This is a genomic window from Solitalea agri (genome assembly GCF_023914155.1).
GTDB lineage: Bacteria > Bacteroidota > Bacteroidia > Sphingobacteriales > Sphingobacteriaceae > Solitalea > Solitalea agri.
Genome location: NZ_JAMWYS010000006.1, coordinates 57,672 through 227,784 on the forward strand (window position 1 = coordinate 57,672; position 170,113 = coordinate 227,784).

General features: G+C 37.3%; 139 protein-coding genes and 5 tRNA genes (1 of these 144 running past the window's edge). 76 read left to right on the forward strand and 68 right to left on the reverse strand.

Annotated features, from left to right (window positions below; translation table 11 throughout):
- Positions 1-887, forward strand: partial view of a TonB-dependent receptor gene (locus NF867_RS01625; RefSeq protein WP_252585798.1) — the 3' end only. 1,729 nt of this gene lie to the left of the window's left edge; only the last 887 of its 2,616 coding nucleotides appear in the window; its start codon lies beyond the left edge, outside the window; it ends in the stop codon at positions 885-887.
- 900 nt (positions 888-1,787) lie between these two features.
- Here the strand turns inward: NF867_RS01625 and NF867_RS01630 are convergent.
- The gene (locus NF867_RS01630) at positions 1,788-2,660 is read right to left on the reverse strand and encodes an endonuclease NucS domain-containing protein (RefSeq protein WP_252585799.1); all 873 of its coding nucleotides are present in this window, start codon (positions 2,658-2,660) and stop codon (positions 1,788-1,790) included.
- 268 nt (positions 2,661-2,928) lie between these two features.
- Here NF867_RS01630 and NF867_RS01635 point away from each other — a divergent pair, with 268 nt between their 5' ends.
- On the forward strand, positions 2,929-3,162 hold the full coding sequence (locus NF867_RS01635) for a hypothetical protein (RefSeq protein WP_252585800.1): 234 nt from the start codon (positions 2,929-2,931) through the stop codon (positions 3,160-3,162).
- 166 nt (positions 3,163-3,328) lie between these two features.
- Positions 3,329-4,744: a metallopeptidase domain-containing protein gene (locus NF867_RS01640; protein WP_252585801.1), complete on the forward strand. Its 1,416-nt coding sequence runs from the start codon at positions 3,329-3,331 to the stop codon at positions 4,742-4,744.
- A gap of 157 nt (positions 4,745-4,901) precedes the next feature.
- Here NF867_RS01640 and NF867_RS01645 read toward each other — a convergent pair whose 3' ends face one another.
- The 15 genes from NF867_RS01645 to NF867_RS01715 form a co-directional block, all read right to left on the reverse strand.
- Entirely contained in the window at positions 4,902-7,094 is a 2,193-nt protein-coding gene (locus tag NF867_RS01645; protein ID WP_252585802.1) for a glycoside hydrolase family 3 C-terminal domain-containing protein, read from the reverse strand.
- A gap of 15 nt (positions 7,095-7,109) precedes the next feature.
- Complete coding sequence (locus NF867_RS01650; protein ID WP_252585803.1) at positions 7,110-9,272, reverse strand: glycoside hydrolase family 3 C-terminal domain-containing protein; 2,163 nt, start codon at positions 9,270-9,272, stop codon at positions 7,110-7,112.
- On the reverse strand, positions 9,269-11,605 hold the full coding sequence (locus tag NF867_RS01655) for a glycoside hydrolase family 31 protein (protein WP_252585804.1): 2,337 nt from the start codon (positions 11,603-11,605) through the stop codon (positions 9,269-9,271). The genes NF867_RS01650 and NF867_RS01655 overlap by 4 nt, the downstream gene beginning before the upstream one ends.
- 662 nt (positions 11,606-12,267) lie before the next feature.
- Positions 12,268-14,208 carry a sialate O-acetylesterase gene (locus NF867_RS01660; RefSeq protein WP_252585805.1) on the reverse strand — a complete coding sequence of 647 codons (1,941 nt, stop codon included), beginning with the start codon at positions 14,206-14,208 and terminating at the stop codon, positions 12,268-12,270.
- Between the two features lie 47 nt (positions 14,209-14,255).
- Positions 14,256-16,694 (reverse strand): glycosyl hydrolase family 95 catalytic domain-containing protein, encoded by a 2,439-nt coding sequence (locus NF867_RS01665; RefSeq protein WP_252585806.1) that lies wholly within the window; start codon positions 16,692-16,694, stop codon positions 14,256-14,258.
- Positions 16,695-16,804: 110 nt separating this feature from the next.
- Positions 16,805-19,228, reverse strand: a complete 2,424-nt coding sequence (galB, locus tag NF867_RS01670; protein WP_252585807.1) for a beta-galactosidase GalB — start codon at positions 19,226-19,228, stop codon at positions 16,805-16,807.
- Positions 19,229-19,244: 16 nt separating this feature from the next.
- On the reverse strand, positions 19,245-20,999 hold the full coding sequence (locus tag NF867_RS01675) for an alpha-L-arabinofuranosidase (protein ID WP_252585808.1): 1,755 nt from the start codon (positions 20,997-20,999) through the stop codon (positions 19,245-19,247).
- Between the two features lie 60 nt (positions 21,000-21,059).
- Positions 21,060-22,439, reverse strand: coding sequence for a hypothetical protein (locus tag NF867_RS01680; RefSeq protein ID WP_252585809.1), 1,380 nt, complete (start codon positions 22,437-22,439; stop codon positions 21,060-21,062).
- A gap of 98 nt (positions 22,440-22,537) precedes the next feature.
- Complete coding sequence (locus NF867_RS01685) at positions 22,538-24,127, reverse strand: RagB/SusD family nutrient uptake outer membrane protein (protein WP_252585810.1); 1,590 nt, start codon at positions 24,125-24,127, stop codon at positions 22,538-22,540.
- A gap of 19 nt (positions 24,128-24,146) precedes the next feature.
- A complete protein-coding gene (locus NF867_RS01690) occupies positions 24,147-27,248 on the reverse strand; it encodes a SusC/RagA family TonB-linked outer membrane protein (RefSeq protein WP_252585811.1) in 3,102 nt (1,033 codons plus the stop codon).
- Between the two features lie 43 nt (positions 27,249-27,291).
- The gene (locus NF867_RS18360) at positions 27,292-30,153 is read right to left on the reverse strand and encodes a TIM-barrel domain-containing protein (protein ID WP_252585812.1); all 2,862 of its coding nucleotides are present in this window, start codon (positions 30,151-30,153) and stop codon (positions 27,292-27,294) included.
- Positions 30,154-30,521: 368 nt separating this feature from the next.
- A complete protein-coding gene (locus NF867_RS01700; protein ID WP_252585813.1) occupies positions 30,522-34,676 on the reverse strand; it encodes a hybrid sensor histidine kinase/response regulator transcription factor in 4,155 nt (1,384 codons plus the stop codon).
- A 96-nt stretch (positions 34,677-34,772) separates the two neighbouring features.
- A complete protein-coding gene (locus NF867_RS01705) occupies positions 34,773-36,533 on the reverse strand; it encodes a sodium/sugar symporter (RefSeq protein WP_252585814.1) in 1,761 nt (586 codons plus the stop codon).
- A gap of 122 nt (positions 36,534-36,655) precedes the next feature.
- A complete protein-coding gene (xylA, locus tag NF867_RS01710; RefSeq protein WP_252585815.1) occupies positions 36,656-37,987 on the reverse strand; it encodes a xylose isomerase in 1,332 nt (443 codons plus the stop codon).
- On the reverse strand, positions 37,975-39,483 hold the full coding sequence (locus tag NF867_RS01715) for a xylulokinase (protein WP_252585816.1): 1,509 nt from the start codon (positions 39,481-39,483) through the stop codon (positions 37,975-37,977). Before NF867_RS01715 ends, xylA begins: the two co-directional genes overlap by 13 nt.
- A 289-nt stretch (positions 39,484-39,772) precedes the next feature.
- Here NF867_RS01715 and NF867_RS01720 point away from each other — a divergent pair, with 289 nt between their 5' ends.
- A complete protein-coding gene (locus NF867_RS01720) occupies positions 39,773-40,786 on the forward strand; it encodes a LacI family DNA-binding transcriptional regulator (protein WP_252585817.1) in 1,014 nt (337 codons plus the stop codon).
- Between the two features lie 61 nt (positions 40,787-40,847).
- Here the strand turns inward: NF867_RS01720 and NF867_RS01725 are convergent, their stop codons facing one another.
- Both NF867_RS01725 and folB read right to left on the reverse strand, forming a co-directional pair.
- On the reverse strand, positions 40,848-42,248 hold the full coding sequence (locus NF867_RS01725) for an FAD-binding oxidoreductase (RefSeq protein ID WP_252585818.1): 1,401 nt from the start codon (positions 42,246-42,248) through the stop codon (positions 40,848-40,850).
- The gene (folB, locus tag NF867_RS01730) at positions 42,238-42,624 is read right to left on the reverse strand and encodes a dihydroneopterin aldolase (RefSeq protein ID WP_252585819.1); all 387 of its coding nucleotides are present in this window, start codon (positions 42,622-42,624) and stop codon (positions 42,238-42,240) included. Before folB ends, NF867_RS01725 begins: the two co-directional genes overlap by 11 nt.
- 53 nt (positions 42,625-42,677) lie before the next feature.
- On the opposite strand from folB, the gene NF867_RS01735 reads away from it, so the two are divergent.
- Together NF867_RS01735 and NF867_RS01740 are read left to right on the forward strand one after the other, a co-directional pair.
- Entirely contained in the window at positions 42,678-43,895 is a 1,218-nt protein-coding gene (locus NF867_RS01735) for an acyl-CoA dehydrogenase family protein (RefSeq protein WP_252585820.1), read from the forward strand.
- A 79-nt stretch (positions 43,896-43,974) separates the two neighbouring features.
- Positions 43,975-44,442: a GyrI-like domain-containing protein gene (locus NF867_RS01740; protein WP_252585821.1), complete on the forward strand. Its 468-nt coding sequence runs from the start codon at positions 43,975-43,977 to the stop codon at positions 44,440-44,442.
- A 43-nt stretch (positions 44,443-44,485) separates the two neighbouring features.
- Here the strand turns inward: NF867_RS01740 and NF867_RS01745 are convergent, their stop codons facing one another.
- On the reverse strand, positions 44,486-44,953 hold the full coding sequence (locus NF867_RS01745; protein ID WP_252585822.1) for an RDD family protein: 468 nt from the start codon (positions 44,951-44,953) through the stop codon (positions 44,486-44,488).
- Between the two features lie 409 nt (positions 44,954-45,362).
- Between NF867_RS01745 and NF867_RS01750 the strand changes: the two genes are divergently transcribed.
- The 3 genes from NF867_RS01750 to NF867_RS01760 all read left to right on the forward strand — a co-directional run bounded on the left by NF867_RS01750 (position 45,363) and on the right by NF867_RS01760 (position 48,898).
- Positions 45,363-46,985 (forward strand): ABC-F family ATP-binding cassette domain-containing protein, encoded by a 1,623-nt coding sequence (locus NF867_RS01750; RefSeq protein ID WP_252585823.1) that lies wholly within the window; start codon positions 45,363-45,365, stop codon positions 46,983-46,985.
- Between the two features lie 79 nt (positions 46,986-47,064).
- On the forward strand, positions 47,065-47,445 hold the full coding sequence (locus tag NF867_RS01755) for an SRPBCC domain-containing protein (RefSeq protein ID WP_252585824.1): 381 nt from the start codon (positions 47,065-47,067) through the stop codon (positions 47,443-47,445).
- A gap of 370 nt (positions 47,446-47,815) precedes the next feature.
- Positions 47,816-48,898 (forward strand): 3-oxoacyl-ACP synthase III family protein, encoded by a 1,083-nt coding sequence (locus NF867_RS01760; protein ID WP_252585825.1) that lies wholly within the window; start codon positions 47,816-47,818, stop codon positions 48,896-48,898.
- Positions 48,899-48,999: 101 nt separating this feature from the next.
- Here NF867_RS01760 and purE read toward each other — a convergent pair whose 3' ends face one another.
- From purE to NF867_RS01775, 3 genes are all read right to left on the reverse strand, one after another.
- Complete coding sequence (gene purE, locus NF867_RS01765; RefSeq protein WP_252585826.1) at positions 49,000-49,536, reverse strand: 5-(carboxyamino)imidazole ribonucleotide mutase; 537 nt, start codon at positions 49,534-49,536, stop codon at positions 49,000-49,002.
- A 58-nt stretch (positions 49,537-49,594) separates the two neighbouring features.
- Positions 49,595-50,737: a 5-(carboxyamino)imidazole ribonucleotide synthase gene (locus NF867_RS01770; RefSeq protein ID WP_252585827.1), complete on the reverse strand. Its 1,143-nt coding sequence runs from the start codon at positions 50,735-50,737 to the stop codon at positions 49,595-49,597.
- 123 nt (positions 50,738-50,860) lie between these two features.
- Positions 50,861-51,418, reverse strand: coding sequence for a YqgE/AlgH family protein (locus NF867_RS01775; RefSeq protein ID WP_252585828.1), 558 nt, complete (start codon positions 51,416-51,418; stop codon positions 50,861-50,863).
- Between the two features lie 181 nt (positions 51,419-51,599).
- Here NF867_RS01775 and pdxH point away from each other — a divergent pair, with 181 nt between their 5' ends.
- The 4 genes from pdxH to NF867_RS01795 all read left to right on the forward strand — a co-directional run bounded on the left by pdxH (position 51,600) and on the right by NF867_RS01795 (position 55,487).
- On the forward strand, positions 51,600-52,256 hold the full coding sequence (gene pdxH, locus NF867_RS01780) for a pyridoxamine 5'-phosphate oxidase (protein WP_252585829.1): 657 nt from the start codon (positions 51,600-51,602) through the stop codon (positions 52,254-52,256).
- A 73-nt stretch (positions 52,257-52,329) separates the two neighbouring features.
- Positions 52,330-52,830: an NADH-quinone oxidoreductase subunit C gene (locus tag NF867_RS01785; RefSeq protein ID WP_252585830.1), complete on the forward strand. Its 501-nt coding sequence runs from the start codon at positions 52,330-52,332 to the stop codon at positions 52,828-52,830.
- 87 nt (positions 52,831-52,917) lie between these two features.
- Positions 52,918-54,042, forward strand: a complete 1,125-nt coding sequence (locus NF867_RS01790; RefSeq protein ID WP_252585931.1) for an NADH-quinone oxidoreductase subunit D — start codon at positions 52,918-52,920, stop codon at positions 54,040-54,042.
- Between the two features lie 83 nt (positions 54,043-54,125).
- Entirely contained in the window at positions 54,126-55,487 is a 1,362-nt protein-coding gene (locus NF867_RS01795) for an NAD-dependent succinate-semialdehyde dehydrogenase (protein WP_252585831.1), read from the forward strand.
- A gap of 100 nt (positions 55,488-55,587) precedes the next feature.
- Here NF867_RS01795 and NF867_RS01800 read toward each other — a convergent pair whose 3' ends face one another.
- A complete protein-coding gene (locus tag NF867_RS01800; RefSeq protein WP_252585832.1) occupies positions 55,588-56,682 on the reverse strand; it encodes a S1C family serine protease in 1,095 nt (364 codons plus the stop codon).
- Positions 56,666-57,259 carry an RNA polymerase sigma factor gene (locus NF867_RS01805; protein ID WP_103788398.1) on the reverse strand — a complete coding sequence of 198 codons (594 nt, stop codon included), beginning with the start codon at positions 57,257-57,259 and terminating at the stop codon, positions 56,666-56,668. The genes NF867_RS01800 and NF867_RS01805 overlap by 17 nt, the downstream gene beginning before the upstream one ends.
- Positions 57,260-57,410: 151 nt before the next feature.
- Here NF867_RS01805 and NF867_RS01810 point away from each other — a divergent pair, with 151 nt between their 5' ends.
- Together NF867_RS01810 and NF867_RS01815 are read left to right on the forward strand one after the other, a co-directional pair.
- Positions 57,411-57,614 carry a PG1828 family lipoprotein gene (locus NF867_RS01810; protein ID WP_252585833.1) on the forward strand — a complete coding sequence of 68 codons (204 nt, stop codon included), beginning with the start codon at positions 57,411-57,413 and terminating at the stop codon, positions 57,612-57,614.
- Positions 57,615-57,899: 285 nt separating this feature from the next.
- Positions 57,900-58,964 carry a PA0069 family radical SAM protein gene (locus tag NF867_RS01815; protein WP_252585834.1) on the forward strand — a complete coding sequence of 355 codons (1,065 nt, stop codon included), beginning with the start codon at positions 57,900-57,902 and terminating at the stop codon, positions 58,962-58,964.
- Positions 58,965-58,976: 12 nt separating this feature from the next.
- On the opposite strand, the gene NF867_RS01820 is transcribed toward NF867_RS01815, so the two are convergent.
- The 3 genes from NF867_RS01820 to NF867_RS01830 form a co-directional block, all read right to left on the reverse strand.
- Positions 58,977-59,453 carry a DinB family protein gene (locus NF867_RS01820; protein ID WP_341870022.1) on the reverse strand — a complete coding sequence of 159 codons (477 nt, stop codon included), beginning with the start codon at positions 59,451-59,453 and terminating at the stop codon, positions 58,977-58,979.
- Positions 59,438-59,893, reverse strand: a complete 456-nt coding sequence (locus tag NF867_RS01825; protein ID WP_252585835.1) for a hypothetical protein — start codon at positions 59,891-59,893, stop codon at positions 59,438-59,440. Before NF867_RS01825 ends, NF867_RS01820 begins: the two co-directional genes overlap by 16 nt.
- Before the next feature lie 125 nt (positions 59,894-60,018).
- Complete coding sequence (locus NF867_RS01830; protein ID WP_252585836.1) at positions 60,019-60,741, reverse strand: hypothetical protein; 723 nt, start codon at positions 60,739-60,741, stop codon at positions 60,019-60,021.
- Between the two features lie 112 nt (positions 60,742-60,853).
- Here NF867_RS01830 and NF867_RS01835 point away from each other — a divergent pair, with 112 nt between their 5' ends.
- Positions 60,854-61,330 carry a hypothetical protein gene (locus NF867_RS01835; protein ID WP_252585837.1) on the forward strand — a complete coding sequence of 159 codons (477 nt, stop codon included), beginning with the start codon at positions 60,854-60,856 and terminating at the stop codon, positions 61,328-61,330.
- Positions 61,331-61,781: 451 nt separating this feature from the next.
- Here the strand turns inward: NF867_RS01835 and NF867_RS01840 are convergent, their stop codons facing one another.
- The 4 genes from NF867_RS01840 to NF867_RS01855 all read right to left on the reverse strand — a co-directional run bounded on the left by NF867_RS01840 (position 61,782) and on the right by NF867_RS01855 (position 65,280).
- Positions 61,782-62,564: a hypothetical protein gene (locus NF867_RS01840; protein ID WP_252585838.1), complete on the reverse strand. Its 783-nt coding sequence runs from the start codon at positions 62,562-62,564 to the stop codon at positions 61,782-61,784.
- Between the two features lie 463 nt (positions 62,565-63,027).
- Complete coding sequence (locus tag NF867_RS01845) at positions 63,028-63,540, reverse strand: hypothetical protein (protein ID WP_252585839.1); 513 nt, start codon at positions 63,538-63,540, stop codon at positions 63,028-63,030.
- A 112-nt stretch (positions 63,541-63,652) separates the two neighbouring features.
- Complete coding sequence (locus NF867_RS01850; protein ID WP_252585840.1) at positions 63,653-64,243, reverse strand: HD domain-containing protein; 591 nt, start codon at positions 64,241-64,243, stop codon at positions 63,653-63,655.
- Positions 64,244-64,323: 80 nt separating this feature from the next.
- Complete coding sequence (locus NF867_RS01855) at positions 64,324-65,280, reverse strand: ABC transporter substrate-binding protein (RefSeq protein WP_252585841.1); 957 nt, start codon at positions 65,278-65,280, stop codon at positions 64,324-64,326.
- Positions 65,281-65,448: 168 nt separating this feature from the next.
- On the opposite strand from NF867_RS01855, the gene NF867_RS01860 reads away from it, so the two are divergent.
- Together NF867_RS01860 and NF867_RS01865 are read left to right on the forward strand one after the other, a co-directional pair.
- Positions 65,449-66,594 (forward strand): methionine aminotransferase, encoded by a 1,146-nt coding sequence (locus tag NF867_RS01860; RefSeq protein ID WP_252585842.1) that lies wholly within the window; start codon positions 65,449-65,451, stop codon positions 66,592-66,594.
- A gap of 78 nt (positions 66,595-66,672) precedes the next feature.
- Positions 66,673-67,494, forward strand: a complete 822-nt coding sequence (locus tag NF867_RS01865) for an amidohydrolase (protein ID WP_252585843.1) — start codon at positions 66,673-66,675, stop codon at positions 67,492-67,494.
- Between the two features lie 140 nt (positions 67,495-67,634).
- Here NF867_RS01865 and NF867_RS01870 read toward each other — a convergent pair whose 3' ends face one another.
- Entirely contained in the window at positions 67,635-68,072 is a 438-nt protein-coding gene (locus tag NF867_RS01870) for an acyl-CoA thioesterase (RefSeq protein ID WP_252585844.1), read from the reverse strand.
- Positions 68,073-68,284: 212 nt separating this feature from the next.
- On the opposite strand from NF867_RS01870, the gene NF867_RS01875 reads away from it, so the two are divergent.
- On the forward strand, positions 68,285-69,463 hold the full coding sequence (locus tag NF867_RS01875) for an esterase-like activity of phytase family protein (RefSeq protein ID WP_252585845.1): 1,179 nt from the start codon (positions 68,285-68,287) through the stop codon (positions 69,461-69,463).
- A gap of 108 nt (positions 69,464-69,571) precedes the next feature.
- Here NF867_RS01875 and msrA read toward each other — a convergent pair whose 3' ends face one another.
- The gene (msrA, locus tag NF867_RS01880; protein WP_252585846.1) at positions 69,572-70,150 is read right to left on the reverse strand and encodes a peptide-methionine (S)-S-oxide reductase MsrA; all 579 of its coding nucleotides are present in this window, start codon (positions 70,148-70,150) and stop codon (positions 69,572-69,574) included.
- 382 nt (positions 70,151-70,532) lie between these two features.
- On the opposite strand from msrA, the gene NF867_RS01885 reads away from it, so the two are divergent.
- The 3 genes from NF867_RS01885 to pafA all read left to right on the forward strand — a co-directional run bounded on the left by NF867_RS01885 (position 70,533) and on the right by pafA (position 77,798).
- Positions 70,533-72,875: a penicillin-binding protein 1A gene (locus NF867_RS01885; protein ID WP_252585847.1), complete on the forward strand. Its 2,343-nt coding sequence runs from the start codon at positions 70,533-70,535 to the stop codon at positions 72,873-72,875.
- 117 nt (positions 72,876-72,992) lie between these two features.
- Positions 72,993-76,079 carry a DPP IV N-terminal domain-containing protein gene (locus NF867_RS01890; protein WP_252585848.1) on the forward strand — a complete coding sequence of 1,029 codons (3,087 nt, stop codon included), beginning with the start codon at positions 72,993-72,995 and terminating at the stop codon, positions 76,077-76,079.
- Positions 76,080-76,169: 90 nt separating this feature from the next.
- Positions 76,170-77,798, forward strand: coding sequence for an alkaline phosphatase PafA (pafA, locus tag NF867_RS01895; RefSeq protein ID WP_252585849.1), 1,629 nt, complete (start codon positions 76,170-76,172; stop codon positions 77,796-77,798).
- Positions 77,799-77,905: 107 nt separating this feature from the next.
- Here pafA and NF867_RS01900 read toward each other — a convergent pair whose 3' ends face one another.
- The 9 genes from NF867_RS01900 to NF867_RS01940 all read right to left on the reverse strand — a co-directional run bounded on the left by NF867_RS01900 (position 77,906) and on the right by NF867_RS01940 (position 87,940).
- Complete coding sequence (locus NF867_RS01900; RefSeq protein WP_252585850.1) at positions 77,906-78,610, reverse strand: sulfite exporter TauE/SafE family protein; 705 nt, start codon at positions 78,608-78,610, stop codon at positions 77,906-77,908.
- Between the two features lie 5 nt (positions 78,611-78,615).
- Complete coding sequence (locus tag NF867_RS01905; RefSeq protein WP_252585851.1) at positions 78,616-79,062, reverse strand: FixH family protein; 447 nt, start codon at positions 79,060-79,062, stop codon at positions 78,616-78,618.
- A 12-nt stretch (positions 79,063-79,074) separates the two neighbouring features.
- Complete coding sequence (ccoG, locus tag NF867_RS01910) at positions 79,075-80,481, reverse strand: cytochrome c oxidase accessory protein CcoG (protein ID WP_252585852.1); 1,407 nt, start codon at positions 80,479-80,481, stop codon at positions 79,075-79,077.
- Between the two features lie 22 nt (positions 80,482-80,503).
- The gene (locus tag NF867_RS01915) at positions 80,504-81,493 is read right to left on the reverse strand and encodes a cbb3-type cytochrome c oxidase N-terminal domain-containing protein (RefSeq protein ID WP_252585853.1); all 990 of its coding nucleotides are present in this window, start codon (positions 81,491-81,493) and stop codon (positions 80,504-80,506) included.
- Between the two features lie 228 nt (positions 81,494-81,721).
- Entirely contained in the window at positions 81,722-83,857 is a 2,136-nt protein-coding gene (gene ccoN / locus NF867_RS01920) for a cytochrome-c oxidase, cbb3-type subunit I (protein ID WP_252585854.1), read from the reverse strand.
- A gap of 36 nt (positions 83,858-83,893) precedes the next feature.
- Positions 83,894-84,061, reverse strand: a complete 168-nt coding sequence (ccoS, locus tag NF867_RS01925; RefSeq protein ID WP_252585855.1) for a cbb3-type cytochrome oxidase assembly protein CcoS — start codon at positions 84,059-84,061, stop codon at positions 83,894-83,896.
- A gap of 188 nt (positions 84,062-84,249) precedes the next feature.
- Complete coding sequence (locus NF867_RS01930) at positions 84,250-86,649, reverse strand: heavy metal translocating P-type ATPase (protein WP_252585856.1); 2,400 nt, start codon at positions 86,647-86,649, stop codon at positions 84,250-84,252.
- Positions 86,650-86,737: 88 nt separating this feature from the next.
- Positions 86,738-87,451: a Crp/Fnr family transcriptional regulator gene (locus NF867_RS01935; RefSeq protein ID WP_252585857.1), complete on the reverse strand. Its 714-nt coding sequence runs from the start codon at positions 87,449-87,451 to the stop codon at positions 86,738-86,740.
- 96 nt (positions 87,452-87,547) lie between these two features.
- Positions 87,548-87,940: a GIY-YIG nuclease family protein gene (locus tag NF867_RS01940; protein ID WP_252585858.1), complete on the reverse strand. Its 393-nt coding sequence runs from the start codon at positions 87,938-87,940 to the stop codon at positions 87,548-87,550.
- Between the two features lie 131 nt (positions 87,941-88,071).
- On the opposite strand from NF867_RS01940, the gene NF867_RS01945 reads away from it, so the two are divergent.
- The 8 genes from NF867_RS01945 (at position 88,072) to NF867_RS01980 (ending at position 96,621) form a co-directional block, all read left to right on the forward strand.
- On the forward strand, positions 88,072-88,869 hold the full coding sequence (locus NF867_RS01945) for an XRE family transcriptional regulator (RefSeq protein ID WP_252585859.1): 798 nt from the start codon (positions 88,072-88,074) through the stop codon (positions 88,867-88,869).
- 29 nt (positions 88,870-88,898) lie between these two features.
- Positions 88,899-89,456 (forward strand): GNAT family N-acetyltransferase, encoded by a 558-nt coding sequence (locus NF867_RS01950; RefSeq protein WP_252585860.1) that lies wholly within the window; start codon positions 88,899-88,901, stop codon positions 89,454-89,456.
- 64 nt (positions 89,457-89,520) lie between these two features.
- The gene (locus NF867_RS01955) at positions 89,521-89,928 is read left to right on the forward strand and encodes a hypothetical protein (protein ID WP_252585861.1); all 408 of its coding nucleotides are present in this window, start codon (positions 89,521-89,523) and stop codon (positions 89,926-89,928) included.
- An 80-nt stretch (positions 89,929-90,008) separates the two neighbouring features.
- Positions 90,009-91,133, forward strand: coding sequence for an aminotransferase class I/II-fold pyridoxal phosphate-dependent enzyme (locus tag NF867_RS01960; RefSeq protein ID WP_252585862.1), 1,125 nt, complete (start codon positions 90,009-90,011; stop codon positions 91,131-91,133).
- 74 nt (positions 91,134-91,207) lie between these two features.
- On the forward strand, positions 91,208-92,329 hold the full coding sequence (gene nagA, locus NF867_RS01965; RefSeq protein WP_252585863.1) for an N-acetylglucosamine-6-phosphate deacetylase: 1,122 nt from the start codon (positions 91,208-91,210) through the stop codon (positions 92,327-92,329).
- A 63-nt stretch (positions 92,330-92,392) separates the two neighbouring features.
- The gene (bioD, locus tag NF867_RS01970) at positions 92,393-93,010 is read left to right on the forward strand and encodes a dethiobiotin synthase (RefSeq protein WP_252585864.1); all 618 of its coding nucleotides are present in this window, start codon (positions 92,393-92,395) and stop codon (positions 93,008-93,010) included.
- A gap of 26 nt (positions 93,011-93,036) precedes the next feature.
- Entirely contained in the window at positions 93,037-94,323 is a 1,287-nt protein-coding gene (locus tag NF867_RS01975; protein ID WP_252585865.1) for a M20/M25/M40 family metallo-hydrolase, read from the forward strand.
- A gap of 72 nt (positions 94,324-94,395) precedes the next feature.
- Positions 94,396-96,621, forward strand: a complete 2,226-nt coding sequence (locus tag NF867_RS01980; protein WP_252585866.1) for a S9 family peptidase — start codon at positions 94,396-94,398, stop codon at positions 96,619-96,621.
- 61 nt (positions 96,622-96,682) lie between these two features.
- Here NF867_RS01980 and NF867_RS01985 read toward each other — a convergent pair whose 3' ends face one another.
- From NF867_RS01985 to NF867_RS02000, 4 genes are all read right to left on the reverse strand, one after another.
- Positions 96,683-97,339, reverse strand: a complete 657-nt coding sequence (locus NF867_RS01985; RefSeq protein ID WP_252585867.1) for an outer membrane beta-barrel protein — start codon at positions 97,337-97,339, stop codon at positions 96,683-96,685.
- A gap of 146 nt (positions 97,340-97,485) precedes the next feature.
- Positions 97,486-99,624, reverse strand: a complete 2,139-nt coding sequence (locus tag NF867_RS01990) for a S46 family peptidase (protein WP_252585868.1) — start codon at positions 99,622-99,624, stop codon at positions 97,486-97,488.
- A 141-nt stretch (positions 99,625-99,765) separates the two neighbouring features.
- The gene (locus NF867_RS01995) at positions 99,766-100,209 is read right to left on the reverse strand and encodes a DoxX family protein (protein WP_252585869.1); all 444 of its coding nucleotides are present in this window, start codon (positions 100,207-100,209) and stop codon (positions 99,766-99,768) included.
- 242 nt (positions 100,210-100,451) lie between these two features.
- The gene (locus NF867_RS02000) at positions 100,452-103,775 is read right to left on the reverse strand and encodes a TonB-dependent receptor (RefSeq protein WP_252585870.1); all 3,324 of its coding nucleotides are present in this window, start codon (positions 103,773-103,775) and stop codon (positions 100,452-100,454) included.
- A 302-nt stretch (positions 103,776-104,077) separates the two neighbouring features.
- On the opposite strand from NF867_RS02000, the gene lpdA reads away from it, so the two are divergent.
- From lpdA to NF867_RS02025, 5 genes are all read left to right on the forward strand, one after another.
- Positions 104,078-105,466, forward strand: a complete 1,389-nt coding sequence (gene lpdA, locus NF867_RS02005) for a dihydrolipoyl dehydrogenase (protein ID WP_252585871.1) — start codon at positions 104,078-104,080, stop codon at positions 105,464-105,466.
- Between the two features lie 121 nt (positions 105,467-105,587).
- Positions 105,588-106,109: a hypothetical protein gene (locus NF867_RS02010; RefSeq protein ID WP_252585872.1), complete on the forward strand. Its 522-nt coding sequence runs from the start codon at positions 105,588-105,590 to the stop codon at positions 106,107-106,109.
- 112 nt (positions 106,110-106,221) lie between these two features.
- On the forward strand, positions 106,222-107,061 hold the full coding sequence (locus NF867_RS02015; protein ID WP_252585873.1) for an MBL fold metallo-hydrolase: 840 nt from the start codon (positions 106,222-106,224) through the stop codon (positions 107,059-107,061).
- A gap of 362 nt (positions 107,062-107,423) precedes the next feature.
- Positions 107,424-108,287, forward strand: coding sequence for a sigma-70 family RNA polymerase sigma factor (locus NF867_RS02020; RefSeq protein ID WP_103788442.1), 864 nt, complete (start codon positions 107,424-107,426; stop codon positions 108,285-108,287).
- 93 nt (positions 108,288-108,380) lie between these two features.
- Positions 108,381-109,826, forward strand: coding sequence for a glyceraldehyde-3-phosphate dehydrogenase (locus tag NF867_RS02025; RefSeq protein WP_252585874.1), 1,446 nt, complete (start codon positions 108,381-108,383; stop codon positions 109,824-109,826).
- 141 nt (positions 109,827-109,967) lie between these two features.
- Here the strand turns inward: NF867_RS02025 and NF867_RS02030 are convergent, their stop codons facing one another.
- Positions 109,968-110,951, reverse strand: a complete 984-nt coding sequence (locus NF867_RS02030; protein WP_252585875.1) for a potassium channel beta subunit family protein — start codon at positions 110,949-110,951, stop codon at positions 109,968-109,970.
- 111 nt (positions 110,952-111,062) lie between these two features.
- Between NF867_RS02030 and NF867_RS02035 the strand changes: the two genes are divergently transcribed.
- Complete coding sequence (locus NF867_RS02035) at positions 111,063-112,256, forward strand: multidrug effflux MFS transporter (protein ID WP_252585876.1); 1,194 nt, start codon at positions 111,063-111,065, stop codon at positions 112,254-112,256.
- On the opposite strand, the gene NF867_RS02040 is transcribed toward NF867_RS02035, so the two are convergent.
- The gene (locus NF867_RS02040) at positions 112,253-112,831 is read right to left on the reverse strand and encodes a hypothetical protein (protein ID WP_252585877.1); all 579 of its coding nucleotides are present in this window, start codon (positions 112,829-112,831) and stop codon (positions 112,253-112,255) included. The two genes, NF867_RS02035 and NF867_RS02040, sit on opposite strands and share 4 nt — an antisense overlap.
- A gap of 184 nt (positions 112,832-113,015) precedes the next feature.
- Between NF867_RS02040 and smc the strand changes: the two genes are divergently transcribed.
- The 5 genes from smc (at position 113,016) to NF867_RS02065 (ending at position 119,537) form a co-directional block, all read left to right on the forward strand.
- Complete coding sequence (smc, locus tag NF867_RS02045; RefSeq protein ID WP_252585878.1) at positions 113,016-116,558, forward strand: chromosome segregation protein SMC; 3,543 nt, start codon at positions 113,016-113,018, stop codon at positions 116,556-116,558.
- A 99-nt stretch (positions 116,559-116,657) separates the two neighbouring features.
- The gene (locus NF867_RS02050) at positions 116,658-117,212 is read left to right on the forward strand and encodes a YdeI/OmpD-associated family protein (RefSeq protein ID WP_252585879.1); all 555 of its coding nucleotides are present in this window, start codon (positions 116,658-116,660) and stop codon (positions 117,210-117,212) included.
- Positions 117,213-117,329: 117 nt separating this feature from the next.
- Positions 117,330-117,815, forward strand: a complete 486-nt coding sequence (locus NF867_RS02055; protein WP_252585880.1) for a heme-binding domain-containing protein — start codon at positions 117,330-117,332, stop codon at positions 117,813-117,815.
- A gap of 152 nt (positions 117,816-117,967) precedes the next feature.
- Positions 117,968-119,212 carry a peptidase U32 family protein gene (locus NF867_RS02060; RefSeq protein WP_252585881.1) on the forward strand — a complete coding sequence of 415 codons (1,245 nt, stop codon included), beginning with the start codon at positions 117,968-117,970 and terminating at the stop codon, positions 119,210-119,212.
- Positions 119,213-119,306: 94 nt separating this feature from the next.
- Positions 119,307-119,537 carry a ferredoxin gene (locus NF867_RS02065; RefSeq protein ID WP_252585882.1) on the forward strand — a complete coding sequence of 77 codons (231 nt, stop codon included), beginning with the start codon at positions 119,307-119,309 and terminating at the stop codon, positions 119,535-119,537.
- 60 nt (positions 119,538-119,597) lie between these two features.
- On the opposite strand, the gene NF867_RS02070 is transcribed toward NF867_RS02065, so the two are convergent.
- Genes NF867_RS02070 through NF867_RS02085 form a run of 4 tightly spaced genes read right to left on the reverse strand, consistent with a single transcriptional unit; the run spans position 119,598 to position 122,128 of the window.
- Positions 119,598-120,206 carry an HAD hydrolase-like protein gene (locus NF867_RS02070; protein ID WP_252585883.1) on the reverse strand — a complete coding sequence of 203 codons (609 nt, stop codon included), beginning with the start codon at positions 120,204-120,206 and terminating at the stop codon, positions 119,598-119,600.
- Position 120,207: 1 nt separating this feature from the next.
- A complete protein-coding gene (locus NF867_RS02075; RefSeq protein WP_252585884.1) occupies positions 120,208-121,071 on the reverse strand; it encodes an ATP-grasp domain-containing protein in 864 nt (287 codons plus the stop codon).
- A gap of 16 nt (positions 121,072-121,087) precedes the next feature.
- On the reverse strand, positions 121,088-121,762 hold the full coding sequence (locus NF867_RS02080) for an ABC transporter ATP-binding protein (protein ID WP_252585885.1): 675 nt from the start codon (positions 121,760-121,762) through the stop codon (positions 121,088-121,090).
- A gap of 36 nt (positions 121,763-121,798) precedes the next feature.
- The gene (locus tag NF867_RS02085; protein WP_252585886.1) at positions 121,799-122,128 is read right to left on the reverse strand and encodes a DUF3817 domain-containing protein; all 330 of its coding nucleotides are present in this window, start codon (positions 122,126-122,128) and stop codon (positions 121,799-121,801) included.
- A 171-nt stretch (positions 122,129-122,299) separates the two neighbouring features.
- Between NF867_RS02085 and NF867_RS02090 the strand changes: the two genes are divergently transcribed.
- From NF867_RS02090 to NF867_RS02120, 7 genes are all read left to right on the forward strand, one after another.
- Entirely contained in the window at positions 122,300-123,100 is an 801-nt protein-coding gene (locus NF867_RS02090; RefSeq protein ID WP_252585887.1) for a hypothetical protein, read from the forward strand.
- A gap of 134 nt (positions 123,101-123,234) precedes the next feature.
- On the forward strand, positions 123,235-124,425 hold the full coding sequence (gene sucC, locus NF867_RS02095) for an ADP-forming succinate--CoA ligase subunit beta (protein WP_252585888.1): 1,191 nt from the start codon (positions 123,235-123,237) through the stop codon (positions 124,423-124,425).
- 156 nt (positions 124,426-124,581) lie between these two features.
- Entirely contained in the window at positions 124,582-126,018 is a 1,437-nt protein-coding gene (asnS, locus tag NF867_RS02100) for an asparagine--tRNA ligase (protein ID WP_252585889.1), read from the forward strand.
- Between the two features lie 200 nt (positions 126,019-126,218).
- Positions 126,219-126,743 (forward strand): GNAT family N-acetyltransferase, encoded by a 525-nt coding sequence (locus tag NF867_RS02105; protein ID WP_252585890.1) that lies wholly within the window; start codon positions 126,219-126,221, stop codon positions 126,741-126,743.
- A gap of 76 nt (positions 126,744-126,819) precedes the next feature.
- Positions 126,820-127,434 (forward strand): L-threonylcarbamoyladenylate synthase, encoded by a 615-nt coding sequence (locus NF867_RS02110; RefSeq protein WP_252585891.1) that lies wholly within the window; start codon positions 126,820-126,822, stop codon positions 127,432-127,434.
- A gap of 89 nt (positions 127,435-127,523) precedes the next feature.
- The gene (locus NF867_RS02115; protein ID WP_252585892.1) at positions 127,524-128,858 is read left to right on the forward strand and encodes a vanadium-dependent haloperoxidase; all 1,335 of its coding nucleotides are present in this window, start codon (positions 127,524-127,526) and stop codon (positions 128,856-128,858) included.
- 93 nt (positions 128,859-128,951) lie between these two features.
- Positions 128,952-129,464, forward strand: a complete 513-nt coding sequence (locus NF867_RS02120; RefSeq protein ID WP_252585893.1) for an HPP family protein — start codon at positions 128,952-128,954, stop codon at positions 129,462-129,464.
- A gap of 6 nt (positions 129,465-129,470) precedes the next feature.
- Here NF867_RS02120 and nhaA read toward each other — a convergent pair whose 3' ends face one another.
- Genes nhaA through trpD form a run of 5 tightly spaced genes read right to left on the reverse strand, consistent with a single transcriptional unit; the run spans position 129,471 to position 134,413 of the window.
- Complete coding sequence (nhaA, locus tag NF867_RS02125; RefSeq protein ID WP_252585894.1) at positions 129,471-130,685, reverse strand: Na+/H+ antiporter NhaA; 1,215 nt, start codon at positions 130,683-130,685, stop codon at positions 129,471-129,473.
- 42 nt (positions 130,686-130,727) lie between these two features.
- Positions 130,728-131,501 carry a tryptophan synthase subunit alpha gene (trpA, locus tag NF867_RS02130; protein WP_252585895.1) on the reverse strand — a complete coding sequence of 258 codons (774 nt, stop codon included), beginning with the start codon at positions 131,499-131,501 and terminating at the stop codon, positions 130,728-130,730.
- A gap of 60 nt (positions 131,502-131,561) precedes the next feature.
- Positions 131,562-132,758 (reverse strand): tryptophan synthase subunit beta, encoded by a 1,197-nt coding sequence (trpB, locus tag NF867_RS02135; RefSeq protein WP_252585896.1) that lies wholly within the window; start codon positions 132,756-132,758, stop codon positions 131,562-131,564.
- Between the two features lie 28 nt (positions 132,759-132,786).
- Positions 132,787-133,410, reverse strand: coding sequence for a phosphoribosylanthranilate isomerase (locus tag NF867_RS02140; RefSeq protein WP_256471343.1), 624 nt, complete (start codon positions 133,408-133,410; stop codon positions 132,787-132,789).
- Position 133,411: 1 nt separating this feature from the next.
- The gene (trpD, locus tag NF867_RS02145) at positions 133,412-134,413 is read right to left on the reverse strand and encodes an anthranilate phosphoribosyltransferase (RefSeq protein ID WP_252585898.1); all 1,002 of its coding nucleotides are present in this window, start codon (positions 134,411-134,413) and stop codon (positions 133,412-133,414) included.
- 394 nt (positions 134,414-134,807) lie between these two features.
- Here trpD and NF867_RS02150 point away from each other — a divergent pair, with 394 nt between their 5' ends.
- Together NF867_RS02150 and NF867_RS02155 are read left to right on the forward strand one after the other, a co-directional pair.
- Complete coding sequence (locus NF867_RS02150) at positions 134,808-135,695, forward strand: YitT family protein (RefSeq protein WP_252585899.1); 888 nt, start codon at positions 134,808-134,810, stop codon at positions 135,693-135,695.
- Positions 135,696-135,738: 43 nt separating this feature from the next.
- Positions 135,739-136,722 (forward strand): ion channel, encoded by a 984-nt coding sequence (locus NF867_RS02155; protein WP_252585900.1) that lies wholly within the window; start codon positions 135,739-135,741, stop codon positions 136,720-136,722.
- Here the strand turns inward: NF867_RS02155 and NF867_RS02160 are convergent.
- Both NF867_RS02160 and NF867_RS02165 read right to left on the reverse strand, forming a co-directional pair.
- Positions 136,719-137,552 carry an alpha/beta hydrolase gene (locus NF867_RS02160; protein WP_252585901.1) on the reverse strand — a complete coding sequence of 278 codons (834 nt, stop codon included), beginning with the start codon at positions 137,550-137,552 and terminating at the stop codon, positions 136,719-136,721. The two genes, NF867_RS02155 and NF867_RS02160, sit on opposite strands and share 4 nt — an antisense overlap.
- A gap of 104 nt (positions 137,553-137,656) precedes the next feature.
- Positions 137,657-138,472, reverse strand: coding sequence for an SDR family oxidoreductase (locus NF867_RS02165; RefSeq protein WP_252585902.1), 816 nt, complete (start codon positions 138,470-138,472; stop codon positions 137,657-137,659).
- Positions 138,473-138,606: 134 nt separating this feature from the next.
- Between NF867_RS02165 and NF867_RS02170 the strand changes: the two genes are divergently transcribed.
- The gene (locus NF867_RS02170; protein WP_252585903.1) at positions 138,607-139,080 is read left to right on the forward strand and encodes a fasciclin domain-containing protein; all 474 of its coding nucleotides are present in this window, start codon (positions 138,607-138,609) and stop codon (positions 139,078-139,080) included.
- A 56-nt stretch (positions 139,081-139,136) separates the two neighbouring features.
- Here the strand turns inward: NF867_RS02170 and recR are convergent, their stop codons facing one another.
- Entirely contained in the window at positions 139,137-139,754 is a 618-nt protein-coding gene (gene recR / locus NF867_RS02175) for a recombination mediator RecR (RefSeq protein WP_252585904.1), read from the reverse strand.
- A 187-nt stretch (positions 139,755-139,941) separates the two neighbouring features.
- On the opposite strand from recR, the gene NF867_RS02180 reads away from it, so the two are divergent.
- Both NF867_RS02180 and NF867_RS02185 read left to right on the forward strand, forming a co-directional pair.
- The gene (locus NF867_RS02180; RefSeq protein WP_252585905.1) at positions 139,942-141,438 is read left to right on the forward strand and encodes a sodium:solute symporter; all 1,497 of its coding nucleotides are present in this window, start codon (positions 139,942-139,944) and stop codon (positions 141,436-141,438) included.
- Positions 141,439-141,483: 45 nt separating this feature from the next.
- Positions 141,484-142,200 carry an LOG family protein gene (locus NF867_RS02185; protein WP_252585933.1) on the forward strand — a complete coding sequence of 239 codons (717 nt, stop codon included), beginning with the start codon at positions 141,484-141,486 and terminating at the stop codon, positions 142,198-142,200.
- Positions 142,201-142,249: 49 nt separating this feature from the next.
- On the opposite strand, the gene NF867_RS02190 is transcribed toward NF867_RS02185, so the two are convergent.
- The 3 genes from NF867_RS02190 to NF867_RS02200 form a co-directional block, all read right to left on the reverse strand.
- Positions 142,250-143,155 (reverse strand): patatin-like phospholipase family protein, encoded by a 906-nt coding sequence (locus tag NF867_RS02190; RefSeq protein WP_252585906.1) that lies wholly within the window; start codon positions 143,153-143,155, stop codon positions 142,250-142,252.
- A gap of 16 nt (positions 143,156-143,171) precedes the next feature.
- Complete coding sequence (locus NF867_RS02195; RefSeq protein WP_252585907.1) at positions 143,172-143,771, reverse strand: DUF502 domain-containing protein; 600 nt, start codon at positions 143,769-143,771, stop codon at positions 143,172-143,174.
- Positions 143,772-143,843: 72 nt separating this feature from the next.
- Entirely contained in the window at positions 143,844-146,306 is a 2,463-nt protein-coding gene (locus NF867_RS02200) for a bifunctional UDP-N-acetylmuramoyl-tripeptide:D-alanyl-D-alanine ligase/alanine racemase (RefSeq protein ID WP_252585908.1), read from the reverse strand.
- A gap of 111 nt (positions 146,307-146,417) precedes the next feature.
- Here NF867_RS02200 and NF867_RS02205 point away from each other — a divergent pair, with 111 nt between their 5' ends.
- From NF867_RS02205 to NF867_RS02275, 15 genes are all read left to right on the forward strand, one after another.
- Positions 146,418-146,909 (forward strand): regulatory protein RecX, encoded by a 492-nt coding sequence (locus NF867_RS02205; protein ID WP_252585909.1) that lies wholly within the window; start codon positions 146,418-146,420, stop codon positions 146,907-146,909.
- Between the two features lie 154 nt (positions 146,910-147,063).
- Positions 147,064-147,139: transfer RNA gene (locus tag NF867_RS02210), tRNA-Gly, on the forward strand.
- Between the two features lie 43 nt (positions 147,140-147,182).
- Positions 147,183-147,255: transfer RNA gene (locus NF867_RS02215), tRNA-Gly, on the forward strand.
- A 16-nt stretch (positions 147,256-147,271) separates the two neighbouring features.
- A tRNA-Leu gene (locus NF867_RS02220) sits at positions 147,272-147,356 on the forward strand.
- Positions 147,357-147,413: 57 nt separating this feature from the next.
- A tRNA-Gly gene (locus NF867_RS02225) sits at positions 147,414-147,486 on the forward strand.
- A 34-nt stretch (positions 147,487-147,520) separates the two neighbouring features.
- Positions 147,521-147,605, forward strand: a tRNA-Leu gene (locus NF867_RS02230).
- Positions 147,606-148,276: 671 nt separating this feature from the next.
- Positions 148,277-148,984, forward strand: coding sequence for a YceI family protein (locus tag NF867_RS02235; protein WP_252585910.1), 708 nt, complete (start codon positions 148,277-148,279; stop codon positions 148,982-148,984).
- A gap of 11 nt (positions 148,985-148,995) precedes the next feature.
- Complete coding sequence (locus NF867_RS02240; protein WP_252585911.1) at positions 148,996-149,379, forward strand: hypothetical protein; 384 nt, start codon at positions 148,996-148,998, stop codon at positions 149,377-149,379.
- A 19-nt stretch (positions 149,380-149,398) separates the two neighbouring features.
- Positions 149,399-150,322: a DUF5777 family beta-barrel protein gene (locus tag NF867_RS02245; protein ID WP_252585912.1), complete on the forward strand. Its 924-nt coding sequence runs from the start codon at positions 149,399-149,401 to the stop codon at positions 150,320-150,322.
- 14 nt (positions 150,323-150,336) lie between these two features.
- On the forward strand, positions 150,337-150,561 hold the full coding sequence (locus NF867_RS02250; RefSeq protein ID WP_252585913.1) for a hypothetical protein: 225 nt from the start codon (positions 150,337-150,339) through the stop codon (positions 150,559-150,561).
- 12 nt (positions 150,562-150,573) lie between these two features.
- Positions 150,574-151,503: a 4Fe-4S dicluster domain-containing protein gene (locus tag NF867_RS02255; RefSeq protein ID WP_252585914.1), complete on the forward strand. Its 930-nt coding sequence runs from the start codon at positions 150,574-150,576 to the stop codon at positions 151,501-151,503.
- Positions 151,500-152,810 (forward strand): NrfD/PsrC family molybdoenzyme membrane anchor subunit, encoded by a 1,311-nt coding sequence (gene nrfD / locus NF867_RS02260; RefSeq protein ID WP_252585915.1) that lies wholly within the window; start codon positions 151,500-151,502, stop codon positions 152,808-152,810. Before NF867_RS02255 ends, nrfD begins: the two co-directional genes overlap by 4 nt.
- On the forward strand, positions 152,797-153,696 hold the full coding sequence (locus tag NF867_RS02265; RefSeq protein WP_252585916.1) for a hypothetical protein: 900 nt from the start codon (positions 152,797-152,799) through the stop codon (positions 153,694-153,696). Before nrfD ends, NF867_RS02265 begins: the two co-directional genes overlap by 14 nt.
- A gap of 35 nt (positions 153,697-153,731) precedes the next feature.
- Positions 153,732-154,127 carry a c-type cytochrome gene (locus tag NF867_RS02270; RefSeq protein ID WP_252585917.1) on the forward strand — a complete coding sequence of 132 codons (396 nt, stop codon included), beginning with the start codon at positions 153,732-153,734 and terminating at the stop codon, positions 154,125-154,127.
- Between the two features lie 483 nt (positions 154,128-154,610).
- Positions 154,611-155,372: a sulfite exporter TauE/SafE family protein gene (locus NF867_RS02275; protein WP_252585918.1), complete on the forward strand. Its 762-nt coding sequence runs from the start codon at positions 154,611-154,613 to the stop codon at positions 155,370-155,372.
- Positions 155,373-155,409: 37 nt separating this feature from the next.
- Here the strand turns inward: NF867_RS02275 and NF867_RS02280 are convergent, their stop codons facing one another.
- Positions 155,410-155,580 (reverse strand): DUF2188 domain-containing protein, encoded by a 171-nt coding sequence (locus tag NF867_RS02280; protein ID WP_252585919.1) that lies wholly within the window; start codon positions 155,578-155,580, stop codon positions 155,410-155,412.
- 389 nt (positions 155,581-155,969) lie between these two features.
- On the opposite strand from NF867_RS02280, the gene mnmA reads away from it, so the two are divergent.
- From mnmA to NF867_RS02320, 8 genes are all read left to right on the forward strand, one after another.
- On the forward strand, positions 155,970-157,055 hold the full coding sequence (gene mnmA, locus NF867_RS02285; RefSeq protein ID WP_252585920.1) for a tRNA 2-thiouridine(34) synthase MnmA: 1,086 nt from the start codon (positions 155,970-155,972) through the stop codon (positions 157,053-157,055).
- Positions 157,056-157,131: 76 nt separating this feature from the next.
- The gene (gene trxB / locus NF867_RS02290) at positions 157,132-158,106 is read left to right on the forward strand and encodes a thioredoxin-disulfide reductase (RefSeq protein ID WP_252585921.1); all 975 of its coding nucleotides are present in this window, start codon (positions 157,132-157,134) and stop codon (positions 158,104-158,106) included.
- Between the two features lie 131 nt (positions 158,107-158,237).
- A complete protein-coding gene (locus NF867_RS02295; protein ID WP_252585922.1) occupies positions 158,238-159,665 on the forward strand; it encodes a dicarboxylate/amino acid:cation symporter in 1,428 nt (475 codons plus the stop codon).
- A gap of 22 nt (positions 159,666-159,687) precedes the next feature.
- Positions 159,688-160,191, forward strand: coding sequence for a hypothetical protein (locus tag NF867_RS02300; RefSeq protein WP_252585923.1), 504 nt, complete (start codon positions 159,688-159,690; stop codon positions 160,189-160,191).
- 156 nt (positions 160,192-160,347) lie between these two features.
- On the forward strand, positions 160,348-160,659 hold the full coding sequence (rplU, locus tag NF867_RS02305) for a 50S ribosomal protein L21 (RefSeq protein WP_237850083.1): 312 nt from the start codon (positions 160,348-160,350) through the stop codon (positions 160,657-160,659).
- 24 nt (positions 160,660-160,683) lie between these two features.
- Positions 160,684-160,959: a 50S ribosomal protein L27 gene (gene rpmA / locus NF867_RS02310; RefSeq protein ID WP_252585924.1), complete on the forward strand. Its 276-nt coding sequence runs from the start codon at positions 160,684-160,686 to the stop codon at positions 160,957-160,959.
- A gap of 142 nt (positions 160,960-161,101) precedes the next feature.
- Positions 161,102-161,782, forward strand: a complete 681-nt coding sequence (locus NF867_RS02315) for a Dph6-related ATP pyrophosphatase (RefSeq protein WP_252585925.1) — start codon at positions 161,102-161,104, stop codon at positions 161,780-161,782.
- 19 nt (positions 161,783-161,801) lie between these two features.
- On the forward strand, positions 161,802-163,013 hold the full coding sequence (locus NF867_RS02320; RefSeq protein ID WP_252585926.1) for a THUMP-like domain-containing protein: 1,212 nt from the start codon (positions 161,802-161,804) through the stop codon (positions 163,011-163,013).
- A gap of 50 nt (positions 163,014-163,063) precedes the next feature.
- Here the strand turns inward: NF867_RS02320 and NF867_RS02325 are convergent, their stop codons facing one another.
- The 4 genes from NF867_RS02325 to NF867_RS02340 form a co-directional block, all read right to left on the reverse strand.
- Positions 163,064-163,981 carry a sterol desaturase family protein gene (locus tag NF867_RS02325; RefSeq protein WP_252585927.1) on the reverse strand — a complete coding sequence of 306 codons (918 nt, stop codon included), beginning with the start codon at positions 163,979-163,981 and terminating at the stop codon, positions 163,064-163,066.
- Positions 163,982-164,046: 65 nt separating this feature from the next.
- Positions 164,047-165,156: a lipase family protein gene (locus NF867_RS02330; protein ID WP_252585928.1), complete on the reverse strand. Its 1,110-nt coding sequence runs from the start codon at positions 165,154-165,156 to the stop codon at positions 164,047-164,049.
- Between the two features lie 52 nt (positions 165,157-165,208).
- Positions 165,209-166,906: a sodium:solute symporter family protein gene (locus tag NF867_RS02335; protein WP_252585929.1), complete on the reverse strand. Its 1,698-nt coding sequence runs from the start codon at positions 166,904-166,906 to the stop codon at positions 165,209-165,211.
- Between the two features lie 93 nt (positions 166,907-166,999).
- On the reverse strand, positions 167,000-169,477 hold the full coding sequence (locus NF867_RS02340; RefSeq protein ID WP_252585930.1) for a PIG-L family deacetylase: 2,478 nt from the start codon (positions 169,475-169,477) through the stop codon (positions 167,000-167,002).
- Positions 169,478-170,113: the final 636 nt, after the last annotated feature.

Sequence of the window (170,113 nt, forward strand, 5' to 3'; positions counted from 1 at the left end):
CCCTTTTTGACTATAAGGTTTCGAAAACGGCCAGGCTAAACATTTCGTATACAGGAAACTTACGCCAACCCGATATTAAGGATTTACAGCCAGTACCTGATAACAGCAATCCGCTTTATATCCGTTTGGGTAACCCTAATTTAAGTCCCGAGTTCAGCAATTCACTTAACTTAAGGTATAACTCCTATATAACAGGCACGTATATTTCAATTAATGGTACGACGACCGCCAATAAAATAACCTATAATAGCTTTTTTGATGTAGCAACCGGCAAACAAACAAGCCGACCGGAGAATGTTTCGGGCAATTATCAAATCATGGGAAATGTGACTTTCGGAATTCCTATAAACGGAATGAAGAGTTCTCTCAAACCTAAGCTGAATGCTACCACTTCAAGGAATATTACTTTTATCAATGGCAATAAGGTTTCGACTTATGCGCACGTACTGGGCACAGGATTAAGCCTTAATTACAATTGGCAGGAAATATTGGAGCTCAACTTATCCTCTGATTTTAGATATAACCAAACCAATTACGACAACCCTTCATTAAAAAATTTGAATTATGTAACCGCAAACTCATCCATGAAGCTTAGTTGCTATATGCCTAAGAACTTTGTTCTTTCCAGTTCTTTGGGCTTTAACACCAATGCAGGAAGGGTGCAAAATGCCAAACGAAATGCAACCATGCTTGATATGGGTATTTATAAGGAGTTTTTGAAGAATAAAAAGGCGCGTATTACGCTGCAGGGTTTCGACTTATTGAACCAAAGCTCAAGTATTACTCGTACGGTTACCGATAACACCATTGAAGACCGTCAAACCAAAGTGCTCAAACGATATTTCCTGTTAACATTTAGCTGGCAGTTTAATAAGTTTGGGAGTTAAGTATTAATATTTTGCTTTAAATAGATATAGCTTTTACAGTACGCCAAAAAAAATTGTTACTTGATGATGGAAGCACATGTTTACGCGTTTAACTTACCGTTAAAGCCCCTGCGTTTTCAATAAAAACATAACAAAGTAAAAAGCCCCTGAAAATTGTACCTTCAATTCTCAGGGGCTTCTTTTTGGAGTAGTTGTGCTACAGCCACTTGAAATTCGTTTGTTATTATACGTTTGATTTCAATTTCCATTAATTATATCAGCGCGTGTTAGCAGCCGTACTTATTTTGAATACGGCATTAATTCACCAAATATTTAATTACATCTGATATTAGAAATGATGTATGAAGTATCGCAAAAATCAATTGCATCCAAAAAATAGTTGATAAAATAGATTTATCCTAAAACGGTTTACCTTTTAAAAAATAAAACTATTTCAATCACTAATAAAAAAGCGGATAACTTAACCAGAATATTAACGTAGCGAGCTAAAATAAAATTTCTTTTAAATAGCCAGGCTGCTAGGAAAATTAATAGGGCAATAATATTTGTGAAAACAAGTTTTACGAAAATAGTCAAAAGTAAATATACCGGAATTGAATAACTTAATGAAGGTTTCAATTTTGTCGACAAAGCTGAATTAATACATATAATTATTGCAAATGCTATCCAATAATATTTGAAGTCTGTAAGCCTGTTTGTTTTTTTAATAATGTCAATTTTCATATTAGATTATCTTTGGTTGTATGGTTGCTAACGTTTATGTATGAAACGTGGCTGGACTTTCGAAGCGCGTCACTGTCCCACGACACCAAACGTAATTTGAAAAACTAAACTACAAAGTTACACTGAGCCCCAGCCATGTTTTATACATTTTGTTAGCGGTTCATTGTTCTCTCTCATTCATATGAGTGTCTTGATTATGGTCCACTCTTCTGTTGTCACACGAAAGTTTGTCCCCTGTGGTTGCCGTAGTATTCTCATTCCTTGAAGTCCATCAGTTTTCATTATAGTTTCCTTTGTCAGAGGAGAATGAAGTAAACTTTTAATAATTTTCATTTTCACTCTTGTCTTTTCGCCTTCTTTATCAGTAGCGTCAGTCCAATATTTTCTTTCGGGGTCAGGTTCTAACATTAGTTGTGGGTCAGTCAGTATTTCAGTGATTGCATAAATTCCTGCCTCTTTACCCGAAAGCCAAATCATACCAATGTGTCCTTTGCAGATCTCAGTCTTGTGCTGATTTACAAGCCAATGAATACTGTCACCAATTTCATCGTCTGCAAGTGCATTCATAATGTCATAGCGTTGTGGGTTCGCTTGAAATATCCAGATGTTGTCCGCAGATGGAAGAACTGAAATTGTCGTGGTTTGTTGCCTTTGGTCTGTCTGTCGCGACTTGATAAACTGATAATTTACTTGTTCGGCAAGTTGGTTGAGATAATTTATGCCCAACTCTTTACACTCAATGCCAATTGTTTCAAGAAACTTTTTTCTCTCAGGCGGAATGATGTTAGCACACAAAACCAGTTCAACAAAACTGTCGGGGCTTTCTGTTTTAAGAAGTCCGTAATACTCCATTACTTGTCCTGAAGCGTCACGAGAGAGAATGCCTCGTTTAACTTCCACAATGATTTTTCTATTGTGCTTATCTTCAAAAATTATGTCCGCGAAGCACTTGCCAAGTTTGATTTGTTGTCCAACAAGTCGGAAACCAGCGTTTGGAAAAATGATGTCTGGATGTTGCGCGATTAAGTTTTCTATATCTTTCTCAAGCATTGTTTGTCTGTGGTGTGTGTCGTCCTACAATGACCGCTAACTAATTCTTACATACACCCGAGGTGCATGTAAATTTCATATAGTCGAATGTTTTTAAATTGTAGTTGTAAATAGTTCTGGATTCAAATTGCCCTAAAAATAATTATTCTTCCTAATTATTCAAGTCTTACTTTCTTAACCACCCCTATTCCGGTTCTGAAGTGGGTCGAAGCAGTTCAGAAATACCTTTCACATGGTTCTTAAGTGGGATGAGATGCTTCGGATCTGAATGAATCCTGGTTCTAAACCGGGAAGAGGATGCTTGGGTAAGCCCCCTCACATCTCATATAAGCCCGCCGATTGGTTTCCGGACCAGGAACAACCTAGTTCAGAACCTCGTAGCGTTACTACAAAAGCAGTTTTGATGGTGTGGTTTACAGTTTGGAAATGTAAATACGTTGTTGCCCAAGTTGTAATTCAGGTAGTTACACCTATAACACTCAGTAGTTATACCATTGATTAACAAGTAATTAAGCAGTAATTTGGTAGCGATTATTAAAAACCATTTCTTACAGTAGCCTCCATTCATTGTATCATTTTACCTCAAATAATCAGGAGGAACCCTATTATGAACAATCTCCTCCTTTCAATAATTAAACCTCTTTAATTCTATCAATAAACAAAATGTTATGAAAACAATTCCCTCACAAACAGAAACTCAGATGGAAACATTTGAAGAATCTCATCTTTCTATTAAAAGTAGGCATACTCAAGAATTTAACCTTGCCAAGATCATTGCCGAATTAAGAACATACAGAGATAGGGTTATTTCTCCTTGGGCAATTATTCTGGTTCGTTTTAGCGATGATACCGACCCTTTGCCTCCCCTAACAAAATATGAAGACCTTTTTACAAGAAGAGGAAGAGGAGATTTAAATATGGTTGATTTCTTTTATGAGATGTCGCACCATAAAATAGATATATCAGGAAGCAGGGTATTTGGCTGGTATACACTTGATCAGAGAAGAGCTGACTATGTCGGGAATGTATATCCACAACCGGTAGGTAAAATAAACCGAAATGGACTATTGGATGCAGCCAGAGCTAAAGCAATTGCGGCCGGGGTTAACTTAGCAGATTATTCGGGTGTGGTAGTTTCAGGACTGAATGCTGTTGATCTTTGTGGTTGGGTTGGTGGAATGGCAGCCCTTTGTGATTCCTTCTCTTTAAGTCCAAGTTTAATGGGTCAGGAAATGGGGCATGGCTATGGTCTTGACCATGCACGATTAAATGGTTCTACAGAAGATTATAGAGACCCGTGGGATGTTATGAGTACTGCAGCTTATCCATGGATGGAGGCTGATCATTCAGAATTTACGAAGGTTGGACCAGGGTTAAATGCCTGGAGTATGCGATCATTAGGCTGGCTGGATGAAACAAGGGTGTGGTCAACTACTTCAAACGCTTTTGATACAACCATTCAGCTTCGTCCGTTACACAGTCATGAACTTAGCGGCCATTTAGCAGCCCAGATTGGAGAATATCTTATTGAGTTTCGTATACCGGAACGTTGGGACGCAGCTATTCCCCGACCTTGTATTTTAGTGCACCGATTCAACAGTAATCATTCATACTTAATGCCAGCTCACAGTGGCAGCCAGGATATAGTTGCCGGAGATAAATTTCAGGAGGGAATACCTGATCTGTCAATTTTTGGTTATAAATTGGTAGAAGTAGTTCAAATTGACGTAGCAAGTAAAACAGCTATAATAAGACTTCGTCAGCATCCGTCCTCAATAAGAGATATAGAAAAAGAAATAGCTGCAAAAGTATTAGGTGGAATACCAGTTGATGGAGAGGGTTTTATTATCATTGGAGGGAAAATAATCAGAGTACCACCACGTGGCCCAATCACTGAAATAGTAAAACAATTATCAAATTATCTTGAGCTAGACAATTTTACTATTGGCAGGGCTAATGCCATTTCCATACAAAAACAAATTCTTGAATCAATCATTATATCTACAGCTTCTTTACACCAGGAAACATTGCCTTTTTCTGAACACCCTCCAGGATATAACCATAAGAGCTCAGAAAACCACTAATAGAAAATATATATTTTAAGCTTTTAATAAAAAGGAGGTTATCTTGTTTTTTTTAAGACAACCTCCTTTTTTACTAAAAACACTCCAAAACAACAAAACCACCTTTTAGGGGTGATTTCGTTGATTGTTGAATAAACTTAGTTATTATGATTTTTGGTTATTTTGCTGCGTAGACAATTGTTTTTTGTTGTCTGATATCTTTTGAAGAACTTCCTACCAATAAATCGAAATTACCGGCTTCTACTACCCATTTATTTACTTTATCGTTATAATAATGGAATGCTTCATCATTTAATTGGAATACCACTTCTTTTGACTCACCTGGTTTTAAGAATATTTTCTGAAAGGCCTTTAACTCTTTCTCAGGACGTTTCAAAGCTGATTTCTCTTGTTTTACATACAACTGAACCACTTCGGCTCCGGCTACTTTACCGGTATTGGTAATAGTAAGCTTAGCAGTGGCTTTGTCCCCATTCACAGTAACGTTTAAATTATCATATTTAAAAGTGGTATATGATAAACCGCGACCGAATTCAAACTGCGGTGCTACATTGTAAGTATCGAAGTAACGGTAACCCACAAAAATATCTTCATTATAATGAACCACATTATTTTTCCCCGGAAACTCCCCTAACTTATGAGCCGGTGAATCCTGTAATTTTTTAGGGAAAGTCATTGGAAGTTTACCTGATGGATTTACATCGCCAAAAATAACTTTAGCCAATGCATTTCCACCTTCCATACCAGCATACCAACCTTCCAATACACCTTTTGCATCGTCAATCCATTGGCTAACATCAATTGGCCCTCCTCCGGTTAAAACCACAACAGTTTTAGGGTTAGCTTTTAATACCGCTTTAATCAACTCATCCTGACCGAAAGGCATATCCATATTCGGCTTATCAACACCTTCTGCATCATAAGCATTATCATCCCATTTAGAATAGTCATAACCATGGGTCCATCCTACCACCAAAATCGCTGTTTCTGATTTTGCGGCCAAATCAACTGCTTGCTTGATCAATTTTGCGTCAGCTTTCTGTCCTCTGGCAATTTTATAACCTGGAGCATACTCAATTTTAGTAGTGTTACCTACCAGGTTTTTTAAACCCTGTAAAGGCGTAATTTCATATTTAGCCTTAACCTGTGAGCTACCTCCACCCATTGAGTTTGGACGGTCGGCATTAACGCCGATAACAGCAATGGATTTAACACTTTTTTGTAATGGAAGAATATTGCCCTCGTTTTTCAATAATACAATACCTTCTTCAGCCACTTTAAGAGCTGTTGCCTGATGTTCTTTTGTATTAAAGCTTCCTGCCGGACGCTTACCATCAATCATGTTGGTTTTATACATGATGCGTAAGATTCGACGAACTTTCTCATCAATTAATGAAACGGGCACTTTTCCATCTTTTACCAATTTCAAAAGCGAATCGGCCATAAAGAACTTATTATAATTAGGATTAGGCAGCATACTCAGATCAGTGCCCATTTCCAAATCAGTTCCGTTTTTAGCCGCTTCAATTGTATTATGAACCGCTCCCCAATCACTCATGAGTACACCCTGGAAATTCCACTCCCCTTTTAATATTTTGTTCACCAAATAGTCATTATGCGTAGCATATTGACCTCTGAATTTATTATATGAACCCATTACAGTATTCACATCTCCTTCGGTAACAGCAGCTTTAAACCCTGGCAAATAGATTTCGCGCAGAGCACGTTCACTCATGTAAACATCTACAGTATTACGGTCAACCTCTTCGTTATTAGCAGCATAATGTTTCACACAGGCCGAAATACCTTGATCTTGCACCCCTTTAATATACCCAACAACCATTTTAGAGATTAGGTATGGGTCTTCACTCATATACTCAAAGTTGCGACCACATAGCGGCGAACGGATGATGTTAATACCCGGACCAAGGATAACATCTTTACCGCGGTAGTTTGCTTCAGCTCCCAAAACCGATCCGAAAGCATAACCAAGCTCTGGATTCCAGGTTGCGGCCAATGTATTACCGGTAGGTAAATAAGTAGCAGCATCGTCAACATCTTTGTCAACCTTCCAATCGCGGCCATGCTCAACACGCACACCATGCGGTCCGTCTGAAGTTACAATTTCAGGAATACCCAAACGCTCCACACCTGTGGAAGTAAATGAAGAGTTACCATGGATCATCCCCACTTTTTCTTCCAGGGTCATTTCACTGATTAATCTGCTGATTTTTTCTTCAGTGTTACTTGCATCCTTTTCCTTTGCCTGTGTACATCCAAACAGAACAGATGTTGCTACAATTAAAGCAGAATAGCTCCAACACTTTACCGATTTGAACTTATAATTCATATGTAATTAGATAGTTTACTTGTTACTGATCTCTATAGTTTTTTCAAATTTGATATCGGCCGATGAAGCCCCCACCATTAGTTTTATTGCTCCTTCTTCGACTTTAAACTGGTGTAAATTCTCGTCCCAATAAGCCAATGCTTCAACAGGCAATGGAATTACTACTGTTTTAGATTCATTAGGGCTGATAGTTATTCTTTTAAAACCTTTTAGTTCTTTTAAAGGGCGTTTTGTTTTTGAATTGATATGACTCACATACAACTGGACCACCTCATCACCAGAATAGGATCCGGTATTCTTAACATCCACACTAATACTAAGCTGACCACTTGTACTTACCTTAGTTGCACTCAATTTCAAATTTGAATAACTAAACGAGGTATAGCTTTTCCCAAACCCAAAAGGATATAAAGGAGCGCCCTCGAAATACATATAGGTTCTGCCGTGGGTAATATCATAATCCATCATTGGCGGCAATTCATCTAAACTGTTTGGCCATGTTTGCACCAGTCTTCCTGCCGGGTTATAATCGCCAAAAAGTACATCGGCCAAAGCATTACCAAGTTCCTGACTGTTTTGAGCCATATGCAAAATAGCCGGAACGTTTTGCTGCGTCCAGTTGATTGCAAAAGGAAAACTTGAAACTAATACAACGATTGTATTCGGGTTTGCATTATAAACCTGTTTTATTAATTCCTCCTCTGTTAAAGTAAGCGATTTCCGATCAACCGACTCCTTACCTTCTCCGGCATCAGGGCATTGCTCCCAACCTGCATTACAGGTTGGATGATTACCCACAATAACGATGGCTACTTCCGATTTTTTTGCGGCGTTTACAGCTTCATTATTGGAATTATTCTCGGCATAATTTATTTGAATGTTATTCCCTGCTTTAGCCTTGATTCCCTGTAAGGCGGTTACCACATATGGCGGCGTTCCGCTATACCAGTCGAGTAAAACCTGATCGGCTTTACTGCCAATGATTGCCAGTGATTTCAGCGTATTTTTGCTTAGCGGAAGCATATTCCGATCGTTTTTTAACAGCACGATCGATTTTTGGGTAACCTCCCGAACAGCATTTTTATGTTTTTCAGAAAGCCATGGTTCAGGTCCGTCTTTGATTTTCGTATAAGGATTCAACTCTGGAGGATCAAGTAAACCGAGTTTTATCATCACCCTAAAATCTCCCCTGATCACTGTTTCAATATCCTTCTCAGTAATCAGTTTTTTCTCTAACGCCTGTCGAATGGCTGAATCATAATGATCGAGAAATTGGTTGATACCCGCTTTAACTGCTGCAGCCGCTCCTGCGGCGTCATTAGAATAATACTTGTGTGATTTTATTAATAAGCCTAAAGCGCCGCCATCGGTACAAATTATTCCGTTCTGTTTCCATTGATCAACCGCCACATTCTTTAATACCGGATTCACCATCATGGGAATTCCATTCCAAGAATTATAGGAGGCCATAAATGCTCTGGAACCACCCAGCTCCACCCCCATTCTAAACGGTTTCGAGTAGTATTCATGAAACAACTTTTCACTAAAGTCAGATGAGGAGCGATCCCGACCATTTTCATTGCTATTGGCCAAAAAGTGTTTCATTAACGAAGCCGCTTGCCAGTAACGTTTATCATTACCCTGTAAACCTTTGATCATGGCAACAGCCATGGTACCATTAAAAAAAGGATCCTCTCCATAACATTCTTCGGTACGGCCCCAGCGTGGATCCCTGCCCAAATCAACATTAGGTGAACGAATCACTAATGCTCCACGTTCGTATTTATCGCTTTGAAATAAGTAACGGGCCTCGTAACCTTCAATATCGCCTACCTTTTGCAGAGCTTCAGTATCCCAGGTTTCGGCCAGTCCATAAGCTTGCGGAAACTGCGTAGTTGTAATTGGATTTTCACCACCCCACTTCCCCGGCCCGCCAAGAGCTGCGCCATGTAAGCCTTCAATATGGTCGCAACCCTTAATGCCTAACCGAGGAACCGAAGGATTTGTGCTTAAACACTTAATCTTTTCATCAAGCGTAAGCAATGAAATTAGGTTGTCGATACGCTTTTCTACGTCCAAATCAGGGTTTTGAAATGGATATTTGTTCTGCGCACAGCCAACAGAAACCAAAAAAAGGATAAGAGCAATACCAACTAAAGAGACCTTGCTTACTCTCATTTTCCTGCCGACTTGTTATATGCTGTATTCGATTGAATTTCCCACTTAATTGATCCTTTCGACCAATCATCATTTAATTTGAAAGAACCATCCTGATTAGACAATGTAACTTCATGCAGTACATTATCTTTTGGAAGGCAAACAAATCCTTTGCCTTGCTTAGCGTCAGCTGTATAAGCTATTAGCTTCAAAGACGACCAATCCATTTTCATGGTCGATTGTGCCAGTTTAATATGAGGAATTACAGCACCATCTTTTACTAAAATTATCGCTTGAACAGCTCCCGGTGCAATACTTTTCCAGCCACCTTCATAAACAGCTCCGGTTTGATAATCGATCCATTTGCCTGGTGGCAAGTAAACATTACGTTCGGTTACATTTTCTAAAAGGGGAGCTACTAAAATATCTGATCCGAATAAATACTCATCGTCAACTAACCACGATCCGGGATCATTAGGAAACTCCACAAACAAAGCCCTAACCATTGGCAAACCTTTTTCGGTACAAACCTTTGCTTGCGCATAGATATAAGGCATTAGCTGATAACGCATATTATCGGCATTTCTAAAGTAATTGTTAAAGGATTCGCCATATTCCCAAGGTTCTTTAGGGGGCATACCATGACTACGGGTGTGTGATGTTAGAAAGCCGAAAGCCGCCCAACGGCGGTACAGGTCATCAGGAGACTTCTGTACAAATCCACCTATGTCATGACTCCAAAATGAAAATCCTGATAACCCAAATGACAGGCCACCTCTTAACTCTGCAGCCATACCAGTATTGGTATTTTCGGCATCACCGCCCCAATGCAATGGGTAACGCTGACTTCCAGCCCAGGCACTTCGCGCCCAGATAATATTCTCACCATTTACCTGCTTAGTAATGTCTGCAACCGCTTTATTGTATCGCAAAGGGTAAAGGTTATGCTCATAAAAGCCGGTTTTTCCCGAGAAGTATATTCCATTATCAGGAGCGGCCTCACCAAAATCAACTTTTATAGCACCAACCCCCATTTTAAGTAAGCTGGCAATTTTCTCCTGGTACCAGGTTACTGTTGCCGGGTTTGAAAAATCGAGCGTAGCATCTTCATACGGAATATTTCCTTTGGCATCTTTTACCGCCAATCCTTTTTCAATTATTTCTGGGAATAATTTATTTTTTGGAGTGAAGTAAGGCAATTGCCACAACGAAATATGGAATCCATCGGCTTTAAGATCAGTCATCATTTTAGCAGGATCTTTAAAACGATCAGGTGCAAACTTATAGTCGGTGCGCCAATCGGTGGTAAACCATCCGGTATCAAAATGGATCACATCGGCCGGTATCTGATTCTCACGAAGCTTAGCCGCAACATTTCTTCCGTCTTGTTCAGAGAAATAAGTAATACGGCTCATCCAAAAACCAAATGACCATAACGGTGGCATAGAAGCTTTACCTGTTAAGTTGGTATATTCATCCAAAATATCTTTCGGAGCGCCTAAGAACACAAACAGGTCGAGTTCATCATCGCCGATCATTAATGAATTGGCTCCATTGAAATATTTACCAAAATCGCAGGTTATGGGCGATGAAGTATGCATGAACATACCATAACCCCTATTGCTCATAAAAAATGGGATCGGCTTGTACATGGTTTCATTCTGAACACCATTGGCGTCATCGGCCCAAAGCACTACTTTTTGTCCTCTTTTATTAAACTGAGTAAATGACTCACCACAACCGAAAATTTTCTCATCTGGGCCTAATGAAAACACTGCCGACATGCTTCGTGTATAATCACTGGCTCTGCGCACATATGAAAAAGGCAGTACAGGTGTATAAGATGAATCAGCGTTATCTACATGGTGCAACGTTTTAGTAAGGAGTTTTCCTTTCGCATCCCTTATTTCAACGCGCCAAGGGCTTTCCATAATAGTCACCGAACCATAGTCGCTGGCATAGCGATGGCCTCCATTAATTTTACTGTACTTCCATGATTTGGTATCAACTTGCGCTTTACCATTAACCAGCATTAATGACTCCGGATTAGGTTTTACCTGAAATCCTGAACTTGTCCGAATACGAACGGTTTTAGGTGATACAAATTGAATAGAGAATGGTAATGAAGGAGAGGCCTCATATTCTGTTTCAGGGAATTCATTCGCCTTAACAGGTTTCAACACACCCAGCATGTTATCAAATGCCTGACGGGAAGAGTATTCATAACGTTTATAAACGATTTTACCGGTTCCGGTAACCGCATCGAACTGCGACAAACTATCTGCTAAATAATAGGTATTTGAAAAACTTTTAAAATCATCGCTGATATCTACAGGAACGTTTAAAAGTTTCATGGATTGTAATTGCGCGAATGCCGGAGATATAAAAAAAACAGCACCACATACTAAGCTCAGTACCTTTTTCAGGTTATTCTTTTTTATCATAATACATTAACTATTCAGGTTGAAATAGATGCAGTTTATTAAACGCTTAAGACTATAAATGTTTAACAAATGACAACTTGATTAATAAATTGGTTAATGCCTCGAATTTATAGTGATTGGATTACTACAAAGGGGTAACAATGTTAAAGATTAGGGTTAAAGATGTTAACTGAAGATCAGCGATTGGTTTTATCAGCAATAAAAAAACCTGCCGGCATGAAATTACCGACAGGTTATACCGATTTAATTCAACCAACCTAAATGCATGTTTTATTTAATCACATGGAAAACCACGATCATTAATATCAAATCAAACAGATAGCTGTTGGGTTTTGATTTAACTGCTGGATCAGCAGTTTCACCAATTCAAATGTAGGCTGATTTAAGGGTATTGGGGGGAGTGAGATGTTTACATTTAGTGGTTAAGATGTTAACCTGTTGAAAAAACAACATTTCTCGCCTTTAAATCGAATTTCATAAAAAAAGCCTGTCAAAATATTGACAAGCTCCAATTTACATTCAATAAACTTAGGGGTATTATTTTTTTGATCGACGTTCAATTCATCATCTGATTATTTATCACTCCAATTGTCTGTCCGGAACGGAGATGCTGGCAATCCTTCATTATTATATAAATTACAATCAGGATTATCTGCCCAGGCATACCTGATCGCTACCGGCGCAATAACTTTATCAGAACTTACTTCAACAGTATTACCATTAATAATCGCTTTTGCCCAGTAAAATTTCTGATCGGTACCAGCTATAATAAATCCTTTAAGCTCCGCTCCTCCTTTGGTCATTAATCCACTGCCAATTTGCTTAAACTTAATATTAACCTTATTACCGATAATGGATAATGAATCATACAATGGTCCCGACCCCACTGTTTCTTTTTTTCCGTAAACGGTATTTTCTGCAGCTAAGGCCAATCGCAAACCTACATCCTGCTTATTTTTCGGATGGATATCATCTCCCTCACCAATATCAATGATAGTTGCCATGGCTGTATTAGGCAAGTTTAACGTTTTCAACTGCGCATCCCTTAGTTCGGCCCATTCGCTTTTAACAGGTTCAGGAGCTCGTTTCATATAATTAGCCAATTGAACATATAAAAACGGCAAATAGCCTTGCTGCCAACGTATTCGCCAATCGTTGATCATTAATGGGAATGTAGTTTGATATTGGTAAGCAGCACTCGTGTTCGCTTCGCCCTGGTACCAGATAAACCCTTTAATACCATAAGGAATAATTGGATTAATCATGGCATTGTACAAATATGAAGGTGTGTACTGATAACTGATGGTTTTAGGTATATCAGTTTCAATGCCCTGTTTATAAGTCCAGATTCCGGCAAGGCTCACTTTCTCTTTGCCGTTAGTCAGGTAAAGACTGTCAGTTGGTTCGTTTAAACCTCCACCGCCCCATAAAGCCGCCATCCGTAAAACCACTACGTTCTTACCTTTTTTAACAAGCTTAGCTGGGATAGAATAAGTATGTGTTCGTGCCGCGTTCCAAACGTTTTTACAAATTTCTTGTCCGTTGAAATACAAGGAATAATTCATCTCCGGATGCCCGAGGCTTAAGCTTAAATTTTGGCCATTGGCAAGTGTTGAAAGATCAATTGTTTTACGGAACCAAAGAATACCTTCATAAGGCCCATTGCCCCATGAACGAACGGTAGCCGGCATTTTTAAGGTTGGCCATTCCGAATCATTATAGCTTATCTGGTTCACCTTTTTCTTCAAACCATTGTATGAATTGTAAATGATGTCCCAATAAACCTTAACAACTTCTTCGTTCTTCTTAAATATGCTTTCGTCTTTATTTTCTATTTCGTTCTTTACAACTACTTTGGCCAGCTCCGGAATGGTCATCAACATTTCTTTACTGGTCCAGGCTTCTACAGGAGTTCCACCCCAGGTAGGTTGAATAATACCGATAGCTACATTTTCCTGCTGTTGAATATGTCGGCTGAAGTAGTAAGCAACTGCCGAAAAATCAGCAGCGGTAGATGAATCACATTGTTTCCATTGTGCCGGTAATATATCCGACTTGGGATGAAGAGCCACATCGTGAGGAACAATCAGGAAGCGAATATTTGGATAAATTGCATTTTTTATTTCAGCTACAGCATCTTTCGATTCACTGATCTTCATTTCCATATTCGACTGTCCCGAGGCCACCCACACATCACCAATCATTACATTACTAAACTTTACCGATTGTGAAGAATTGTTTAGCTCAGCAATTTGCATAACAAACGGTCCGCCAGCAGCAAGCTTCGGAAGGGATACACTCCACTCTCCTTTTTCATTTACCAAGGTTTGAGTGGAGTTGCCGGCTAATTCAACTACAATTTTTGAATTAGGGTTTGCTTTACCCCAAACCGGAATATTTGCATTACGCTGTAATACCATATTATCTCCAAAAACCTTTGGCACCCATAATTGGGCCCTAGTAACTGAAGCAAGCAGAATCAAACAACAGCCTAATAATAATTTACTTTTCATTGGATAAAAAATGAGGCAATACGCTTAGTTATCTATTTTAGTTTAAATTATTTCAACAATACAGTGACAGTTACCGGCTTACCGGCAGTCAATTGTACCTTACAAGTATTTGATTGGTTATTTTGGTTTTTAACCTGACAATCAGCCGAAGTAATAGAGCTGAAATTAGCCGGAAGTTTTAATGTTATTTTTTGATCAATTGCTGATTTTAATATCACTTCCACCTTTTTGCCATTCCAGCTAAGTTTTTTCACCTCAATTTGACCACGAAGTAAAACCCCTTCAATCTCCCCTTGTTTCCATTCGGTAGGAAGCACCGGTAGCAACGAGACTAATCCCGGCTCCGAATACACAAGCATTTGCGTTATCAGATAAGGTAATCCTCCACTTATATCGGTATTAAACAAAGCGCCTACATTATGAAAAGACCCCATTCCATTTGACCAGTATTTGCTCGATAACCATTTAACAATTTCAGCTGTTTTTTCTACATCACCAACGTGTGCAGCAGAAAGTCCCAAAAACACTAAACCAAAGGCCATCTCTCCGCCTTCCTCGGCAACCCGGAACTTCATTTTTTCTTCAATCGTTTTACCAACTGCTTTTACTAAAACTGGATTATTGACAATCTCCGGATCAGCATGATCGTATAAACTATAAAGTTGTGAAGTATGACGATGCTTATGATTTTCTTCAACACCCTCCCAAAGCCATTCTCTGAATGAACCATCAGATGCAACCTGATAGGCTGGCATTTTATTCAGCATGGTTTCCCATTTCTTTATTTTTTGCTGGTCGGTATTTAAAACCTTAGCCGCAGCAATACAATTACGCAATAATTGCTTGGCAATCATTACATCCATAGTAGCATTTAATGCAGCCTGTGATGTGTTATTACCTGGATTATTTTCTGGAGAATAAGAAGGGTTAAAAACCAACTTTCCGTCAGCTCCAGTGGTTAGAAAATCTTCATAGAACAATGCAGCCTCTTTCATGAATGGATAAGCTCTTTCTTTCAAGAAAGTCTTATCTCCGGTGTACAACCAATATTCGTTAAAGAAATTCGCGGTCCAACCGGCAGCACCCGTCCAAAATGTAAGGCACCAGGTTTCGCCAAAATCAGTATCCCAACCAGTTGTAGTTGCCTGTGCCGGGATGTGAATACCACGACAATTGTACAAGCAGACTGCACTTTGCCTATAGTCATTCATCAATCGCTCATGATAATTAAAAAACGAATTCATCAACTCGGGCATATTGCAAGGCAGTAAACCTCCTACAGCCGTAGCCAGATTACCATCATTGGTAAATCCACCAGTCCAGGGAGCTGTCCATGTACCTGACCACAATCCTTGCAAATTCGGAGGATTATACCCCGTTGAGCTAATTATATTATACCTTCCGGCATCAAATGTCTTTTCAATAATTGCCAAAGGAACTTGTTGTTTGGCTTTAAGAATAAGCTCTTCTGTAAACAGCGCCTGCTCAGTAGAATCGCTATTCAGATTGAGCCTAATTCTATTAAATAGTTCGCCATGAACCATAAAATGCCTTGTTAATAATTTATTATAGTTGACAGATGTATTTAACAAAACCTGCTTTAACTGATCAGTTTGGGCATTATTATAATTATATGAAGGGACAATTTTTATTAACAACAATACCTCATCGGCATTGCTAATGATCAGTTTATTATGTTTTACTTCAGAATTTCCTCCGCTTAAAACCAACCTGCCTACTCCTTCGTAACCTTCAAGACCACTCTTGTTTTTTACTTTAAAACTGCTGCGATAGGTTAACCATTGAGCCGACGCACCTGGTTTCATTTCACCTATCCCCTCTTTCACAAATTGCCATTGCTGCCAGTCAATTGGACGATGTTCGAAATTGATGGAACAATTAATTTTTTCGGTTCCTTTAATGGAGATAACAATTACACTATCGGTACGAGAAACAAAAAGCTTGCGTTGGAAAGAGGCTTTATCACTTTCCCAATCAACAATTGCTTCACCCGTTTCAAAATTTACTGATCGTTGGTATTTTTTAATATTTAATGGTTGCTGAACAATTCGTACATCAAATGCAGGTATAAAAGGATCACGGGCATCAGTATAATCTTCTTTAGCACGTTGATCAACAGGAATAAGGCTGGCCTCGCGATATTTACCCTGCAGCATTAGCTTACGAATTTCGTCCAGTCTGCTTGCCTGATCAATAGGTTGTTTAGATTGTTTTTGAGGAAGATACAATGCGGAATGGCTTAAGATAATGGTTTCGTCATACGGTTGCCCCATTACTAAGGCTCCCATGGTACCATTTCCACTTAATAACGCATGCTCCCAATTAGCGGCAGGTTGCCAACTGGTAATTCCACGTTTCGGTTTTACAAACCCTTGTACACTTTGAGCTGAAGCTTTAATGCTACAGCACACCACCAAAAAGCTTGTTACAATTAATAATAAATGGCGTAATGGAGTTATCCTCATGATGTTCTTCTTAAAATTGCGTTCGCCAATTTCATTTATAGTTCATGCTATTCGAAACGATTAGAACAGCGGTTCTCTCTGACAAGAACCGCTGAACTATTCTGAAAATATTATTCAACAATTAATTCTAAACTTGCAGAAGGCAAACCTTCCGCATTTGCGGTAAAGATTACTTTACCAGATTTATTTTTTGCCTGAACAATGGCTAAAGCCAAACCATTAAATGCTTTACGGTTGGTGTCTTTAAATGATTCCATACTGGTTGGACTTCCATTATCAACACCGGCAATAAAGGCTTCACCTTTAACTGTAAATGATAACTGATTATCAGCATCAGGAACCATATTGCCATTAGCATCCACAATTTTGGCGGTAACAAATGAAAGGTCTACTCCGTTAGCCTTGATCTTATTCCGATCGGCGGTAAGGACGATTTTTGCCGCCTTTCCGGCTGTTGAAATTTCTTTAGTCAATACTTCTTTGCCGCCTTTGCGCGAAACAGCTTTCAAAGTTCCAGCCTCAAAAGGTAATCGCCAAACCACATGCATATCATCATTCGTTTTCTTACGAACACCTTGCGACTTTCCATTTAGGTAAAGTTCCACCTCATCGGCATTATTGAAATAAGCCCAAACATCCACCGTTTGCCCGGCTTTCCAGTTCCAATGCGGAAAAATGTGCAATACCGGTTTGTCAGTCCATACACTTTGATAGAGGTAATACACATCTTTAGGAAATCCGGCCAGATCAATAATTCCAAAGTAGGAGCTACGCGCCGGCCAAGGGTAAGGAGTTGGTTCGCCCAAGTAATCGAACCCCGTCCAGATGAACATACCTGATACATGATCAAGATTGGCAAATACCTTCAGTGTTTCTTCATGGGTTGATCCCCAAGGAGTTCGGCAATTGTCATAAGCCGAACAAGTTAGATCTGCATTTCCGGTTAGCAACGGCTTATCCCAGGCAGTTGGCCAAATACGCATGCTATCTGAAGGCATATCATAATGCCCGCGAGTTTGTAAAGCCGAAACCGTTTCTGAGGCAATGAACTTTTTACCCGGATACGTTTCATGGAACTTGCCGAATTTATCGTGATTATAGTTATAGCCAATTAAATCAAGTGCTCCCGACTGAATAATTGAGTTAGAAGGATTCACCTCATTATTAGCCGAAGTGATTGGTCGATTATCGAGTTTACGAACAATCGATGCCAGCTCACGAGCGATAATGCGACCGGTAGAGTCACCCTCTTTACTCCATTGTTCTGGAATCTCATTACCAATACTCCAGATAAATACACATGGATGGTTACGATCACGCATTACCTGATCTTCCAGGTCGCGAACATGCCATTCGTCCCAATCCAAATGGTAATCAAATTTATTCTTTTCCTTCTTCCACATATCAAAAGCTTCATCCATTACAATAAAGCCCATTTGATCACACAGATCGAGTAATTGTGGAGCTGGCGGATTATGAGAGGTACGAATACCGTTACATCCCATTTTTTTAAGCAGTTCGAGCTGACGTTGAGCAGCTCTTACATTAAATGCTGAACCTAATGCACCTAAATCGTGGTGATTACAAACACCTTTTATTTTTAATAGCTTTCCATTGAGTGAAAATCCTTTGTCTTTGTCAAACGAAAAATAACGGATACCAAAAGAGGTTTCATACTGATCTAAAACAGCTGAACCTGATTGAATTCTAGTCACCGCTTTGTATAATGAAGGTGTAACATCTGACCATAAGGATGGATTAGCAACATTGAAATTTTGAGTAATTTCTGCTGATGTTCCTGACAGGACAGTCGATGCGGTTGCTTCGGCAACAGTCTTCCCCTTAGCATTATAAAGAATAGTTTTTACAATTACTTTTTGTGACTCTTTAAGCTTATTCTTAAGCGTTGTTTTTACAACCACCTCTGCTTTTTGCTCACTAACTGCAGGTGTTGTAATATGTGAACCATATTTATCGACAAACACTTTGCCGGTAGTAATTAGCGATACATTACGATAAATACCTGAACCCGAATACCATCGGGAATTTGGTTGTTCGGCATTATCAACCTTAACTACCAAAACATTGGCTTTATCGAAATTAAGGTAATCACTTAAATCATATTGAAACGAGATATAACCGTTTGGACGTTTGCCCAAATAATGACCATTGATCCAAACTTCGCTATTTCGGTACACACCATCGAAGTTTATAAATACCGACTTCCCCTTGCTGGTTTGAGGAATGGTGAATGTTTTACGATACCATCCGGTGCCACCAGGCAGAGCTCCTCCACCTGGTGTTGCAGGATGATCTTTACTAAAACTGCCTTCAATACTCCAATCGTGTGGCAGATTAAGCGTTCTCCACTTAGCATCGTCAAAAGAAGATTCAGTGGCATTCGTAGCATTGCCTAAATAGAACTTCCAATTTTGATTAAATGATTCAATTTTTCGACTATTATTTTGAGCAACAGCTATTTGCAGATTTACAACTGCTAAAAGAATACAACTTAAATACTTTATCTTATGCATTATTGTGGTTTTATTGTTATTTAGCCTTTTCCATAATCAGGTAAACTACTGACCGAGCAGGCAACTCAAGTTTAACCGATGAACTGGGTAATTTTGCCGATCTGGCTTTTAATGATGAATAGTTTAACGGTCCACCTCCTGGAGCTGATGGCCCCTGTCCGTTTACCAATACTTTTCGAGAAAAATCTCCTCCTTCTCCGCCTTGTAAAACATAATAGTAATAGCGTGCTCCCGGCTTAAAGTTTTTCAGCTCAACAGAAGCCATTTCGCTGCTGGTACCTTTGTTTACCAACACAAGTCCGGCATCACCACCATCGCTAAAGCTTGAGGCGTACGTTAAAATATTCGGATTTGAACCACTTACTGATGAGCTGAACATGCGGTCGCCAAAACATTTCTGGAAATAATACATATAATAGAACGATGGCCGAGGACTCCACTTGGTTACTCCGTCACCATCATCACCCATACTGAATGAGCCCATATCGTTTCCATTGTTATAACCGTTACCAATATCCCAACGAGAAGCCATACCATAATTGTTTTTCACAAGCTCTCCTAAAACAATAGCTGCATGAAGACCATTAAGATTAGAGATCATTTGCTTATTTCCCTCGGCACCAATGTTCCACTCGGTCAAGGCAATAGGCTTTTGAAGAACGCCTCCTTGTTGCATTGAAGCTTTCACCCTGTCCATATTATCTTTAGAGATCTTTACGGCAGAGTTTAAAATTTCATCAGCACTGGTGTTGGAGCCAATTGGGGTATAATAATCGTGAATAATATAATAATCGGCATAATCACCTGCGGCTGCAAAGTATTCAGCATTCCATGTTCTGTCTGTAACGTTCCATGAATTGGTGGCATCATATTGTACCAGCTGTGCACCAATTTTAATTTGTGCACCTACTTCTGTAGCAGCTTTACGCATCGAATCGGCAAATACTTTAAAGTGTTTACCATAAATAGTTCCGGTGATAATTTCAGGTTGGCCATCTTTATTTTTTGAAACATCAATTTTGTAACCTGCTTGCCAAGGACCGCTACTTTCGTTACCGATCTCCCAGAATTTGGTTTTACCTTTATCGGCACGAACCCAATCAGCCGCCAAATGAGCTGCAACGCGATCAGGATGATCACTTGTTCCATATCGGGCATAAGAGTAGTTAACGGTTATAATACCTGTACTACCTATCTGCGATAACATATTGTAATAATTATTCACCGACAGCGTCCAGCCTTCGTTATTATTACCAAACCAATAACCTGCATCTACCGAATTATTATCGTAAAGCAATTTATCAGGTGCGTCGGCAGGTTTTGCACCTGGATTACGATTCCAGAAATAAATACTTGAAATATTACCTCCCGGAAAACGGATAATATTAGGAGAAAGCTCTTTTAGATGACCTAAAAGTACCGGCTCCGTAACCATTTGCCCTATATATGGATTTGCATTATTACCAAAAATGTATTTCGACACCTTAGCAACCGACTGACTATAATCGGCAGTAATTTTAATCGTTTCTCTGGTTAATGGTGCGGTAATAAAATCATACTGAGGTGCTGTAAATTTACGAGGTGCCCAGTCATTCATAAAAAATCCAGACGTTGCAGATGCTGCTACCTCTGTTGGAGGTACAATATTATCGTCATCGCCTCCGCCAGGATTAGGATTATCAGAATCTGAAGAGCCCTTACTGCATGATGAAAACAAAGCGGCAACAAAAACAGCAATTAAGCATTGCTGTGACAAAATTTTATAGCTCATGGCACAGAAAATAAAGAGGTTATCTCGATAAAACTGAGATAACCTCTGATAAATTAAAAATTATTGCATTATGTAATGGAATGCCAACCATTCATCTTTTCCAGAATCGTAGGCTGTTCCAAACCATATTCCTTTTGTTGCTTCATCCCCCTTAAAGGCTTTAACTACTTTAATGGTGGTTTGAGTTGGATTCATCCAACTGCCAGAGTTTTGAATAAGTGTATTGCTACCCAGATTAATCTCGTTTGTGCTTTCATTTATTGAGAAAGTACCTGTAGTAATCGTACCGTTTTGGTTACGAGTGTATTTTAAACCATTTTTCTCAAACTTGATCCATGAGTTGGTAGCGGCTGTTACCCAGCTATCGTTCCAACCCCAATCTCTGGAATCAGCCTGACCGGTAGTCCATCCTTTACCTTTACCGATCCAGTCAACAGGGTTACCGCTAGCATCAAGAGCCCATGTACGCATTGAAGATGAAGTGATCATGTTCAACAACTCCCCGGTTTCAAATTTAGGATTAAAACCTTCGTCAAAGTTATTACCTACTGGTGGCGGCGGTGGAGTCCAATTGTCAGAGTATTCTTTAGATACAAAGTTGTAAACCAATAAACAAGGACCTTCACATGAAGTACGCAATACGGCTAACTGCATGGTGGTTGCTGTTAATGACATTACTTTGATATTACCCCAGGCAGCCACACAACCATCACGATTTGCATCATGTAAAGGAGTTGCACCTGTCATTGTCAATGTTTTATTGTCTTTATCCAGGTAATAAGTACCTGACTCTTGTCCACGTGAAGGCAACATTAAGTGGTTAGCTTTCACAAAAGGACCGCCTTTTAAGTTAAAGGTCAATGTACCGTAATCGCCATTATCCATTAACCAGGTGTTGTCTTTATAAACCGGATTCCAGTTCCAGCAATCAGCTCCGTAACAACCTGCGTTGCCACCTTCTAACCAGCCATTGTTGGTACCATAGAAGTACAATGGTCCGTCAAAATATTGTGCTTTAATATCAAGGATCCAGGTTTTTTCATTTCCAGGTCCGCCTGACAATGCAATCCACAATGGATCGTTCACATAAGAAAGGTTATCAGCTGTTACTTTAACAGTCACAGGATCCATTTCAACCACACCACCGGCAGTCATTGCTGAGTATTTAACGGTATAATCACCTTTAAAGGCAAATCTGATGGTGTCTCTGTCACGGTTCGATTTACCTGTTCCGTAATCCCACATGGCAACTGTTTCAGGGGTTTTATTTATCAAGATAACTGTGTTACCTCCCGGATCAGTCACTAAATCCTGAACAACTTCAAATTTTATTTCTGATTTATCGAGCATTCTGCCCAAATCATATGTTTCCTTCTGGCAGGAAGTAATGAAAGATATCCCGATAAGGACAACCCAGATGAATTTTTTTAAATGTTTCATATCGAATATTGTTAAGTATTGGCAATTACATTAAGAATGACTAAACGCTTTTTGTAATTGCCGTTTAACGTTCGTTTTCAGTTAATTAAATTGGCAGCTTACCAGCCTGCATTTTGTTTTAATACGCCATTAGATAAAGTAATTTGCGTATTTGGTATCTGCTGCAAACCTTTTGTGGTTGTAATGTTAGCTGAATTAATTGTTTTGGTAGTTTTAATTCCTCCGTTCAATACATCGGTAGTTTGAGCAATTGTTGCTGCAGCTACATCAACACCCTGACGTAACAAATCCCAGTAACGAATACCTTCACCGGCAAACTCTAATCTACGCTCGTTTAACAAGTTAGCGGCATTAACTGCAACCGAAACGAAATTGCTTCCGTAAGCTCTTTTTCTTACATCATCAAAATATTTCTGTGCTTTAGAACTACCTAGTTCAGCAGCCATTAACAATACATCAGCATAACGGATTGAAACATAATCCTGGAACTGGCCAACCATAAAGTTCACACCACCACTACTCACGGCAATACTGTTTCCTGCAGCATCTACCAATGGAATGTATTTCTTCTGATAAAGACCAGTGTATTCGCGTTGTTTAGACTGATTGGTGAAATTGATGCCTTCGCCGGCAATTGAAATGATTGAACCAGCACGACGGGTATCTTTATCACTGTAAGCTGCCCATAATTTAGGATCAACAGTACAAGCGCCCCATCCGTTACCATATGGATAGCTCCACTGCTCACGAATACCGTTCATTACCATCCAATGGTTACCATCGGTGTTCCCGTTGTAATCACTTGTATAAGTGTATTTGATAGCGAAAATGGTTTCTTTGTTATCTTCACCGGCATAATTATTCAATGAATATGGCCATAGATATTCAAATTTATCAACCAAGCCATAACCACCATTATTAATGATATCTTCCTGATAAGCTAATGCATCAACTTTAGCAACAACACCAGCTAAGTCTGGCTTGCCGTAATAACCGGTGTAATACAAGTAAACACGGCCAATTAATGCTTCAGCAGCATATTTAGTTACACGGCCATGGTTGGCTACACTTTGAGCTCCGTAAGCTACTGCAGGCAAATTATCAGCAGCAAACTTCAAGTCTTCGGCAATAAGCTTATAAACCTCTTCAGGAGAAGCCTGAGGAACATTCTCACTGGAAGGAGCGGTTAACAAGGGAATATTACCCCAAAGTCTAACCATATCGAAGTATAAGTAAGCTCTCAGGAATCTGGTTTCGGCCAGGTACGTATTTTTTAAATCTGTGTTACCTTTCCAATCAATCTGATCCATTTTACCGATGAACATGTTACAACGGTAAACAGCTTTATAATATGCACTCCAGTTATCTCCAAATAAGTCTTGATCTGAAGGAGAACGACCTTTATCGAACTCATCAATCATTTGGTACCCGAAACCATCTGAGTTACCGGTTCCACCAAACGTATTGTCAGACATTACTTCGGCCGCAACCGGAAGACTGATACCTGAAGCCCAAACAACTTGTAAGCCATCATAGCAACCTACCAGGGCTTTATATGCGTCGTCAGTGGTTTTATAAAAATTTTCCTCGCTTGAACCAGTTTTCATTTGGGTGTCAAGGAAATCATTTGTACACGCCCCTGCTGAGAGGAGTGAAAATGCCAGTATATATAGTTTTATCTTTTTCATAATTATAAATTCACAGTTATTAGAACTTGATGTTTGCACCTAACATAATTGTGCGAGGACGAGGATAGTAACCTAAGTCAACTCCTTGAGAGAATCCTTCTCCGTAGCCAATTTCCGGATCCATTCCGTTGTATGAAGTGAATGTATAAAGATTCAATACAGAGCAGTATAATCTAACTTTGCTTAAATAGCTTTTCTTAGCAAGGGTACCAAAATCATAACCAAGTGTTAGGTTGTTGATTCTCAAATAATCACCTTTGTGAATGTATAAATCAGAGAACTGAGTCCAGTTTCTGTTATCTTCAGTTACACGAGGAGTTGTGTATGAAGAACCAGCACCGTGCCAGCGATCTAAAATGGCAGCTGAATAGTTGGCTTTTGAATCAGCCTGATTGCGCCATGACTGAACGATCTCGTTACCAACTACGCCTGAAGCCTGTAATGATATATCGAAACCTTTATAATCAGCAGCTAAATTGAACCCGTAAGTAAAATCTGGGTTTGGATTACCGATCATGGTTTTATCATTAGCATCGATTGATCCATCGCCATTATAATCAACATAACGAACATCACCTGGCTGAGCAGTAGGCTGAATTTTTTGACCGTTTTTATTTTTGTAAGCATTAACTTCTTCTTCTGTTTGGAAAACTCCATTGGTTTTTAAGCCCCAGAAGTATCCGATTGGCATACCGTTTTCAGCTCTGTAAAACTCACCTGAGTTATTGTATAATGAATTTGTGTTACCGTGGATAATTCCGTCAGCTGTAGGGATTGCACCTACTTTATTTTTGTTGTATGCACCGTTCACACCAATTGAATAATTTAATGAACCGGCATGGTTACGATAGGTTAATGCTAACTCAACCCCGCTATTTTTCACATTACCACCGTTAATAAATGGAGCATCAGCACCTGCAGAAGCCAAAATTGGCGCCTGAATTAACCAGTCTTTGGTTGTTTTAATATAGAAGTCGGCGTTAATAGTTAATTTGTTATTAAGTACCGTTGCATCAAAACCTATATCTGATTGTTCAGAAGTTTCCCAAGTCAAATTCTCATTATTTAAACGGCTAGGATATGCACCTGGAGTTAAAGTTCCTTCTGCATTACCAAACGTATAATTAGTATTAGATGAAGTAATAGGTGCTAAATATTGGTAAGGCGAAATGTTTTGGTTACCTGTGCGACCCCAGCTAGCTCTTAATTTCAAGAAGTTTAACCAGCTTGTATTTTTCATGAAGTCTTCGTTGGTCATAACCCAACCGCCAGAAACCGATGGGAAGAAGTTCCAACGATGCCCTGGAGCAAGAATAGATGAACCGTCAGCACGGAATGTAGCATTCAAAAGGTATTTTTCTTTGTAGTTATACATTACCCTTCCAAAGTATGACATTCTTTTTTGCTGCGCGTATGGATATCCACCGGTGCTCATTCTTGCACCTTCTGAATTGGTAGCATTATCTAACCAGGCGTAATCAAGACCAGTCATACTTAAATCTTTATTACTTGCATTTACTCCTGATCCGTCAGTGCTATAAGCTGAAGTACCAGCCATTACCTCAAAGTTATTATAGCTGTTCAGTTTAAAGCTATAATTCACCTGATTGTCCCATGTAAGGGCTCTCCCTTTATTCATGCCCTGAAACACATTGGTGTTATCATTGAATGAATAAATAGAAAGTTTATAGATTGGCAAGTATGAACGGCCTTCAGAAGCTGTATAGTCTAATCCTAAACTGGTTCTGAAACGCAAACCTTTAATAGGTTCAACACCCAGATATAGGTTACCTAATAAACGCTGGTTGTTGTTTCTATTCTGATTATTGTAATACATCTGAGCGTAAGGGTTCGCCTCACCGTTGTTCCAATCAGAATTGCTATTATCAAAGAAATTACCATCCTCATCATACATTTGTACAAACGGACTAGTATTAAATGCATTACGAAGTGTGTTATTATATTGGTTACCCACACCAATACCATTGTTATTTACATAGGCAAAGGTTAAGTTCTCACCAAGGGTAACAATGTCTTTGTAAAGTTTATGATCAGAATTGATTCTGATATTATAACGCTCGTAGTTAGATAAGTCTTTGCCACCTACAATACCTTGTTGGCTAGTATAAGCCAATGAAGCTGAATAAGAAGAGACATCACTTCCACCACTTGCTCCAAATGAATAATTTTGTGTTGGAGCTTGATCAACAAACATTTGACCTAACCAATTGGTACCAGTACCCATTGAAGAGATACCATCGTTAGTAAAATATGGCTGTTTACCAGAGTTAATAGCTGCCTCATTCATAATAGTGGCATACTCTTTTGAGTTTAATAAACGAGCCTGATTAGCTAAACGTTGCTGGCCGAAGTAAGCATCGAAAGTGATTTGAGATTTTTGACCTGATTTACCACCTTTAGTAGTTACTAATACAACACCATTTGCTGATTGAGAACCGTAGATAGCTGCTGAAGCACCGTCTTTCAATACGTCAACCGACTCAATGTCTGCAGGGTTTAAATAAGAGATATCTCCGGTTTGAACTCCATCAACAACATATAATGGGCCTGAACCGCTAATTGTACCTTTACCACGGATGATCACGCTTAATGCATCACCTGGCTGACCTGAAACAGATGTAATTTGAACACCTGGGGTTTGACCTTGTAAAGCTTGTAAAACGTTGGTGGTATTTTGCTTTTGAATATCCTCACCTTTTACCTGTAAGTTAGCACCAGTGTTCAATTTTTTCTTCTGTACACCGTAACCAATTACCACAACTTCTTCAAGTGATTTTTCTGTTTCAGCTAACTTAATATTGTAAGCATTACCAGCACCAACAGTTACACTACGTTCAATATAGCCTAAGAAACTAATCACTAATACATCACCAGTCTTAGCTTGAATGGTAAACTCACCATCAGTGTTGGTTGAAACCGCTTCACTTGTTCCCTTTACTTTAATAATGGCACCTGGTATAGGTTGCAAATCTTTGTCGTCAATAACCTTACCCGTAATTTTCCGGGCGGATTGAGCGAACGCGTAATGACTCAATGAGAGTGCGAAAATCATAGTCCACATAAAGACTATCATTCCTTTTCTTGTAGTTGTTCTATTCATATTAATAATTGGTTTATAGATAATATAAATTGGGTTGTTTATTTTATTTCAAAATGGTTATTGCCTTTCCGTCATACGCAACTGTTTTATCTGCATCTTTCTCAAGATCAAACACCTTTGCTTTATCCTTGCCTACCCATACAATTTTGAAAGTTCTTTTATCGAGCATTCCTTTAAAGCTACCTTGGCGCTCACCAATGGTTAATGCTCGTTTTTGTTCATCGTATTTGAAATTGATTGTTGCAAAGGCACCCTTTTCATAATTGTAGTTAGTTCCTTCATCTTCATATAAAGTAAACTCGCCATTGCTTCCGGTATAAACATATAATGTTATCGCATCAGCAGGTTTTTCTGAAGTGTACTGAAGTTCCGGTCCGAAAGGCACGATCGAACCTTCTTTAACATATACCGGAATGCGCTCATATGGAGCATCGGCCGTTACAGTTTGTCCCCCCCTTAAATAAGTACCAGTGTAGAAATTATACCATCCCGAACCTTTAGGTAAATACACCAAACGATTGGTTGCTTGATAATGATAAACAGGGTTAATTAAAAGAGAAGGGCCAAACATGTACTGATCTGCGATATTGTTAACGGCTGTATCGGATGCGAAATCCATTACCAAACCACGCATAATCGTATAGTCGTTATGGTAAGCCTGACCTGCTAATGAATAGATATAAGGCATTAAGCGGTAACGCAGTTTGTTATAGTAGAGCATGCTTTTGTAAGCTGCATGATTTTCAGTGGCAATGTTGTAGATTTCGCGAAATGGAAATTGTCCGTGCACCCGGAATACAGGAACAAATGCCGCAAACTGATACCAACGAGTATTTAATTCTCTCCACTCATCCAAATCAGCGCCTTGAGCGTGCTCGTAACGGCGCTCAACCGAGAAGCCTCCTGCATCCATACTCCAGTAAGGAATTCCTGAAAGTGAGAAATTGATACCTGCAGGAATCTGCGTTTTAAAATCTTCCCAACGCGAAGCAATGTCTCCGCTCCAAACAATGGTTGAGAAACGTTGCTGACCGGCATATGCCGAACGAGTTAAAATAATTACACGGTCATTTGGATTAACTTCACGCTGACCTTCATAAATACCCATTGCATTACCTAAAGGAAAAGCATTGAAATATTTCACACCCGAACCAATTGCTGTTGGAGTCATTAAGCTCTGACGGGCAACAATGTCTAAGTTCGAATGCACATCAGGCTCTGCTGCATCCATCCACCAACCATCAACACCTTTGCTATACAAGCTCTTGTTCAGTAAGTTCCAGAATCCTTTTCTTGCATCAGGATTTAAAGCATCATAAAAGGTAGAAGTGTATCCTTTTCCGATCCAGTCTCTGCGCTGATCAGCAATATTGCGTTTATACAACCAGCCATTTTCATTCATGTAGTTGTAATTGGCAACTCCCTCGTAAAACTTTGGCCATACCGAAATCATAAAGCGTGTATGGTATTTGTCATGCAGGGTACTGATCATTTCAGTTGGATTGCCGAAACGTGAAGGGTCGAACTCATGGCTACCCCAGTCATCTTGTTTCCAGTACGACCAGTCGAGAACGATACCATCGATAGGAATTTTTCTGCTTCTGAATTCCTTAACAGTATTTAAAATTTCTTCCTGAGTTTTATAGCGTTCACGACTTTGCCAAAAACCCATTGCCCATTTAGGCAAAAGATTGGCTTTACCGGTAATGGTACGGTAACCGCTTATAACTTCATCAGAGTTTTTACCAGCGATAAAGTAATAATCAATAACATCACCAGCTTCTGAAGCAAAGGCAAACGTATTCTTTTCGGCATCAGGCACCGGACTTAACCAGTTAACTGCCAAATATGATTCAGTTCCATCAGGCAACCATTCAATTTTAATCGAATACTTTTTGCCTTTAACCATTTGCACATCAACCAAAGCTGATCCCGGATTCCAAGCCTGTCTCCATTTATCGGTTAACAATTTGCCATCAATCCACATTTTAATGTATCCGGCATACTTTACCTGGAATTGATGTAATCCGGTATAAGGTGATTCAACTGATCCACTCCATTGTACCAACCCATCTGCAAGGTTATAACCTTGAGGAAACTTATGCTGATCTTTTAAGAATGAATAATCGATTTCTGATTCGGCACGTACAATAGGATTTCCGCCGGCATTTGTTTTAGAAGTATAGGTAGTTGTTAACCAACCAGCATTACCTTTATCATCATAAAGTTTTAAACCAGATAACGGTAGGAAACTGCGGGTATCTCCTACTGTGGTTAACGAATAGTTATCCCATAAAATACCATAGTTTTTATTTGACAACACAAAAGGTATGGCCACTTTAGTATTGTACTGATATAAGCCAACATGGCGATTTTTGTAGTTCATTAAATCTTCCTGATGCTGACCTAAACCGTAATAAGCCTCATCAGCCCCCGATTCAAAAGCTTGTCTTACCTGATAAGTTGACTCCCCAGTATAAGTAGCAGGCGTAAAAGTTTTACCACCTTCAGCAACCTCATTTAAAATTGGTTTACCGTTTTTATCGGTAAAAGAAACAGCTCCGTTAAGAGTCGATATTGAAGCATTCACTTTAGCAGTTTTAATAGTAACTACATCACCTGCCTGAACAACATCCCATTTTACAGAAGTTGCCGGTTGGGCAATGGCCATTAAACTTTTTTGTACAGGAAATTCATTTTGAGGAGATGCTACAACGTGAATGATCTTATCATTGATAACTTCAAGCTTTACCACTTTAGGTTTTAAAACCGAAGCTTTTTGTACTGAAACCAATACTCCGTTTGATAGCTTTTGATAACTGCTGTTTTGAGCCCTAACTTCTGCTAAACTAAATATTGAAATAACAGACCCCACTAAAAAACAAGCAAGTAAACGTTGCGTCATAATACATTAAGATATAATTAGCATAAGCCTGGGGGCGTAGCTAATTGGTTGTTAAATAAATTGGTTCAGGAGCTGAAAATAGATACTGATTAGTATTATGACGGGGGTAATATGTTTAATTTTAGGGGTAAAAATGTTAACACAAAATTATTTCAAAAACAATTCAACTTTCTAATAATCAACGTATTAACAAAACAACCGCCTTTCGCTACCACTTAATATTGAATAATTGAATGCTTTAAATTAAACTTTATATAAACTGAGGTATTTTTGGGGTTACAAATGGAATAATTAACAAAAGAAAACCTTAAGAGAAAAGCTGCCTCTTAGGGTTAAAAACAGATCGAATAATGAAAATTCAGAAAAAATTATTGATCAGAATGTTCCTCTTCTTCAAACTTCTTTTTTTCACTAGCATATACCGATGGAATGATTCCAAATTCAGCTTTGAAAATTTTGGTAAAGTATTTAGGGTTGCTGAAACCTACCTCATAAGCAATTTCGGAAACAGTAAGTTGGCTCTTTTCAAGTAATTGAGTGGCCCGATTTAAACGAATTGACTTAATAAACTCGATAGGCGTTTTTCCGGTAATGGTCAATATTTTTTTGTAAAGCGCTACCCTGCTCATATTCACTTCTGCACTTAATTCTTCTACCGAAAACTCGGAATTACTGATGTTTTTTTCAACCACCTGCAAAACATTTTGAATGAATTTCTCATCCAGAGAGTCTATTTTAATTTCTGTTGGTTTAACCTCAACCTGTTTCTGAAATGTTTTTCTTAACGATTCTTGCTGGTACAGTAGGTTTCGGATCTTAGAAAGCAATACCTCAAAGTTGAAAGGTTTAGTCATATAATCACTGGCACCTGTTTCCAGCCCTTTTAATAACTGATCCTCACCAATTAGTGCCGTTAACAAAATAACCGGAATGTGCGTAGTGCGTTTATCGTTCTTAATTTTCCCGCAAAGTTCAATACCATTCATTTCGGGCATAGTAATATCGCTCACAATTAAATTAGGGTGTTGCGAAAGCGCCTTTTGCCAGCCCTCCTTACCATTTGAGGCCTCTATTATGTTAAAATATTGCTTTAAATTGTCTTTCAGATAGAAACGAAAATCTTCATTATCCTCCACCAACAGTAACGTAGCTTTTTTACTTCCAAGTTCTAACTTATTTTCCTCAGTTATTTCAGGTTCCTCATTCATTGCCCCCTCATCATCTGATTGCTTAACTGTTTGCATATCAGCCTTTTTTAATGGCAATCGAACAGTAAAACAACTTCCCTCACCTGGTTCACTTTCAACCGTAATACTACCTTTATGTAATCGAACAAACTCCTTTGTAATCGCCAAACCTATTCCACTACCTTGATTTACAATAGATCCAGGAACTTCATTTTGGAAAAACTGATCGAAAATTTGTTGCTGTTTATCTTGTTCAATTCCAATTCCATTGTCCTTTACCTGAATTTCGAGCGCTTTTTCTGCTGAATTTTCGGTTGATTCGATCAAATTAACGGTTACACTTATTTCACCATTTTCGGGAGTGAACTTAAAAGCATTGGAAAGTAGATTAAATAAGATCCGCTCCAGTTTTTCATGATCACATTCGGTGATAAGCGACTGAATATCAGATGTAAACTTAAAATTTATATTCTTTTTATCAGCCATATCGGTAAACGAATAGGAGCTTTCTTTGATAAGCTGAATGATATCGCCGCGTCGTGGATACAATTTATGCTCGCGAACTTCCATTTTCCGAAAATCAAGTAACTGATTAACCATGTTTAGCAAGCGTTTTGCATTACGATTAATAAGTTGCAGCTGAACAATCTCGTCTTTATTGTTTGTTTGTTTCAGCATTTTATCAAGAGGAGCTAATATTAATGAAAGTGGTGTACGGAACTCATGACTAACGTTGGTAAAGAATTTTATTTTCATCATGTCGAGCTCATGCATGCGGTGCGCTTGCTGACGTTCCTGCTCCAGTTTAAATTTCTGCCTAATCTTTTCTATTCCACGTTTTCTGATATAGAAAACTAATCCTACTAATGCTAAAAAATAAATACCATAAGCCAACGGACTTTTCCAAAATGGCGGTAATACTTTTATTTTAAGCGTAAGTTCTTTGCCTCCTAATGCATTATCGCTTGAAATTGTCTTCACTCTGAAAACATAATCACCGGCATCAAGGTTGGTATAAGTTGCTTTTCGGGTTTCACCATCTGCAATCAGCCAGTCCTTATCAAAACCTTCAAGTATATAGGCATAGGTAACTTTATCGGGATGAGTAAAGTTCAAAGCGGCAAATTCTAATGAGAAAACGTTCTCATTGTAATTGATCACAATATCATCCGTTTCGCTAATAGATTTTTTCAGCAGTATCTTCCCGTTTGCTTTATTTCCGATCTCCACACTTTTATTGAAAACCTGCAAATCGGTAAGCAAAACAGGGTCTGTATTTTGTGTGGACTTTATATCAGCAGGGTTAAATAAATTAAACCCATTTCCGCCCCCAAATATCAACTCACCTTTTGAGGTTCTTAAAGCCGATCGTTCATTAAACGCCCTTCCCTGCAAACCGTCTTGTTCATCATATTTTTTTATCAGAAAGGAGAGTTCTTTTTTGGGGTTAACCGTTATGCATATTTTGGCTATACCATTCGGAGTACTGACCCACACATTTTTATTAGCATCTTCTAAAATGGCAACAATTGTGTTTTCTGGCAATCCATTTCGTGTATCAAGTGTTGCTATTCTATTTCTTTTTGTATCAAAAACATTTAGACCATCACGAGTAGCCACCCACACTCTTCCCGATACATCCTCTAAAAAAGTTATGACATTGTTGTTACTTAGGCTTTTAGGGTCACCTTCCACATGTCCGTAATGAAAAAATTTGCCTGATTGGTTATCCAGCACATCAAAACCTTCGGAAGTTCCGATCCAAATGTTCCCTAATTTATCTTCGAGTAAAGATGAAATATAATTTGAACGAACCGTATTAGGCACCCGTGGATTAAAATGCTTAAAGGTTTTGGTTTTACGATCGAGCTGATCCAAACCCCCTGAAAGCGTGCCAACCCATAATCTTCCTTGCGAATCTTCTAAAATATCCCAAACACGATCATCACTTAAGCTATTCGGGTTGTTTTCGTTATGACGATAATGAGTGAACTTTTTACCATCGTAACAATCCAAACCACCGTAATAAGTCCCTATCCACAATTTTTGCTCACGATCAATAAACATCCCGACAATTACATCATTACTTAAACTGTTGGGATTAGCTGCATTATGAAGGTATTGTGTAAATGTTCCGTCCTTGCGATTAAAATAAATGAGCCCTCCCCCATTAGTACCGATCCAAATATTGCCCTTTGCATCTTCTACAAAGCGGTTTACATCCTCATAAGGCAATGAGCTCTTATCGGTTTGCCGGCGTTTGTACAGTGGAAACTGTATGATATTTTCATGATAATAGCTGATTCCTTTTTTAAAGGTTCCGGCCCAAATAATTCCTGTATCATCTTTATAAATGGTGATGACACTATTTTGGCCGATCGATTTATTATCATCTTCTTTATTAAGTAGGTAGCGAACTTTAAATGTTTTTTTATCAATTAAGTTTATGCCACCATGGTCGGTTCCAATCCAAATAACCCCTGTAGCATCTTGCACAATGCCATTTACAAGATTCGAATTCAGTTTTATACTTCCCGAATCTTTATTAATTGGTAAAAATGTTTTCGAAACGAGATTATAATAAACAACACCCTGAGGTGAGCTGTAGTTATAAACCCAAAGGTCATCCTGGGTATCAACAAATATTCTAAAATCAGATGCTTGTCCTAATGGTTTTCCAAAAGGATAAATCCGGGAAATAACTTTGTCGGTTTTAGTGTTTAGCAGTTCCACCACTCCATTTGCATGAATTATCCAAAGGTTTCCTTGCTTATTTTCAGCTAAACCAGTTATCAGACTTGCATCCGGAGAATTTAAATTACTTCGATTATTGGTATAACGAATTAGTTCTTTTGATTGAGGATTATACTTATACAACCCTGATTGCTGACTTAAAAACCAAAAACTACCTTTCGCATCTTTTCTGATCTCTTTAATAGCAATGTCTTTAATGTCAATTTCTGCAAGTACAGGTTGTATGTTTCGGTTAAAAGATTCGGTTAAAGGATCATAAATATTATAACCGGTACGGGTTTGAACCCATAATTTATTTCCCGGACCTTCAAAAATATTGGCGATGTAATCATCGTTGATCGATGTTGTATCGCGTAAGTTGTGCCTGAAAGTCTTGAATTTATAACCATCATAACGGTTCAGCCCCGACATGGTTCCAAACCACATGAACCCTTTTGAATCTTTAAAAATGCAGTTTACTTCATTATGAGAAAGTCCTTTATGAATATCAAGGTGAAGAAATTGGTATTGTCCATTTTGAGCGAGAGCATATGTATTTAGAATAATGATTAAAAGAACGGTTAGGTTGAATCGGATTCTCATAACAAAATTTCTAGATAGCATTCAATAACAACAGGATTAAGTAATATAAAACGTACGCTTTATTTACTTAATCCTGTAATCATTTATAGTTGTTGATTACCAGAAAATGGTATACAAGGCAACTAGTAAGCCTACAATAATTAAGGCTCCAACAGCAAAACCAGGAGTGGTTTTAAACATGCTGGTATCTACCTCAAGGCCTTTTGATTTTTTCACTTTAACTGAAGTACCGGTTTCAGAGGTAACAACTTCATCACCATACTCGTGCAATTCGTCTGCTTCAGTTAACTCATCATCACTAACTGGTTTTTTACCTTCAATTAGACTGATGACCACCATTATAGCCACACAAATTACAAATACAAATCCCATACGATCAAGGAATGGAATTTCATAAACCCCCGAGCCATTATCTTTTGAGAAACCGCTTGAAGCAAGGAACGACAAATCAGCAAAGGTTGGAAGGAATTTAAAGAACACTGATAGAATGAATCCACCGATGGTGGCGAATAAAGCCGCATTAGAGGTAGTACGTTTCCAGAAGAAACCAAGGATAAACATGGCAAAAATTCCAGGTGACACAAATCCGGTATATTCCTGAATGTACTCGAATCCACCTTTTTTATCAATCCCTAAATGCGGAGCAATGATAATAGCTAAAAGCATTGCCGCTACTACCGTTATTTTACCAATATTAACCAGCTTCTTTTCGTCAGCATTGGTATTGAATACTTTTTTATAGATATCCAACGTAAAAATAGTAGCGATACTGTTGGCCTTACCGGCTAATGAAGCAACAACTGCGGCCACAAGTGCTGCAAATGAAAGTCCTTTTAAACCAGCAGGTAATAAGTTCAATAATACAGGATAAGCTTTATCAGGATTCACTTCCCCATTTTGCAACATCTCTGTTTGAAAAGCGCCTTCCTTATACAATAAGTAAGCAGCAATTCCAGGTATCACCACAATAAGCGGCATTAACATCTTTAAGAAGGCGGCGAATAAGATACCTCCTCTGGCGGTTTTCAGATCGGCACCTAGTGCACGCTGGGTAATGTATTGGTTACAGCCCCAATAGTTCAGGTTCACAATCCACATACCACCAATTAACACGGTTAAGCCTGGCAAACTCATATAATTAGGGTTACTCTTATCGAAAATCATATGGAAATGGTCTCCTGCTTTGCTTGTTAGATGACCGAAACCACTTAATACGCCTGAAGATCCATAATGTTCAGATACCATGTTCAGGGCTAAATAGGTTGTGGCTAATCCTCCCAAGATCAGGAAGAATACCTGAATAACATCGGTATAACCAATTACCTTCATTCCACCTAACGTAATTATAACAGCAAATGCTGCAAGGGCCAACATACAGATGTTTAAATCGATACCCGAAATGCTCGTGATTGCCAAAGCCCCCAAATACAAGATGGAAGTAAGGTTAACCACTACATACAGTAATAACCAAAACACGGCCATGATCATGCTCACCGTTGAATTATACCGCTGATTTAAAAACTGCGGCATGGTGTAGATCTTATTTTTAAGATATACCGGGATAAAGAAAACCGCTACGATTATTAATGTAGCTGCCGCCATCCACTCATAAGTTGCAATGGCTAGCCCCAGCTTAAAGCCAGAACCACTCATACCGATAAACTGCTCGGCAGAAATGTTAGAAGCAATAAGTGAAGCACCGATTGCCCACCATGTCAATGAACCTTCTGCTAAGAAGTAATCTTTTGAACTCGCACTTGCTGATTTCTTCCTCCGATATACCCAAAAGCCATAAACGGCAATGATCAGGAAATAAACCAGAAACACGATGTAATCCTTGGTTTCAAGTGTTTTCATAAAAAAATTAAGGTTTCGTAATGAAAAATTTTAGTTGGTTGTAAAATATTAATTGGTCGGTTAACGGCTTTTTTATCCCGGCGACGAATATATATTTTAAAATGATTTTTTATTGATTCTGATTAAATAAAGCGATTGATTAAATTTTCAATGTATTCTTGTTTTCCACTTCTTACTTCAGGCTCACCATTAGCAGCTGCAAAATCTCTTAAATCCTGAAGGGTTAATTTACCCTGTTCAAATTCCTTCCCTTTTCCAATGTCAAATGAAGCATAACGCTCTTGGCGCAGTTTTGCGAAATCTGATTTTTGAAGAATGTTATCAGCGATAATTAAAGCGCGGGCAAAGTTATCGGCACCACCAATATGCGCATAGAATAAGTCGGCCGGATCGGTGGAGTTTCTTCTGATCTTAGCGTCGAAATTGATACCTCCGCCTTTCAAACCTCCCGACTGCAAAATAACCAGCATTGCTTCGGTTAACTCATTCAGATTAGTTGGGAACTGATCGGTATCCCAACCATTTTGGTAATCACCACGATTAGCATCGATAGAGCCTAACAAACCTGCATCAGCAGAAACCTGTAGTTCATGTTGGAAGGTATGGCCGGCTAACGTTGCGTGGTTTACTTCAATATTTAATTTGAAATCATTTAATAGATCATGCTGACGCAAGAAACCAATAACAGTTGCTGCATCATAATCATACTGATGTTTAGAAGGCTCGCAAGGTTTAGGTTCAATAAAAAACGTTCCTTTAAATCCTTGTAAACGGGCATAATCGCGTGCAGTTCTTAAAAACTCTGCCAAATGCTCCTTTTCACGTTTCATGTCGGTGTTCAGTAACGACATGTAGCCTTCGCGTCCACCCCAAAACACGTAATTCTCTCCACCCAACTCAATAGTAGCATCTAAAGCAGCTTTTACCTGGGCAGCTCCATGAGCCAAAACATGAAAATCAGGATTGGTAGAAGCACCGTTCATATAACGGCGGTGTGAAAACAAATTGGCTGTACCCCATAATAGTTTTACACCACTTGCCTTTTGCTTTTCTTTAGCATATTCGGTGATGGCGGCCAAACGTCTTTCATTTTCAACAATGTCATTTCCATAGTCAACCAGGTCAACATCATGAAAACAATAATATGGTAGATTTAACTTGGTGATCAACTCAAAAGCTGCATCCATTTTGTCTTTCGCACGTTCAACAGCATCTCCCTTTTCATTCCATGGGAAAATATGCGTAGCCTCTCCAAAGGGATCTGCACCGTTTCCACAGAATGAATGCCAGTAAGCTACTGCAAATCTTAAATGCTCTTTAAGAGTTTTACCTGCAACTACTTTATTTTCATCATACCAACGGTAAGCTAAGGGATTGTCTGATTGAGGACCTTCGAACTTGATCTGATCAATTCCTTTAAAATATTCTTTGTTTCCTAAAACTACTTGTGACATAAAATTTCTTCTTGTTCTGTATTGTTGATTTGTTTGTTCAATAATTCTTTCCAGTTCTGATAAGCAGACTCGTAAGCATCAGTCTGAGTTGGCTCTACCTTTTTTGCAGCTTGCATATTGGTAAAAGCGTCCGCCGCAGATGCAAAGGCTTTTACCCCAATGCCAGCTCCTAATGCAGCACCCACACTTCCATCATTTTTATAAAGTTCAACCGGAGTATTGGTAGCATTAACAAAAGCTTCTGTAAACAGCTCACTCTGAAACATATTGGCCATTCCGGCTTTTATAATGCTTGGATGCATTCCGTTTGAACGCATAATATCCAATCCATAGCGGAAAGCGAAGGCAATGCCTTCTTGCGTTGCCCGGAAGATATCAGCACGTGTATGTTTATTTAAATCGAGATTTTGAAAATGAGCACCTATTTGTTGGTTGTTCAATACACGCTCGGCACCGTTACCAAAAGGTAAAATCCGTAAACCATTGCTACCTATCGCAACTTTCTGAGCCTCATGATTCATCGCTGCATAACTATCGGCATTGAATTTATCTTTCACCCAACGATTTAAAATACCAGTTCCATTAATGCACAATAGCACGCCTAATCGTACTTTATCACACGAATAATTAACATGGGCAAATGGATTTACCCGAGATTGAGGATCATAGGTAAGTTCGTCGCTAACACCATAAATCACCCCTGAAGTTCCGGCTGTTGCCGCTACTTCACCTGGGTTCAGCACATTTAACGACAAGGCATTATTGGGCTGATCACCTGCTTTATAGGTTACCGGAATACCGGTTTTCAGCAATAACTTTGCGGCTACATCTGCCGTAAGTTCTCCGTAATTAGAAAATACCGGAAGAATGGAAGGAATGAGATTTTTACTGAATCCGAAGTAATTCAATACATCCGATGAAACGTCGTTAGCTTCAAAATCCCAAAAAATCCCTTCAGAAAGGGCCGAGAAGTTGGTGTTGATCTCTCCGGTAAGTTTCATGGCAACAAAATCGCCAGGCAACATCACCTTATCAATTTGATCAAATATCGCAGGCTCGTTTTCTTTTACCCAAGCAAGTTTTGAAGCGGTAAAGTTTCCAGGTGAGTTTAAAAGCCTTGATAGACATTTTTCTTTCCCAATGGTTTGAAAGGCTCTTTCGCCAATTGCAACTGCACGACTATCGCACCAGATAATGGAATTACGCAATACATTTTTATGCTTATCAACTACAACCATACCGTGCATTTGATAAGCTATACCAATTGCTCCAATATCTAAAGGGTTATATTTATTGCTGGCATGAACGCGTAGAATGGCTTGTTGTATATGTTCCCACCAGGTTTCAGGGGCTTGTTCGGCCCAGCCGGTCTGTATTGCAATCACAGGATTTTCAGTATCGGGATATTGTGCAGCAGCAACACATTGCTGCGTAGACGAGTCAACAACCGAAACTTTGATTGATGAGGTACCTAAATCTATTCCTAATAATAGCATGTCTTATTATTATACCTATAGTAGAAAACCTTATAGATGAGCGGCTTAAACAAGATTTTCAATAAAAAAATTGGTCGTTCTAAAAAACGTTTTAACTTTGTTCCAACGTTGGAATAAAAGTAGAGGTAAAGTTTAAAAAACCAAACTTTATTTTAACTTTTTTCATCCATCCAAACTTTTATGGCTTTAAACCCTTAGAGGTAAGTAAAATAAATGGTACATATGAATTGAAATAGTATTTTTTGTTGCCATTTTAGCTAGCCAAAAACGCAGTAAAAAAATTAAACCATTGAAGAAAACTACCATACACGATATAGCCCGCGAGTTAAACATTACATTTTCAACTGTTGCCAAAGCACTGAATGATCATCCGCGTATTGCCGCAGCCACTAAAGAAGCCGTCCGCGAAATGGCCATCAAACTAAATTACCAGCAAAACAAATTAGCATCTTCATTAAGATCAGGACGAACAGGTATTGTCGGAGTACTAGTTCCAACTTTAGATGTTAGCTTTTTTAGCTCGGTAGTACATGGTATTGAAACGGTGATGAATGAAAACGGATATAATATCCTTCTTTATCAATCGAAAGAAATATATGAAGATGAAATAAGAGGTGTTGATACCTTCTTACAAACACGGGTTGAAGGTATTATATCGTCAGTTGCTTTATCTACAAAAAATTACGACCATTTCATTGATCTTAAGAAACGAAAGATTCCTTTACTGATGTTTGACCGTACGGTGGATGAAATTGGTGTTCCGTATGTACGTATTGATGATTACGGAGGTGGTTTTATGGCAACGGAACATCTCATAAAACAAGGCTGTAAAAGAATTGTACATATTTCAACTGATCAACAGGTAGAAATTTTTAAAGAACGCTTACGTGGTTACAAGGAGGCTTTACTAAAGTACGGGTTACCAATAGATGAGAGCTTGATATTTTATGGCAACCTATCAATTGAACTGGGTAAAAACTGTATTAAAAAGTTAGTTGATGAAAAAGTAGATTTTGACGGTGTTTTTGCTTTTGAAGATTATACCGGTTTGGGCGCTTTAAAAGAATTGAAAGACCTAAAAATAAACGTTCCTGAACAGGTAAAGGTAATTGCCTTTGCGAACGAGGCCTTTGGAGCGCATATTACACCATCAATGAGCACGGTTGATCAGCAAACCGTAAAAATGGGCGAAGAAGCGGCCAGGTTATTTCTTAAACTAATTAAGGAAAATAAATACTACGAAAATGCTCCAGAACAGATTATCCTCGATCCGATATTGATTCAACGTGAATCTTCTCAATAAAACAAACACTTTAATTAATTTTCTATAAAACTAAAATTAACAAGTAGTTATATAGCTATACCTAATTAAAAATTTTACCCGGATTAAGGATTCCCTTGGGATCAAAAACCAGCTTTATATTTCGCATTAGCTGTAAATGAAAGTCACTGAATTTAATGCTCATATAAGGTTGTTGTATTAAACCAATACCATGCTCACCCGAAAGCGTACCTCCTAAACTTACTGTGAGTTCCATTATTTCTTTTATCCCCAACGGAAGTTTACTTTCCCAATCTGCCTCCGACATTGAATCTTTAATGATGTTAACGTGTAGATTCCCATCACCGGCATGTCCATAACAAACTGATTTAAAACCATATTTATTTCCGATATCTTTTATCCCTTTTAAAAGTTTAGGCAATTCGGCCCTTGGTACTACGGTATCTTCTTCTTTATATACCGAATTGGCTTTAACCGATAAAGGCATCTTTCTCCTGATCTTCCAAAGTTCATCTTTCTCAGCCGCCGATTCACCCAAAAGAATATCCTCACATCCAAAGCAATACAGCACCTCTCCTATTTGCTCACAATCAGTGCGCAGTAAGTCCAAATTATTGCCATCTACCTCTACTAATAAATAGGCATTTATATGATCTTTGACATCGAATTTAATATCATCGTACTTAATCACCCATTCCATTCCGGTACGTTCCATAAACTCTAAAGCCGAAGGCATTATGCCAGCCCTGAAAATAGCAGCAACAGCCTCACAGGCATTTTCAGCTGACGGAAATGAAGCCAACATTACCAAATTAAATTGCGGTTTTGGAACCAGTTTTACTACGACTTTGGTAATTACACCAAGCGTTCCTTCGCTGCCGATCATCAATTGTGTTAAGTTGTAACCCGATGCATATTTCAAGGTGTTGGCACCTGTCCAGATCACCTCACCGTTTGGCAAAACCACCTCAAGATTTAAAATATAATCTCGCAAAGTGCCATATTTAACAACTCTCGGCCCTCCGGAGCCATGGGCCACATTTCCTCCAATAAAACAGGAGCCCTTGCTTGAAGGATCAACAGGATAAAGCAAATTCAATTTAGCGGCTTCTTCAATTAGCGCTTCTGTAATAACACCTGCCTCTACATGTGCCTGCAGATTCCGCTCATCAATTTTGATGATCTTATTCATCTTTTCCATCGACAATGATACTCCGCCAAAAACAGGTAAAGCTCCCCCACTTAGGCCCGTTCCTGCTCCTCTTGGAGTAATTGCAATAGAATTATCATTACAAAACTTTAGCACAGCCGAAACCTCTGCCGTGTTTTCAGGTTTAATAACAACATCGGGTAAATAAGAAAGGTCTTCGGTTTCATCATGCGAGTAACGCTTTAACGTTTCTTCATCAGTAAGTACATTTTCGGGCTTAACAATTCTTTTAAAGTGCTCAATTGCTTCAACCGTTAACTTATTAAATCGCATGATTAGGTTTTAAGTAGGTTATGCCAATAGAGGAACTTTGGATTTTTGCAGCAAATGGAGGATTGAGTTTTTCTATTTTAACTTCTATGCGCTGAATTTTAACAGAGATTAATGCTATGCGATCAACTATTCGTTGCCCAACATGTTCTAATAATTTGGATGGCGTTTTCATTTCTTCACTCACAATCTCAAACAGCGACTCATAATTTAATGTTGCACCTAAGTCGTCGGTAATAGCAGCACTTGAAAAATCAGTTTCAACTTTTACATCAACCTTAAACTTACCTCCAATTAATTGTTCTTCAGGATAATAGCCATGATTTGCAAAAACTTCTAACCCATTAAGTGCAATGCAATGAATCTTTTGAAAGGACATACTACAAAAATAGCTTCATTTTTCTATTTTTGATAGAACAATCAATATCTATTATGTCGCTATTAACCGCAGATGATCAAAAAAAACGTTCGTCAAAACAAGACTTGTACGAGTCGCCGGATTACTATTTACTTGATGAATTACTAACTGAGGAACATAAGCTTGTTCGCAGTACCATTAGAGATTACGTAAAAAAAGAGATCTCTCCCATTATTGAAGAATATGCTCAAAAATCACAATTTCCACGTCAGGTAGTAAAAAGCCTTGGTGAAATAGGCGCATTCGGTCCAACTATTCCGGTTGAATATGGCGGTGGCGGTATGGATTATATCTCCTATGGAATTATCATGCAGGAATTAGAACGAGGCGATTCTGGTATCCGTTCTACTGCATCGGTTCAAGGTTCGTTGGTGATGTACCCAATTTATGCATACGGTTCGGAAGAACAACGACGTAAATATTTACCGAAACTTGGTTCGGGGGAATGGTTAGGTTGCTTTGGCTTAACAGAACCTGATTTTGGTTCTAATCCTTCAGGTATGATTACCAACATTAAAGATGCAGGTGATCATTACATCTTGAATGGCGCCAAAATGTGGATCTCTAATGCTCCATTTGCCGACTTAGCAGTTGTTTGGGCCAAAGATGAGCAAGACATTATCAGAGGAATGGTTGTTGAGCGTGGCATGGAAGGCTTTAGTACGCCGGAAACACACAATAAATGGTCATTAAGAGCCTCTGCAACCGGCGAATTGGTATTCGATAATGTTAAAGTTCCTAAAGAAAACGTATTCCCCAATGTGCAAGGATTAAAAGGACCTTTAGGCTGTTTAAATCAAGCTCGTTATGGTATTGCCTGGGGTGCATTAGGTGCAGCAATGGATTGCTATGATACGGCTCTGCGTTATTCAAAAGAACGCATTCAATTCGATAGACCGATTGGCGGTTTTCAGTTACAGCAAAAGAAATTAGCTGAAATGATTACCGAAATTACCAAAGGACAACTATTGGTATGGCGTTTGGGTGTATTGAAAAGTGAGAATCGTGCAACTGCAGCGCAAATTTCAATGGCAAAGCGTAATAGTGTTGAAACAGCATTGAACATTGCTCGTGAGGCGCGTCAGATGCTTGGAGGTATGGGTATTACGGGTGAATATCCAATTATGCGCCACATGATGAATCTCGAATCGGTAGTAACTTATGAAGGCACACACGATATACATTTGTTAATAACTGGCATGGATGTTACCGGTTTTAATGCTTTTAAATAATAATAGAACAGCATGGTTGATCATTATTATTTTTTAAAACGACCAATCATGCTGTTTAAACAACCATTGCAATATTTTCATGAGTAGTCAGGCAAATTATCTATTAACTCATTTTTCAGATTTCCTTTTTGTTGGAAAATCGATTAGAACTTCAAATGAAACCGCTGAAACTGATATAGGAAATTTTTGGATTCAATACATCAAAGAAAAATGGCTTAACTCAGTTGAATATAAAACGGATGAAAAAGTAATTGGTTTATATTACAATTATGAGGGGGATTTTACCAAACCATACACCTTTGCCATTGGCTGTAAAGTGGATAGAATCGACAACATCCCAGAAGGAATGATTAGTTTAAACATTCCTGCATCCAATTATGCCGAATTTATTGCGAAGGGAAAAATGCCCGAATGCGTAATTGATACTTGGGTAGATATTTGGAATTCGGATTTGGATAGAACCTATACTTTCGATATGGAAGTTTATTCTCCTCAATCTTTTAATCCCGAAAATGCGCATGTAGAAATCTTTATCTCAGTAAAATAACAAACTAAAAAAGGAACCTTCTCGGTTCCTTTTTCATTATCAACTATGATTGAATAATTGGTTGCTTTTTAACCACATAGGTTTTTGAAATTGAATCATGCCAACCCATTGGGGTAAATAGGAATGAGAAGGCTTCAAATGGTATCGAACGACAAAGTGTTCTTCCTAAAATCCTTAACACTCCTGGTTTTTCACCATAATCATTTACCACATGTGTGCGGGTAATTATCTTTCCTAATGTTTGTCCAAATACTGCTTCAGCAATAAAATAATACGCAAATGTTGCGACAGTATTGATAATTGTCATTTTAACAAACTGAGAGTCGTTTACTAATTGCTGAATAGTAGTGATCTTTGTCAAATCAACACCTGAATTTGGCATTATGAATGATAAGACCATTCCAATAAACATACTATCTATCAAATAATTTGCGAACCTTGTAGCTGAAGATGCTATATGTAAATCACTCGCAGACCCTTGCTTTTCCTTTTCTTCTAAAATTTCAGACATTTCCTTGAATAGAATTGAATTTTAACTGCAAGTTTAAGCAGCAGAATCCAAAGAACATACATCGATCTATTAAATAGCTGTAATATTTTTACTATCAGCTAAATTTCCGGATCACCTTTTCCAATGGTGATCTGTTCGAAGTGTCAATTATTGGAATTGCTCTTTCGGCATACATCGGCAATTGATTTGCCGGGCTTTTTAATAATGATCGATCAATAATGAAAATGCTCCAGACTTAATGTTTCAAGTTAGTACTTCTACTCTTAATATGTACCTTATTTGGTTCATAAGCAACAATTACTTAAGTATTTCATTTTCAATAACTAACATTCAATCATTATATTCTCAAATCTCAAAATAATTAAAAATAAAACTGGCTTTTCTCATTGAAAATTAAGACCTTTGCGCCATGATTGAAGTATCGAATTTATCGCTGAAATACGGAAAACGTGTTCTGTTTGAAGAAGTAAATGTTAAATTCTCGCATGGAAACTGCTATGGTGTAATTGGAGCCAACGGTGCGGGTAAGTCAACTTTCATGAAAATCCTTTCGGGAGAGATTGACCCTACTACCGGAAAAGTATTCATTACTCCAGGCGAACGTATGTCGGTTTTAAAACAAAATCACTTTGAATTTGATGAGTGCCAGGTGCTGCATACCGTTATGATGGGTAATAAAAAGCTATGGGATATTATGCATGAGAAAGATGCTATTTATGCCAAAGCAGATTTTACTGAAGAAGATGGAATGCGTGCCTCTGAGCTGGAAGCGGAATTTGCTGAAATGGAAGGATGGAATGCTGAAAGTGACGCAGGCTCGTTATTAGGTTCATTGGGCATTAAAGAAGAACTTCATTTTAAATTAATGAATGAGCTGAACGGTAACCAAAAAGTTCGTGTGCTGTTAGCTCAAGCTTTATTTGGCAATCCTGATATTCTATTATTGGATGAGCCTACGAATGACTTGGATGTTGAAACCATTAGCTGGTTAGAGAACTTCCTGGCTGATTTCCAGAATACCGTTATTGTTATTTCTCACGACCGTCACTTCTTAGACGCTGTTTGTACACACGTTGCCGATATCGATTTTAGTAAAATTCAATTATATACCGGTAACTACTCCTTCTGGTACGAATCAAGTCAGTTAGCATTACGCCAACGTTCTGATCAGAATAAGAAAATTGAAGACAAACGTAAAGAATTGCAAGAGTTCATCGAGCGATTCAGCGCCAATGCTTCAAAATCTAAGCAAGCAACCAGCCGTAAGAAATTACTGGAAAAACTTACCATTGACGAGATCAAGCCTTCAACCCGTAAGTATCCTGGTATTATTTTCAGACCGGAGCGTGAAGTTGGTGACCAGATATTAGCAGTTGAACATCTTTCTGGTTCTCATGAAGGTCAGACCTTATTCTCTGATATTAGTTTCATGGTGAATAAAGGTGATAAAATTGCCATTTTATCTAAAGACAGCTTGGCCATTACCAATTTCTTTGAAGTGTTAATGGGCAATAAAAAAGCTGATTCAGGCGAATTTAAATGGGGTATTACAACAACTCAAGCCTACCTTCCTTTAGATAACTCCGAAGAATTCAAAAGCGACTACAATCTGATTGATTGGTTACGTCAATACTCAAAAGAAAAAGATGAAACATATATCCGTGGATTCTTAGGCAAAATGCTATTCTCTGGTGAAGAAACATTGAAAAGCTGTAAAGTACTTTCCGGAGGAGAAAAAGTTCGTTGTATGGTATCTAAAATGATGCTGCAAAGCGCCAACGTTTTAGTATTGGATGAACCAACCAACCACCTTGACCTTGAGTCGATTACTGCATTCAATAACACGTTAAAAGACTACAAAGGAAATGTGTTATTCCACTCTCATGACCATGAGTTTATGCAGACTGTGGCTAACCGCATTATCGAAATTACACCTAACGGTGTTATTGATAAGTTAATGACTTATGATGAGTATCTTGAAAATGCTGATGTTAAAGCATTAAGAGATGAACTTTACGGAATTACCGCCTAAAAATAAACGAATGATCAACTGATAAGATTAAAAACCTGAAAACAGTTGGTCATTTTATATATTGATATCACTTAAATCAATGAAGGATATAAAGAAGTACTACCTTATTCATGCTAGTCCTGAAGAGGTTTATTTAGCCCTGACTAATCCATTAACAATTGAGTTATGGAGTGGGCATCCGGCAGAAATGACAACTGAACCTGGTTCCGAATTTTCGTTGTGGGGAGGTGATATTGCTGGTAAAAATATTGAGTTCGAAGAAAACAAAAAAGTTGTGCAGCAGTGGTATTTTGGCGATCAGCCAGAAGAATCAATCGTCACCATTAAACTGCATCCAGATAAACACGGAACATCGGTAGAACTCCGACATACCAACATTCCGGAGTCAGAAGTTGAGGATATGTTGTATGGCTGGAATAACTATTATTTCGGCGCCATTGAAGATTATTTTGATGAATAAACAGAAGAGATTCAATGATCAATACATAAACAGGAAACCTGCTAGCATAGGTTTCCTGTTTTTATTTGGCGGATATTTAAATTTCAGGTTGGACATCGGCTGAATTAAGATCAAAGATTTTTCAACTCATACATAATAAACCCTTATTTACAATCCATATTTAACCTTTTTTACCTATTATTGATCTAATTAATCGGCAGTATTTAAAAAATTACATGTATTGAACATCATAATTTATTTCCTTAAGAGCACGCTCTATGGTTTTTCAATGCCTACATTGCTAAACAGTTAAAATATAATTTAAACAAAGTTTTTAGACCAAATACCGGTTTAGTATTTTACTATACTAAACTATTTTAAATATCATTAGATGCAAGTGCCACAAACTGTAATAACCGGAACCGGATCATTTATTCCTTCGCTCATAAAAACAAATAGAGATTTTGCTGCACACGATTTTTATGATGAGAAGCAACAACTTATCGATCAACCACCGGCAGTAATAGCAGAGAAGTTTCAACAGATAACAGGTATTGCAGAAAGAAGATACGCTACTTGTGAGCTTAATTCATCAGACCTTGCCATTTTAGCCGCCAAAGAGGCCATCGAAGATGCAGGCATTGACATGGAAACTATCGACCAGATCATTGTTGCACACAATGCTGGAAATATAATTAAGCATACCAACCAAACCGATCTTATTCCTTCATTGGCAAGTCGTATCAAACATGGTTTAGGAATCAAAAATCCTTCGTGTATACCTTATGATTTAATATTTGGCTGTCCGGGATGGTTGCAAGGGGTTATTCAGGCTGATGCCTTTATAAAAGCGGGTGTAGCAAAGAAATGCTTAGTGATTGGAACAGAAACACTAAGCCGCATGATCGATATTTATGATCGTGATAGCATGATTTTCTCCGATGGAGCCGGTGCATGTATTGTGGAAGCAGCCGAACCTAATGAAACTCCTAGAGGTATCCTGGCAAGCAGCGTAATTAGTCATTGCACTGATGAGGTCGACTTTTTATACATGGGCAAAAGTAATTTCCCAGGCAGCGACCCAAGAGTTCGATATATAAAGATGAAAGGTCGCAAAGTTTTCGAATATGCGATGAAACACGTTCCTGCAGCCATGAAAAACTGTTTGGATAAAAGCGGAGTCGATATTAAGGATATCAAGAAAATTTTCCTGCACCAGGCAAATGAAAAGATGGATGAAGGGTTCACCAAAGAGCTATTCAAACTTTATGGAATAAAAGAAATCCCGGAAAACATTATGCCTATGAGCATTCACAAACTTGGAAACAGCTCGGTTGCTACCATTCCTACGCTTTATGATTTGGTCAGAAAAGGAAAATTAGGAGAAGAGCACGAGGTAAATGAGGGGGATGTGATTTTATTTGCATCAGTTGGTGCAGGAATGAATATCAACGCAGTTTGTTATCGTGCTTAACAAGTAATTATTTGGCCTTAAGTATAAAAGAGCGGCTGCCTCATATATGAGGCAGCCGCTCTTTTATACTTATAATAAGAAATTCGTAACCCGAAATAATCTTATGGATGCATATTCAGTTTATGTTCCAATACTTTCTTATAGCCCAAACGATCGATCTTATCAACGTTGGTTAACACCTTGTCACGTAATTCATCTTTATAAGCTTTTAACTTATCAGCTACAGCCTGATCAAAAGCCCCTACAATATTTGCAGCTAAAATACCAGCATTAGCGGCTCCATTTAAAGCCACTGTAGCAACTGGAATACCAGCTGGCATTTGAAGGATTGACAGGACAGAATCCCAGCCATCAATTGAATTACTTGACTTAACCGGAACCCCAACAACAGGTAATGTAGTAATTGAGGCTACCATTCCAGGAAGATGCGCTGCTCCCCCTGCGCCTGCAATAATTACTTTTAATCCTCTTTCAGCAGCTTGTTCGGCATATTCAATCATGCGGTGAGGTGTGCGGTGAGCCGATACAATTGTCAACTCGAAAGGTATTTCAAACTTCTCTAATATTTCTGCAGCAGCCGACATCACTTTTAAATCTGAATCGCTGCCCATTATAATTCCAACTAGTGGAGTGCTCATAATTTATTGTTAATAGTTAATGATCAGTAGTGAACAAAAAGTTCACTATTAATCAAATTTATGCTTGAATTTTAAATGTGTCTTTTACAATCTTGGCCTTCTCAAAGGCATTATCCAAATTATGATCAATGATGGTTACGTGGCCCATCTTACGAAATGGCTTGGTAATCTTCTTTCCGTACAAGTGAAGATAAACGCCATCAAGTTTAGAGATCTCATTAATGCCTATATATTTGGCTTCCCCTACGAAATCATCTTCACCTAAAAGATTTACCATTACGGCTGGTCGACGTAATTCAGTGGAACCTAATGGGAGATTTAATATTGCTCTTAAATGTTGTTCATATTGAGAGGTAATACAAGCCTCTATTGTATGGTGACCGCTGTTATGCGGACGAGGTGCCAGCTCATTTACCAATACTTGGCCGGTTTTGGTAACGAACATTTCAACGGCCAGCAATCCAACGATCTTTAGCTTTTCAACAACATCAGTAGCAATTTCTTTGGCCTTTAATTCAATTTGTTCATCAATTTTGGCCGGAGTAAATAAAAGCTCTACGAGATTGGCTTTGGGATCAAACTCCATTTCAACCACATCAAAGGTTTTAATCTCCCCTGCGGCATTACGAGCTACCAAAACGGCAATTTCCTTATCAAAATCAATTAAATCTTCTAAAATACTTGGCTCATTAAACGACTTTGGCAAGTCGTCAATAGAATTTATTTTAAATACTCCCCGCCCGTCGTAACCTGCTTTGCGAAGCTTTTGAACAGCAGGGAATTTTTCCTCATAATACTTAAGCTCTTCCCTGTTCTGGATTTTCAGATACGGAGATGTTGGAATATTATGTTCTTTATAAAAATCTTTCTGAAGTCCTTTATCCTGGATCAGTTCAATAATATGTGGCTGAGGGTAAACTGTTACTCCTTCTGCTTCCAATCGTTTCAGCGCTTCCACATTTACATTTTCAATCTCAATGGTAATTAAATCGAGATGACGACCGAAATTATAAACAGTATTATAATCGTTAAAACTGCCCAGATGAAAATTTTTACAGAAAAAGCTACATGGAGAAGCGGGGTCAGGGTCTAAAATCGAAACATCTACACCGTAATTCATTGCCGGTTGAAGTAACATTTTACCTAATTGGCCACCGCCGAGTATACCTAGTTTGAAATTTGATGAATTAAATGTTTTCACTCATTTGGGATTAATTCTTCAAAAATAGGAATACAATTTTAGAAGTACGATTTTAACCGGTCGATTTTGACAGTTAGATTAAAAATAATAGGTTTATGATATAATGAGTAACCTTTTTACATACTAATTAAATCGCGGATTCTCAGGAAAATTCACTATCATGGCAAATTTGTCGCCCAAACTTTTAATTGCATGCGCCCATAACGCCCGGTCATTATCTCCAAAAATAAACTCCTTTTTCGATTCCGCAACCAGCCAGGCATTTTCACTAAGCTCATCTTGCAATTGGGTTTCACCCCAACCCGAATATCCGATAAAAAACCGTATCTCACTTTGATCAACCTTGCCTGCCTGAATCATTATCTTCAGAAGTTCAAAATTACCTCCCCAAAATACACCGTTCCCAACCGGAACACTTCCATCCAATTCTTCAATGGTATGAATGTAATGTAAACTATCATTGCCAACCGGTCCTCCAATATATACTGGAAACTCAGTATCATCTACTTCATCAACTAAACTATTCAAGGTAAGATCGGTCTTCTGATTCAATACAAACCCAACACTTCCTTTCTCATTATGCTCAGTGAGGTACACTACTGATCGCTTAAAGTTGGGATCAGCCATAAAAGGTTCGGAAATCAATAACTTTCCGGCGTCAGGTTTTATATTGTTTAACATAAAATCAATTTTAGATTAAAAAATTTCTTTAGTCATGATAAAGACGTAGAGATTAATTTTATATCGATACGGAAGCTACATTTAAAATACAAAAAAACCTGAAATTTTCCGAACATAAAAAGCAGGTGCATTTAATGACCTCCGTCATTGTTATCAACTAATGAATAGCTAATTTTGTTGTATGAACCTCGAAAAAACTACCTTAGAGAATTTGCGCCAGGAATATAGCGCAAAATCATTATCAGAGAATCAGGTTAATCCGAATCCGTTCACCCAATTCGACATTTGGTTTAACGAAGCAATGAATTCAGGCATTCTTGAGCCTAATGCACTTACGCTGGCAACAGCAACTCCTGAAGGGAAGCCTTCTTCAAGAGTAGTTTTATTAAAGGATTTTTCTGAAAATGGATTTACATTTTACACCAATTACAATAGTAGAAAAGGGCAAGAAATGGCGGATAATCCGTATGCCTGTATTTCATTCTTTTGGCTTGAACTTCAACGCCAAATAATCATTGAAGGAAAAATCGAAAAAGTTTCTACCGAAGAATCAACACGATATTTTCAATCAAGACCTAAAGGCAGTCAATTGGGAGCTTGGACCTCACCTCAAAGTGAAATTATCAACGGACGTGAAGTTTTGGAAAATAGACTTGATGAACTTGAAAAACAATACGCTAATGAGAACGTATTGCCTAAACCGGATCATTGGGGTGGCTATTTATTAAAACCTACAAGCATTGAGTTTTGGCAAGGCCGTCCAAGTCGCTTGCATGATCGTATTCAATATGTTTTGGAAAACAATAACGAATGGAAGATTCAACGCCTTGCGCCCTAATTTCAATAACTCAATCTTACTAATACCTACAAACTCTATGGTGAAACAGTAATTTATTTTATTTTTGAAGTGTATGGACTTTACTGAAATAAAGCGGCTGTTAATAGAAAAGTTTGGCGAAGATGTTATTGTCAACGAACAAACCGAGGGTTTACAACCATCATTAACTATTCGACCTGAATTGATTGCTGATGTTTGTCTCGAATTAAGGGACAATGAAAAAACCTATTTCGACTTCTTATCTTGCCTTTCGGGTGTTGATTATGGGGTTGAACAGCAAAAAATGGGGGTGGTTTATCATCTTGCCTCCATTCCTTATAAAAAACAGCTGACCCTTAAGGTTGAAAAAGAATTTGACAGAAGCTCCGATTCTTTACCTTCTTTTCCAACTGTGTCGAACGTTTGGCGAACCGCCGATTGGCATGAGCGTGAGGCATATGATCTTTTAGGGATTGATTTTGAAGGGCATCCTGACCTGCGCCGTATTCTTCTACCCGACGACTGGGAAGGTCATCCATTAAGAAAAGATTATAAAACAGCTGCTGAATATAAAGGAATCAAGATTGATTATTAAAAAATCAATTAACCCTCAAATTAATTAAAATTGACAACTGCACTCGAAAAATATTACCATAAAATAAATAACCTGAAATCAGAAGAAATGATTCTGAACATGGGGCCCCAGCATCCATCAACGCATGGGGTTTTACGTTTAGAGTTAATCACTGACGGAGAAATTGTTGTTGAAGTAATACCCCATTTAGGTTACCTGCATCGTTGCTTTGAAAAGCATTGCGAGTCCCTCACCTATCCGCAAATTATTCCGTACACCGACCGTATGGATTATCTGGCTTCAATGAATAATAATCATGCCTTCGTAATGGGTGTTGAACGCATGCTTGGCATTGATAAGGATATCCCTCGCCGGGTTGAATATATCAGGGTACTGGTCTGTGAACTTAACCGCATAGCATCTCACCTGATTGCAATTGGCACTTACGGAATTGACATTGGAGCCTTTACTCCTTTTTTGTGGTGCTTCCGTGATCGCGAGCACATTATGAATCTATTGGAGTGGGCATCTGGCGCTCGTATGCTTTACAATTATTTGTGGGTGGGTGGATTATTTTATGATTTGCCCGTGGGCTTTGAAGAACGCTGCAAAGAGTTTATCGATTATTTTAAGCCTAAAATGGTTGAGTTGAATGAACTTTTAACACATAATAAAATATTTATCGACCGCACTGCCAATGTGGGAGTTTTACCACTTGATGTAGCGATCAATTATGGTGTTTCCGGACCAATGCTTCGGGGATCAGGTTTGAAATATGATCTTCGCCGGATAGATGAATATTCAGTCTATCCTGAAATTGAATTTGATATTCCCATTGGTAAAGGTGAAATGGGTAGCGTGGGCGACTGCTGGGATCGATACAAAGTTCGAGTTGATGAAGTTGAACAATCGGTAAAAATAATTGAGCAATGCCTTGAGCGATTAACCAAAGAACTTAAACGTGATAAAGAGTTTGACCCTCGCGCTAAATTACCTCGCAAATGCACACCAAAGGCCCAAGATTTTTATGTTAGGGCCGAAAACCCCAAAGGTGAATTAGGATTCTATTTTATTGCCGATGGGAAAAGGGAAATTCCTTTCAGGGTAAAATCAAGAGGACCAAGCTTTAATAATTTATCAGTTTTACCTGAAATAGCTAAAGGATGTATGATTGCCGACTTAATTGCCATTTTAGGGTCAACTGATATCGTTTTAGGTGAAGTTGACAGATAAATTTAGATTTTAAGATGATGATTTTAGATTCCACAAATTAGGCTAATGTCATTCCCTTCAATCTAACTTCTAACTAAATTTCTATGCAATCGATAAATCCTTTGAACGGTGAGATAATTCGAAATTATACCAACCATACCATCGAAGAAGTGACTAATAAAGTTGAGGCTGCACATTTGGCGTTTCAACAATGGAGAATCACATCTTTCGAAAATAGATCGAAATTATTAGTCCAACTTGCCAATGTTTTAAGAAAAAGAAAAGACGAGTTAGCTGTTTTAATGGCAAACGAAATGGGTAAGCCTGTAGCACAGGGAATTGCGGAGGTAGAAAAATGTGCTAGTTGCTGTGAGTATTATGCAGAAAATGGGCCCGATTTCTTAAATGATCAATTAATAAAAACGGAAGCTCAAAAAAGCTATGTGAGCTTTCAGCCAATTGGAGTTGTACTGGCTATAATGCCCTGGAATTTTCCATTTTGGCAGGTTTTCAGATTTCTTTGCCCTGCATTCATGGCAGGCAATACGGCTGTATTAAAACATGCTTCCAACGTTCCAGGCTGTGCATTGGTTATTGAAGAACTGATTAACGAAGCCGGATTCCCCAATGATATTTTTCATACCCTCCTGATCGACTCAAAAGAAGTTGATAAAGTAATCGAGCATCCTTTCATAAGTGCTGTTACCTTAACCGGAAGTACTGAAGCAGGAAAAAAGGTGGCTGCAAAGGCAGGAAGTTTGATCAAGAAAACAGTTTTAGAATTAGGCGGAAGTGATGCTTACCTGGTTTTAAAAGATGCCGATGTAAAGAAAGCCGCCGAAACTTGCGTTACTAGCCGATTAATTAACAGCGGACAAAGCTGTATTGCGGCAAAACGTTTTATTGTTGTAAAAGAAATCGCTGAGGAGTTTATCGGCCATTTTAAATCGATAATGGAACATAAAAAAATAGGTAATCCATTAGAGAATGGGATTGATATTGGACCATTAGCTCGAATAGATTTAAGAGACCAATTACATCAACAAGTTCAAAAAGCTATTGCAAACGGGGCTAAATGTATTTTAGGAGGTGAAATACCTAAAATGGATGGTGCGTTTTATACTCCAACTATTCTAACAGAAATTACTGCTGAAAATCCGGCTTTTTATGAAGAGTTTTTTGGACCAGTTGCCCAAATTTATGTAGTGAACGATGAGGATGAAGCTATTAAAATTGCCAATAGTACATCATTTGGCTTAGGAGGCGCTGTTTTCTCACAAGATAGTAAACGCGCTGAGCATATAGCAAACAATGAACTTGAGGCTGGATCGTGTTTTGTAAACGCCTTTGTAAAATCCGATCCTCGCTTGCCTTTCGGAGGAATAAAAGAATCGGGATATGGCAGAGAACTAGGCTTATTTGGAATTCATGAATTTGTCAACATTAAAACGGTTTATATCTCCTAACCATCTGTTTTAATGACCAGATAAAACAAAAAGGCCAGTTAAATTAACTGGTCTTTTGCACTCAAAAATAGGTATACGAATTTCTTCTATATAAAATCTTTTAATTGTAAACTTTAACCATGTATACGTAATCTTGCAACTTCTTAATCTGCTGAGTACGTGATAAACCTGAAAGTGCATTCTTCTTATTTACAGTAATTTTGCTCTTCAATGAGTCTTGAGGTATTGAATTGATAAACTTCAGAATGCTTTGTGAACGCACAGCAAATGTAGCTCCTTCTGTAAGCGTTTGTTTTCCACTGATCACCCCTACCACATTTCCTTTACTATCCACTAATGGACCTCCGCTGTTACCCGGATTGGCAGGAATTGAAACCTGGTAAGCAATTGTATCGCCTCCAAAACCGGTTGCTGAACTCAAATAACCTTTCCCATATACCATTTCATCACGAGGGAAACCTAATGTAAACACTTCTTCCCCTAAATCAGATTTTGACTTTTTAAAGGTATAAGGTAAGGAACCGAATGAATTAAAGGCAGGGTCTTCAATTTTAAGAACCGCCAAATCATAGGCCGGATCACTATAAACCGTTTTCACTTTGAAAGCATCACCTTTTTCGTTTTGGATATAAATTGAATCAGCACCATTAATAACGTGGTAATTGGTAATCAAAAATCCGTCGCTGCTTAGTACAAAGCTAGTTCCACCAAAAGTACCCGGAGCTGCAGGCATTCTCGTATGAGATTTATTGCTATTAATATTGCGAATCAATGCGTTTTGAGAACGTTTGATCGATTCCATATCACGACGTAATGCGCTGTAAGTTGAATTTTGTTTACCCGGATTAGTAATAAATAAGGTACCAAACACCGTTAAAATAGCAACGGAAGCTGCCACTGCAATGTTTGCCTTATATTTTCTGAACAATTGAATGATCTTTACTTCTTCAGGCTTAACAGCATTTTTAATCTCTGCAACATTAAGCTCCGAATGAAACTCATTAAGCTGTGCCTTTAGCTTTCTGCGATTGGCTACCGCTGTGAGTTTATTCATAAATTGTTCCTGCTCCACCACTTTATGGTCTAAGTCAGCATCCTCTTCACGTAACGAATCGAATTGCTTACGTTCAGCAACTGTCATCTCCCCTTTCAGGTAGCGTTCAATTTCGTTAGCTAAGTTAAGATCTCCGTACATAAACTTCCTCTGTTTTACTATTAGATTGAAAAAAGATCTTCTTCAATCGCATTAAACACTTATACTTTTGGTTTTTTGCGTTTTCGGCATTCGTGTAACCAAACTTTTCAGCTATGTCCTGCATCGATTGATTATGGAGATAATAATCTTCAATAATCGTTTTACAAGGTTCGCCAAGCTTAGAAAGTGCCCCTTCCATTAAGTTCAGTTGGGCATCTTTTTCTTCATGGCGCTCAAGATCTTCTTCGATCGGAAGGAATTCTTGAAAATCGGTCACACTACCTGCGCTGCGGCTCATCAGTTTTAAACGTTTAAGCCATAAACGCCTGCACACTGAGTAAATAAATGTTTTTAATTTACTATTAAGCTCAAAAGAACCTGCTTTAATTTTATCATACAAAACGATGATCGCTTCCTGATAAATATCTTTTGCATCATCTTCATCGCCATTATTATTTAATACGAACTGTAAGATTGAAGGAAAATGCTGTTTGTAAAGTTGTCGCAACGCATCTTCTGAATCATTCAGTATCCCTGCAATTAGCTCGCTATCCGATGAATATGAATCCTTTATCACTCTGTGCTATGGTTAATACGTTTAATTGGAAATGGTAACCCAATATTAGGAAAAAAAATATTTTAAAAAATTTTTCATTTCGATGGGTTACCTTTTAGAACTAGGGGTATTAAGAGCAAATTGAATCTTAAAAATTTTAAACTAAAACAAAATGAAAAAAGTATTTGCTTTAATGTTAGCTGCTGGTGTATTTGCAGTTGTTGCTTGTGGTGAAGGTAAAAAAGCTGAAGGTTCTGCTGATTCAGCTCAAGTTGATTCAGCTGCTGCTGTAGTTGATTCAGCTGCTGCTAAAGTTGACTCAGCTGCTGCTGTAGTTGATTCAGCTGCTGCTAAAGTTGATTCATTGAAAAAGTAATTAATTCTTACTTAATTAGATTGGCCGTCTCGTTTTTAACAGGACGGCCTTTTTATTTGCTACCTGCCCTGCCTGTTACTTCTAGTTTTATTGGATCAATCTAAAACTTCTTTTGAAAACCATTCAATAATGCCGTTCACATCATTAGTCCCGCTTTCCATTCCAAGTCCTTGCGCCTAAAATAAGAACATATCATTACGTCCTCCCAATAGCCGGGATACACCTGAATTTGCAATCTTTCTGTTTTCCATATTTTTATACTAAATTTTTTAGTATTTTTATTGAATGGAAAATGATTATTTCAAAGGAAGAGGTGCTCAGCTAAACACTAAAAACCCCTACTTAAAACTCGAATACGTTACTGAACACATTGAAGGACTTGATGAACCTTTGTTGGAGAATTCGGCTACGCAGTTATTCAAAGAATCTGCTAAAAAAATTGTCAACAAAGTTGAAAGTCCGGATTTGCCTTTAATGTATTCACTCAATCCTTACCAGGGTTGTGAACATGGCTGTATTTATTGCTATGCCCGCAATGCACATCAATACTGGGGGTTTAGCGCTGGACTGGATTTTGAGCGAAAAATAATTGTAAAACATAATGCAGCGGCATTACTCGAAAAGAATTTTCAGCATAAGAGCTGGGAGCCTAACCCAATCCTGCTTTCAGGCAATACCGATTGTTATCAACCGATTGAACGAAAACTGAAAATCACCCAATCGCTGTTAAAGGTCTTTTTAAAATACCGAAACCCGGTTAGCATTATTACCAAAAACAATTTGATCTTGCGTGATTTAGATTTGCTTGAAGAACTCAACGCATTAGACCTTGTGCACGTTAATATTTCGATCACTTCATTAAATGAGTCATTACGCCAAACCTTAGAACCTCGTACCGTTACCGCAAAAGGAAGATTACAGGTAATTGAAAAACTAGCGGAGAAAAATATTCCGGTTAGAGTTATGGCTGCTCCAATCATTCCTGGCTTAAACAGTGAAGAATTACCGGAAATTATTAAAGCCGCAGCAGACGCTGGCGCAAGTGATGCAGGCTTTACCATTGTCAGGCTAAATGGCGCTATTGGCGACTTGTTTACCGATTGGATCACTAAAAACTACCCAGATAGAGCAGATAAAGTATTAAATCAAATAAAAGAATGTCATGGAGGAAGTTTGAATGATAGCCGATTTGGAGTAAGAATGGCTGGAGAGGGAAAAATTGCCGAGTCAATAAAAAAACTATTCAGTCTTTCAGTAAAGAAATATATGGGCGGCAGAACAATGCGTCCGTATAATACCACCCATTTTATCAATAACTATAATCGCGATGAACAACTGTCTTTATTTTAAAAGAACTAGTTTCTAATCATAATCCACCAGTTGATGTAAGTGGTGCTCTAAATGAGTTACATAGTCGGTGCAAAAGAACTCTAAGGAATATACCTGTTCATTAGCCGTCTTACATTCGCGTTTTAGATCATCTTCCGAAAGAAAACTCATTAAAAACGCAAGGTGCTTATTATAGTTTACCCAAAACTGAATTAATTGTTTTGGGTCCATTTCGTTATAATGACTTAGTTCATTCCATTTGTTTTGATCGTAAAAGATCGTTGGAACATCTTCGTATCTCGCCCTGACAAAGCGGTGATGATTATTGGCCGCACTGTCAATTAAATGGCCCAACAATTCTTTCTTACTCCATTTTGCCGGGTTAGATTTAATTGCAAAATCTTCAGCAGAAATTTTCTGCAGTCGATCAGGAATAATATCACATAAATAAAGTAAACGGGTTATAGATTGTGTAATAATTGTCTGTTTAAAATTTATTCTATTAATAATCGGCTATCATTTGAAATGTCGGTTCTTTTATCGAAATGAAATTCCACATACTTGGCATCATCCTTCTCCCCTTTCACAGCTACTTTAACCCTACCCATTTCTAAACTATCACTATCAAATGCCTTCGCGATTAAAAATCCGTTAAATTTTTCATTAAAAATAACATAAGCCGTTAACACATTATCAGTACCCGATGTATCACCTGATATACTTGTTTTGCCAAAGGCGATTCCATTATTCTTTAATCGTTCACTAATTTCAATTTTTGGTTGAATGGATTTTTCAACCCCCGTCTTAACACCGCTGCTAAATTCACCGATAGCTTGCCCGGCCGCATCACCGGTTTTATTTATTTTCTCTTTGATCTTATCTGAAGAACAAGAAGTAACTATTAAAATTGAAGTGATAACTAATAAGTTCTGTATTACTACTTTTTTCATTTGGTATTATCAATTTATTTCAACGTAAAAATAATATCATTGGTTGGTTTTCTTCCAAAGCCCCTCTTCAATATCTTCCCCGAATACTTAAAGCATCGAAATAAGCCTCTCTTTGATTTAATCTTCTACCAAGGTAAGTCAATATAAGTACGAACCTTAACAGGTTTATTCTTTATTCTTGCAGGTTTCCAATCATTTTTAACTTTATTAATTATTACAAGAGACAAAGAATCCCTAATTGGATCCAATTTTTGATACAATCTAATATTGAAAAGGGAGCCCTTTTTATTATAATCCACAACTAGTATTACATGCCTATATTGATGAGTTAGACTTAGTTTTCGTTGATAATCTTTTATCGATGTATTAATATAATTATCAAATACATCCTTCCCTTTCCGATATTCAGGCATATCGTCAGCAAACCAGTACAGGTCTTTCTCAATCTGTCCTGGTTTCAAGCGTTCAACCCGATATTTTGTTATCGAATCCAATTCATGATAAAAGTCTTTTCCAAAACGTTTAAAAATTACTGAATCGCTCAAATGCTTAGAATAACCATTCCATTTTTCAACATATGGAACGCTAATTAAACGATAATTTTCAAACAAGATATTCCTGGAAATAAAACTAGCATCAGGGGTTAAGTTCGTATCAAGATGATTAAAGCAAATCAAATTTCCTGATTTACAATCGCTATAAAAGTATTCCCTTTGATAGTATAAGCTCGAATCTGCTGGAACTGATAGTGGAATACTGTCAGCACTAGGTTCTTTCTTAGATCCAGTTCTTGTACAAGAAAGAATCAAACAAATACAAAGACTTAAGAATAACCACCAACTTTTCATAGCTAAACATTTTGCTCCAAACGAAGATATAATTTAACTATTAATATATTTTCATATCTTACTATAACATTTAGAAAAACATATTTTAAAACATCTAATTCATCTTTTACCCATGACAGAAAACAAAATTTCTATCTCCATTCCTATGGATGATTTCAATGCTGCTTTGAGCAAATTGCAAGAAGTTCAAACCCTATTAGCGCCTTATTTGGTAGCCCTTTCGTCTGACCAGCGTATGTCCTTACCTAAAATGGGCGACAAAACTTTTTCGTTTGTTGAAAAATCAATGCAGTTTGCCCAATCGAAGCCTGAACTGATGCCCGGGTTTATTGATTTAACTGAATGGCAAAAGGATGTTAACGGCCGCAATCAACTAGACCAGTTATTTAGGTTAGTGGAGCAGTTAGCCAGCAATATTGATGATACGTCCTTGCTTTGTGGAAGTGATGCTTATGTGTCTTCATTAGGTTTCTATAATTCGATAAAACAGGCAGCCAAGATGAATGTGCCCAACGCTAAACCTATTTATGACGAATTACAAAAAAGGTTTCCCGGAAGGCCCACAGCCAAACAAGCTGAACCTGTTTAACATTAGCAAAGCCTGGGTCCAAACCCGGGCTTTGTTCCTTTTAACTACCTTTTACTACCTACCTCGTACTAATTTCTCCTCCGGTGGTATTAAAAAGTACCTCATAAGTATTAAGCCCTCTAATTGAGGTACTAAGTTGTAGCTTACTAGTAGTAAGTTCTCCCTTTTAGGTAGTTAATAGTACCTGCCTAAGACTAATTAGTACCTCAGAGGTACTAATTAATACTTCAGAGGTAGTAATTAGTACCTCTGAAGTACTAATTTCTCCTTCCAATGATATTCCTTGTTATTTCAGGATACTATGCAGAAAACAACGATCCTATATTGCTCTCCATTATAAAACAACAATACCACCCTGTTTACAAAGGTGGTATTGCTGTTACATTTATCACTTCTCATCGGGTCACAAACCCTTGTAATCATTTGCAGTTTGAAGAGACGCTACGCTAACTCAAACAACGCCGGGGGCCATTTTACTCAATGCTTCATCTCCAATAAGAAACTTCATTTCATCAACAACGTCATCTCTATCTCTATCTTTTGCATTAATGTTAACAGATACTTTAGATGTATCAATATTGATTGATATCAGAAATTCACCTGATTTATTGCCTATCTGCACTATTTCATTTGACAACCATTTTATCTTAAAAAATATTTGCTCAAGTATATATGGCAGATAAGCAATTTCACCTACATATATCTGTTTATTATTTTTCGTACTAAGATCAAATACGCTTAAATAAACCTCTGAGAGAGGAAGATCAAATTTTACAACCAATTGAGAGCTAATCCTTCTTTTTTTATTTTCTATTTCTTTTGTCAATGGAACCAATTTCCTTTTTACTAGCTCATTGATATCAGAAAGTACATCATTTAAAGAAGGCAACCCAGAATTATTAAATAGGTAATTCAGAGAATCATTTGTTATTTCAGACAAAAATAGAATTCGTTCATCCAAGGTCGACTCTCTAAATTTTCTTACATTAAATTCTCTCTTTAGTACACTCACCGGCTCACGTTTATCCCCTTGTATAAGCAATAAATCTGATTTTAATATACCATCGTTTTCGTCAAGCAACTGAATAACAAACTTCCTGGTAAAATTAGTATTCACGACACCAATCTTTATTAAAAACCATTTTGTTACGTAATTTGCTATTAGATTAAACTCTTTATTAAAATCTTTGGAACAACTTATCCCTAAAGAAATCTGTATGTTTATCAACTTCATATTATAAATGAAATGTAGGATAATGTCTGCCCAAACCAGCTCTGCAAAGGTTATCTGAAGTCTTAGCGCAGCGAGAATCATATCGCAAATAAAACCCGGGACTTTGTCCGACTGACTCCACCTAATTCTAACTACGTCACAAACGCTAATTCTATTCTCATTGCATTATGACTTTCGACTACAATCGGTCTTGCTGTTACTTTTATCGCTTATCACCGGGTCTAAGACCCTCGGTATCATTTGCAGTTTGAAGAGACGCTATGCTAACTCTTCAAACAACGTAGGGTCTTGCTGTTACTTTTATTGCTTATCATCAGGTCAAAGACCCTCGGTTTCATTAGCAGTTTGAAGAGACGCTACGCTAACTCTTCAAACAACACCACTGAACACTTACAATAACAAGTAGTCAAACAACACTACTCACACTTATACCATAAAGGGTATACTTAATTGAACATGCATTTTAAACACAATACCATTCAATGGTACTAATATCAACCAATTCAATATTTGTAATTCGATTGATCGTCAAAAGTTGAGTTACCCGCTCAGTGCAAAAAATATGTAAAGTTTCTTTTGGACAAAAAAAATCTGCCCCATCCCATGTCTCACTTTCAAACTCATATCCTGTAACGAATCCTGATTTTCTAGGTCTATTTAATTCACCACATTTACCTAATACTTGAAAACCATAATATTTTTCATTTCTTCCTTCAATAACAATTTCATAACTATTCCAGCCTGTAATTCCAGCTTCTTTCAATATTTTATATACTCGTTCAGAAATTGCAAAATTGAAAGGATCTTGAAAATGAGCAATATCATATAATTTTTTTCCTTCACTGACCCTTACTACAAATGGTCCTTCATAAGAATATTTACCAACCATTAAGTCTTGATCATTATACTTATTCAAAGATTCTACTAATATCTCACCTTTCTTCTGAGCCCATTGAAAACTATAAAATTTATCCATAATTAAAATCCGAACTTCTTCATTAATGCCCCCGGCTCTTATAAGTGTTCACGCAGTGGTCGTTTATAAGTTTAAATAAAACTGAAAATTTCGTCTGGCCAATAGCTGTAAATTATTTCTTCAAAATCCCTTTTTCAACGCAATCATTCAGCAAATTTTCAGAATAGCCCCAAATAGCTTTTGACCCATCATTGATGACCTTTTTCTTATCATAAACCTGTTGATAGTCGACATTGAACTCTGCCCAGGTTCCACCTTTATTAGAAGCATTCTGAAGCAATGGTTCAAACCGGTCCATACTTCTGGCAAACTTAGCTTCATTGGTTTTCCCCTCTTCAAATTCCTCCCAAATGGCAATAAACTCTTCAGCTTGTTCCCTAGGTAACATTCCAAAAATTCGTTTAGCTGCAATTAGCTCCTCTTTGGTATTGCTATGATCTTTTACTGTATCATAAATAAATGTATCACCGGCATCAATTTCAACAATGTCATGGATCAACACCATTTTCAACACTTTAAGAACATCTACTGGCTCATTAGCATGTTCGGCCAATACAATGGTCATCATGGCTAAATGCCAGCTATGTTCAGCGTCATTTTCGTTTCTATCACTATTGAAAAGTTTCGTCCTCCGCTGAATATATTTAATCTTATCAATCTCCTTAATGAAACTGATTTGCTTTAATAAATTTTCGTTTTCCATCTTTTCAAATAGTTTTAGAACTCCAATTGTCAATAGAAACAATTAGTAACATGGCGAAAATTAAATGAAGAAGTACACAATTACTTCACCTCCTCAAACCCTTCGCCTACCTGAATACCAAACTTAGCAGCGGCCTGAGCGTTGAAAACGCGTTTGCGCACTTTTACCAGTTCGGGTTTTAAAGTTTTAATATTTGGATCTTTCAAATAGGCTGCTGCCTGCTCTCCTGCCTGAAAACCCCATTTATACAAATCGGCTCCATAAGCAGCTACAGCTCCACGCTTAACCAATCCGGCTTCGCTCGTAAACACCGGCACTCCGGCCTTATTACAACTCTGCAAAATAGTTTCAAACGAGGCAAAAACCGTATTATCGGGCAAAGCAAAAAAAGCATCTACTTTTTTGGCCAATAATGATTCAACAATCAGCTGGGTTTCGGCCGAATTATTAGCCGGTAAAACTTCCAGTTCAATCCCCAATGCTTTTGACTGTGCTACAATCCGATTGTAGGCGTCTACCGACTGTGGTTCCGATTGATTATAAATAGCAGCCAGTTTTTTAACCGAAGGCTTTAAGGTTTTGATAATAGCAATGGAGGTATCGATATAATTCAGGTCTTCATACACTCCAAACAAATTACCTGGAGGATTCCCCGACTTATCTGTTAAACCAGCCATTTTCGGGCTCGAAGAAACCATCATAAAAATTGGAATTGTTTTTTCGCGCTGGGCGGTTGTTATGGTTGGAAGGGTGGCATTAGTAGCAATTAACTCCACTTTTTGGCTAATAGCATAGTTTATCCCCTGGATTAAGGTTGGAATACTGTTTTGCGCATTGCTGTATACAATGTCAATATTTTTCTTGTCTTCAAAACCGTTTTGTTTCAAGGCATCATAAAAACCTTGTTTAGCCTGGGCCAGTGTGGCGTCTTCAAAAGCATCAACGAAAGCAATTTTTCGCAAACCCGATTTACTTGTATTAGAAGTACATCCGAATAAAAAAATAATAGCACTGAGTAAAAGAATTCCTTTTTTCATACTTAAATAATATGTTTTTTATAGTTTTAGGCTGATTATATTTTAGGCTTAATTGATGGATATCATTTTAAATCGATATAATTCTGACTTGCTTTGCTCAATAAACTGCCTATAATCGTTGCAGTAAAGATAGTTTTTGCACATTTAAATTTTCAACCGCTTTCAAGTATGATTGCAATCAATTCGAAATTGCCTAATGTAGGCGCGTCCATATTTCCGGTGATGACCGGCCTTGCTAATGAATATAAAGCGGTTAACCTGGCGCAAGGTTTTCCCGACTTCCCTACTTCGCCAAAGCTTATCAGTCTAGTAAATGATTACATGAAAAAAGGAATGAATCAATACGCGCCGCCTCCTGGTATTTTGCCATTGCGTGAGCGAATTGCCGAAATGACCTTTAACCTTACGGGAAAATCTTATAGTCCTGATAAAGAAATAACGATTACTGCTGGCGGTACACAAGCTATTTACTCTGTAATTGAGGCTTTGGTTCGCGAAGGAGATGAAGTGATCATTTTCGAACCTGCTTACGATTGTTATGCTCCAAATATAAGAGTACACGGCGGTATTCCTCGTCCTGTTGAGTTAACCCCTCCCGACTATAAAATTGATTGGGAGAATGTTAAAAAACTGATCTCGCATAAAACCCGAATGATTATGCTGAATACTCCGCATAACCCAACGGGCACAATTTTGAGCAAGAAAGATATTGACGAACTGATCAAAATAACGAAGAATACCGATATTTTGATTTTAAGTGATGAGGTATACGAGCACATAATCTTCGATGGACAAACCCATCACAGCATGGCTAAATATCCTGTATTGGCTGAACGGAGTTTAATTGTTTCATCCTTTGGAAAAACATTTCATACCACGGGCTGGCGCATGGGCTATTTATTAGGTCCTGATTATTTAATGGCCGAAATACGAAAACTACAGCAGTATGCTGTTTATACCTGCATTACTCCTATCCAGTATGCTATTGCCGATTTCATGGCTTCTCCGGAACATTACCTTGAAGTAAAATCAATGTATCAGGAAAAGCGCGATTACTTTGCAGGTTTAATGAGAAATACTCGTTTTGATCTGTTACCCGTAGCTGGCTCTTATTTCCAAACAGCCCATTACAATAAAATTTCTGAAGAGGGTGATTATGATTTTGCGGTTCGAATTACCAAGGAGTTCGGGGTAGCCACCATTCCTACTTCAGTATTTTATACCAGCAATGCTGATCATAAGGTAATACGCTTTTGCTTTGCTAAAACTGAAGATACATTGCACCGAGCAGTTGACAGATTGATGAAGATATAGAAAGTTAATAGTTAATGGTTAATAGTTAATAGTCCATGGTCAAGAGATAGAGTTGAATATTCCAATGGTCTATTGACTATGAGCTATGGTCTAAATACTTATACTAAAATTAAAGTGAAGAACAATCTTACCGTAACCACAATACAAACATCCCTTCACTGGGAAAACATTGACGCTAACCTTTCGATGCTTGGTCAAAAAATGCTTGGCATTAAAGAAAAGACCGATTTAATTGTGTTGCCTGAAATGTTTAGTACTGGTTTTACCATGAACGCGGCTATGCTAGCTGAACAAACCAAAGGCAAAACCGTAAGATGGATGGCAGAAATGGCGGGCCACATGAATGCTGTAATTACCGGAAGTATTGTTGTTGAAGATCAAAACCGTTTTTATAACCGTTTGATTTGGATGCGCCCCGATGGCAGTTTTGAAACCTATGACAAGCGACATCTTTTTGGATTGGGCAAAGAAGATGATACTTATTCAGCAGGAACTCAAAAACTTATTGTTGAATTAAATGGCTGGAAGATTTGTCCAATGATCTGCTACGACCTTCGTTTTCCGGTTTGGGCCAGGAACTTAAAAGATAATCCTTACGACTTATACCTTATTGTTGCCAACTGGCCGGAAAGACGTTCATTGCATTGGAAAACACTATTACCTGCCAGAGCGGTTGAAAATCAAAGTTATGTTGTTGGACTGAACAGGGTTGGAAATGATGGCAATGAAATTTATCATAGCGGCGACAGCATGGTTATAGCCCCGGATGGAACCGTTTTATATCAGAAATCTCATGACGAGGATATTCATTCGCTGGAACTTTCGGGTGAAACACTAGAGTTTGTGAGAAGAGCATTTCCTTTTCTTAAAGATCAGGACGGGTTTGAAATACAAATTTAAAAGTACAAGTATGACTTACGATTTAAGATTTTAGATTGAAGACAGAATTTAAGTACAAAGTTAAAAGTACAAAGTACAATTATGACTTACGATTTTAGATTATAGACTGAAGACTGCGTACTGGAGATTGAGGACTGTCTTCAATCTATCCATTCAAAGTTTTCATCTTTTGGCATTTCTACCAACATATCAATGGCAATTTGCGGCGGCAAGGTGAGTTTGCGAATATGAGTGTCCATCCATGCTCCATCAACTGTTATTTTAGCGCAAAGAGTTCCATCTTCTCTAATGATCTCATGAGCAATTGAAAAGCGGGAATGATCTTTCTTAAGCTTCAAAACTTTAACATTGATACTCAATTTATCTCCAAACTTAAGCTCCCTTCTAAAAACAGCTTCTTCTCTGAACAGTACCGGGCCGAAATGATGTTTGGCAAGTACTTGAGCAGTTAACCCTTTTTCAACAAAAAAATTAATCCGTGCCTGGGCTCCAAAGTCATAATAAGCCGAATGACGAACATGAAAATTCGGGTCTAAATCAGCCCAACGAATACTAACCGGTATTGAATATTCTCTCATATAAACCTATTTCAAATTAGTTAAAGACAAGGTAGAAATAATCTACAAAATGAACGAACATTCATTTTGAGTTTTCAGAATTAAGTACTTAATGGCAGATAAATTGCAACAATGCTACGACAATTAACAATTATGTAATTACGGAAGAATAATTACTGCGCATGAATAGCGTAATTTGCATTGGTCAATGAACATTATATCTAGATAAATTCATGAATAAAACTAAAAAAGCAGCGTATTTAACATTATTCGCTGCAATTGCGCTCACAATCATCTTTATTTCTTGCCGAAAAAATCTTTATATAAACGATCCTAATTCAAGAGACACAACCCAAACCACAGGCTGGCGCTTTATTGGCGAGCAAATTCTTCCCAATGATTTAACGTTTCAAAACACTTCTGTCGGAGGCTTATCAGGAATTGATTATGATCCTGCTTCAAATTTATATTACCTTATTTGTGATGACCGGTCGGAAAAACAAGCTGCTCGTTTTTATACCGCCAAACTATACTTTAAGCCCAGCTCTTTTGATAGCGTAACCATAACTGGAGTTACCTCTTTAAAACAACCTGATGGAACTACTTTTCCTAATAAATACCAAGATAAATTCCATGTTCCGGATCCTGAATCTATACGATTTGTTAAATCAACCGGAAATCTACTTTGGAGTAGCGAAGGTGAGCGAAAACTGGTAAGTTGGGATACTATTTTAATTGACCCGTTTTTACGTGAAATGAAAACTGACGGCTCATTTATTGGAGAATACCCAATTCCGGAAGTATATAAAATGTATAAAAAGGATTATGGTATGCGCCAAAATTCTGCATTGGAAAGCATTTCCTTATCTCCTGACGAGCAATTTATCTTTACCGCCAACGAAGAACCATTATTCCAGGATGGGCCTCAAGCTGACACCGAAGAAACAAAATCATTTATTCGGATCACAAAGATCAATCGCTTAACTAAAGAAATTGTAGCCCAATATGCTTACAAATTGGACAAGGTCCATGCTTCTCCGCTACTTCCGGGAGGCTTTAAAGTAAACGGTGTAGATGAGATTTTATCAATTACTGAAAACAAAATGTATGTAATGGAGCGGTCATTTGCCGTTGGAGCATTCCCATCGAACTCCATTCGTATCTACGAAGTTGATTTGGAACATGCCACCAATGTAAAAGATGTAGATGCGTTAGCTGGACGGCAGTTTACGCCAGCGACAAAAAAACTGGCCTATAATCTTGCCAGTTTAAATACAAGTATTGATAATGTTGAGGGTATAACCTTCGGTCCGAAATTACCAAACGGCAATAAAACATTAGTTTTGGTTTCTGATAACAACTTTACAGCTATTCAAAAAACACAGTTCTTAGTTTTTGAACTGTTGAAATAAGTAAGTTCATAGCGTTTAGTTAATAGATCATAAACATGGATAATAGTTAGTAGTACTTCATTCTGAATTAACCTAATAAGCTACCAACTATGAACCATGAACTATTAACTACTTCAACTTATCTTTAAACACTTTCTTAAATTTCTCAAGTTTAGGAGCTATCACAAATTGACAATAAGGAGCATTTCCATTGAGATTATAATAATTTTGATGATAGTCTTCTGCCTTATAAAACTTAGTGAATGGAGCTATTTCAGTAACAATTGGGCCTCTGAAGGCTCCTGATGCATCCAATTCCTTCTTATATTTTTCAGCGAGTTCTTTCTGTTCCTGATCATGATAAAATATAACTGAACGATATTGAGTTCCCTGATCAGCACCCTGGCGATTTAAGGTTGTAGGATCATGACTTCCCCAAAACGCTTCCAATAACTCCGGAAAAGATATCACTTTAGGGTCGTAAACAATTTGTGCAACTTCAGCATGTCCGGTTTCACCGGTGCAAACTTCTTTATAAGTAGGATTATCCGTTTCACCTCCTGAATAGCCTGATTCAACTGATTTCACACCTTTCAATTGTTGAAATACAGCCTCTACACACCAAAAACATCCGGCCCCAAAGGTTACTGTATCCGTAGTTTTATTATTGATTACATTCATGCTTTTACCTTCATTTTTAGATTCCATGGGTTTAATTCTTTTATTTTCTACATTCTGCCCGCATGCACTTAGACTTAACAATAAGCTCCATAGCCCAATAAAGCTAATCTTGCTGAAATTTGAAACTGAACAATTCATTTTACAAAAGTTTAATTAATGAACGTAGTTTAGCAATGTCAGGTTTTTTTATTATAAATCTGTTACAATGACGGCACTCAATTACAACAAAAAATTGAATTGACCAGCTATCAAAATTGAGACAAAAAAGTGGATAATTAATAGTCGATATTTTAGTAATTTAAAAGTCGGTAAAAGCAAAAAAAGTAGTTTTCATTTAACTCAATTAGTTTTTTGTAAATTAAAAGAAAGCCTTACTTTGTAACAAAAATCAATTAAACACAACCCACTGATGTTCAATAAGATTATTTCTTCAATTAAGAATTTCTTTAAGAAAATCAACAGTTTTCTACCCAAAAATAAGTTTATAAAAGGTTTCATTTATTTAATTGCAACCATTATTGTCTTTTTTATCGCGGTTGATTTTAACCTGTTTTGGCTTTTCGGTTATTCACCCGGTTTTAAAGATCTCAAAAATCCTCCACTTGCTACAGCTTCAGAATTATACAGTGCAGATAGTGTGTTAATTGGTCGTTACTACACTGAAAACCGTACACCGGTTAAGTTCAAGGATCTGCCTGAAAATCTTAAAAATGCTTTGATTGATACGGAAGATGCCCGTTTCTACAAGCATTCAGGCATTGATCTCCGTTCATTATTCTCGAGTATATTTTCTACTTTAAGTGGAGACCGACGGGGAGCAAGCACCATAACCCAGCAACTATCCAAAAACCTGTATCAAACACGTCGTCAACGATCTTTTGGTTTATTGACACATATTCCTGTTATAAAAACCCTTGTATACAAAACAAAAGAATGGATTACAGCTGTTAAACTCGAGATGGTTTATTCAAAAGACGAAATTTTAACGCTATATCTAAACACAGTCCCTTTCGGTAACAACTCATTCGGTATTAAGGTAGCCGCCAATAAATATTTCAACAAGCAAGTAAATCAGTTAACCACTGAAGAATCAGCTGTTTTGGTTGGAATGTTAAAAGCTACTTCAACTTATAACCCTATTACCAATCCTGTAAAATCAAGGGAACGCAGAAATATTGTACTTTCACAAATGGTAAAATATCATCATTTACCAAAGGCAGAATATGAAAGACTATTGATGACACCAATAGAGCTTGATCTTAGTTACAAGGAAGATAACCAGCAGGAAAAAGATTCGTACATACGTAATGCTGTTGCTAACTGGTTAAAAGATTGGGCCAAGGAAAACGATTTTGATATTTATGCCGATGGTCTAAAGATCTACACCACTATCGATTCGCGCATGCAAAAGTATGCCGAAGAAGCTGTTGAGGATAGAATGGCATCGTTACAACGTAGATTCTATGGTTATTGGCAAAATCGAGATCCGTGGACAGATGAAAATGGTGATGAAATACCAAACTATATGGAAACTATGGTAGAGCGCTTACCACTCTATAAACAACTTAGCAAAAGGTATAAAGGCAATATTGATTCGATAAATAATGCACTTAATGAACCAAAAAGAATGACTGTATTTACCTGGAAAGGTGAAAAAGATACGACATTCTCTACGGTTGACTCATTGCGCTACTACTCGCAAATTCTTCAAACAGGATTAATTACAGTTGAACCGTCAACATCAAGAATCAGAGCTTGGGTAGGAGGCATTAACTTCGACTATTTTAAATTCGACCATGTTATCCAGTCCAAACGTCAGGCGGGTTCAACATTCAAACCCTTTGTTTATTTAACTGCGATTGACTATAAAAAAATGTCCCCTTGCGATAAAATAAAAGATCAACCAGTTACAATTGATTATGTTGAAAACGGAGAGAAAAAAAGCTGGTCACCCAAAAATGCCGATTGGAATTTTACAGGGTACGATATGACCTTGCGTTGGGCTATGGGTAAATCATGTAATTCAGTTACTGCTCAATTAACTCAAATGGTTGGCTGGGATAATGTTGTTCGATACGCTCATCTTTGTGGCATTGAAAGTCCGCTAAAATCGGTGCCATCGGTAGGTTTGGGTTCAAATGATGTTTCGCTATTTGAAATGGCAACAGCTTACAGCGTATTCCTAAACAAGGGAATGTATGCTAAACCTTTATTGGTAACCAAAATTTATGATAAAGATGGTAAGCTAATAAAGGAGTTTAAACCTGAGTTAAAAAGAGTTTTAAGTGAAGAAACTGCATGGTTAATGTTATACATGCTTCAGGGAGGAATTCAAGAACCAGGAGGAACATCTCAAGCGCTTTGGGAATATGACTTATTTAAAAAGGGCAATGAGATAGGTGGAAAAACAGGAACTACCTCAAATTACTCAGATGGCTGGTATATGGGTGTAACAAAAGATCTTGTTACAGGAACTTGGGTAGGCTGTGAAGACAGAAACATACATTTTATGTCGGGAGCTTATGGCGAAGGCTCAAAAACAGCTCTGCCAATATTTGGAAAATATATGGAGAAAATTTATTCGGACCCAAGCCTGGGAATAACTATGGGTAAATTTCCTAAACCAGATATTAAAATTCAAACAAAATATTATTGCCCAAATTCCGTTCCTAGAAGGGATACTACTTCTGGCATAGATAGTGTGAATGTTGATGAAGAAACTTTGCCAGATAGTATAGATACTGGGTTTTAAGTTTCACATTGAACATTTTTTTTCGTATATATGTTTAAACCGTAGGTTAAGATTTAAGTCTGATTAATACTTAACCTATAGTTTAAACTTTTCGGTTAATACATAAACTCCCCAATCATGCATCGGCTCTACAAACAACGGTTATTAACACTCGTCGTATCGGTAATCATTCTCGCACAGGGCTTTTCTGTTCAAGCTCAATATTTTGGAAGAAACAAGGTTCAATATGAGAAGTATAAATTCAAGGTTCTAAAAACACCTCACTTCGACATTTACAATTACATGGGAAATGATACGGTGATTAAAAAATTTGCCGATATGAGTGAGCGTTGGTATGCACGGCATCGCAATGTGCTAGACCATCGGTTTGATAATAAGAACCCGATTATGATTTATAACAACCACTCTGACTTTTCGCAAACCACACTTTCGAGTGAAAACATTGGGCAAGGAACAGGTGGTGTTACCGAAGGTTATCGCGGACGGGTTTTTATGCCATTCTTTGAGGCTGTCGGTCAAACTGATCACGTACTGGGTCACGAGTTGGTCCACGCATTTCAATACGATATACTTAAAAGTGCCGATTCTTTGAGTCTTTATAATATCCAAAACCTCCCATTATGGATGGTGGAAGGTATGGCAGAGTACCTTTCTTTGGGTCGTAAAGATTCGCATACAGCTATGTGGATGCGTGATGCAGTACTTAGTAAAGATTTCCCTAGTCTAAGAGACCTTACTGTAACCAACAAATATTTCCCTTACCGTTACGGACAAGCATTTTGGGCCTTTGTTGCAGGCGTATGGGGAGATACAGTTGTCAAACCGTTATTTGTAAACACAGCCAAGTTTGGTTATCAAATGGCAGTAGATAGTACTTTGGGTTATGAAGAGAAGGTCCTTTCGAACATGTGGAAAACCCGTACTATTGAAAACTATAAACCATTTATTAAAGACACGATTGCTGTAGTTGGTAAAAAACTGGTACGTCAGGAAGATCTGGGGGAAATGAATATTTCTCCTGTATTAAGCCCAGATGGAAACTTCGTTACCTTCTTTAGTGAAAAAAACCTTTTCTCTATTGATTTATTTTTAGCCGATGTTAGAACGGGTCGTGTTATTAGAAAACTATCTTCGCAAGCAGAAAAACTTCACGTTGACGATTACAACTATATTCAGGACGCTGGAACATGGTCGCCAGATGGTACAAAATACGCCTACATCGTAATGATAAAAGGCAAAAGTGTGTTAGTGATTGTGGATGTAAGCAATGGCAGAACCCTTGAAGAAATCAAGATTCATGGGCTTCCCTATTTTTCTAATCCTTCATGGTCGCCAGATGGTAAACAAATGTTGCTGACGGCTATGATAGAAGGCAAATCAGATCTCTTCATTTATAACCTTCAAACAAAAAAAACAAAGCAATTAACCAACGATTTCCATTCAGAGTTTCATGGAAGTTGGTCGAATGACGGACAAACCATAGTTTTTTCATCTGACCGTGGTAGCGATACTAATTTATCACAATTAAAATTCGGTGCTTATAAAATCTGTTTATTGGACATCGCAACAGGTAAGATTGAAATGCTTGATTTCTTTCCGGGTGCCAATAATTTTAACGCCCAATTTTCTCATGATGACAAAAAGATTTACTTTCTGTCTAATGCCGACGGTTTAAGAAATCTTTACGAATATAATCTTGAAACTAAAGAGATGAATAAGCTTACCAAATACTTTACAGGTATCAGCGGTATTACCGAAGATGCTCCAGCCTTTAGTGTTAGAGGTAAGAATGATTTAATCGCTTATTGTTTATTCCGTCATGGGGATTACAACTTATACAAAGCTGATGCTTCTGAGTTCCCTCGATTCAAAGTTGACCCAACTGTTACTGATTTTACACTTTCACTACTTCCTCCATTTGATATTCCTAAAGAAAGTGTGCTCACTAAAAATCTTGAGAATATAAGTGTTCCATATAAAGAAACAGATTATCTGAAAGTTCCCTACCGCCCAAAATTCAGTTTAGTAACTGTTTCACAAACAGGGGTTGGTGTTGGGTATAATTCTCAATACGGAACAGGTGTTGCCGGAGGAATTGGATTTTTGTTCGGAGATATTTTAGATAGAAACCAATTATATGCAGTAGCCCAAGTGAATGGTGAAATATATGATATTGGAGGTGGTGTTACTTATATTAATCGTGCCGGTAGGGTTAATTGGGGTGTTGGTATTTCACACACCCCTTATTTCAGCTCATATTACGGAAACATGACCTATAATCAGGAACTTGACCTTGTTGAAAACCCTTTTTACCGACAAAGGACCTTTGTTGAAGAGCTAGCCCTGTACAGCTATTACCCGATTTCTCAAACCTTGCGTTGGGAATTGAACACCACCCTTAACCATTATAGTTATCGTATCGACAAATACAGCGATTACTATACTGCCGAACAGGATGCACAAGGCAATATCTATCCTGGAGTCTATCTTGGACAAGATAGATCTAAAGTTGATGCAAAATCATTGGGCTTTACTCCTTTTAATCTGGCAACAGTTCAGGGTGCTTATGTTGGCGATAATTCACAGTTCGGTTTAACAGCTCCAGTAAAAGGTCAACGTTTTAGGATGCAGATAGCACAAACAGTTGGTAACTATAACTTTACGTCCTTAACAGGTGACTACCGTAGGTACTTTTACACCAAACCTTGGACGTTTGCCTTCAGAGGCATGTACTATGGCCGGTATGGTAATACCAAAGATTTAAGAGCTCTCTACCCTATTTATCTTGGGTACGACCAATTGATCCACGGCTATAATAGTAATTCACTTTATGATAATTTCAGTCCTGATGGAAAGACAGGCGTAGACCCTAACGACTTATTAGGAGATCACATGGCTGTAGCGAATTTTGAAGTTCGTTTCCCTTTAACAGGCCCAGAAAAACTTTCAAAGATTAAGTCTGGATTCTTATTTTCTGATCTGGCATTTTTTATGGATGGTGGATTAGCCTGGACAAAAGGACAGGATGTAAATTTCTCTTGGCAACACACACCAGGGCAAGCCTCTCCAATTTACAGTGCTGGAGTAACATTGCGTGTTAACTTATTTGGCTATGCTGTTATAGAGCCTTATTACGCAATCCCATTCCAACGGTATAATCCTAAGCCTTATTTTGGCTTATTTATATCTGGTGGAGGATGGTAATACTTTCGTTAGAATATAAATAACAATAAGAGATTGCTCCAATGCAGGAGCAATCTTTTTTATTTTTGAACAGCAACTATAAAAAATAAAATGAAAAAATATCTTACACTAACAATAGTGCTCCTATTAATGTCTTTTGTCAATTTATTTGCACAAAAATCATCCAATGCGACACCTGAAAAACCTAAACTGGTTGTAGGCATTGTCGTTGACCAAATGCGTTATGACTATTTATATCGTTATATCAACAAATATTCAGAAGGCGGTTTTAAGCGCTTAATGAAAGAGGGATTCAATTGCAAGAACAATCATTATAGTTATGTTCCTACTTATACAGGCCCTGGACATGCCTCAGTTTATACAGGCAGTGTTCCGTCTATAAACGGAATTGCCGGTAATGACTGGTATGATCGCTATTCGAAGAAAAGTGTTTACTGTGCAGAAGATACATCAGTTGTAACAGTAGGAAGTAATTCTAAAGCAGGCTTAATGTCTCCAAAGAATCTTTTAGTTACAACTATTACTGATCAATTACGATTATCAAACAATTTTGGTTCACGTGTAATTGGCGTATCTCAAAAAGACCGGGGTTCCATTCTTCCCGCAGGTCATACGGCAAATGCATCTTATTGGTTCGATTCGTCTTCAGGCAACTGGATTACCAGCTCGTTTTATATGAATGAGTTACCAAAATGGGTTCAAATTATAAACGAAAAAAGACCTGCAGATGAATTCTTAAAACAATCCTGGACAACGTTATTACCAATAGAACAGTATTCAGAAAGCACTTCAGACGATCAGCCATTTGAACGTGCACTTCCAGGTGAAGAAAAGCCTGTTTTTCCTCATAAAGCAGCCAATTACGAAGTTCTCCGAACCACCCCCTGGGGAAATGCGATAACTAAAAACTTCGCAATTGAAATTCTGAAGAACGAACAATTAGGCAAAGGTAAGTTTACTGATTTTCTGGCTGTAAGTTTTTCTTCAACCGATTATGTCGGCCATTCTTTTGGACCCAATTCTATTGAAGCAGAAGACACTTATTTACGTTTAGATAAAGATATAGCAGAGTTGCTAAGTTATTTAGATAGTTATTTAGGGAAAGAAAATGTGTTGGTCTTCTTAACTGCTGATCATGGAGTAGCAAATGTGGCCGCATACAACACCAGTGTCAAAATCCCTGCAGGCCTTACAGATGACAGAAAAGCCATCAAAGCATTAGGCACATTTCTAAATGAAAAATTAGGAGACGGTAAATGGATTGAATACGCAATCAATGATCAGTTATATTTAAACACCAACTTATTAAAAGAGAAAAACGTTGCCTATGAAACTGTTTTCAGTTTAACTAAAGAGTTCCTTATGCAATTAGATGGGGTTGCAAATGTTATCGACATTCATAATTTATCAGATGCCTTAGTTACTGATTATCAACTGACAATGATTAGGAATGGGATGAATGCTAAGCGCTCGGGAGATATTTATGTTTTGGAGCGACCAAACTGGATGTCAGGAAGTAAAATACAAGGCACTACGCATGGAAGCATTTATAACAACGACACACATGTGCCCCTACTATGGTACGGATGGAGTATCCTACCAAAGTCAACAATTCAACGTACCCAAATTGTAGATATTTCGGCTACTTTGGCAGCCTTATTAGAAATTCAAGAACCCAACGGTTGTGTTGGAATTCCTATCCAAGGATTAACAAAATAATTTACTCATTAGAAATCTACGTATTTTCAAAGGCGTTGGTTTGTTTCAAAATCAATGGATAACAAAAAAGCTTCGAATTTATTTCGAAGCTTTTTTGTTGCTCTGCTTTAATGACATTCAGTAGATGTTAAAGTTTCTGACTTGGTTTCCAAATGCGGACTTAAATATGGAATTCCAAGATTAAGCCCTCTTATAATTAGCAAACAACCAATTAGAAGCATAAAGACAGGAATTGCCTTTTTGATTCTATTTCTTAACTTAAAATCGATAAAATTACTCAATATTCCAATACCCAACATAGCAGGAATAGTACCCAAACCAAAAAACGCCATAAATATCATCCCATCAATAGCACTACCCAAAGATGCAGTCCAAATAACACCCAGATATACAAAACCGCATGGTAATAATCCATTTAATAATCCAATTGAAAACAATGAAGCTAAGCTTGATGTACCAAATAGTTTTGCAATAGAGCTTTTTATAAAACTTAGTGGTTTAAGTAAATAATTATTGTTGTGAAACTGCTTCTTACTGAAATAAGGCAAAATGGTCATGAGTAATATTAACAATCCCAGCCCTATGGACAAACTTTGCTGAAAACCTGCTATTTTAAATCCAAATCCTAAAAGGCCAAAAAGTAACCCTATTACAGCATAAGTAATAACTCTTCCTAGGTTGTAAATAAGAATTGATACCACTCTGCTTGTTAAGGTATCTTTCCTTACAGGCAAGGAAAGAGCAATTGGCCCACACATACCAATACAATGAAAGCTACCTACAAAACCAAATATAATGGCCTCAATCATCATCTTTCTTATTTTAAAAATACATTTTGTTCGAGGTAATAATCCTTGCCCTCACATTTCCAGTCCATCTTAAGAATGTATAACCCTTTCACAAATTTAGGAGAGCTTAACGATTGCTTACCCTCTTCATTAGTCTTCAACGTAAACTTTAAATCTTTGCTTTCGTCTGAGGGTCTAAGTAGTGAAACTGTTCCTTCTGACTTTTTACCCTCAAAGTCTTTGGGCAAGTCAATTACAATTTGCTTATTTAAAACTTCTACAGTAGTTGGCTCACTTAGGTTCATAACATTTGCTTTCGCATCAATTTTATGTTGGTATTTGAGTTCTTCGGCATAATAATTTGGGGTGATTAACTCAAACTTTTCACGCATAGCCAAATAAGCCAACCAAACGATGAAAACAACAAAACTTAAATAAAATATAGCTGCTATATAGCTCCAACTTAGTTTAATCATTTCTGAAATGTATTAATCACTTAATGGCCCCATAAATGAGGTTTTAACCGTCTGTATTTTAATATTGCCTCTATACACACCAATTTTCAAATCGGTTTTTCGAGAATTAATCTCCTTTTTAGGCATGATGATAAAGAAAGTACTAGTTGCTGTTTCTTCACCCTTAACAGTTATGTTCTTACCGATAACCTTAACATCCGCAATAGCGTTTTCAACCTTTAAAGTAATAGGTAATTGCTCCCTGCTCTTGTTCAATATTTTAATATTGTACAAATTGCTAATACTATCATTTGCCTGTTTCTGATAAAGCATGCCACCAACCCGAGTAATTGTTGTATCCAGGTCTTTGCGCGAAACGAGCATAAATACCATAGCTCCTATTAATACTACCAATAATGCCGAATAACCCTTTATTCTTGGAGTAAACTTAAATTTCTCTTTTTTAATGATATTATTCTCTGAGGCGTACCTTATGAGCCCTCGAGGTAAACCCACTTTATCCATCATATGATCACAAGCATCGATACATGCGGTACAATTCACACATTCTAACTGTGTTCCATTTCTGATGTCAATACCAGTAGGACATACTTTCACGCATTGATAACAATCTATGCAGTCGCCAATGGCTCGTACTTCATTTTTTCTAAATTTACCTCGCTGCTCTCCCCGTAAATTGTCATAAGCAACTACAATAGAGTCTTTATCTAATAAAACCCCTTGTAATCTTCCGTACGGACAAATAGCTATACAAACCTGCTCCCGCAGATAAGAGAAAACTCCATAAAAAACAAAGGTGAAAACAAGTAATGCAATAAAGCCTGTTAAATGCAAAGCTATTGGCTCACTAATGATTTTAATTAGATTATCAAGACCAATTACATATGCAAGAAATGTATTGGCTATTACAAATGAGATTCCAAAAAAAACGGTATGTTTTAGGCTTTTCTTAAATATCTTTTCATTGGTCCATGGACCGTTATTTAATACTCTTTGCTGGTTATGGTTTCCTTCAATCCAATATTCTATTTTTCGAAAAACCATTTCCATAAAAATGGTTTGAGGACAGGCCCATCCACAAAATACTCTTCCAAATATTACGGTGAAGAAAACGATGAACACCAAAAATGTGATCATTCCCAAACCAAAAATGAAAAAATCCTGGGGCCAGAAAGTCACTCCAAAAAAAGTAAACTTTCGTTCTAAAATATTGAATTGAAAGAGTTGATGCCCTTTAATTTTTATGAATGGAAGGGTAAAAAAAATTGCAAGATAAATTAAGCTTAATACCGTTCTAATATTGTAATACCAACCTTTTGGCTCTTGCGCATAAACCCATTTTCTTTTACCCTGTTCATCAACTGTTGCTAAATGATCTCTAAAATCATCCTCTTCATATATGACATCGTCTTTCGCCATTTTCTACTAGTACTAGCTAGAGTTACAGTTTAGCAGTGCTAACTGAATCTTTTGCAGCTTCCATTTTGATGGTATCAGATGGTTTTGCCCCCGCTTCTCCACCTTCTTTATATAGTTCCCCTTGTTTTTCTTTCGCATTAGGAGGATTTGTACCATGTAATGTTTTAATAAAGCTAACCACCTCCTGAATTTGAGTTGGGGAAAGATCATCTTTCCATGATCTCATACCTTTTTCTACAACACCATATTTTATGGTTTTAAAGATATTTTTAACACTACCGCCATGTAACCAATAATCGTCAGTAAGATTTGGGCCTACGCCCCCTTCTCCTTTTCCACCATGACATGCTACACAATTTGTCTTGAATACATCAGCTCCTTTACTTATTTGAGCAGCATCGGTAAGAAGCACCACATTATTCTCATCGACCGAATTCGCTGATTTTTTCCTATACTCTTCCAATTGTTTATCAGCTACGGCCAATTCATGTTTATATTCTCCGATTTGTAATGGAGCGGCTTTAATTACGTGGAATACAATCAAATAAATAACCGAGAAGGTGATGGTTACATTAAACAACCAAATAAACCATGGTGGCATTTTATTATCAAGTTCATGAATGCCATCATAATCATGTTCCATAAGCAATTCGCCTTCCTTTTCAATCGGCACAGTTTGGTTAATTCGTTCAAACGAATACCATTTTTTCTTTGGTCCAGAAGCTAAAGCGGCTACTTTTTTACCAGTTATAAGTGTTTTAAGCTCAATGCCAAAATACACTTTAATGATTCTCATTATCGAAAATGCCAAAATAATGATGGCAATCAATTCAATAATAACTGTAGCTGCTAATGCATAATAGATCAAATCCATGTTACTTATTGCTCCACTAGCCGTTTTGGCAGGCGTTCCGGCTCCAGATCCAAACTGCCCGAGTTCTTGCACTGCAAATGCGCTTTGAGTTAGCAACAGTAAAAAGGTTAAAACCAATACAGGCTTTACTTTATTCATTATATTCGAAGTTCGAAATTTCATTCTCAAACTATTTATAGGTTAGTTAAACTATTAGTTTCTGCTTCATCTAACGGGATGTGGCTAGCCTCGTCGATGTATCTTTTTGGTGCTTTTATTACGTATGCTGTAAGAGCCACGAAGAATATAAAAAAGACCAGTAAAGAGATTAAAGGGTAAATACTTACTCCTGCAATCGTTTCGAGATAATTAATAAACTTCATAGCCCTATTTTTTAGTTATCTCAGCAGTTTTGTTTTGTGCTTTTATATCGGTTCCCATTCTTTGCAGATATGCAATAAGCGCTACAATTTCCCTATCGCTTTTGGTTTCTATACCATCCTTTTTCAGTCTTTCAACTATCTCATGCGCTTGTTTCTTTAAATCGTTGTTAGCGATCTGGTCATATCCGTTTGGGTAAGGTACTCCTAATGTTTGCATGGCTTTGATTTTAGCCGAAGTACTGCTAATATCAAGTTGTTTATCTAACAAGAATGGATATGCAGGCATAATTGACCCAGGAGACATTGATGATGGATCAAACATGTGATTGTAATGCCATGAATCAGGATACTTCCCACCAATACGATGTAAGTCAGGTCCTGTACGTTTTGACCCCCATTGGAATGGGTGGTCGTAAACAAATTCACCCGCTTTTGAATATTCGCCATAGCGCACAGTTTCATCGCGGAATGGTCGAATCATCTGTGAGTGACAGTTATAACAACCTTCACGCAAGTAAATATCGCGCCCTTGCAGTTCTAGCGGTGTATAAGGTTTTACACTGGCAATGGTTGGAATATTTGACTTAACTAAAAACGTTGGAATCATTTCAATTAATCCACCGATTAAAATCACTATTAAACTACCAACCAACATTAGTGTAGGTTTGCGTTCAAGCACTCTATGCCAATGTTCATAACCATGTGACTCAAATTTAGGCAAAGCAGCTGCTTCGGCAGCCTCATTGGCAACAAATGAACCCGTTTTGGCCGTTTTAATCAGGTTATAAGTCATCATTATTACACCTGATAGATAAAGCACACCACCAAGAGCCCTCATTGCATACATTGGTAATATCTGTTGAACTGTTTCCAAGAAGTTAGGATACTTCAACACTCCTTCTTCGGTAAACTCTTTCCACATTAAGCTTTGAGTGAAACCTGCGAAGTACAAAGGCACCGCATAAAAGATAATCCCTAATGTTCCAATCCAAAAATGCCAATTAGCTAATTTTTTAGAGTATAGTTCAGTTTTAAACATTTTAGGGAACAACCAGTATAACACAGCAAAGGTTAAAAAACCGTTCCAACCTAAAGCTCCAACGTGAACGTGTGCAACAGTCCAATCTGTGAAGTGGCTGATTGCATTTATGTTTTTCAATGATAGCATTGGCCCTTCAAAAGTAGCCATGCCATAAGCTGTTAACGCTACCACAAAGAATTTCAACACAGGTTCTTCTCTCACCTTATCCCAAGCACCTCTTAAGGTTAAAAGTCCGTTAAGCATACCACCCCATGATGGTGCAATTAACATGATCGAGAATACTGTTCCCAATGACTGGGCCCAGTCTGGCAGAGCAGTATATAATAAATGGTGAGGACCTGCCCAGATATAAAGGAAAATCAGAGCCCAAAAATGAACGATAGATAATTTATAAGAATAAACCGGGCGATTAGCCGCTTTTGGCAAGAAATAATACATCAACCCTAAATATGGGGTTGTGAGGAAGAATGCTACAGCGTTATGTCCATACCACCATTGAACTAATGCATCTTGAACACCGGCATAAATCGAATAGCTTTTCATTGCACTTACCGGAATTTCCAGTGAGTTTACAATGTGCAGAACCGCTATTGTTACAAGTGTGGCAATGTAGAACCAAATAGCAACATAAATATGTCGTTCACGACGTTTAATTATCGTTCCAAACATATTAATACCAAAAACCACCCAAACTAAAGTGATCGCAATATCAATTGGCCATTCTAGCTCAGCGTATTCTTTACCTGTGGTATATCCCAACAATAAAGATGCAGCAGCTGCAACAATAATTAATTGCCATCCCCAGAAATGCAGTTTACTTAAGGTATCACTAAACATCCTGGCTTTACATAAACGTTGCAGTGAATAATAAACACCCATGAAGATGCCATTTCCAACAAAAGCAAAAATTACAGCATTGGTGTGTACCGGCCTAACCCTACCAAAAGTGCTATACTCAATGCCTAAATTTAATTGGGGAAACACCAATTGCAGAGCAGCGTAAAGACCGGCGGTCATGCCCACGATACCCCAAAAAATGGTAGCGTTGGCAAACTGCTTTACAATCCGGTTGTCATAATAGAATTTTTCAATTTCCATATATTAATTGAGTGTTTTGATGGTTTTTATTTTGAATTATATTGTTTTCTCATTTGATTCAGGATCCTTTTCATCGAACAACATTCGAATTGAAGGAGTAATGTCATCATCAAACTGACCGCTTTTAACCGATATAATAAAAGCTATCAGGAAGCCTCCGGCCACTAATAAACTGATTATTAAGAGTATGATTATTGCGCTCATATTGTCAACTGATTGTCACAAATGTATTTTCGTCTTCTATTATAAAACATGATAATAATCATGTTTATAAAGTTTTTTAAACAATAGTTATAATGTCTTCATTTATTTCAAATATATTTTTTTTATAACAACCTGATTATTATTTAATTAATTTAATAAAATAAACTTTAAAATGAGCTAAAAACTGGTTATTTCATTTGCCAAAATCTGGCAACCAAACTGCTCATCCCTGTAGTAAATAAGATAATAGTTAAGGAACTTGAAGGCATTAAAATAGCGGCAATCACCGGCGAAAGAGTGCCTTGCATGGCGAAGTATAAACCAATTAGGTTATAAGCAATACTAATCATAAAGCTGGCCATTACTATGGCTTTGGTGGCTTTCGCATAGCGAATAAAAGTAGGCAGATTTTGCAGTTCATTACCAGCTAAAATTGCATCGCAGGCGGGGGAAAAGTTATTAATCTCATCAGAAATGGCAATACCGGTATTACTTTGTTTTAATGCTCCTGCATCATTCAAACCATCTCCAAGCATCATAACTTTTTTGCCGGTCATTTGATATTCTTTAATAAAACGAAGTTTGGATTCAGGAGTTTGGTTGAAGTTTAATACCGATTCATCAGCAAAAATACCCGACAAATAGGTCTTTTCAGCATTATTATCACCTGAAAGCAAAGCCAGTGAATATTTATCTCTTAACTGGTCTATAAGATTTTCTACTCCCTCTCTGTAGGTATTTGTTATTGTAAAATAACCAACAATCTGCTCATTGATTGAAACATATACTTTTCCGGCATTACTTAGCTGATCAATATCAACTCCTAAATAGGTTGCCGAACCCATTCTTATCACATTTGAATCTATTGCTGCTTCGAGTCCATAACCAGGAACCTCCACCAGGTTAATCACTTTAGTACCCTTTGTTTTCGGCAGAAAATCAGAAATTGCATTGCTGTAGGGGTGTGCCGATTGACTAGCTAGTGACCTAATCAATTGTTTTTCAGATTCTGAAAGCTTAGCTCCGGTAAAGTTAACTTTCATAGCACCTGTTTGGGTAATAGTTCCGGTCTTGTCTAATACAATTGTATTTGTTTCGGCAATTGTTTCAATTACTGTAGCATTTTTAAGGAAGAGCCCATTTCGGCTAAAAATCCTAAGTACATTGCCGTTAGTAAATGTTGATGATAGCAATAATGCACAAGGACATGCAATGATCAGCATTGCTGAAACAGCGTTTAGAATTCGTGAGGAGTCATTAACTGCCCAATATATAGCGGTTATTGCCGCTAAAACGAATAATACTAAAGTAAAATAGCGACTTATTGCATGTACATACGATTGCTTTTTTTCCTCATGGTCATTAAAAACGTCTTTATTCCAAAGCTGTGTTAAATAGCTATTAGAAACATCTTTTACAACTTCCATCTCCAAAACGCTGCCAACCTGCTTTCCACCTGCATATATAATCTCGCCTGGGGTTACTCTTACCGGAGCCGACTCACCTGTAACGAAACTGTAATCAATATTTGCTTCACCGGTAAACAGAATTGAATCGGCAGGTATCATTTCCTGATTTTTAATGATAATCCGATTTCCTACTTTTAATTTCGTAATCGGAACATTCTCTTCCTCATTATTCGAAGATTTAATAGTAACTGCAATTGGAAAATAAGAGCGGTAATCTCGTTCAAATGAAAGCTTTCGATAGGTTCTGTCTTGCAAGTAACGGCCAATCAGCATAAAGAAAACAATACCACACATTGAATCAAGATATCCGGCTCCGATACCACTTACAATTTCATAAACACTACGCAAAAAGGTGATTAAAATGGCGAGAACAATAGGGGCATCAATATTTAAAAAGCTCTTCTTTAACCCTCCCCATGCTGATTTATAAAACACAGTAGCGCTATAAAAAAACACTGGGAGCGATAGGCCTAGATTCAGATAATTAAAAATTGTTTTGAGCTGATGATCTACTGTTCCATCAGAAAAATATTCTGGAAAGCTTAGCATCATAACATTTCCAAAACAAAAGCCGGCAATCCCAAGCTTATAAATCAAACCCCGCTCAACTGAGTTGGCCCTTTTGGAAGCAATATCATTTAAATTAAGGTGGGGCTCATATCCCAAACTAGCTAAAAGCTCGGCAATTTGTTGAAGATTGGTTTTGGCTTCATTAAAAATGATGGAAATTTCTTTTAACGCAAAATCAACCCTCGAATTAAGAATTCCATCATTAATTCTGTTAAGATTCTCTAGAAGCCATATACAGGAACTACAATGAACTTGAGGCAAAAAAAAGCTCACATGAGTTTCGGTTCCGTTGGTAAACCGAACAAGTTTAGATTTAATTTCCGATTGATCGAGAATAGAGAACTTGGTAGAGGTTTTATGTTTGGATTTTTGCGATACACCTGGAGTTTTAGTGATATCATAGTAGTTGCAAAGCTGGTTTTCAGATAAAATCTCATAAACCACTTTGCATCCATTACAGCAAAATGCTTTTTCATCGAATTCAATTCGATCATCTTCACACTCCACTCCGCAGTGGTAACAGGTAGTATTAATATCGGTTTGTTGCATATGTCCGCTTAATTTGCCGATATATTGCCGGCTAGGACAAAACTATTTCCGATAAGTTAAGAAAAACATGATAAAAATCATGCATTTCTTAATTATAAAGATTGGCTCTTTTAAGCAGCTCTTTACTATTTAATATTTTAATTTTCTTACCAACAAATTGAATAAGTTCATCATTTTTCAATTCAGAAAGTAAACGAATGGCGGTTTCGGTGGCAGTACCTGCTAAATTGGCAATCTCTTCCCTACTCAAAATTACTTTAATACAACCCGAATCTTCGTCCTCTCCAAACGTTTCCTTTAGAAGCAGAATATTTTCGGCAATTCGCTCTCTAACTGGCTTTTGGGCAATGTCTGTTAGTTTGTTCTCTGCGTTTCTTAAATCAGAAGAAAGCAGTTTCACCAGATTCAAAGACAATGAGGGGCTGTTGTCAAAAATTTGGAAAAAGTCTTTTTTAGGAATAAAACATATCTCTACCGTTTCCAAAGCAATAGCGGAACAATCGTAAATTTCATTACCAAGTAAAGCCCTGTAGCCCAAAACATCACTTTCTTTCGCAAATCGAACAATTTGCTCTTTACCGGAATCTCCGTGTTTCGAAAGCTTAATTTTCCCACTATGGATACAATAAATACCATGAGGCCTATCCCCTTCAACAAATATTTCCTCTCCTTTATTAAAGGTTATATGCCCTTTATGTGAATCAATAAGTGTTAACTCATTCTCTTTTAAACCACAAAACACTGAATGGCTACGATATTGACAATCCTTACAGCTAAAATAATCAGCATGTTTTTTCGACATATGAAACAGTTTAATCCTAATTTAAAGCAACGGTCCAAAAATAACATTAAACTTTATTTAAACATCACATCTGTTTGTCAAATTAACACATTAACGTTATTGAGCTGAAATCATACGGTAATCAGAACGAGTATAACTATAGTTTTGATCCATAATACTCTCAAAATCGACTGCTAATGATAAATCAATCCAATCAGCATTAACCGAACGAATAATTTTCTCCTTTTGGGTTTTAGTAGTATGCTGCAAATCGGCAAAACGTTTTTGCAATAAAGTTTCATTATCAAATTGCTCAAAGTACACTAAACGAGAATAATGATCATTAACATCAAAATGAAGATTAGGTATAGACCTGAACTTATTAATCGTGTTTATTAAATTATCACTGGTTCCTACAACTATGCTTGAGCGATTGCGATCGGTCATGAAATAGATGTAGCGTTTTTTAGCTTTAATATTCTCTTTTACGAAAGTGTTAAAAAGTGCCATAACCTTATTTTTATAATACGTTTTACAATTAGTTTTTAAATTATTTCTTGACAATCCCAAAATTGTCACTAACTTTATTAGCAAATATATGCTATTATTTTTAGTATTATAAAATTTTTGGCAAAAAATTTATGGGAATAATTTCACAGAATTTAAAATACCTTCGCAAGCGACAAGGGATTACACAGCAGCAATTAGCTGATAATTTAGAGGTTAAACGCGCTGTAATTGGCGCCTATGAAGAAGACCGTGCTGAGCCTAAAACAGAGCTTTTAATTAAAATGGCTAATTTATTTAGCATATCTGTTGATGAGTTTATATCAGAACGTATTAGCGATAAATGGTTTGCCAAAAAGGAAAAAGCTGCAGAAGAAGAAAAAAACAGCAACCTATCCGGTTTACGAATTTTGAGCATCACAGTTGACTCGGAACAAAACGAAAACATAGAATTGATTCCGGCAAAAGCTAGTGCTGGATATTTAAATGGCTTCGCTGATCCGCAATATGTTTCTGAATTACCTAAATTCAATCTTCCATTTCTTAAAGGGGGAACATTCAGGGCTTTTGAACTTAAGGGGGATTCTATGCTTCCATTGGCTCCCGGAACAATTGTAGTTGGTGAATACATTGAAAACTTTGGAGATATAAAATCAGGAGATACCTATGTTGTTTTAAGCAAGGATGAAGGAATTGTTTACAAAAGGGTAACTAACAAGATAAAGGAAAGTAAAAAGCTATTCCTTGCATCAGACAATAAACAGTACGAAACTTATAGTATTGACGCAGAAGATGTGTTAGAAGTATGGAAAGCAAAGGCTTTTATAAGTACTTCATTCCCCATTCCTTCAGCAGAGCCCTCTTTGGAAAAGTTAACTGAAATGGTAGAACAGTTACAAAAAACAGTTACCAAGCTAAAACCAAACGATTAATTTGCACTTCACCGAATCTAACTACTTACATGCTAACAATAAATTTTGGAGAATTTCCAGTTTTACATTCCAACAGACTTAAATTGAGATTAATACAACCAAGTGATGCCCAAAAATTATTCGAATTAAGAAGTCATGAGCAGGTTCTTAAATATCTTGACCGGGAACCGCCAAAGTCTGTTGAAGAAATAACGGAATTAATCAACCAGATTAGAAATTCATACTTTGAAAATGAAGGAATTAGTTGGGTAATAACACTTGCTGAAAATGACACTTTAATAGGCACTGTTGGTTTTTGGAAAATCAACAAAGAACATCACAGGGCTGAAATTGGATACATGCTTCACCCTGATCATTGGAAAAACGGAATTATGACTGAAGCTCTAAACACGGTACTTCAACATGGTTTTGAAAACATTCGTTTTCATTCAGTAGAAGCTAATGTTAATCCATCAAACAATCCTTCAATTAACTTATTAAAGAAGCTGAACTTTGTTCAAGAAGCCTATTTTAAAGAAAATTATTATGCCAAAGGTAAGTTCTTAGATTCTGTAATACTTTCATTAATAACACCCCTTAAAGAATAGTTAAATTTTTCTTTTGTATTAAACCTTTATTAATATGGTTAATCAAAAGATAAAATTTATCACGATGAAAAAATTGATTCTCGCAGCCGTGGCCTTATTATTTACAGTTGCAGCTTATTCACAAGAAAGGACTCCTCGTAGTGCAGAAGAACGTGCGACCATGCAAACTCAAAAAATGACTAAAACTTTATCATTAAGCGAGGAACAACAAAAAAAGGTTCAAGAAATAAATTTAACATCAGCAAAAAAGGTTGACGAGTTAAGAGAAGCTAATGCCGGAGACAGAACGATAATGTTTCAAGGGTTGAAAAAAATTGATGAGGATAAAGATACTGCTCTAAAAGAGGTGCTTAATGAAAAGCAAATGGCCGATTACCAAACCATGAAGAAAGAGCGCATGGATAAAATGAAAATGCAAATGCGTGAACGAAAAGGCAACAAAAACGCTCCTAGTAAAAAAGATTCCATCTAAAAAGATTTATATTTTGTTTTAGTTGAAGGACATCCAGCTGGATGTCTTTTTTTTTATCTTGCAATGCCCAAAAATCTCCCATGTCATCGATTGAAAACTTTTTAAAGAATCAGGTTCTTAAACTAGAAGAAAACCATTCATTCAGAACACTTAAGACAACTGAAAATCTGATTGACTTTTCCTCGAACGATTATCTTGGGTTCTCCCGATCACTTGAATTAAAAAAACTAATCGAGTTCGAACTAGAAAAATACCCTAATTACGCTATTGGATCTACCGGTTCAAGGTTAATTTCGGGCAACACACAATATGCAATAGATCTGGAAAACGAACTGGCAAGTTTTCATAATACTGAATCGGCATTATTATTTAACTCCGGTTACGATGCCAATGTGGGTATTTTCTCTTGTATACCTCAAAAGGATGACACCATTATTTTAGATGAAAAAGCGCATGCATCTATCATTGACGGTTCACGATTAAGCTATGCTAAAAGATATAAGTTCAGGCATAATGACCCTAACAGTTTGGAACAAAAACTAAAAGTGTCTACCGGCAATATTTTCATTGGCATTGAGAGTGTTTATTCAATGGATGGAGACACTCCTGACCTTTCGGCAATAGTTAAACTAGCTGAGAAATACAATGCCAACATCATTATTGACGAGGCTCATGGAGCTGGAGTATTGGGGCCAGATGGTAAAGGGTTAGTATCTGCACTAGGCTTGGAGGATAAAATATTTGCACGTATTCACACCTTTGGAAAGGCTATTGGTGCCCATGGAGCAATAATTATGGGATCAAATGCTCTTCGCAATTTCCTGATCAATCATTCCAGAAGCTTCATTTATACTACGGCAGCAACCTTTCATTCAATTGTTTCAATTAAAGCTGCATACGATCATTTAAAAAACCATCCTCATTTACAAAAAGAGTTACAGGAAAAAATAGCGATTTTCAAATCAAGCTTGCTCAAAAAAGATAGCATAATTGAAAGCAACTCACCTATCCAATCAATTGTTATTCCTGGAAATACACGTATGATGGCGGCTTATGAAAACCTTAAAAACAAAGGATTTAGTGTAGGTGCTGTAAGAGCACCTTCGGTAGCTGTCGGAATGGAGCGAATCAGGGTTTGTTTGCACCTATTTAATTCAGAACCTGAAATTTACAAATTGGTAAATGAAATCAATCAATACTTATAAAATATAACTATTGGTAGTTGGTAATCAGGATTCTATTTACTCTATTTATCCCCAAGAAAACCAAACCACTGAGTATGTATGCGCTAAGAAATTCTACTATTTACACCGGAACCAGCATTGAGCACCGAAAGGCCATTTTAATTGACGAGAACAACATTATTGATATCATTAACGAAAAAGATCTTCCAACTGATATAAAGTGTTATAATTTAAATGGATTAAATCTTGCACCCGGTTTTATTGACCTACAAGTTTATGGAGGTGGAGATATTTTATTTTCAGTTAACCCAACGGTGGAAGCACTCCAAAAAATTAGTGAGAGCTTTCAAAAGGTTGGAACTACACGTTTCCTGATCACTATCCCTACCAGTTCTCCAGAAACAATTTCAGCTTGTATAAAAGCAACCAAAGAGTATTTAGATGGCGGAGGAGTAGGATTACTCGGACTTCACCTTGAAGGGCCATTTATAAACAGCGAAAAAAAGGGTGCTCACATTGAGCAGTATATTCAACCTATTTCGTTAGCTGATCTAAAAAAACTCGTGGAAGAAGCTGACGGTGTAGTAAAAATGATCACGCTGGCTCCAGAACAATGTAATGCTGAATGTATTGAATTTCTTCAGGAAAATAACATTGTTATTTCGGCAGGTCATAGTAATGCTACATACAAACAAGCAACAGAAGCATTTAATCTGGGTGTAAAAACCTGCACTCATTTATTTAATGCAATGTCGGGCTTTGCTCATCGCGAACCAGGATTGGTGGGTGCTATATATGATTCTGATCATGTACAGGCAAGTATAATTCCTGATGGCTTCCATGCTGATTTCGCTGCTGTAAGAATCAGTAAGAAAATCATGAATGATCGCTTATTTATCATTACAGATGCTGTAGTAGAGAACCTGGAAGGCGACTTTATTTATAAAAAAGACACCGGAAAATTTGTGGACGGCAAGGGCACATTGGCAGGATCAGCTTTAACGATGATACAGGGTATTAAAAATTGTATTGAGAAAGCTGATATTGACGTTGATGAAGCAATACGAATGGCAACTTTTTACCCTGCAAAAGTACTCGGCCTTGACCATCATCTGGGTAAAGTAGCTACGGGATTTGCCGCCGACTTTGTGATTTTTGACGACAACTACAATGTTCACAACATTGTTGCTGAAGGCAAGTTCATTGCTATTGACTAAAGAATCTTAATAAAAAAGTAAAATCATACCTTTGGTTTCCTTCAAAAACGAAGGAAACCAATTATGATTTATAGCACTAAACCATATTTTATTACCGGAATCGGAACAGGAATTGGCAAAACCCTGGTGTCGGCAATCTTGCTTGAAAAATACAGCTGGGATTATTGGAAACCCATTCAATCAGGTGATTTAGAATGTTCAGATACTATTACAGTTAAATCGCTTATAAGTACTTCCGGTCCGCAATTTCATCCCGAAAGCTACCGACTTACACAGCCTTTTTCTCCTCACAAATCAGCTAAGTTAGACGGTGTAACTATTGATCTATCTAAATTCAAACTTCCACAAACTCAAAATCAACTTTTAATTGAAGGTGCAGGAGGTTTAATGGTTCCTTTAAATGACCATTCATTAATCATCGATTTAATAAAAAAACTGGAAGCAGAAGTTATCGTAGTCTCTCAAAACTACCTTGGCAGTATTAATCATACCCTGATGTCATTGCAAATATTAAAAGAACGTGATATTTCAATAAAAGGGATAATCTTCAACGGTAAAACAGACGAAAGTTCCGAAGACTTTATTTTAAAGTATTCAGGAGTAAAATGCCTCGGAAGAATACCTGAATTTGACACGATCAATAAAGAAACAGTACATTTTGCTGGAAAGTATATTTTCTAAACAACTATAATCAATCAACTAAACGGATGAAGAAACTATTAATCACTTGCTCATTCTTTGTGGTGAGCTTTGCAGGTTTTACACAAACCAAAACCGATAAGCCTTTCGACACGAAAGAAGTAGAGCGTATTATTACCAAGCTTGCTTCGGACGACATGAGAGGCAGAGCTACATTTTCACCTGATATTGACAAAGCTTCAAGTTTTATAAGTGAAGAGTTCAAGAAAATTGGCCTCCAAAAATTCGGAAATAACACATCTTACTTACAGCCATTTAAAATGGTGCAACCCAAATTTATTAGTGTAAAATCTATTTGGAATAATCAGAATTTGGATGCGAAACAAGTAATGGTATTCACCAGCATACCAAAACTAAAAGCCAATGAAAAATCGGGATATCAAAAAGAATATATTAAAGCGAACGACAACTTTTTTGCGGTGGCATCGCAATTAGTACAGAGCAAAAAAAATTGCCTGGTTTTAGTTGATTCCGCTCACGCAAAGAAATTTGGAAAACTAACCTATCTAAAACACTATTTATTTAAGAGCGATAATAGTGTAGTGTTTGTCCTTACAAATGAAGAACCTAAAACATTTGAGATTGAGGCAATACATGAAATTAAAGAGCTTAATCTGGCAAATGTGGCAGGAGTACTACCTGGCAAGAAATTAAAAAATGAGTATGTGATTTTTTCAGGTCATTATGATCATTTAGGAATTGAGGAGCCAATGAACGGCGATTCTATTTATAATGGGGCCAATGATGATGCATCAGGCATTACCGCTGTGATTTCATTAGCTAAGTACTATAAAGCATTAAACAACAATGAGCGTTCGATCATTTTCGTTGCATTTACAGCAGAAGAAATTGGAGGATTTGGTTCGCAGTATTTCTCGAATCAATTAAATCCCACAAAAGTAGCCGCCATGTTTAATATCGAAATGATAGGAACCGAAAGCAAGTGGGGAACTAATTCAGCTTACATTACAGGGTATGAAAAAACAAACATGGGCGAAATCTTACAGAAAAACCTAAAAGGCTCAAACTTTACTTTTTATCCGGATCCGTATACAGAACAGCAACTATTTTACCGAAGCGACAATGCCACTTTAGCGCGCCAAGGTGTTCCGGCGCATACAATCTCAACATCAAAAATGGACAATGAAGCTAATTACCATAAGGCAAGTGACGAAGTTAAAACTCTTGACATGGTTAATATGAGCAATATTATCAAATCAATTGCTGTAAGTGCCACCTCAATTATTAACGGTAAAGACACCCCTAGCCGAGTTGACACCGCTCAATTGAGATAATAATGTTTTGAGGAAAATCGTTACAAATAAAAAACAACTTATAAGCTAAACCTTATTCATAAAGCCAAGAGAATGAATATTTTTGGCCCCGAAGTTAAAATTAACCTTTCAATGAAGTTTAAGTATAAAATTATTGCCGTTGCTTTCCTTTTAACCACTGGTACCTCGGCTATTTTTGCCCAGCAAAAAGAAATCACGTTACAAGATGCGATACTTGGTCGCCAATCAAAATTTGGCGAAGAACGTTTACGTGGCTTACAGTGGATAAAAACCACTAACAAATATTCTTATATTGATGGCAAGAACCTGATGATTGGCTCTGTAGCCGATACAAAGGCTAGTTCTGCATTATCACTGAATGAATTAGCTACTACTACTGGCGAATCATTAAAAGGCTGGCCACAATTAAATTGGATTGATGCTGACCAGTTTAAGTTTACTTCAAACGGTAAACTATTTTTAATTAATCTTAAATCGAAGTCAGCAAAAACATTAAATACATTCATCAAAGACGCTGAAAACCTTGATATTGAACCTTCCACAGGAAATGCTGCTTTTACCAAAGGTGATAATTTGTTCGTAACCATCAATGGAAAAGAAACGCAGGTTACTAACGAAACACAGTGGGGAATTAAAAACGGAAAAAGTACTCACCGTGAAGAGTTTGGTATTTCCAAAGGAACGTTTTGGTCGACCAAGGGAAATTTGTTAGCATTTTATCGTGAAGATGCAACAATGGTTACTGATTATCCTTTAGTAAACACAGATGAGCGTCCTGCTAAATTGGAAAACATCAAGTATCCAATGGCTGGCATGAAAAGTCATGAAGTAACAGTTGGTGTTTATAACCCATCCACAGGAAAAACTATTTTCTTACAAACAGGCGAACCGAAAGAGCAATATTTAACCAACATTCATTGGAGCATCGATGAAAAGTCAATTTATATTGCAGTACTTAATCGTGATCAGAATGAATTGAAATACAATCAGTACGATGCTGTGAGCGGTAGTTTTGTAAAAACACTATTTACTGAAACTCACCCTAAATATGTTCACCCTGAGCACGAAGCCATTAACCTGAAAACTTCATTCTTATGGCAAAGCGAAACCAAGGGTTTTAATCATTTTTATCAATATGACCTTACAGGGAAACTTATAAAGCATATTAATACAGGTAAAATCATTGTTCGTAAATACTTAGGTATTGACGCTAATGAGACCAAGATTTATTTCACAGGTAACCATGCCGACAGCATTGATATGCAAGTGTTTATGGTTGACATAACCAAAAAAACGAATAAACAAGGTGAGTTTACAGCGGTTCGTTTATCGAAAGAAAATGGTTTTCATGATCAGGCAAGCCTGTCAACTGATGGCAAGTATATCCTTGATCAGTTCAGCAGTCCAACTGTTCCTTTAAAAATCAATTTATTATCATCAGATGGAAAGATAGTTTCTACCCTATTGAACTCTAAAAATCCATTAAGCGAGTATAAGTTCGGCACAAATGAATTGATCAGATTAAAAGCTGAAGATGGAAGTTTACTTTACGGGCGTATGATCAAACCATTTGATTTCAATCCGAATAAAAAATACCCCGTCGTAGTTTATGTTTATAACGGGCCAAACGTTCAAATGGTAACCAACACATGGACGACCGGTGCTACTTATTGGATGTATTATTTGGCAAATAAAGGATATATTGTCTTTACTGTTGATGGTCGTGGCAGCAAAAATCGTGGTCAGGCTTTCGAACAGGCTACTTTCCGCCACTTAGGTCAGCAAGAAATGAAAGATCAATTAACCGGGGTAAGCTACCTTAAATCATTGCCTTATGTAAATGCCGATAAAATGGCCGTGCATGGCTGGAGTTATGGAGGCTTTATGACCACCAGTTTAATGACAAATTATCCGGATGTATTTAAAGTGGGTGTTGCAGGTGGACCTGTTATCGATTGGAGTTACTATGAAGTAATGTATACCGAACGCTATATGGATACTCCACAAACTAATTCAGAAGGCTTTGCTCAAACATCATTGCTTGATAAAACGAAAAATCTAAAAGGTAATTTATTGTTAATCCATGGTACAGTTGACCCAGTTGTGGTTTGGCAACATAGTCAAAACTTTATCAAAAAATGTGTTGAGAACGGTGTTCCTGTAGACTATTTTGTTTATCCAGGTCATGAACATAACGTTACTGGAAAAGACAGAGTTCACCTGTATAATAAAGTGATCGAATATATTGACGAGAAATTAAACAAGCCTGACACAGCTATTAAAGCTTCAAACAACTAAAAGTAAATGGCCCCGAATTCGGGGCCATTTACTTTTTAAAATAGAATATCTTGTAATAATTCTAAAACCGGTAGCCGATATAAAAATTCATTACTGAATTACGTGTAGAAAAACTTGGCAAAGTAATAGGTAAATCTTCTTCACCAACTTGATCAGGATTACTTACAATATTACTTAACCCTAAATAATACTTCATTCCCATCACAAAGCCATCTGCAATTGCTTTTGAAGTAAATTCCACTCCACCATTTAATCCATAATCAAACTTATTAAAATGATGAGTAATTGTCGACTGGTAATCTGTATTTCCGCAGCCACAATTAGCTTTTATAAGAAAACCAAATTGCATACCGGCAAAAAAGCTTGCCCATGGAACCGGGCGATAATTTGCTGACGGAGTTAGATATGCATAACTGGTTACCAGGTAGCCGTCTTTCGTACCGTTTTCGTTATATCCATAGCCTTGCCGTGAAAATATCAAATCTGATTGCACTCCAAAATTACCCCAGGCCTGCCATAAGGCAGAGGCACCCAAAGAGTAGCCAGAATAATTTTCGATAGTATAAGAAGGTTGACTATTGGTAATTCGGGAAAGATTATACCCACCAACAATCCCAATTCTAATAGGTTGTGCAGTTTGTCGCGCATAACGATAATTCTGAGCAAAAATCATCATGGGCAATACTACTAATAAGAGCGTAATTTTTAGAGTTTTCATAATGTAAGAGCGATAAATACTATAAATGCATATTTGTTAAGTTTAAAGAATGTTTTTTAAGGTGAGAAGATTGTATATAATTTAAAAAAAATAAATAAAAAAGCCCCAAAATTGGGGCCATTTTTTTGATCTTATAGAAAGATTTTTTATTTAACAATTTTCATTTCCTTTACAATATGAGGAGCACCTCCTAATTTATCAATGCACCACAAAACATAACGAATATCAGCACAAATTGTGCGCTTATATTTCTGGTCAAAAACAATATCACCCGACATTGCTTCCCAGTTACCATCAAATGCTAAACCAATAAGTTCACCGTTACCATTAATAACCGGACTGCCTGAGTTACCACCGGTAATGTCGTTGTTACTAATGAAACCTACTATTAACTGTCCTTTTTCGTTAGCATATTGTCCAAAATCCTTTTTGTTATATAATTCGATATAATTTGCAGGCAAATCAAACTCCGAATCCTTAGGAACATATTTTTCCATTACCCCATCAATTGTAGTCACATAATCATACTTAACTGCATCTTTAGGAGCATATGCTTTTACGTTACCGTATGTTAAACGCATGGTAGAATTGGCATCCGGGTACATTAATTTCCCTGGATTCATTTCCATAATGCCTTTTACATATTTCTGACCCAATGCTGCATTAGTAGCGTTAAACGCGTCTACATTTTTCATGAACTTAGCACGGTAATTAGAAATAAATGCCGATACATATTGGTATGCAGGGTCATTTTGCAACTTAGCTAAATCAGGAGTAGCAAGAAATGCTTCTGTTTTATCTTTTGAAGCAAACATGGTATTTGCATACAAATCATCGCTGTATTTTTTAAAGGAAGCCTCAGGATCAGCTGAACCATATTTAGCTAAAATCTCTCCGACTAATGCAGGATGCTGATCTTTAGGAATATCGTTGTAAAATGCTAATAATGTCCCGGCTAAAATCTTTTTATCTGAAGGAATATTGAATGATTTAAAATAATCCTCAGTTGCATCTTTCATTGATGCTGTCACATCGGTTTTACCAGCCTTTAATCCAGCCTCTACCGCCATAAACGAACGTGCATAGCTAATTGCAGTAGGGCCAAAAATACCTTGAGCCAAATAAACTGGATATAAAGCATATGGTGTATACTCTTGATAAGCTTTGCCGTAATCAGTTAAAATTGATGAATAGTCAGCTTTTCCTTCAGCCCACGATTGAAACTTAGCTTCTTCTGATTTTTTAAAGTCATAAACTTTTAAATGCTTCAACTGCTCGGTTTGACCAATATAATACTTCCAGTAGTTGGCAATGTTTGCATAATCAGAAGAAAGTAAAAGGCGTACACTATCGCTCTTTTCCATTTGTTCTTTCCATGATTTTAAGCGGATATCACGCAACTTAACGATAGCTGGATTAACTTTCTCGATAGCTAATTTAATACCGTATGAATTTTCGTAACGGTTGGTACGGCCTGGGTAGCCAAATACCATACTAAAATCGCCTTCTTTAACACCTTTTAATGAAACTGCTAATGAACGTTTTGGAGTAAATGGAACGTTGTCTTTAGAATAGGTAGCTGGTTTATTATCCTTACTGGCGTAAATACGGAACATTGAAAAGTCACCAGTATGACGAGGCCATACCCAGTTATCAGTATCGCCACCAAATTTACCAACTGATTGAGGAGGAGTTCCTACCAAACGGATATCTGTGTATTTTTCAGTTACAAAAACAAAATATTGGTTGCCTTTAAACATATCACGCACAAATGCCTCATAACCAGTTCCTGCAGTAGCTTTTGCTACAATTTCTTTGCTCACTTCGGCATATTTAGCTGCTTTCTCTGCACCTTCCAAGCCTTTAGTAGCGGCATTCACCTGAGCGGTAACATCTTCCATTCTAACTAAAAACGAAACGAAAAGGCCTTCGGCTGGTTTTTCCTCGGAATGATTTTTAGCCCAAAAACCATTGTCAAGAATATTATCCTGAGGAGTGCTTTTTGATGCGATAACATCATAACCACAATGGTGGTTGGTTAATATCAAGCCTTTATCAGAAACAATTTCACCGGTACAAAATCCACCAAACCAAACAATAGCGTCTTTTAAACTGCCTTTGTTAATGTCATAAATATCCTGAGCGGTTAGTTTGAACCCTTGGCGTTTCATCTGATCATAATTTTTATTGATCAGCATAGGTAGCCACATACCTTCATCAGCTTTTACAATATTAGTAAAGCCAATAACAGCGAATACAATTAATAGGATTTTTTTAAACTTCATAAAGATTAATTTCAAAGTTGAAAAATAGTAGTTTTCCTACTTTTCACGAGTGTTATTACTTAATTGTTACATAAGAATTAAAACAAATAAGGCTGTAACTTATATATAAGCTACAGCCTTATTTAAATACTATGAGTTCAACTATACTTCGCGATGCTTAATATGAGTTTTCATATACTCATCAACCGACCAATTACCTGATCCAGAAATAAAGAAAAATACCAGTAATAATAAAACAATTATTGATAGCCACAATTCAGAATTTATGGCATCAAAACCAGGAGCCATGTTTATAAAGAAAACAGCTCCAATAAGGATCGGTATTTGAACAATTGCTGAAAATCGAGTTAAAAGTCCTATTGCCAATAAAGGGCCGAACACCAAGTGTGCAAAGGCGATATAATGAACAGCAAATACAGGAACATAGTTAAAGCGAGTGCTAATCAAATCCTGCAACGGTTTCATATCACTTAAAAACGTGATTCCTTTAATGAAAATAAAAAGCCCTAAAATAAATCTGATTACATCAAGAAAATGGCTGTGATGGGTATCACCCCAATGCTCTGTTTTTTGAACTAAATTCATGGTTTACCTCCGTTTATAATTAAAATTTAAGCATTTATATCTAAAGTTCAAATAGTTGATAACTCACATTTGCCATAAAATTACTTCAGGCAGAGGATCTTCTATATCAGTAATCAAGTCATATACAAGATGAGTGGTCACTTGAACATTAACTGAAAACTATTAGGTTATCGGAGCGACAATAAACAAGAAAAGCCTTCGGACTTCCGAAGGCTTTTCTTGTTTCAAAATATAATTCGAAACTAGTTGAATTTATATTTAAGACCAAACTGAATTCTCCATCTAGAACCTTCAGTTGTTGATTGTTGGAATGTTGAGGTTAAAGGAGTGCCAGATTTTGCATCTAAATAAGGAAACGAAAATGACGCAACTCCATTTGTCACCGATTTAACAGTTAAGAAATTGGCTCTCGTTGCAAACTGAGTAACACCCCATTGAGGATTAATTAAGTTACCAAAATTGAACATATCAAAAGTAAATTGTAAGCTATTACGCTTATTTCCAATATTGGCAATTAGATCTTGAGCAATACGCAAATCCAAATTACTTACAATTGGAGTAATTAAAGCATTACGCTTAGCATATTCACCTCTATGATTAACCAAATAGTTGTCTTGTTTTATATAGTTATCAAGCTGACTCCAAATTTGGTCAGGGGTACGAGTATCCGCAGCATCATTAGGAATCAGAACAATATCAGCTTTATCACGTGGAATAAAGATCAAATCATTTGAGGTTAAACCATCATTGTTTAAATCACCATTGTAAACATACGAAGTACGATCTCCATCCATTAAGCTAAAGAACATTGAAATAGTAGTAGCAAAATGTTTGATGTACTCTTTACGGTAAACCATCGATGCGATAAATCTATTTTTAACTAAATAGTTAGAATAAGAAAGCACATCTGCATTAGGATCTCCCGAAACCTGACGATCTCTCCACATAGATTGAGCAATAGAACCTCCATCGTTCACTGATCTTGAATCAGAACGTGTATAAGCCATCATAGCAGAGAAACCATTAGCGAAGCTTTTCTGTAATTGCCCCGTAATAGTCCAGCTATACCCTTTTGAGGTGTTATCCATTAAGATCGCATCAGAAATATTTGGATTTTGAGGTGTATTAACACCTGGTGAAGCAACCGCGCCATAAATTCGTGAAGCAGTATAACGGATACGTTTATCTCCGCCATCAGGCGCTACTAAAGCTGTACCAACTGCGGTATTTAAGTTTATGTTTTGCATGTAAACTGCAGAAAGATCACTTGCATAAGTACCTTCTAAAGTAGCTACAATACCATAAGGCAATTTTTGGTCAACTGCCAGGTTACTTCTCCATAACTGAGGGAAACGGAAATCATTAGCTGTTACAGCTAAGTTGTATGCTGTATTATTTGCAGCTGTTTGACCACTAGGATTACGGTAAGCATTAACATCATCTGTAAACGGACGATTCGTTGGGTTAGTGGTGCTTTGAGAACCGAATTGAGCTCCGTTGTTGCTAGCCTGATTAGACAACCATACAATTGGAGGACGGCCTGTAAAGATACCAGTACCTCCACGTAGCTGAGTTTCACCATTACCATTTAGGTCCCAGTTAAATCCTAAACGAGGCGACCATAAAACACGAGCTTTAGGGAATTGACTTACGTCTATTTTTTGGCCGTCAGCAAAAGTTAATGCAGATACGTTAGCATTCGATTGTCCATCAACCACATTAATAATTGGAAGGTCTGCACGTAAACCCATCGTTACCTTTAAATTTTCAGTAGCCGAGAATTCATCCTGCGCATACAAACCATACATTTGAGTTTTTAAAACAGCAAACGGGAAAGATCCATTTGGTAATACAGAGTATTGTATTTGATATTTTGAAGCATTGGAAACTGCATTATTGGCACTGTTATAAAAATCAGCCAACGTATTAAACTGGTAGCTGCCATAAAAGTTAGGCGCGAAACCATTTAAAGTTTTATAAGCTTCAAAATTGAAACCAGTAGTTACAACGTGTTTACCTAAATACATATTAAAGTTGTCAGTAAACTGAAATACGTCGGTATTAAGCTTATTATTGGCTGTAAACGGCTCGTAACCAAATGAAGTATATGTTTGACCTGAACCATTACCAATATCAACCAAAGGGAATTCTTTATTTCCTAAACTAGTACGGAAATCACGCATACGGTTATAACCAACCGTTAATTCGTTTGAGTATTTATTACTAATAGCGGTACGAACCTCTGCATTGAGGTTATCCATATTATTATTGATACCGTAATAAGCTGAACGGAAAGGTAAACCATTAAGGCTAGGAGCTCTGGTACCAGTAGTTCCACCAATTGCACCCGAGTTACTTGGGGCAATATCCTTGTATGAACGAAAATAGAAGTACTTCAAACTAACCGTGGTATTGCTTGTAGCATTCCAATCAAATTTGAATGAAAATTTATCACTTTTCTGATCTAATGGAAAATTACCATAAGCACCGGCATCATAACCATATTTAGTCTTTAAGAAATTACTTAGAGCATCTAAATCAGCTGCCTGCGCTTGAGAAACAGAACCAGTTGCTCCAGGAGCACCCGCCACCCATGAAGATGAAGGGTCATTTCTACGCTCTAATTCTCCACTCGCAAAGAAAAATAGTTTATTCTTCAAGATCGGGCCTCCAAATGTAAACCCATAGCCTTTTAATGAGAAATCAGCTAAAGGAGATTCTGATCCGTTGTAGATTTTATCACCAATCAAAGACTCATTACGGAAATAAGTATTTAATGAACCCGAGAACTCATTTGTACCACTCTTGGTTACAGCATTAATTGCAGCACCGGTAAAGCCACTTTGTTTCACATCATAGGGAGCAACACTTACTGTAATCTCTTCAAAAGCATCTAGGTTGATTGGTTGAGAGCTGGTTTGGCTTCCAATGGTACCCTGTAATCCAAATGCATTGTTGAAAATAGCCCCGTCAACAGTAAAGTTATTGTACAAATTACTTCTTCCGGCAAAACTGGTACCGCTACCTGCTGAAACAGAGCTCCCTCCGGCTAAAGGTGAAAGCTTAGTAAAGTCACTAAAACTTCTACCTAAGGTAGGCATGTTTTGCAATTGATCTTTTGAAATAGTTTGTTTAGCTCCGGTACGAGATGAGTTAAATACCTTATCTTGAGTTCCGTTTACTACTACTTCAGCCAATTCAACATTTGATTCTGCAATTTTAAAATCAGCTTTAAAGTTTTGACCTAAAGAGAGGATAATGTTCTCTTGTTTTTCTTCTTTGTAGCCCACCAATATTGTGGTAATTACATACGGACCTCCTACACGAACGTTAGGAAGATTGTAGCGACCATCGCCACGTGTGCTTGTTTGGTACTTAGTTCCTGTTGGTGTATGTATTGCAGTAATAGTTACACCTGGCATTGGCCCTTGTTTGTCAGTAACAATACCACTTATTGTAGCGGTAGTCACCTGAGCTAATACAGTTGAACTAAATGCACACAGCAATATTAGCACCGTCAGAAATACATTAAAGAAATTTGAAATTTTACGTAGAGGATAACTCATAAAGATTTTTTAAGTGAATAACATTTCTTTTCTCGGGTGCAAAAATATAATGCATGGATAACATATTCATAATGAGATGTGTTAATTTTTTGTGAATTTAACATAGGGTTTTCCACAAATGTTTATAATGCTTGCATAATACTCTCTATTTGCATTGGTTAGCTAAATGTTGAATGATTTGTTACATTTGCACTGCTAAAAACCGCAAGGGAACTTTTTTATTATTTCTCCTGTAGTTTACCTATCATAAAGGGTGATTAGCTTTTTAAACAAACACATTCATAAAATATTCTGTACGAACTATGAATTACGATGTAATTGTAATCGGTAGCGGACCGGGCGGTTATGTAACTGCCATCAGGGCTTCGCAATTAGGACTAAAAACTGCTGTTGTTGAAGCCGAAAACCTTGGCGGTATTTGTTTGAACTGGGGTTGTATTCCAACGAAAGCTTTATTAAAAAGCGCACAAGTATTTGAATACATTCAGCACGCAGCTGATTACGGAGTAAAAGTGAATGGTCATGAAGCTGATTTTTCTGCTATTATTAAACGTAGCCGTGGTGTAGCTGATGGTATGAGCAAAGGCATCCAGTTCTTAATGAAAAAGAACAAAATTGATGTTATTACCGGCTGGGGTAAAATTAAAAAAGGCAATAAAGTTGAAGTAAAATCAGCTGATGGTAAAATTGCTGAATATAGTGCCAAAAACATCATTTTAGCTACAGGAGCCCGCTCACGTGAGTTGCCTAACCTGCCACAAGATGGTAAGAAAATAATTGGATACCGTCAGGCCATGAACCTTGAAAAACAGCCTAAATCAATGGTTGTTGTAGGTTCAGGAGCTATTGGTGTTGAATTCGCTTACTTCTATAATTCATTAGGTACAAAAGTTACAATCGTTGAGTTTTTACCAAACATCGTTCCGGTAGAAGATGAAGATGTATCTAAAAACCTGGAACGAAGTTTCAAAAAGTCTGGTATCAGCATTATGACCAATGCCTCTGTTGAGTCAGTTGATAAATCGGGTGACATCTGCAAAGTAAATGTAAAAACAGCTACCGGAATGCAGGTTTTAGAAGCTGAAGTTGTACTTTCTGCAGTTGGTATCACTCCTAATATTGAAAATATCGGATTAGAAGAAGTTGGCGTTAAAACTGACAAAGGTCGTGTGGTAATCGATGAATTCTATCGTACCAACATTCCTGGAATTTATGCAATTGGAGATATTGTACCAGGTCAAGCTCTTGCTCACGTTGCGTCAGCCGAAGGTATTATTTGCGTTGAAAAAATTGCCGGCCACCATCCAGAGCCATTAAATTATAACAACATTCCTGGCTGTACTTATTGTACTCCTGAAATCGCATCAGTAGGCTTTACTGAAAAAGCTGCTAAAGAAGCGGGATATGAAATTAAAGTAGGCAAATTCCCATTCTCAGCATCGGGTAAAGCAAGCGCTGCCGGAGCAAAAGATGGCTTTGTGAAAGTTATCTTTGATGCCAAATACGGTGAATTCTTGGGCTGCCACATGATTGGAACCAATGTAACGGAAATGATTGCAGAAGCGGTTGTAGCTCGTAAACTTGAAACTACCGGACAAGAGATCCTTAAAGCTGTTCACCCTCACCCTACCATGAGTGAAGCCATTATGGAGGCAGCTGCAGATGCTTATGGTGAAGTAATTCACCTATAAGATAAAAACTAAAACTCTGAGTTTTAATTACTTCTTATTTTTTATAAAAAGGAGATGTTTAATTTGATAAATTATCCATCTCCTTTTTATATTTTGGACGCAAAATTTAGATCAAACTGTAATGCAAACAACAACGAAGTCATCTCTGTTTCTAACGTTCGTTCTCTTCTTATTCTCTGGTAACATTAATGCAAAAACAGGATTAAACAATGTAGAACATCGTATTTCTACAGTTAAAACTGTGACAAACATTGAGAATTTTGCCGGCAAATGGGTGCTTAATCAAATTCTTGACAAGGACAAAAAACCAACAACAGCCCTTCCGTTAAACAAAGTTGAATTAGAATTGATGTTGAGCGGTAAATGTAAAATCTCTTATGGTACCAATCAGGGAAGTACTGATTTTGCAGATATTGCATGGTCTACCAAAGATGTTTTCGGTGTTGAAAATGCCTGGATCAATAAAGATATTTTGGGAGATGCCAAACTATCGGGTTTCACTGCTCCGTTTCCTTTTTCACAATTCACTGGTCCAGTGTTAACTCCAGCTTCTGTAAATGGCGCTTCAGTTTTTGATCACTTAGAATGGATTGTAGTATTTAAAGGTGAACAATACACCGTTCAATTAAAGAAAGCAGCTTAATAACTATCTATTCTATATAGTTAAATAAACGCTCTGAGCAACTCAGGGCGTTTATTGTTTCTAACCTAATCAAAACTGAATCACTTTTCTTTTCAATGACTAACTTAGCCTTATGAAGTTACATACAATAGATACTGGTTATTTTAAGCTTGATGGAGGCGCAATGTTTGGCGTTGTGCCAAAAACAATCTGGCAACGAAGCAATCCTGCTGATGAAAACAATCTTTGTACCTGGGCAATGCGTTTGCTTTTAATCGAAAATGACAATCAACTAATTTTAGTCGATACAGGCATCGGAAATAAACAAGATGAAAAGTTTTTCAGTCATTATTACCTTCACGGAGCCGAAACACTTAATACCTCATTGCAAAAATTAGGTTTTAATAAAGATGATATCACTGATGTTTTTTTAACGCACCTTCATTTCGACCATTGTGGTGGTGCAATTGAACGAAGCGGAGAGAAGATGATTCCCGCTTTTAAGAATGCAACATTTTGGAGTAACCAAGATCACTGGAATTGGGCCGTACAACCTAACGATCGTGAAAAAGCATCTTTTTTGAAAGAAAATATCCTTCCAATCCAAGAAAGTGGACAATTAAAATTTATCAACCATAGTGAAGGTGTAAACTTCACGCAAGACTTTAAGGTGCGCTTTGTTTCAGGACACACCGATGCTATGATGCTCCCTCAAATCAACTACAAAGGAAAAACAGTGGTTTATTGTGCCGACCTGCTTCCCTCAATAGGCCATTTACCCATACCTTATGTTATGGCTTATGACACACGTCCATTGGAATCATTAAAGGAGAAAAAAGCTTTTTTAGAAGAGGCTGTTAAAAACGATTACATTCTGTTTTTTGAACACGACCCGATCAATGAATGCTGTACACTTCAACAAACTGAAAAAGGAATCCGGGTAAAAGATGTTTTTAAACTGAAAGATCTTTAAATCGAAAAATCTGCTTGTGTATAAGTATAAACTGCTTCATATACAAGCAGCTCTTTTATTGACAAAAAAGTATCAGTTTTGCAAACAAAGTATCACTATTGCTGCTCCATAGGCAAATTAAATACTGTGTTCAACCATCTTTTTTACAATAAATTTGTTTTTAAAAATTCCATTTAGTTATATTGCATATAATTATTAATCGCTCTCAAACAATATACTCCTATTTGCTTTGCTTGCTATAACTACCGTGTTATCTTTTTTTTAAATTTTTTAAAACATTTTTTACGCTTAGTCGTATAAGATGTATACTGTTTTGCGATTCCACGCCTAAATCAGCATTATTTTTCACTTAACGACACATAATGAGACAACTAAAGATCACTCAATCTATCACTAATCGTGAAAGTCAATCTTTAGACAAGTATTTACATGAGATCGGGAAAGTTGATCTGATTACCGCCGAAGAGGAGGTAATACTTGCCCAAAAAATTCGCGAAGGCGATCAAGTAGCCTTAGAGAGGCTTACAAAAACTAATTTACGTTTCGTGGTATCTGTTGCCAAGCAATACCAAAATCAGGGACTAACTCTTGGCGATTTAATCAATGAAGGTAACTTAGGCCTTATCAAAGCTGCAAAGCGTTTTGATGAAACTAAGGGTTTCAAATTTATTTCATACGCCGTTTGGTGGATCCGTCAGTCAATTCTGCAGGCTATTGCAGAGCAATCTCGTATCGTCCGTTTGCCATTAAACCAGGTTGGTTCGCTTAGCAAAATCAGCAAAGCATATTCAAAATTGGAACAGGAATACGAGCGTGAGCCTTCACCTGAAGAACTTGCTGACATTTTAGAAACAACCGTTGATAAGATTTCTGACACGTTGAGTAACTCTGGCCGCCATGTTTCAATGGATGCCCCATTTGTTCAAGGTGAAGAAAACACTTTATTAGACGTTTTGGAGAACACTGATACTGCTGCTACAGACAGTATGCTGATCAGTGAATCACTTTCTGAAGAAATTAAACGTGCATTATCAACTCTTACCGAACGCGAAAGAGAAATTATTGTACTTTTCTTTGGTTTAGGATCAAACCATCCACTTTCGTTAGAAGAGATTGGTGAGAAATTTAATTTGACCCGTGAGCGTGTACGCCAAATTAAAGATAAAGCGTTACAACGTTTACGTCATACATCAAGAAGTAAGATCCTTAAATCATACTTAGGATAAAGATTTTTTGACACTTATATTGAAAAGTCCTGATTGAACATCAGGACTTTTCTTATTTTTGGCGCACCAATCAATTCATTATTTCCTTGCATTATGAAGCATAAGTATGAGTCGGAGCTCAGCTCCTGGATTCAAAAAGAAAAGAAAGCTTTAGAGCTTATTAACATCGTAGGAAAATTATGGTACGACAAATCCATCGAACTGGTTATTTTCCGCAAACCCATTATCGACATTGGCTCAAGTGAAATTCTTAAAAATCACTTATATGCCAGAGATATCAGCCAAAAAGAAATTACCATTGAAGAAACCTTAGGCTTGGCCAAAGAAATCGAAAAGATTGAAATGGCTCCTTCCCGCATCGATTTAGGTCGACTGGCTGAAGAATGGCTTGAAGAAAAACAATGGTTTGATACAATGGGAGGCTTCATAAAAGCAAAGCTTGCAGCTCACATTGGCAAAAACAAAATTGACTTAAAGCCAAAGGATGTTGTACTTTATGGTTTTGGCCGTATTGGACGCATTGCTGCTCGTGAGCTTATTGTACAGGCCGGAAAAGGTGAACAACTTCGCTTAAGAGCAATTGTTACCCGCAGCAACAGCGATGAAGACATTATCAAACGTGCAGAATTATTGCGTACCGATTCAGTTCACGGTCCTTTCTATGGAACAATTGTAGAAGATCTGGCCAACAAAGCCTTAATCATCAACGGTCAAACGGTGAATATGATTGCTGCTAAAGATCCTTCAGAAATTGATTACACCAAGTATGATATTCACAATGCTTTGATCATTGACAATACTGGCATTTCACGCGACCGCGAAGGCTTAGGAAAACATTTAAAAGCAAAAGGAGCTGAAAAAGTATTACTTACAGCTCCTGGTAAAGGTGATTTGCCTAATATTGTTTTTGGTGTAAATCAACTTGAGTTTAATGGAACTGAAACTATTTTTTCAGCAGCTTCATGTACCACTAACGCTATTGTTCCGGTATTAAAAATCGTAAGCGAGAAATTTGGTATCGAAAAAGGACATATAGAAACAGTACACTCTTATACCAACGATCAGAATTTACTGGATAATTATCACAAAAAATCTCGTCGTGGTCGTTCAGCGGCTTTAAACCTCGTTATTACTGAAACTGGTGCAGATAAAGCTGTGTCTAAAGTATTACCTCAACTTGCAGGAAGATTAACAGGCAATGCTGTACGAGTACCTACTCCTAACGTTTCTTTGGCAATCTTAAACTTAACATTAAATAAGAAAATCTCTAAAGATGATATCAACCACGCCTTGAAACATGAGTCATTCCATGGTGAGTTGGTCGAGCAAGTAGAATTCTCTATTTCTAATGAATCGGTTTCAAGTGATATGATCGGCAATTCGCACGCGTCTATTGTCGACGGCCCAGCAACTATTGTATCGAAAGATGGTAAATCAGTTGTATTGTATGTTTGGTATGATAACGAATATGGTTATACACGCCAGGTAATTCGTTTAGCTAAACACATTGCCGGTGTTATCCGTTTGAGATACTATTAGAAGATGATTACACCGATTTAAAGGTGATTACATAGATTACAGGTAAAGCCTTTCGAAATAATCGAAAGGCTTTGCTGTTTTAGGATTATACAGACACCTCTACATCGGTGTAATCATTATTAATCAGTGGAATCCCCAAAATTAATATTCAGGCTGTACAGGTTTATTTCTTAATATATTCTCAATACTTCCCATTACTTTTTCGGTAAGCTTGGGCAATACCTCAATTGCCCCCAGATTTTGCTTTAGCTGATCAACTTTTGAAGCTCCCAAAATAACTGTGCTTACATTCGGATTCTTTAAACACCAGGCTAATCCCAATTGAGCCATTGGAATCTCCAGTTTATCAGCAACCTGGCCAAGTCTTTTTACTTTTTCAATCCGATCTTTAACAAGGGTTCGGTTTTTCAACCAGTCCATGCCCTCGATATGTAAACGGGTATCTTTAGGATCAGCGTTATTGTATTTACCCGACAACAGACCTGAAGCTAAAGGTGACCAAATAGTGGTTCCCAAACCAAAATCCCGGAATAATAAAGAATACTCTTTTTCAAGTTTTTCGCGCTCGAACATATTATACTGCGGTTGTTCCATCAATGGACCGATTAATCCGTTTTTAGCGGCATAATAATGCGCTAAAGCGATCTCTACCCCACTCCATTCCGAAGTTCCCCAATACAAGATCTTACCCTGTTGAATCAAGGTATTCATTGCTTGAACAGTTTCTTCAATAGGCGTATTTTTATCAGGCCGGTGACAGAAAAACAAATCAAGGTAATCAACTTGCAAACGTTTTAATGCAGCATCGCAAGCCTCAAAAATATGCTTGCGTGACAAGCCCCTTTGATTAGGCAGATCTTTTTCCCATCCGAAGAAAACCTTACTCGAAACAGTATATGAGCTTCGAACCCAATCTTTTGATTTTAATATTTTGCCCAACACTTCTTCGGCTTTTCCTCTGGCATAAATTTCAGCTCCGTCGAAAAAATTCACCCCATGCTCATAGGCTGTACTCAAAAGAGTGTCTGCAGTTTTGTCGTCTATTTGTTTTCCAAAAGTTAGCCAGGTACCAAATGACAAGGCACTTATTTGTAATCCTGACTTCCCTAATCTTCTGTATTCCATATATTTAATTTAAGTAGTATTGATAACTAAATTTATTCAAATTTCTATCACTCTCTCCTATTATCATTCCTATTTTTGCCACTCTCCAATTAAACATCACATCAATAGCAAATGCAGAATAAACGCAAAGAATATATAGTTGTTTTAACACTTGGCTTATTAACGGCTCTCGGCCCATTTTCTATCGACATGTATTTGCCTGCATTTCCTGCACTTGCCTCATCACTAAATAGTTCCATTGACCATATTCAGTTATCCCTAACTAGTTTTTTTATTGGTATTTCCATCGGGCAATTAATTTATGGGCCGCTAACCGATCGCTTTGGAAGAAAAAAACCATTAATAATTGGATTAACGATTTACTTGCTCGCTTCATTATGCAGTTTATGGGTTCATAATGCCGAACAACTTATTGCTTTAAGATTTATGCAGGCCTTAGGTGCTTGTGCCGGAATGGTTGTTTCACGAGCGATGGTTCGTGATATTTTCCCCTTAACTGAATCGGCAAGAGTATTTTCAAGCCTAATGTTAGTAATGGGAATTGCGCCTGTTATTGCTCCTACTGTTGGAGGATTTATGCTAAAATGGAGTAACTGGCAGGCTATCTTTCTAACATTAGCGCTCATCTCATTTTTAATGCTATTGATGACGATTTTTGCTTTACCTGAAAGTAAAACTCCTGATAAAACTATTCAATTAAAACCGGGGGCAATTTTTAAAGAATATTGGCTGGTATTGCAAAACAGCATTTTCCTGAAATATTGCTTACTCGGAAGTTTAGTTTCGGCTGGTTTATTTTCATACATAGCCGGCTCTCCTTTTTTGGCAATGAAGATCTATCATATTTCTGCTGAAAACTACGGATTGCTATTTGGCCTAAATGCCATTGGGATAATTGGAGGTAGTCAGGTAAACCGTTTCTTATTAAAACGATTTGAAAGTGTGGAAATCATTAAAGTAATGACGACAGTTATGCTTGTTTGTGGATTATTGCTTCCTATTGCCGCCTATTTGAATGCCCCAATGGTAGTTGTACTAACCATTCTATTTTGTTATATCTCTTGTTACGGTTTCATCAACCCGAATGCTTCGGCTATTGCACTTTCTCCATTTATCAAAAATGCTGGATTTGCCTCCGCCCTGTTAGGCTCAACTCAGATGTTATTCGGAGTTCTGGCCTCTGCAAGCATTAGCTTTTTTCATAACGGAACCGAAATGCCAATGATGATAATAGTTTGTATTTGTGGTTTAGCTGTATTTACAATCAGCCGAAAAACTGCAAAGGAACAAATTGAAATCGCTTAATACTGATATCTCTCCAGAATAACCGATTTTATAACAGCGTCTCTCAGATCAAAGTCAACATGTTCTTCATGGTCTTTGTATTGTTCAAAAGGTTCAAACTTGTGATCATGTTTGCTATGGGCAGCTTTGGCGCGCAATACCTCTTGTGGTTGCTGTTCAATATTTGAGTAATCGGTCGTCTTTATCCTTGCTGGCTTAACTTCGTTGGTTTCCACCTTAACAACCGGTTTTTCATATTTAGGCTCTCTGTAATCTCTTTTATACTGAGATTCGGCAGGCTGATCTGTTTTAGTAGATGGAATCTCCATAAACTCTTCCATGATTACTTCAAACGGAGACTTTTTTACTGGTGGAGGGCCAACTGTTTGATAAGGAGTAGCACTTTTAGCAGTTCTTGGTAGTCCGGCAGGTGCTGACCATGTTGGTTTAGTAGGCTCATTTTGTTGAGTTCTCGTCGATTCTCGCTTTGGAGCTGGAGATTGGGATTTTTTATTCTTATTTGCCTGGTTGATTCCTCTCAGAATTGCAATAATGGCGAATATGATAAACGGAATAAACTCTTTTAATTTCTCCATGAATGATGTGTATAAAAAAATTGTGCTAAAAATGATTTAGTAAATATATTTAAACCCTTTGAGCACACAAAAACATTCTGCTAAATTCGCAGTCCTTTAAAACAGGTATGAAGCATGGCAGTAATCAGGATACTGTTATTCGGAAAGAGATACTTCCTGCTCAAAATTAACCAGTTAAAATTGCATGAAATTAACAAAACTCGAAGTACGGGGATTTAAGAGTTTCGGAGATAAGATAACCATCAACTTCGATGAGGGCGTTACGGCTATTGTAGGGCCGAACGGCTGTGGAAAGTCGAATGTAGTTGACTCTATCCGTTGGGTATTGGGTGAACAAAGTGCCAAATACCTCCGCTCGGATAAAATGGAGAACATTATCTTCAATGGTTCTAAAACACGTAAACCCAGCAACCTTGCTGAGGTTTCCCTTACTTTCGACAATACAAAAAACGTATTACCAACCGATTTTAGCACGGTTACCATTACTCGTAAACTGTACAGAACCGGTGAGAGTGAATACCGTTTAAACGACGTTACCTGCCGATTGAAAGACATTACCGATTTGTTTCTCGACACTGGAATTGGCCCTGACTCCTACTCGATCATCGAATTAAAGATGATTGAAGAGATGTTGAACAATAAAGATGGATCGCGTCGTAATTTATTTGAAGAAGCTTCGGGTATTTCAAAATATAAAATCCGTAAAAAACAGACTTTCAATAAACTAAAAGATACCGAAGCCGATTTAAATCGTGTTGAAGATATTTTATTCGAGATTGAAAAGCAGCTAAAAACGCTTGAAACCCAGGCCAAGAAAACCGAGCGTTACTATCGTTTAAAAGAACAATACAAAGAAGCTAGTACGCAATTGGCTACGTTCCGGATTCAGTCTTTTAAATCATCATTAGAAGAGATTGAAAAACAGGAACTCAACCATAATGACCAGCGCCTTGGTTTACAAACCGAAAGCGATAAAATTGAAGCACAGGTTCAGGTAGAAAAAACGGATACGTTAATCAAAGAGAAAAACCTGTCGGTTCAGCAAAAAACCACCAACGATTTTGTGAACGGCATTCGCCAGTACGAAAACGAGAAGAAGGTTAAGAATGAGCAGCTAAAATACCTCCAGGAAAAAGAAGGTCGTTTGTCAGCCGAATTGGTAAACGATAAAAACTGGCTTGAAGGTGCTAAAGAAACCTTGTTACAATTAGAAGAAAGCAGAGCTACTGAACAAGAAAGCTTAAATACTATTCAGCGCATTCTGGAAGACCTTAAATTTGAATTGGAGGATAAGAAAACAGAGCAAACTGAGCTAAAAACCCAGGTTGACAGCTTAACCACCAAAAGCAGAAGCTTGCAGGATGATATTTACAAAATTGAAAAAGAACGTGACATTCTTGAAATTCAATTTGAATCACTTCAACAGGAATTAAACCGAAACGAAGGCGAAACCCAGCAAAAACAACAGGAGCTTGATGAATTTAATGCAGCTATCAAGCGCACGAATGAAGCTTTCGTCGGGAAAGAAGAAGAACTGAACAAAGCTATAGCCGAAGAAGAGGCCCTGCAGCAACGCATTGTTGAGACCGAAACAGAGCTACAACAAACTAAAGATAAAATTTCGCAGGAAGGCCGTACGCTCGATGCAAAACAAAATGAATATAACCTTACCAAAAGTTTGGTTGACAATTTGGAAGGTTACCCTGAATCGATTAAGTTTTTGCGTAAGAACGCAAGTTGGGCTAAAAATGCTCCCCTCCTTTCGGATGTTTTCTTTTGTAAGGAAGATTATCGTATTGCGATTGAGAATTACCTCGAGCCTTACATGAACTATTATGTGGTTCAAAATCATGATGAAGCATTAGCGGCCATTAAACTATTAAGCGATGCAGCCCGAGGACGAGCCAACTTCTTTATTCTCGATTCATTTGCTGCTTTTGATGCGAAAGAAATCAAATCTGCTCCTGAAAACTGTATTCCTGCACTTTCGATCATCGAATCGGAAGAGAAATATCAGCGACTTTGTTCGTTCTTATTGAACAACGTTTTTATGGCTGAAAAGGATGAAGAAAACACTATTAAAGCTAACTCTGGCAACGAAAGTGTAATTCTAAGTAAATCGGGGCGCTACTCTAAAACTCGTTTTAGCATGGCCGGTGGTTCGGTTGGTTTGTTTGAAGGAAAGCGTATTGGACGGGCAAAGAACCTGGAAGTTTTACAAAAAGAAATAACCAAACTCCAAGCATTAATCACTGAGTTAAAAGGCAAGTCGGAGTTTTTAACAGAAGACCTTCAACGATTAAAAGGCAGCACTAAAGCTGCAGTTATTGGGCAGTTGCGTCAGGAATTAAACAAACTGAACAACGAACTGGTTACATTGGAAGCTCGTCAGGAGCAACATAAAAGCTTTATCAGCAATTCTAATCTGCGTAAGGAAGATATTGAGTTAAAAATCAATAGTTATCGTAAACAACTTGCTGAAATTAACCCTCAGGTTGATGAATTAACAGTTCAAAAAGAAGATACTTTAAAACGCCTGAATACACTTCAGTATGAGTTCAATATTATTTCTGAAAGTGTAACCAAGTATTCAAGCAATTTCAATAACCAAAACATCGCGTTTCACCAGCAACAAAATAAGCTTTCGGTTATTTTAAAAGATATCGAATATAAAAACAGTCAATCGAAAGTAGCCAGCGAACGTATTGAAAAAAATCAGACTGAGCTGAGTGATGCAAAACATAAAATAGCCGAATTACTACAAAACTCTGATGAGGGTGATGAAAATCTTTTGGCTATGTATGAACAGAAAGAGAGTCTTGAAAAAGCCTTGGCTGAAGCCGAGGAGGATTATTATAAGTCAAAAGGAAAGATCAATGAGCTGGAGTCATTCTTAAATGAGCTCCGCAGAAAGAAAGATAATGTTGAAGCACTTGTTAATCAATTACGGGATAAGAAAACCCATTTGATGATCGACATGAATGCGTTGAAAGAGCGTTTGTCGGTTGAGTTCAGCATTGAAATTGATGATTTGATGGAGCAACCTTTGCCCGAAGAAAATGAAGAGGAGCTGAAACAAAAAACCGATAAGATTAAAAATCAGCTCGACAACTTCGGTTCTATCAACCCAATGGCCATGGAAGCTTACAATGAGATGAATGAACGTTATTTGTTCATTATCACTCAAAAACAAGACTTGATTGATGCTAAAAACTCATTGATGGACACTATTAATGAGATTGACGGAACTGCAAAAACACAGTTTTTTGATGCTTTCATGCAAATCAGGGATAATTTCCAAAAGGTGTTCCGCTCGTTATTTAATGAAGAAGATTCATGTGATTTGGTATTGGTTGATCCAAACGATCCATTGGAATCGGATATTGAGATTATTGCTCGCCCTAAAGGTAAACGTCCATTAACCATTAATCAGCTTTCTGGTGGCGAGAAAACCCTAACAGCTACGGCAATTCTCTTCTCGTTATACTTATTGAAACCAGCTCCATTCTGTATTTTCGATGAGGTGGATGCACCTTTGGATGATACCAATATCGATAAGTTCAATAACATCATTCGTAAATTTTCTGATCAATCGCAATTCATTATTGTTTCACACAATAAACGTACAATTGCAAGCACCGATATTATTTACGGGGTAACTATGGTTGAGCAAGGAATTTCCCGCGTTGTTCCGGTGGATTTACGTAATATGGAGAATGTAGCATAAAGCTCATAAAATAGCTAAACCAAAAGGTTTCTATAAAGTATCAATCATTTGAACTTTATAGAAACCTTTTTCATTTTTCAATTAATAACTTTATCTGCAATGGAACCGACCTTCTTCGCTACCCCAGCCGATTTTAGAAAATGGCTTGAACATCATCACCAAACCGAAACAGAGCTTTTGGTTGGATTTTACAAGGTTGATTCTGGAAAGCCTAGCATTACCTGGTCCGAATCTGTTGATCAGGCCTTGTGTTTTGGCTGGATAGACGGTGTTCGTAAATCATTGGGCAAAGAAAGTTATACCATTCGTTTTACTCCCCGAAGACCCTCAAGCATTTGGAGTGGCATAAACATTAAAAAGGTGGAAGAGCTCACCAAACAAGGTCTAATGCAATCTGCAGGGCTTGCTGCATTTGAAAAAAGAACGGAAGCCAAATCTCGGATTTATTCATTTGAAAAGGATCCTGTTGATCTTAGCGCTGAGTTTGAGAAAAAGTTTAAAGCGAATTCGAAAGCATGGGACTATTTTCAGTCACAAGCTCCCGGTTACAAAAAACAGGTTACCCACTGGGTTATGGATGCCAAACAGGAAGCAACAAAACTTAAGCGTTTAGAAACATTGATAGCAAAAAGCGCTACCGGAGAAAGACGTTAAAGGCTTAATGTTTTGGTTAACACATTAAAGAACTAAGCAAATACCCTTATTTAAATTGATTATTGAATCCGAATTAAACATATTTGGTCAGACACCTAATCAATTCATTCTAATAATATGAAAAAGAAGATTCTATACGGATTGCTTATTCTATTGGTTATTATCCAATTCATCAGGCCAACTAAAAATCAAAGTAACTCTATTTCAGCTAATGATATTTCAAAGCATTACTCGGTTCCTAGCGATGTTCAGGAGTCGTTAAAAGTTGCCTGCGCCGACTGTCATAGTAATAATACCAATTATCCCTGGTACACCAATATACAACCTGTGGGATGGTGGATGCAACACCACGTGAACGAGGGAAAAGAACACTTAAACTTCTCAGAGTTTATCGGCTATTCTCCTAAAAAGGCTAACCATAAATTGAAAGAAGTTATAGAGTCACAAGAAGAAGGCTGGATGCCATTAGAATCTTACCTCTGGATTCATAACGATGCAAAGTTAACCAAAGAACAAAAAGGTGCTATTATAGCATGGGCCAAAACTACACAACAGCAAATTCAAACAGCCAATCCAGGTGTAGACTTTACCTCGAAGAAATAGTTACTGATTACAGTCGGCAGTCTTCAGTAGGCAGTTAGCAAGAGCAATTCCACTACCATTATAGTTTGCTGCCTGGGTACTGCTGATTACCAACAGGAAACCCTTCCAATTACGCGTTAAAACACCTATCTTTGCAGGCTGAATTTTTTGTCATGCTAGATACAAACAGATATATAGAATTGATGGCTCCTGCCGGTAACTTCGAATCGTTACAGGCGGCTATCGACAATGGTGCTGATTCCGTTTATTTTGGTGTTGAGCAATTGAATATGAGAGCGGTGTCTTCCATCAACTTTGTTTTGGAAGATATCCCTGAAATTGTTGCCCGTTGTGCTCCGAAAGGAATTCGTACGTATATCACCCTAAATACCATTGTTTACGACCATGACATGAACATGGTTAAAAACATTGTTGGCGAAGCCAAAAAGCATGGTATTACCGCAATTATTGCGGCTGATCATGCTGTTATTGCATACGCCAGAAGCATTGGTATGGAAGTACATATTTCAACCCAGGTAAACGTTACCAATGTTGAAACTGTTAAGTTCTATGCCCTATTTGCCGATACAGTGGTCCTGAGTCGTGAATTAAGCCTTAACCAGATTAAAAAGATTACTGACGCGATTGAAAAAGAGCAAATCAAAGGTCCTTCTGGGAAATTGGTTGAGATTGAGATCTTTGGTCATGGAGCACTTTGTATGGCAGTTTCAGGTAAATGTTACTTAAGCCTTCACACACATAATTCATCAGCTAACCGTGGTGCTTGTCGCCAGAATTGCCGTAAGAAATACACTGTTACCGACGAAGATGGTATTCAACTTGAGATCGACAATGAATACATCATGTCTCCTCAGGATTTATGTACCATTGATTTTCTTGATAAAGTTTTAGATGCTGGTGTAAGCGTACTAAAAATTGAAGGACGTGGCCGTGCAGCAGATTACGTGGCAACTACTATTAAATGTTACCGAGAAGCGATTGACGCATACAAGGAAGACACTTATTCAAAAGAAAAGGTAGAAAACTGGATGGAGCGCTTAGCTACTGTTTATAATCGTGGTTTCTGGAGTGGTTATTACTTAGGTCAGGAATTAGGCGAATGGACGAAAGACCATCCAGGTTCACATGCAACTCGTAAGAAGTTATTTGTTGGCACTGGCGAGCATTATTTTACTAAAGCTGGAATAGCACAGTTTAAACTCGAAGCTTTTGATATTAAAATTGGTGATAAAATGCTGATCACGGGCCCTACTACAGGTGTTAAAGAGTTCGATATTGATAAATTAATGGTAAATGACATCTTTGCTGATCAAGCGGTAAAAGGAGATCAGGTTACCATTCCATTGGATTTCAAAATCCGTAAATCTGACAAATTATATAAGTTAGTAGAAGCTTAGTCAATAAATTGCGGGTTGCACATTTCGAGTTTCGAATTATCAATTACAAAATAATTAACTCGAAATATGTAACCCGCAACTCGTAATATTTCAAATGGTTATCATCACCTTACAACGCGACAAGTGCATTGGCTGTAATTATTGCGCAGAATTGGATCCCGAGCACTTTCGAATGTCAAAAAAAGACGGAAAATCAAACCTTTTACATTCAGTAGATAAAAAAGGATTTCATACCGTTCGCGTACCTCATGATTTTGTATTCGAACAAGTTGAAATTGCTGCAAACGCTTGCCCGGTACGAATTATTAAAGTCAGCAAGATTTAACTTATCAACTCTTTATAAAGAGAAAGTCAGCTCAAATGCGTTGACTTTCTCTTTATTAAACTATATCTTAACCAGTTCCGATATCGGAATAAAATCTATTTCCGAAAGCTTAAAAGTTGTCTTTCCAACCATCACAATTGATTGGTTTAATAATTCATTCTCTGTTAAAAGTTTAGTTATCGTTGACGGAATATCATTAGGTTCCGTTTCTTCAACAAAATATACTTTTAAATAAGCTTCAAGTCCATTCCATTCAATCTGCTTGATCTTATTTAATTGCTCTTCAGGATCGCCTTTTGTAACAATAAAAATCTGTTTTCTGTCGGCCACCAGTGTTTGCATAAACTCAAGTGTTTGCTGAAACATTAATAGTTTTAATGGCAAACGGGCAATTCTAAAAAGACGTTCAAAGTTTTCCTTAAATTCCGGAGTAATGGCAAAATGATCAATCGTAGCATCAATCAACTCGGAACGAGACATAGTTCCATGCTTATTCACCAAAAAGTCTAAGATTCGTTTCCCTTCATGAATCCCCGGAAAGGTGAATTCCATAAACTGTCCAAAGAGATAATATACCTGGAGATCATAATCTTTGGAAGGAAAAATAACGTTATCTAATTCAAAAATATAAGCGGTTTTATTCGGAAACCTATCAATCAACTCCTGCATCTTAATCAAGTTTGTTTAGTTCGTTTGTTATATACGTTACTAGTTTGTCGCCCGTATTGAGCTTGTGAATTAATTTATGGAGGAAATAGCCCTTTTCAGTTTGCGTAAACTGCAATTCGAAACAACCGTTTAAGTTGAGCACCGTCCCAATTTCCTTCGCAATTTCAGGGAGAATAGCAGAAGGTTCATCATCTGTTATCAACTCTCCATCATTAAAATACGCAGTAAAATATCCTTGCTGACCTTCTAAATGTTCGGAGAGAAAAAGTGCAGGAAAATTATCGGCCGCTACTATTTTTGATAGTTGAGTATAGCTGATCAGTGGGTTTTCAATATCCGGAAAAATCGAATAATAAGCATCCACCCTATCGTCTACAATCCGGTAATCAGAAGAAGCATTATTCGTACAAGGCTCAACCTTTACCTGTTTTGACGGATAACCCAATTGGAGCATGGATGCAGCAAACCCTTCAAACTTTTCAAGTTTTCTGAATGCAGGAACCGCGATACGTGCTGCAGATAAACTAGAAAATAAGATTTCCTTATCAGCAAGAATATCCCACTCAGCTTTATTCGGACAAGCAATTACGATCCCGTATTCACCAAAAAGTGTCTTAGCTGGGGCTAACAAGCCTATTTCGTCGAAAAGTTGAGGAACAACGATTTTGAAGTCATTATCCAAACAGATTTTTAGGATTTTATGGGCAAATGCCATATCAGTGATGTTCGGAATTTGAACAAAACGTTCTCCTGTTAAAGCGCTTGAATCGGCCAGATAAACAGAATATTTTAAAGAAAGGGTATTGTAAAGCTCTTCGGTTTGAACTTGTTGAGCTCCGGTAAGCAATAGTTTAATTTGCGACATGCAAAACAGATTTGATTTATAACTTGGCAGTTTCTTTAGAGTAAACTATTTTACCATCTTTCATCATCAACTCGCGGTCAGCCATGCCTGCTAATTCTTCATTATGTGTAACCACTATAATTGTTTGGTTAAATCGATCTCTCAAATCAAAAAACAATCGATGTAACTCTTTGGCATTCGTAGAATCTAAATTACCAGAGGGCTCATCGGCCAGTAAAATAGCGGGTTGATTTATTAAAGCACGTGCAACAGCAACCCTTTGCTGCTCTCCGCCCGAAAGTTCGGAAGGTTTATGATTAAGCCGATGACTTAAGCCCAGCAATTCTAAAAGTTCGGTTGCATATTTTTCAGCCTCTGCTTTCGATTTATTAGCAATAAATGCAGGAATGCAAACATTTTCGAGCGCTGTAAACTCGGGCAGTAAATGATGAAATTGAAAGATAAATCCAATTTTTTGGTTTCGAAACGAACTTAAGCTATTCGATTTCAGCTTTGAAACATCAATACCATCAAGAATCAATGAGCCATTGTCGGCATTATCTAATGTTCCAACAATATGTAATAAAGTACTTTTTCCGGCGCCAGAGGCTCCAACAATAGAAACCACTTCTCCTTTTTTAACATGAAGATCAACTCCTTTGAGGATTTCAAGCTTTCCGTATGACTTATGAATATTGTTGGCTATTAGCATAGCTCAAAAATAGAAAAATTGAATTACTAATAAATTTTACTTGCTTACTGTTGCATGCTTATCATGTATTTTGCTTAGAAGTTTATGATCAAGCGCAAATGTTCCAAAAGGCAGCAAAGAGGCGATGAAAGCTAAGAATGATCTTCCAGCTTTCCATTGAAACTCAAGAACCACCTGAATCAACAATAAAACATAGGCAACAAACAACAAACCATGAAACCAGCCACAAACTTTCACCAATTGTGGGTAGTGCAATATGTATTTAACAGGCATTGCAACAAACATCAATAATAAAAATGAAACACCTTCTAAAAAGGCAATGGCCCTAAATCGGCCAATTAAGCTTTGACTGTATTTTTTAAGCATTCGACTAAATTTTGTACGCAATTATAATCAGCACAACACTTTATCTGTTAATCGATCTGGAAATATGACATATAAATTATATTAAGGCAGACTTAGCAATATTTTATTATCAAAACCAGCAGTGAAAGCATCTACCCAAAAATTATTAAATTTAATATAAATACACGCTCTATGTTAAAATCGATCTATAAGTGGTTAATCTTATTGATTATTTTATCTTCTTGTTCAAATGAAAGCAAGGATAAAAAAATTGATCATTCAGTTAATGATTCATCAGCTAGGGTTAATGAGTTGGCAGACACTTTGGTCATAGATAAGTATGTAAAAGAGATAAAGTCAAAAACCCCGGAGCTTACCTATAAACGAAGCTTGCAATATATATTAGGTGATTACACTTTTGATGTTAGTGTTTATTTTAAAGATGGAAAACAGGTTGTGTATGTTGAGGACGGACATCGTTCTGAACAGGACTACCGGCGTTTAAATGTTTTTCTCAAAGACGAAAAACCAATCTATGCTGAACTCGCGGAAAAAATTACCATGGGAAGCAATAACGAATTCAGAGAGGCAAAAGTCTATTTCAATCAAAAATTGGAGATACTAAAAGCATTAGAACGAAAAACAAGCAAAGAAAATAAAATACAAGACATTCCCTTTGTTCCATTTAAGCCCGATACTACTGGATACTCTGCAAAGACCAATTTCTTTAGACGTGCAGTTGACTGTACCGGCGAATTCGATCTGCCTTTTGAAAAAATTGAAAAAAAAGACAACAAAGAATACCTGATCCTGGGAAAAGACGACCCCAATACCTACCACGTAAAACTTTTAATCGAAAAATCAGACTCTACCATTAAAAAACTAAAGTCCTCACCAATAGCTTTTAAAGGAAAGAAAATTGATTTGGAGTGGGAGTATAAAAACAGTAAAGGTTATGAACAATTAGTTTATAAAAGCGGTAAAATTTTATAATTAAAACCGAAAATAAACTGAAATTAAAAATTTGTTTGTAGGTTTTAAAAATAAGCGATAAATACTACTTTTACGGCGCAAAAGAAATACGCCTCTTGTGGTGTATTTCCCGAAAAAAGAAAAATTATCCGCAGATGAACATTCACGAATACCAGGGGAAATCCATTCTCAAAAGTTTTGGAGTTCGCATTCAGGAAGGCATTGTTGCCGATACTCCTGAACAAGCAGTTGAAGCAGCTAAACAATTACAAGCCGAAACCGGAACAGGCTGGTGGGTAGTTAAAGCCCAAATTCATGCCGGTGGCCGTGGTAAAGGCGGAGGTGTTAAGCTAGCCAAATCGTTAGATGATGTTAAATCATTATCTGAGCAGATTATTGGTATGCAATTGATTACTCCACAAACAGGCCCTCAAGGTAAAAAAGTAAACAAAGTTTTGATCGCTCAGGATGTTTATTATCCTGGAGAGAGCAATACTTCTGAGTTTTACATGAGTGTTTTGTTAGATCGTGCTAAAGGTCGTAATATCATCATGTACTCTACCGAAGGTGGTATGGACATTGAAGAAGTTGCAGAACACACACCAGAAAAAATCTTTAAAGAAGAAATTGATCCTAAAGTAGGCTTGCAAGGGTTTCAGGCTCGCAAAATTGCTTTCAACTTAGGTTTATCAGGCGAAGCTCATAAAGACATGGTGAAATTTGTTGCTGCTTTATACAAAGCTTACGAAGCAACTGATTCATCGATGTTCGAGATCAACCCTGTATTAAAAACTTCTGACAATAAAATTTTAGCTGTTGACGCTAAGGTAAACCTTGACGAAAACGCTTTATATCGTCATGCCGACATCGCAGCAATGCGCGATGAGACAGAAGAAGATCCTACTGAAGTTGAAGCTGGTAAATCGAACCTTAACTACGTTAAATTAGATGGTAACGTTGGTTGTATGGTTAACGGTGCCGGTTTAGCAATGGCTACCATGGATATCATCAAATTAGCTGGTGGTGAGCCTGCTAACTTCCTTGATGTAGGAGGAACTGCTTCTGCAAAAACTGTTGAGGCTGCTTTCCACATCATCTTGAAAGATCCTAACGTTAAAGCTATTTTGATCAACATCTTCGGTGGTATCGTACGTTGCGACCGCGTTGCTCAAGGTGTTATCGATGCTTACCAAAACATTGGTAATATTCCAGTTCCAATTATTGTACGTTTACAAGGAACGAATGCTGTTGAAGCTAAAAAACTGATCGACGAATCGGGATTGAAAGTTTACTCAGCTATTCAGTTGAAAGACGCTGCTGAACTTGTTACTAAGGTTTTAGCATAATCGCAATTGGTTAATGGATCATAGTTAATGGTCTAAATAACTCATTGATTAAAATAAATTACACAGCAGTTTATAGTGAAAACCTATAACTGCTGTTAATCATTATAGACATGGCCATAATCCATGATCTATGAACTATCTACAAATTACATTACAATGGTAAAAAGAACACGCATCAAAGAAGTTCTCGATTCAACTGCTTACGGATCGGAGGTTACTATCAAAGGTTGGGTGCGCACTTTCCGCAACAACCAATTCATCGCACTCAATGACGGGTCGACCATTAATAATATTCAAGCGGTTGTTGATTTTAATAATACCGATGAATCGTTGTTGAAACGCATTACCACCGGTGCGGCTGTTTCTGTTACCGGCGAATTGGTTGAATCATTAGGTAAAGGCCAAAAAGTTGAAATTAAAGCGAAGAGCGTAGAGATTTTAGGTGATTGTGATCCGGAAACGTATCCAATTCAGCCTAAAAAACATAGCCTTGAATTTTTACGTGAAAATGCCCATTTGCGTTTCCGTACTAATACTTTTGGTGCAGTTTTCCGCGTTCGCCACGCATTGGCATTTGCAGTTCACGAGTTCTTTAACAAAAAAGGATTTGTGTACATGCACACTCCAATCATCACTGCTTCCGACGCTGAAGGCGCAGGTGAAATGTTCAAAGTAACCACTCTTGAATTGGGTAACCCTCCTCGCAATGAGGCTGGTGAAATCGATTTTAAGCAAGATTTCTTTGGACGTGCCACTAACTTAACAGTTTCTGGGCAGTTGGAAGGTGAATTGGCGGCAATGGCCTTTGGTGAGATATACACCTTCGGTCCTACTTTCCGTGCTGAAAATTCAAATACCACTCGTCACCTGGCGGAGTTTTGGATGATTGAGCCGGAAATGGCATTCTATGATTTAGTAGATAACATGAACCTTGCAGAAGTGTTCATTAAATATGTGATCGGTTATGTGCTTACAAATAACCGTGAGGATTTAGAATTCCTTGGACAACGTTTAGTAGAAGAGGAAAAACAAAAACCTCAGAACGAACGCAGTGAATTAGGTTTAATTGAAAAATTAGAGTTTGTTACTAACAACGATTTCGAGCGCGTTACTTACACAGAGGCTATCGATATTCTGAAAAACTCTAAACAAAATAAAAACAAGAAGTTCCAGTACCTGATTGAAGATTGGGGAGCTGATCTACAATCGGAGCACGAGCGTTACTTGGTAGAAAAACACTTTAAAAAGCCGGTAATTTTAACTGATTATCCTAAAGACATTAAATCGTTTTATATGCGTCTGAACGAAGATGGCAAAACCGTTAGGGCGATGGATATTTTAGTGCCGGGTATTGGTGAGCTGGTTGGAGGTTCTCAGCGTGAAGAGCGTTTAGATAAATTAACTAAACGTATGGACGAAATGGGAATTCCTACCGAAGAGTTATGGTGGTATTTAGACACCCGTCGTTTCGGTGCTTGCGAACATTCAGGTTTTGGATTAGGGTTTGAACGATTGGTATTGTTTACTACCGGAATGACCAATATCCGTGACGTAATTGCATTTCCTCGTACACCTAAAAACGCTGAATTTTAGTCGAAATAAGCTATTTAAAAGAACGGCCTTCGGTATTCAATTTCCGAAGGCCGTTCTTTTTTTTTAAAAAAAAATTTAAATTCGATTTTTATATAATGTTCAATATTTATATCTTTATTTTAACAGTAATACAGGTTTATATTTTGATAATATACAAATAAATAAAACTAAATTTTTAAAACCAATAACTCTTTAAATATATGGCAACCGCTCCAATGTTATTTGAAACCAATCGTTTGGTATTACGCGAATTTACACCAGATGATGCAAAAGGTTTATTCGATCTTAATCTGGCTCCTGAAGTTCAAAAATTCACAGGCGATTTACCCTTTAATTCGGTGGATGAGGCTCGTTCATTTATTAATGCCTATACGCATTATCAAGATTATGGATTTGGACGGTGGGCTGTTTTATCAAAAGACAATAATGAATTTATTGGATGGTGTGGCTTGAAGTATATACCGGAATACAATGATATAGATTTGGGCTACCGGATACTTAAAAAATTCTGGGGACAAGGAATGGCTACTGAAGCAAGTAAAGGCTGTTTAAAATATGGTTTCCAGCAGTTAAAAATGAATAAAATTGTAGGCCGTTCCCATGTTGAAAATCTAGCTTCAATTAAAGTAATGGCTAAAACAGGTATGTGGTTTGAAAAAGCGATGGATTATGATATTGGCCCCACCTTACAATATACCATATCAAAAGAAAAGTTTACTTCGTAAAGTACCTTATAAAAACAGCTAAAAGAGGAAGAATAATTATTCTTCCTCTTTTTCATTTATCTATATTTACGGTGCCATGTTATTAAAAATCTATCCCGAAAACCCTAACCCCAATGCAATTGAGAAAGTAGTTGAATGCCTTAAAAGAGGCGGGGTAATCATTTATCCAACCGATACTGTTTACGGACTAGGATGTGACATTACTAATCAAAAAGCTATTGAACGTGTTTGTCAGATTAGGGGCTTAAAACCTGAAAAAGCTAATCTATCGTTCATTTGTTATGATTTAAGTCATTTAAGCAACTATACAAAGCCAATTGACACTACTATTTTCCGTATGTTAAAGCAACATTTGCCAGGTCCGTTCACTTTTATTTTTAATGCCAGCGGATTGGTTCCTAAACTATTAAACAGCAAGAAAAAAACAGTTGGTATCCGTGTTCCAGATAACTATATCGCTCGTGAAATTGTAAATCAATTAGGCAACCCTATTGTTTCCACTTCGATTCATGATGATGACGAGATTCTTGAATATTCAACTGACCCGGAACTTATCTACGAAAAGTATCAAGAACTGGTTGATATTGTTATTGATGGAGGATACGGCGGAAACGAGGCTTCAACGGTTATTGATTGTACAAGTGGAGAGATTGAGATAATCAGACAAGGCAAGGGCGTGCTTGAGGCATAACTTTTGCGAAAACCTAAAAATTATAATTAAATTGAAAAATAGTTTCACCATGAATAACGCTAATTAAACTCCTATCAATTGCTCTCTGTATGAAAAAAACAGGTTTACGCTTCTCTCTCTTCCTTTTCTGCATTATTACTTTTCTACAGGCTTGTAAAAAAGATGACAATAATTCGCCTTCACAAGCCATTGATGCTTCCAACTGGGGATCATTTGTTCCTGTATCATGGTATAACCTTGAACTAAAGCTCATAAAAGAAACTCCTGGCTTCACCCCTCCTGTGGCTGCGCGTGCCATTGCCTATACGAGTATAACTTTACATGAAACAGTTGTGAGAGGCATGCCTGATGGCACCTCACTTAGCGGACAACTTGATGGTTTGAGTTATTTACCATACAATGATCCAGAAGCCCGATACAATTGGGCAATAGCTGCAAACTCAGCAATGGCAGATATACTAAGGAGCTTATTTGGCAATGCCTCATCAGATAATCAAGCCTTAATTGACCAGTTAGAAGTAGATAATCAACTTGAACTTACTTCCTCCGAATTTACTCAGGAAGATATAGATCGGTCGATTGATTTTGGAAAACAAATGGCTAATGCTATTTATTTATGGTCGGCTTCTGATAAAGGACAAGCTGCATACCTCGACAACTTTCCTGCAAGTTATGTACCTCCGGTAGGTAATGGACTTTGGGAGCCTACTCCACCATTATTCCAAAGTGCCATGCTTCCGTACTGGAGCAAAAACCGATTTCTCTTTAGTAGCAATAAAAATATTATCAATCAAATAGCAGCACCTCCAACCTACTCTGTGAATCCAACTTCTACATTTTATCAGGCAGCTAATTTTGTATATGAGACCGTAAATTCTCTTACACAAGAAGAAACTTATATTGCCAATTATTGGGCTGATGCAACTGGAACTTTTACTCCTGCAGGTCATATGCTGGCGATTACTGCCCAACTGGTTAAAGACAATAACTTAACACTCGACATAGCTGCACAATTATTTACTCAAGTTGGTATTGCTTTAAATGATGTGGCAATTGTTTGTTGGGACTGCAAATACAAGTATAATTTAGTAAGACCTATTACTTATATACATAAAAATATTAACCCAGCCTGGAACGGTAAAATAGGCACTCCTCCATTCCCATCTTACGTTTCTGAACATGCCTCTTTCACAAGCGCAACGGGAACGATTTTGGGAGCGTATTTCGGCACCTCATTCTCATTTACGGACAATCAAAAAGTAAGTGATGGCTTTAGTCCCAAAACTTTTAACAATTTTCAGGATATGATTGATGAAGCAGCCTATTCAAGGGTTTATGGTGGAATTCATTACGAATTTGATATTAATGAAGGTAAAACTCTTGGAAAATCAATAGCTGATCAGGTTTTAACATTGAAATTTTGATTTTTTAGCGAATTCTTTACCTTATAAATTTTGATGATAAAATTGGATAAAATACCTTTGCATTTCTACCTTTTAGTGTAAAAAACTCTCTAAATGCCAAAAAAGTACTTAACAAAGTTCAAAACTGTTGAAAGAAGTCCATCTGCCCCACATGTCTCACATTCTGTATATTCAGTACTGGGCGCACTGATTGCAATCTCTTTAATTGTTTTATTATCTAAAACTGCAGCTACACCATTATTAATAGCTCCTTTTGGTGCTACGTGTGTGCTTGCTTTCGGATTACCAGATAGCCCTTTAGCACAACCTCGTAATATTATTGGCGGCCATCTATTAACTGCCATTCTGGGCTTATTGTGCTATCATTTAATGGGTAATACCTGGTATTCGCTTGCACTCGGCGTCTCTCTTTCTATCGGTTTAATGCAAATAACACGAACCGTTCACCCTCCGGCCGGAGCAAATCCATTAGTAATTATTTTATCCGGGGCAAGCTGGAGCTTCTTATTCAGCCCTGTATTAATAGGATCAGTCGTATTAGTGGCTATCGCTCTAATTTTCAACAATTTAAGCAGTAAAAGAAAATACCCAAAGTATTGGTTCTAACAACCACTATTCTACCAAGGTTTCATTGGTTTGAGATGATACATGTATCGTCCTACTTCCCTGATAAATAATTAAGTACCCAATAAGCCCAGATAACACTGAGCCCGACAATACAGCGATCTTTGCGAAGTTTTGATTTTCGGGCTCAACAAATGCCAGGATAGAGATAAATATTGACATTGTAAACCCAATTCCCCCTAAAAAGCCTGTCCCTATTACTTTTTTAACAGATACCTTTGAGGGCATTGTGGCCATACCTGATTTAATAGCCAGAAAAGAAAATCCTGCAATACCCAATGGTTTACCTAACAATAAGCCTAAAATAATCCCCAGGCCCAATTCAGTACCGTAAACATTAAGCAGGCTTCCTTTGAAAACAATACAGGTATTAGCCAAAGCAAACAATGGCATAATAATAAAGGATGAAAACTGATGTAGATTGTGCTCCAATATTTCTGCAGGTGAATGATCGCTATAATCAGATTCTAAAGGAATTGTTATTGCTAGCAAAACTCCGGCAATAGTAGCATGCACCCCGGATTGTAGCATGAAATACCACATAAAAACTCCACCTAATAAATAGATCAACACGTTTCTTATCTTGAAATAGTTGAATGCCATAAGTACAGCAAAGATGGAAAGCGCTATGTATAGATTATGAAGCACCACCGTTTGAGTATAAGCTACTGCAATAACTAATATTGCTCCCAAATCATCAACAACAGCAAGTGCAGTTAAAAAAACTTTCAAACTAATCGGAACACGCTTGCCCAACAAACTGAGAATTCCCAAGGCAAAAGCAATATCTGTAGCCATAGGAATACCCCAGCCATGCTCAGTAGGTGTTGATTTATTAATGAGAAAATAAATTACCGCGGGAACCACCATTCCACCCAAGGCTGCCACCATTGGAAGTGTAGCTTTTTTAACAGATGACAACTCTCCTTTTAATAGTTCGCGTTTTATTTCTAAGCCTACAACCAGAAAAAAGATGACCATAAGGCCATCATTTATCCAGTGTTCAATACTTAAGGTAAACTCCGCCCCAAAACCTACCATCCCGATTTTCTGATGCCAAAAATGAAGATAGGGCTCACTCAATGAAGAATTACTAGCAAGCAGTGAAAGAACGGTGCAGAATATAAGGATAACACCTGAGGCTTGCTCTGTTTTCAAAAAAGCCGCAAAGGGTTTAAATATGCTTTTAGTAAATTTCGACATCGAGTTTTCTTAATCTTGCAAAAATAGTAACGGTATTTTATGTTATCTAATTGATGTGATAAACTCTTTGATTTTTGCGTCATTAACTGAGCCGTTTAGCGTTTTTACAAATGCACTGCCTATAATGGCCCCATTAGCTACGGAACAAGCTTTTTGAAAACTTTCACGGTTGTTGATACCAAAACCAATCATTAACGGGTTGATTAATTTCAAACCTTTTAAACGTTGAAAATACTTTTCTGTTTGTTCAGCATCAACAGCCAGTTTATTTCCGGTGGTTGAAGAAGATGACAACGCATAGATAAAACCTTGGCTCAACTCATCTATTTTACGAATTCGTTCATCGGAGCTTTGAGGAGTGATCAAGAATATATTGCTAAGATTATTCTGCTCAAAAGCATCGCGATACAATTCTTCATATTCATACATAGGTAAATCAGGCACAATCACACCATCAACCCCTACTCTTGCCGCATCAGTGCAAAACTTTTCTACACCATATTGCAATACCGGATTTACATAACCCATTAAAATAATTGGAATGGAAACTTGGTCTCGCAATTTTTCTAACTGCTGAAATAATACTTTTAGACTCATGCCATTTTCCAAAGCAACGTGGCTACTTTGCTGTATTGTAGGTCCATCGGCTACCGGATCAGAATACGGGAAACCAATCTCTAAAAAATCGGCTCCTGCATCTTCCAAAGCTTTAGCTATAGTTAAGGTGTCATTCAGTTGTGGATAACCTGCTGTAAAGTAAACTGAAAGCAGATTTCTATTTTTATTCTTGAATAAGTCGATTAAACGGTTGTTCATAATAGATTAAGCGTTACGGATTATGAATTACGGGTTACAGTTTAGTTTGCGTAATTCGAATTATAAATTAAAATAGTCCATATACGTTTGAAGGTCCTTATCACCACGTCCCGACAAACAAACCACTACCTTTTCGTCACCTTTAAACTTCATTTTCTCTAAATAAGCCAAAGCATGTGATGATTCAATTGCAGGAATAATACCTTCCAAACGAGTTAACAATCTAGCTGCTTGCATTGCTTCATCATCCGTTACAGCAACATATTTTCCTCGACCAGTTTTAAACAAGTGAGCATGCTGTGGACCAATACCTGGATAATCTAAACCTGCTGAAATAGAATGAGGTTCAACTACTTGTCCATCTTCTGTTTGCATCAAGATAGAGCGACTACCGTGTAAAACACCTTCCTGGCCTAAAATAGTTGTAGCAGCAGATTTCCCTGAATCTACTCCCAATCCTGCAGCTTCGGCAGCAATTAGTTCAACCGACTCATCATTCAGAAAATGGTAGAAAGCGCCCATAGCGTTGCTTCCTCCACCTACACAAGCCATTACGTAATCAGGCAACTCTGAACCAGTTTTTTCCTTTAGTTGTTGTTTAATTTCAGCACTTATCACAGATTGAAAGCGAGCAACCATATCAGGATATGGATGAGGACCAACTACTGATCCAATGATATAATGAGTATCCACCGGATTATTAATCCAATCACGCATAGCCTCATTGGTAGCGTCCTTTAAAGTTTTACTTCCGGAAGTTGCAGGAACCACGGTTGCTCCCAGCATTTTCATACGGGCAACATTTGGCGCCTGACGTTTAATATCGATCTCCCCCATATAAACAACGCATTCTAAGCCTCTTAAAGCACATACCGTTGCAGTAGCTACTCCATGCTGCCCCGCTCCTGTTTCGGCAATGATTCGCTTCTTACCAAGTTTTTCCGCTAAAAGAATCTGACCTATGGTGTTATTAACTTTATGTGCACCGGTATGATTTAAGTCTTCGCGTTTAAGATAAATAGTAGCACCATAGTGATCTGACAATCGTTTAGCATGAAAAAGTGGTGTTTCCCTGCCTACGTAATCTTTCAGCAGTTCCTTAAACTCCTGCTGAAACGCCGGATCATTAATAATAGACAAGTAGTTCTGACGTAGTTCTTCAACATTCGGGTAAAGCATTTCGGGAATGTATGCTCCTCCAAAATCACCGAAATAACCTCGTTCATCCACGTAATAATTTATTGCTGTTTTATTCATTTGGGGTAAGTTGTTTATAAGAAAGAGTTTATAATCCTCTTACTGTGTCAATTACTTGTTTAACTTTTTGAACGTCTTTTAGTCCCGGACTTACTTCAATCTTACTATTAAGGTCAAGGCCATAAATTGGTAAACCATAATTTAGTATGTTGTTTACCTCATGTAAATTCTCAACTCCAATTCCACCACTTAAAAAGAAAGGTTTAGCCTCTTTGTATTGCTGTAACACCTGCCAGTTAAATGTTTTTCCTGTACCTCCATGACTATCTGCCTTGGTGTCGAACAAAAACGAATCACATGCGTCTTTGTACCTCTTTAGTGTACTAAAATCGAAATCATCATTAATACCAAAAGCCTTTATAACTTCAATAGTGGCTGATTTAAACTGAGAACAGTAATCAGGTTTTTCACTACCATGTAACTGAACCGCATCAAAATCATAATCAGCGACAATTTCTAGTGCATCATCGATTTTTGCATTTACGAACACGGCCACTTTTTTTATAGAAGATGGAACTGATTTTAAAACCGATAAATCATCCACATATCGTGGTGATTGAGGGTAAAAAATAAACCCCAAGTAATCAGGTTGCAAAGAAGCTACTTCTTCAAGATTCTCGCGAAACTTCATTCCGCAAATTTTAACTTTCATACTATGCCGTAACTTTTTGAGAGTCTAACAATGCCTTAAAGCTGTTTAAGGCTTTTCCTGAAGCCAATGATTCCTGTGCAATTGAATAACATTCATCAATCGACTTATTTCTTTCCTTGCATTTTATAGCCATGGCTGAATTAGCCAATACAGCTCTTAGTTGAGCTTCGGTGCCTTTATTATTTAATACGTTTACAAAAATATCAGCTGATTCTCCAATGGTTCCGCCACCAAATAAATCTTCCGGATTTAAAGTTGCGCCAAATAAAGATGGATTATATAAAGCCTCTCCTTCATTTGAAAAGACCTTAAAAGGAGCCGTTAATGAGATTTCATCATAGCCTGTAAGCGTGTGAATGATCATATACTGCTTCTCTGTTTTTTGATAGAGATAAGCGTACAAACGGGCAAGTTCTAAACTAAAAACACCTAAAAACTGATATTTAGGCGATGCTGGATTAACCATTGGCCCCAACATATTGAAAAAGGTCTTTACGCCCAGTTCTTTTCGAATTGGAGCCACCGTTTTCATTGCCGGGTGGAAAAGAGGTGCATGTAAAAAACAGATATTGGCTTCATCCAAAGAACGTTTTAAACTATCCATGTTATTGGTAAATCGATAACCCAAATGTTCCATTACGTTTGACGAACCACAGGCCGAAGAAACCCCATAATTGCCATGCTTAGAAACTTTATAACCAGCTCCTGCCACCACAAATGATGAAAGCGTTGAAATATTGAAGGTATCTTTCCCATCTCCACCGGTTCCTACTAAATCGATTAATTCATCTGATGGTAAATCAGCGTTTAAACAAAGCTCCAGCATTGCATCTCTGAATCCTTCAAGTTCATCAACCGTTATGCTTCTCATACAATAAGCAGTCATAAAAGAAGCCATTTGTGAAACATTATAGTTTCCAGAGGCCAGATCGATCAAAATCTGTTTCGACTCCGCTTTTGATAAGGTTTGTCCTTCGAATAAATGGGTGAGTATTTTTTTCATTTTCTTTAAGCTGCTTATGCTGTAGTCTGTTAACTAAATTACGACGTTGGTTTTATTTTGACACAAAAAAAGGGTTGCCTTAACGGCAACCCTTCATAAAAGTATCTTGATAGTTAATTATTAAATAACAACAATGAGGTTACCGTCCGCAATTTATGCAACGCCACCACCAAATGTTATTTAATACTGTTTGTTTCATTTCGATTTTTTCAAAGATGTAGAAACTATTTTTTAAATGCAAGCATCAATGGACAATATTTCTTATTAAATATGAAATTGCTGATCCCGGAAAATTATTTAAACCCTTAGTTAAGTATAAAAACAGCAAGACATGTTTTACTTTTAATGATGGCCCCATTATGATTTAAACTATCAATAAGATAGATTTGTTGATATGTCTAACAAAAGTAAAACCATACATCGACTTAATGTTCGAACTAACATCACCGCTGCCATACTTTCTGTTTTAGGTGTATTTTCAGCGGCTTTTGGACTAAAAAGTTTTTTAATCCCAAATGGATTTATTGATGGTGGAGTGACCGGTATTTCTCTTTTAATAAACCATGTAACTCATATTCCTTTCTCCATACTGATCTTCACGCTAAATATTCCTTTTATCTTTTTAGGATATAAACAAATAGGCAAAAAATTCGCTCTATGGACACTTGCTGCTATTACAGGGTTAGCCATTGTTGTATCAACCATTGATTTTCAAGTAGTGACTTCGGATAAACTCTTAATCTCCATTTTTGGCGGTTTCTTTTTAGGCGGAGGTATTGGACTTGCTGTCAGAGGGGGAGCTGTTATCGACGGAACTGAGATCCTTGCCGTTTACATTACCCGAAAGTCAGTATTTACCATAGGTGATACCATCCTCATTATAAACATTTTAATATTTACCGTTGCAGCATTTTTATTAGGTATTGAAGCGGCTATGTATTCTATTCTTACCTATTTATCGGCTTCGAAAACAGTTGATTTTATTATTCAAGGTATTGAAGAGTATACCGGAGTAACCATCATTTCCATTAAAAGCCATCAGATCAAAGAATCGATCATTAATAACCTTGGACGAGGGGTTACCATTTATAAAGGTGAACGTGGATTTGGGTCAGGTGTATATCAGAATAAAGAAATTGATATTGTATTTACTGTTATTACCCGATTAGAAGTTTCAAAACTCCGATCGGAAATAGAAAAAATTGACCCTCGTGCTTTTGTTATTATGCATAGTATTAATGAGACCAAAGGTGGAATCATTAAGCGAAGACCTTTGCACTAAGACTGGACAATAAACTCAAGAAGCAAAAGAATTTAAAGCAAGTATGAATTTCAACCGGATAAAAAACAGATTTTCCAAAGACGAATTACACGATTTGGGCTTCAGTGAGAAATTGACCGGCAGCAACCGATCAATCAACAACGATGGTAGCTTTAATGTGAAACGTGTGGGCAGCTCTACGACCAATATCCAGGATGTTTACAACAGCCTAATCACCATGAGTTGGGGTAAGTTCGGGATTATCGTTTTATTGTGGTTTATTCTAATCAATAGCTTTTTTGCGATTATATACCTAATGCTTGGGACCGAGTATTTAAACGGCGCACATGGCAGAGAAGTACTCGAACAATTTTTAGACTGTTTCTTTTTTAGCGCTCAAACACTTTCAACAGTTGGCTACGGACACTTAAGTCCGAGTAATTATTGGATGAGCGGTGTGGCTGCTTTTGAGTGCTTACTGGGTCTTTTAGGTTTTGCCTTGGCAACAGGCTTGCTCTACGGTCGCTTTTCTCGTCCTGGGGCAAAAGTTTTATTCAGTAAAAATATCATCATAGCGCCCTATAAAGATGGACTCGGCCTGATGTTTAGAATCGTTAATGGCCGAAAAACACAATTAATTGAAACAGAGCTTAAGGTTATATATTCAATTATGGTGGATGAAGAAGGTCGAAAAATTCGCAGGTATTTTGATTTGAAGCTGGAAAGAGCGAAAGTCAGTTTCTTCCCAATGAGTTGGACCGTAGTTCATCCAGTTGATGAGAAAAGTATTTTATCAGGTTATACTCAGGAACAGCTTTTAGGTGCTGAAATGGAAATACTGATATCGGTTAAAGCTTTTGATGAGATCTACTCTCAAACAGTGTATTCACGCCATTCATACGTACATCACGACTTAGTTTGGGGTGCCAGATTTGTTCCTATGATCAGCCAGCAAAACGGACATTCAGTACTATCACTCGATCTTCTTCATGAATACGAAAAAACTGAACTTCCGCAATTGATCATTGAGGAAGCATCAAGTGATTAATTCCTTCTGATAAAATTGAGAATGGTATCGTACATCGGACAATTCATAAAAAACAGTTGGGTTATCATAGCCTTGTGAGCTTTGTTTTTAATGATATTAAACTCCAGTTTCTTACCATCGAGTTCACATTGCTTTCTGAATCGGTCATTACCCAGCATAATTCCCGGATAAGTTTTAGTGCCCAAAAAACTTAGCATGGGAATAGCTGTTTGCTTCAGGTAGTTCAAAGGAGTTGCATCCTTCCACCCCTCTCTATTATCGCCAAACAAATGATAATATTTTTTTGCCCAATCAGGGTCGGTAATTGTAAAGAAATCATGAAGATCAAGTAAAAAACTGTCAATCAGAATCAGTCCTTTCAATGGATTTGAGATTGCAGCCAGTTCAAAAAAACGAGTATCTAAACCCGTAAGTGCTGTTAAATATCCTCCAGCTGAATGGCCAGACAGAAAGATTCTTTCCGGATTACCTCCATAGTTTGAGATCGATTCTTTCACCCATTTAACAGCCCGAGCCACATCATAGGCCATATCTTTATGATTAAAAACAGGAGCCAATCGATAGTTAATGGCGACAAAAACCACATTTCTATTGCAAAAACCTTTGCCCATCCGACCATACAAGTTTTTATTGCCACTATCCCATTCACCCCCATGCACAAAAATCAATACATCAGAATTACCTGATACTGAAGGTGAAAAAATGTTTAATGAATGGCGTTCTTGATTAAAATCAGAGCTAGTTGGGTTTACGTATGGAATATTTCTTTTTCGAACAATATCAGTCGACACAAATCCATCAGAAATATTGGCAATAAAATCAATCATCATAATTACAAAAATAAGACAGTCACAGATTTTTGAAAACTGATTTAAAATTGAAAAAAAAGCCCAAGGCTGAAAACCTTGGGCCAATATCGATATGATATGAAGTGTTAACTAAGTAAAGGATCTTTTTCCTTAGTAAAGTGATTATAAACTAATTTATCTGTCAACTTAGGAAACCATTTGCTTAAAAAGACAGTTAGTTTACCTTGACCAGTCATAATTAAATCACGTTTACGTTTCTCTACCCCATTCACAATTATCTTTGCCACTTCTTCTGATGACATCATTTTGCTTTCGTCCATAGATGTCTCGCCTTGTTGCTCGTTGTTTTTGTTTAAGGCCACGTTTCTAATATTAGAAGAGGTAAACCCTGGGCAGGCTACCATTACATGCACATCGTTTTTCAGGTTTTCAACTCGCAATGACTCCATAAAGCCCTGCATTGCAAACTTAGATGCAGAATATCCTGTTCGGCCCGGTAAGCCTTTATAACCTGCAATTGATGATACCGCCACAATTGACCCTTTTGATTTTATAATCTCTGGCAAGGCGTATTTAGTACAATAAACTGTTCCCCAAAAGTTAACATCCATTAATTGCTTTAATACATTAAGATCAAGGTCTTTAAACAAGGCACGCATTGATATTCCTGCATTGTTTACCAACACATCAATTTTACCGAATGTAAGTTTAGCCTGGCCAATAAGTGTACGGCAATCTTCTTCATGGCTAACATCACATCCTACCGCCACTACTCTTACACCATATTGCTGCTCTAGTTGCTGACCTAATTCGCACAATGCAATGTACTGACGCGCACCTAAAACGAGGTTAGCTCCTTGTTTGGCAAACTCTTCGGCACAAGCTTTTCCGATTCCCGATGAAGCACCGGTAATTACAACTACTTTGTTTTTTAAATTCATTTTAGTTTGGCTTAAGAATCTTTCTTTAAGTTAAGAGCGAATTCCAAAAGCGAATTTATCTTAATAATTAGAATTTCCGTAAATTAAACTTCCCAAATTCATTTAGTCTCAAACCCATTCTAAAAATTACGCTTATGAAATTTATCTTCTATCGCCTCGCTTTTGCAATGCTATTGGTTATTACCATTACAACTAATTGCAGTGCACCCAGCATGTTAAGTTCTATAGCTAGCAATCCACAGCTATCTTCTATTGCAGGGCTTCTTAAACAAACTGGATTAGATAAAACTTTGTTAGGCGGAGGTTCCCCTCTTACATTTCTAGCTCCTACAAACGATGCATTGTCTAAATTAGGTGGATCCGCCCTTACTGATTTAGCCAAACCTGAAAACCTTGGCAATCTTACTAATATGCTTAAAAAGCACATTATTCCAGGTAATTTAGACCCAACAGCTTTATTGGCAGGTGGATTGACCGGACAAGGGGGCAATCCATTGAATTTTATTAAAGGAGCTGATGGTAAAGTTAAACTAGGAGATATGACTTTAGGAGACCCTATTAAATCAAAGGGAGGTACAATTTATCCTGTTGACGGTATAATTCAATAAAACAAAAAAACGACCTTTATAAGACAATAAAGGTCGTTTTTATTATAATTCATTAATTACTTCAACAAGCTATTCTCATAAAGCACACGAGTAGCAATTGACCGACCGAGCGTAAGTTCATCAGCGTATTCAATTTCACCACCAAAAGAAATTCCGCGTGCAATGGTGGTGATCTTCACATTAAAATCTTTCAGCTTTTTATATAGATAGAAAATAGTGGTATCACCTTCCATAGTTGGATTCAAGGCCAAAATAATTTCTGTAGGTTCTCCAGAAGCAACACGTTCTACTAATCTGTTGATATTTAAATCAGAAGGTCCCACTCCTTCCATTGGCGAAATCAATCCATTTAAAACATGATACAAACCATTAAATTGCTGGGTATTCTCAATCGCCATAACATCCCGACTATCTTCAACAACACAAACCAATGACCGGTCTCGTTTGGGATGGGTACATATTTCACAAACAGGAGTATCGGAAATATTCCCGCAATTAGTGCAAAACCGAATGTTCTGGCGAAGTTTTATAATAGTATTGCCAAAATGCGTAACCTCATCGCTATTCTGATTAAGTAAATGTAAAACCAATCTAAGGGCCGTTTTAGAGCCTATGCCTGGCAATTTTGAAAATTCGTTAACTGCTTCTTCCAGTAATTTCGATGAAAACTGCATGCGTTGCTTACAATAAACTACAAATATGCACAGGCAAAACGGTATGAACAATTATTACCCGCTAGAATATTAACTATACTAAGCGTAAAAAATAAATGACGCAAAGAAAATAAAATAGAAAGTATTTTGGATTTTTCCGTATTTAGCCAATTGTACAAACCAATTTATATAAACTAATAAAACAAGCATGTCGGCATCCTTACTCTTCACATTCGTTGCACTGTATTTCGTTATTTTACTGGTAGTAGCTTACTTCACCTCCCGAAATGCCGGAAATGATACATTTTTCATTGGCAATAAAAGCTCTAACTGGATGTTGGTTGCATTTGGAATGATTGGTACATCCCTTTCAGGAGTAACATTTGTAAGTGTTCCCGGTGGCGTTGGAAGTGAATCATTTGCCTATTTGCAAATCACAATTGGCTATTTTATTGGCTACCTGGCCATTGCTTTCGTTTTGTTACCGCTGTATTATCGGTTAAATTTAACATCCATTTACAGTTATCTAAATAGCCGCTTAGGTTTTACTTCTTATAAAACAGGCGCTTCATTCTTTATAATTTCCAGAACAGTAGGTGCTACAGCACGACTTTACCTGGTTGTAAACATTTTACAGGAAGCCATTTTATCACAATTTCATGTTCCGTTTTGGCTAACTACGTTGATCATTCTTTTAATGATTTTATTGTATACCTATGAGGGAGGGGTAAAAACCATTGTTTGGACCGATACATTACAAACAACGTGTATGTTAGCTGGTTTAGTAATTTGTGTATTCTATATTTTAAAACAGATGAATCTTTCATTACCGGCTGGTTTCGAAGCTATGAGTTCGGCGGGTTATGCTAAGATCTTTTTTACTGATGTTAATGATAAACTGTTCTTTGTTAAGCAGATTCTGGCAGGCGCATTTATCACCATTACCATGACCGGAATGGACCAGGAAATGATGCAAAAAAATATATCTGTAAAAAACCTTAAAGACGCGCAAAAGAACATGGTTACTCTTGCATTCATTATGCTATTTGTAATCGGACTGTTTTTGGTGTTAGGAGGATTGCTTCATTTATATGCACAACAAATTGGAGTAACAGCCGCTGGCGATAAACTGTTCCCAACAATTGCTTTGGGCTCTCATATACCACCAATAATTTCAGTGATATTTATCATCGCCTTGATTTCGGCTCTTTTCCCAAGTGCCGATGGAGCCATCACGGCATTAACCTCATCGTTTTGTATTGATATAATTGGCCTGCAACGCAATAAAATCTGGACCAATGAGCAAAAGAAAAAGATACGTCAACGTGTACATTTAAGCTTTGCTTTAGTGTTTTTGGTTTTGGTAATGGTATTCAAACAAGCTAATAATCCAAGCATGATTGGTTTGATACTAAAGCTTGCCGGTTATACCTATGGCCCATTACTTGGTTTATTCTCATTTGGTATTTTAACAAAACGTATTTTAAATGAAAAACTGGTGCCAATCATTTGCCTTGCGGCACCTGCACTTTGTTTCCTGCTTGATAAGTATCAAAAAGCACTTTTTGGCGATTTTCATATTGGTCTTGAATTATTAATTATTAATGGCTTAATTACCTTTTTAGGGCTTTATATAATTTCAAAGGCTCCTTCTACATCGGCCACCGATACGAAATTGAACAAAGAATCGGCCTTAAACGTTTAACTAGAAACAGAAGACCTCAAATGAGGTCATAATTAGGAAGATATGATGAATGATGATTTAATCAATGACGAGCGAATTCGTGAAGGATTTACCAATAAAGACTGGCCAGAGGTAAAAGTTACTGATTCATGGCAGATCTTCAAGATCATGGCTGAATTTGTAAAAGGTTTTGAAACGATGGCCAGAATTGGACCTTGTGTTTCAATTTTTGGTTCAGCGAGAGTAAAACCTGGAAGTAAATACTATGAAACCGCTGTAGAAATTGCACGACAGTTAACTTTAAACGGCTATGGAATCATTTCAGGTGGTGGCCCCGGTATTATGGAAGCCGCTAATAAGGGTGCTCATTCTACCGGCGGTAAATCGGTAGGTTTAAATATAGAACTCCCACATGAGCAGTTTCATAACGCTTTTATCGACAAGGACAAAATCATGACCTATGATTATTTCTTTGTTCGTAAGGTAATGTTTGTAAAATACTCACAGGGATTTGTAGTGTTGCCTGGTGGTTTCGGTACTATGGATGAGCTTTTTGAAGCCTTAACATTGATTCAAACCGGCAAAGTGGCACGTTTTCCAATTGTATTGGTAGGAAAAGAGTATTGGGGTGGCTTACTGGATTGGATACAACGGGAATTGGAAGAAGGAGGATACGTTTCTCCTGAAGACAAGAATTTATTCCGTTTAGTAGATACTGCCGAAGAAGCTGTAGAGCACATTGTTCGTTTCTACAATAAATATGTAATTAAGCCTAACTTCTAAGGCTTAAGTAAAGTTTGGATTGTAAATGAAGCCCCATTTACAATCCAATTTATTTTGACACCAGATTTGATTCTAATTTCTTTAGGTAATCACTGTATGCCAAATTAAAGCTTAACTTGCCTACTTCTATTAGCTCGGCAGCCCTATAAAATTCAAAACTTCCACACGAATTTCTCGAAACATTGATTAACAGATCAGGCTTATGTGTTTCGAGCATTAGTTGAGATAGTCTATCTTGAATGAGCTCAAAAGATCGATTTAACAATCCAAACATTCCGATCTTTTCATTTGATTCATTTGAATGCATATCCATAGTAAAGAACGATGAGAGCCAACTATCCCAAAGTCCTTTTCCCTTAACCTGCGGATCAGCAGTTTCACTAACAGCTACTTTTAATGGAGTGGAACTTGCGTTTACATTCACCACAACAAGTAATTCATCAGGTTGTCGGTTAGCTACAGCAATTGGTAATGGGTTTAATAAACCTCCATCCAATAGTACTTTCCCGTTTTCAATCACCGGAGTAAAAATCGTAGGAATAGCAATTGAGGCCCTAATCGCTTTAAACAAGTCACCACTATTAAAATAAATTTCCTGTTGGGCGTTAACGTCAGTTGCTACTGCCGTAAAAGGAATTTTAAAATTTTCGATCTTATGACTACCAACTAGCTCTTCAATTGCTCCAAGCACCCGATCACCTCTAACAAATCCACCTCCTGAAAGCGTAAAATCGAGTAATTTAAAAACATCTCGTTTTTCCAGGTTGATGATCCAGTTTTTATAGGTTTGTAAGTGATCGACGCAATAAACACCTCCGATAAGTGCCCCCATTGAACACCCTGCAATACGAGAAATTACAAAACCTTTTTTCTCAAGCTCTTCGATCACTCCTATTTGAGAAACCCCTCTGGCACCACCGCTACCCAGTACCAGGCAAACCTTTTGACCCTTCATATGCAGATATTAATAGTTACTTTAAATCGCTAACTCCTCCTGAAACGGTAAACTTCATTACTTCACCAGAATTCAGCTGCAACGGTTTTACATATTTTGACGGAACAATGAAAAACTCTCCTGAGAAGTTATAAGAATGCGGAAAATACACCCCCACTTCATCCTCCAATCCTAATATCGACAAGTCTTTTTGTGTTATAAAACCTACCTTTTTTAAACCCAGCTCATTTATTTGCACCACCACTGGTTCATTAAACTTCTTTTCATCACCAAAAAAGGCCTCCATAAAGTCTTTAATGGATGAATAAATAAGTTTAAAAACAGGAATTTTATTTAAAAGCCTTTCAAAATAATTCGAAATGGGTTCGGTGATCAAATAGGTTACCAAAACGCCTACAAATGTTATGGAAACCAAAACAATAGCCAGGCCCAAACCTGGAATTTTCAAATCACCAAAAACAATTAAACTGTCAACAAATCGGATACCGCTTGCAATAATATAAAAGGTTAGTCCCAGCGGCAGTACAAACAGAAGCCCTTTTATAAAAAAACCAAAAAGAACTTTCCAAACACTTCTTGCTCTTGCTTTGCGACGTAGTTTACCAATATCGTCCATTCAATGTTGTTTTTAAGTTAATATCAAAAGTATGGGCTAAATATAATCTTTGCGAAATCAATAAATTAAAATCTATTCATAAACATACACTCGCTTAACGCGTTGGGAAATTCCAGTAAGCACTTCATAAGGTATGGTTCCAATTTTTTCGGCCAGTTCATCTACCCGTAATTCTTCATTAAAAACGATCACTTCGTCGGTTTCTCTACAATCTATTCCAGTAACATCGAGCATCAGCATATCCATACAAACTGTACCAATTATTGGCACTCTATGCCCATTTACCAACATCTCTCCCACTCCATAACCTAATTTTCGGCTATAGCCATCAGCATAACCCAATTTTACAGTAGCAATTCTCGATGGTTTAGTGATCAATCCTCTTCGATTATAACTCACTGTATCTCCAGGCTCTAAGTCTTTTATTTGGGTAATGGTTGTTTTCAATGTACCAATTGGCTGTAAAAGTCGATTATTCTTAACAGCGCTGTCAATACCATAAATTCCCAAGCCTAGGCGCACCATATCTAAATGAGCTTCCGGATGACGACTAATACCGGCTGTATTGCAAATGTGTTTAATAAAGGTATAGCCGAGAGCGTTTTCTAATTTAATGCAAACTCGTTTTAATATCGCTAGCTGAGTAGCTGTAAATCCATCTTCAGCAGCATCTTCACTAGCTGCCAAATGAGAGAAAACAGAAGCGACTTTCAGATTTGGATGCAGATTTAAAATCTCAATGAGCTTATCGATATCGGTTTCTAAAAAACCGAGTCGATGCATTCCGGTATCAATTTTTAAATGGATAAGATATTCCCGTTTAGAATTGACTTCCAGAAAACTAATCAACTCATTCAAAATTCTGAAGTTATAGATTTCCGGTTCTAAATTGGCCTGAACCATACCTTGAAAAGCCGAAACATCTGGGCTCATAACCATAATAGGCAGCTTAATTCCGCTCTTTCGCAGAACCACGCCTTCGTCAACGTAAGCAACCGCCAGGTAGTCGACTTTATGAAATTGCAATACATTGGCAATCTCAAAACTTCCGCTTCCGTATGAAAAGGCTTTTACCATGGCCATTAATTTGGTTCCTGGATTCAGCTTTGATTTATAATAGTTTAAATTTTGAATAAGTGCATTCAAATTGATCTCAAACACTGTTTCATGAACCTTTTGTTCTAAAAGTTTACTAATTTGTTCAAATTCAAACCTACGTGCCCCTTTAAGTAAGATACTTTCGTTATTGAATCTTGAAGCTGTGAATTGCTCCAGAAACGCTTCTGTATCATTATAAAACTCTTTTTCCAGTTTGAATAAATGAGCCTGAGAAGATATCTCAGGACCAATGCCAATCAGATTATCAATCTTTGCAGCATACAGTAATTTAGCAACTTTTGCATAAAGCTCCTTTGGAGAACTGCCCGACTGAACAATGTCAGAAAGGATTAACGTTTTCTTAGCATGTTGCTGTTGTTGTTTTAAAAAATCAAGAGCAATTTCCAACGAACCTATATCAGAGTTATAGCTATCGTTAATTATTGTGCAGTTATTCATCCCATTCCGCAATTTTAATCGCATCTCAATAGGAGCCAACTCTTTCATTCGCCTCTTAATCTGCTCTTGCGGAATATCTAATGCCAACAGCACACACCAACAGATAATAGCATTCTTGATGGAAGCCTCATCACTAAATGGTATCTCAATTTGTTGCTCCTTACCGTTTACAACAGCAATGATTTTTGAGTGATTTATCTTTCTATCTACTTCTTTTACAAATACAGTTGCCGATTTGTCATTAAACGACCAGTTAACCTTTTTATCAGCGTTAATTGTTCCTTTATAGCTTTGCAGATCATCTTTTTGATAAATCAACAGATTAACATGATCAAAAAGTTTCATCTTCTCTTCCAGCTTCTCTTGGCGATTAACAAAACCTTCGTCATGTGCTGCTCCAATATTGGTAAGCACCCCAATAGTAGGCTTAATGATCGATTCTAAAACCTGCATTTCTCCCGGTCGGGAAATGCCTGCTTCAAAAATGGCCAGGTTAGCCGCATCATTCATTTGCCAAACTGAAAGAGGAACTCCTATCTGTGAATTATAGCTTTTAGGACTTCTTACAATTTGATGATCTACTGAAAGCAGCTGAAACAACCATTCTTTTACAATAGTTTTTCCGTTGCTACCGGTAATTCCTATAACTGGGTACGAAAACAATTTGCGATAAGCCGTTGCAAGTATTTGCAATGCATGTAGGGTATCATTAACCAACAGGAAGTTAACAGGCAAACCCTTCTTTAACCATTCGTCCTCTGCGATCACAAAGTTTTTCACTCCCTTTTCAATCAACTCTGGAATAAACTCATGTCCATTACGCTGACCCGACAAAGCAAAAAACAAGGTTTGCTCCGGATTAGATATTTTCCGGCTGTCGGTTGCTAAAACTTCGATTGTTTGATGAACATCTGCTAATTCGGATTTAGCATTTAGCAGATTAGCAATGGATTGGATTTTATTATTGAAAAGAGGCATAGTGCAACAAATATAGAGAATGACCCAATAGTAAAAAGCTTAATTTATAGAAAAGAATATTTCCTCAATCGTTATATAGAATTTGAACCATCATTCTCTATTTTCGCATTTATGCTACAGGATGAATCACCCAAAAAAAGAATTACAGACCCTAAAATAGCTCTTGAAAAAGCGTCAAAGTTTTGTGCCTACCAGGAGCGTAGTCAACAAGAGGTTCGCAGTAAGCTATACGAATGGGGTTTGTGGACTGAAGCTGTTGAAGAAATTATCAGTGACCTAATTGTAAATAACTTCATTAATGAGGAGCGGTTTGCACGGGCGTATTCCCTTGGCAAATTCAGAATGAAACAATGGGGGCGGATTAAAATCAAACAAGGTTTAAAACTTAAAGGTGTTTCTGAAAATCTCATTAAAAAAGGACTGGCAAGTATCGACGGGAATGATTACGAACAAACCTTAATCCACCTTTTTGAAAAAAGAGATGCTTCTGAAAAAGAAAGTGACAACTATAAACGGAAATTTAAAATCTCACAATACCTGATTTCACGAGGTTTTGAGAGCGATTTGGTTTGGAATGTGATTAATGAACATTCAAAAAAATAAAAAAACCAAGTTCTTTAAAAAAATTCTCTCGCTGATTATAAAACCCTTAGCATACAAATAGTCCTTCAACAAATAAAAAATGCAAATTCGGTATTGACAGAACTTAGATAATCTCTATATTTGCAGTCCCAAAAGCAATCAGGGGTAATAAAAAGCGAAAGTAGCTCAGTTGGTAGAGCACAACCTTGCCAAGGTTGGGGTCGCGAGTTCGAATCTCGTCTTTCGCTCCAAAAGAAAATCGTTCTTTAAAAAGTCTTAATTAAAATACAAAAAGCGAAAGTAGCTCAGTTGGTAGAGCACAACCTTGCCAAGGTTGGGGTCGCGAGTTCGAATCTCGTCTTTCGCTCTCTTATAACAAGGCTGCCTTGGTGGTGGAACTGGTAGACACGCAGGACTTAAAATCCTGTGGCCGTTAAGGCCGTGCGGGTTCGATTCCCGCCTGAGGTACAAATTTCGGAAACGTCCGAAATTTCAAAGAGCTTGAAAGACAGCTCTTTTTTATTAGCGAAAGTAGCTCAGTTGGTAGAGCACAACCTTGCCAAGGTTGGGGTCGCGAGTTCGAATCTCGTCTTTCGCTCTTAATTGTTCTTACAATTATTGGGTTAGTACCCGCCCTGGTGGTGGAACTGGTAGACACGCAGGACTTAAAATCCTGTGGCCGTTAAGGCCGTGCGGGTTCGATTCCCGCCTGGGGTACAAAGCCTCGACAGACGTCGGGGCTTTTTTTATTTTAATACTATTTCCCCTCTCCTCCTCCTCCTCCTACCTTTAAATTAATACCGAAAAACGCCCTAAACGCGTAATTAAAATCTTTTCCTAACAATTCAGGTAAGTAGTTCGGCCTAAAATTTCAAATCATTTAACTCACCAAATCAAGCTAATCCAGCATAAATTCTTAAACAATAAAATAATTTTCTTTAAATCGAAAATTGGTTAAACAAATAATTATGTTTAAATTGTTATCAGTTCAGATTTACAATGGCATGATTCCTTACAAGACTTAACGCCATTTGTATAAAGATTTTAAAGGTTGCTTATCAGCACTTCATCAGGATTCATCCTCATTTATAGTATACGCTTATTTGCTAAAATACTCCTCTATCAAGCTTTTTCTTTTCCGGTAAGCGTATGTAATACAAAACTAGACAAGATTCAAGCGTAAAATTTCCAAACTTCCATTAAAAGATTCGTTAAAGTCATTTTCATTTAGTTTTCCTCATTGAATTGTTTTTATTAATTCTAAAAACTTCTCTTTGATCCGGTTAACTAAATGAGTTGAGCAGCTAAAATCCAAAGCTGGAATATTCATTCATCAAAGACAAATTAAGAAATCAACTAAATAGTCCATTATCAAAAAAGTAACCACTATGAAAAAAATTAAATTTACAATAATCGCTTTGCTGGTTCTAACAACGGGTTTTTTTGCCGTTCACTGTCAACATGATGATTCTGCTGAAATCCCTATCAATGGTCCGGATGAACCTACACACGGCACGGAAGTCGTAAATTGTACCAATTGCAATACTGTGCCATCAGCATCAAATATTTGGTACCATGATAAATCGCACTCCAATGTAGGCTGGGAAACACAATACAAAGTGTACGGATCGCTGCTTACAGGCAGGTTCAACGAATTTTTCATGACCAGTCTTGCTTTCGATGAAGCACATCCTGAAACCTTGGCGTTTGAGGGTTATGTACGATTAAATACTTGCAATACCGGTGAACCCAACAGAGATACTGGTTGTTTACTAACCTCTTTTGGAACAAAGGCCATTGGAGCAGTACCTCCAGATGATCCTACAAACAAAGCCACTCTTAAAACGATAGCAGGTACTGGAAAATATAGTAGTGATGGAAGTTTTTTGGTAGATGCCGAGTTTACTTTCTTAGGTATCACAAAAACTGTCACCATTAAATTGCGTTTTGCCCCAAAATATGATATCGGTACTGCATATGCAGCTGGCTTCAATTCAACATTCGATATAAAAAAGGCTGATTTTCTGCCCAATGATACCAATATCGGCGATGTTATCAAGATTACAATCAATAGCCTGATGAGAATTAAAAAGTAAATATCGGACTTATGAAAAAGAAATTTATCTACTTGATAGTTGCACTTTTCTGTGCTTCAGGGGGACTCCATGCGTGTTATTATGATACGGTTGCCTCCTTTGAAGGGCTCCCCACGGGTGTCAGCCTAAAAAACGATGTACAGCCAATCTTTGATCGCGACTGTAATATGTCTGGATGTCATGATAGTAAACCAACTCACGCTCCGGGCTTAATCTATCCAGCTACCTACAACAATTTAATTTCCGGCGGCTATATCAACACCGCCGATCCTGCGAATAGTGTGTTATACCTTGCCGTTAATGGTGGGGGAATGCCAGCAGGACGTCCACCATTGAGTGAGAATGATAAAAAATTAATATTGGGGTGGATAACAGACGGAGCTAAAAATAATTAAGGCTTTTAAATAGATCGATATGAAAAATTTAAAAACTACCTATAGCAAGTCCTTCCGAATGATTTTCACTACCGTTTTCTTATTTAAAACATTATCATCATTCGCACAGGACGACTCAACTAAAGTAGAGGATAGTGGAAATAAACCGGTACGTTCAGCATTTGAAAGCACCTGGATTATTGACAATCAAACCACATTAGTCCCACAAAAAGGAACTTTAGAGTTTATGATTAATCACCGGTTTGGAACAGTTTACAACGGCCTTACCGATCTCTACGGTATGTATGGCGCGGGAGCAAATATTCGACTTGGTATTAATTACTCCCTATTGGATAATATAGGATTTGGAAAAATTAAAGGTACGGTTGCCATTGGCTATGGGATTACCAAAACAGGCATGGTGAATGATTTTAACCTGAAATACGGCATTCTTAATCAGACCCGAAACGGAAAAATACCTATAAGTGTTACCTATTATTTTGACATGGGTCTTTCGTCTGCTAACAAGAAAGACGATTTGCCAAATGGTAATAACTCCGACCGACTTTCATTCTTTCATCAAATTATTGTTTCTCGTAAGTTTAATGACCAGATTACTATTCAGGTGGCTCCAAGTCTTTCTCACTTCAACACCGTTGAGCCATCAATGCAAAATGATTTCTTTGCTGTTGCAGTATCGGGTAGATATAAGTTTACCGAGCAAACATCATTGCTCTTAAACTATGACCAACCTATTACTGAATTTACAGACAATAATCCTCAATTTAATGTTAGTGCGGGTGTAGAGATAGCAACTAGTGCCCACCAGTTCCAAATTTTCATTTCTAACTTTCCTAACATCGTACCACAATACAACAATGTGTACAATCAACCTAATTCACAACACAAGTGGTACCAGGATTTGTATATAGGATTCAACATTACGAGGCTATGGAGCTTTTAAAAAACTGAATGTATATGGGTAATCTAAGCAGAAAAAAATTCATATTCTCAGGAATAAGTTTGGCAGCTATTATCGCCTTTTTTAAGTGGGATAATCCTCCGAAGGAAAAGAAAAATGTAACAAAAACTGTAAAGTTTTTAACGCAAGACGGCAAGTTGGTTGAAATCGATATGGATAAGCTACCCACTACAGCAAAAACTGCCACAAAGGAAGATGTGCAAAATTGGGTTAAAAAATAAACTAGGACATCTATGGTTGATTTATCCAAAATAATTCCATTAAACCCGCAGATTCAGCGGAGAGATTTTTTGAAAGGGGCATTATTGGCCAGCTTAGCCGGTTGTACCAACCATGACCCATTTACTACTCAAGCTAAGAAGGAAAGTGTAAAGCCTTCAGGCCAAATGGTAAAGCTTCTCTCAACTACAGGGGAAATTATTGAAGTTGACAAAGCCTATCTAAAGCCTACAGAGGAAATACCATCCATTTCAAATATGGCCGAAAGAATGGGGATTGAGGGTAAAAAATTTGTGATGGTAATTGACTTATCACGCTGCCGAAATCTTAAAAAATGTCAGGAAGCCTGTAATCATGCTCACTTTGTAAGTGATCATCAAAACTGGATCAAGGTATATCCAATGCAAGATGGTGAAAAAACCGCACCTTATTGGCAACCCACTACCTGCATGCATTGCGATGATCCTCCTTGCGTAAAAGTTTGTCCAGTTGATGCCACTTTTAAACGTCAGGATGGAATTGTAGGAATTGATGCTGATCGATGTATTGGCTGTCGTTTTTGCATGGCTGCATGTCCGTACTCTACCCGTGTATTCAATTGGGACACACCTATAATTCCTCAAGCAGTTAAAGATTTGCCCTACTCTTCAGAAACTAGCTGCCCTCCAAAAATTGGAACTGTTTCTAAATGTGATTTTTGTCCGGATAAGGCAAGAAATGGAGAATTACCTCATTGCGTAACAGCTTGTCCCAACGGTGTATTTTTCTTTGGCGATTTAAATGAAGACTCAATAACTAACGGTTCGGAAACAATGCGTTTCAGCGATTTAATTAGAGATCGCTCAGGCTATCGATTAATGGAAGAACTAGGTACCAAACCAAGTGTCTATTATTTACCACCGGTTGATAGATTGTTCCCATTTAAAAACGAAGAAAACTCATGAGCTCAAATAAAATAATAACGGATCTATTACCCCAAAAATTTGGCAAAACTGGATTAATATGGACCGCCATACTAATTTTGCTCTGTTTAAATGGGCTATATTGTTACATCAAACAAATTAGATTTGGTTTAGGTGTTACCGGTTTGCGTGATTATGCATCATGGGGAATTTACATTTCTAATTTTGTATTCTTTGTGGCCATAAGTTTAGTGGGTTCACTCATCACCGCTATATTTCGTCTTACCGGAGTTGAATGGCGTACTCCATTAACTCGAATTTCAGAAATTATAGCTGTATCGGCAATCTTATTCGCTTCACTCATCATCATTGTGGATATGGGACGCCCTGATAGATTCTGGCATCTCTTTGTTTATAGTCGATTGCAATCACCGATTATGTGGGATGTGATAGTGATCACCACCTATCTTACCCTTAGTGTACTATTCCTATATTTTCCGCTACTGGCTGACATACCAATCTTAATTAAGAATAGCAAACCTGGAAGTGCCATTCAAAAATTCTACAAATTCATTGGAGCTTTTTGGAAAGGTACTGCCGAGCAATTTAGAATAAGCGAAAATGCAGTAAAAACAATTTCTGTCATGATTATACCCATTGCTCTTGCCATTCACACTGTTACTTCATGGTTATTTGCCACTACCTATCGCCCTGGATGGGACAGCACCAATTTTGGTGCGTATTTCGTTTCAGGTGCATTTTTAGTAGGAGCAGGAGGTGTAGTGGTAGCTATGTATGTATTTCGACGAGCTTATCAACTTGAGGCCTACATTACTGACAAACATTTTAACAATATGAGTAAAGTAGTGGTGATGCTTGCTCTTTTGTATTTGTATTTCAATGTTAATGAATACCTGGTACCTGCCTTCAAAATGAAAAAAGCAGAAGAACATCACTTACATAGTTTATTTACCGGTGAATTCTCTCTTTTGTTTTGGTCAGCCATTATTTTGGGTATGATTGTTCCGGTTATAGTGTTATTGTTTCCCAAAGGGAGAAAACCTTTTCCTGCATTTATAATGGGCCTTTTAGTTGTAGTTGGGGCCTGGTTTAAGCGATTCTTAATTGTTACACCTACTATGCTGAGCCCATTTCTTCCGATGCATGATGTGCCAGAGTCTTATAAACATTATACACCAACTTGGGAGGAATGGTCAATCACTATTGGTTCATTGGCTGGAACATTGCTCATTATTACGATCTTCACGCGCTTGTTCCCCATTATACCAATTCATGAAACAATTGAAGAAATGGAACATAGTAAACCGGAAAAACATGAAGCAAATTAACCATTTAACCGGACTAATTGCATTGGTTCTAGGTTTAACAACCATAATGGCCAATGCTCAAGATAAAACACAAAAGGGCACCATTCAAATTTACCTTGCCTATTCTCAGTTGAATAATGACCTTCCCGTTATTAAGGTTTCAGCAAAAACAAAAAAAGAGCAAAAATTTGAACCCGTTGCAGGAGTCGATATTAATCTTTTTTTTAATTCAGAAACCACAGCGGGCTTTATGGGCAGAGTAAATACTAACAACCTTGGAAATGGTTCTTTAGCTATGCCAATCCGATTTAAAAGTCAATTTGACACCTCGGCTAGCTTAAAGTTTATTGGCACCGTTACTCAGAACAAGCAGTTTAAGGATCAGTCTACTGAACTGGAAATAGCAAAAGCAAAAATCGAACTAACCCTTGATGAAGTAGATAGTGTTCGCTCCATTCATGCAAAAGTATTAGCCTTACAGCCTGATGGCCAATGGGCACCAGTGCCTGAAACCGAAATTAAATTGGTAGTTAGAAGATTATTAAGTGACTTAACGGCCACTGAAGAAGAGACCTACACTACAGACTCCATTGGAGGAGAAGTCTCCGCAGATTTTAACATGAGTGTACCTGGTGATTCCAAAGGAAATATTGTTGTTGGAGCGAAAATTGATGAGAATGAATTGTATGGAACCTTAGTAGCTGCAAAAACTGTAAAGTGGGGTACACCATTAGTTCCTGATCATAGTTTTTCGGAAAGATCATTATGGGCCACCCGAGATAAAACGCCACTTTGGTTGCTTATTTTCCCTAACATTATCATTATAACTGTTTGGGGTATTATCTTTTATCTTATTTATCAGATTACAAAACTTATTAAGCTTGGAAAAGAAAATAGTTCTGTTTAGTTGAATGTTTTACACTCTTAAAAAATCCAAATATTATGAAAACTAATTTAATTGGGGTAATAATGATTGGCGGCATGCTTCTTTCATTTACGTATTATCAATCCAAGCCTTGGGCTGTTCCTGAAAAAGAAGCAAAGATGGCCAATCCTGTTAAAGCCGATGCAGCATCACTAAAAGTTGGTAAAGAAATGTGGACAAAGCATTGTGCCGCTTGTCATGGTAAAACCGGAGCAGGCGATGGAACTAAAGCTGCATCATTAAAAACGGCTATGGAAGATATGTCAAAACCAGCGGTACAAAAACTATCTGATGGTGAATTGCATTACAAAATAGCAACAGGTCGTGATGAAATGCCTTCTTTCAAAAAGAAAATTCCAGATTCAGAAGATTTATGGTCGATCGTAAATTATATGCGAACATTCAAAAAATAAAAAATATATCCCCTATTCGGTACAAGCCTCGACATCAATCGGGGCTTTGCTTTTAATAATAATTAACTCAACCCTTGAATTTGTTGAGAATTGAAAAAATCAAAGAACTAGTACGTTATGAATATATTTTTAGTGGTTTGAGTGTTCGTTCAAGGAAGTTGTCATTGCGAGTGCAATCCGACAATAAGATAGCTGCTAGCACCAATAGTCCCAATGCAAAAACTTAGAGGTATTCATAATTATAATAATTAAGATTTTATAAAAGTTCAAGGATTTAAAATATCATTATAATATGATGTTACTTAGCAAGATGACGAGATATAACTTAAATGGCGCAATACTATTTCCATCCTAATTTATAGATTTAAGACCGATTAAAAAAAATGAAATTTTCAAACCATTACCGATAATCACTAACCTTCCTCCCCTATTTCTTTAACATTACTTCCTCATTTGTAACTTTGCGCCGACTTTATAGGACTCATGGAAATAATTATACTTTGCGCGTTTGCTTTTGTTGCAGGCTTTATTGATTCAATTGTGGGTGGAGGTGGCCTAATACAAACTCCAGCTCTGCTATTATCATTACCTAAAGTTCCAATCCCTACCCTATTGGGAACCGGAAAAATACCCTCATTAACCGGAACCAGTGTTGCAGCCTGGCAGTATGGAAAACGTGTCGAGTTCAATGCTAAAGTATTGGTTTCAGTAGCTATTTGTGCATTAATTGCGGCCTATCTGGGAGCTCAAACTGTTAGCCTATTGGACAGCAAAGTATTGAAACCATTAATCTTGTTCATTTTGATTGCCATTGCCATTTATACTTTCTTGAAAAAAGACTTAGGCAATTCGGTTTCAAAAGAAATTTCAGAAAACAAGATGATGATTTACGGAGGGCTAATAGGTTTAGTGATTGGATTTTATGATGGCTTCTTTGGTCCGGGTACCGGCAGTTTTTTTATTCTGGCTTTTATAATGGTTTTGGGCCTGGATTTCCTGAATGCGTCGGCCTATGCCAAAGTGATAAATTGCGTAACCAATATTGCCGCACTCTCGGCGTTTATCTTTAACAAGCAAGTATTATATCATATTGCCTTACCTATGGCACTTTGTAATATGGCAGGAGGATTAATGGGAAGTAAATTGGCTTTATCAAAAGGGAATGAATTTATAAGACAATTCTTCTTATTGGTAATTTGTCTTTTAATTGCAAGGTATGCGTATGAAGTTTTTATAAAAAATTAATTGAATTAAAGACCAGAGAATGAGCATTAATAGATTTTCAATTGTTACTTGCTTTTTTCTTTTTTACCTGCATATTTCTATTCATAGCCCATTCTTCGGCCTTTGCAATGGCAATAGCAATTGATCGTTGTTCGTCGTATTTTTCTTCGAGTAAGGCATTAGCTATTCCAATAGCTTTATATCGTACCGGTGCCATTAAATTCTTCATTGAAATTGGGTAATGTTGCTTAGTCCAAGGCATCGGTTCAATTCTATTGCTTTAAAATACTTAATGCGATCATTGTGCCATTTTACAACTTAACTGGTTATTGAAGGTTTAAAATCCATTAGAAGCCCTAAAAAGCCTTGAATTACCTTTGGAAAGAACAATCAACAACAGCAACCAAACACATTGTAATTCAATGCAGTATGTATTTCATTTTCAATGAGGAGTTATAAGGACCGAAAGAGTAAATATTTTCACATTAACTCTATAAATCATAAGTTAACTCACCTTTTAATACCAAAACATCCTAACCAACAAGCATTTTACCTTACGTTGACTATCAAACCATTTCTTTACAAAACCAAATACCTATCTTTGCCGTTTGAAAAAATATGAGTAAGCACGGAAGAATATTAGTAGCAATGAGTGGAGGTATCGATAGTTCGGTGGCTTCGATCATGCTGCATGAGCAAGGCTATGAAGTGATTGGCCTTACCATGAAAACCTGGGATTATGCATCTTCAGGTTCCTCTTCAAAAGAAACCGGATGTTGTAGTCTGGATTCAATAAACGATGCACGTTCTCTGGCTGTTGAATATGGATTTCCTCATTATATTTTAGATATCCGCGAAGAGTTCGGCAATTTTGTTATCGACAATTTTGTGGAAGAATACCTTGCAGGAAGAACCCCAAACCCATGCGTTTTATGTAATACCCATATTAAATGGGAAGCTTTAATGAAACGAGCGGATAAATTGGATTGTGAGTTTATTGCTACCGGACACTATGCTCAAATTCGTAATGAAAATGAACGATACGTGGTTTCAAAGGGCTTGGACAACAATAAAGATCAGTCTTATGTACTATGGGGCGTTTCGCAATATAATTTAAGCAGAACAAAGTTGCCGTTGGGAGGTTTTCGTAAAACAGAAATCAGACAAATGGCAATGGATATGGGGCAAATTGATTTAGCTAACAAAAGCGAGAGCTATGAAATATGCTTTGTACCAGATAATGATTATCGCTCATTCTTAAAACATCGTGTACCTGATCTGGAAGACCGAGTAGATGGTGGTGATTTTGTGCTTACCGACGGTCGTAAAGTTGGAAAACATAAGGGTTATCCGTTTTACACTATCGGACAACGTAAAGGGCTTGGAATTGCCTTGGGTGAACCTGTATTCGTGACCCGTATTATTCCGGAAACTAATACAGTGGTTTTGGGTAGAGAAGAAGATCTTCAACGTTCACAGGCTTTTGTTCGAAACTATAATCTAATAAAATATGCTTCGATACAGCAGCCAATAGAGGCTGTAACGAAGATCAGATATAAAGACGCTGGAGCAATGAGTTCAATAATTGAGGATGGCGATTTAATCAAAGTTGATTTTGATCATTCTGTTTCAGCAATAGCTCCCGGACAGTCGGCCGTTTTTTATGAAGGCGATGACTTGATTGGCGGAGGATTTCTTTGTTAATTCAACTAAATTATTTTTCAGCTAATTTTTGTTGTTAACCAAATTTATAACCTAAACATAAAAGAAGTATTAAAGCATGTCGAACGAATTAGAACACATCCACTGCCTGATCATTGGTTCGGGCCCTGCTGGTTACACTGCTGCTATTTACGCAGCGCGTGCTGACTTAAAACCAATTATGTACACAGGACTACAACCTGGTGGACAATTAACTACCACTACTGAAGTGGAAAACTTTCCGGGCTATCCTGAAGGAACTCATGGTCCTGAAATGATGGAAGATTTCAAAAAACAGGCGGAACGTTTTGGAGCAGAGGTTCGCTTCGGAATTGTAACCGCTGTTGACTTTTCATCATTACCTCATAAAGTAACCTTAGATGATGGAAAACAGGTTACCGCCGACGCCGTAATCATCTCAACTGGTGCATCTGCAAAATGGTTAGGCTTACCATCAGAACAAAAATATAACGGATTTGGAGTATCGGCCTGTGCTGTTTGCGATGGTTTCTTCTTCCGCAAGCAAGATGTTGCCATTGTTGGAGCGGGTGATACTGCAGCTGAAGAAGCAACTTACCTTTCTAAGCTTTGTAATAAAGTTTATATGATCGTTCGTAAAGGTGAAATGCGTGCCTCTAAAGCAATGCAACACCGTGTTATGAACACTCCAAACATCGAAGTACTTTTCCATTCAGAAACTAAAGAAATTTTAGGTGACGGTCAGAATGTTACTGGGGCATTGGTCGTTAATAATGAAACAGGAGAAGAAAAAACGATTAATGTAACCGGATTTTTCGTTGCTATCGGTCATAAACCTAATACTGATGTATTTAAAGGATGGATCGACATGGATGAAAACGGTTATATTATTACCAAAGCTGGAAGTACTAAAACTAATGTAGAAGGTGTGTTTGCTGCCGGCGATGTGCAAGATCATATTTATCGTCAAGCTGTAACTGCAGCAGGTTCAGGCTGTATGGCAGCGCTGGATGCAGAACGTTACATTGCTTCAAAAGAGCACAGTTCTATTTATGCTGAAGAATTAAGCAATTAATTTTTTCAAATAATATGTAACAAAGCCATCAAACATTGATGGCTTTGTTGTTTATAGCCATTCTGTATATTATTATTTACTTCTCAACCCCGTAGTTTTTTATAGATTTGTGGTTTATCAAATACCAATTTATGAAGCAAAAGAAAAACAGGTTAACACTTTATATCTTCATTGCCTTAGTACTGGGCATTATTTTAGGCTACCTGCTAAACATCTACTACATCAACACTTATAACGAAGGACTTACAAAGGCTACTGTACAAATTGAACAGGCCGAAAAAAAACTAAGCACCCTTACCGATAGTACATCGGTTACATATAAAGAGTTAAAGACTGAAATAGCTACCGCTCAAAAAAGCAAGTCTGAAAATGATAAAATGCGGGAGAAGAAACTTGAATTGTTCACAGTGTTAAGTGATATTTTCCTTCGACTTATAAAAATGATTGTTGCCCCATTGGTACTGACCACATTAGTTGTGGGAGTTGCTAAATTAGGTGACATAAAAGCAGTAGGGCGAATTGGTGGCAAAACCTTACTCTGGTTCGTAAGTGCCAGTTTATTATCCTTGGTATTGGGTATGATCCTGGTAAATATCTTCCGTCCGGGTGAAGCGATGAATTTACCATTACCAGATAGCCATACAAGCACGGGTATTCAAAAAGCGGCATTAAGCTTTAAAGACTTCATTGCACATGTGTTTCCTAAAAGTGTTATTGAATCAATGGCCTCAAATGAAATATTGCAAATTGTTGTTTTTGCTTTGTTCTTTGGAGTTGCCACTGCTGCTATCGGTGAGCAAGGCAAAATAGTGATCAAGCTATTTGATGCTGTTGCACATGTTATTTTAAAGGTTACTGGTTATGTAATGAACTTTGCTCCTTTTGCTGTATTTGGAGCAATGACTGCAATTATCGCCAAACAAGGATTAGGCATTTTGTCGACCTATGCCCTATTTATACTTGAATTTTATGGAGGATTACTTGTTTTATGGTTGGTACTTACCTTAATTGGTTCTACCATCTTAAAAAAGCGTGCCTTCGAACTAATTGGAAGATTGAAAGAACCGATACTTCTTGCGTTTAGTACTGCCAGCAGTGAAGCTGCATATCCGAAAACAATGGAGCAATTAGAGCGTTTCGGCTGCAAAAACAAAATAGTAAGCTTTGTTTTACCGTTGGGATATTCTTTCAATTTAGATGGATCAATGATGTACATGACCTTCGCTTCATTGTTTATCGCACAATCCTATGGGATCCACCTATCTTTTGAACAGCAAATCACCATGTTGTTAATACTTATGTTAACCAGTAAAGGAATTGCCGGTGTTCCAAGGGCATCACTTGTTGTAATTGCCGGAACAATAGCAACTTTCAATATTCCGGAAGCTGGCTTAGCATTATTATTAGGAATAGATCCATTGTTAGATATGGGCCGTTCGGCAACTAACGTGGTTGGTAATAGTATTGCGACAGCTGTAGTAAGTAAGTGGGAAGGTGAGTTGGGTGAATCAATTGATGATTCGGTTGAGTTTGATGTAATTGGTACTGAAGAGAACTAATATAAAGTAAATACATATATAAATGAGTGATAGATTTAAGAAGATTTACCTCTTAACCATGATTGTTGGTTCTTTTTTGATTTACATGGGCTATTATTATTATACCGCGTATTTCAAAAAGATGCATTACAAAATTGTTGAGTTCGACCACATAGAGGTAAAGTTTAGTAAAGGCGATGAAGTAGGCTATGAGTACAATTCAAAAACACAGGTTTTAAAATACCGCAATGATAAAGATTCGCTCATTACCCAAAAGGTTGAATTACCTCAACAAGCCATTAAGGACATTCACCAAAAGATGTGGGATAACATGTTTTTTGATATGCCCGACCAAATGATTGGTGGTGATCAGGCAACTACTCCGCGTTTTTTCATTGAAATGTGTTACCAGAAAAAATGCAAAAGCATTACTTGGGATGAGAAGGCAAATGAAAAACCGCAGTACATGGAGCGTGTAAGGGAACTAAAACAGTTGATTGAATCGAAGATTGAAGAAAACGAAAGTAAAAGTTCGATAAGTAACTAAGTTCTCCAATAAGGTTTAGAGCACTTTTTCCCATTATTAATTGCAAAAAAACGGAACACGAACGAGGTTGAAATTAATTCAAAATAGGTTTTTATATATCATTACTAATCCCTATTTTTGCACCTCGTTTAAATATAAATAAATTATTATTTCATCATGTACGCAATAGTAAATATAGCCGGGCAACAATTTAAAGTTGCAAAAGACCAGCAGATCTTTGTACACCGCTTACAAGGAGAAGAGGGCGCTAGTATTGAATTTGGCGATGTTTTATTGGTAGCTAACGGCGATAAAATCTCTGTAGGTGCTCCTAACGTTGCAGGTTCAAAAGTAACCGCTAAAATCGTTTCTCACCTAAAAGGCGATAAAGTTATCGTTTTCAAGAAAAAACGTCGTAAAGGTTATAAACGCAAAAACGGTCACCGTCAGTCGTTTACCAAGATTCAGATCGAAAACATTGTATTTTAATCACTAAGAAAGGAATTTTAAGAAATGGCACATAAAAAAGGTGCGGGTAGTTCGAAGAACGGCCGTGAGTCGCACAGTAAACGTCTTGGCATTAAAATTTTCGGTGGTCAATCTGCAATTGCAGGTAACATCATCGTTCGTCAACGTGGTACTAAACATAACCCTGATAAAAACGTAGGTATCGGTAAAGACCATACTTTGTTTGCATTAATTGATGGTACTGTTGTTTTCAAAAAGAAAAAAGACGACAAATCTTACGTTTCAGTTATTCCAGCAGAAACTGCTGAAGTAAAAAACTAATAAACGTTTAAAATATAGAAAGCCTTTGGTATTTTTGCCAAAGGCTTTTTTTATTTCAATATGCCTCCCTTAAACATCATAACTCGGTTTCAGGATTCTATCAAAATAAAAGGCTCATTATACATTAATTTTATCTTTTCTCATGACAGCATCATCGGCAGCAGTTTTATGGACAGGCGGAAAAGATTGTGTTTTAGCCTTACATTTTGCAAAAAAGGAAGAGCTTTCGATTAACTTGCTTATAACCTTTGCTCCAAAAAACGCTGATTTTCTGGCTCACCCGATCAAAGTACTTAAACTGCAGGCTGAGGCAATTGGTATTCCTCATAGAATAATAGAAATCAATGAGCCTTACAAAGAAAGCTATGAAAATGCGATTGCTCATCTTAAAGACGAAGGCATTGACCTCCTTATTAGTGGTGATATTGATGAAGTAAATAGCTACCCGAACTGGATTAAAGAAAGAAGCGCTGTTTCTGGTATGGGGGTCTATGCACCTTTATGGCAACTGGATCGGAAGGATTTATTGAATGAGCTTGTAAATCGAAATTTCAAGGTAATCTTCTCATTGGTTCGAAAACCCTGGTTTACCCGCAGCTGGGTTGGTGACCTGATTACATCAGCCAAAATTGATCAGCTTTCAATGTTTAAAGAGCTAAAAGGAATAGATCTAAGCGGTGAACAAGGAGAATATCACACTTTAGTACTCGATTGTCCAGCTTTTGCAAAAGCAATAGTGATTGATAAAAGTAGTATTGAGGAAAAAGATGACATGTACTATTTACGACTGGAAGAAATAACGTTAAAAGATAAAGGGAAATAATCTATTATAAGTTATCTAAATGAATATAGCAGAGTTCGAACTTTTAAGGCAAAATGAAGTAAGGGAAATTATAAAAAAGAATATTGAAGTCGACTCTTTAAAATTTGCACTTAGTTATCGTTCTCAGACCGTCCCGGCTCATTTGATCTCTACCCAGATAAAGTACCTCCAGAAAGCAAAACATAAGCTTCCTTCCTATTACAATGCTCTTTGTGTAATTCCTCCTATTTCGTACGAACAGTCAAGCAGTGAGGCTACAGCATCATTAAAGAAGGAAACAGGTGAACTTTGCTTAGACTTAACCTGCGGCCTTGGAGTTGACAGCTTTTATTTCTCCAAAAACTTCAATAAGGTTATCAGTCTAGAGATGAATCCTTTATTGGCAGCTATCACTCAATATAATTTCAATCTTTTAGGTGCAGAAAATATTAAGGTATTCAATCAAAAGGCTGAAGATTTTCTGGCAGCTTATACAGGTGAAAAATTTGATCTTATTTTTGTTGATCCAGCAAGGAGAGATGATCAACAAGGCCGTGTTTTTTTATTTGAAGATTGTTCACCTAACTTATACGAGATTCTTCCGCTGGTATCCAAACTAACCCGAAAGTTAATTGTAAAAGCTTCTCCTTTATTTGATAATGCAGAGGCTTGGAAAAAATTCTCTTTAATGAGCTCTCTTTCGGTTGTTTCTGTTGATAACGAATGTAAAGAATTATTAATGACGTTTGATTTTGAAAACTCTCCTTCACTACTAACCGAAAAGATCTTATTAAATAGAAAAGGAATCGATTCGACTTATATATTCAATAAAACAGAAAGTAACGAGCATCAACTGCCTGTTGCAAGTTCATCAACCTATTTATTAGAGCCCGATGTGGCCTTTTATAAGGCTCGTGTAAACATTCAATTATTCAACAAGTACTTTCCTTCGTTAAAAGTAAGTTTCGAGCAAATCGACGGTTATTTCTTTACCAATGAAGAAGTAAGTAGAGAATTCCCTGGGCGAGTTTTCCGAATCATTGAAGAAATAGATTTCCAACCGAAGGCATTAAAAATGCTCCTAAAAACAAAAGGAATAAAAAAGGCTAATATTAGTAAACGAAACTTCCCCCTTTCTGTAGAAGAAATTAGAAAAGCACTCAACCTTGGAGATGGGGGTAATGTATACCTCTTCTTTGCTAAAAACCGCTTAGGGGATCATAAAGTAATTATAACAGAACGTGGTAGCTGAAAAGGCTATAGCCACTTACAAAAAAAGAGGGCTAAACCCTCTTTATATTTTTAAACCAATTCGGTTTGCTTTATTCTGTTTTGATCTTCTTTAACCTTTTGTTTCTCCTCTTTCCTAAGTTGGCCAGAAGTTTTACGGCTTCCATCATGGCTCCAACCAGGAGGTCCAAACAAATAACCTATTTTAGCTTTAAAAGTAGGCGCTTTCCATACATCTTTAATTACGGCTCCCCATTCGTCAAAAGCAATATGAAGTGGATTATGGGTTTCAAGATTTTTAGTTAAACCATACGTTGGATGCACATTTTCCTCGACAAAAGTTCCAAACATACGATCCCAAATAATTAAGATCCCTGCATGATTTCTATCTAAATATTGAATATCAGAAGCATGATGCACCCGATGATGAGAAGGAGTATTAAAAATAAACTCTATAGGCTTAGGAAGGCGTTTAATAACTTCTGTATGTATCCAGAATTGATACAGTAAACTGATCGACATCATAGTCATGATCATGAGCGGAGAAAATCCCACCAATGGCATCCATAACCAGAATATCCATGAACCTGATAAATTCCCTGTCCATGTTTGACGTAAGGCTGTTCCCAGATTATACTTTTGAGATGAATGATGTACTACATGAGACGCCCAGAAATAACGTACACTATGACTTGTTCGATGGAACCAATAATATGAGAAATCGTCAGCCAACAAACACAAAATCCAAGCCCACCAGGCATTCTCCGGCATAGTGAAGAAACGAAACTGGAAAACAAAGGTCAAAGCAACAGGAATCATTGCTTTACTAACAAATCCAATTAAAACATTACCAATCCCCATCGATATACTACTTGCAGTGTCTTTTGCATCGAAATATTCATCATGCTTCTTCTGCAAATAGGCAACTATAAACTCTGCAATAAGTAAAATAATAAAGCCCGGAATGGCCATTACAATTAGATTCTTCATTTCCTGGTAATTGATAAAGGTTCGAAATGTAAGATTAATTTCTGAATTATCAATGCACGCATAGTTTAGTTAGACTTGGGATAATATTTTCTCAAAAGGAATAAATAAGGTTCAAAATAATGATGAACAAATACATTTTGCCCAGTAAACTTAAATTTATTATCATACTCATTATCGGTGGGCAAAACAATTTGAACGCCGGCTGTCATATAATGATTAGAGGGCGCATATGAGGGCTCCCTTAATTGAGGAAGAGTCTTTTTTATCTGATCAAATACGGCATTTCCCAGATACTTTTGATAATACTTCACGCCATTATTGGCAGTTTTATCTATCTTTTTATAAACCGAATTCACATATACCCGTACCAACCAAGGCATCTCTTTTATTGCATCTTTATAATTAACTATCGGATTTGCTTTGTTCATGTCTTTCAGTGTTTGAACAGTTAATGGAGTTTCAGGCACCCAGTCGGCAGTATTTACTGTTCTAAAAGCCCATTCTCCCCTATTAATAAAATCGAAATCGTAGGTGTAATATAAATTACCGGGCTTGGGAGCTGCACTACAATAGGTTTTATAAAAAATATCACCAGGCAGTTTATCTTCCGGCAGATAATTAAGGTATGAACGAACCAAATACGCAATAGCCCCGCCCTGACTATGTCCAAATATGATCACTTCCTTTTTTCCTGACTTGTAAAGAACGTTCAGCTCATTAACAATGTAAGGAGCCAAAAATGCCATTCCAATTGACCAGCCCACATGAACATAAGCATCCGCTCGTTCAGCAAACTTATATTCAAAAAGAGTGCTGTCATTGAGTTGCAAGTCTCCCTGAGCAGGAATCATCGCCGAATAAAAGTTCTCAAGCCACGATTCTGTTTTACCAATAGTTCCGCGAATGCAAAGAATCACCACATCATCGTTTCGTAACCAGAAATAACATTTATTGTAAAGACCTACTTCAGGAGACTCAAATAGCAATTTATATTGATGATTCGATGTTGTTATAACTTGACCAGTGTTTAATGAATCATATTTCAGCCTTAGGAGATCAGCATATTCAGCAGCATCAAACCCGGGTTTTAGAAGTTGTTGTCCGGAAGATGAAAAACAAAACAGGCAGAATAATAAAGAAAACTTAAAAAAGCGCGTTTGAAGAAGTTTTAACATCGAAGGTAAATTATGTTGGCTCGATTTAAAATACAACATAATTCAACCATTATCAATCTTTAACAAGCGACAATTCAGGGGCTAAGAACTCTATCAAAACTGAAATAATCATTACCAAAGCGCAACCAATCAGGTTATACCATAAGAAAGAAATATCAGTAAAGAAATAACCTAGTAGAACCAAAAACTGTGTAATTACCGCTGCTATAAAAACAGCTGTACCTTTTATTCTTTTTATAAAGAAAGCAACCATGAAAATACCCAAGATCGCCCCATAAAACAACGAGCCTAGTACGTTCACTGCTTCTATCAAACTTCCTAATTGTGAAGCAAGGCCTGCAACAATCATTACAAACACTCCCCAAATAACAATGGCCCACCGGGAAGCATTTAGATAATGGCCATCGTTTTCGTCCCTTCTCACACTACGTTTGTAAATGTCGATTACTGAAGTTGAGGCTAAAGCTTGCAATGCTGATGATGAAGACGACATTGACGCTGCTAAAATCACTGCTATTAATAAGCCCACTAATCCTTCAGGAAAATGATTACGAACAAACCATAAGAAAACATAGTTAACATCATCGGTATTAGCGCCACTATCATTTTTAAGCATTAGCTTCTTTAGATCCTTACGAATAACCGCTTCTTTTTGATGATCTTCAGTAACAAACCCCTGAAACTTGGTTATAGCCTTATCATCGTTAGATTGGATCGCGGCAATCAATCCATTTGCATGCTCTTTCTTTAGTTGATAAATCGAAGTCTGTTTTTGCTGAAGATCGTTTAATTGCCCTGCATAAGTGCTTTCCTGTAGCTTTTTTATCTCCAACTGATTAAAGAATATTGGAGTTTCTGCAAACTGGTAAAAAACAAATAACAAAACTCCGATTAAAAGAATTCCAAACTGCATTGGAATTTTAACAATACCATTGAATAATAATCCCAAACGGCTTTCTGTAGTGTCTTTAGCAGACAAGTAGCGGGCAACCTGGGATTGGTCTGTTCCAAAGTATGATAGAGCCAAAAAGAACCCTCCTAACAAACCTGACCAAATATTATATTTGTTATTTAAATCGAACTTCAGATCAATAATGTTCATCCGGCCCATTTTGCCACCTAATTTCACCGCATCTATAAATCCGATATTCTGAGGAAGCAAACGGGTAATAATAACAGCCGCAATCAGCATTCCACTAAGAATGATCGTCATCTGACCCATTTGTGTATAACTAACCGCTCGTATTCCTCCACTTACTGTATAAATCACAACTACAGCACAAATGACGAAGTTTGTCAAATAGATATTCCATCCTAAAATGGCTGAAAGAATGATACTAGGGGCAAAAACTGTAATACCTGTTCCTAAACCCCGCTGAATAAGAAATAAAAAGGCAGCCAATGACCGTGTCTTTAAATCAAATCGGCCTTCCAGATACTCATAGGCTGTATATACTTTTAATTTATGGTAGATGGGTACTGCTGTTAAGCATAAAACCACCATAGCTAGCGGCAATCCAAAATAGTATTGAACAAAACGCATCCCATCAGTATAGGCTTGTCCCGGAGCTGATAAAAACGTTACAGCACTCGCCTGAGTAGCCATAATGGTAAGCCCCACCATGTACCATGGAGAGGTATTAGCCTTCAAAAAAGTTTCGGTGTTTTTGCTTTTACGGCTCTTCCATAATCCGTAAAAAACAATAAATGAAAGCGTTGTAATTAATACCAGCCAGTCGAGTTGCCTCATGAAAGATGATTAGTTAGGTAATAGAATACGATCATTTCCATTATTAAAAAGCCGACAACCAGCCAATAAAGCCTTTTCCATCGCAATTGCATACTATTTACCTAGTTCAATCATATTCACAAATAAACGGTAGGCACCCGGAACACCGGCAGGCAGTTCTCTAAAAAATGATAACCCGGTATACACAAAATAACCCTTACCATATTTAGTAATGATAGTACTTCCCTTGGATGAGTTCTCTCCTGGATCGTTTAAACTAATTGGTGTTTCATAATTCTTATCCCAATCAGAAGCGAAATAAATTCCTCTTTCCTGAATCCAGCCTTTAAAGTCATCTGAAGTGATCTTATTCGGACTATTTAAAACCCGATGCCTTGGTATTTCAAAACGGATCTCCGCATTTTCATCCGTTACCCGATCTCTAGAAATAGTAAAAGGAAATGGCCCGATTTCAGATTTTACACCGCCTAGAAAATTATTGGTATTGTATTGAACGATTAAATTCCCTCCGTTTTGAACGTAATTCATCAACTTGTTATAATAGAATTTCATTCTATCATTAGTATTATAAGCTCTAACGCCAATTACAATAGCATCGTAAACCGAAAGGTCAACTCCATCAGAAAGCATATCATCTGTTAGCATTTTTACATGATAGCCTAATTGTGCCAAATTATGAGGGATATCATCTCCTGCTCCTTTAATATAGCCAATATTCTCAGACCGCTTATTCAGGTTAAACCTTACAACCTTGGCCTGTGCATCAGGATACAATGTTTGAATAGGAATATGTTTATAATCAATTACCGTTTCACCCTTTGAATAAGTATTTCCATCTATGGTCGCTACAGCATTAATAATTGCTGTTGAATTTTCGCTTGGTGGAATAATCTCAAAGCTTACATCCATTTCTTCATCTTTCTTTTGAAGGTTGAAAGGAATAGAGGCAGGATTACTTTTCCAACTAGATGGCAGATCGAGTTTCAAAACTCCTTTACAACTCTCCTTTCCTGCTTTAAGAACAATCTTAATATTACGTGATTTGCTTGATGGGAATACGTATGCTTTTGCATCCATATTGATCATTACCGGTGGAGTAATTTGAATCGGTCTATAAAGCTCTCCATCCACCGGATCAACCCATTTATAAATCACAGGTCTGTTAATAGCTAAAGACTGACCTTCAATAGTAAGAACAAATCCAACTTGCAAAGGAACTGGAGCCTCAGCCTGACCAATTAAATTCTGGTCCTTTACCGTAAACATACCTTCCGAATGTTTATAAGTAAGCCAATAAGGGTTATTGTAAGAAGTCGTCGGGTCTAGAGTAATAACTTTATCTTCTTTGCAAAGCTGATCACGCTCTAAACTTTTATTTACAGAAACAGTCTCACCATTAGGGAAATTAATCTTCTCAAGGATAACGGCAGTATCTGCCCTGTTAATTGCATTGATTGAAATCTTCAATTGCTGTCCTGGAGTAATTGAAAAATCTGTCGCTGTTGCTTCAAGGTAAATTCCAGAACAGGCAATAATCAGATTTACCAATTCCTTCTGCTTTTGAACCTTCCAGTAAGCATCCTTTATCTGGTCTAACGCTTTGTAAGCTTGTATCAGATCTGAAAGTATCGTGGAAGGTTCATCAGTTAAAAATTCATCCTGAGCCTTCTTTATCCATTGTTTAAAAGTTTCAGCTCCCTCTATTCTATTAGCCGATAAGTCGATATCGTCAAACACATCAGTTGCTGCCGCACTACCTTTGATCGGTTTAAAATATTCGGTCACCGAACCTCTTGTGCGGGCCGCACCAAACCCTTGACTTTTATGCATGCTCCTACTTTCACCAGCAAGTTCTCCATAAGATTTTCCTAGCATTGGATTAAACTGACCAACCTCTTGTGCTAAATTACCAGTCATATCAGCATTCGGATTCCAAAAACGAGACGCATTATTATAGATCAATCGTTTTGCTTGCCAAGGTTGAACATATTTCAGTTGTTCAGGATATCTATTAGGATCAGCAGCAGCAACAAACGCTTCTTCAGCTAAAATTGCTGAAGCCGTATGATGTCCATGCCCTCCACTACCATCAGTTGCAAAACGGGTTATGATAATATCGGGTCTGAAACGACGAATAGTCCAAACTACATCAGCCAGGATAGAATCCTTATTCCATATTTTAAATGTTTCATCTGGATTTTTAGAAAACCCGAAATCATTAGCCCTTGTAAAAAACTGTTCAGCTCCATCTATGCGCCTGGCTGCTAACAATTCCTGAGTTCTAATTAATCCTAGCAACTCACCTTGCTGATCACCAATAAGATTTTGCCCTCCATCACCACGTGTCATTGATAAATAACCTGTGCGAACACATTTTTCATTGGCCAACCATGAAATCAAACGAGTATTCTCATCATCAGGATGCGCTGCAACATAAAGAGCAGCTCCAAACGTGTTCAGCTTTTTTAGAGCAAGTAAAATTTCAGAAGAACTTAGCGATTTAGGTTGTTGGGCTTTAACAGTAATAAAAGCAAAAAGGATAAAACTTAATAGAAATAGAGGTTTCCGCATTATTGGTCGATTTGGAAAACTAAGATAGAGTAAAAATACAATTGGTGAAGAATCGAATAGATTAAAATAACTGTTACACTTTAAGCTTAGGGACAAAAGAAAAACAGACGTGTTACAAACGTATGTAGAAGTAGGAATAAGTTTATTAACTATTAACGATAATGCTTTCGGTCAAATAAATAATAACAAAATACTTAGAAAACCCTTAGCAAGTCTTAGCTCACATACTATCAGTCCCGCTTTCCATTCCAAGTCCTCACCAGCCTGACACAAGCTAGCGTCTGGCTGCGGGCTTTCCATTGCAATCGGGTTTAGGGAACCCGGGCAGCATGTTATTTAGCTGATGAAAAATGGTTTTATTGTTTTATGGTATTATTGTTCTATGGTTAAAAATAAACCACAGCGTTACACAGGGTTTCACAGAGAGGTTTACACCCCGTGTTGCTCAGTGAAACCCTAGGGTTGTAAACCGTTAACCATACAACCATTTCACAATAAAAAACTCCGTGCACCTCGGTGCAACCCTGTGGTTATCCAACTCTTTAACAATTTCACCATAAAACCAATTTAGCCATTTAGGGATGGCTATAAACAAACAAAGCCCCGCATTGCTGCAGGGCTTGTATAAAAATCGGC

Bases quoted from the DNA above. Each gene is read 5' to 3' on its own strand.
- NF867_RS01630 (WP_252585799.1), bottom strand. From the start codon at position 2,660: ATGCTTGAGAAAGATATAGAAAACTTAATCGCGCAACATCCAGACATC.
- NF867_RS01635 (WP_252585800.1), top strand. From the start codon at position 2,929: ATGAATCCTGGTTCTAAACCGGGAAGAGGATGCTTGGGTAAGCCCCCT.
- NF867_RS01640 (WP_252585801.1), top strand. From the start codon at position 3,329: ATGAAAACAATTCCCTCACAAACAGAAACTCAGATGGAAACATTTGAA.
- NF867_RS01645 (WP_252585802.1), bottom strand. From the start codon at position 7,094: ATGAATTATAAGTTCAAATCGGTAAAGTGTTGGAGCTATTCTGCTTTA.
- NF867_RS01650 (WP_252585803.1), bottom strand. From the start codon at position 9,272: ATGAGAGTAAGCAAGGTCTCTTTAGTTGGTATTGCTCTTATCCTTTTT.
- NF867_RS01655 (WP_252585804.1), bottom strand. From the start codon at position 11,605: ATGAAACTTTTAAACGTTCCTGTAGATATCAGCGATGATTTTAAAAGT.
- NF867_RS01660 (WP_252585805.1), bottom strand. From the start codon at position 14,208: ATGAAAAGTAAATTATTATTAGGCTGTTGTTTGATTCTGCTTGCTTCA.
- NF867_RS01665 (WP_252585806.1), bottom strand. From the start codon at position 16,694: ATGAGGATAACTCCATTACGCCATTTATTATTAATTGTAACAAGCTTT.
- galB (WP_252585807.1), bottom strand. From the start codon at position 19,228: ATGCATAAGATAAAGTATTTAAGTTGTATTCTTTTAGCAGTTGTAAAT.
- NF867_RS01675 (WP_252585808.1), bottom strand. From the start codon at position 20,999: ATGAGCTATAAAATTTTGTCACAGCAATGCTTAATTGCTGTTTTTGTT.
- NF867_RS01680 (WP_252585809.1), bottom strand. From the start codon at position 22,439: ATGAAACATTTAAAAAAATTCATCTGGGTTGTCCTTATCGGGATATCT.
- NF867_RS01685 (WP_252585810.1), bottom strand. From the start codon at position 24,127: ATGAAAAAGATAAAACTATATATACTGGCATTTTCACTCCTCTCAGCA.
- NF867_RS01690 (WP_252585811.1), bottom strand. From the start codon at position 27,248: ATGAATAGAACAACTACAAGAAAAGGAATGATAGTCTTTATGTGGACT.
- NF867_RS18360 (WP_252585812.1), bottom strand. From the start codon at position 30,153: ATGACGCAACGTTTACTTGCTTGTTTTTTAGTGGGGTCTGTTATTTCA.
- NF867_RS01700 (WP_252585813.1), bottom strand. From the start codon at position 34,676: ATGAGAATCCGATTCAACCTAACCGTTCTTTTAATCATTATTCTAAAT.
- NF867_RS01705 (WP_252585814.1), bottom strand. From the start codon at position 36,533: ATGAAAACACTTGAAACCAAGGATTACATCGTGTTTCTGGTTTATTTC.
- xylA (WP_252585815.1), bottom strand. From the start codon at position 37,987: ATGTCACAAGTAGTTTTAGGAAACAAAGAATATTTTAAAGGAATTGAT.
- NF867_RS01715 (WP_252585816.1), bottom strand. From the start codon at position 39,483: ATGCTATTATTAGGAATAGATTTAGGTACCTCATCAATCAAAGTTTCG.
- NF867_RS01725 (WP_252585818.1), bottom strand. From the start codon at position 42,248: ATGCGATTTAATAAGTTAACGGTTGAAGCAATTGAGCACTTTAAAAGA.
- folB (WP_252585819.1), bottom strand. From the start codon at position 42,624: ATGTCCTTTCAAAAGATTCATTGCATTGCACTTAATGGGTTAGAAGTT.
- NF867_RS01735 (WP_252585820.1), top strand. From the start codon at position 42,678: ATGTCGCTATTAACCGCAGATGATCAAAAAAAACGTTCGTCAAAACAA.
- NF867_RS01740 (WP_252585821.1), top strand. From the start codon at position 43,975: ATGAGTAGTCAGGCAAATTATCTATTAACTCATTTTTCAGATTTCCTT.
- NF867_RS01745 (WP_252585822.1), bottom strand. From the start codon at position 44,953: ATGTCTGAAATTTTAGAAGAAAAGGAAAAGCAAGGGTCTGCGAGTGAT.
- NF867_RS01750 (WP_252585823.1), top strand. From the start codon at position 45,363: ATGATTGAAGTATCGAATTTATCGCTGAAATACGGAAAACGTGTTCTG.
- NF867_RS01755 (WP_252585824.1), top strand. From the start codon at position 47,065: ATGAAGGATATAAAGAAGTACTACCTTATTCATGCTAGTCCTGAAGAG.
- NF867_RS01760 (WP_252585825.1), top strand. From the start codon at position 47,816: ATGCAAGTGCCACAAACTGTAATAACCGGAACCGGATCATTTATTCCT.
- purE (WP_252585826.1), bottom strand. From the start codon at position 49,536: ATGAGCACTCCACTAGTTGGAATTATAATGGGCAGCGATTCAGATTTA.
- NF867_RS01775 (WP_252585828.1), bottom strand. From the start codon at position 51,418: ATGTTAAACAATATAAAACCTGACGCCGGAAAGTTATTGATTTCCGAA.
- pdxH (WP_252585829.1), top strand. From the start codon at position 51,600: ATGAACCTCGAAAAAACTACCTTAGAGAATTTGCGCCAGGAATATAGC.
- NF867_RS01785 (WP_252585830.1), top strand. From the start codon at position 52,330: ATGGACTTTACTGAAATAAAGCGGCTGTTAATAGAAAAGTTTGGCGAA.
- NF867_RS01790 (WP_252585931.1), top strand. From the start codon at position 52,918: ATGATTCTGAACATGGGGCCCCAGCATCCATCAACGCATGGGGTTTTA.
- NF867_RS01795 (WP_252585831.1), top strand. From the start codon at position 54,126: ATGCAATCGATAAATCCTTTGAACGGTGAGATAATTCGAAATTATACC.
- NF867_RS01800 (WP_252585832.1), bottom strand. From the start codon at position 56,682: ATGTACGGAGATCTTAACTTAGCTAACGAAATTGAACGCTACCTGAAA.
- NF867_RS01810 (WP_252585833.1), top strand. From the start codon at position 57,411: ATGAAAAAAGTATTTGCTTTAATGTTAGCTGCTGGTGTATTTGCAGTT.
- NF867_RS01815 (WP_252585834.1), top strand. From the start codon at position 57,900: ATGGAAAATGATTATTTCAAAGGAAGAGGTGCTCAGCTAAACACTAAA.
- NF867_RS01825 (WP_252585835.1), bottom strand. From the start codon at position 59,893: ATGAAAAAAGTAGTAATACAGAACTTATTAGTTATCACTTCAATTTTA.
- NF867_RS01830 (WP_252585836.1), bottom strand. From the start codon at position 60,741: ATGAAAAGTTGGTGGTTATTCTTAAGTCTTTGTATTTGTTTGATTCTT.
- NF867_RS01835 (WP_252585837.1), top strand. From the start codon at position 60,854: ATGACAGAAAACAAAATTTCTATCTCCATTCCTATGGATGATTTCAAT.
- NF867_RS01840 (WP_252585838.1), bottom strand. From the start codon at position 62,564: ATGAAGTTGATAAACATACAGATTTCTTTAGGGATAAGTTGTTCCAAA.
- NF867_RS01845 (WP_252585839.1), bottom strand. From the start codon at position 63,540: ATGGATAAATTTTATAGTTTTCAATGGGCTCAGAAGAAAGGTGAGATA.
- NF867_RS01850 (WP_252585840.1), bottom strand. From the start codon at position 64,243: ATGGAAAACGAAAATTTATTAAAGCAAATCAGTTTCATTAAGGAGATT.
- NF867_RS01855 (WP_252585841.1), bottom strand. From the start codon at position 65,280: ATGAAAAAAGGAATTCTTTTACTCAGTGCTATTATTTTTTTATTCGGA.
- NF867_RS01860 (WP_252585842.1), top strand. From the start codon at position 65,449: ATGATTGCAATCAATTCGAAATTGCCTAATGTAGGCGCGTCCATATTT.
- NF867_RS01865 (WP_252585843.1), top strand. From the start codon at position 66,673: ATGAGCTATGGTCTAAATACTTATACTAAAATTAAAGTGAAGAACAAT.
- NF867_RS01870 (WP_252585844.1), bottom strand. From the start codon at position 68,072: ATGAGAGAATATTCAATACCGGTTAGTATTCGTTGGGCTGATTTAGAC.
- NF867_RS01875 (WP_252585845.1), top strand. From the start codon at position 68,285: ATGAATAAAACTAAAAAAGCAGCGTATTTAACATTATTCGCTGCAATT.
- msrA (WP_252585846.1), bottom strand. From the start codon at position 70,150: ATGGAATCTAAAAATGAAGGTAAAAGCATGAATGTAATCAATAATAAA.
- NF867_RS01885 (WP_252585847.1), top strand. From the start codon at position 70,533: ATGTTCAATAAGATTATTTCTTCAATTAAGAATTTCTTTAAGAAAATC.
- NF867_RS01890 (WP_252585848.1), top strand. From the start codon at position 72,993: ATGCATCGGCTCTACAAACAACGGTTATTAACACTCGTCGTATCGGTA.
- pafA (WP_252585849.1), top strand. From the start codon at position 76,170: ATGAAAAAATATCTTACACTAACAATAGTGCTCCTATTAATGTCTTTT.
- NF867_RS01900 (WP_252585850.1), bottom strand. From the start codon at position 78,610: ATGATGATTGAGGCCATTATATTTGGTTTTGTAGGTAGCTTTCATTGT.
- NF867_RS01905 (WP_252585851.1), bottom strand. From the start codon at position 79,062: ATGATTAAACTAAGTTGGAGCTATATAGCAGCTATATTTTATTTAAGT.
- ccoG (WP_252585852.1), bottom strand. From the start codon at position 80,481: ATGGCGAAAGACGATGTCATATATGAAGAGGATGATTTTAGAGATCAT.
- NF867_RS01915 (WP_252585853.1), bottom strand. From the start codon at position 81,493: ATGAATAAAGTAAAGCCTGTATTGGTTTTAACCTTTTTACTGTTGCTA.
- ccoN (WP_252585854.1), bottom strand. From the start codon at position 83,857: ATGGAAATTGAAAAATTCTATTATGACAACCGGATTGTAAAGCAGTTT.
- ccoS (WP_252585855.1), bottom strand. From the start codon at position 84,061: ATGAGCGCAATAATCATACTCTTAATAATCAGTTTATTAGTGGCCGGA.
- NF867_RS01930 (WP_252585856.1), bottom strand. From the start codon at position 86,649: ATGCAACAAACCGATATTAATACTACCTGTTACCACTGCGGAGTGGAG.
- NF867_RS01935 (WP_252585857.1), bottom strand. From the start codon at position 87,451: ATGTCGAAAAAACATGCTGATTATTTTAGCTGTAAGGATTGTCAATAT.
- NF867_RS01940 (WP_252585858.1), bottom strand. From the start codon at position 87,940: ATGGCACTTTTTAACACTTTCGTAAAAGAGAATATTAAAGCTAAAAAA.
- NF867_RS01945 (WP_252585859.1), top strand. From the start codon at position 88,072: ATGGGAATAATTTCACAGAATTTAAAATACCTTCGCAAGCGACAAGGG.
- NF867_RS01950 (WP_252585860.1), top strand. From the start codon at position 88,899: ATGCTAACAATAAATTTTGGAGAATTTCCAGTTTTACATTCCAACAGA.
- NF867_RS01955 (WP_252585861.1), top strand. From the start codon at position 89,521: ATGAAAAAATTGATTCTCGCAGCCGTGGCCTTATTATTTACAGTTGCA.
- NF867_RS01960 (WP_252585862.1), top strand. From the start codon at position 90,009: ATGTCATCGATTGAAAACTTTTTAAAGAATCAGGTTCTTAAACTAGAA.
- nagA (WP_252585863.1), top strand. From the start codon at position 91,208: ATGTATGCGCTAAGAAATTCTACTATTTACACCGGAACCAGCATTGAG.
- bioD (WP_252585864.1), top strand. From the start codon at position 92,393: ATGATTTATAGCACTAAACCATATTTTATTACCGGAATCGGAACAGGA.
- NF867_RS01975 (WP_252585865.1), top strand. From the start codon at position 93,037: ATGAAGAAACTATTAATCACTTGCTCATTCTTTGTGGTGAGCTTTGCA.
- NF867_RS01980 (WP_252585866.1), top strand. From the start codon at position 94,396: ATGAATATTTTTGGCCCCGAAGTTAAAATTAACCTTTCAATGAAGTTT.
- NF867_RS01985 (WP_252585867.1), bottom strand. From the start codon at position 97,339: ATGAAAACTCTAAAAATTACGCTCTTATTAGTAGTATTGCCCATGATG.
- NF867_RS01990 (WP_252585868.1), bottom strand. From the start codon at position 99,624: ATGAAGTTTAAAAAAATCCTATTAATTGTATTCGCTGTTATTGGCTTT.
- NF867_RS01995 (WP_252585869.1), bottom strand. From the start codon at position 100,209: ATGAATTTAGTTCAAAAAACAGAGCATTGGGGTGATACCCATCACAGC.
- NF867_RS02000 (WP_252585870.1), bottom strand. From the start codon at position 103,775: ATGAGTTATCCTCTACGTAAAATTTCAAATTTCTTTAATGTATTTCTG.
- lpdA (WP_252585871.1), top strand. From the start codon at position 104,078: ATGAATTACGATGTAATTGTAATCGGTAGCGGACCGGGCGGTTATGTA.
- NF867_RS02010 (WP_252585872.1), top strand. From the start codon at position 105,588: ATGCAAACAACAACGAAGTCATCTCTGTTTCTAACGTTCGTTCTCTTC.
- NF867_RS02015 (WP_252585873.1), top strand. From the start codon at position 106,222: ATGAAGTTACATACAATAGATACTGGTTATTTTAAGCTTGATGGAGGC.
- NF867_RS02020 (WP_103788442.1), top strand. From the start codon at position 107,424: ATGAGACAACTAAAGATCACTCAATCTATCACTAATCGTGAAAGTCAA.
- NF867_RS02025 (WP_252585874.1), top strand. From the start codon at position 108,381: ATGAAGCATAAGTATGAGTCGGAGCTCAGCTCCTGGATTCAAAAAGAA.
- NF867_RS02030 (WP_252585875.1), bottom strand. From the start codon at position 110,951: ATGGAATACAGAAGATTAGGGAAGTCAGGATTACAAATAAGTGCCTTG.
- NF867_RS02035 (WP_252585876.1), top strand. From the start codon at position 111,063: ATGCAGAATAAACGCAAAGAATATATAGTTGTTTTAACACTTGGCTTA.
- NF867_RS02040 (WP_252585877.1), bottom strand. From the start codon at position 112,831: ATGGAGAAATTAAAAGAGTTTATTCCGTTTATCATATTCGCCATTATT.
- smc (WP_252585878.1), top strand. From the start codon at position 113,016: ATGAAATTAACAAAACTCGAAGTACGGGGATTTAAGAGTTTCGGAGAT.
- NF867_RS02050 (WP_252585879.1), top strand. From the start codon at position 116,658: ATGGAACCGACCTTCTTCGCTACCCCAGCCGATTTTAGAAAATGGCTT.
- NF867_RS02055 (WP_252585880.1), top strand. From the start codon at position 117,330: ATGAAAAAGAAGATTCTATACGGATTGCTTATTCTATTGGTTATTATC.
- NF867_RS02060 (WP_252585881.1), top strand. From the start codon at position 117,968: ATGCTAGATACAAACAGATATATAGAATTGATGGCTCCTGCCGGTAAC.
- NF867_RS02065 (WP_252585882.1), top strand. From the start codon at position 119,307: ATGGTTATCATCACCTTACAACGCGACAAGTGCATTGGCTGTAATTAT.
- NF867_RS02070 (WP_252585883.1), bottom strand. From the start codon at position 120,206: ATGCAGGAGTTGATTGATAGGTTTCCGAATAAAACCGCTTATATTTTT.
- NF867_RS02075 (WP_252585884.1), bottom strand. From the start codon at position 121,071: ATGTCGCAAATTAAACTATTGCTTACCGGAGCTCAACAAGTTCAAACC.
- NF867_RS02080 (WP_252585885.1), bottom strand. From the start codon at position 121,762: ATGCTAATAGCCAACAATATTCATAAGTCATACGGAAAGCTTGAAATC.
- NF867_RS02085 (WP_252585886.1), bottom strand. From the start codon at position 122,128: ATGCTTAAAAAATACAGTCAAAGCTTAATTGGCCGATTTAGGGCCATT.
- NF867_RS02090 (WP_252585887.1), top strand. From the start codon at position 122,300: ATGTTAAAATCGATCTATAAGTGGTTAATCTTATTGATTATTTTATCT.
- sucC (WP_252585888.1), top strand. From the start codon at position 123,235: ATGAACATTCACGAATACCAGGGGAAATCCATTCTCAAAAGTTTTGGA.
- asnS (WP_252585889.1), top strand. From the start codon at position 124,582: ATGGTAAAAAGAACACGCATCAAAGAAGTTCTCGATTCAACTGCTTAC.
- NF867_RS02105 (WP_252585890.1), top strand. From the start codon at position 126,219: ATGGCAACCGCTCCAATGTTATTTGAAACCAATCGTTTGGTATTACGC.
- NF867_RS02110 (WP_252585891.1), top strand. From the start codon at position 126,820: ATGTTATTAAAAATCTATCCCGAAAACCCTAACCCCAATGCAATTGAG.
- NF867_RS02115 (WP_252585892.1), top strand. From the start codon at position 127,524: ATGAAAAAAACAGGTTTACGCTTCTCTCTCTTCCTTTTCTGCATTATT.
- NF867_RS02120 (WP_252585893.1), top strand. From the start codon at position 128,952: ATGCCAAAAAAGTACTTAACAAAGTTCAAAACTGTTGAAAGAAGTCCA.
- nhaA (WP_252585894.1), bottom strand. From the start codon at position 130,685: ATGTCGAAATTTACTAAAAGCATATTTAAACCCTTTGCGGCTTTTTTG.
- trpA (WP_252585895.1), bottom strand. From the start codon at position 131,501: ATGAACAACCGTTTAATCGACTTATTCAAGAATAAAAATAGAAATCTG.
- trpB (WP_252585896.1), bottom strand. From the start codon at position 132,758: ATGAATAAAACAGCAATAAATTATTACGTGGATGAACGAGGTTATTTC.
- NF867_RS02140 (WP_256471343.1), bottom strand. From the start codon at position 133,410: ATGAAAGTTAAAATTTGCGGAATGAAGTTTCGCGAGAATCTTGAAGAA.
- trpD (WP_252585898.1), bottom strand. From the start codon at position 134,413: ATGAAAAAAATACTCACCCATTTATTCGAAGGACAAACCTTATCAAAA.
- NF867_RS02150 (WP_252585899.1), top strand. From the start codon at position 134,808: ATGTCTAACAAAAGTAAAACCATACATCGACTTAATGTTCGAACTAAC.
- NF867_RS02155 (WP_252585900.1), top strand. From the start codon at position 135,739: ATGAATTTCAACCGGATAAAAAACAGATTTTCCAAAGACGAATTACAC.
- NF867_RS02160 (WP_252585901.1), bottom strand. From the start codon at position 137,552: ATGATGATTGATTTTATTGCCAATATTTCTGATGGATTTGTGTCGACT.
- NF867_RS02165 (WP_252585902.1), bottom strand. From the start codon at position 138,472: ATGAATTTAAAAAACAAAGTAGTTGTAATTACCGGTGCTTCATCGGGA.
- NF867_RS02170 (WP_252585903.1), top strand. From the start codon at position 138,607: ATGAAATTTATCTTCTATCGCCTCGCTTTTGCAATGCTATTGGTTATT.
- recR (WP_252585904.1), bottom strand. From the start codon at position 139,754: ATGCAGTTTTCATCGAAATTACTGGAAGAAGCAGTTAACGAATTTTCA.
- NF867_RS02180 (WP_252585905.1), top strand. From the start codon at position 139,942: ATGTCGGCATCCTTACTCTTCACATTCGTTGCACTGTATTTCGTTATT.
- NF867_RS02185 (WP_252585933.1), top strand. From the start codon at position 141,484: ATGAATGATGATTTAATCAATGACGAGCGAATTCGTGAAGGATTTACC.
- NF867_RS02190 (WP_252585906.1), bottom strand. From the start codon at position 143,155: ATGAAGGGTCAAAAGGTTTGCCTGGTACTGGGTAGCGGTGGTGCCAGA.
- NF867_RS02195 (WP_252585907.1), bottom strand. From the start codon at position 143,771: ATGGACGATATTGGTAAACTACGTCGCAAAGCAAGAGCAAGAAGTGTT.
- NF867_RS02200 (WP_252585908.1), bottom strand. From the start codon at position 146,306: ATGCCTCTTTTCAATAATAAAATCCAATCCATTGCTAATCTGCTAAAT.
- NF867_RS02205 (WP_252585909.1), top strand. From the start codon at position 146,418: ATGCTACAGGATGAATCACCCAAAAAAAGAATTACAGACCCTAAAATA.
- NF867_RS02235 (WP_252585910.1), top strand. From the start codon at position 148,277: ATGAAAAAAATTAAATTTACAATAATCGCTTTGCTGGTTCTAACAACG.
- NF867_RS02240 (WP_252585911.1), top strand. From the start codon at position 148,996: ATGAAAAAGAAATTTATCTACTTGATAGTTGCACTTTTCTGTGCTTCA.
- NF867_RS02245 (WP_252585912.1), top strand. From the start codon at position 149,399: ATGAAAAATTTAAAAACTACCTATAGCAAGTCCTTCCGAATGATTTTC.
- NF867_RS02250 (WP_252585913.1), top strand. From the start codon at position 150,337: ATGGGTAATCTAAGCAGAAAAAAATTCATATTCTCAGGAATAAGTTTG.
- NF867_RS02255 (WP_252585914.1), top strand. From the start codon at position 150,574: ATGGTTGATTTATCCAAAATAATTCCATTAAACCCGCAGATTCAGCGG.
- nrfD (WP_252585915.1), top strand. From the start codon at position 151,500: ATGAGCTCAAATAAAATAATAACGGATCTATTACCCCAAAAATTTGGC.
- NF867_RS02265 (WP_252585916.1), top strand. From the start codon at position 152,797: ATGAAGCAAATTAACCATTTAACCGGACTAATTGCATTGGTTCTAGGT.
- NF867_RS02270 (WP_252585917.1), top strand. From the start codon at position 153,732: ATGAAAACTAATTTAATTGGGGTAATAATGATTGGCGGCATGCTTCTT.
- NF867_RS02275 (WP_252585918.1), top strand. From the start codon at position 154,611: ATGGAAATAATTATACTTTGCGCGTTTGCTTTTGTTGCAGGCTTTATT.
- NF867_RS02280 (WP_252585919.1), bottom strand. From the start codon at position 155,580: ATGAAGAATTTAATGGCACCGGTACGATATAAAGCTATTGGAATAGCT.
- mnmA (WP_252585920.1), top strand. From the start codon at position 155,970: ATGAGTAAGCACGGAAGAATATTAGTAGCAATGAGTGGAGGTATCGAT.
- trxB (WP_252585921.1), top strand. From the start codon at position 157,132: ATGTCGAACGAATTAGAACACATCCACTGCCTGATCATTGGTTCGGGC.
- NF867_RS02295 (WP_252585922.1), top strand. From the start codon at position 158,238: ATGAAGCAAAAGAAAAACAGGTTAACACTTTATATCTTCATTGCCTTA.
- NF867_RS02300 (WP_252585923.1), top strand. From the start codon at position 159,688: ATGAGTGATAGATTTAAGAAGATTTACCTCTTAACCATGATTGTTGGT.
- rplU (WP_237850083.1), top strand. From the start codon at position 160,348: ATGTACGCAATAGTAAATATAGCCGGGCAACAATTTAAAGTTGCAAAA.
- rpmA (WP_252585924.1), top strand. From the start codon at position 160,684: ATGGCACATAAAAAAGGTGCGGGTAGTTCGAAGAACGGCCGTGAGTCG.
- NF867_RS02315 (WP_252585925.1), top strand. From the start codon at position 161,102: ATGACAGCATCATCGGCAGCAGTTTTATGGACAGGCGGAAAAGATTGT.
- NF867_RS02320 (WP_252585926.1), top strand. From the start codon at position 161,802: ATGAATATAGCAGAGTTCGAACTTTTAAGGCAAAATGAAGTAAGGGAA.
- NF867_RS02325 (WP_252585927.1), bottom strand. From the start codon at position 163,981: ATGAAGAATCTAATTGTAATGGCCATTCCGGGCTTTATTATTTTACTT.
- NF867_RS02330 (WP_252585928.1), bottom strand. From the start codon at position 165,156: ATGTTAAAACTTCTTCAAACGCGCTTTTTTAAGTTTTCTTTATTATTC.
- NF867_RS02335 (WP_252585929.1), bottom strand. From the start codon at position 166,906: ATGAGGCAACTCGACTGGCTGGTATTAATTACAACGCTTTCATTTATT.
- NF867_RS02340 (WP_252585930.1), bottom strand. From the start codon at position 169,477: ATGCGGAAACCTCTATTTCTATTAAGTTTTATCCTTTTTGCTTTTATT.